The sequence below is a fragment of the Haloarcula sp. JP-L23 genome, assembly GCF_011602445.1.
GTDB classification, from domain to species: Archaea; Halobacteriota; Halobacteria; order Halobacteriales; family Haloarculaceae; genus Haloarcula; species Haloarcula pellucida.
The window spans coordinates 115,344-341,062 of the sequence record NZ_CP050014.1 but is presented as its reverse complement, the minus strand read 5'-3'; the positions used below and the strand labels follow the sequence as shown (position 1 = coordinate 341,062).

At 66.7% G+C, this 225,719-nt stretch carries 218 protein-coding genes, 3 tRNA genes, 3 rRNA genes, 1 other RNA gene and 4 pseudogenes (2 of these 229 cut by a window edge); 145 read left to right on the top strand and 84 right to left on the bottom strand.

Annotated elements, in window-relative coordinates:
• The 7 genes from G9465_RS01645 to G9465_RS01615 all read left to right on the top strand — a co-directional run.
• Positions 1-35 (top strand): 16S ribosomal RNA (locus tag G9465_RS01645) (it extends 1,435 nt beyond the left edge of the window).
• Positions 36-137: 102 nt separating this feature from the next.
• A tRNA-Ala gene (locus G9465_RS01640) sits at positions 138-209 on the top strand.
• 200 nt (positions 210-409) lie between these two features.
• Positions 410-3,333: ribosomal RNA gene (locus G9465_RS01635) — 23S ribosomal RNA — on the top strand.
• 127 nt (positions 3,334-3,460) lie between these two features.
• Positions 3,461-3,583: ribosomal RNA gene (gene rrf, locus G9465_RS01630) — 5S ribosomal RNA — on the top strand.
• Together the 16S, 23S and 5S rRNA genes with 1 tRNA gene alongside form the textbook arrangement of a ribosomal RNA operon.
• A gap of 106 nt (positions 3,584-3,689) precedes the next feature.
• Positions 3,690-3,947 (top strand): hypothetical protein, encoded by a 258-nt coding sequence (locus G9465_RS01625; RefSeq protein WP_166966925.1) that lies wholly within the window; start codon positions 3,690-3,692, stop codon positions 3,945-3,947.
• Between the two features lie 46 nt (positions 3,948-3,993).
• A tRNA-Cys gene (locus G9465_RS01620) sits at positions 3,994-4,069 on the top strand.
• Between the two features lie 552 nt (positions 4,070-4,621).
• Entirely contained in the window at positions 4,622-5,491 is an 870-nt protein-coding gene (locus G9465_RS01615) for a hypothetical protein (protein WP_166966923.1), read from the top strand.
• A gap of 24 nt (positions 5,492-5,515) precedes the next feature.
• On the opposite strand, the gene G9465_RS01610 is transcribed toward G9465_RS01615, so the two are convergent.
• The 4 genes from G9465_RS01610 to G9465_RS01595 all read right to left on the bottom strand — a co-directional run bounded on the left by G9465_RS01610 (position 5,516) and on the right by G9465_RS01595 (position 6,878).
• Positions 5,516-5,731 (bottom strand): hypothetical protein, encoded by a 216-nt coding sequence (locus G9465_RS01610; RefSeq protein WP_166966921.1) that lies wholly within the window; start codon positions 5,729-5,731, stop codon positions 5,516-5,518.
• A gap of 105 nt (positions 5,732-5,836) precedes the next feature.
• Positions 5,837-5,910: transfer RNA gene (locus G9465_RS01605), tRNA-Lys, on the bottom strand.
• Positions 5,911-5,944: 34 nt separating this feature from the next.
• On the bottom strand, positions 5,945-6,610 hold the full coding sequence (locus G9465_RS01600; protein WP_166966919.1) for a hypothetical protein: 666 nt from the start codon (positions 6,608-6,610) through the stop codon (positions 5,945-5,947).
• A gap of 118 nt (positions 6,611-6,728) precedes the next feature.
• Entirely contained in the window at positions 6,729-6,878 is a 150-nt protein-coding gene (locus G9465_RS01595) for a hypothetical protein (RefSeq protein WP_166966917.1), read from the bottom strand.
• 267 nt (positions 6,879-7,145) lie between these two features.
• Here G9465_RS01595 and G9465_RS01590 point away from each other — a divergent pair, with 267 nt between their 5' ends.
• From G9465_RS01590 to G9465_RS01580, 3 genes are all read left to right on the top strand, one after another.
• Positions 7,146-7,487: a hypothetical protein gene (locus G9465_RS01590; protein ID WP_166966915.1), complete on the top strand. Its 342-nt coding sequence runs from the start codon at positions 7,146-7,148 to the stop codon at positions 7,485-7,487.
• Between the two features lie 93 nt (positions 7,488-7,580).
• Positions 7,581-9,344 (top strand): nitrite/sulfite reductase, encoded by a 1,764-nt coding sequence (locus G9465_RS01585; RefSeq protein ID WP_166966913.1) that lies wholly within the window; start codon positions 7,581-7,583, stop codon positions 9,342-9,344.
• A gap of 244 nt (positions 9,345-9,588) precedes the next feature.
• A complete protein-coding gene (locus G9465_RS01580; RefSeq protein WP_166966911.1) occupies positions 9,589-10,548 on the top strand; it encodes a MoxR family ATPase in 960 nt (319 codons plus the stop codon).
• Position 10,549: 1 nt separating this feature from the next.
• On the opposite strand, the gene G9465_RS01575 is transcribed toward G9465_RS01580, so the two are convergent.
• The 5 genes from G9465_RS01575 to G9465_RS01560 all read right to left on the bottom strand — a co-directional run bounded on the left by G9465_RS01575 (position 10,550) and on the right by G9465_RS01560 (position 17,826).
• Positions 10,550-12,043 carry a hypothetical protein gene (locus G9465_RS01575; RefSeq protein ID WP_166966909.1) on the bottom strand — a complete coding sequence of 498 codons (1,494 nt, stop codon included), beginning with the start codon at positions 12,041-12,043 and terminating at the stop codon, positions 10,550-10,552.
• Positions 12,043-13,296, bottom strand: coding sequence for a DUF58 domain-containing protein (locus G9465_RS01570; RefSeq protein WP_166966907.1), 1,254 nt, complete (start codon positions 13,294-13,296; stop codon positions 12,043-12,045). The genes G9465_RS01575 and G9465_RS01570 overlap by 1 nt, the downstream gene beginning before the upstream one ends.
• Positions 13,293-13,919, bottom strand: a complete 627-nt coding sequence (locus G9465_RS01565) for a hypothetical protein (RefSeq protein WP_166966905.1) — start codon at positions 13,917-13,919, stop codon at positions 13,293-13,295. The genes G9465_RS01570 and G9465_RS01565 overlap by 4 nt, the downstream gene beginning before the upstream one ends.
• Positions 13,916-14,170: a DUF4129 domain-containing protein gene (locus G9465_RS25500; protein ID WP_227015766.1), complete on the bottom strand. Its 255-nt coding sequence runs from the start codon at positions 14,168-14,170 to the stop codon at positions 13,916-13,918. Before G9465_RS25500 ends, G9465_RS01565 begins: the two co-directional genes overlap by 4 nt.
• Before the next feature lie 65 nt (positions 14,171-14,235).
• Positions 14,236-17,826, bottom strand: a complete 3,591-nt coding sequence (locus G9465_RS01560; RefSeq protein ID WP_166966903.1) for a transglutaminase family protein — start codon at positions 17,824-17,826, stop codon at positions 14,236-14,238.
• Positions 17,827-17,931: 105 nt separating this feature from the next.
• On the opposite strand from G9465_RS01560, the gene rnpB reads away from it, so the two are divergent.
• The 3 genes from rnpB to G9465_RS01545 all read left to right on the top strand — a co-directional run bounded on the left by rnpB (position 17,932) and on the right by G9465_RS01545 (position 20,041).
• Positions 17,932-18,346, top strand: an RNA gene (gene rnpB / locus G9465_RS01555) — RNase P RNA component.
• 5 nt (positions 18,347-18,351) lie between these two features.
• The gene (locus G9465_RS01550) at positions 18,352-19,386 is read left to right on the top strand and encodes a matrixin (RefSeq protein ID WP_166966900.1); all 1,035 of its coding nucleotides are present in this window, start codon (positions 18,352-18,354) and stop codon (positions 19,384-19,386) included.
• A gap of 40 nt (positions 19,387-19,426) precedes the next feature.
• Entirely contained in the window at positions 19,427-20,041 is a 615-nt protein-coding gene (locus G9465_RS01545; RefSeq protein WP_166966898.1) for a rubrerythrin family protein, read from the top strand.
• A 171-nt stretch (positions 20,042-20,212) separates the two neighbouring features.
• On the opposite strand, the gene G9465_RS01540 is transcribed toward G9465_RS01545, so the two are convergent.
• A complete protein-coding gene (locus G9465_RS01540) occupies positions 20,213-22,006 on the bottom strand; it encodes a HAMP domain-containing protein (RefSeq protein ID WP_166966896.1) in 1,794 nt (597 codons plus the stop codon).
• Positions 22,007-22,288: 282 nt separating this feature from the next.
• Here G9465_RS01540 and uvrB point away from each other — a divergent pair, with 282 nt between their 5' ends.
• The 14 genes from uvrB to G9465_RS01470 all read left to right on the top strand — a co-directional run bounded on the left by uvrB (position 22,289) and on the right by G9465_RS01470 (position 35,493).
• Positions 22,289-24,355 (top strand): excinuclease ABC subunit UvrB, encoded by a 2,067-nt coding sequence (uvrB, locus tag G9465_RS01535; RefSeq protein ID WP_166966894.1) that lies wholly within the window; start codon positions 22,289-22,291, stop codon positions 24,353-24,355.
• Positions 24,356-24,440: 85 nt separating this feature from the next.
• Complete coding sequence (locus G9465_RS01530) at positions 24,441-25,985, top strand: sensor histidine kinase KdpD (RefSeq protein WP_227015672.1); 1,545 nt, start codon at positions 24,441-24,443, stop codon at positions 25,983-25,985.
• Between the two features lie 64 nt (positions 25,986-26,049).
• Positions 26,050-26,634 carry a precorrin-6Y C5,15-methyltransferase (decarboxylating) subunit CbiT gene (gene cbiT, locus G9465_RS01525; protein ID WP_166966891.1) on the top strand — a complete coding sequence of 195 codons (585 nt, stop codon included), beginning with the start codon at positions 26,050-26,052 and terminating at the stop codon, positions 26,632-26,634.
• Entirely contained in the window at positions 26,631-27,425 is a 795-nt protein-coding gene (locus G9465_RS01520; RefSeq protein WP_166966889.1) for a cobalt-factor II C(20)-methyltransferase, read from the top strand. Before cbiT ends, G9465_RS01520 begins: the two co-directional genes overlap by 4 nt.
• On the top strand, positions 27,422-28,285 hold the full coding sequence (locus G9465_RS01515) for a cobalt-precorrin-4/precorrin-4 C(11)-methyltransferase (RefSeq protein WP_166966887.1): 864 nt from the start codon (positions 27,422-27,424) through the stop codon (positions 28,283-28,285). Before G9465_RS01520 ends, G9465_RS01515 begins: the two co-directional genes overlap by 4 nt.
• Positions 28,286-28,534: 249 nt before the next feature.
• The gene (gene cbiG / locus G9465_RS01510; protein WP_166966885.1) at positions 28,535-29,506 is read left to right on the top strand and encodes a cobalt-precorrin 5A hydrolase; all 972 of its coding nucleotides are present in this window, start codon (positions 28,535-28,537) and stop codon (positions 29,504-29,506) included.
• A complete protein-coding gene (locus G9465_RS01505) occupies positions 29,503-30,420 on the top strand; it encodes a precorrin-3B C(17)-methyltransferase (protein ID WP_166966883.1) in 918 nt (305 codons plus the stop codon). The genes cbiG and G9465_RS01505 overlap by 4 nt, the downstream gene beginning before the upstream one ends.
• A gap of 3 nt (positions 30,421-30,423) precedes the next feature.
• Entirely contained in the window at positions 30,424-31,440 is a 1,017-nt protein-coding gene (cobJ, locus tag G9465_RS01500) for a precorrin-3B C(17)-methyltransferase (RefSeq protein ID WP_166966881.1), read from the top strand.
• Between the two features lie 2 nt (positions 31,441-31,442).
• Positions 31,443-31,697, top strand: coding sequence for a ferredoxin (locus G9465_RS01495; protein ID WP_166966879.1), 255 nt, complete (start codon positions 31,443-31,445; stop codon positions 31,695-31,697).
• Positions 31,694-32,353 (top strand): cobalamin biosynthesis protein, encoded by a 660-nt coding sequence (locus tag G9465_RS01490; RefSeq protein ID WP_166966877.1) that lies wholly within the window; start codon positions 31,694-31,696, stop codon positions 32,351-32,353. The genes G9465_RS01495 and G9465_RS01490 overlap by 4 nt, the downstream gene beginning before the upstream one ends.
• Positions 32,350-33,573, top strand: a complete 1,224-nt coding sequence (locus G9465_RS01485; RefSeq protein ID WP_166966875.1) for a CbiX/SirB N-terminal domain-containing protein — start codon at positions 32,350-32,352, stop codon at positions 33,571-33,573. The genes G9465_RS01490 and G9465_RS01485 overlap by 4 nt, the downstream gene beginning before the upstream one ends.
• A gap of 11 nt (positions 33,574-33,584) precedes the next feature.
• Entirely contained in the window at positions 33,585-33,956 is a 372-nt protein-coding gene (locus G9465_RS01480; RefSeq protein ID WP_166966873.1) for a DUF3209 family protein, read from the top strand.
• A complete protein-coding gene (locus tag G9465_RS01475) occupies positions 33,949-35,172 on the top strand; it encodes a PQQ-binding-like beta-propeller repeat protein (RefSeq protein WP_166966871.1) in 1,224 nt (407 codons plus the stop codon). The genes G9465_RS01480 and G9465_RS01475 overlap by 8 nt, the downstream gene beginning before the upstream one ends.
• A gap of 144 nt (positions 35,173-35,316) precedes the next feature.
• Positions 35,317-35,493, top strand: a complete 177-nt coding sequence (locus G9465_RS01470; RefSeq protein ID WP_227015670.1) for a zinc-ribbon domain-containing protein — start codon at positions 35,317-35,319, stop codon at positions 35,491-35,493.
• Between the two features lies 1 nt (position 35,494).
• Here the strand turns inward: G9465_RS01470 and G9465_RS01465 are convergent, their stop codons facing one another.
• The 3 genes from G9465_RS01465 to G9465_RS01455 are packed head-to-tail and all read right to left on the bottom strand — an operon-like array spanning position 35,495 to position 38,540.
• Positions 35,495-36,202 (bottom strand): CbtA family protein, encoded by a 708-nt coding sequence (locus G9465_RS01465; RefSeq protein ID WP_166966869.1) that lies wholly within the window; start codon positions 36,200-36,202, stop codon positions 35,495-35,497.
• Positions 36,202-36,390, bottom strand: coding sequence for a CbtB domain-containing protein (locus tag G9465_RS01460; protein WP_166966867.1), 189 nt, complete (start codon positions 36,388-36,390; stop codon positions 36,202-36,204). Before G9465_RS01460 ends, G9465_RS01465 begins: the two co-directional genes overlap by 1 nt.
• Before the next feature lie 53 nt (positions 36,391-36,443).
• Positions 36,444-38,540, bottom strand: coding sequence for a VWA domain-containing protein (locus tag G9465_RS01455; RefSeq protein WP_166966865.1), 2,097 nt, complete (start codon positions 38,538-38,540; stop codon positions 36,444-36,446).
• 35 nt (positions 38,541-38,575) lie between these two features.
• On the opposite strand from G9465_RS01455, the gene cobN reads away from it, so the two are divergent.
• The 3 genes from cobN (at position 38,576) to G9465_RS01440 (ending at position 44,009) form a co-directional block, all read left to right on the top strand.
• Positions 38,576-42,472: a cobaltochelatase subunit CobN gene (gene cobN / locus G9465_RS01450; protein WP_166966863.1), complete on the top strand. Its 3,897-nt coding sequence runs from the start codon at positions 38,576-38,578 to the stop codon at positions 42,470-42,472.
• Positions 42,462-43,178: a precorrin-8X methylmutase gene (locus G9465_RS01445; RefSeq protein ID WP_166966861.1), complete on the top strand. Its 717-nt coding sequence runs from the start codon at positions 42,462-42,464 to the stop codon at positions 43,176-43,178. The genes cobN and G9465_RS01445 overlap by 11 nt, the downstream gene beginning before the upstream one ends.
• A 66-nt stretch (positions 43,179-43,244) precedes the next feature.
• The gene (locus tag G9465_RS01440) at positions 43,245-44,009 is read left to right on the top strand and encodes a cobalt-precorrin-7 (C(5))-methyltransferase (RefSeq protein WP_166966859.1); all 765 of its coding nucleotides are present in this window, start codon (positions 43,245-43,247) and stop codon (positions 44,007-44,009) included.
• On the opposite strand, the gene G9465_RS01435 is transcribed toward G9465_RS01440, so the two are convergent.
• Entirely contained in the window at positions 44,010-44,786 is a 777-nt protein-coding gene (locus tag G9465_RS01435) for a CbiX/SirB N-terminal domain-containing protein (protein ID WP_166966857.1), read from the bottom strand.
• Positions 44,787-44,925: 139 nt separating this feature from the next.
• Here G9465_RS01435 and G9465_RS01430 point away from each other — a divergent pair, with 139 nt between their 5' ends.
• From G9465_RS01430 to G9465_RS01415, 4 genes are all read left to right on the top strand, one after another.
• Positions 44,926-45,417, top strand: coding sequence for a cation:proton antiporter regulatory subunit (locus tag G9465_RS01430; RefSeq protein ID WP_166966855.1), 492 nt, complete (start codon positions 44,926-44,928; stop codon positions 45,415-45,417).
• Complete coding sequence (locus tag G9465_RS01425; protein WP_166966853.1) at positions 45,410-46,612, top strand: cation:proton antiporter; 1,203 nt, start codon at positions 45,410-45,412, stop codon at positions 46,610-46,612. The genes G9465_RS01430 and G9465_RS01425 overlap by 8 nt, the downstream gene beginning before the upstream one ends.
• Positions 46,613-46,764: 152 nt before the next feature.
• A complete protein-coding gene (locus tag G9465_RS01420; protein WP_166966851.1) occupies positions 46,765-47,661 on the top strand; it encodes an FAD-dependent oxidoreductase in 897 nt (298 codons plus the stop codon).
• A gap of 233 nt (positions 47,662-47,894) precedes the next feature.
• Positions 47,895-48,737, top strand: coding sequence for an alpha/beta fold hydrolase (locus G9465_RS01415; protein ID WP_166966849.1), 843 nt, complete (start codon positions 47,895-47,897; stop codon positions 48,735-48,737).
• Between the two features lie 136 nt (positions 48,738-48,873).
• On the opposite strand, the gene G9465_RS01410 is transcribed toward G9465_RS01415, so the two are convergent.
• The 4 genes from G9465_RS01410 to G9465_RS01395 form a co-directional block, all read right to left on the bottom strand.
• Entirely contained in the window at positions 48,874-49,029 is a 156-nt protein-coding gene (locus G9465_RS01410; protein ID WP_166966847.1) for a hypothetical protein, read from the bottom strand.
• A 40-nt stretch (positions 49,030-49,069) separates the two neighbouring features.
• Entirely contained in the window at positions 49,070-49,381 is a 312-nt protein-coding gene (locus G9465_RS01405; RefSeq protein WP_166966845.1) for a HalOD1 output domain-containing protein, read from the bottom strand.
• A gap of 88 nt (positions 49,382-49,469) precedes the next feature.
• Positions 49,470-53,222: a PAS domain S-box protein gene (locus G9465_RS01400; RefSeq protein WP_166966843.1), complete on the bottom strand. Its 3,753-nt coding sequence runs from the start codon at positions 53,220-53,222 to the stop codon at positions 49,470-49,472.
• Positions 53,223-53,312: 90 nt separating this feature from the next.
• Entirely contained in the window at positions 53,313-56,717 is a 3,405-nt protein-coding gene (locus tag G9465_RS01395) for a PAS domain S-box protein (RefSeq protein WP_227015667.1), read from the bottom strand.
• A 240-nt stretch (positions 56,718-56,957) separates the two neighbouring features.
• On the opposite strand from G9465_RS01395, the gene G9465_RS01390 reads away from it, so the two are divergent.
• Together G9465_RS01390 and G9465_RS01385 are read left to right on the top strand one after the other, a co-directional pair.
• A complete protein-coding gene (locus G9465_RS01390) occupies positions 56,958-57,263 on the top strand; it encodes a hypothetical protein (RefSeq protein WP_166966841.1) in 306 nt (101 codons plus the stop codon).
• Positions 57,264-57,302: 39 nt separating this feature from the next.
• A complete protein-coding gene (locus G9465_RS01385; RefSeq protein ID WP_166966839.1) occupies positions 57,303-58,235 on the top strand; it encodes a hypothetical protein in 933 nt (310 codons plus the stop codon).
• On the opposite strand, the gene G9465_RS01380 is transcribed toward G9465_RS01385, so the two are convergent.
• The 3 genes from G9465_RS01380 to G9465_RS01370 all read right to left on the bottom strand — a co-directional run bounded on the left by G9465_RS01380 (position 58,236) and on the right by G9465_RS01370 (position 62,407).
• A complete protein-coding gene (locus G9465_RS01380; protein ID WP_166966837.1) occupies positions 58,236-59,177 on the bottom strand; it encodes a M48 family metallopeptidase in 942 nt (313 codons plus the stop codon). It abuts the gene before it with no gap.
• Positions 59,178-59,962: 785 nt separating this feature from the next.
• On the bottom strand, positions 59,963-61,753 hold the full coding sequence (locus G9465_RS01375) for an excinuclease ABC subunit C (RefSeq protein ID WP_166966835.1): 1,791 nt from the start codon (positions 61,751-61,753) through the stop codon (positions 59,963-59,965).
• Between the two features lie 33 nt (positions 61,754-61,786).
• Positions 61,787-62,407: a hypothetical protein gene (locus tag G9465_RS01370; RefSeq protein WP_166966833.1), complete on the bottom strand. Its 621-nt coding sequence runs from the start codon at positions 62,405-62,407 to the stop codon at positions 61,787-61,789.
• A gap of 79 nt (positions 62,408-62,486) precedes the next feature.
• Here G9465_RS01370 and G9465_RS01365 point away from each other — a divergent pair, with 79 nt between their 5' ends.
• From G9465_RS01365 to ligA, 3 genes are all read left to right on the top strand, one after another.
• Positions 62,487-63,002, top strand: a complete 516-nt coding sequence (locus G9465_RS01365; protein ID WP_166966831.1) for a hypothetical protein — start codon at positions 62,487-62,489, stop codon at positions 63,000-63,002.
• Positions 63,003-63,073: 71 nt separating this feature from the next.
• Positions 63,074-64,180 (top strand): alanine--glyoxylate aminotransferase family protein, encoded by a 1,107-nt coding sequence (locus G9465_RS01360; protein WP_166966829.1) that lies wholly within the window; start codon positions 63,074-63,076, stop codon positions 64,178-64,180.
• A gap of 147 nt (positions 64,181-64,327) precedes the next feature.
• Positions 64,328-66,430, top strand: coding sequence for an NAD-dependent DNA ligase LigA (ligA, locus tag G9465_RS01355; RefSeq protein ID WP_166966827.1), 2,103 nt, complete (start codon positions 64,328-64,330; stop codon positions 66,428-66,430).
• 107 nt (positions 66,431-66,537) lie between these two features.
• Here ligA and G9465_RS01350 read toward each other — a convergent pair whose 3' ends face one another.
• From G9465_RS01350 to G9465_RS01340, 3 genes are all read right to left on the bottom strand, one after another.
• Positions 66,538-67,566, bottom strand: a complete 1,029-nt coding sequence (locus G9465_RS01350; RefSeq protein ID WP_166966825.1) for an ABC transporter permease — start codon at positions 67,564-67,566, stop codon at positions 66,538-66,540.
• Positions 67,563-68,486, bottom strand: a complete 924-nt coding sequence (locus tag G9465_RS01345) for an ABC transporter ATP-binding protein (RefSeq protein WP_166966823.1) — start codon at positions 68,484-68,486, stop codon at positions 67,563-67,565. Before G9465_RS01345 ends, G9465_RS01350 begins: the two co-directional genes overlap by 4 nt.
• Positions 68,487-68,557: 71 nt before the next feature.
• Positions 68,558-68,833: a hypothetical protein gene (locus G9465_RS01340; RefSeq protein WP_166966821.1), complete on the bottom strand. Its 276-nt coding sequence runs from the start codon at positions 68,831-68,833 to the stop codon at positions 68,558-68,560.
• Between the two features lie 163 nt (positions 68,834-68,996).
• Between G9465_RS01340 and G9465_RS01335 the strand changes: the two genes are divergently transcribed.
• Genes G9465_RS01335 through G9465_RS01325 form a run of 3 tightly spaced genes read left to right on the top strand, consistent with a single transcriptional unit; the run spans position 68,997 to position 71,831 of the window.
• Positions 68,997-70,283, top strand: a complete 1,287-nt coding sequence (locus G9465_RS01335; RefSeq protein ID WP_166966819.1) for an O-acetylhomoserine aminocarboxypropyltransferase/cysteine synthase family protein — start codon at positions 68,997-68,999, stop codon at positions 70,281-70,283.
• A complete protein-coding gene (gene metX, locus G9465_RS01330) occupies positions 70,280-71,494 on the top strand; it encodes a homoserine O-acetyltransferase (protein WP_166966817.1) in 1,215 nt (404 codons plus the stop codon). Before G9465_RS01335 ends, metX begins: the two co-directional genes overlap by 4 nt.
• Positions 71,495-71,528: 34 nt before the next feature.
• Complete coding sequence (locus tag G9465_RS01325; protein WP_166966815.1) at positions 71,529-71,831, top strand: rubredoxin-like domain-containing protein; 303 nt, start codon at positions 71,529-71,531, stop codon at positions 71,829-71,831.
• Between the two features lie 31 nt (positions 71,832-71,862).
• Here the strand turns inward: G9465_RS01325 and G9465_RS01320 are convergent, their stop codons facing one another.
• Positions 71,863-72,426 carry a hypothetical protein gene (locus G9465_RS01320; RefSeq protein ID WP_166966813.1) on the bottom strand — a complete coding sequence of 188 codons (564 nt, stop codon included), beginning with the start codon at positions 72,424-72,426 and terminating at the stop codon, positions 71,863-71,865.
• A gap of 85 nt (positions 72,427-72,511) precedes the next feature.
• On the opposite strand from G9465_RS01320, the gene G9465_RS01315 reads away from it, so the two are divergent.
• Positions 72,512-73,408, top strand: coding sequence for a ketopantoate reductase family protein (locus G9465_RS01315; RefSeq protein ID WP_166966811.1), 897 nt, complete (start codon positions 72,512-72,514; stop codon positions 73,406-73,408).
• Between the two features lie 277 nt (positions 73,409-73,685).
• On the opposite strand, the gene G9465_RS01310 is transcribed toward G9465_RS01315, so the two are convergent.
• On the bottom strand, positions 73,686-74,552 hold the full coding sequence (locus tag G9465_RS01310) for a 3-keto-5-aminohexanoate cleavage protein (RefSeq protein ID WP_166966809.1): 867 nt from the start codon (positions 74,550-74,552) through the stop codon (positions 73,686-73,688).
• A gap of 125 nt (positions 74,553-74,677) precedes the next feature.
• On the opposite strand from G9465_RS01310, the gene G9465_RS01305 reads away from it, so the two are divergent.
• Both G9465_RS01305 and G9465_RS01300 read left to right on the top strand, forming a co-directional pair.
• Entirely contained in the window at positions 74,678-74,902 is a 225-nt protein-coding gene (locus tag G9465_RS01305; protein ID WP_166966807.1) for a hypothetical protein, read from the top strand.
• A complete protein-coding gene (locus tag G9465_RS01300) occupies positions 74,892-76,007 on the top strand; it encodes a GNAT family N-acetyltransferase (protein WP_166966805.1) in 1,116 nt (371 codons plus the stop codon). Before G9465_RS01305 ends, G9465_RS01300 begins: the two co-directional genes overlap by 11 nt.
• A gap of 124 nt (positions 76,008-76,131) precedes the next feature.
• On the opposite strand, the gene G9465_RS01295 is transcribed toward G9465_RS01300, so the two are convergent.
• On the bottom strand, positions 76,132-77,157 hold the full coding sequence (locus tag G9465_RS01295; RefSeq protein ID WP_166966803.1) for a lysylphosphatidylglycerol synthase transmembrane domain-containing protein: 1,026 nt from the start codon (positions 77,155-77,157) through the stop codon (positions 76,132-76,134).
• Between the two features lies 1 nt (position 77,158).
• Positions 77,159-78,661 (bottom strand): sulfatase-like hydrolase/transferase, encoded by a 1,503-nt coding sequence (locus tag G9465_RS01290; protein ID WP_166966801.1) that lies wholly within the window; start codon positions 78,659-78,661, stop codon positions 77,159-77,161.
• 190 nt (positions 78,662-78,851) lie between these two features.
• Here G9465_RS01290 and G9465_RS01285 point away from each other — a divergent pair, with 190 nt between their 5' ends.
• The 4 genes from G9465_RS01285 to G9465_RS01270 all read left to right on the top strand — a co-directional run bounded on the left by G9465_RS01285 (position 78,852) and on the right by G9465_RS01270 (position 85,269).
• Positions 78,852-80,840 (top strand): beta-galactosidase, encoded by a 1,989-nt coding sequence (locus G9465_RS01285; protein ID WP_166966798.1) that lies wholly within the window; start codon positions 78,852-78,854, stop codon positions 80,838-80,840.
• Between the two features lie 816 nt (positions 80,841-81,656).
• Positions 81,657-82,847, top strand: coding sequence for a galactonate dehydratase (dgoD, locus tag G9465_RS01280; protein ID WP_166972835.1), 1,191 nt, complete (start codon positions 81,657-81,659; stop codon positions 82,845-82,847).
• Positions 82,848-82,948: 101 nt separating this feature from the next.
• Positions 82,949-83,764: an SDR family NAD(P)-dependent oxidoreductase gene (locus tag G9465_RS01275; protein WP_166966796.1), complete on the top strand. Its 816-nt coding sequence runs from the start codon at positions 82,949-82,951 to the stop codon at positions 83,762-83,764.
• Between the two features lie 323 nt (positions 83,765-84,087).
• Positions 84,088-85,269 (top strand): ABC transporter ATP-binding protein, encoded by a 1,182-nt coding sequence (locus G9465_RS01270; RefSeq protein ID WP_166966794.1) that lies wholly within the window; start codon positions 84,088-84,090, stop codon positions 85,267-85,269.
• A 110-nt stretch (positions 85,270-85,379) separates the two neighbouring features.
• On the opposite strand, the pseudogene melA reads toward G9465_RS01270, so the two are convergent.
• Positions 85,380-86,686: pseudogene (gene melA, locus G9465_RS26220) on the bottom strand (alpha-galactosidase).
• 130 nt (positions 86,687-86,816) lie between these two features.
• On the opposite strand from melA, the gene G9465_RS01260 reads away from it, so the two are divergent.
• The 3 genes from G9465_RS01260 to G9465_RS01250 are packed head-to-tail and all read left to right on the top strand — an operon-like array spanning position 86,817 to position 90,053.
• Positions 86,817-88,214, top strand: coding sequence for an ABC transporter substrate-binding protein (locus G9465_RS01260; RefSeq protein ID WP_166966792.1), 1,398 nt, complete (start codon positions 86,817-86,819; stop codon positions 88,212-88,214).
• Between the two features lie 7 nt (positions 88,215-88,221).
• Positions 88,222-89,142 (top strand): carbohydrate ABC transporter permease, encoded by a 921-nt coding sequence (locus G9465_RS01255; RefSeq protein ID WP_166966790.1) that lies wholly within the window; start codon positions 88,222-88,224, stop codon positions 89,140-89,142.
• Positions 89,143-89,144: 2 nt separating this feature from the next.
• Complete coding sequence (locus G9465_RS01250; RefSeq protein WP_227015665.1) at positions 89,145-90,053, top strand: carbohydrate ABC transporter permease; 909 nt, start codon at positions 89,145-89,147, stop codon at positions 90,051-90,053.
• A 249-nt stretch (positions 90,054-90,302) separates the two neighbouring features.
• On the opposite strand, the gene G9465_RS01245 is transcribed toward G9465_RS01250, so the two are convergent.
• Positions 90,303-90,665 (bottom strand): NifU family protein, encoded by a 363-nt coding sequence (locus tag G9465_RS01245; protein WP_166966788.1) that lies wholly within the window; start codon positions 90,663-90,665, stop codon positions 90,303-90,305.
• A 113-nt stretch (positions 90,666-90,778) separates the two neighbouring features.
• Between G9465_RS01245 and G9465_RS01240 the strand changes: the two genes are divergently transcribed.
• Positions 90,779-91,360 carry a peroxidase-related enzyme gene (locus G9465_RS01240; protein ID WP_166966786.1) on the top strand — a complete coding sequence of 194 codons (582 nt, stop codon included), beginning with the start codon at positions 90,779-90,781 and terminating at the stop codon, positions 91,358-91,360.
• 6 nt (positions 91,361-91,366) lie between these two features.
• Here G9465_RS01240 and G9465_RS01235 read toward each other — a convergent pair whose 3' ends face one another.
• Entirely contained in the window at positions 91,367-91,900 is a 534-nt protein-coding gene (locus tag G9465_RS01235) for a halocyanin domain-containing protein (RefSeq protein WP_166966784.1), read from the bottom strand.
• 361 nt (positions 91,901-92,261) lie between these two features.
• Here G9465_RS01235 and G9465_RS25485 point away from each other — a divergent pair, with 361 nt between their 5' ends.
• Positions 92,262-94,526 carry a hypothetical protein gene (locus G9465_RS25485; RefSeq protein WP_227015782.1) on the top strand — a complete coding sequence of 755 codons (2,265 nt, stop codon included), beginning with the start codon at positions 92,262-92,264 and terminating at the stop codon, positions 94,524-94,526.
• A 148-nt stretch (positions 94,527-94,674) separates the two neighbouring features.
• Positions 94,675-95,505: a hypothetical protein gene (locus G9465_RS01225; protein ID WP_166966782.1), complete on the top strand. Its 831-nt coding sequence runs from the start codon at positions 94,675-94,677 to the stop codon at positions 95,503-95,505.
• On the opposite strand, the gene G9465_RS01220 is transcribed toward G9465_RS01225, so the two are convergent.
• A complete protein-coding gene (locus tag G9465_RS01220) occupies positions 95,502-96,224 on the bottom strand; it encodes an alanyl-tRNA editing protein (RefSeq protein ID WP_166972831.1) in 723 nt (240 codons plus the stop codon). The genes G9465_RS01225 and G9465_RS01220 overlap by 4 nt on opposite strands.
• A 138-nt stretch (positions 96,225-96,362) precedes the next feature.
• A pseudogene (locus G9465_RS01215) lies at positions 96,363-97,613 on the bottom strand (sodium-dependent transporter); the annotation flags it as partial.
• Positions 97,614-97,789: 176 nt separating this feature from the next.
• Here G9465_RS01215 and G9465_RS01210 point away from each other — a divergent pair.
• From G9465_RS01210 to G9465_RS01165, 10 genes are all read left to right on the top strand, one after another.
• Complete coding sequence (locus G9465_RS01210) at positions 97,790-97,951, top strand: hypothetical protein (protein WP_166966271.1); 162 nt, start codon at positions 97,790-97,792, stop codon at positions 97,949-97,951.
• A 101-nt stretch (positions 97,952-98,052) separates the two neighbouring features.
• A complete protein-coding gene (locus G9465_RS01205) occupies positions 98,053-99,729 on the top strand; it encodes an FAD-dependent oxidoreductase (RefSeq protein ID WP_166966780.1) in 1,677 nt (558 codons plus the stop codon).
• Positions 99,726-100,649, top strand: a complete 924-nt coding sequence (locus tag G9465_RS01200; protein ID WP_227015664.1) for a pyridoxamine 5'-phosphate oxidase family protein — start codon at positions 99,726-99,728, stop codon at positions 100,647-100,649. The genes G9465_RS01205 and G9465_RS01200 overlap by 4 nt, the downstream gene beginning before the upstream one ends.
• Positions 100,650-101,478: 829 nt before the next feature.
• Positions 101,479-102,342: a fumarylacetoacetate hydrolase family protein gene (locus G9465_RS01195; protein ID WP_166966778.1), complete on the top strand. Its 864-nt coding sequence runs from the start codon at positions 101,479-101,481 to the stop codon at positions 102,340-102,342.
• A 207-nt stretch (positions 102,343-102,549) separates the two neighbouring features.
• On the top strand, positions 102,550-103,785 hold the full coding sequence (locus G9465_RS01190) for a mandelate racemase/muconate lactonizing enzyme family protein (protein WP_166966776.1): 1,236 nt from the start codon (positions 102,550-102,552) through the stop codon (positions 103,783-103,785).
• 181 nt (positions 103,786-103,966) lie between these two features.
• Complete coding sequence (locus G9465_RS01185) at positions 103,967-105,316, top strand: ABC transporter substrate-binding protein (RefSeq protein WP_166972827.1); 1,350 nt, start codon at positions 103,967-103,969, stop codon at positions 105,314-105,316.
• A gap of 52 nt (positions 105,317-105,368) precedes the next feature.
• Positions 105,369-106,325 (top strand): carbohydrate ABC transporter permease, encoded by a 957-nt coding sequence (locus G9465_RS01180; protein ID WP_166966774.1) that lies wholly within the window; start codon positions 105,369-105,371, stop codon positions 106,323-106,325.
• A 1-nt stretch (position 106,326) separates the two neighbouring features.
• Positions 106,327-107,259 (top strand): carbohydrate ABC transporter permease, encoded by a 933-nt coding sequence (locus G9465_RS01175; RefSeq protein ID WP_166966772.1) that lies wholly within the window; start codon positions 106,327-106,329, stop codon positions 107,257-107,259.
• A 2-nt stretch (positions 107,260-107,261) separates the two neighbouring features.
• Positions 107,262-108,410 carry an ABC transporter ATP-binding protein gene (locus tag G9465_RS01170; RefSeq protein WP_166966770.1) on the top strand — a complete coding sequence of 383 codons (1,149 nt, stop codon included), beginning with the start codon at positions 107,262-107,264 and terminating at the stop codon, positions 108,408-108,410.
• The gene (locus tag G9465_RS01165) at positions 108,410-109,561 is read left to right on the top strand and encodes an ABC transporter ATP-binding protein (protein ID WP_166966768.1); all 1,152 of its coding nucleotides are present in this window, start codon (positions 108,410-108,412) and stop codon (positions 109,559-109,561) included. The genes G9465_RS01170 and G9465_RS01165 overlap by 1 nt, the downstream gene beginning before the upstream one ends.
• 40 nt (positions 109,562-109,601) lie before the next feature.
• On the opposite strand, the gene G9465_RS01160 is transcribed toward G9465_RS01165, so the two are convergent.
• A complete protein-coding gene (locus tag G9465_RS01160) occupies positions 109,602-110,375 on the bottom strand; it encodes an SDR family NAD(P)-dependent oxidoreductase (RefSeq protein ID WP_166966766.1) in 774 nt (257 codons plus the stop codon).
• Positions 110,376-110,551: 176 nt separating this feature from the next.
• Between G9465_RS01160 and G9465_RS01155 the strand changes: the two genes are divergently transcribed.
• From G9465_RS01155 to G9465_RS01140, 4 genes are all read left to right on the top strand, one after another.
• Positions 110,552-111,595, top strand: coding sequence for a zinc-binding dehydrogenase (locus tag G9465_RS01155; protein ID WP_166966763.1), 1,044 nt, complete (start codon positions 110,552-110,554; stop codon positions 111,593-111,595).
• A gap of 80 nt (positions 111,596-111,675) precedes the next feature.
• Positions 111,676-112,746 (top strand): D-xylose 1-dehydrogenase Gfo6, encoded by a 1,071-nt coding sequence (gene gfo6 / locus G9465_RS01150; protein ID WP_166966761.1) that lies wholly within the window; start codon positions 111,676-111,678, stop codon positions 112,744-112,746.
• A gap of 81 nt (positions 112,747-112,827) precedes the next feature.
• A complete protein-coding gene (locus G9465_RS01145; RefSeq protein ID WP_166966759.1) occupies positions 112,828-113,592 on the top strand; it encodes an IclR family transcriptional regulator in 765 nt (254 codons plus the stop codon).
• 367 nt (positions 113,593-113,959) lie between these two features.
• Positions 113,960-114,937, top strand: coding sequence for a Gfo/Idh/MocA family protein (locus G9465_RS01140; protein ID WP_166966757.1), 978 nt, complete (start codon positions 113,960-113,962; stop codon positions 114,935-114,937).
• A gap of 28 nt (positions 114,938-114,965) precedes the next feature.
• Here the strand turns inward: G9465_RS01140 and G9465_RS01135 are convergent, their stop codons facing one another.
• The gene (locus G9465_RS01135; RefSeq protein ID WP_166972825.1) at positions 114,966-115,706 is read right to left on the bottom strand and encodes an SDR family oxidoreductase; all 741 of its coding nucleotides are present in this window, start codon (positions 115,704-115,706) and stop codon (positions 114,966-114,968) included.
• Positions 115,707-116,070: 364 nt separating this feature from the next.
• Here G9465_RS01135 and G9465_RS01130 point away from each other — a divergent pair, with 364 nt between their 5' ends.
• The 7 genes from G9465_RS01130 (at position 116,071) to G9465_RS01100 (ending at position 123,036) form a co-directional block, all read left to right on the top strand.
• On the top strand, positions 116,071-117,114 hold the full coding sequence (locus G9465_RS01130; protein WP_166966755.1) for a zinc-binding dehydrogenase: 1,044 nt from the start codon (positions 116,071-116,073) through the stop codon (positions 117,112-117,114).
• 78 nt (positions 117,115-117,192) lie between these two features.
• Positions 117,193-118,173: a 4-demethylwyosine synthase TYW1 gene (gene twy1 / locus G9465_RS01125; RefSeq protein ID WP_166966753.1), complete on the top strand. Its 981-nt coding sequence runs from the start codon at positions 117,193-117,195 to the stop codon at positions 118,171-118,173.
• A gap of 247 nt (positions 118,174-118,420) precedes the next feature.
• Positions 118,421-118,735: a hypothetical protein gene (locus G9465_RS01120; protein ID WP_166966751.1), complete on the top strand. Its 315-nt coding sequence runs from the start codon at positions 118,421-118,423 to the stop codon at positions 118,733-118,735.
• A 693-nt stretch (positions 118,736-119,428) separates the two neighbouring features.
• The gene (locus G9465_RS01115; RefSeq protein ID WP_166966749.1) at positions 119,429-120,127 is read left to right on the top strand and encodes a DUF120 domain-containing protein; all 699 of its coding nucleotides are present in this window, start codon (positions 119,429-119,431) and stop codon (positions 120,125-120,127) included.
• Positions 120,114-120,785, top strand: a complete 672-nt coding sequence (gene ribB, locus G9465_RS01110) for a 3,4-dihydroxy-2-butanone-4-phosphate synthase (RefSeq protein WP_166966747.1) — start codon at positions 120,114-120,116, stop codon at positions 120,783-120,785. The genes G9465_RS01115 and ribB overlap by 14 nt, the downstream gene beginning before the upstream one ends.
• A gap of 122 nt (positions 120,786-120,907) precedes the next feature.
• Positions 120,908-121,915, top strand: coding sequence for a hypothetical protein (locus G9465_RS01105; RefSeq protein WP_166966746.1), 1,008 nt, complete (start codon positions 120,908-120,910; stop codon positions 121,913-121,915).
• Between the two features lie 188 nt (positions 121,916-122,103).
• Positions 122,104-123,036, top strand: coding sequence for a branched-chain amino acid transaminase (locus G9465_RS01100; RefSeq protein ID WP_193571723.1), 933 nt, complete (start codon positions 122,104-122,106; stop codon positions 123,034-123,036).
• Here G9465_RS01100 and G9465_RS01095 read toward each other — a convergent pair whose 3' ends face one another.
• Both G9465_RS01095 and G9465_RS01090 read right to left on the bottom strand, forming a co-directional pair.
• Positions 123,037-123,693, bottom strand: a complete 657-nt coding sequence (locus G9465_RS01095) for a DUF502 domain-containing protein (protein ID WP_166966744.1) — start codon at positions 123,691-123,693, stop codon at positions 123,037-123,039.
• Between the two features lie 60 nt (positions 123,694-123,753).
• The gene (locus G9465_RS01090; RefSeq protein ID WP_166966742.1) at positions 123,754-124,590 is read right to left on the bottom strand and encodes a proline dehydrogenase family protein; all 837 of its coding nucleotides are present in this window, start codon (positions 124,588-124,590) and stop codon (positions 123,754-123,756) included.
• Between the two features lie 191 nt (positions 124,591-124,781).
• On the opposite strand from G9465_RS01090, the gene G9465_RS01085 reads away from it, so the two are divergent.
• From G9465_RS01085 to G9465_RS01065, 5 genes are read left to right on the top strand one after another with little or no spacing between them, the layout of a single operon-like run.
• Entirely contained in the window at positions 124,782-125,327 is a 546-nt protein-coding gene (locus tag G9465_RS01085) for a CDP-2,3-bis-(O-geranylgeranyl)-sn-glycerol synthase (RefSeq protein ID WP_166966740.1), read from the top strand.
• A gap of 52 nt (positions 125,328-125,379) precedes the next feature.
• On the top strand, positions 125,380-126,528 hold the full coding sequence (gene hemC, locus G9465_RS01080; RefSeq protein ID WP_166966738.1) for a hydroxymethylbilane synthase: 1,149 nt from the start codon (positions 125,380-125,382) through the stop codon (positions 126,526-126,528).
• Positions 126,525-127,283: a uroporphyrinogen-III C-methyltransferase gene (gene cobA, locus G9465_RS01075; protein ID WP_166966736.1), complete on the top strand. Its 759-nt coding sequence runs from the start codon at positions 126,525-126,527 to the stop codon at positions 127,281-127,283. The genes hemC and cobA overlap by 4 nt, the downstream gene beginning before the upstream one ends.
• Complete coding sequence (locus tag G9465_RS01070) at positions 127,283-128,035, top strand: uroporphyrinogen-III synthase (RefSeq protein WP_166966735.1); 753 nt, start codon at positions 127,283-127,285, stop codon at positions 128,033-128,035. Before cobA ends, G9465_RS01070 begins: the two co-directional genes overlap by 1 nt.
• Positions 128,035-129,228 (top strand): MFS transporter, encoded by a 1,194-nt coding sequence (locus G9465_RS01065; protein WP_166966733.1) that lies wholly within the window; start codon positions 128,035-128,037, stop codon positions 129,226-129,228. Before G9465_RS01070 ends, G9465_RS01065 begins: the two co-directional genes overlap by 1 nt.
• Before the next feature lie 9 nt (positions 129,229-129,237).
• On the opposite strand, the gene G9465_RS01060 is transcribed toward G9465_RS01065, so the two are convergent.
• Positions 129,238-129,963 (bottom strand): PspA/IM30 family protein, encoded by a 726-nt coding sequence (locus G9465_RS01060; RefSeq protein WP_166966732.1) that lies wholly within the window; start codon positions 129,961-129,963, stop codon positions 129,238-129,240.
• A 232-nt stretch (positions 129,964-130,195) separates the two neighbouring features.
• Here G9465_RS01060 and G9465_RS01055 point away from each other — a divergent pair, with 232 nt between their 5' ends.
• The 5 genes from G9465_RS01055 (at position 130,196) to G9465_RS01035 (ending at position 133,186) form a co-directional block, all read left to right on the top strand.
• The gene (locus G9465_RS01055; RefSeq protein ID WP_166966731.1) at positions 130,196-130,456 is read left to right on the top strand and encodes a hypothetical protein; all 261 of its coding nucleotides are present in this window, start codon (positions 130,196-130,198) and stop codon (positions 130,454-130,456) included.
• A gap of 3 nt (positions 130,457-130,459) precedes the next feature.
• Positions 130,460-130,999, top strand: coding sequence for a hypothetical protein (locus tag G9465_RS01050; protein ID WP_166966729.1), 540 nt, complete (start codon positions 130,460-130,462; stop codon positions 130,997-130,999).
• A 45-nt stretch (positions 131,000-131,044) separates the two neighbouring features.
• On the top strand, positions 131,045-132,505 hold the full coding sequence (locus G9465_RS01045) for a DHH family phosphoesterase (protein ID WP_166966728.1): 1,461 nt from the start codon (positions 131,045-131,047) through the stop codon (positions 132,503-132,505).
• Positions 132,506-132,584: 79 nt separating this feature from the next.
• Positions 132,585-132,818, top strand: coding sequence for a hypothetical protein (locus G9465_RS01040; RefSeq protein ID WP_166966726.1), 234 nt, complete (start codon positions 132,585-132,587; stop codon positions 132,816-132,818).
• A gap of 47 nt (positions 132,819-132,865) precedes the next feature.
• Entirely contained in the window at positions 132,866-133,186 is a 321-nt protein-coding gene (locus G9465_RS01035) for a DUF5783 family protein (RefSeq protein WP_166966725.1), read from the top strand.
• 144 nt (positions 133,187-133,330) lie between these two features.
• Here G9465_RS01035 and G9465_RS01030 read toward each other — a convergent pair whose 3' ends face one another.
• Positions 133,331-134,278 carry a hypothetical protein gene (locus tag G9465_RS01030; protein ID WP_166966724.1) on the bottom strand — a complete coding sequence of 316 codons (948 nt, stop codon included), beginning with the start codon at positions 134,276-134,278 and terminating at the stop codon, positions 133,331-133,333.
• Between the two features lie 382 nt (positions 134,279-134,660).
• Here G9465_RS01030 and G9465_RS01025 point away from each other — a divergent pair, with 382 nt between their 5' ends.
• The 4 genes from G9465_RS01025 (at position 134,661) to G9465_RS01010 (ending at position 139,277) form a co-directional block, all read left to right on the top strand.
• Complete coding sequence (locus tag G9465_RS01025; protein WP_166966722.1) at positions 134,661-136,649, top strand: heme-binding protein; 1,989 nt, start codon at positions 134,661-134,663, stop codon at positions 136,647-136,649.
• Between the two features lie 378 nt (positions 136,650-137,027).
• Positions 137,028-137,681 (top strand): helix-turn-helix domain-containing protein, encoded by a 654-nt coding sequence (locus tag G9465_RS01020; RefSeq protein ID WP_166966721.1) that lies wholly within the window; start codon positions 137,028-137,030, stop codon positions 137,679-137,681.
• 87 nt (positions 137,682-137,768) lie between these two features.
• Positions 137,769-138,908, top strand: a complete 1,140-nt coding sequence (locus G9465_RS01015) for an aromatic ring-hydroxylating dioxygenase subunit alpha (RefSeq protein WP_166966719.1) — start codon at positions 137,769-137,771, stop codon at positions 138,906-138,908.
• A gap of 6 nt (positions 138,909-138,914) precedes the next feature.
• The gene (locus G9465_RS01010) at positions 138,915-139,277 is read left to right on the top strand and encodes a hypothetical protein (protein WP_166966718.1); all 363 of its coding nucleotides are present in this window, start codon (positions 138,915-138,917) and stop codon (positions 139,275-139,277) included.
• Between the two features lie 29 nt (positions 139,278-139,306).
• Here the strand turns inward: G9465_RS01010 and G9465_RS01005 are convergent, their stop codons facing one another.
• Positions 139,307-140,074 carry a methyltransferase domain-containing protein gene (locus G9465_RS01005; protein WP_193571722.1) on the bottom strand — a complete coding sequence of 256 codons (768 nt, stop codon included), beginning with the start codon at positions 140,072-140,074 and terminating at the stop codon, positions 139,307-139,309.
• 143 nt (positions 140,075-140,217) lie between these two features.
• On the opposite strand from G9465_RS01005, the gene G9465_RS01000 reads away from it, so the two are divergent.
• Entirely contained in the window at positions 140,218-140,400 is a 183-nt protein-coding gene (locus tag G9465_RS01000) for a hypothetical protein (protein ID WP_166966715.1), read from the top strand.
• On the opposite strand, the gene sufU is transcribed toward G9465_RS01000, so the two are convergent.
• The 3 genes from sufU to G9465_RS00985 form a co-directional block, all read right to left on the bottom strand.
• The gene (gene sufU / locus G9465_RS00995; RefSeq protein WP_166966713.1) at positions 140,401-140,829 is read right to left on the bottom strand and encodes a Fe-S cluster assembly sulfur transfer protein SufU; all 429 of its coding nucleotides are present in this window, start codon (positions 140,827-140,829) and stop codon (positions 140,401-140,403) included. It abuts the gene before it with no gap.
• Positions 140,830-141,128: 299 nt separating this feature from the next.
• On the bottom strand, positions 141,129-142,133 hold the full coding sequence (locus tag G9465_RS00990) for an aldo/keto reductase (protein ID WP_166966712.1): 1,005 nt from the start codon (positions 142,131-142,133) through the stop codon (positions 141,129-141,131).
• Between the two features lie 141 nt (positions 142,134-142,274).
• Positions 142,275-143,522 carry an aminotransferase class V-fold PLP-dependent enzyme gene (locus tag G9465_RS00985; RefSeq protein ID WP_166966711.1) on the bottom strand — a complete coding sequence of 416 codons (1,248 nt, stop codon included), beginning with the start codon at positions 143,520-143,522 and terminating at the stop codon, positions 142,275-142,277.
• A 135-nt stretch (positions 143,523-143,657) separates the two neighbouring features.
• Between G9465_RS00985 and G9465_RS00980 the strand changes: the two genes are divergently transcribed.
• Complete coding sequence (locus G9465_RS00980) at positions 143,658-144,167, top strand: carbohydrate-binding protein (protein WP_166966691.1); 510 nt, start codon at positions 143,658-143,660, stop codon at positions 144,165-144,167.
• A gap of 14 nt (positions 144,168-144,181) precedes the next feature.
• On the opposite strand, the gene G9465_RS00975 is transcribed toward G9465_RS00980, so the two are convergent.
• From G9465_RS00975 to G9465_RS00965, 3 genes are read right to left on the bottom strand one after another with little or no spacing between them, the layout of a single operon-like run.
• Positions 144,182-144,472, bottom strand: coding sequence for a DUF424 domain-containing protein (locus G9465_RS00975; RefSeq protein ID WP_166966689.1), 291 nt, complete (start codon positions 144,470-144,472; stop codon positions 144,182-144,184).
• Positions 144,469-145,200 (bottom strand): tetratricopeptide repeat protein, encoded by a 732-nt coding sequence (locus G9465_RS00970; RefSeq protein WP_166966687.1) that lies wholly within the window; start codon positions 145,198-145,200, stop codon positions 144,469-144,471. The genes G9465_RS00975 and G9465_RS00970 overlap by 4 nt, the downstream gene beginning before the upstream one ends.
• Positions 145,201-145,232: 32 nt before the next feature.
• The gene (locus G9465_RS00965; RefSeq protein WP_166966268.1) at positions 145,233-145,466 is read right to left on the bottom strand and encodes a hypothetical protein; all 234 of its coding nucleotides are present in this window, start codon (positions 145,464-145,466) and stop codon (positions 145,233-145,235) included.
• Positions 145,467-145,547: 81 nt separating this feature from the next.
• Between G9465_RS00965 and thpR the strand changes: the two genes are divergently transcribed.
• On the top strand, positions 145,548-146,111 hold the full coding sequence (gene thpR / locus G9465_RS00960; protein ID WP_166966685.1) for an RNA 2',3'-cyclic phosphodiesterase: 564 nt from the start codon (positions 145,548-145,550) through the stop codon (positions 146,109-146,111).
• 82 nt (positions 146,112-146,193) lie between these two features.
• Entirely contained in the window at positions 146,194-147,006 is an 813-nt protein-coding gene (locus tag G9465_RS00955) for a ZIP family metal transporter (protein WP_166966683.1), read from the top strand.
• Here the strand turns inward: G9465_RS00955 and G9465_RS00950 are convergent.
• Positions 147,003-147,518: a hypothetical protein gene (locus tag G9465_RS00950; protein WP_166966680.1), complete on the bottom strand. Its 516-nt coding sequence runs from the start codon at positions 147,516-147,518 to the stop codon at positions 147,003-147,005. The genes G9465_RS00955 and G9465_RS00950 overlap by 4 nt on opposite strands.
• A 144-nt stretch (positions 147,519-147,662) precedes the next feature.
• Between G9465_RS00950 and G9465_RS00945 the strand changes: the two genes are divergently transcribed.
• From G9465_RS00945 to G9465_RS00935, 3 genes are read left to right on the top strand one after another with little or no spacing between them, the layout of a single operon-like run.
• Entirely contained in the window at positions 147,663-147,815 is a 153-nt protein-coding gene (locus G9465_RS00945) for a 50S ribosomal protein L39e (RefSeq protein ID WP_166966678.1), read from the top strand.
• On the top strand, positions 147,815-148,093 hold the full coding sequence (locus G9465_RS00940; RefSeq protein WP_166966676.1) for a 50S ribosomal protein L31e: 279 nt from the start codon (positions 147,815-147,817) through the stop codon (positions 148,091-148,093). Before G9465_RS00945 ends, G9465_RS00940 begins: the two co-directional genes overlap by 1 nt.
• A 2-nt stretch (positions 148,094-148,095) precedes the next feature.
• Complete coding sequence (locus tag G9465_RS00935; RefSeq protein ID WP_166966674.1) at positions 148,096-148,761, top strand: translation initiation factor IF-6; 666 nt, start codon at positions 148,096-148,098, stop codon at positions 148,759-148,761.
• A gap of 19 nt (positions 148,762-148,780) precedes the next feature.
• Here the strand turns inward: G9465_RS00935 and G9465_RS00930 are convergent, their stop codons facing one another.
• Complete coding sequence (locus G9465_RS00930) at positions 148,781-148,942, bottom strand: hypothetical protein (protein WP_166966672.1); 162 nt, start codon at positions 148,940-148,942, stop codon at positions 148,781-148,783.
• Positions 148,943-149,028: 86 nt separating this feature from the next.
• Between G9465_RS00930 and G9465_RS25480 the strand changes: the two genes are divergently transcribed.
• A complete protein-coding gene (locus G9465_RS25480; RefSeq protein WP_227015661.1) occupies positions 149,029-149,163 on the top strand; it encodes a zinc ribbon-containing protein in 135 nt (44 codons plus the stop codon).
• 9 nt (positions 149,164-149,172) lie between these two features.
• Here the strand turns inward: G9465_RS25480 and G9465_RS00925 are convergent, their stop codons facing one another.
• Entirely contained in the window at positions 149,173-149,532 is a 360-nt protein-coding gene (locus tag G9465_RS00925) for a DUF5658 family protein (RefSeq protein ID WP_166966670.1), read from the bottom strand.
• 139 nt (positions 149,533-149,671) lie between these two features.
• On the opposite strand from G9465_RS00925, the gene rpl18a reads away from it, so the two are divergent.
• The 5 genes and pseudogenes from rpl18a to G9465_RS00900 all read left to right on the top strand — a co-directional run bounded on the left by rpl18a (position 149,672) and on the right by G9465_RS00900 (position 155,037).
• Positions 149,672-149,845: a 50S ribosomal protein L18Ae gene (gene rpl18a / locus G9465_RS00920; protein WP_166966668.1), complete on the top strand. Its 174-nt coding sequence runs from the start codon at positions 149,672-149,674 to the stop codon at positions 149,843-149,845.
• Positions 149,845-150,300, top strand: coding sequence for a prefoldin subunit alpha (gene pfdA, locus G9465_RS00915; protein WP_166972821.1), 456 nt, complete (start codon positions 149,845-149,847; stop codon positions 150,298-150,300). The genes rpl18a and pfdA overlap by 1 nt, the downstream gene beginning before the upstream one ends.
• Before the next feature lie 7 nt (positions 150,301-150,307).
• Entirely contained in the window at positions 150,308-151,519 is a 1,212-nt protein-coding gene (ftsY, locus tag G9465_RS00910) for a signal recognition particle-docking protein FtsY (RefSeq protein ID WP_166966666.1), read from the top strand.
• A gap of 222 nt (positions 151,520-151,741) precedes the next feature.
• Positions 151,742-153,461 (top strand): annotated as a pseudogene (locus G9465_RS00905) (nitrite/sulfite reductase).
• A complete protein-coding gene (locus tag G9465_RS00900; RefSeq protein WP_193571721.1) occupies positions 153,454-155,037 on the top strand; it encodes a Coenzyme F420 hydrogenase/dehydrogenase, beta subunit C-terminal domain in 1,584 nt (527 codons plus the stop codon). Before G9465_RS00905 ends, G9465_RS00900 begins: the two are co-directional and overlap by 8 nt.
• A 22-nt stretch (positions 155,038-155,059) precedes the next feature.
• Here G9465_RS00900 and G9465_RS00895 read toward each other — a convergent pair whose 3' ends face one another.
• The 4 genes from G9465_RS00895 to G9465_RS00880 all read right to left on the bottom strand — a co-directional run bounded on the left by G9465_RS00895 (position 155,060) and on the right by G9465_RS00880 (position 159,311).
• The gene (locus tag G9465_RS00895; protein ID WP_166966664.1) at positions 155,060-156,898 is read right to left on the bottom strand and encodes a methyl-accepting chemotaxis protein; all 1,839 of its coding nucleotides are present in this window, start codon (positions 156,896-156,898) and stop codon (positions 155,060-155,062) included.
• Positions 156,899-157,294: 396 nt separating this feature from the next.
• Complete coding sequence (locus G9465_RS00890; protein ID WP_166966662.1) at positions 157,295-157,945, bottom strand: bifunctional 4-hydroxy-2-oxoglutarate aldolase/2-dehydro-3-deoxy-phosphogluconate aldolase; 651 nt, start codon at positions 157,943-157,945, stop codon at positions 157,295-157,297.
• Between the two features lie 45 nt (positions 157,946-157,990).
• Positions 157,991-158,365, bottom strand: a complete 375-nt coding sequence (locus G9465_RS00885) for a cupin domain-containing protein (protein WP_166966660.1) — start codon at positions 158,363-158,365, stop codon at positions 157,991-157,993.
• 37 nt (positions 158,366-158,402) lie between these two features.
• Positions 158,403-159,311, bottom strand: coding sequence for an AEC family transporter (locus tag G9465_RS00880; RefSeq protein ID WP_166966658.1), 909 nt, complete (start codon positions 159,309-159,311; stop codon positions 158,403-158,405).
• A gap of 106 nt (positions 159,312-159,417) precedes the next feature.
• Between G9465_RS00880 and G9465_RS00875 the strand changes: the two genes are divergently transcribed.
• Positions 159,418-160,815 carry a signal recognition particle protein Srp54 gene (locus tag G9465_RS00875; protein ID WP_166966656.1) on the top strand — a complete coding sequence of 466 codons (1,398 nt, stop codon included), beginning with the start codon at positions 159,418-159,420 and terminating at the stop codon, positions 160,813-160,815.
• 30 nt (positions 160,816-160,845) lie between these two features.
• On the opposite strand, the gene surE is transcribed toward G9465_RS00875, so the two are convergent.
• Entirely contained in the window at positions 160,846-161,721 is an 876-nt protein-coding gene (surE, locus tag G9465_RS00870; protein ID WP_166966654.1) for a 5'/3'-nucleotidase SurE, read from the bottom strand.
• Positions 161,722-161,823: 102 nt separating this feature from the next.
• Here surE and G9465_RS00865 point away from each other — a divergent pair, with 102 nt between their 5' ends.
• From G9465_RS00865 to G9465_RS00855, 3 genes are read left to right on the top strand one after another with little or no spacing between them, the layout of a single operon-like run.
• On the top strand, positions 161,824-162,402 hold the full coding sequence (locus tag G9465_RS00865) for a magnesium transporter (RefSeq protein WP_166966652.1): 579 nt from the start codon (positions 161,824-161,826) through the stop codon (positions 162,400-162,402).
• Positions 162,403-162,445: 43 nt separating this feature from the next.
• On the top strand, positions 162,446-162,967 hold the full coding sequence (locus tag G9465_RS00860) for a magnesium transporter (protein WP_394353973.1): 522 nt from the start codon (positions 162,446-162,448) through the stop codon (positions 162,965-162,967).
• A 60-nt stretch (positions 162,968-163,027) separates the two neighbouring features.
• Entirely contained in the window at positions 163,028-164,074 is a 1,047-nt protein-coding gene (locus tag G9465_RS00855; RefSeq protein ID WP_166966648.1) for a nucleoside recognition protein, read from the top strand.
• Here the strand turns inward: G9465_RS00855 and G9465_RS00850 are convergent.
• A complete protein-coding gene (locus G9465_RS00850; protein WP_166966646.1) occupies positions 164,071-164,805 on the bottom strand; it encodes a GNAT family N-acetyltransferase in 735 nt (244 codons plus the stop codon). The two genes, G9465_RS00855 and G9465_RS00850, sit on opposite strands and share 4 nt — an antisense overlap.
• Before the next feature lie 60 nt (positions 164,806-164,865).
• Positions 164,866-165,759, bottom strand: coding sequence for a CBS domain-containing protein (locus G9465_RS00845; RefSeq protein WP_166966644.1), 894 nt, complete (start codon positions 165,757-165,759; stop codon positions 164,866-164,868).
• Between the two features lie 75 nt (positions 165,760-165,834).
• Here G9465_RS00845 and G9465_RS00840 point away from each other — a divergent pair, with 75 nt between their 5' ends.
• Positions 165,835-166,800, top strand: a complete 966-nt coding sequence (locus G9465_RS00840; RefSeq protein WP_166966642.1) for a lamin tail domain-containing protein — start codon at positions 165,835-165,837, stop codon at positions 166,798-166,800.
• Positions 166,801-166,830: 30 nt separating this feature from the next.
• Here G9465_RS00840 and G9465_RS00835 read toward each other — a convergent pair whose 3' ends face one another.
• Positions 166,831-167,049, bottom strand: coding sequence for a hypothetical protein (locus G9465_RS00835; RefSeq protein ID WP_166966640.1), 219 nt, complete (start codon positions 167,047-167,049; stop codon positions 166,831-166,833).
• A gap of 163 nt (positions 167,050-167,212) precedes the next feature.
• Between G9465_RS00835 and G9465_RS00830 the strand changes: the two genes are divergently transcribed.
• The gene (locus tag G9465_RS00830; protein WP_166966638.1) at positions 167,213-168,268 is read left to right on the top strand and encodes a molybdopterin-dependent oxidoreductase; all 1,056 of its coding nucleotides are present in this window, start codon (positions 167,213-167,215) and stop codon (positions 168,266-168,268) included.
• On the opposite strand, the gene G9465_RS00825 is transcribed toward G9465_RS00830, so the two are convergent.
• The 4 genes from G9465_RS00825 to G9465_RS00810 all read right to left on the bottom strand — a co-directional run bounded on the left by G9465_RS00825 (position 168,265) and on the right by G9465_RS00810 (position 170,990).
• Positions 168,265-168,879, bottom strand: coding sequence for an HAD family hydrolase (locus G9465_RS00825; protein ID WP_166966636.1), 615 nt, complete (start codon positions 168,877-168,879; stop codon positions 168,265-168,267). The genes G9465_RS00830 and G9465_RS00825 overlap by 4 nt on opposite strands.
• Entirely contained in the window at positions 168,876-169,292 is a 417-nt protein-coding gene (locus G9465_RS00820) for an RNA-binding domain-containing protein (RefSeq protein WP_166966634.1), read from the bottom strand. Before G9465_RS00820 ends, G9465_RS00825 begins: the two co-directional genes overlap by 4 nt.
• Positions 169,289-169,852, bottom strand: coding sequence for an AAA family ATPase (locus G9465_RS00815; protein ID WP_166966632.1), 564 nt, complete (start codon positions 169,850-169,852; stop codon positions 169,289-169,291). Before G9465_RS00815 ends, G9465_RS00820 begins: the two co-directional genes overlap by 4 nt.
• A gap of 295 nt (positions 169,853-170,147) precedes the next feature.
• Complete coding sequence (locus G9465_RS00810; protein ID WP_166966630.1) at positions 170,148-170,990, bottom strand: polyprenyl synthetase family protein; 843 nt, start codon at positions 170,988-170,990, stop codon at positions 170,148-170,150.
• 249 nt (positions 170,991-171,239) lie between these two features.
• Here G9465_RS00810 and G9465_RS00805 point away from each other — a divergent pair, with 249 nt between their 5' ends.
• The gene (locus tag G9465_RS00805; RefSeq protein ID WP_166966628.1) at positions 171,240-171,746 is read left to right on the top strand and encodes an OsmC family protein; all 507 of its coding nucleotides are present in this window, start codon (positions 171,240-171,242) and stop codon (positions 171,744-171,746) included.
• Positions 171,747-171,958: 212 nt separating this feature from the next.
• Here the strand turns inward: G9465_RS00805 and G9465_RS00800 are convergent, their stop codons facing one another.
• The 3 genes from G9465_RS00800 to G9465_RS00790 form a co-directional block, all read right to left on the bottom strand.
• Positions 171,959-172,912: an electron transfer flavoprotein subunit alpha/FixB family protein gene (locus G9465_RS00800; RefSeq protein WP_166966626.1), complete on the bottom strand. Its 954-nt coding sequence runs from the start codon at positions 172,910-172,912 to the stop codon at positions 171,959-171,961.
• Positions 172,912-173,703 (bottom strand): electron transfer flavoprotein subunit beta/FixA family protein, encoded by a 792-nt coding sequence (locus tag G9465_RS00795; RefSeq protein WP_166966624.1) that lies wholly within the window; start codon positions 173,701-173,703, stop codon positions 172,912-172,914. The genes G9465_RS00800 and G9465_RS00795 overlap by 1 nt, the downstream gene beginning before the upstream one ends.
• Positions 173,704-173,774: 71 nt before the next feature.
• Positions 173,775-174,923, bottom strand: coding sequence for a hypothetical protein (locus G9465_RS00790; RefSeq protein WP_166966622.1), 1,149 nt, complete (start codon positions 174,921-174,923; stop codon positions 173,775-173,777).
• A gap of 154 nt (positions 174,924-175,077) precedes the next feature.
• Here G9465_RS00790 and G9465_RS00785 point away from each other — a divergent pair, with 154 nt between their 5' ends.
• Positions 175,078-176,322, top strand: coding sequence for a hypothetical protein (locus G9465_RS00785; RefSeq protein ID WP_166966620.1), 1,245 nt, complete (start codon positions 175,078-175,080; stop codon positions 176,320-176,322).
• A gap of 100 nt (positions 176,323-176,422) precedes the next feature.
• On the opposite strand, the gene G9465_RS00780 is transcribed toward G9465_RS00785, so the two are convergent.
• A complete protein-coding gene (locus G9465_RS00780; protein ID WP_166966618.1) occupies positions 176,423-177,043 on the bottom strand; it encodes a methyltransferase domain-containing protein in 621 nt (206 codons plus the stop codon).
• Between the two features lie 155 nt (positions 177,044-177,198).
• Here G9465_RS00780 and ahaH point away from each other — a divergent pair, with 155 nt between their 5' ends.
• From ahaH to G9465_RS00725, 11 genes are all read left to right on the top strand, one after another.
• Positions 177,199-177,531 (top strand): ATP synthase archaeal subunit H, encoded by a 333-nt coding sequence (ahaH, locus tag G9465_RS00775; protein WP_166966615.1) that lies wholly within the window; start codon positions 177,199-177,201, stop codon positions 177,529-177,531.
• Positions 177,518-179,764 carry a V-type ATP synthase subunit I gene (locus tag G9465_RS00770; protein WP_166966613.1) on the top strand — a complete coding sequence of 749 codons (2,247 nt, stop codon included), beginning with the start codon at positions 177,518-177,520 and terminating at the stop codon, positions 179,762-179,764. Before ahaH ends, G9465_RS00770 begins: the two co-directional genes overlap by 14 nt.
• Before the next feature lie 219 nt (positions 179,765-179,983).
• Positions 179,984-180,247, top strand: a complete 264-nt coding sequence (locus G9465_RS00765) for a F0F1 ATP synthase subunit C (RefSeq protein ID WP_166966611.1) — start codon at positions 179,984-179,986, stop codon at positions 180,245-180,247.
• 21 nt (positions 180,248-180,268) lie between these two features.
• Positions 180,269-180,850, top strand: coding sequence for a V-type ATP synthase subunit E (locus tag G9465_RS00760; protein WP_166966609.1), 582 nt, complete (start codon positions 180,269-180,271; stop codon positions 180,848-180,850).
• A complete protein-coding gene (locus G9465_RS00755; protein WP_166966607.1) occupies positions 180,847-181,923 on the top strand; it encodes a V-type ATP synthase subunit C in 1,077 nt (358 codons plus the stop codon). Before G9465_RS00760 ends, G9465_RS00755 begins: the two co-directional genes overlap by 4 nt.
• On the top strand, positions 181,920-182,243 hold the full coding sequence (locus G9465_RS00750) for a V-type ATP synthase subunit F (protein ID WP_166966605.1): 324 nt from the start codon (positions 181,920-181,922) through the stop codon (positions 182,241-182,243). The genes G9465_RS00755 and G9465_RS00750 overlap by 4 nt, the downstream gene beginning before the upstream one ends.
• Positions 182,244-182,245: 2 nt before the next feature.
• Entirely contained in the window at positions 182,246-184,006 is a 1,761-nt protein-coding gene (locus G9465_RS00745) for an ATP synthase subunit A (RefSeq protein WP_166966603.1), read from the top strand.
• Positions 184,007-184,008: 2 nt separating this feature from the next.
• Complete coding sequence (locus G9465_RS00740) at positions 184,009-185,421, top strand: ATP synthase subunit B (protein WP_166966601.1); 1,413 nt, start codon at positions 184,009-184,011, stop codon at positions 185,419-185,421.
• 174 nt (positions 185,422-185,595) lie between these two features.
• Entirely contained in the window at positions 185,596-186,351 is a 756-nt protein-coding gene (locus G9465_RS00735; RefSeq protein ID WP_166966599.1) for a bacteriorhodopsin, read from the top strand.
• Between the two features lie 261 nt (positions 186,352-186,612).
• Complete coding sequence (locus tag G9465_RS00730) at positions 186,613-187,305, top strand: V-type ATP synthase subunit D (protein WP_166966597.1); 693 nt, start codon at positions 186,613-186,615, stop codon at positions 187,303-187,305.
• Positions 187,306-187,360: 55 nt separating this feature from the next.
• Entirely contained in the window at positions 187,361-187,753 is a 393-nt protein-coding gene (locus tag G9465_RS00725; protein WP_166966595.1) for a DUF6276 family protein, read from the top strand.
• 169 nt (positions 187,754-187,922) lie between these two features.
• Here the strand turns inward: G9465_RS00725 and G9465_RS00720 are convergent, their stop codons facing one another.
• Complete coding sequence (locus tag G9465_RS00720; RefSeq protein WP_166966593.1) at positions 187,923-189,176, bottom strand: right-handed parallel beta-helix repeat-containing protein; 1,254 nt, start codon at positions 189,174-189,176, stop codon at positions 187,923-187,925.
• 173 nt (positions 189,177-189,349) lie between these two features.
• A complete protein-coding gene (gene prf1 / locus G9465_RS00715; protein WP_166966591.1) occupies positions 189,350-190,606 on the bottom strand; it encodes a peptide chain release factor aRF-1 in 1,257 nt (418 codons plus the stop codon).
• Positions 190,607-190,759: 153 nt separating this feature from the next.
• On the opposite strand from prf1, the gene G9465_RS00710 reads away from it, so the two are divergent.
• The gene (locus G9465_RS00710; RefSeq protein WP_166966589.1) at positions 190,760-190,924 is read left to right on the top strand and encodes a hypothetical protein; all 165 of its coding nucleotides are present in this window, start codon (positions 190,760-190,762) and stop codon (positions 190,922-190,924) included.
• 93 nt (positions 190,925-191,017) lie between these two features.
• Complete coding sequence (locus tag G9465_RS00705) at positions 191,018-191,446, top strand: ester cyclase (protein ID WP_166966587.1); 429 nt, start codon at positions 191,018-191,020, stop codon at positions 191,444-191,446.
• Between the two features lie 44 nt (positions 191,447-191,490).
• On the opposite strand, the gene G9465_RS00700 is transcribed toward G9465_RS00705, so the two are convergent.
• Positions 191,491-191,646: a hypothetical protein gene (locus G9465_RS00700; protein ID WP_166966585.1), complete on the bottom strand. Its 156-nt coding sequence runs from the start codon at positions 191,644-191,646 to the stop codon at positions 191,491-191,493.
• A 162-nt stretch (positions 191,647-191,808) separates the two neighbouring features.
• Here G9465_RS00700 and G9465_RS00695 point away from each other — a divergent pair, with 162 nt between their 5' ends.
• Positions 191,809-192,627 carry a cell division ATPase MinD gene (locus G9465_RS00695; RefSeq protein WP_166966583.1) on the top strand — a complete coding sequence of 273 codons (819 nt, stop codon included), beginning with the start codon at positions 191,809-191,811 and terminating at the stop codon, positions 192,625-192,627.
• A gap of 25 nt (positions 192,628-192,652) precedes the next feature.
• Here the strand turns inward: G9465_RS00695 and argS are convergent, their stop codons facing one another.
• The 5 genes and pseudogenes from argS to pyrH form a co-directional block, all read right to left on the bottom strand.
• On the bottom strand, positions 192,653-194,389 hold the full coding sequence (gene argS, locus G9465_RS00690; RefSeq protein ID WP_166966580.1) for an arginine--tRNA ligase: 1,737 nt from the start codon (positions 194,387-194,389) through the stop codon (positions 192,653-192,655).
• A 91-nt stretch (positions 194,390-194,480) separates the two neighbouring features.
• Positions 194,481-196,244: a site-2 protease family protein gene (locus G9465_RS00685; protein WP_166966578.1), complete on the bottom strand. Its 1,764-nt coding sequence runs from the start codon at positions 196,242-196,244 to the stop codon at positions 194,481-194,483.
• Positions 196,245-196,427: 183 nt separating this feature from the next.
• Positions 196,428-197,075 carry a methyltransferase domain-containing protein gene (locus G9465_RS00680; protein ID WP_166966576.1) on the bottom strand — a complete coding sequence of 216 codons (648 nt, stop codon included), beginning with the start codon at positions 197,073-197,075 and terminating at the stop codon, positions 196,428-196,430.
• A gap of 335 nt (positions 197,076-197,410) precedes the next feature.
• Positions 197,411-199,059 (bottom strand): annotated as a pseudogene (gene lysS / locus G9465_RS00675) (lysine--tRNA ligase).
• Positions 199,052-199,750, bottom strand: coding sequence for a UMP kinase (pyrH, locus tag G9465_RS00670; protein ID WP_166966574.1), 699 nt, complete (start codon positions 199,748-199,750; stop codon positions 199,052-199,054). The pseudogene lysS and the gene pyrH overlap by 8 nt, the downstream one beginning before the upstream one ends.
• A gap of 338 nt (positions 199,751-200,088) precedes the next feature.
• Between pyrH and G9465_RS00665 the strand changes: the two genes are divergently transcribed.
• The 3 genes from G9465_RS00665 to G9465_RS00655 all read left to right on the top strand — a co-directional run bounded on the left by G9465_RS00665 (position 200,089) and on the right by G9465_RS00655 (position 201,963).
• Positions 200,089-200,337, top strand: coding sequence for a hypothetical protein (locus G9465_RS00665; RefSeq protein ID WP_166966572.1), 249 nt, complete (start codon positions 200,089-200,091; stop codon positions 200,335-200,337).
• Positions 200,338-200,434: 97 nt separating this feature from the next.
• Positions 200,435-201,619: a site-2 protease family protein gene (locus tag G9465_RS00660; protein WP_166966570.1), complete on the top strand. Its 1,185-nt coding sequence runs from the start codon at positions 200,435-200,437 to the stop codon at positions 201,617-201,619.
• A gap of 203 nt (positions 201,620-201,822) precedes the next feature.
• The gene (locus G9465_RS00655) at positions 201,823-201,963 is read left to right on the top strand and encodes a hypothetical protein (protein WP_166966569.1); all 141 of its coding nucleotides are present in this window, start codon (positions 201,823-201,825) and stop codon (positions 201,961-201,963) included.
• On the opposite strand, the gene thiL is transcribed toward G9465_RS00655, so the two are convergent.
• A complete protein-coding gene (thiL, locus tag G9465_RS00650) occupies positions 201,960-202,826 on the bottom strand; it encodes a thiamine-phosphate kinase (protein WP_166966567.1) in 867 nt (288 codons plus the stop codon). The genes G9465_RS00655 and thiL overlap by 4 nt on opposite strands.
• A 97-nt stretch (positions 202,827-202,923) precedes the next feature.
• On the opposite strand from thiL, the gene G9465_RS00645 reads away from it, so the two are divergent.
• From G9465_RS00645 to G9465_RS00620, 6 genes are all read left to right on the top strand, one after another.
• Positions 202,924-203,964: a lysylphosphatidylglycerol synthase transmembrane domain-containing protein gene (locus tag G9465_RS00645; protein ID WP_166966566.1), complete on the top strand. Its 1,041-nt coding sequence runs from the start codon at positions 202,924-202,926 to the stop codon at positions 203,962-203,964.
• A gap of 62 nt (positions 203,965-204,026) precedes the next feature.
• Positions 204,027-204,488 (top strand): 30S ribosomal protein S19e, encoded by a 462-nt coding sequence (locus G9465_RS00640; RefSeq protein WP_166966564.1) that lies wholly within the window; start codon positions 204,027-204,029, stop codon positions 204,486-204,488.
• A gap of 67 nt (positions 204,489-204,555) precedes the next feature.
• On the top strand, positions 204,556-204,906 hold the full coding sequence (locus tag G9465_RS00635; protein WP_166966562.1) for a DNA-binding protein: 351 nt from the start codon (positions 204,556-204,558) through the stop codon (positions 204,904-204,906).
• Positions 204,907-205,506, top strand: coding sequence for an alpha hydrolase (locus tag G9465_RS00630; RefSeq protein WP_166966560.1), 600 nt, complete (start codon positions 204,907-204,909; stop codon positions 205,504-205,506).
• Positions 205,507-205,800: 294 nt separating this feature from the next.
• Complete coding sequence (gene hisS, locus G9465_RS00625) at positions 205,801-207,108, top strand: histidine--tRNA ligase (RefSeq protein ID WP_166966558.1); 1,308 nt, start codon at positions 205,801-205,803, stop codon at positions 207,106-207,108.
• A gap of 39 nt (positions 207,109-207,147) precedes the next feature.
• The gene (locus G9465_RS00620; protein WP_166966556.1) at positions 207,148-207,537 is read left to right on the top strand and encodes an SHOCT domain-containing protein; all 390 of its coding nucleotides are present in this window, start codon (positions 207,148-207,150) and stop codon (positions 207,535-207,537) included.
• Here G9465_RS00620 and G9465_RS00615 read toward each other — a convergent pair.
• Complete coding sequence (locus tag G9465_RS00615) at positions 207,534-208,040, bottom strand: GNAT family N-acetyltransferase (protein WP_166966554.1); 507 nt, start codon at positions 208,038-208,040, stop codon at positions 207,534-207,536. The genes G9465_RS00620 and G9465_RS00615 overlap by 4 nt on opposite strands.
• 97 nt (positions 208,041-208,137) lie before the next feature.
• Here G9465_RS00615 and truA point away from each other — a divergent pair, with 97 nt between their 5' ends.
• The 3 genes from truA to G9465_RS00600 all read left to right on the top strand — a co-directional run bounded on the left by truA (position 208,138) and on the right by G9465_RS00600 (position 212,112).
• The gene (gene truA / locus G9465_RS00610; protein ID WP_166966552.1) at positions 208,138-208,941 is read left to right on the top strand and encodes a tRNA pseudouridine(38-40) synthase TruA; all 804 of its coding nucleotides are present in this window, start codon (positions 208,138-208,140) and stop codon (positions 208,939-208,941) included.
• 40 nt (positions 208,942-208,981) lie between these two features.
• The gene (gene pepF, locus G9465_RS00605) at positions 208,982-210,772 is read left to right on the top strand and encodes an oligoendopeptidase F (protein ID WP_166966550.1); all 1,791 of its coding nucleotides are present in this window, start codon (positions 208,982-208,984) and stop codon (positions 210,770-210,772) included.
• Between the two features lie 119 nt (positions 210,773-210,891).
• Positions 210,892-212,112, top strand: coding sequence for a proteasome-activating nucleotidase (locus tag G9465_RS00600; RefSeq protein ID WP_166966548.1), 1,221 nt, complete (start codon positions 210,892-210,894; stop codon positions 212,110-212,112).
• Positions 212,113-212,181: 69 nt separating this feature from the next.
• Here G9465_RS00600 and G9465_RS00595 read toward each other — a convergent pair whose 3' ends face one another.
• Complete coding sequence (locus G9465_RS00595; RefSeq protein ID WP_166966546.1) at positions 212,182-213,684, bottom strand: hypothetical protein; 1,503 nt, start codon at positions 213,682-213,684, stop codon at positions 212,182-212,184.
• Between the two features lie 106 nt (positions 213,685-213,790).
• On the opposite strand from G9465_RS00595, the gene G9465_RS00590 reads away from it, so the two are divergent.
• Positions 213,791-215,005 (top strand): PQQ-binding-like beta-propeller repeat protein, encoded by a 1,215-nt coding sequence (locus G9465_RS00590; RefSeq protein WP_166966544.1) that lies wholly within the window; start codon positions 213,791-213,793, stop codon positions 215,003-215,005.
• Between the two features lie 127 nt (positions 215,006-215,132).
• Here G9465_RS00590 and G9465_RS00585 read toward each other — a convergent pair whose 3' ends face one another.
• Positions 215,133-216,536, bottom strand: a complete 1,404-nt coding sequence (locus G9465_RS00585; RefSeq protein ID WP_166966542.1) for an MBL fold metallo-hydrolase — start codon at positions 216,534-216,536, stop codon at positions 215,133-215,135.
• Positions 216,537-216,734: 198 nt separating this feature from the next.
• On the opposite strand from G9465_RS00585, the gene G9465_RS00580 reads away from it, so the two are divergent.
• Positions 216,735-217,205, top strand: coding sequence for a pyruvoyl-dependent arginine decarboxylase (locus tag G9465_RS00580; RefSeq protein WP_166966540.1), 471 nt, complete (start codon positions 216,735-216,737; stop codon positions 217,203-217,205).
• A gap of 75 nt (positions 217,206-217,280) precedes the next feature.
• Entirely contained in the window at positions 217,281-217,634 is a 354-nt protein-coding gene (locus tag G9465_RS00575) for a DUF5811 family protein (protein WP_166966538.1), read from the top strand.
• Between the two features lie 4 nt (positions 217,635-217,638).
• On the opposite strand, the gene G9465_RS00570 is transcribed toward G9465_RS00575, so the two are convergent.
• The 3 genes from G9465_RS00570 to G9465_RS00560 all read right to left on the bottom strand — a co-directional run bounded on the left by G9465_RS00570 (position 217,639) and on the right by G9465_RS00560 (position 220,423).
• Positions 217,639-217,839, bottom strand: a complete 201-nt coding sequence (locus G9465_RS00570) for a hypothetical protein (protein ID WP_166966536.1) — start codon at positions 217,837-217,839, stop codon at positions 217,639-217,641.
• Positions 217,840-218,010: 171 nt separating this feature from the next.
• Positions 218,011-219,816 carry a translation initiation factor IF-2 gene (gene infB, locus G9465_RS00565; RefSeq protein ID WP_166966534.1) on the bottom strand — a complete coding sequence of 602 codons (1,806 nt, stop codon included), beginning with the start codon at positions 219,814-219,816 and terminating at the stop codon, positions 218,011-218,013.
• Positions 219,817-219,898: 82 nt separating this feature from the next.
• A complete protein-coding gene (locus G9465_RS00560) occupies positions 219,899-220,423 on the bottom strand; it encodes a plastocyanin/azurin family copper-binding protein (protein ID WP_166966532.1) in 525 nt (174 codons plus the stop codon).
• A gap of 88 nt (positions 220,424-220,511) precedes the next feature.
• Here G9465_RS00560 and G9465_RS00555 point away from each other — a divergent pair, with 88 nt between their 5' ends.
• Positions 220,512-220,751, top strand: coding sequence for a PRC-barrel domain-containing protein (locus tag G9465_RS00555; protein ID WP_166966530.1), 240 nt, complete (start codon positions 220,512-220,514; stop codon positions 220,749-220,751).
• Positions 220,752-221,210: an NOB1 family endonuclease gene (locus G9465_RS00550; protein WP_166966528.1), complete on the top strand. Its 459-nt coding sequence runs from the start codon at positions 220,752-220,754 to the stop codon at positions 221,208-221,210. It begins immediately after the preceding gene.
• An 11-nt stretch (positions 221,211-221,221) separates the two neighbouring features.
• Here G9465_RS00550 and G9465_RS00545 read toward each other — a convergent pair whose 3' ends face one another.
• The 4 genes from G9465_RS00545 to G9465_RS00530 all read right to left on the bottom strand — a co-directional run bounded on the left by G9465_RS00545 (position 221,222) and on the right by G9465_RS00530 (position 223,901).
• A complete protein-coding gene (locus G9465_RS00545; protein WP_166966525.1) occupies positions 221,222-221,368 on the bottom strand; it encodes a CopG family transcriptional regulator in 147 nt (48 codons plus the stop codon).
• 74 nt (positions 221,369-221,442) lie between these two features.
• Positions 221,443-222,237, bottom strand: a complete 795-nt coding sequence (locus G9465_RS00540) for a CPBP family intramembrane glutamic endopeptidase (RefSeq protein ID WP_166966523.1) — start codon at positions 222,235-222,237, stop codon at positions 221,443-221,445.
• 80 nt (positions 222,238-222,317) lie between these two features.
• Positions 222,318-222,527 (bottom strand): hypothetical protein, encoded by a 210-nt coding sequence (locus tag G9465_RS00535; RefSeq protein WP_166966521.1) that lies wholly within the window; start codon positions 222,525-222,527, stop codon positions 222,318-222,320.
• Positions 222,528-222,605: 78 nt separating this feature from the next.
• Positions 222,606-223,901 carry a glucose-6-phosphate isomerase gene (locus G9465_RS00530; protein ID WP_166966519.1) on the bottom strand — a complete coding sequence of 432 codons (1,296 nt, stop codon included), beginning with the start codon at positions 223,899-223,901 and terminating at the stop codon, positions 222,606-222,608.
• 88 nt (positions 223,902-223,989) lie between these two features.
• Between G9465_RS00530 and G9465_RS00525 the strand changes: the two genes are divergently transcribed.
• The 3 genes from G9465_RS00525 to secF all read left to right on the top strand — a co-directional run.
• Positions 223,990-224,523 carry a hypothetical protein gene (locus G9465_RS00525; RefSeq protein ID WP_166966517.1) on the top strand — a complete coding sequence of 178 codons (534 nt, stop codon included), beginning with the start codon at positions 223,990-223,992 and terminating at the stop codon, positions 224,521-224,523.
• A gap of 45 nt (positions 224,524-224,568) precedes the next feature.
• Entirely contained in the window at positions 224,569-225,036 is a 468-nt protein-coding gene (locus G9465_RS00520; protein WP_166966515.1) for a DUF5812 family protein, read from the top strand.
• 163 nt (positions 225,037-225,199) lie between these two features.
• Positions 225,200-225,719, top strand: the 5' portion of a protein-coding gene (secF, locus tag G9465_RS00515) for a protein translocase subunit SecF (protein WP_166966513.1). 344 nt of this gene lie beyond the right edge of the window; the window shows 520 of its 864 coding nt (coding positions 1-520); the start codon lies at positions 225,200-225,202; its stop codon lies off the right edge, out of view.

The window sequence follows — 225,719 nt, the reverse complement described above, 5'->3', positions numbered from 1 at the left end:
TAGCCGTAGAGGAATCTGTGGCTGGATCACCTCCTACTGATCGGGATTGGGGCTCTGCCCAACCCACCTATGGTGTTCGAGAACACTCGCCGACCGGGCACCTATGAACTATCAGGGCTAACACCTGCGGATCTGCCGGGCCCATAGCTCAGCGGCAGAGCGCCGCCTTTGCAAGGCGGAGGCCCTGGGTTCAAATCCCAGTGGGTCCATGTCACGTGCCAGCCCCGAACCGTGCCCTTAAGTGTGGGACGGCGATGGGATATGGTACGAAGACCGGTGCACTATCCCGGGTAAAACCGAGGATAGGAAGGGTCGATTCGCCCACCATCTACCACCTTGGGGCGAGTATGAAACCGTGTGTACGTGCGATCCAGGCGTCCACTGGACTCGTTCAGTTTAGCGAGTCACAACGACGTTGGCTACTATGCCAGCTGGTGGATAGCTCGGCTCGAGAGCTGAAGAAGGACGTGCCAAGCTGCGAAAAGCCTGAGGGAGCCGCACGGAGGCTAAGAACTCAGGATTTCCGAATGAGAATCTCTTCACAATTGCTTCGCGCAATGAGGAACCCCGAGAACTGAAACATCTCAGTATCGGGAGGAAAAGAAAACGCAACGTGATGTCGTCAGTAACCGCGAGTGAACGCGATACAGCCCAAACCGAAGCCCTCACGGGCAATGTGGTGTTTGGACTGACTCTCATCAGCAGACCGTCTTCATGAAGTCCCTTGGAACAGGGCGTGAAACAGGGTGACAACCCCGTAATGAAGACCAGTACGCTGTGCGTCAGTTCCGGAGTAGCGGGGGTTGGATATCCCTCGCGAACAACGCAGGCATCGACTGCGAAGGCTAAACACTCCTCGAGACCGATAGTGCACAAGTAGTGTGAACGAACGCTGCAAAGTACCCTCAGAAGGGAGGCGAAATAGAGCTTGAACTCAGTTGGCGATGGAGCGACGGGGCATACAAGGTCCCGTGACGAATGACCGAGACGCGAGTCTCCAGTAAGACTCACGGGAAGCCGATGTTCCGTCGTACGTTTTGAAAAACGAGCCAGGGAGTGTGTCTGTATGGCAAGTCTAACCCGAGTATCGGGGAGGCACAGGGAAACCGACATGGCCGCAGCGCTTTGCGCGAGGGCCGCCGTCTTCAAGGGCGGGGAGCCACACGGACACGACCCGAATCCGGACGATCTACGCATGGACAAGGTGAAGCGTGCCGAAAGGCACGTGGAAGCCTGTTAGAGTTGGTGTCCTACAATACCCTCTCGTGATCTATGTGTAGGGGTGAAAGGCCCATCGAGTCCGGCAACAGCTGGTTCCAACCGAAACATGTCGAAGCATGACCTCCGCCGAGGTAGTTCGTGGGTAGAGCGACCGATTGGTGTGACCGCCTCCGAGAGGAGTCGGCACACCTGTCAAACTCCAAACCTACGAACGCCGTTTGACGCGGGGATTCCGGTGTGCGGGGTAAGCCTGTGCACCAGGAGGGAACAACCCAGAGATAGGTTAAGGTCCCCAAGTGTGGATTAAGTGTAATCCTCTGAAGGTGGTCTCGAGCCCTAGACAGCCGGGAGGTGAGCTTAGAAGCAGCTACCCTCTAAGAAAAGCGTAACAGCTTACCGGCCGAGGTTTGAGGCGCCCAAAATGATCGGGACTCAAATCCACCACCGAGACCTATCCGTGCCCTTGATCGGGCAATCGAGTAGGTTGGCGCTCTCATTGGGTGGAAGCAGGGGTGAGAACTCCTGTGGACCGATGAGTGACGAAAATCCTGGCCATAGTAGCAGCGATAGTCGGGTGAGAACCCGACGGCCTAATGGATAAGGGTTCCTCAGCACTGCTGATCAGCTGAGGGTTAGCCGGTCCTAAGTCTCACCGCAACTCGACTGAGACAAAATGGGAAACGGGTTAATATTCCCGTGCCACTATGCAGTGAAAGTCGACGCCCTGGGGTCGATCACGCCGGGCTTTCGCCCGGTCGAACCGTCCAACTCCGTGGAAGCCGTAATGGCACGAAGCGGACGAACGGCGGAATAGGGAAACGTGATTCAACCTGGGGCCCGTGAAAAGACGAGCATAGTGTCCGTACCGAGAACCGACACAGGTGTCCATGGCGGCGAAAGCCAAGGCCTGTCGGGAGCAACCGACGTTAGGGAATTCGGCAAGTTAGTCCCGTAAGTTCGCGATAAGGGATGCCTGCTCCGGAACGGAGCAGGTCGCAGTGACTCGGATGCTCGGACTGTCTAGTAACAACATAGGTGACTGCAAATCCGCAAGGACTCGTACAGTCACTGAATCCTGCCCAGTGCAGGTATCTGAACACCTCGTACAAGAGGACGAAGGACCTGTCAACGGCGGGGGTAACTATGACCCTCTTAAGGTAGCGTAGTACCTTGCCGCATCAGTAGCGGCTTGCATGAATGGATTAACCAGAGCATCACTGTCCCAACGTTGGGCCCGGTGAACTGTACATTCCAGTGCGGAGTCTGGAGACACCCAAGGGGAAGCGAAGACCCTATGGAGCTTTACTGCAGGCTGTCGCTGAGACGTGGTCGCCGATGTGCAGCATAGGTAGGAGGCATTACACAGGTACCCGCGCTAGCGGGCCACCGAGCCATCAGTGAAATACTACCCGTCGGTGACTGCGACTCTCACTCCGGGAGGAGGACACCGGTAGCCGGGCAGTTTGACTGGGGCGGTACGCGCTCGAAAAGATATCGAGCGCGCCCTAAGGCTATCTCAGCCGGGACAGAGACCCGGCGAAGAGTGCAAGAGCAAAAGATAGCTTGACAGTGTTCTTCCCAACGAGGAACGCTGACGCGAAAGCGTGGTCTAGCGAACCAATTAGCCTGCTTGATGCGGGCAATTGATGACAGAAAAGCTACCCTAGGGATAACAGAGTCGTCACTCGCAAGAGCACATATCGACCGAGTGGCTTGCTACCTCGATGTCGGTTCCCTCCATCCTGCCCGTGCAGAAGCGGGCAAGGGTGAGGTTGTTCGCCTATTAAAGGAGGTCGTGAGCTGGGTTTAGACCGTCGTGAGACAGGTCGGCTGCTATCTATTGGGTGTGTAATGGTGTCTGACGGGAACGATCGTATAGTACGAGAGGAACTACGATTGGCCGCCACTGGTGTACCGGTCGTTCGAGAGAGCGCTGCCGGGTAGCCACGCGGCACGGGGTAAGAGCTGAACGCATCTAAGCTCGAAACCCACCTGGAAAAGAGACACCGCTGAAGGCCCCTGTAGAAGACAGGGTAGATAGACTCGGGGTGTACGCACTGAGGTAACGAAGTGTTGAGCCCACGAGAACTAACAGCCTGAAGCCATCATTCATACGCACTGTGACTCGCAGTTCAGCCATCGAGCTGACTGAACGAGTCCAGGCGCAAACTGGATCGCACGTACGCAAGGTTATTCGACCGAGACTGGTAGTTTCGCGGTTCGATTCCGCGACTCGGCGTTAGGCGGCCATAGCGGCGGGGTTGCCTCCCGTACCCATCCCGAACACGGAAGATAAGCCCGCCAGCGTTCCAGGGAGTACTGGAGTGCGCGAGCCTCTGGGAAATCTGGTTCGCCGCCACCATTCATATTCATACACATTCAGGCCTCGCGGAGAGTCATCTCTCTGCGGGGCTTTTTGTATATCATAGGCTGCAGGTAACTATGGGACCACGAAGAGAGGCATCTGTATGCCACGCGAAGTCAAACTGAACGAACTGACGGACCTCCTCGGGGAGGCGTCGTATCCGCTCTCGGCCGAGATGGTGCAGTCGAAGTTCGGCGACGTGACGCTCGTCTATGCTGACGGGTCGGAACCGATGTCGGAGGTACTGGACCGTATCGAGAGCGAACAGTTCGATTCTGCAGAGGACGTCCAGACCTCTATTTTCAACGCTGTCCCGGTTGAGGGTGTTGGCGAGCCGGGACAATCCGAGGGAGAGGGCTAGGCGAATTCGCTACCCTTAAGCGACCGACTTCATTATACCTAACTGCGCCAAGGTGGCAGAGTCCGGCCTAACGCAGCGGCCTGCAGAGCCGCCCATCGCCGGTTCAAATCCGGCCCTTGGCTTTCTGATCGAGGCCGTACGCTTTTGGTACTGACGAGAGTCGTGACGGATTCGCTCGGGTAGCCTACCACCAGATCCTCGGTCTTACTACGTCTATATACCATCTGTCTCATGGCAGACGAAGAAGAGTATGGTGTTTCGACGGTCGTTCCGCAAGACGAGCGGGCTCGCGGCTATCGGTACGGCAGTTGGCGAGACGGCCCTTTCGACAACCGATGCGGCCATAGCGAGGGTCACTGTGTGACTACGACGTTCGTGGAACGGGCTACAACGTCGGCGGTGTCATACTCACCGACTGTCCGTTCGCCGACTGTCGTCAGCGGCTTCCGGCGGACGGCGACGGGTCGGCGTCGGTACGCCAGCAGTCGTCGAGGACAGTGTTCACAGTCGGCAGCTACCACTTGAACGCCTTCACAGCGAGCGACGGGTGTATTCTCGGCCGTCAGTCTCGGTTGCCGTGGGTCGCTGTTACTGACTGGCGCGCTACGCGTCCCGCGTCTCGTCGTGGGGTCGAAAAGTAATCATTAAACCGCGCGCCGACTGACCGTCCGGATATGCAACGACGAGCCGCGGCGGCATACTTCGCGTTCTTCCTCGTCGTCAGTGTCGCAGCCTACGCGTACATTGGCGTCGCGGAGAGCCAGCGGCCGGAGGTGTCACTCGAAGCGAACGCTAACTTGACAAACGATACTACGTTCACCGTCGACGGAACGACGTACACTGCCTCGAACATCCACATGTCGAGTGGTGGTGGTGGCGGTCACGGTGGCGGTGGTGGTGGTTCGATGGTCGCTGACCTGTCGTGGACTAACGACTCCTGGCAGTACTCTGGAACCTTAGAGAACGGGTCGACGACGAGCATCGACAACACCACCTATCAGGTCACGACGAGCAACGAGTCCAACACGGTGACGTTCACCGAGCAGCTAAACGCCTCTCAACTCGTGACCGAGGACCCAGCAGTCGAGGACTCGCTGGCGACGCAGAACGGCACGCAGTACGTCGTCTACGAGGAGAACGGAACGCTCCAGCCGGTCAGTGAGTGGCTTCCGGAACCGGAGACCCGGACCTACCAGCAGTCCGAGACAATCCCCTATCAGAGCGACAGTGGCGTCCGGCAGACCACGCTGTCGCAGGTGTCCACAGACAGCGCGACCGTCACGTGGGTCGCACCCCGTAACCGGACTGTCGAACTCACCGAGGGTGGGAACGTCACGCTGCAGGGCCAGCAGTACTTCGCCCACTTCCCGAACCACGACTCGGTGCAACTGGTCAGCGTCGACGAGTACTCGACCTATCAGGAGCAACTCGACAGTCAGGACTACTTCCACGAGCGCAAGAACGGGCTCTGGGGCGTCTCCATCCTCGCCGGCATCGCGGCCGTCCTGATGCTGGGGATGGCGTACCTCCCGACTCGCGGCTGACTGCAGAAGAACGTTTTTCGTGGCTTATTCGCCGTCCGCCAGTCCGAGGTAGGCGAGCCCGGCGCCGACGATGGCCATCAGTACCACGCCGACGACCTGTAGCACTGCGCTCGCCATCGTCGCGTGGGTGGTCCACGGTGCGCCGGCAATCGTCCCCAGTGCCGCGAGGACGAGAAACGTCCCGGCGGCGACGCCAAAGGGTTTGAGTGGGGTCCCGAATCGCTCGGTGAGTGTGCTCATATGCGACCGCTCGGTGGTAAGCGTGGTAAATCAACCGGTCTTCAGAAGCCTACCGCCGCGGCATACGTGGCTCGACACCGCTCGCTGTCGCTCGCGGAGTACGAACGGGCCGGGAGGGAGTTGAACCCCCGACCATCTGGTTAAAAGCCAGACGCTCTGCCTGACTGAGCTACCGGCCCTCGATAGTCGGTGGGGGGAGTGGCGATTAAGGCCTTACGGTCCGTCGTCGAGCGTCGTCTCCAGTGCGTCGGTGACGACGGTGCTCGGGTCGGTGGCGTCGAGGGCCGCACGCCGTCGGAGTTTGCAGTAGGCGTCGACGTCGATGGTGACGGTGAGGCGGCCTAACTGGTAGCCTTCGGAAGCTAACGCGTCCTCGATGCTCGCGCCGTCGTTGACGTTGCTCGCGACCGAGCGGATCTGCCGGACCGTCAGGTCGTGGTCGAGTGCGGCCCACGCAAGCAGTAAGCGGGCCTCGCCGGCGACCCGGGCGATGTGTTTGGCCGCCGTCGGAGCGATTTCGCCCTTGGCGACGTGGATACGGATGGAGCGCGGGAGGTCGTGGACACGCGACCACTTGCGAATGAACGAGACGGTGGCCTCGCCACCGGCCCGTTCGGCGGCGGCCTTGTACGACCCTTCGCCGCGGACGAGCGCTGCACACGCCGCTGCGCCACGGAGCATGTAGACGTTGTCGTCAGCCCCGGCCGTGTTCTCGGAGAAGCGGCGAACGGTCTCTGCGGCGAGTTCGAGGCTCGCCGGGTCGTCGGGGTTGAATTCGACGGCCTCGTCGGCGTGCTGGCCGGTGAAGTTCGGGTCACCACGGATGACCGGCTTCCCGACCGGTGATTTGCGGTCGGTCGACGGCTCGTCCTCTGGCATCGTCTCCTCGTTCGCGGCCAGCGCACAAAAGTATCCCGTCCGGGGCCGTACTGTCGCCTGTACGCCTATCGAGAACGCAGTCGCTTCGGTGGCGAATGTCTCGAAAGAGTTACAGGTGTTAGTCGTCCGAAGCGCTTTCGCGCTCTTCGCTCATGTGTTCCCAGATCTCCGTACAGCCACAGCCGTCCTCGACGTTGTCGAGGTGGTCGGTGGACGGTTCGTCGATTTCGGCGTCGGTTTCGTCGTGCGTCTGTTGTGCGTTCGTCATCGTTTCTGTTGGTACGGCGACCCGAGTCGCCGCGTGTCGGTATCCCTTCGTAATAGACCTACCATCATAAGGGCGCACTCTCCTGTAATTGTGGCCCGCACTGCGGCTTACCGGCAACGCGTGCAGCTACCTTGTACGACACCTGACAGAACGTGACTCGTGATAGCCCGACACAGGGGCCGCCAGACGGGAGTGGGTTCGGTCCGACCCCGGCGAAAATTGCGAGCGCCGACGCCCTCAGGTAGTCGGGGGGCCTAATGAGATGTAATGACTACCGACGTTCATCAGCTCGACGACGGGGCGTGGATATCCGTCAACGACTCCAGAGAGGTGAACGTCTCGGATCTGTGGTTGTTGGCGCGAAGTGACTTCTGTGACTGTGAGACGACCGATTTCCTCGCCGAGGGGTTCGTCAAGGTCGGCGTCGACCACCCGGACATCGAGGCTCGCATCGCGGGGCAGTGTATCGCGTGTGGTGCGAGCGGTATCACAGACTGGCTGACCGTCGGTCGCGTCGTAGACCCGAACTCGGGGGACTTCTACGGTGTCGTCCACGAGAGCGTTCATTTCCCGGAGAAGCGCACCCGTCTGGCCCGCACGGCGGATTAGGCAATATTGTCCTGTTTCGGGGAGTGGGGGAGACGGTTGACGGCAAAGCGTGTCGTATAAGGCTGGGTATCTAGTGATAGTACACAATCAGCCATGCCGAGCAAAGTAGAGAAATGGAAAGACGACGTCTACGGTAACGAGATTCGGGAGCATCTTCTCGAGTTCGCAGAGCAGGGTTGGGAGTCTATCCCCGAGGACGAACACGACGCCTGGTTCGAGCGCTTCAAGTGGTGGGGCCTGTACCACCAGCGCTCCGGGCAGGAGTCGTACTTCATGATGCGTATCGGGACACCGAACGGTGTCATCAAGCCCGGCCAACTCGAGGTCATCGGCGACGTCGCGAAGGAGTACGCCACCGGCCCCGCCGACAACCCCGAGTTCGGCGACGCCTACTGTGACTGGACGACCCGACAGTCCATCCAGCTTCACTGGATCAAGCTAGAGGACATCCCGGAGATCTTCGACAAACTGGAGTCCGTCGGCCTCTCGACCCAGCAGGCCTGCGGTGACTCCTGGCGGAACATCGTCGGCTGTCCGGTCGCCGGCAAGGACAAGCACGAGCACATCGACGCGTGGCCCGTCGCCGAGGAACTCCACGAGATGTTCAAGGGCAACGACGACTACGCCAACCTCCCGCGCAAGTGGAAGGTCAGCGTCACCGGCTGTGACGAGGGCTGTGGGCAGGGCGACATCAACGACCTCGCCTTCGAACCGGCCGAGAAGGACGGCGAACTCGGCTTCAATATCCGCGTCGGCGGTGGGCTCTCCCGGAAGGAGGCCCGCCTCGCCCGCGACATCGACGTCTGGGTGCCCCCGGAGCAGGCGGCCGACGTCGCCGCCGGCATGTCCGGCCTGTTCAACGAGTACGGTGACCGCGAGGACCGCTTCAACGCCCGTATCAAGTTCCTCGTCGACGAGTGGGGTCCCGAGAAGATGCGTCAGGTCCTGCAGGACGAGTTCGTCGACTTCGAACTGGAGACGGCGGGCGAGGACATGCGCGACCAGTACACCTACAACTCCGGCGGCAACGAGGGTCACGACGACCACGTCGGCGTCCACGAACAGGACGACGGCAACTACTACGTCGGCCTGAACGTTCTCGTCGGCCGGATGGGCGCCGACGACACGCTGGAACTCGCAGAACTCGCCGAGGAGTACGGCTCCGGCGAGGTCCGTCTGACCCAGCGCCAGAACGTCATCATCATGGACGTCCCCGAGGAGAACCTCGAGGACCTCAAGAGCGAACCCCTGCTGGAGGACTACTCCCCCGAGCCCTCGCCGTTCATGCGTGGCTCCATCGCCTGTACGGGCACGGAGTTCTGTTCGCTTTCCATCGTCGAGACGAAGAACCGACAGGTCCGCTACGCCCGCTGGCTCAAGGACAACGTCGAACTCCCGGCGGACCACGAGGACTTCCACATCCACCTCTCGGGCTGTACGGCCTCCTGTGCCCAGCCCCAGATCGCCGACGTCTCCCTGCGTGGGATGAAGACCCGCAAGGACGGCGAACCCGTCGAAGCCCTGGACATCGGTCTGGGCGGCGGCCTCGGCGAGGACCCGCGCTTCGCCGACTGGGTGGAGATGCGCGTCCCCGCCGACGAGGTGCCCGGCGCTATCAAGAACCTCGTCGAGAACTTCAAAGACCGCCGCGAGGACGGCGAGACGTTCCGTGACTTCGTCGAGGCCCGCGACGAGGACACCCTCGCCGACCTCGTCGAACCCGAGGAGACGGACTACCACGACCCGTACATGCACAACACGAAGATGACGTGGTACCCCTACGTCGAGGACGACGACATGCAGTCCTCGCCCGCCCCGACGAACGGCGACGGCGAGCCCCTGCCCTCGGACGACTGAGGGACGACTCGCTCGGCATCGCTGTCTTCGTTTTCTCGCTCCCCGCGTATCCACCTGCACGGTGTCCGTCGTCGCTTTCTCGTAGCGCTCGTAGAGACACCGGCGGGACCGGTCCAGCAAAGTGCCAACAGGTCCCCCTCTGAGGCGACCGATTGTGACCCACCGCGGAGATCCGATAGCTGCGTGGCCCCACACTCCTCGAAACCGTCGGTACGTATATCCGGGTCCGTTCGTCCAACAGTGTATGGACGTCGCCGAAGCGGGAACGCACACGCAGTCGATTATCGACGAAGTGGGGGCCGCGGTAATCAGCGACAGGGCGTTTCTGGAGACCATCATGACGAGCGTCGTCGCGGGCGGGCACGTCCTGCTGGAGGACGTGCCGGGGACCGGCAAGACGCTGACGGCGAACAGTTTCGCGAACGCACTGGGACTGGAGTTCTCGCGCATCCAGTTCACGCCGGACCTCCTGCCGGCGGACATCACGGGGTCGAACATCTACAACGACGCCGAGAGCACGTTCGAGTTCGTCCCCGGCCCCATCTTCGCGAACGTGGTGCTGGCCGACGAGATAAACCGTGCGCCGCCGAAGACCCAGTCGGCCCTGCTGGAGGCGATGGAGGAGGGGCAGGTCACCGTCGACGGCGAGGAACACGACCTGCCGGACCCCTTCTTCGTCATCGCCACGCAGAACCCGGTCGAACAGGAGGGGACCTTCCCGCTGCCGGAGGCACAGGTCGACCGCTTCTGGTTCAAAGACTCCATCGGCTATCCGGACCGAAGCGGCGAGAAGGACCTCATCGACCGGCGGGCGGACCGACAGTCGTCGACGCCGACCGTCGATCCGGTGGTAACGACCGAGGAGATCACGCGGATACAGCGCCTACCGGAGTCGGTGACCGTCGACGACGACCTGCGCTGGTTCATCACCGACCTCGCCCGCGAGACCCGATCACATCCGGCGGTCGACACCGGCGTCTCGCCGCGCGGGACACAGCGACTGTTCGAGGTGTCGCGCGCGCGGGCCGTCCTCGATGGCCGGGACTTCGTGACGCCGGCCGACGTGACGACGGTGGCGCCGGCGGCACTGGCTCACCGTCTCGTCCTGACCGCACAGGCCCGGATGGACGACCGGGACAAACGGGCTATCGTCCGGGAACTCGTCGAGCGACTCGACGTGCCCAACGTGGACGGTGCCGAGTAGGTCAGTCGGCCTCGACCCGCGGAAGCCACAGGAGGGCGAGCAGAATCGCCAGCACCAGCACCCCGATGAGGACGACGCTGGGGAACGCCGAGGCGAGCGAGCGGTCGGTGGCCGCGGTGACGCCGTAGCCGACGCCGGCACCGACCCCGCCGACGAGCAGACTGCCGACGAAGTGTGCTCCCTCCGGTCGCGTCACGGTCAGCCGTCGCCCGACCTGTTGCCCGAGGACGATGGCGTGTTCCTGTACGTCCCAGATCAGAATCGCGCCGACGCCACCGCCCAGTGCCAGCAGCGGCCGGCCGTGACGGAGCGCCAACAAGACGACGCCCAGATACAGTAGCGCCGCGGCACCACGGACCCGCGCCGTGTGCCCCTCGCTCCGCGTGAACCCGTCGGCCACGCCGAGGAGCAACCGCAGGGTAAGCGCCAGCGAGAACAGCGCGAGGCCGACGGCTCCGAGCAGCAGCGCCCGGACCGCGAGTTCGTTGGGTAGCTGGTCTACAGTGCGGACCAGATTGCCGACGACGGACGCGGCCCGCGACGGGAACGGGGCGGTGAACGCCGCCACGGCCACGACCGCGGTCCCGCTCTGTTCCGTCGCCAGATTCGCGAGCGTGTCGCTCTGCGTACGGCGTATCAGGCCCAGCACGTACGTGACGACGAGCAGGCCCGCTTCGAGGAGGACGGCGACGGCGAGGCCGTCATAGAGCAATGGCGGGCCGACGAGGAACGGTATTCCGACGTTCGGCGACCCGAGGCGGACGAACATGGCCACGAGTGCGACCAGTGCGCCGAGACCGACCAGACTGCTGCCGAAGCGCCCCCAGTCACGGCCCTCGCGGGCCGACGGCGGCGACCGGAGGTCGAGCGCTTCCACGCGGACGAGCAGCAACCGCCACAGCACCACGACCAGCAGGACCAGTCCCGGCACCAGCGTCGTCGCCAGCACTGGTTCGGCCCGTGCCGCGATCAGTCGCTCCCAGACGGAGAAGACCGCCGTCGGCCGCAGGGTCGGCGGGAGGTACGCCACCCACCCGACCACGGGCACGAGTGCGACGGCGAGGATCGACTGGCTGACCAGCGAACGGTGGGTGCCGGCGAGACCGGTCCCCTCGCTGTCCTCGACGAAGGAGAGCTGGCGGGCCAACGCCACCACGACGAGGAACAGACCGAGGCCGGGGAGGACGAGCAGTTTCACACCCACGAGCGGCTGTGACACCCCGCCGTCGGTGAACCCGAGGTACCACCAGTAACAGACGAGGCCGACGGCGGCGGCGTAGCCGACCGGCGCGGCGACGTTCCCGACGAGTGTCGCCACGCGCGTCTCGCTGTCCGTGAGTCGTGCGGCCACCGCCAGCACCGCCGCCGCGCCGAGGCAGCCGGCGGTCAGCGTGACCGTCGCCACGGAGTCGATACTGACGGCGGCGACGAGCGCGGCGAGGGCCGCGGCGAGCAGGGTCCCGCCGACCCGCGGTCGGGGGTCGTGACCGCCCATCAGAGCCACCTCCTGACGAACGACTCCAGCGTGAGACGGAGCGGTTCGTCGGGGTCCCAGTCGACGACCGGGGCACCGCTCTCCTCTAGCACCCGGATGCGCTGTGCCCGTTCGGCGGTGCTGACCGCCTTCCCGACGGTCGTCGTCGCGGCCAGTCGCGGCGAGACGACGCTGACGTCGTGCCGGTGGGCCGCGAGTCGTTTCGCGAGGGCGACCATCTCGTCGTCGAGCAGCGGCGAGACGAGGACCACCTGTGCCGAGGCCGGTAACCACGCCAGCAGGTCCCGCTCCGGCGACACCGAACTGCGGTCCGCAACCGTCTCGGCGTCGGCAAACAGCTCCCGGCCGGTGGCGGCGTGGTCGGCCCCGACGCCGGGGTCGAGCGTCCGAACTCGGTCGGGATAGAGGCCGACGCCGACGCGGTTGCCGCCGGCCAGCAGTTCGTAGAACGTCCGCTCGGCGGCGTACAGGGACAGTTCCGACCCGGTCGGCCGGTCGGCTTCCGTCCGGGTATCGGCGGCCGCCGACCGGTCCACCAGCAGGACCACCGTCGCGGCGTGTTCCTCCTGATACTCGACCGTCGAGAGTTCGTTCGTGCGGGCGTAGCGCCGCCAGTCGATGCGTCGGGCCGGATCGGAGGTCCGGTACTCGCGGGTGCTGTGGAAACTGATGCCCTCGCCGGCGATGTCCGTCGGTATCTGGCCGGCCCGCCGGGCGGTCTGACTCGTCAGCGGCACGTCCTCGACGGGCACCTCACAGCGGAGCGTCGTCTCGACGGGCACGGTCCCTCTGCTGTCGTACTCGCCGCTCAGGCCCACGGAGGCGACGGTGAGGTCGCCAAAGTCGTGCGTACCGCGCTTGGCGATCACGTCGTAGGCGACCGTCCCCGTCTCCCCGGCGCCGAGCGAGAGCGACTTCCGGGGGCTCCCCTCGGTGACGCCCAGTTCCCCGGGGACGCCGTCGACCACGCGGAGGTCGGTCACGGCGTCGGCACCGGTGTTGGTGACCGAGAGCGTGACCGTGACGGACTCGCCCGGCGCGGGCGTCTCGGGGTCGAGCGTTCGCTCGGCCGACAGGCGGTCGGTCGCCGGGTCGGGCGTGGTCAGTTCGCCGTAGAGCACGTAGACGATGGGGACCGCGCCGGTCGCGTAGACGACGGGCGACTGGAGGGCCACACCGAGGACGACCGGGACCAGTATCGCGCCGACGAGGTGGCGATAGCGGTTGGTCCGCTCTGCCGTCGGGTCGGTCATCCGTCACCCTCCCGCTGCCGGTCTCGCTCCGCGAGCGCCAACAGCGCCCGTTCGACGCGTCCGATTCGACGGGCGGCCGCTCTGTCGCCGAGGAACCACTCCCAGACCCGTGTCAGCAGCGACGGCCGGAACTCGGGGTCGGGACTCAGGACCGCCGCGGCGTAGGCGTCGTCGGTCCACTCCCCGGATTCGATTCGCGCTCGCGCCTGTTCGGGGCGTTCCTGATACGCGTCGGCGACGAGCGGGACCGCCGCCTCGCGGACGTCTTCGAACAGGAGCGCCGGGTCGAGGTCGCCTCTGGTCCCCTCGGTTCGCAGCCGTTCGATGCGCTCGTCGAGGTCCCGCTGCATCACTCCCTCGTCGCTCGCGGCCGCAGTCTCGGGGTCCGAGACGTCGAACGCCGGGCGGCGGGTCGGGGCCTGCAAGACGGCGACGGTCCCGGCGAACAGGCCGGCGACGGTCCCGAGTCCCAGCCAGACGAACGCCGAGTCCGTCGGGACGAGCGCGAGCGCCCGCTGGAACTGCGGGGGATACAGCGCCGGTCGGAGCAGCGCCGTCGACGCGGCGCTGACGAGGCCGACGACGACGGCGAGTTTACACACCCGGAAGACCGTTCCGATCACGCGTCTCCTCCCTCGGTCGCCGCGGCGCCGTCGCTTGCCCCGTCGTCGTCACTTCCGAGGTCGGTCGCGGCCTCGATGACCGCCGCGAGGGTGTCGGTGTCAAGCGGGTAGTGGCCATACCTGACGTGGCGGAAGGCGTCGGTTATCCGCTCGACTCGCTCGGACGGATAGCCGTGGGACTTCGCCGCCGAGGCGACCCGAATCGGCGTCTCCGTCAGCGAGGCCCCGGGCGTCCGCTCGGCCAGTTCCACCCACGCCTCGACGACCGTCTCTATCGTCGTCTCGTCGGGCGCGTCGGGGTCGGCGGCGGCCGCGGCTACGAGTCCGGCCTCCGTCGTCGCCGCGTCGTCCGCGCCCCGGCGGTACGGGACGCCGCGAGCGCGGCCCGGAGGCAGCCCGGCAGCGCACGGAGCGCCGCCGGGAGGCCGCGGAGCCACGCGGCCAGCGCGGTCAGGAGCGTGCCGAGCGCGGCGACCACCGTCGGTGCCTGTCTGATGGCCTCCTCGATTCGCGCGCTCGCTCGGCGGGCGGCGTCGACGAGGGTCCGACCGACGGTTGCGACCATCTCACCGGCTGCGAGGACGGCGTCGACGACCCACCGAACCGTCCGCCGGGTCAGCCCCGCCGTCGCCGCCCCGCCGCGAGCGGCCTGTCCGACCAGTCCGTACCGCCGGGTGAGGCCGACTACGGCACCGACGAGGAGCGCCGCCGCGCCGCCGTAGAAGGGCCACAGCGGCCCAGTGGTGTGTCCGCGTGTGGCCCCCCGCTGGACCGTCCGCTGGAACGACGGCCGCGGCGGCAGTAGCGCAACCGTCGCCACGAAACGCCCGTTCGCGGCGGTTCGCGCGACGGCAGTGTCACCCCGCATGACGGTGGCGTTCGGGACCGGATGGCCGGCGATGGTGGCGTTCCCGGTCACCTGCTGTCCCGGAATCGCTCGCCCCTCCAGCGAGACGTTGATCGCGGTCGGGAGCGGCGCGTCCGCTGCGGCGCTCAGTTCGCCGCGCCTGACGGTCACGTTCAGACGCTCGCGGTAGGGCACCGTCACCGTCGCCGTCCCGTTCTCGTCGGTCCGCCCCCGTCGCTCGCCGTCGACGAGGACCGTCGCGCCGCGGAACGGGTCGCCGGCCAGCGTCGCCGTCACGCGGTGTGGCTGGCCGGGAACCGGGTCCGGTGCCAGCGTCAGCGACGTGTTCGAGCGGACGGCGAACGCCCGTTCGGCCGTCGCTTCGCCCCGCGAGACGGTCAGCGGGCCGTCGCGGACGTACGGTATCGTGACGACGGCGACGCCCTCGTCATCCGTACGCCCCGCCTGCTGTCCGCCGATGGTGACCGTCGCTTGCCGGACCGGCACGCCGTCGACGGCGGCAGCCACCCGAACCGTCTCGCCGGGCCGGCGGGCCTCGCCGACGTCGAGCGAGACGTTCAGGTCGGTGCCGCGAAACGCCGCTGCCCCGTCGGCCCCGCTCCGCCGGACCACGATTCGATACTGCTCGTAGTAGGGCACTCGCACCGTCGACTCGCCGTCGGCGTCCGTCTGGCCGACGATGTCGCCGGCCACTCGCACCGTCGCGTTCGGGACCGGAACGCCGTTGATAGCGGCCCGGACGGTGGCCTCGGTGCCGGGGGTCTGCGTCGTCGCGTTCGAGAGGCCGGACGCGGTCACGTCGACGTCGGTGTCGATGTCGTCGTAGGTCCGGGTCCCCTCCGCGTCGCCGCGCGTGACCGTCACGGTGAACGACTCCTGATACGGGATTCGGACGGAGGCGGTGCCGTCGCTGTCCGTCGTGGTCACCGCCACGCCGCCGACGCGGACCGTCGCGTCGGCGACCGGAACCCCCTCTATTTCGGCTCGAACCGTCGCGTTGGTCCCCGGCGTCCGGCGAGCTATCGAGGAGAGACCGATGGTCGTGTTCAGTTCTCGGCCGCCGCCGTCGCCGGTCTGCTGGGCGAAGTCCGGCGACGGTCGTTCGTCGGGGAACGACCCACGGGAGAGGGCGTTCGTCTCGTCGCCCTCACTGGTGTTCTCGACCGCGACGACGTCGACGTGGTACAGGACCTTCGAGTCGGGAATCGTTATCGAACCGCCGAGGCCGACCGATTCGGGATTGCTCCCGGCGGCCGCCGAGGGCGACTGGCCGGCGCCACTTCCACCGGATTCGCTCTGTGTACCGCTTCCACCGTCGCCTTGCTGGCCGCCGTCACCCGATTGGCTCCCTTCGGACCCGCCCTGTTGGCTCCCGCTGCCGGACCCACTGTCGCCACCCTCGGCCTGCCGTAGCGCCTTGTAGACGCTCACGTTCAACTGGGTGGCGTAAGGGACGACGCCGTCCACACGGCCGAGACCGTCCGTCCGACCGATGGCCTCGCCGTTGAACGTGACGAGCGCGTCGTCGAGTCGCTGGCCGCCGAGCGTGACGACGACCTGTATCTCGTTGCCCGGGACGACCCGGCCGTCGAGTCGCACGTCCGCGTCGACTTCCGGTGGCCGGTCGGTCGCTGTCTGTCGGACCCGGTCGGCGTCGGTCCGTGCGAAGTTCGGGTCCGTCTCCGGGCGGCCGAAACTCGCCTGCGTCGTCCCGGATTCCCGGAGTGCCTCCCGGTCGGCCGGCGTCGGGTCGAAGGTGACCCACCCGGTTTCGGGGACGTACACTTCGACCCACGCGTGGGCCTTCGAGCGGTCTATCCGCAGGCTCCCGTCGTCGGTCCGGCCCGAGGCGGGCGCGTACCCCTGTACGTATCTGGCCGGGACGCCCTGCGTTCGCAGCATCGCCACCATCGTACTCGCGAAGTACATGCAGTACCCCCGCTCCATCTCCGTCGCGAACGTCGTCGCGTAGTGGTCGGGGGGCCGGACTATCTGCGTCGAGTAGGCTTTCTCGGTCTGGAGCCACTGCTCGATCAGTATCGCACGCTCGTACGGCGTCGTCGCGTTCTGCGTGACCTCGTCGGTCAGCGTCCGCAGGCGGTCGGGCGTATCGGCGGGCATCTGTGTGTAGCGCCGCTCTACGTCCGCTGGGTACGCCCGCCCGGCCGTCTGGAGGTCCTCGGTGGACCACCCGGGGAGCGTCGCCGTCGCGGTGTAGGCGGTCCCGTTCGGAAGCGCGGCCGAGGCCGGTTCGACCCCTGCGCCCGTCGTCGCGACGCCGTCGGCGTCGAGGCCGTCGACGCCCTCCGGTCGCCACGGCACGGGGACGGCAGCCGTCTGGTTGACGACCGTATAGCGAAGGCGCACCTGCTGTCCGGCCCGCGGGTAGTCACTCGCCGGCCGGGACCGCTCCGCGTCGCTCGCCTGCCACCCCGACCCGGTGTAGCGCGCGTAGGAGACGGTCCGCCAGTAGGGGTCCTCCTGCGGGCCGATGGCACAGGTCTGGCCGACCACGTCGGCGACGGCGGGGTCGCTGAGGCCCAGTCGAGCGGCGTCGGCCCGCGTGCAGTTGCTGACCGCACCGGCCGCTCCAGCCGACCCGGATCCGCCGGACCCGCCCGCTCCGGACTGTCCGCTCTCACCGCTGGGCGTCCCTGTCTCGGACTGACTTCGGGCACCGAGGCCGCCGTCCGCGGACTGTGACAGCGCTCCTTCGAGGCCCGATTCGTCCCACGTCGTGCTCGTCTCCGCACTGTTCTCGTCGTCCACCCCGTCGGTCCCGCTGGTGTCCTCTCTCTGTCTGTCCCCGGTCGGCTGGCTGTCGGCGTCGCTCGACTGCCCCTCGGACGGTGGCGTCGCCGCGCTGTCCCCGTTGGATGTGCCGACGGCGTCGCCGGACGGTCCCGTTCCGGCGGCCGACGGCGTCGCGACTGGCCCGGAACTCAGCAGGGGTGCCGATAGACCGAAACTCGCGACACAGAGGAGTGCCAGCGTCACCGATAGCACTCGGTTCGCGTCCACAGTTGCTGTCTGACGCATGCGAATACCCCTGACATGAAAAGTATGTGGGACGACTCAACGCACGATATCTCGTCGCGGGACGGGGTGGTAAGCCTTATCGGCGGCAGTCGCCTACGTTCGCCCGGCAGCGGGAGGCCGGCTCCCGTGCCGAGAGGCATGAGGAAAGTCCCCCCACCTGCCGGACAGGTGACCGGGCGCAAGTCCGGGGCGGGAGACCGTCGGCTATGGAACAGCAACGACACGTCGTCACAGGACCGATGAGGTGCGCGAATCCCGAGCGACGGGGCGTGCGCGGCACTCCGTGTCGCGATTCGAGGCGGTGACACCGCCTCGACCCGGAAGCGAGGGAGAGATAACCCACCGAGGGCCACCGTGGGACACCGTCCGGTGTCCGACGCCTGTGACGGACCGATGGAACGGCGAATCCTCACCGGTGCAAGGCCGCGTCGACAGGTAGTCCGGTACCGCGCACGAGCGCTGGACGCGGCCGCTGAGCCGAATGCCGGCCCGAACAGAAGGGGGCTTACTCCCCGCAGCCAATTCGTGGCCACAACTGACTACTGCCGAGAGACCGACCTCCAGACGATGGACCGACGGCTGGCCGCGCTGGTGCTGTGTCTCCTCCTCGGCGGACTCGCGGGATGTAGCGCCGCCTCCGAATCGCTCGACTCGGCGTCTCGACTCGTCGACCAGCGACACCCGTTCGCAAACGAGACGGTGACCGTCGCCGTCGACGGAACCGCCCGCGAGCGAGCGCTCGCCGCGGACGGACTGGCCTACTGGGAGGCGAATGCACCGGAGTACGCCGGCTTCGCCGTCGACTTTCGCGTCCTCGAACCGGGCGAGACACCCACAGCAGGACCACCCGACGTGGCGATAACGTTCGTCGAGACGGTCACCGCTTGCGGCGAGTCCGACTACTCCGCGGGGTGTGCGCCGCGGCTCACCGCCTCCACGCGGGTCGACCGACCGGCCGAGGTGTCGATACGACGTGGCTTCGCCAACGAGTCGACGCGACTGGTCGTCGAACACGAGGTGGGCCACGTGCTGGGTCTGTCACACGACGACCCGCCGAGAGTCGTGATGCGCCACCAGCGCACGCTGGCGACGCTCCCGCGACCGAACGCCAGCGAGCGCCCGGTCCCGTGGAACGACACGACGCTGACGGTCGCGGTTCGAAACGAGAGCCGTTCGGCCGAGGAGCGGGCGGCCTACCGCGAGGAGGTGGCCTACGCGCTTGCGTACGTGAACGAGGGTGCCGACGGCGCCGTCCCGTCGAACGTCTCCGTCGAACTGGTGGCGGACCCCGAGGACGCTGACGTGGTGGTCGGACCTGTCGCGTCGAGCGACTGCCGGAGCGACGCGGGCTCTTGCCTGCTCGTCGAAGGGACCGACCCGGACCGCGACGGCGCTATCGAGACGTACACGCGCACGGAGATTCTGCTCGTCGACCTCGATACGGAGGCGACCAGTTGGCACGTCGCCCGACAACTGCTCGGCGTCCTCGGCGACGACGGTCTGCCCGCCCGTCTCACCGACGCCAGCTACGAGCAGCGCCGGGGCGCGTGGCACGGGTAGGTCCGACGGTTTCAAGCCCGCGCCGGGCGGAGTCGCCCCTATGACCGCCGACGACCTCATCGAATCCGTCCGCGACGACCAGCAGACAGAACTCTCCCGACTCGGCTCCTCGAAGACGCTATACGCCGACACTCGCGGCGAGATGGAACCCGCCGCCGTGCGTGCGGCCGCTGCCGCGCGCGAGCAGGCAGCCCACGACACCTTCTCGGCGTGGGCCGACGACGAGAGCGACACCGCGGCCGCCGGCCTCTTTGCCGATGCGGCCGAGGACGCCGCCGGCCGACTGGACGGGGTGGGCGCCGACCCGGCCGACCGCGACTTCGCGATGCACGACGCGCTCTCCGACCTGACCGACACCGTCGAGCGACTGGGCGGCCTCGTCGGCTGGACGCTCGTCGACGAGAAGACGAAGGGCCAGCTAACCGGGTTCTTCACGGGACAGGCCGACCCCCAGACCGCCAGCACGTTCCGGAGCGCCGGCAACGACGTCGAGGCCCTGCGTGAGGACGCCGCCGAACTGCTGGACGAGACGTGTGCCGACGGAGACGACTGGGACGCCGCCGAAACCGCCGCCGTCGACGTCGTCTCGGCTGCCTACGACGACTACTTCGAGACGCTCGAAGAACTGGGCGTCAACCCAAAGCCGGTCTGTTAAGCCCCGTTTCGCCACCGCTCTCCGGAGACCCTCGGGTCGCCGCGTCACGCCGACGGTCCGCGCTCTCCTCGCGGCGTCGCCGCTGCCCGAGGGTCGCTCACTCCGTCGTCGGGCGACGGTGCCGCCCGACTGCCCGAGGGACCGACGGTCCCTCGCCGTTTGCGCCCCTCGCTACTCCTCCGGTGCCGGCGCGTCCTCGACGTTCCCGGGACCGCTCGGGAAGTAGAACTCCCGTTCCGCGTCGGTCTTGAACCGACCGAGGACGTCGCCGAGCGGTGTCGCGTACCGCCGGAGTTTATCGGCCTGTTGGGTCACCTCGGTCAGTTCGGCGGCCTGCTCCTCGGCGGCCCCCGCCACCGTCTCGGCCTCGGCAGTCGTCTGGCCGGTGCCCTCGGCGACGTCTGACAGCGTCGCCGCCGCGCGCTCGACGTTCGCTATCGGCTCTGCTACGTCGATGTCTCGCTCGTCGGCGTGGCGTTCGAGCGCCGCAGCGGCGGCGTCCATCTCCTCTGTGGCCGCCTGCAGTTTCGCTCGCTGGTCGTCGGTGTCGATGGAGACGGTCTGGATGGACTCGGCTATCTGCTCGGAGGCGTCCTGCAGGCTGTAGGCGCTCGATTCGATGGTCTCACCGGTTTCGGCGACTTCCTCGGCGAACCGCTTGAGTTGACCGGTCGTCTTTTCCAGTTCCGACAGCGTCTCGTTGAAGTCCGCGGCGATTCGGTCCATCGCGTCGTTCTCGCCGTCGGGGTCCATCCGGACCGTCAGGTCACCGGCCGCACACTGCGCCAGTATCTCCGAGTACTCGTCGGCCCGTTCCTGCAGGTAGTCGTTCACCGCGACGGCCTCCGCGCGTGACACCTCCGCTTTCTCGCGTGCCCGCTCGGCCGTCGCTATTTCCTCTTTCAGCGCGGCCTGCATGTTCCCGAACGCGGCGGTGAGTCGACCGATTTCGTCCGCTCGCCGGCGGTCGAACGTCACGTCGAGGTCCCCGTCCTCCATCCGTTCGGCTTTCTTCGTCAGTCGTTCGAGTGCCGACCCGGTCCGCCGACCGAAGACGGCCGTCGCCGCGCCCAGTACCACCAGCGGAACGAGGACGAGGGCGGCGATGGTCGTCAGCAACTGGTCACGGAGCGCGTAGGCCTGTCGGGACGGGACGTGCGTGGCGACGGTCCAGTCCGTCCCCTCGACGGGTGCGTAGCCGACGACGGACCCGGACAGCGCCGCCACTCCGGTCGACTCGCTCCCTATCGCTCCGTCGGGTACCGGTGCGTCTGCGTGGTCCTGCCCGTAGACCAGCGACTCGTCCCCGTTGTGGACGGTAGTGAACGCCCCTTCGGTGGTCTGCTGGAACGCGCCTCCGGCCGACAGCGCCGCCTCCACGACGACGACGTGTTCGGTGTTCTGCGGCGGCGCACTGATGAACGCGACAACGGTCTCGTCGGTGGCCGACTCGTAGGGCGTGTCCGCGACGACGACGTTCGAGACGGTGTCCGTCGTCGCGTCTATCTCTCCGGTCCGCGTCGCCCACGGCACGCCCGCCGCTTGCAGGTCCGTCCCGCTCATCCCCTGTTCGGTGCTCTCGACGACCGTCGCGTCGCTACTCTTCACGTAGTGGATGGCGACGATGTCCGAGCGCGCGTTCTGCAGTCGATTCAGCAGGTACGCCTCCACCCCGTCGGTCCGACCAGTCTGGAACGGCGGGGCCTCCGAGATGGTACGCGTCTGGTGGCGCAACCCGTCGATCCATCCTTCGAGACTGTCAGCCTGTAACCCCGCAGTCGACGCCACCTGCTGTTCGACCTGTCCGTTCAGCGTCGCCGTCGCACTCGCGCCGAGGGCGACGCCGACGACCGCCGTCAACAGCATCGCCACGACGACGATGCCGAAGTACTTGCGGACAAACCGCCGCCGAACCACGTCCGGGACGACTCGGCTTATTCCCCCACCTGTATCGGTGCCTGACATGGTAAATCCGCCGTAATTCGGGGTAATAAAATCCTACTGTAAATATGATTTATAGGGACCGTCTCACGCACGTAGCACTACATACCGGTATGATGTGACTCGTTATCACTCGCAGGTCTCCGGTCACCGCGTCGCTTCGCTCCCCGCTGCGCTTCGTCGAGGTTCTTCGCTTCGCTCAGAACCTCGCTACTGCTCGCGGCTTCGCCGCTCGCTCATCCCGAGGGACCTCGTTTCACTCGGTCCCTCGCTAGCCTCAAGTCCGTCCAGCCCTACCCCCACACAATGAGCGACGCCGGAGGCCCCCTCTCCATCGACCGCCCGGACGCCGACAGCGAGTTCCGCGTCGACGCGCCGTTCGACCCCGCCGGGGACCAACCCGAAGCCATCGAGCAACTGGCCGCGGGGTTCCGGCAGGGGATGGACAGACAGACCCTGCTCGGCGTGACGGGGTCGGGCAAGACCAACACCGTCTCGTGGGTCATAGAGGAGATACAGCAACCGACGCTCGTCATCGCCCACAACAAGACCCTCGCCGCGCAGTTGTACGAGGAGTTCCGGAACCTGTTTCCGGACAACGCCGTCGAGTACTTCGTCAGCTACTACGACTACTACCAACCCGAGGCCTACGTCGAGCAGACGGACACGTTCATCGACAAGGACGCCTCCATCAACGACGAGATAGACCGCCTGCGACACTCCGCGACCCGGTCGCTTCTCACTCGGGACGACGTCATCGTGGTCGCGTCGGTCTCCGCGATATACGGTCTCGGTGACCCGCGCAACTACGTCGACATGTCGCTCTCGCTCGAAGTGGGACAGGAGATAGAGCGCGACGAGTTGCTGGGCCGTCTGGTCGACCTGAACTACGAGCGCAACGACGTCGACTTCACGCAAGGGACCTTCCGCGTGCGCGGTGATACGCTCGAAATCTACCCGATGTACGGCCGCTACGCCCTTCGGGTGGAGTTCTGGGGCGACGAGATAGACCGGATGCTGAAGGTCGACCCGCTACAGGGCGAGGTCGTTCGCGAGGAACCCGCCGCGCTCATCCACCCGGCGGAACACTACTCCATTCCCGAGCAACGACTGGAGCGGGCTATCGAGGAGATAGAGGAACTGCTCGAACAACGCATCCGCTACTTCGAGCGCAAGGGCGACGCCGTCGCCGCCCAGCGCATCGAGGAGCGGACCACCTTCGACCTGGAGATGATGCGGGAGACGGGCTACTGTTCGGGCATCGAGAACTACTCGGTCCACCTCTCGGACCGCGAGAGCGGCGAGGCCCCCTACACCCTGCTTGACTACTTCCCCGATGACTTCCTCACCGTCATCGACGAGTCCCACCAGACGCTCCCGCAGATTCGCGGCCAGTTCGCGGGCGACAAGTCTCGCAAGGAGAGTCTGGTCGAGAACGGCTTCCGCCTCCCCACCGCGTTCGACAACCGTCCGCTCACCTTCGAGGAGTTCGAGGCGAAGACCGACCAGACCCTCTACGTGAGCGCCACGCCGGGCGACTACGAACGCGAGGAGAGTGCGCAGGTCGTCGAACAGATCGTCCGCCCGACGCACCTCGTGGACCCCGCTGTCGAGGTGGCCGAGGCCACGGGACAGGTCGACGACCTGATGGACCGCATCGACGACCGTATCGACCGCGACGAACGCGTCCTCGTCACCACGCTCACCAAGCGGATGGCCGAGGACCTCACGGAGTTCCTCGAAGAGGCCGGCGTCGACGTCGCCTACATGCACGACGAGACGGACACGCTCGAACGCCACGAACTCATCCGCTCGCTCCGGTTGGGCGAGATAGACGTCCTCGTCGGTATCAACCTCCTGCGGGAGGGGCTGGACATCCCCGAAGTCTCGCTGGTGGCGATTCTGGACGCCGACCAAGAGGGGTTCCTCCGCTCGGAGACGACGCTGGTCCAGACGATGGGTCGCGCCGCGCGAAACGTCAACGGCGAAGTCGTCCTCTACGCCGACGACCGGAGCGACGCCATGCAGTCGGCCATCGAGGAGACCCAGCGCCGCCGCCGCATCCAGCAGCAGTACAACGAGGAACACGGCTACGAACCGACGACCATCGAGAAGGAGGTCGGCGAGACGAACCTCCCCGGGAGCAAGACCGACACCGGTGACGTGGCCGGCGACGGGCCGGCCGACGAGGACGAGGCGGCCCGCCGCGTCGACCAACTCGAAGAGCGGATGCAGGAGGCCGCCAACAATCTGGAGTTCGAACTCGCCGCGGACATCCGCGACCGCATCCGCGACCTGCGCGCGGAGTTCGACCTCGACGCGCCCGAGGCCGACGACGGCAGCGTTCCCGCGCCCAGAGCCGACGAGTTCTGACCGCCAGCGCACAGTTTGGGGCAACACTTATCAACAGTCATACATCTAACTACGTGTAACTGAGGCGGTCAGCGACTGGCCGTCGATGCCCACTATGGATGTCTCCTCTCTCTCCCGGCGGTTCTCCCCGAGCGGACTGGTCGTCGCCGCCATCGGCTTCTTCCTGACTCGGTTCACCGTGACGCTCGCGGCGTACGACGACCCGCTCCGGTTCCTCGTCGGCGGTCTCGTGCCCTTAGCGCTGGGGCTCGGACTCTCGGTGTTCGGCGTCTCGCTGGTCGTGGGTGACTTCGAGCGGCCGTTCGTCCGCACGGTAGCCACGTGGTGTGTCGCCGGCACCGGCGCGATGTTCGTCCTCGTGGTGTTGACGCTCGTCGCCAACGACACGAACCTCGCGATGGAACCGGTCCGCTCACAGACGTACCTCGCGAACTTCCTCATCGGCGGGAGCGCTGGCGGCGCGCTCACGGGCGTCTACGCGGCACAGACGGCCCGCCAGCGCCGCCAACTCGAACGCCAGACCGGTCGGCTGGAGATGGTGACGCGCCTCCTTCGCGACGAGGTACTCAACGCCGTCACCGTCATCCGCGGCCGCGCGGAGGTGTTACAGCGGACCCACGACGTCGACTCCGCGGCCGCCATCGAGCGCCGGACCGACGACGTGGCGACCACCGTCGAGAACGTGAAACACATCACCCGCGACGGGGACGCGGTCGGGGCGCTCGACGCGATACCGGTGGCCGACTGTGTGGTGGCGGCCATGGAGACTGTCCGGCAGCGGTACCCCGACGCCCGAATCACCGCCGACGTCTCCACGGCCGAGGACGCCACCGTCTGGGCGAACCCGCTGTTGGAGGACGCGCTGGTCCATCTCGTCGAGAACGCCGTCGTCTACGACGACGCCGAGGTCCCGACCGTCGAGGTGCGCGTGACCATCGACGAGTCGGCCGTCGCCATCGCCGTCGCGGACGAGGGTCCCGGACTCCCCGCCGACCAGCAGGCACTCGTCGACCGGGGCGAAGTCGCGGTGTACGAGGAGCGTTCGACCGGATTCGGACTGAACCTCGTTCGCCTGCTCGCGGGCAGTTACGGTGGGAGCGTCGACGCGGCGGTCGACGAGGCCGGGACGACTGTCACGCTGACCTTACGCCGGGCGGATACGGACGGCGGTGCCGGGGCCGACGGCGGGACTTCCTACGGACTCTCACAGCGGGGTCTCGGACTCGTCACCGGCGCATCGCTACTGGCGGGGGCGGTCATGGGGCTGTTGATGCAGTTCCTCGGCGGTGCCGTCCCCGTCATCGGCGCGCTCTATGGCACGACGGACGCCACGGTCGGCTGGATAACCCACGAGTTCCACAGCGTCGTCTTCGGACTGACGTACGCGGGACTCGTCCAACTCGTCCCGTCGTCGGTCGACGCCCGCGTCCACTACTACGGGACTGCCGTCGGCTGGGCGGTGGCGCTGTGGCTGGTCGCGGCCGGTCTCGTCATGCCGCTGTGGCTCCGACTCGTCGGCATCCCCGTCTCGCTGCCGAACGTTACCGCCGCGACGCTCGCCAGTCACCTGCTGTGGGGCCTGACGCTCGCTGGCCTGTACCGCTACGGTCGACGCTGGCTGGACGAGTAAACAACCCCGACTTGCACTAGTACAACCACAATTGTTTTAGGCGCTACTGCAGTTGTATAGCGTGATGTCCCGCGTCTCGCTTCCCTACGACGCGAAGGCAGGCCCGACCAAATCGGAGGTCCGGGCCGTCCTCGCCAGCAAACTCGCGCTCACAGCGGACGACCACTTCGTCGAAGTCGGGTCCTGTACCGGTGCGGTCACCGTCGAGGCGGCACGTCGCGCCGGTCGGGTCACCGCCCTCGAACGGAAGCCCGACCGCCTCGACGTGACCCGGAAGAACCTCGCAGCTAACGACACCAGCGCCGCCGTCGAGTTGCGCGAGGCAGAGGCCCCCGACGGCCTGCCCGAGGACGCCGACGCGCTCTTTCTGGGCGGGTCGCGCAACTACGAGGCCGTCCTCGACCACGCCGTCGAGACGGGCGTCGACCGCGTCGTGATGAACGTTTCACGGCTGGAGGTCGCCGGCGCGGCGACCGAGGCGTTCCGCGACCGCGACCTGCTGGAGGAGGTCGTCCAGTTTCAGGTGAGCCACGGCTACGAACTCGCCGGTGCGACGAGTTTCGACTCGCAGAACCCGGTGTACATGCTCGTCGGGAGTGCGAGCGAGGCCGTGGCCGCCGACGGCGGCCGCACGGAGGCCGACCGATGACGCTCTACGGCGTCGGCCTCGGCCCCGGACAGGCCGACCTCGTCACCGTCCGCGGGAAGCGCGCCCTCGAAGACGCCGACGTGGTCTACTCGCCCGGCCGGCTCTCCCGGTCGGTGGCGACCGAACACGTCCCCGAGGAGCGCATCGGTGACCTCGACTTCCCGATGACTCGGGACGAGGAGAAACTCCGGGCGGCGTGGAAGGAGGCCGCCGCGGAGATAGCGACGACTGCCCGCGACGGCGACGCGGCGTTCGTCACGCTGGGCGACCCGAACGTCTACTCGACCTTCGGTCACCTCCGCCGGACGCTCGCAGCCTTCCACCCCGAGGTCGACCTCGAAGTCGTGCCGGGTGTCAGCGCCGTCACCGCGTTCGCGACGGCGCTGGGCGTCGAGATAACCGCCGGGTCGAGCCTCGCACTCAGAGAGGCCGACGGCGGTCGGTCGCCGACCGGTCCCGACCGCATGGTGCTGTTCAAGGTGACCGACGCGCCGTCGACCCACGCTGGCCTCGTCGAGGCCGGCTACGACGTGACCTACGGCCGCCGCCTGTTCATGGAACAGGGCGAGACGCTCGTCACCGACGACCCGACCGACATCGACGAACGGGATTACTACACGCTGGCCTACGCCGAGAAACCCGACGCTCGTATCGAACAGGCGACCGACGCGTTCCTCGAAGCGAGCGACGAGAGCGGTCTGGTCTCGGACGGCGGTGCGCAGGACATCGCCCGACAGGAACGTTCCGAGGGCGCCCTGTGTGGCGACGAGCCGGGGGGTGACCGACAGTGAGCGACGAGACGGACCCGCAGGACGCCATCGATTCGGTCGCCGGCAATCGCGACGACCGGGTGTACGACCACAGCGCCGGCGACGAACAGGAGGGGATTCCCTTCGTCGGTGCCGGTCCCGGCGACCCGCGCCTGCTGACCGTCGCCGGGCGCGAACTGCTCGCCGACGCCGACCTCGTGGTCCACGCGGGGTCGCTCGTCAACAGCGAACTGCTGGAGGAGTACTGCGCCGACGCCGAGACGGTGACCTCCATCGGCAAGGACTTAGAGGAGCTGATTCCGCTGATGCGGGACGCCTACGAGGCCGGCGATACGGTCGTCCGCCTCCACAGCGGCGACCCGGCCATCTACGGGGCCGCACTGGAACAGATGGACGCGCTGGAACACGAGGGGGTCCCGACCTACATCGTCCCCGGCGTCACCTCGGCGTTCGCGGCGAGCGCCACCCTCCGGACGCAGTTGACGCTCAACGAGGTGGCCAACCACGTCGCGTTCACCCGCCCACAGGGGAAGACGCTGGACCCCGAGGAGGACCACATCTCGGAGTTCGTCGGCATGGGCGACGTGACGACGTGTATCTACCTCGGGACGCACGCCGTCAGCGAGACGATGGACCGACTGTTAGCGGACGGCCACGACCCCGACACGCCCGTCGCGGCGGTGTACCACGCGTCGTGGCCCGACGAGGACGTCGTGGAGGGCACCATCGCTACCATCGGCGATAAGCTGGAAGACGCGGGGTACCGCGCCTCAGCGATGGTCGTCGTCGGCGACGCCGTCGGCGGCGAGGACTACGAGCGCTCGTTCCTCTACGGCGACTGGGCGAACCGTTCCGATTCGTCGCAGGAGGCCGACGATTAGGATGGTCCACTGCTACCGCGTACAGCCAGAAAGCCCCCGGACGCTGGAGTCGCGCGACTCGCCGCGGTCCTCGGCCGTCGGCCTGCGGTCCTCGCGTCGTCGTGCTTCCTCCAGCGCCCGGCCCCTTTCAGTCCCGAAAGACGCCAGCGGCTTTCGACCCTCGCGAAGCCCTCGGCTTCGCTCAGTCCCACCCGCGTGGCTGACCGGCCGGCAGTCACGTGCGGTTGCGTCACCGGCCGAGAGGTTCTCATGAGTACGGACAACGACACAGACAGCAGTTCGAACAGTTGCAAAGCGCCCGACTCGGACGGCGAGGTGGCCGAGGACATCGCCATCGTCGCCTTCGAGCGGAAGATGGACACCGCCCAGCAAATCGTCGACGGCATCGGCGACCGCTACGACTCCATCGAGATTCTGGCGTACCACGGTGACGTCTTCGAGGAGCACTGGGGCGAGTACGACTGCTTTATCGGCCTGATGGCCAGCGGTATCGCGATGCGCAAGACCGCCCACCTGCTCGACGACAAGTGGGACGACCCCGCCATCTGCGTCGTCGACGAGGAACTGACGTGGGCCATCCCCATCACCGGCGGCCACCACGGCGCGAATCAGGTCGCCGACGACCTCGCCTCCATGGGCGCGGTGCCGGCGATGACCACCGCCAGCGAGGCGGCGGGCAAGCAGGGCGTCGAGAAGCAGGCGAAGGCCCTCGACGCCCACGTCGTCAACGGCGACTCGACGGTGGCGACCAACCTCGCGGTTCTGGACGACGAACTCGGCCCCGTCGAGCGACTCGACGGGCCGAAAGCGGTCCTCGTAGACGACGACGTGACCGTCCTGAAGCGCAACGGCGACGACGGCGTCGTCCTCGGGACCGGGAGCGTCGCCGGGGCCGACGTCGAGCAGTTCCACGCCGCGTGGGACCGCGCCCTCGACGAGGCGGGCCTCGACCGCACCGACGTCGACTTCGTCGCCACCGGCACCCGGAAAGCCGACGAAGAAGGGATGCTCGAAGCCGCCGAGGCGTGGGACCTCGGCGTCGTCGCCTTCGAGAAGGAGACGCTGACCGAGTTCGAGGGGCCATCGCCCTCGCGGTCGAAGGAACTCATCGGGTGGCCGGGCATCGCCGAGGCGTCGGCCATCGCCGGCGGGCGCGACCACGACCTGCTGGCCGAGAAGACGCGCTACGACGAGGCGGTAACGGTGGCGATAGGCGAATGAGCGGCACCGACGAGGCGTCGGCCGCGACTGCCACCGACGCCCGACGGTCGGCGTACGGCACGCTCTCCGTCGTCGGCATCGGCCCCGGCCTGCCCCACGACATGACCCAGCGAGCGAAGCAGGTCGTCCGCACCGCCGACTGCGTCATCGCCTCGAACCTGTATCAGGAGTTCCTCCGGAAGGACAGCACCCTCCCGCCGGAGAGCGCCGAAGTCGAGGCCAGCGCCGATACCGGCGTCGACGAGGAGGGGACCGTCCTCGAACGGCCCGACGGCACCCGACAGACGCTGGTCCGGTCCTCGATGGGGCGGCAGGTCGAACTCGCCCGCGAGGCCTTCGAGCGCGTGCGAGACGGCGAGGACGTGGCCCACGTCTCCGGTGGCGACCCGAACGTCTACGGCAAGTCCGATCTCCTCTTCACGATGGCGGAGGCCGAGGACGCCGGCGACGTGCCTATCGAAATCGTCCCCGGCGTGACGGCGGCGCTGGGCGGGGCGGCCAACCTCGGCGCGCCCCTCTCGAACGACTTCTGCACCGTCTCGCTGTCGGACAAGTGGCGCGGCTGGGACGAAATCGAGGAGAAACTGCGGGCGGCCGCGATTTCGGGGTTCGTCGTCGTCCTGTACAACTGCTGGCGCGACTACGAGCGGGCCGTCTCGGTCCTGCGCGAGGAACGGGCCGACGACGTGCCCGCCGCGATAATCAACGACGCCGGACGCGGCGAGGCCGGCCGCAACGTCGACGGCGAGACACAGACCATCACGACGCTGGGCGAGTTGCCCGACCACGACGAGAAGGTCGGCGGGATGGGGTCGTCCATCCTCGTCGGCACCCACGAGACCGAAGTCTGGGAGAACGACTACCGCGAGTTCCTCGTCACCCCGCGCGGCGGGCGTGACGTGGAGGATTTCTGACCCATGAGTACTGACAACACAGACTCCGACTGTGGCGCATCGACCGCAGAAGCGAGTACCGAAGCCGAGACGAGCACCGACACGTCGTCGAAGTGCGGGGCGAGCAGCAGTACGACCGAGACCACCGAGGAGACGGACTCGAAATGCGGAGCGTCGTCGTCCGCCTCGTCCGGTAGCGGGTGCGGCGCCTCGACCGACGACGCCGACGAGGAGGAAGTCGGCGCGACCGTCGACGACTTCGACGCCGACCCCGGACAACTCGTGGCGGTCGGCCTCGGACCCGGCCAACCGGAGGGGATGACCGCCCGCGCGAAGGCGGCGCTGGCAGACGCCGAGCACATCGTCGGCTACACGACCTACGTCGACCTGCTCCCCGACGACATCACGGAGAGCGCCGACGACATCTACGACACGCCGATGTGCGGCGAAGTCTCCCGAACCGAGGAGGCAATCGACCGGGCGCTCGCTGGCAATGACGTCGCCATCATCGGCAGCGGCGACCCGAACGTCTACGCCCTCGCCGGCCTCGCGCTCGAAATCGTCGAGTCGAAGGGTGCGACGGCGTCGATGCTGGACTTCGACGTCGTGCCGGGCGTCCCGGCGGCCCAGTCGTGTGCCGCCCGCGTGGGCGCGCCGCTGGTCAACGACACCGTTTCCATCTCGCTGTCGGACCACCTCACCGACATGCCGACCATCGAGTCACGCCTCCACGCCGCCGCCAAGGAGGGGTTCACCATCGCCGTCTACAACCCGTGGAGCCGCAAGCGCCGCGAGAACTACGAGAAGTGCTGCGAGATTCTACTGGAACACCGCGACCCCGAGACCCCGGTCGGCGTCGTCCACGCCGCGGGCCGCGAGGACGAACAGGCCGAAATCGTCGAGTTACAGGACCTGCCGGAACTGGGCGAGACTGACCTCGTGGACATGACGACGACCCTGCTGGTCGGCAACGAGGACACCTACGTCTGGGACGACCGGATGGTCACGCCGCGTGGCTACGAGACGAAGTACGACTACTGAGCATGTACCGAATCACCATCGACCGCGGGGCCTGCGACGGCGTCTTCGCCTGTCTCGTGCGCGACGACCGGTTCGTGGAGGATAGCGAGGGTCTCGCCGCGCTGGAGGTCGACGATTCACAGGCCGTCGCCGCCACGTTCGACGACGACCGGCGCGAGTCGGCCGAGCAGGCGGCCGCCGCCTGTCCGCTGGACGCCATCACCGTCGAGTCCGTCGACCGCGAGACGGCCGCCGCGACCGAGGAGGCCGAGCCATGAGCATCGAGACCGGCGCGCCCGGCGACCTGCTTTCGGCCCACCCGGAGACGGCGTACTTCTGGGGCCGGGTCGCCGCAGACGGGGAGTGCGAGGACGGCTGTGTGACCGTCAGGACGAGCGACGAGACGGCGGCCCGACGGCTGGCGTCCATCGCTGGTGCCGAACGGGCCGACCACCGCATCGTCGAGCGAGAGTACGCCCACGACACCTCGGTCACCCGGCGCGAGGACGAGTACACGGTGCAGGTCCTCGGTGGCCTCGCCGACCGCGCCAGCGCCGCGCTCGGCCTCCCCTTCGACGGGCAGGCCGGGGGCTACCGCTTCGATACGCTCGCAGCCCACGACCGGCAACTCCTCCGGGGCCTGTTGGAGGGGTGTGGCACGGTGTGTTTCAAGTCCGACGACGGGGCGGTGGGTATCTCGTTCGTCCACGAAGACGAGCGCCTCCTTCGGACCGTCCAGTCACTGCTCGAGGACTGTCCGGTCGAGGCGCCCTGTGACGACCTCGCCGACGCCTCGTCGGGCTACTGGTTCGGCGTCGCGGACGACGCGGTGCCGGTCCTCGCGGACTGGCTCTACGACGGGAGCGAGAACACGGGGCTGTTCGCGCCGAGCCGACGGCGCAAGCTCCGAAAGAGCGTCGAGCGAGTCCGATGAGCGAAGCGACCGCCGCCCGCGACGGACTCGACGACGAGTCGGTCCTGCTCGTCGGCCACGGCTCCCGTCGCGAGAAGTCCAACGAACAGGTGCGCGAACTCGCGGCCGACCTCGAAGGACGGCTGGGTATCCCTGTCGACGCCGCCTTCCTCGAACTCGCGGAACCGGCCATCGACGAGGCAATCGCGGGGTTGGCTTCGACGGTGTCGCAGGTGACGGTCGTCCACCTCTCCCTGTTCGCCGCCAGTCACGTCAAGAACGACGTGCCGCTGGCGGTCCAACAGGCCCGCGAGGCTCACCCGGGGCTGACTATCAACAACGGCGCGCATCTGGGTGTCCATCCGGCGATTCTGGACTTGCTGGACGACCGCGCGGCCGCCGTCGAAGCCGAGTTGGGCGTCGACCGCGAGGCCGACGACGTGGCCGTGGTGGTGTGTGCCCGCGGGTCCTCTGACCCCGACGCCAACGCCGACGTCCACAAACTCGCCCGCCTGCTGTACGAGGGCCGGGAGTTCTCGCGCGTCGACGCGTCGTTCATCGGCGTCACCGAACCGCTGTTAGACGAGGCGCTCCACGACCTCGCGAAGACCCGGCCCGACGCCGTCGTCGTCCTGCCGTACATGCTCGGCGACGGCGTGCTGACCGGACGTATCAAGGACGGGGCCGAGGAGTTCGACGAGGAGTACCCCTACGTCGACGCCGCCTATGGCGAACCGCTCGGGACCGACCCGCGTCTGCTGGACGTGCTGGGCGACCGTTGGCAGGAGGCGCGAACGGGGAGCGTCGAGATGTCCTGTGACACCTGCAAGTACAAGGTGGAACTCGACGGCTACGAGGCGGACCAGGGCGGCGCCCGCGCGATGCTCCGGGCGCTGACCCATCAGGCCGAACACGCCGACCGCGAGGACGTCGACGACGACCCACACGTCCACGACGCCCCGGAGAAACACGTCGCGGTCTGTACCAACCAGACCTGCGCACAGGACGGTGCGCCCGCCGTCCTCGAACGCCTCCGGCAGGCCGCCCGCGACAGCGACCAGTGTGACGCCCGCATCACGCGCTCGTCCTGTCTCGGGCGCTGTGGCGAGGGACCGATGGTCGCCGTCTACCCCGACGGCGTCTGGTACGGCGGCGTCGAGGAGGGCGACGCCGACAGTATCGTCTCGTCGCATCTGGACCGCGACCGAATCGTGAGCGAGTTAGTCGACCAGACGCTGTAACAGATACACCCATGAGCTGCTACGAAATCGAGGCCCTCCGACTGGGCCTCATGAACGTTCTCGGTACCGAAGACGACCACGCGCGCCAGCACGCGAAACAGGAGCTGGAGGGCCACATGACCGGCCCAATCGAGGCACTCGCGAACGCCGGGACGCTCGCAGATATCGAGCGCCACCTCGACGCGGCGCTCGTCGACTTAGAAGAGGAGATAGCGCGGACCGACAGCGACGACCCCGAGTACGACTACCTGCGGGGCCGACTCGTCGCGGTGCGTGACGCCGAACGGGCGGTACAACGACTGACGACACAGGGCGAGGACGTCCTCGCGGGTCTCGGCGAGGCCCACGACGTCCTCCACGAGGCGTTCCCAGTCGATGAGTGAACACGCGTCGACCGTCACGCTCGGCGACGTGGCGCCGGCCCGCTCACGCCAACAGGGCCGCCGCTCTGCGGTCGCGCTGACCGACGGCGTCGCCGTCGTCGGCACGGCGGACGGCGACCTGCGGGCGGTCGACGTCTCGGGACCTCGGCCGACGGTCCGCTGGCACCACGAGGGCGACGACGGGCAGAGCGTCGTCGCGGTCGAACCGTTCGGCGGTGGATCTGCCGTCGGCGAGCGCAGCGCCCGCGGTGAGATACGCTGTCACGACGTCGACGGGAGCGTGCGGTGGCGCTACGAGACGCGCGAGGACGTCGGGACGCCACAGGACGACACTCGCTTTCTCCTGCCGTTCGTCGCCAGTCTCACGACCGACGGCGACCGACTGTACGCGGCCGCCCGCCGCTACGAACGCGTCGACGGGGACCGAACGTTCCAGAGCGTCGTCTACGCGTTCGCGCCTGACGGCAGCGTCGACTGGACGTATCGGACTGATGCCTCGCCAATCGCTCTCTCGGTCCGCGACGACCGTCTCGCTGTGGCGTACAACCGCTGTCCCGGCGACCACCAGCACGGTCTCGTCGTCCTCGACGCCGGCGACGGCTCTCCCCGATGGATGTGGGACCCCGGCACCGAGGGCCAGCGACGGGTCGGCGACGTGACACTCCTCGATTCGGGTGCCGTCGTCGCCAGCCACGGTGACTACTGCGGTTACCACCTCGATGCGGACGGCGCGGAGCGCTGGCACATCCCGCTGGCACCGTCCCGCGACGTCGACGGCGAGGCAGTGTACGCCTATCCGAACCACGTTCACGCGACCGACGACGGCGCGGTGTTCGTGACCGGCAACACCTACCCCGAGGACGGCCGCCAGACTGACGCCCGTCATCCCCGGGAACACACCGCCGTAGGCGTCTCGTTCGACGGGACCGAACGTTGGACGGGTCCGGTCGGCGGGTTCGCCAGCGGGCTCGGTACCGACGACTCGCTCGTCGCGGTCCCGGGCGCACAGCACTTCCGCGACCGCGACGCCGACGCCCACGCGGTCCGGGTCTACGATACGCTCGGCGGCCGGGTGGCGACCCACGACACGGCGGGCGTCGTCACCGCGGCGGCCGTCGAGGGTGATACGGTCGCCGCCGTCGAGGAACCGGTCGTCTACCACGACGAGGGCCGGGAACGCGGCGCGTACCGCCTCCATCGGTTTTCCGCCGAGTGACGGACCGACCGTCACGACACTGTCGCTCGCCCGGACCAGTCGTCTTCGGTGAGCGCCTGACCGCCGACCGACCCGAATCTTTTGCCGCTACCGCCCGTGGGACAGATATGGACAGTCCGACGGCCGACGGCGACGCGACCGGAGGTGCCTAGCGTGGGCTTCTTCGAGAAAGCGGGTCGGGAGGTCGAGAAGTTCAAACGGACGGTCAGCGAGGCGGCCGAAGAGCACCGGACGGCGGAGTGTCCGGCCTGCGGTGAGTCGGTTCCGGACGACGCCGAGGAGTGTCCCCAGTGTGGGGCCGACGTGACCGACGGGAACTGACTCAGTCGGCCGTCGCCGGGTAGTCGGTGTCGACCTGCGTGGTCGCTGGTTCGCCGAGCCACGCGTGGACCGCCGCGAGGGTCGCCCAGAGCAGGGCCTGCCCGAACACGACAGTCCAGCGGTAGGCCGCGACGAGCGCCGCCGGAACGTCGCCGTGGACCGGGTTCGCCGGTGCGAGGACGACTGGGACGGCCAGCAACGCGAGCGGTGCCAGCGTCGCCGCGGCGGTAACGACACGGGACCGCCCCGCCGTCCGCCGGTACGCCAGCCCGCAAGCTACCGCGACGAGCGCGCCGACGACCATCAGGCCGCCGTACCACGCCAGCCGCGTTTCCGTCGGAAGGGCCTGCTCGACGCCCGGCGGTTGCGGCGGGAGGACGAGCCACGGCGCGCCGGAGACGGTCAGAAAGCCCGCGCCGGCCAGCGCCAGCCGCTTCGTCGCGCCGGTGCCGGGCAGCGCCGGTTCGAGGAGGTAATAACCCACGCCGAAGACGGCGACGCCGAACAGGAGTCCCCAGAGGACGCCGCCGCCGACGCTCGCGAGCGTCGTCGTCAGCCCCGAGACGACCGGGCCACTCCCGCCGTGGCCGTGTTCGAAGGTCTCCAGCCCGGCGGTGAAGCTGTTGCCCACCGTCGCGACGAACAGGCCGTAGGCGAGGCCGCCGCCGACGCCGGCGAGTGCGCCGCGTTCGAGGTGGTCGCTCGTCATCAGTGACAGGTGATACCGGCGCTGTGACGGAAGTTGTGCAGCGAGTCGTGGAGCATCGGCTCCTGCACGAACAGGAGCGCGAACCCGAGCGCGGCCACGAGCGCGATCCCAACGGCGACCTGTGTCCCCGAGAGACTGGCTCTGGCGCGTTCGAAACGGTCGTAGACGCTGTCGTCGGTTGACTGCATTGAAACTCTACTTGCTAAGAGAGCAAGTTAGATTGTAAAACTTCCGGCTGCTCTCACCCGTCGACTGCAGCGTCCACCCGGTCGGCGCTCAGCGCCGAGAGCGGGACGACCGCTGCGTCCGTCTCGTTGGCGACGAGGTCCGTCAGCCCCGCGTGTCCGCCGTCACCGGCGTCGACGACGAGGGTACGGTCGGCGACAGTACCGAGGGTACGCGCCGCCTCGCGGGTCGCGCCGACCGGGCTCCCGTCGGCGGTGTTCGCCCTGCCGTCGGTGACGAGGACGACGACTGCCGCGTCCGGGTCCGCCCGGGCTATCACTTCGCCCGCAGTTCGCAGACCGGCCGGCAGCGGCGTCCGGTCGCCGGTCGGCAGGTCCTTGAGATGGCGGGCCGCCCGAGTGACGCTGTCGGTCGGCGGCAACACCACGTCGGCGTCCTCGCCGGCGAAGGTGACGAACGCCACTTCGTCGCGGGCCTGATACGCGCCTTTCAGCAACTCCAGCACGGTTCCCTTCGCGGCCCGCATCGCCGACCGCATCGACGCGCTCGCGTCGACGGCGAACACGACCAGCGTCTCGGCGTCGCCCGCCCTGACAGACTGCCGTAGGTCACGGGACCCGACGCCGTCGGCGCCGCGTCTGGCGGCCGCCCGAACCGAGGCCGCCGCGTCCACCTCGTCACCGGCACCGGCACGCTCGGTCCGCACCGTCGCCCCGCGGTCAGTCCCGGTCGCACTCGCGCGGCCGCTGGCCGCGCCGCCGTCTGTGTCGACGGACGGGGCTGCTATCGTCGGGGCGTCGCTCTCTCCGATGTCCGCACGGACTGCCCGGGAGCAGCGGCGGGCCGCCTCGTCAGTGCCGTCCCCCTCGCTCTCTGGGCCGTCGTCGCCGCGGTCGCCGTCGCTCTCACCGTCGCCGGCCTCGGCGGGCGCTGGCGACCCGTTCCAGTCGCTCTCGTCCGGGTCGCCGCCGGCGTCGTCCCCGCGACTGTCGTCGTCGGTAGACGAGTCGCCGGTCGACTCGTCCGTCCCGTCGCCCTCGTCGGCCTCGGTGTCGCCGTCCTCGGCCTCGGACTCTCCGTCGTCGCTTGCGTCGTCGCTCCTCCCCTCGTCCGTCTCGCTCTCTCCCTCCTCACCCTCGAAGTGGTCGTCGAGCACGTCGTCGACGTCCGGTGGCTCCTCGAAGGGCCGGGACGTCAGCCGGTGTGGGAGCGCGAACTCGGCCGCCCGCTCTACGTCGGACGCCAGCACGGTCGTCCGACCGTCGAGTGCGGCGAAGGCCCGTGCCGCCCGCGCCGTCGCGATGTCGCCGCGGTGGCCGTCGATTTGGGCGTCCCGGCAGAGTTCGGCTATCTGCTCGCGGAACTCCCGGGCGATGTCGACGTCACCGAGCAACTCGCGGGCCGTCAGCAGGCGTTCCCGAGCGGACTCGTCTTCGTCTGGGTCGTCCGGGTCGACCGTCTCGTCGCCCCCCAGCGCACGGTCGATGATGGCTACCCGGTCGTCGACACCCTCGCAGGCCGTGACCTCGGTCTGGAGGGCGAAGCGGTCCCGGAGTTGGGGCCGCAGCTCGCCCTCCTCGGGGTTCATGGTTCCGACGAGGGTGAACTCGGCGGGGTGGGTCACCGTCACGCCGTCGCGTTCGACGCGGTTGACGCCGCCCGCGGCCGCATCCAGCAGGACGTCCACGAGGTGGTCGTCGAGCAGGTTCACCTCGTCGACGTAGAGGATGCCGCGGTTGGCTCGCGCCAGCAGGCCGGCGTCGAACTCGTACTCGCCGCCCAGCGCGTCGGCCACCGAGAGCGTCCCGACCACGCGGTCCCGCGTCGCACCTAGCGGCAGCGTCACCAGCGGCACCGACCGCTCCGCGACCGGCGGGTCGGCGCGCTCCCGACAGTCCGCACACTGCCGGGCGGCGTCGTCGGGCGGACAGCCGTACGGACAGTCGGCGACGGCGCGCTGGGTCGGCAGGAGGTCTGCCAGCGCCCGCACGGCCGTCGACTTTGCGGTGCCTTTCTCGCCGCGGACCAGCAACCCGTCGAGGCTGTCGTCGGCGGCGACCGCCAGCAGTCCGTCCTTGAGGTCGCGCTGGCCGACCACGCCGGAGAACGACGGCCCCTGCGAAGCTTTTTTGCCCGCACCGAATACAACCATACTTGTATTAGTGCAAACGGGAGTTTAACAACCTTATGCCACACATCGGACTCTACACCGCGACGGAGAACGAACTCGGGGCCGTCCAGCGCGCCGCCTCAGAGGTCGACGCCGACCTCACGGTGCGCTCGGAGAGCGACTTAGACGACGAACCGGCCGTCGAGGCGTTCCTCACAGAACTGGAGACGGCCGACGCCGTCGTCCTCTGGCTTCACGGCGCCGAGGACAGCATGCCCGGGTACGACCGGGCAGTCGAGCGACTTCGGGCGGCGGGCGTCCCATTGGTCGTGAAGGCGACCGGCGACGCCTTCGCGTTCGAGGACACGTCGGTCCCCGACGAACACCGGGCGACCGTCTACGAGTACTTAGAGCGGGGCGGGGCGAGCAACGTCGCCAACTGCGCGCGCTACCTCGTCGCGCAGTACGGCGACGCCGACCCCGCCTACGACGACCCGGTCCACCTCCCGACGGAGGGCGTCTATCACCCGGACCACCCCGCCGCGGGGTTCGAGGACCTGTACGCGACCTTCGACCCCGAGAAACCGACCGTCGCCGTGTGGTTCTACGAATCACACTGGACCCACGAGAACACCCGCTACGTCGACGCGCAGGTGCGGGCCATCGAACGCGAGGGAGCGAACGCGCTCCCCATCTTCTGTGAACCGGCGACCGACGCCGAGGGGCAGTGGAACGCCGAGCAGGTGACCGAGGAGTGGCTGTTGGACGACGACGGGAACTCGCGGGTCGACGCCGTCTGCTCGTCGTTCATGTTCTCGCTGTCGATGGACGAACGCGGGCGGAGCGCCAGTGACGAGGGCGACGGCGCCGAGGACGTGTTCCTCGACAGACTCGGCGTGCCGGTCCTCCAGACGGTGACGACGATGCGCTCGCGCTCCCGGTACGACGCCAGCGACACCGGCGTGATGGGCTTCGAACTCGCGCTCTCGGTGGCACTGCCGGAGTTCGACGGCAACGTGATTACGCATCCCATCTCCGGGAAGGAACGCACCGACGACGACGCCGACATCGGGAGCGCGCCGAAACAGCACTTCCCCATCGACGACCGGGTGGACCACGTCGCCCGCCTCGCGGTCAACTGGGCCGCCCTGCGCCACACGCCAAACGACGAGAAGAACGTGGCCGTCGTCCTCCACAACTACCCGCCCAGCGACGACGGCATCGGGACGGCCTTCGGCCTCGATTCGCCGGAGAGCACGGTGAATCTCCTCGACGAACTCGACGCGAGAGGATGTCATCTGGGCGATGAGATGCCCGACTCCGGCCAGTCGCTCGTCGAGCGTCTGACCGCTCAACTGACGCTGGACGACCGCTGGGTCGCGCCCGAGGACGTCCGCGAGATGAGCGTCGACACCGTCTCGCCCGACCAGTACGCCGACTGGTTCGCCGCCCTCGATTCGGGCTTCCGCGAGAACGTCGTCGAGGAGTGGGGCGACCCGCCCGACCGGCCGTTCGCCATCCCCGGCGTCGAGTTCGGCAACGTCCTCGTCACGGTCCAGCCCCCGCGCGGGTTCGGCATGGACCCCTCGAAGGTATACCACGACTCGGACCTCCAGCCACCCCACGACTACGTCGCGTTCTACCGCTGGCTCCGGAACGCATACGAGGCCGACGCCGTCGTCCATCTGGGCACCCACGGCAGTCTGGAGTGGCTCCCCGGCAAGACGGTGGGGCTGGACGGCGAGAGCGCGCCGGACCAGCTAATCGACGACATCCCGAACGTCTACCCCTACATCGTCAACAACCCCGGCGAGGGGACGCAGGCGAAACGGCGCTCGTACGCCGCCATCGTCGACTACCTCACGCCGGTGATGGCCAACGCCGGCACCTACGACGACCTCGCAGAACTAGAGGAACTGGCCGACCGCTACCGCGAGGCCGGGATGGAGGACGCCCGTACCGACGACGGCGACTATCTCGCGGACCTGATTCGGGAGACGGTCGACGAACTGGACCTCGCCGTCGAACTCGGTATCGAGGGCGAGATAGACGAGCGAGCGGACGTGAGGGGTCCCGACGAAGCGGGCACGACCCTCGCCGAGGGTGCCGTCGAGGGCGACGACCTCTCCATCGACGAACTGGTCGAGCGCGTCCACGAGTACCTCACCGACGTCAAGACGACCCAGATTCGGAAGGGCCTGCACACGATGGGCGAACCGCCCGCCGACGACCGCCTCGTCGACTACCTCGTCGCGCTCACGCGACTGGAGAATCCGGGTGCTCCGTCCCTCCGTGAGAGCGTCGCCGGCGTCCTCGGCGTCGACTACGACAACCTCCGCAACGCCCCCGGCGAGTACGACGAGGCGCTGGGGATGACCTACGCCGAGGCCGCCGACCACGTCCACGAGACGAGCAAGGACCTCGTCCGGACGCTGGCCGACCACGGGTTCGACGTGCCCGAGAGCGAACTTGACGACGGCGACTCGGAGGTGAACATGAACCTCCTCGTCGTCGACGTCGACCCGCTCGGGGACGCCCGCGCCCGCTCGGGCGCTCACGACGACCTGCGCGAGGTGTTGGCCTACGTCTGCGAGGAGGCTGCCCCGCGGGTCGCAGGCGCGGCCGACGAGATACCCCGAACTGCAGATGCCCTCGAAGGCGAGTACGTCCCGCCGGGCGGGTCCGGCGCGCCGACCCGCGGCGGCGTCGACTTGCTCCCGACGGCGCGGAACTTCTACACGCTGGACCCGCGGAAGGTCCCGGCCAAATCCGCGTGGGAGGTCGGCAGCGAGGTGGCCGAGGGCGTCCTCGACAGACATGAGACCGACGAAGGCGACTACCCCGAAGAGATAGGCGTCGTCGTCTGGGGCACCCCGACGGTGCGGACGCGCGGGGAGACCATCGCACAGGTCCTCGCGCTGATGGGCGTCGAACCGGTGTGGTCCGACGCCGGCCGCGTCGAGGACGTCGACCCGATTCCGCTGGCGGAACTCGGCCGGCCGCGAATCGACGTGACGACGCGGGTCTCCGGTCTGTTCCGGGACGCGTTCCCCGCCGCCGCGAGCGTCGTCCACGACGCCGTCGAGGCCGTCGTGGACCTCGACGAACCCCACGAGATGAACTACGTCAAGAAGCACGTCGAGGAAGAGACAGAAGACCTCGTGGCCGACGGGATGGCCGAAGACGACGCCCGCGACGCCGCGACACACCGCGTGTTCACGACCCGACCCGGCGGCTACGGCGCCGGGACGAACAAGGCCGTCGACGAGGGCAACTGGGACGACCGCTCGGACCTCGCCGACGTGTACGTCCAGTGGGGCGGCTACGCGATGGGGTCCCGGGGCCGCGTCAGCGACGCCCACGACGCCTTCGAGCGCCGCCTCTCGTCGGTGGAGGCGACGGTCAAGATAGAGGACACCGCCGAACAGGACGAGTTCGACTCCTCGGACTGGTACGCCTTCCACGGCGGGTTCATCTCCGCCGTCACCGAGATAGCCGGCGAGGAACCGGATTCCTACGTGGGAGATTCGTCGGACCCGGACGACGTCGACGTCTACACGAACGAGGAGAAGGTCCGCAAGGCGATGCGCGCCCGCGTCCTCAACCCGTCGTGGCTCGACTCGATGGAGGAACACGGCTACAAAGGCGCCGGCGACCTCTCGACGACGGTCGACGTGGTCCTTGGCTGGGACGCCACCACCGGTGTCGTCAGCGACACACTCTGGGCGGACGTGGCCGAGCGCTACGCCTTCGACGAGGACCGACAGGACTGGCTCCGCGACGTGAATCCGTGGGCGCTGGACTCGATTACCGATACCCTGCTGGAGGCCATCGACCGCGGCCTCTGGGACGCCGATGCCGAGACCGAGGACCGACTGCGCGACCTGCATCTCGACGTGGATGGTGACCTCGAAGCCCGTGCGAGCAGTGACCCCGCCGGCGACCCCACGGAGGTGACCAGCGATGACGACTAACCCGGACGACGCGACAGCCGAAGACGGGGCGGACTTCGACGAGTACGCCGACCTCGGTGCGACCACGGAGAACGCGATGGACATCGCGGAGACGTCGATGGACCGCGTGCGCGAACTGGTCCCAGACGAGACGCTGGCCGACCGGATTCGCCAGAAGTCCGTCCACGCGACCGGCGACCCCGAGTTCCAGCACCTAGTCCGGTTCACCGGCGTCGACGACGACGAACCGGTCAGGGCGGGCGCGCGTGCGGTCCTCGATACGGCCCCCGTCGTCACCGACATCACGATGGTGAAGGCTGGTATCACGGGCCGGGGCCACGACTGTCCGGTCCGGAAGGCAATCGGTAACGGGGCCGACCTCGCGGCCGAGACGGGGATGACCCGGACCGCCGCCTCGGTCCTCGAACTCGACAGGAAGGGCGTCTACGACGGGTCTATTGCCGTCGTGGGCAACGCGCCGACGGCGGCGCTCGCACTCGCAGACTGCATCGAGGACGGCACCCGTCCCGCCGTCGTCGTCGCCACGCCGGTCGGGTTCGTGAAGGCCGCCGAGAGCAGGACACGCCTCCGTGAGGTCGCCGCCGATCACGGCGTCCCGGCCATCACGAACGTCGGGCGTCGCGGCGGGTCCGGACTCGCGGCGGGACTCACGAACGAGTTGATTCACGTGGCTTCGGACGCTCGCGAGGGGGCGGTCGATCTGTGACCGCCCCCTCGGGAAGAGCGAGCGGGGAGGATGGACCCGCGAGCCGCGAGGGCGAGGTCGCACTCGATGACTGAGAGCGACGACTACGACCTCGACGGCGGCCCGGACCCGGCGAACCTCGCGGCCGCGGTCCCTGAGGACCCCGACGCCGCCCGCCCGGTCTACGCTGTCGGCATCGGCCCGGGGAACCTCGACTACCTCACGCCACGGGGTGAGCGAGCCATCCGCGAGGCCGACGTGGTCGCCGGCTTCGAGACTGTCGTCGAGTTCGTCGCCGACCGGACGGACGCCGACCTGCTGACCTGCGGGTATCGAGACGAGAGCGAGACGCTGGCGACGTTCGCCGAGCGGGTGGCGTCGGGAGAGCGCGGGACGGCGGTCCTGATGGGCGACCCGAACCACTCTGGCTATCAGTTCGTCGGGAAGGTCCAGCGCGCCGTCGACGCGCCGGTCAGGGTCGTCCCCGGCATCTCCTCGCTTCAGATGGCGGCGAGTCGCGCCCGGACGCCGATGGAAGACACGACGTTCGTCACGCTCCACAAGAGCGGCGACCTCTCGGCCGACCGCGAGCGGCTACGCCGTGACGTCGGCGAGCGGCACCTACTGGTGTTGCCCCGACCGTACGACCTGATGCCCGGTGACGTCGCCGCCGACCTCGTCGAGTCCGGAGCGGACCCGGACCTGCCGGCGCTAGTGTACGAGCGACTCACCCACGAGAACGAACAGCGAACCGCGACCACCCTCGGTACCCTCACCGACCACGCCGGCGGTGACGGCGCCGACGGGACGCCGTTTTCCGACCTCTCGGTGCTCGTGGTCCGGCGGGACTGACTACCGGCCCTCGCCGTCGGTCGCCATCGCGCGTGCCGTCGCGGTCAACGTCTCCTCGAAGGTCTGTGGCGTCGGACCCGTATCGAGGGCGCGTTCGGTCTCGACGGTCGAGACGATGGCCTCCGTGACGTGTTCGTGGTCGCCCAGCGGGGCCGCGTACGCCAGCCCACCCCGGTCGAGCTGGAGCTTCTCCGGGATGTAGTCGGCTGTGGCGGGACACTCGCTGAGAAAGAGCGGCACCGCGACGGCGTGGTCGCCGGTGAGGTTGTAGCGGACACACTCTACCGCGGGGTTCTGCCGCAGGTAGCAGGGGACGACTTCGCCGAACGCGGACCGTCGACGGAGTCGCTCGGCGTGGTACTCCGTGACCTGTCGCTGGTAGGGCCGTCTGCTCGACCCCGCCGCGACCAGTGCCACCGACGTCCCGGCGTCGGTCGGGGCGGCCGCGGCCGCCCGAGCCTCGACGGCGGCGGTCACGAGTGCGTTCCGGCCGACCGGTTCGCAGTACCGGACCGTCGCGTCGGCGTCACTCAACAGCGTCGGCACCGTCTGGAGCGTGACGTGGTCGTGTGCGACCGTCAGCGGGACGGCGACGACCCGGTCCGTGTCGAGGTCGGCGACGGCATCGGTCAGCGTCCGACGTGGCTCCTCGCCGTAGGTCAGCAACCGAACGTCGTCCACGAGGTCCCGGTCCCGGAGCCGCCGGGCGTGCGTCTCGAACGCGGTCGTCGCGCGGGCAGTCTCTCGACCGATGAGCAGGAGTGTTTCGTGAGGCATGGGTTCTCTGCCGACTAAATCAAGTCAGGTTGATTTAGCCAAACTATTGTTGCCTTGACGATGGAACGCGGGCACTAATAGCTTGTGGTCACCCACCTCGCGGCCCGACGCTTATTTCCCTCGCGGTGGTTACCCCGGTATGACCGTCTACGAGACAGACGTTCCCGGCGTGGGCAAGAAGTTCGAGGTGGAACTCGACGGGGACGAGCGACTCGTCATCGTCATCCACCACGACGGGAAACGCGAAGTGTTCCACAAGGACGGGCCGGACGTCGACGCCGACCGCCTCTTCACGCTCGGCGGCCGACAGGCCCGCGAGATAGGTTCTATCCTGCAGGGCGCGTATTTTCAGCCGGTCGAGACGGACTCGGTGGACGTCCCGCTGGGCGACGCCATCATCGAGTGGGTCGACGTCGGGGCCGAGTCGCCGCTGGCCGGGCAGACGCTCGCCGACGCGCAGGTCCGCCAGCAGACCGGGGCGTCCATCATCGCTATCCAGCGCGACGAGGAGACGCTCCCGAATCCCGACCCCGAAGACACCATCACCGCTGGCGACATCCTCGTGACGCTGGGGACCCGCGAAGAGCAGTCGGCGCTCGAAGACCTGATCACCCCCGACGACGATGGCTGAACTCCTTCTCGAAGTCGGTATCGCCGTCCTCGGGGTCGCCCTCGCGGGCATGCTGGCGGGGCGTATCGGCCTCTCGGTCATTCCGGCGTACATCCTCGTCGGCGTCCTGCTGGGTCCAAACGAGCCGACGGCGCTGTTGGGCGTCCCCGTCGCTCTCGTGAACGAGGGGGAGGTCATCGACGTACTGGCGGAACTGGGCGTCGTCTTCCTGCTGTTCTTTCTCGGGTTGGAGTTCAGCGTCGACCAGTTGCTCCGGGACCGCCGGAAGATATCCGCCGTCGGCGCGCTGGACTTCGTCGTCAACTTCGGCATCGGCGCGGTCATCGGCCTCGCCTTCGGGTGGACGTTCGTCGAGACGCTGTTTCTGGCGGGTATCGTCTATATCTCTTCCTCGGCCGTCGTCACGAAGTCGCTCATCGAGACGGGGTGGATAGCCAACGCGGAGTCCAGTCCCATCCTCGGAACCCTCGTGTTCGAGGACATCCTCATCGCCGTCTACCTCGCTCTGCTGGCGGCCATCACCGGCGGCGGGGGCTTGCGGTCGGCGGCCACCTCCGTCGGCGTGGCCTTCCTCTTTCTCGGCGGCCTCTCGGTCGCCGCGTGGTACGGTGCCGGGTGGTTCGAGCGCTTCTTTGCGACTGGCTCCGACGAACAGTTCGTTCTCCGGGTCGTCGGGCTGACCACCGTTGTCGCGGGGGCGGCGCTAGCACTGGGTGTCAGCGAGGCCGTCGCCGCCTTCTTCCTCGGCACCGGCCTCAGCCAGACGACCCACGTCGAGCGCATCGAACACATCGTCGCGCCGGCCCGGGACCTCTTTGCCGCCGTCTTCTTTTTCGCCATCGGGCTCTCGACGGACGTGACGCTGCTCGCGGGCGTCGCCGGACTGCTCGCGGTGGCGGTGGTGGCGACGACGGCCGGGAAACTCCTCAGCGGGACGCTCTCGGGCCGGGTGTACGGTCTGGACCAGCGGCGCTCGCTCCGGGTCGGACTGGGACTGGTCCCTCGCGGCGAGTTCTCGCTGGTCCTCGTCGCACTCGCGGCCAGCATCGGTACCGGCCGACTCGGCTCCGTCATCCCCGCGTTCGCCGTCGGCTACGTCCTCGTGATGAGCGTCGTCGGGAGCGTCCTCGTCGACCGGGCCGACGGCATCACCGACGCCGTCCTGTCGGTGATGGGTACCGACTCTCGGAGCTGACCGCCCGCCGTCCCTGTGTCTGTCGTCCGTCGCAGTCCCCGGCGACACATTTTAGGCCGGCCAAAAAATCGCAAACGGTATGTTCGGGTAGCCGGGTGTCCCCGTATGGAACGGCAACTCGGGAACGGTTCGACGGGACAAGGTGACCCAACGTGAACGACGAGGACCGCGATGTCGTCGTGGTCGGCGGTGGACCGGCCGGCTGTTCGGCCGCGGTCTTTCTGGCTCGCGACGGTCTGGATACGGTGGTCTTCGACCGTGGGCGGTCGTCTCTCAAGCAGTGTGCGTATCTGGAGAACTACCTCGGGTTCCCCGCCGGCGTCGACGTCGAGACGCTGTACGCACTGATGCACGACCACGTCGAGGAGGCGGGTGGGACGGTCGTCCCAGACCTCGTCGCCTCGGTCGAGCGCGCCGACGACGGCGACGGGTTCGTCGTCCGGACACAGGACGGCCGCGCGGTCACGACGCGGTACGTCCTCGCCGCGACCCGGTACGACGGTGCGTACCTCCGTCCGCTCGACGACGGCGCGATGTTCGAGCGCCACGAGTACGACGGCGAGGAACGCGAGCGCTTCGACCGTTCGTACGCCGACCCCGACGGGACGACGCCCGTCGAGGGCCTGTACGTCGCCTCACCGTCCCACGATACGGACCGGCAGGCAATCGTCGCCGCCGGGCGCGGGGCCCGCACCGCACTCGAACTCGTCGCGCACGCCCGTCGTGAACGGGGCTATCCGGACGCCGTCGCGGACCACTACGACTGGGTCCGCCCCGAGAACGCGCGTGACGAGGAGTGGGACGACCGGGACCGGTGGCGCGAGTGGTTCGACTGCCGCCTCCCCGAGGACCACGGCCTCGCCGACGAGCGACGCATCGAACTCCGGGAGCAGGCCATCGACCGGCGACTGGCGACGTACGTCTCCGAGGCGGAGATAGCGGCACGGACGGAGCGCGGCCAGCGGCGACTGCTGGACCACGTAGACGACGCCCTCGTCCTCGAACGCGCCCGCGAAATCGAAGAGGCGTCCGGCACGGCAGGCGAGTGACCGCTCGCGGACTCCGCCTTCGACGCCGCTACCGACGGTGCTACCACGACTCGGTCCCGGGCCGATGCCACGGTCGAAGCGTCGAGTAGCACATTTCGTATAGCGAAATACGATTTACCGACCATCTCAACCGGAACACAGAACCGGCGACGAAATCGCCCGAAAAGTCCCGAACGAGTCGAATTCGGTTCAGACGACGAAACGCTTCAGTGGATGGCCGACGAGCGTCCGCCATGGTCGACGAGGGAGCGGTCACGGTCGACGGCGCGCGAATCCACTACAGAGCGGCCGGTGACGGCCACCCTGTCGTCCTCTTACACGGGGGTATCATCGACGCGGCCCACGTCTCGTGGCCGCCGGTGTTCGACCGTCTCGCCCCCGAGTACTACGTCCTCGCGCCGGACTTGCTCGGCTACGGCGAGAGTGACCTGATCGACGACACCTACTCGATTCCGCGACACGCCGAGATAGTCGCGGGCGTCCTCGACGCTCTCGACTGCGGGCCGGTGACGCTGGTGGGCCTCTCGCTTGGGGGCGGTGTCGCCATCCAACTCGCCCTCGACAGACCGGACCTCGTCGAGACGCTGGTACCCATCGATCCGTTCGGTCTCGGACGCGACCTGCCGAACGGCCACCTCTCGCTGTTCCTCGCGCGGGTGCAGGTGTTCAACCGCATCGCCATCGCGGCTTTCCGCCGGAGTCGCCGTCTCACGCGTGCGAGTCTGGGTGGTCTCGTCCACGACCTCGATGCTCTCCCCGCGGCCGCCGTCGACGCCGTCTACGAGGAGGTCAAGCGACCGACCGCCGGTGCGGCGTTCCGGCGGTTCCGCGACGCGGAGGTGACCCGACACGGCTACCGGACGACGTTCACCGACCGCTACGACGACCTCGTGGTTCCGACCCGGTTGCTCCATGGCGCCCACGACGAGTTGTTCCCGGTCGCGTGGGCCGAACGTGCCGCCGAGGGGATTCCCGACGCCGAACTCCACGTCCTCGACGACTGCGCCCACTGGGCGCCCCGGGAGAATCCCGACGCCGTCGCTCGACACGTCGATGCGGCCGTCGCTGGCCGCTGAGAGTGTGCGACCGTCGCTCTCCGCTGGCTACGTCGGCCCTCTGAATAAATCCCATACCGCTATACAAAATCTCGCCACGGCGGTCGTGAGGGCACTCGGCAGCAATCGAGGGCCGGCAGGACTGCAGCGGCGGTCGCTACGGCAGGACGTCCCGTCTGACGTCGGACTGTATCCAGGCTCCCTCGTTCTCGGTGTCCTGGATGATCGTCACGAGGCCGTTCTCGCCGCGGTATTCGATGGCACGGTATCGCTCTAGGGTCGTCTCTTCTTGGTCGTCTTCGTTCGCAATCATGGTCGAATCTCGGTCGTGGTGTTCTCGCATCGGTTGCCGTTCAGTCCTGTACGGTCTCTACGGGCGACGATTCGGCACCGAGCGTCCTGACCGAGACGGTCCCGTCGTGGTCTACCTGTATCTCGTTGTGCTCGACCTGAAAACGGACGCGCCCGGACGTCGTCAGGTGGGCGCTTCCGGGCGAGTTGAACAGGGACGCGAGTGCGTCGACGTTGACGTAGTCGTTCAGCGCCGGCAGTTCCCGGGGTGACACTCCCCGTTCGGCAGCGAGTTTCTCGCTGATGGTGACGACCAGGGAATCCGGGCCGTCGGCGACGACGTTCTCGTTCGGTTCGGGGGTGGTTCCGATCATACTACAGTGTACTGTCCCTACTCACATAGCCGCTCTCGATAAGGATATACCGCCGAGCCGAACCCGGGTGCTAGATATCTAGCCTCGGTTAGTCGTCGCCGTCGAAAACCAACTCGAACAGCTCTCGCTCCCCGGTTCGGATGTGTCGGCTGACAGTCGGTTGCGAGATGTCGAGCATCTCCGCTAACTCCTGTCCGGTCGTCTCCCGCGGCCACTCGAAGAACCCGCTGAAGTACGCCGTCTCCAGCACTTCTCGCTGTCGTTCTGTCAGTCGGTCCCGGTAGTTCGCCTCGAACTCCGCGAGCGTCTGGACGGGGGTGTCTCGTTCGGTTCGCGCGGCCAGTTCACTCCCCTCGTAGCGCTCTAGGAACATCCGGACGAACGACTGCACGTCTCCACTCTGTGGTAGTTCGACACACACCTCTCCGCCGTCGGCGCTGGCGGTCACCGCCGTCGGGTGCGCGCCGTACGCGACGAGTTCCGCGAGGAACCCCGAATCGCCGACCATGGCCTCGTACCGACACGTGTCGTCGTGTTTCGTGAGCAAGTTGACCTCGTGGACCGACGGTATCTCGTCGCTGTACCGGTAGACGGCCTCGGGATCGGACCCGGTGACGGTGAAGAACACCCGAATACTGCCGTCGCTGTGTTGGACCAGTTCGTCGAACTCGAACTCGCTGTCGGTCGCTTTGCAAAGCTGGAGTGGGGGGATCGTCCCGTCGTCGACAGTGAACCTGAGTTCGACGGCGCCGTCGCTGACGAGGGCCTTCTTGCGCTCTATCGCGTTGATGGCGTACCCTATCATCGTGCCCAGTTCGGCGAGTACCGCCGTCTCCATCCCGTCGAAGGTGCCGGTTTCGTCCGCATAGAGGTTCAGGACACCGTAGACCGTATCGCGGAACATCAGCGGCACGGCGATGCTGGCGTGATAGCCGCTCTTGAGCGCCTGTGTCTGCCACGGCTCTAGGGGCGGATCTGCGTGCAGGTTGTTCTCGACGACGGGTTTGTGGGTTCTGATGGCGGTTTCGGTCGGCGTCTCGTCGCTCGCCGGCGCGTCCGCGTCGACGAACCACTCGAGGTACCCCTCGTCGTCGCCCGAACTCGCACGCGGGACCACCTCGTTGCCGCTCGCTCGCTGCTCGGCTATCCACCCGAAGACGTACGGATCGGCGTCGGCGAGGTTCTCACAGACGGCCCGCTCGATGTCGTCGCGCGTCGCGGCCTGTGTGAGTTCCTGGGTCAACCCGCGGATGATGTCGTTGAGTCGGTTGATGCGATGGAGCGACTCGTTGTGTTCCGCCAGTCGGGCGGTCTTCTCCCGCAGTTCCCGGTCGCGGTCGACCCGGTCGAGGGCGGCGACGGCGTTCGCCACGAGGATCTTCGCGACCATCACGTCGGCGTCGGTGAACGCGCCGGTCTCCGTCGCTCCAGCGATGAAGACGCCGTGGGTCCCGACCGGGAAGATGATGGCGCTCTCTAGCGGCGTCTCGTCCTCGTCGAGGCTGTCGTCCTGTTCGAGGTCGGCGACGACTCGCCCCTCACTCTCCGCGTACACCTGCGACGGGGCGCCCCACTCCGAACTGAACACCGGCCCGTTGCCGACGAGCGTTTCGAGTTCCGCCGTCTGGGCGGCCGAACGAAGCCGTCCGGCCGCCTCGTCGTAGTACTGGACGGTCGTCAGCGGGAGGTCGAGTATCTCTCTGGCCCCGCCGACGACGATGTCGGCCACTTCGCCCGCCGTCTCGGCGGCGGTCAGGGCCTGTCCGATCTCGTTGAGGCTGGCGAGTCGCTCCTCGCGGCGCTTTCGGTCCGTGATGTCCCGGACGACGGCGACCCATCCGTAGCCCCCGTCCTCGAACTCGAACGGCGAGATGTGGGTCTCGATAGGGACCTGCCCGCCGTCTGCCGTGGTCAACACCGCTTCGAGCGTGGCGCTCTCGTGTCCGTTGGTATCGGTATCTGCCTGCAGGGAACGCGCCTCGTCGGTGACCCGCGCATCGACGAACTCGCTGGCGTGGCTTCCGACGAGTTCCTCGCGGTCGTACCCGGTGAGTTCGGTGTAGGCGTCGTTGACGGCGACGAACTTCCCCTCGGTGTCGACTGCGTACAGACCGTCACGGACCGTCTGCATCACCGCCTGCTGTCGCTGGAGGCGGCGCTCTCGCTCTTTCCGGTCGGTTACGTCCTGCAGGGAGTACACCGCGGAAGTCACCGCGGCCTCCTCGCCGCGTAACGGCGCCCCGCGGACCGACAGCCACCGCGTCTCGCCGTCGATTCTGAGCAGCGCTTCGCCGCCGATCGTCTCGCCGTCCTGTATGACCCGGTCGTGCGGCCGCCGGTGCTCGTCTACGGGGACGCCCTCGAAGCGCAACAGTTCCGCGTCCAGCGCCGCCTCCGTGACCGGCCCCTCGTAGGCGTCGATGCCCATGATGTCGGCCGCCCGGTCGTTGATGTACCGGAAGGTGTCGTCCTCGTCGACGATGACGATACCGACCGGACTCGTCTCTAGGATGCGGTCTTTCAGCTCTCGCTCCTCCCGAAGGGCCGTCTCCGTCTTGAGACGCCGCAGCAATCGACCGAGGTCCGCGGCGACGGTCGTCGTCGCTTCGATCATCGCCTCGTCGGGTTCCCGAGTCTCGTCCAGGAAGAACGCCATCACCGCGACGACGGTGCGGTCGCTCAGTATCGGGACGCCGAGGGCCGCCCGCAGACCGGCGTCGTCGGCGGCCGACGCCCGTACGAACGGCGCGTCGTCGGTGGTGATGTCGGTCACCCACTCGGGCGACCTGGACTCCCAGACGTGGCCGACGAGACCGGACCCCGGTTCGAAGGAGATGGGTGACGTGGCGTTTGCGAACGCCTCTGCCGACTCGCTCGCGACGTACCATCCGGGAACGCGTTCGAGGTGGTCCTCCGCAGACCGGACCCACGCTTCCCCGTACTGCCAGTCCATCGCCGACCCGACCGCCTCGAGGCCGACGTGCAGGCCGCCCTCGAAGGAGTCGGCCTGAAGGATTCGCTGAGTGGTCTCGTGGTACAGTTCCCGCTCTGCCCGTAGCCGTTTGCGGTCGGTGATGTCGCGCATGACGCCCGTAAAGTACCGGTCGGACCCGACGCGGAACTCCGAAAACGAGATGCTGAGCGGGATACTGTGGCCATCCTTGTGCCGGCCGACCAGTTCGACGTCGTCCCAGTCGATGGTTCGCTCGTCCGTCGCGAGGTAGCGTTGCATCCCCGCGACGTGTCGCGCCGCGAGTTCGTCGGACATCAGCACCGTCAGCGGTTCGCCGAGCAGCGACTCCGGTTCGTAGCCGAACACGTCCTCGACGGCGGGGTTGGCATAGCGGACGACGCTCTCTTCGTCGACGGAGAGTATCGCGTCGGACATCGTCGAGGCGAGCGACGTCATGTGCTCGCTCAACCGCGGTTGCCACGTGGCGGACTCGTCCGTCCCGAGGTAGTTCTGGAGGTGGTGGCTGAGGAGGCGCCGCTTCTCGGGCCCGGTGTAGTGGACGACTTCGTCGATGCCGGTCTCGTAGGCCCTCTCGAACAGCGACCGGGGGCACTCCTCGGCGACCAGTATCGTGAGGACGCCGGAGTGTGCATCGAGACAGCGGGAGAGCATCGAGAGTCCGTCTCCGTCGGGCAGGTCGTACTGTGCGACGACGGCTGCCACCGACTCGCCCTCGACGGCGTCGAGGGCGTCCGCGGCCGTCCTGACGGTACGTTCGGCGCGCGCCTCGCCGGCGTCGCCCACCGCGGACCGCAACCCGTCGGCCCACAGTGACTCGGCGCCGACGTAGAGGACACGGCGCGCAGATTGTCCCTGATTGATACCCATGTATTTCCCATTTGGGTTCACCGTGGAAGTGGAACGCGCCTATTTTGTGAGGGTCGACCACGGACCCGTGACCTGCCCGCCGTCGACGGCCTACGTCGTGGTCGCTATCGCGGTGGTGAGACACCGGTCGAGGACCTTGCGCTCGGCCTTGCGGAGGTGCTGGTGGAACGTCGACGCGGCGATGCCGAGCGAGTCCGCCACGTCCTGTCCGGAGGCGTCCCGCGGCCACTCGAAGAACCCGGCGTGGTAGGCCGCTTCGAGGGCCGTTCGCTGCCTGTCGGTGAGCGCCTCGGTCAGTTCTCGCTGGAGGCGGTCGTCGCTGTCCCGCGTTCGCTGTCGACGCTTGAGGAGTTGCGCCGGGGGATACGCGTCCGTGACGACGTCGATGATCTGGCGTGTGTCGACCGTCGGCGAGACGCGAATCGTCATCCGGTAGTCGCCGTCCTCGATGACCGCCGACTCGACGAACCCGCCGACGGAGGCGACGACCGACAGCACCGGCGGTTCCGAGAGCCGGGCCTCGAAATCGGTCCCGTCGTCCCGGAACGTCACCGACTCCCAGTGTTGGATGGCGTCGGTGATGGCGTGGACGCTCTCGACGGCGTCCGGCGTCGCCGACCCGTAGACGACGTACTCGTCGTCGTCGACGGGAATCGCGTGGTCGAGCGTGACGGTGCCACAGGTCCCGACGTCGATGTCGAGCGTCTCGAAGACGTCGGGGATGTGGAACTGCAGCTCGACGACTTCGTCGCTCATCAGCGCCTGTTTCCGCTGTGTGGCGGCGATAGCGTGGCCGACGACCTCACCGAGCTGCTCGACGACCACGCGCTCCTGTCCCTCGAAGGCGTTCTCTCGGCCGGCATAGACGTTCAACACACCGTACATCGTGTCTTCGTGGACGATTGGGACGGCGGCCGACGCCCGGACGCCGTACGCTTCGGCCTGGTCCCGCCAGCACTCGTAGTGGTCTGCCGTCCTGACGTCGCCGACCGTCTGTATCTCGCCCGTCCGGATAGCTTCGCCAGTCGGCCCTCCGCCCCGTTCGTCGTCCGGGTCGACGGATATCTCGAGCCCGTCGAGGTAGTCCCCGGCACCGGATTCGGCCCGCGGGACGACCCGTTGTGAGCCGCTGTCACCCTCGCCGACCCAGGCGAACTGGTAGGACGCCGAGTTCGCGAGGTGGTGGCACACCGTCTCCTCTATCTCCTGGCGGGTCGACTGGGCGGCGACCGCCTCGGTGATCTCGCGGACGACCTCGTTGAGGTTGTTCAGCGCGTCGAGGCGCTCGCGCTGGCGAACCAGTTCCTGTTCGTCGGCGTGTCTGGCGATTGCCGAGGCGAGGATGGCTGCGACCGACTGGACGAAGTTGACGTCGTGGTCGGTGAACTCCCTGTGGGCGGTGTCGTGGGTCCCGAGAATCCCCCACGGGTCGTCCTGCGGTCCGATGATGACGCTGATACCGCTCCGGACGTCGTGGTCGGTCAGCAGATCGGGGCCGCTGAAGCGACGTTCGACCGCGAGGTCCTCGACGACGACCGGGGCGGACGACGCCAGCGTGTAGGACGCCTGCGAATCGTTGGCGACGGCGGACACCGTCGCCGACCCCACCAGTCCGTCGTCCCAGCCGACGCCCTCCCTGAGCAGCAGTTCGTCGGCCGCCGGGTCGAGGTCCAGTACCTTGCAGTACTCGTTGTCGAGCGTCTCGGCGACGAGTTCGGTTGCTTCCGCCATCAGTGCGTCTACGTCCCGGTCTGCGAGCGCTCGCTGGCCGAGGTCCGTCACGACCTCTTGCTGGTGGACCCGACGCTTGAGTTCGTCTTCCCGGTCGAGACGGTCGGAGATGTCCCGGACGACACCACAGCGACCGAACCCATCGTCGAGCGGGAACGGCGAGAAGCGAGCCTCACAGGGGACGGTGTCCCCGTCACTCGTCTGGATGTCGAGTTCGAGTCCCGCGACGCCCCGGCCGCCCGAGACGACTTCGTCGGCTATCGACTCGGCCGTCGCCGATATCACTTCGTCGTGGACTGTCGTCGCGTCTGCCCCGAGGAGTTCCGCCTCCTCGTAGCCCGTCAGTTCACAGAACTGCTCGTTGACGAGGACGAACTCGCCGTCGGTATCGACCGCGTAGATACCGTCGTCGACGGTCTCGACGATACTCTCGTACAGTTCTAGCTCCCGCTCGCGTTCCGTGCGGTCGGTGACGTCGCGGACGACGCCGACGCGTTCGTACCCGTCCTCCGTCTCGAACAGCGCGAACGTCGCTTCGCCGGCGAATGTCTCGCCGTCCGCTGTCTCCAACTCCGCTTCGAGGACGGCCTGCGTCCGTTCGCCCGCCACAAGTTCCTGTTCGAGGCGCTGGGCCTCCGCGAGGACGTCGTCGTCGACGACCGCCGAGACGTGTTTCCCGACGAGTTCCGACGGGTCGTACCCGACCATCGAGGCGTAGCTCTCGTTGACGTGGGTGAAGTGGCCGTCGTCGTCAGCGACGTAGATGCCGTCCTCGACGGTCTCGACGATGGTCTCGTACCGTTCGAGTTCCCGCTCGCGTTCGACGCGGTCGGTCACGTCCCGGAAGTACACCGAGAGCCCGGTTTCGGAGGGGTAGGCGGTGACCTCGAACCACGTCGCGAGCGGCGGGTAGTACGCCTCGAACGACCGGGACTCCTGGGTCTCGAAGGCCCGTTCGTACTCCGTCTGGAACTGGGAATTGACCGCCTCCGGGAACGCGTCCCAGACGCTCTCGTCGACCAGTTCGTCGGCCGAACGGTCGAGTAGCGTCGCGGCCCGGTCGTTGACGTGGGTGAACCGCCACTCCTCGTCGAGCGCGAAGAAGGCGTCGTCGATTCGCTCGAACACCTCTCGCAGTTCGTCTTCGACCCGTTCGCGTTGGCGTTCGAGTTCGGCCTGGGTCCGCCGCAGCGACGTGACGTCCGTACAGGCGAGGACCGCACCGTCGCTGTCCCCGGCCGCGATCGGCGACGCGGTGAGCCGTACCCACCGACGGTCCCCGTCCGGCGTCTCGTGTCCGAGTAGCCGATCGGTGACGGTCGCGTCGTCTTCGAGGACGGTCCGGATGGGATGACCATCCGGCGGGAGCGAGTCGCCGCCCTCGTCGTAGAACTCCAACGCCGTCGCCGCCGACCCCACCGACCCGTCGAGACCCAGCGCGCGCCTCGCTCGCGCGTTGGCGCGGTCGACGGTCCCGTCGGCGGCGACGGCCACCAGTTCGACGGGGGCCGTCTCGAACACTCTGTCGGCGTCCGCCTCTCCGGCGGGGTCGTCCGACGGCGGTCGCCACCAGACGCGGGCGCTCGCGCCGACTTTCTTCGTATCGAGACGACCGCGGTCGACGAGTCTGTCGAGGCGGTCGTAGGTACTCCGCCGACCGAGGCCGAGTCGCTCGGCGGCCTCCGTGGTCGTCACGGGCGTCCCCGCTCCGTCGAACAGTGCGAGCGTCTCTCGGAGGGCCTCGGTCAACGAGTGTCGAGCCATGCTCTCGGGTAGCAACGCCAGCCCGTTATAGACTCCGCCGACGGAGTCATACCGCGGTGCGTCGGCGGTCGACCGCTTCGTGTCGGCGTGCGTGACAGTCCGTGGGCGGAGCGGTGTGGTCCGCCGCCAAAACCGTGCGGTGTCCACAGTACCGCCCTAAAATCTTCTAGACCATCCTTACCCCCGCGTAGTGCGTTGGACAGCCTACGCCCACAATCCGACTGGATTGGCGATAGACTCATGACTCAGATACACAGCGACACCGACGGTGGACTCGTGGGTGCGGTCGAACTGACCGACAGCGACCGCCATCGACTCCTGACCGACGAGCGTCGCCGCATCGCTCTCGACGTGCTTTCTGACCGGGCCGGCCCGGTCCACCTCGACGAACTAGCGACGGAAGTCGCGACACGGGAATCTGATACGGGGATGGCTGACCCGTCCGCCGTCGAACGCGCGGCTATCGCACTCCACCACAACCATCTTCCTCGATTGGCCGCCTCCGATATCGTCGAGTACGACCCTGAGACGCGGCGAGTTCACTAGAGCCACTGTTTTCCACCCGTCGATCCAACGCGTGGACACATGGCCCCGGTTCCACAGCACTACCGCCTCGATACGACGCTTCCGGCCGCCGTCGCCGACTACTTCGCCCGCGAACGTCGGACGCTCGACGCGTACCTCGATCTGGTCCCCGACCGCTTCGGCCCCGGTGCCGGCGACCCGACCGTCGGCCCCGTTCACGCCGTTCCCTGGTTCTACGTCCCTGACCTCACCGGGTGGCGCGGCATCACGCTCGCCAGACTGCTCGCCGCCGACCGCGACTGTCCGTGTTTCCGACTGTCCGCGCTCGCCCGCGACGGCGTGGCGACGCTGTGGCGCGTCCTCGACGAGAGCGCCGACGGCCCGGTCGTCGTCCACGTCGAACTCCGGGGCGACACCGGCCCGATTCCGGGAACGCTCCGCGAGGCACTCCGGCGGGGGTACGACCAGCCACCCCAGTCGGCGGACGATGCCGACCTGGTGTCGGGCGACCCGGCCAACGCCCTCGTCGTGTTCACGGACACGCGCCCCTCGAAGCGCCTGACGTCGCCGCTTCCCGACGCCACGGAACCGGTCAGCGGCGCCGTCCTCTCGTACGCCCCCCGCGACAGCATGACCCCGGAACAGCCAGACGGGACCACCGTCCTCGACGCGCCGCCCGCACTGCAGGACCGAACCGAGCGCCTCGAACGCCTGCTGGCCGCATCGCTCGACGGCGTCGGAGCGCCCGACGCTCGCGACCGATTCGTCGAGAGCGCCGTCGAGACGCTCGCTATCACGCACTCGACGATCGGGAAGCAGGACCTCCTGTTCGACGTCTCGCCACGGGTCGCGCTGAAACACGGCCATCGGCTGGACCGTCTCGGCGTCGACGAGGCGCTGTCGGGCCTCCGGACAGACATCCTCGCACAGGTCCCCCAGAGTCCGGGGAGCGCGGACCTCCGACAGACGCTGTCGGACCTCCTTTCGGAGTGATCAGGACCGCTGCGGCCCGAGTGGCTGCCGTTGTCGGGCGCGTTCGCGCAGTCGCTTCACCCGGTCGTCCATCGGCGGGTGCGTCGACAGGAGGTGCGACAGCGGGCCGTCGTCGTCGCCGTGGACGTACAGCGGCGTCAGCGGTCCCATATCCGGCGTGGAGACGCGCTCTATCGTCCGGAGCGCCCGCGCAAGCGCCAGTGGCTTCCCGGTCACCTCGACGGCACGGTCGTCGGCCGCCCACTCCCGCCGTCTGGCGTACGCCAGCACGCTCAGCGTCACGGCCAGTCCCAGCAGTGCGACCAGTTGGAAGGCGGTACGCTGGGTGCGAGCGAGCCACGAGCGGGACCAGTCTTCGGGGCGTCCGCGTACCAGCGCCCACGCCCGAGCGATGCCGCCGATCAGGACGACGACGGGGAACAGTATCCCGCTGACGACGCCGACGAGCCCCTGTGTGAGGGTGTAGGCCAGCGTCTGGACCAGCGCGTCCCGCCGCTCCAGGTGGGCGAGTTCGTGGGCCAGCAGCGTCTCCATCTCGTCGGTCGAGAGGTACCCGAACAGCCGCCGGTCGACGACGATGGCCGCCCCGAACCCGCCGACGGCGAAGGCGTTGGGCACCGGCAGCCGAGCGACCAGTAACGTGGGCGTTCCGGCACTCATCCGCGCCGTGAGCGCGTCGAACCGTCGGTACGTCTCGGGGGCGCGCGAACGCGGCAGCACCACCGCGTCCAGCGACCGTTTCAGCCGCGCCGTCCCGGCCCAGTAGCTCACCACCCCGAGGACGAGCATCGTCCCGACGAGCGCCCCTGCCAGTACCACCGGCGACGGCCGGGACGCCCACACGGCTCTGAGAAATCGATAGCCGACCACTGCAGCCGCGACGTACAGGACGAGCGACGCGACGCCGAGTATCGCAAGCACGACTCGCCGACCTGCGTCCATCGACCGGTCGTACGGGCGGGACGCCCAAACGCCTTCTGCTCGCGCCGGTTCGCAGGACGGGGTAGCCGAACGATGACTGATTCTATATCGCGGATAGAAGTTTATGGCTCGGTGATGGTGTGTTCTTCCCGAACCGCTATCGACAGCGCGATGCGGCAACGAGACGCGCTGAGGACTGTTCGACCGGGACTTCGTCCCCTCGGCGACGACGGGGCGGAACGAACCTCGCGCTCTTCGTGCCGGCGACGGAGCGCTACTCGATGGACCGCGAGGGGTGTTGGCCGCCGCATTCCTCGCAGCGGTGCTGTGGGGCGGGGTATACGTCGTGGGGTGGGGGTTCCGGGCGTCCTCTTCGTGGCGTGTGCTCGGTGGACAGTACGACCCGCACACGCTCGCGGGCGGAGCGGTCTCCGTGTCGCGAAACCGCTTTTCGCCGGTACTGTCGGTTCCGCCGTTGGGCGCGTGGTTTCACTGCACTCCCGGTGTGCTCGGTCTCGGTGACGCCGCCCGACGGCGTCCGCTATCTCGGACTCTGCGGACGTGCGAGCGCCGCCGTGTTCGTTTTCGCCCAGTCAGCCTCGGTACGCTGTTGGGTGCCGTCTTCCTCGACGAACGCGTGGGCCTCGGTCGCGTTGATCGACGGCGTGTGCTGGTGACCCGCGAGTCACGTCGCCACCTCGGCGGGAAAACCGCTGAGTCGATAGATTTCGACGAATGACGCGTCTCAGCGCCGACGCACGCAGTCCGCCCGCAGAACGCGATAAATCACTATCTGCGATACAGAATCAGCCCAGCCGACTGCGAATCGTCTCCGCCGTCGCCGCGCCGACGCCGTCGACGCTGGTCAGTTCCTCGGGCGAGGCCTCGCGGACGTTCTCGACGCTGCCAAAGCGACGGAGCAGTCGTTTGCGCGTCTCGGGGCCAACGCCGGGGAGGTCGTCCAGCGCCGTCGACACCTCGTCTCGGAGGGTCTGGTGGTACTGTACGGCAAAGCGGTGGGCCTCGTCGCGGACGCGCTGGAGGAGGTGTAGGTGCGGGGCGTCGTCGGGCCAGTCGTACACACCGTAGCTTCGCTCCGCTTGCGACGAGGTCCCACTCGCTGCGCTCGCGGGACCCCTGTCCGGCGTGATTACGAGTTCCTCGTCTTTCGCCAGCGCGACGGCCGGGACGTCCCACCCCGTCTCGGCGAGGGCGTCGCGGGCCGCGCCCAGTTGTCCGTCGCCGCCGTCGATGAGTAACAGGTCGGGGTCGGGCCGGTCGTCCCGGTCGGAGACGGCGCGCTCGGCCCGCCAGCGGACCAGTTCGCGCATATTGGCGTAGTCGTCGTTACGCTCGGTGAGTTTCTTCCGGCGGTAGTCGGACGTCTCGGCGCTCCCGCCGACGACGGTGACGTTCGACCCGACGACGCTCGTGCCCTGCGCGTGGCTCACGTCGAACCCTTCGATGCGTTCGGGCCGGTCGATACCCAGCGCGTCGGCCAGCGCACCGACTTCGTCGTCGGCCCCGCCGCGCTGTCTGGCGTTCTTCAGCGCGAGGTCGACCAGCGTCGCTTCCCGGCCGGCGCCGGGCACCCGGAGGTCGACGCCCTCGCGTTCGAGCCACCGCTCTATCTCGGCGTCGGCGGGGTCCTCGGCACACAGAATCGTGCCGGGGAACTCTCGTTCGGCGTAGTACTGGGTGATGAAGGCCCGATAGACGCCCTCGGGTCCCTCGCCGTCGGGGGCGTCGAGCGTGTGGCGTTCCCGCTCGACGAGTTTTCCGCCTTCGGCGTGGAGGCGGGCGACGACGGCCCGGTCGCCCTCTACGACGGCGCCGAGGACGTCCGTCGCGGCGGCCCCGCCGACGTCGCTGACCGCCGCGTCGCCCTCGCCGTGGAGCGCTTCGACGGCACCGAGTTTGTCGCGCAGGTTCGCCGCGCGCTCGAACTCCTGCTCCTGCGCGGCGGCCTCCATCTCCTGCCGGAGCGGGTCCGCGAGGACGCCGATTTCGCCCTCGAAGAACCGCTCGACGCTCTCGACGTCGGCGGCGTAGTCGGTCTCGGTGATCTCGCCCGTACAGGGCGCGGTACAGATACCCATCTCGTAGTCCAGACAGGGCCGGTCACGGGTGCTGTACTTGTGATCCGAACACCCGCGCAAGCCGTAGGTCTCCCGCAGGGCCTTCACGACCGTCTCGACACGGCCCTTGTCAGTGAAGGGGCCGTACACCGTCGCACCGTCGTCGGGGTCGCGCGTCACCTCGATGCGGGGAACGGCGTGGTCGGTGAGTTGGACCAGCGGGTAGGACTTGTCGTCTTTCAGGCGGACGTTGTACGGCGGCCGGTGGCGCTTGATGAGGTTGGCCTCCAGCAACAGCGCCTGCGTCTCCGTATCGGTCACTGCGAAGTCGACGACGGCGGCCCGTTCGACCATCTTCGCGATGCGGTTGCTGCGCGGGTCCGCGTACGAGCGCACGCGGTCACGCAAGTCGACGGCCTTCCCGACGTACAGCACCCGGCCCTCCTCGTCTTCGAACTGGTAGACGCCGGGCTCTCGGGGGAGGTCACCTGCTCGCGCGCACACGCCGTCTGGGTCCATCGCCTCCGGGTTAGCGCTCGGCGGAGTTGAACGTCACGCCAGCGGGTCGTCCGGGGCCGAGGGTTGGGCGGTGTCGGACGGCGGCGTATCCGGCTGGATCGCCGCCCGGACTCGCTCCAGTACGGCGTCGTCGTCGGGTGCCGGGAGTTCGACGTCGTCGCCACCGGCTACCGAGACGACGAGCAACCGCTCGCGGCTCCAGAGGTAGACGCCGAGGACGACGGCGGCGACGGCCAGCGCCAGCCCACCGAACAGCGTCATCAGGTCGTCCAGTTGGGCCATCAGCCGGAGCATCCCCTGTAAGAGTCCGAGCATCCCACCGAGGCCCATCGCGCCGGCGCTGCCGACGCCGGAGAGCGAGACGCCCGCCACGAGGCTATCGAGGCTGACCATCTGCCCGGCCGCGACGAGGACGACGCCGGCGACGAGCGCTTTCACGCCCTGTTCGAGGAAGTCGGCGTTTCCGGCGCGTTGCCGGTCGACACCTTCCACGTTCGGCCGGTCGACCTGCCGGAAGTTCGGCCCGTCGCGGTCCGGCGTAAACGCCAGCAGACGGTGGCTCGTCACGACGACGCCGCCGTCGCCCACCCGGACCCGCTCCCGTATCGTCTCGCCGTCGTATAGGAGGTCCCCGGCCCGTTCGACCCAGTCCATACACCGTGTATGCCGACCATCCGATTTCAATGCTCCCCCGTCCCAAACGGCTATCTCGTCAGCGCCCCGACAGACAGGTATGGTGAGTGACCCCCGCTGTCCGTACTGCGACGGCAAGGTCAGTGCGACGGCGACGTGGTGTATGCACTGCGGGCAGGACTTCGAAACGCCGGTCGACGCCGACGGGGGACGCGTCGTCGGATACGAGAGCGACGACGCGGCGGCCTTCGAGGCGGCGCTGGAGGCCGGTGACGTCGACGGAGCGATCCGAGCCCTCCGAATGCGAGAGAACGGCCCGAAAGTGGTCGGCATCGTCCTCGGTTTGGTCGCGCTGGTGACGGTTCCACTCGTCTCCCCGGCCGGCGTGACGCTGCTGTATCTGGCGGCCGCCGTCGGCGTTGGCCTGTACGCGTCCCGTCAGCCCTCCGTCGACGACGCCATCCGGGACGGCGGCACCGTCCTCGCACTCGTCCCGCTCGTGCTGTGGTTGGCCGCAGCCCTGCTGTCGGGGTTCGTCGGGTTCGGTGTCGTCGACCTGCTCGGCCCGGTGCTGTACGCGGGACTGGTGTTGCTCGCCGTCCGGCGGCTCAGCTAACCGGGTCCCTGCACCGGTATCAAAACTACCATGGCCTCCGACGACGAGACTCCACCTATCAGGTGGCTTCCGTGACCAAGAAAAGCGAGTACACAGGCGACTACACCGACAAGACGCTGTATCTCCCCGGCCCGACCGAAGTCCGCGAGGACGTCATCCAGGAGATGGCCCAGCCGATGTTCGGCCATCGGATGGACCGGATGACCGACCTCTACACGACCATCGTCGAGGACACCAAGGAGTTCCTCGGCACTGACAACGATGTCATCGTGTTGACGGCCTCCGGCACCGAGTTCTGGGAGGCGACGACGCTGAACCTCGTCGAGGACTCCATGCTCTGTGCGACGAGCGGCAGTTTCAGCGAGCGACAGGCCAACGTCGCCGAGCGACTCGGCAAGGACGTCGACCGCATCGAGTACGACTGGGGGAAAGCCGTCAAGCCCGAGGACATCCGCGACGCCCTCGAATCCGGCACGGACTACGACGCCGTCGGCGTCGTGATGAACGAGACGTCGACGGGCGTGCGCAACCCCGTCGAGGAGATAGGCGACCTCATGGGCGACTACCCGGACACCTACTTCGTCGTCGACGCCATCTCCTGTCTCGGGGGTGACCAGATAGACGTCGAGGCGCACAACATCGACTGTATCTTCACCTCGACCCAGAAGGCCTTCGCTATGCCACCGGGCCTCGCGGTCTGCACCGTCAGCGACGACGCCTACGAGCGCGAACTGGACAAGGACTCCGCGTCGTGGTACGGTGGCTTCCAGCGCTGTCTGGACTACTACGACCGAAAGGGCCAGACCCACTCCACGCCGGCCATCCCGATCATGCTGGCCTACCGCAAGCAGATGAAACACATGCTGGAGGAGGGCCACGAGGCCCGCGACCGGCGCCACCGCGAGATGGCCGAGTACACTCGCGAGTGGGCCCGCGAGCACTTCGGGCTCTTCCCGGAGGAGGGGTACGAGTCCCAGACCGTGACCTGCGTCGAGAACACGCAGGGCATCGACGTCGCCGCCACCGTCGAACAGGTCAGCGAGGAGTACGACATGGTGTTCTCCAGCGGCTACGGCGACCTGAGCGAGGAGTCGTTCCGCATCGGCCACATGGGCGAACACACCGTCGAGAGCATCCGGGAACTCACGGACGCCATCGAAGACGTCGCCGGACTGTAACCGCCCCCATCTTCGCCGTCGGTGTGACGTAGCGGCTTGTACGGACTGCTGTAGCTGTGTACCGGGACGACTGCGAGCGGTCGTGCGGTCGCTCCGGTAGTGACCGACAGCAGTCCGTATTAGTGCCCGGGCCCCAGAGAACCGACAATGGCAGCCGTCGACGACCCCGAGACAGACAATCCGTACGTCTCCGACCCACCGACGGAGTTCGCTCCCGTCGAGGAACTGAGCGAGGCCGAGGCCAGCGAGCAGGCCGCCCAGTTGCGCGAGGCCGTCCGGTATCACGACCACCGCTACTACGTCGAGAACGACCCGGTCATCGGGGATCGGACCTACGACGCTTTGTTCTCGCGCCTGCAGACACTCGAATCGGTGTTCGACCTCGACACCGAGGGAAGCCCCACGCAACGCGTCGGCGGCGAACCGCTTGACGAACTCGGCGAGGTCGAACACGTCGCGCCCATGCAGTCTATCGACCAAGGCGGCGAGGCCGAGGACGCCCGGGCGTTCGACGAGCGGGTGCGGAGACGGCTGGCCGACGCGGACTACGACGGCGACGTAGAGTACTTCTGTGAGCCGAAGTTCGACGGCCTCTCGATCGAAGTCGTCTACGAGGACGGCGAGTACCAGCGGGCGGCCACCCGCGGCGACGGCGAGGTGGGCGAGGACGTCACCGAGAACGTCCGCACTGTCGCCAGCGTCCCCCAGCGCCTGCGCGGGGACTACCCCGACTTCCTCGCCGTCCGCGGCGAGGTGTACATGCCACGCGAGGCCTTCACGCAGTACAACCGTGAACGCGTCGAGGAGGGACGAGACCCCTTCGCAAATCCCCGGAACGCCGCCGCCGGGACGCTCCGCCAACTGGACCCCAGTGTCACTGCAAAGCGCCCGCTTTCGGTGTTTTTCTTCGGCGTCCTCGATGCCTCGGTCGAGTTCGAGAGCCACAGCGCACTCCACGAGCGGTTCCCAGAGTGGGGCCTGCGGGTCTGTGACCGCACCGCCGTCGTCGACGATATCGAGGCTGCAATCGACTACCGCGACGAGCAACTCGACGCCCGCGACGACCTCGATTACGAGATAGACGGCGTCGTCCTGAAGGTCGACGACATCGAGGCCTGTGACCTGCTGGGGACGACCAGCCGCGCGCCACGCTGGGCGTTCGCCTACAAGTTCCCCGCCCGGAAGGAGGAGACGACGGTACGGGACGTCGTCGTGCAGGTGGGTCGGACGGGACGGTTGACCCCCGTCGCACTGATGGACCCCGTCGAGGTCGGCGGCGTCACCGTCACCCGCGCGTCGCTGCACAACCCGTCGCTCATCGAGGAACTCGGCGTCGACGTCGGTGACCGCGTGCGCATCAAGCGCGCCGGCGACGTGATCCCGGACGTGGTCGAGGTGGTCGAGAAGTCGGGCGAGGGCCACTTCGAGTTCCCGGAGACGTGCCCGGTGTGTGACAGCGCCGTCGAGCGCGACGGGCCGATGGCGTTCTGCACCGGCGGCCTCTCCTGTCCCGCCCAGCGCGAACGCTCCGTCGAGCACTACGCCAGCCGGGACGCCCTCGATATCGAAGGGCTCGGAGAGAAGGCCGTCGAACACCTCCTCGACGCCGGTCTCGTCGACGACGCCGCCGACCTCTATGACCTCTCGGTCGACGAACTGGCCGAACTGGAGGGCTGGGGCGAGACCAGCGCGCAGAACCTCGTCGACGAACTCGACGACGCCCGGAACCCGCCGCTCGCCGACTTCGTCGTCGCGCTCGGCATCCCGCACGTCGGGGACGTGACCGCACGGAACCTCGCACAGGAGTTCGGGACGTTCGAGGCGATTCTCGAAGCGGGTGAGGACGGCGACCGCGAGGCGTTCGAGGCCGTCCCCGACGTCGGCCCGGAAGTCGCCGAGAGCATCGTCGAGTTCTTCGAGAGCGAGGGCAACCGCGACGTGCTGGACAGACTGCTGGACCACGTCGACCCGCAGGCCGCCGAGGCGACCGGCGGCGACGCCCTGGAGGGCCTGACCTTCGTGTTCACGGGGTCGCTTTCCGGCCTCACGCGCGGGGACGCACAGGACGTCGTCGAGCGCAACGGTGGCTCGGCGACCAGCAGCGTCTCGGGCAACACGGACTTCCTCGTCGTCGGCGAGAACGCCGGCCAGCGAAAGCGCGAGGACGCCGAGGCAAACGACGTCGAACTGCTGGACGGCCGCGAGGGGTTCGAGGCGAAACTCGGGGAGTACGGCGTCGACGTGGAGTGAGTGACGAGGAGCGTAACGAGTCGGAACCGCTGAGCGGCCGGGAGCTTTCTGGCGGTCCACCGACCCAGTCGCCATCGCGGCAGTAGAAAACGAACTGGCTGACCGTTCTAGAGGTCCGCGAGGTTGAACGTGTAGTAACTGACGCTCGCGGCGATACCGATCCACGCGAGCATGAACACGACGACGGCGGGGTCGGAGTAGTAGAACGGCAGCGACCCCGACCCGGGCGCGCAGGTGATGATAGTGCCGAAGACGCCTTCTTGGGCCTGCGGGGCGCCGTTGAGGACGTCGGCACAGATGGTCCGACTCGCTTCTTGCCCCTGACTGAACATCCCGTAGCGGGCCGACAGCGCAGGGGCCTCACCCGAGCCGAGGAGCGACCTGACGAGGGTCTTGTAGGCCTGATTCGGGTTGACGAGTTTCAACAGGAGGACGACGTGCCAGCGGATGGCGCCGGTGACGCCCAGTTCGTTCGAGAGGATGTTCCCGACGCCGTTGGCGCCGGCGTTCCAGAGGAACGTGAAGTAGAAGTAGACGATGAAGTTCGCGGCGGCCGACCAGAGGCTCTTCTTGAATGCCCCGGAGATTGAGACGACGATAGCGACGAACACAAGCGCGAACACTACCGTGAACAGAGAGAACAACGCGAACAGTTCGGGTTTGAACGTCAGCTCCGAGGCCGTCAGGAAGACAGCGGTGATGGCTAGCGAGGCGACGAGGGGGACGCCAAGCACCGCACACCGGCCCAGCACCTTCCCGATGATGACGTCTTTCCGGGAGTGTGGCAGGGACAGCAGGAGCTTCAACGACCCCGACGTGCGCTCTTTCGAGATGGCGGCGAAGCCGAGGAAGATGGCGACGATGGGCAACAGGAACGTCACCATGTTGAGATAGATGCTCGAAAGCAGGAACTGCATCCCCTGTTGCTGAATGGCCTGTCCCTGTTGGCCGAACCCGGTGTACAGTGCAATAGCCACCGGCGCGATGAACGCCGTCGTGAAGATGAGTCCCAGCAGCCACAGGCCCTTCGAGCGGATGGCGTCCTTGAACTCCTTTTTCGAGACGGTGTACCACTCGAAGGTGTTCCTGAGCAGACGGTCGAGGCCAGCGAGGCCGCCCTCGTCGGCGGTGCTCATGCCTCTACCTCCTGCCGTTCGGTGTAGGCGGTAAAGAGGTCCTCCAGCGAGGCCTCCTGGGTCTCGAAGTCCTCGACGGCGACGCCGGACTCCTCGAAGGTGTTGAGGACGGTCATCTTCGCGTCGCCGTCGCAGTTGACGGTGATCCGGTCGGTGTCCATCGTCACGCCGGACACCTCGGGGAGGGCACGCACGTCCTCGACGGCGGCGTCTAGGCCGTCCGTGTCGCCGACGGTGACGACGAGTTTCATGTCTCCCTGTGCGGCCGCCCGGAGGCCTTCGACGCTGTCTTTCGCGATGAGTTCGCCGTCCTGGAGGATGCCGACGGTGTCACAGACGGACTCGACCTGTCCGAGGATGTGCGAGGAGAAGAAGACGGTCGCGCCGCGTTCGCTCTCCTCGCGGACCAAGTCCCGCATCTTGCGGGCGCCGTTGGGGTCCAGTCCCGTCGTCGGTTCGTCGAGGATGAGGAGGTCGGGTTCGTCGACGAGTGCCATCGCCAGCACCAGTCGTTGTTTCATCCCCTTCGAGTAGCCGCCGGCCCGGCGGTCGGCGGCGTCGGCGACGCCGACGCGTTCGAGCAGTGCCATCGGGTCGTCGTCGGCGTTTTTCGACTCGATGACGAACTCCACGTGTTCGCGCCCGGTCAGCCGTTCGTAGACGTCGTAGCCTTCGGGGAGGACGCCGATGCGCTCGCGGATGGCTTTCGACTCCTCGTTGACGTCGTGACCGAGGACTGTCGCTGACCCCGCTGTCGGCCGAACGAAGTCGAGCAGGATGTTGATCGTGGTCGATTTCCCGGCCCCGTTGGGTCCGAGAAAGCCGAAGACCTCACCCTCCTCGACCGTGAGGTCCACTCCGTTCAGGGCGACGACGTCCCCGAACTCCTTGCGGACGCCGTCCAGTTCGATAGCGGTCATACGCGCCGGTTGTGCCGCCCTCCGGTATAGTCTTTCGTGTTACAGACCGACAGGTAGCGCAACGAAGTCGTTCAGACCTCCTCATCCGGGTCGCTCGTCGCTGCCATCCGCTCTGCTTCGGTGGCGTACCGTTCGCGCGTGTCCTCGTCACCGACCGGTTCGAGGCGGTCGGGTTCGACGTCGATGGCGGCGGTAACGCGCTTTTTCATCAGGAGGTTCGTCGAGAACTGCTTGGTCACGTGGCGGTCACCCTCCGGTGTGGCGTAGACGAGCGTCACCATGCGCTCGTCGCCGTAACTGGAGCGTTCGACCAGCCAGCAGCGGACTGTCTCGTCGGCGTCGGTCATCGACTCGCCCTTTCGGTGCCAGCGGTTTGTATCCTCCGAGGCCGGCAGCCCTGCCCGGCTGCGTTTCCGACCACCGGCCACCCGGACAAGATATCACACCACACGGGGAGAGTTTTGCCGTAACTCGTGGTTATAGATACGTAGAGATATATGCATACTGCACATGACCGACCGCTACGGATTCGGGACGAGATGCGTCCACGCCGGACAGGAAGAGCCAGACCCGGCGACGGGCGCGCGCGCCCCGCCCATCTATCAGACGTCCTCGTACGTCTTCGAGGACGCGGAGACGGCCGCCGACCGCTACGCCCTCGAGGACGACGGCAACGTCTACTCGCGGTTCGACAATCCGACCGTCCGGATGCTGGAACACCGACTTGCGTCGCTGGAGAACGCCGTCGACGCCGTCGCCACCGGGTCCGGAATGGCGGCGTTAGACGCCGCGACGACGGTGCTGGCGTCGGCCGGCGACAACGTCGTCTCGGCCTCGTCTATCTACGGCGGCACGCACTCTTATCTCGCGAACACCGCCAGCCGACGGGGCGTCGAGACCCGGTTCGTCGACACCTTAGACCCCGACGCGTACGCCGAGGCTATCGACGACGACACCGCCTACGTCCACTGTGAGACCATCGGGAACCCGTCGCTCGTGGTGCCACCGCTGGCGGAAATCGCCGAAGTGGCTCACGACCACGGCACCCCCCTGTTCGTGGACAACACGTTCGGGACACCGGCGCTCTGTCGACCGCTGGACCACGGTGCCGACATCGTCTGGGAGTCGACGACGAAGTGGATTCACGGGTCGGGTACCACCATCGGCGGCGTGCTGGCCGACGGCGGGTCGTTCCCGTGGGGCGAGTACCCCGAGAAATACCCCGAGATGGGCGGTCAGAACCCGGCGTTCGACGCGAACTTCGCCGAGCGGTTCGGCGACCGCGCCTTCGCGATGGCGGCCCGCCAGCGTGGGTTGCGCGCGCTCGGTGACGGACAGAAGCCCTTCGACGCGTGGGCGACCATGCAGGGCAGCGAGACTCTCTCGCTCCGGATGGAGCGACACTGCTCGAACGCGCTCACCGTCGCCGAGCACCTACAGGACCACCCCGAGGTGTCGTGGGTCACCTACCCCGGACTGGCGAGCCACGAAACCCACGACCTCGCCACGACGTATCTGGAGGGCGGGTTCGGCGGCGTCGTCACGTTCGGGCTTTCGGGCGGGTACGCCGCCAGCCGACAGTTCTGCGAGGAGACGGACCTCGCGCAGTTCCTCGCGAACATCGGCGACGCGAAGACGCTGGTCATCCACCCCGCGTCGACCACCCACGCCCAACTCTCCGAGGAAGAACAGCGCGAAAGCGGCGTCAGACCGGATCTCGTCCGGATGAGCGTCGGCATCGAGGACCCCGAAGATATCCTCGCGGACGTCGACGCGGCCATCGAGCAAGCCACATGACTGTCGAGTCACAGACCGTCTCGATCGGCGAGTTCGAGTTCCAGTGTGGCGAGACCATCCCCGACCTCGAACTGGCCTACGAGACCTACGGCGACTTTACGGGCGACAACGCCGTGCTGGTCTGTCACGCCCTGACCGGGAGCGCCCACGTCGCCTCGCGTGGCCGCTTCGAGGAGGGCGATCAGGCGTACGCGTGGTGGGACGACATCGTCGGCCCGGGCAAGGCCATCGACACGACGGAGTACTTCGTCGTCTGTGCGAACGTCCCGGGGTCGTGTTATGGCTCGTCGGGCCCGTCGAGTACGAACCCCGAGACGGGCGAGCCGTGGGGGCCGGCGTTTCCCCCCGTCACGGTCGCCGACTGGACCGACGCCCAGCGCGCACTGCTGGACGAACTGGGCATCCCCGCGCTGTACGCCGTCGTCGGCGGCAGCGTCGGCGGCATGAACGTCCTTGAGTGGGCCAAACGCCACCCGGACCACGTCGAGAAGATAGTGCCCATCGCCGCCGCCGGTCGACTCGACCCGCAGTGTCTCGCGCTGGACGGCATCGCACGCCGGGCCATCACTACCGACCCGAACTGGAACGGCGGGAACTACTACGCCGAGTCCGACGGCGGCGAGCACCCAGACCATGGACTGGCACTGGCCCGCGAAATCGGCCACGTGATGTACTTCTCGAAGTCGAGCATGGAGCGCCGGTTCGGTCGCCGCGCCGCGACGCGGGAGGCCGAACGCGCGTTCCCCACCGACCCTGCCGGGCGCTTTTTCCCGTACCGCGACGTGGAGTCCTATCTCGACTACAACGCCTCGAAGTTCGTCGAGCGCTTCGACGCCAACAGCTATCTCTACCTGACGCGGGCGATGGACAACTACGACCTCTCCTCGGGGTTCGAATCGGACGCCGACGCGCTAGCGGCCTTCGACGGCGAGGCGCTGGTGATGTCCTTTACCGGGGACTGGCACTTCACGACCCAGCAGTCTGAGGCGCTCGCAGACGCCCTGCGGGAGACGGACACCGGCGTCGCCCACCACGTCGTCGATTCGGACTACGGTCACGACGCCTTCCTCGTCGAACCCGACAGCGTCGGCCCGCCGCTCTCGGACTTCTTAGAGGAGGGCCTGCACGGTAGCGCCGTCTCGGACACACAGGAGAGCGAGGACGAACCCTCGGACTTCGCGCCGGTCCACAACAGCCTCTTCTCACGCTAGTCTTTAACACACTTCGGCGTGACTGTCAGTCTGTATGAGCGATATGTCCACACACACGGAGAGTGACGAGGTCTCGTTCGGACAGCCGGTGTACGACGACGAGGGCAACGAACTCGGGACGATACGGGGCTTCGACGAGCACGGCTTCTACGTGACCATCGATGACGGTATCGAGGCGCTCTCCAGCGAACACCTCTCGACGGGCAAGGCCGGCGAGGCCGAACTGATGTGGCGCTGCTGGGAGTGCGGTGAGATGGGCCAGATAGAGCACCTCCCCGAGGAGTGTCCGGCCTGTGGCGCCCCGAAAGAGGATATCTACTACTGGCAGGAAGACTGAGCGTCCGGTCCCGATTCCCGCGTCCGTCGAGTCAGCACCGCTCGACGCGGTCGGCCGTCGCCGCGTCGAGCCCCGTTTTCACCGCCGACAGCGCGTCCTCGGGCACGGCGAACCGAACCGTCTCTTCGCGCCACTCGACCAGCGCGACGCCGTCGGCGTCCCGGACGAGGAGGTAGGTCACCTCGTCTACGAGCGTCGTGACGGCGTCGAACGTCTCGCCGGTGAGCGGCACGGTGCCGGCGGTGTGGTCGCCGTCGACGGTGACGTCGGCGTGGCCCGAGAGCGTCTCTAGTTCGAAGCGTGGGCGCCCGGTGAGGCCCGCCCGCCGACCGACGTCGAGGTACACGAACAGTTCGTCGGGCCGACGCGGCGACGCGTCTAGCACCGCCGCGAGCGCATCGACCCGCGCCTCCGTGTCGCCTGCGGGCGGGCGAACCCGAAACCGTGGCCCGTCGTCGGGCCACGTCGGCGTTCCGGTGTCCAGTCCCGCCTGTTCCCACGCGTCGACGATGGCGTCGGTGAGGCGGTCGACCCCGACGGCGTCGATGGCCTCGGCCATCCGGTCGGCGTCTGACTCGGTGTCCATCTCGTCCATACGCCAGCTTCGTGACCGGTGCTGTTGTGGCTGGTGGTCTGTCCGCGTTGGAACCCTTTTGTACGGCCCCGCCCTCTCGTCGCGCATGCACATCGCCGTCGTCGGTGCGGGGAGTCTCGGGACCCTCCTCGGGGGGTTGCTCGCCCGCGAACACGACGTGACGCTGGTCGGCCGGGAGCCACACGTCGGCACCGTCGAGCGCGAGGGACTGGACGTGGTCGGCGCCGAATCCGTCCACGTCGACCCGGCGGCCGACACCGACCCACCGGACAGCGCCGACCTCGCGCTGGTGGCGGTCAAGAGCTACGACACCGCCGACGCCGCCGCGGCGCTGACCGACTGCTCGCTCGACGCCTGCCTCTCGGTCCAGAACGGGATGGGCAACGAATCGACGCTCGCGGCCGAACTGGACTGTCCGGTGTTGGCGGGTACCTGCACCTATGGCGCCAGACTGGCCGATCCGGGTCGGGTCGAGTTTACCGGTCGCGGCGAGGTGGTGCTGGGTGCCCGCGAGGGCGGCCCTTCGACGCTTGCCGACGACGTGGGTTCGGCGTTCGACGCCGCCGGCGTCGAGACGACGGTGGCGACAGACATGCCGACGCGTCTCTGGGAGAAACTGGCGGTCAACGCGGCCATCAACGCGACGACGGCACTCGCCCGCGTCGAGAACGGCGCGCTCACAGCGGGGCCGGGACGCGAACTCGCCGCCGACGCCGCCCGCGAGACGGCCCGCGTGGCCCGCACGCAGGGTGTCGACCTCTCGGCCGAGCGCGCCGTCTCGCTGGCCCGACGGGTGAGTCGAGACACCGCCGCCAACCGGTCGTCGATGTTGCAGGACGTCGAGGCGGGCCGGCGAACGGAGATAGACGCCATCAACGGCTACGTCGTCGAACACGGCGAGGGGACGGTGCCGGTCAACGAGACGCTGACGCGGTTGCTTCGACTGTGGGAAGCGGGGGACGAAGGCGACGAGCAATCGTAGCGAGCGGTCGAGTGAACCGCCCGCTCGAACGGCGACGCGGTGACCGAAGTGTCCCGCAGAGCAGCGACGCGACCAGCCCAGTGCGGTGACGACCAGTGGTTGGGCCGACGTAGTTTCTCACGCTCTCGAATCGCGTCTTCGGTCGCTCCCCGTCGATATCCCGCTCTGAACTGGCCGTAGGTGCCACCTACCGCCGCGCTGTGTCGTCGCCGGGGCCGAACCAGTAGCTGACTGCTCGACTGTCCACGTCTCGAACGGACGAGCCACCGACGCGTGCTCAGTCCCAGTCGGCGGGCTGTTCGACCTGCTGTCGAGAGATGCCGAGCATCTCGCGGGCCTCGTCTGGCGTCGCCACCTCCCGGTCGAGTCGGTCGATGATCTCGACGGTACGCTCGACGAGTTGCTGGTTACTCTGTGCCTTCTCGCCGCGGCGGTAGTAGAGGTTGTCCTCCATCCCGACGCGGACGTGCCCGCCCAGCAGGACCGCCATCGTCGTCAGCGGCAGTTGGTGTGGGCCGATGGCGAGGACGTTGAACTCCGCGCCGTCTGGGATGTTATCGACCATGGTGAGAAGCGTCTGCGGGTTCGCGGGCGTGAACGACCCGCCGAAGATGAGGTTGACGTACGGCGGTTCCTCGACTATCCCCTCGTCGACGAGCCGTCTGACCTCGGCGAGCTGGCCGGAGTTGAACACCTCCAGTTCCGGCTTGATGCCTTTCGATTGCATCTCGACGGCGAGGCGCTCGATGTTGTTTCGGGTGTGGTTCGTGATGATGTGTTTGTCGCGTTTGAACGGCCCCAGATCGAGGGAGGCCATCTCCGGCGGGGGGTTCGTCCGGATTCCCGCGACGCGACGCTCGTAGGGGCTCTGCCCGCCCGTGGTGTTCTGGACGATGATGTCGTCGCAGTGCTCTCGAACCGCGTCGTTGACCGCCTGAAGCCGCGATGCGTCGTTCTCACCGTGCTCGTTCCGACCGTGGAGGTGGGCGATAGACGCCCCGAGGTCCTCACAGGCTGCTACCTGTCGGGCAATCTCGTCTGGCTGCTCGGGCAGGTTCGGATTGGCGTCCTTGCCGTGGACTGCGCCCGTGGTGGCAACAGTGACGATGACCTTCTTTTGCCGGTGGTAGTCGTCGTATGGCACTGGTATCACTCGCACCGTTCGGCACTTCGTTACAACACGGCTATCGGCCTTAGAAGGCTGGTAACGACCTTATACGTGTAGAATGGCCACCATAACCAAACGCGCCGGGGCTGTCGTTCACGGCGATGGTCTGCCCACATCTCGACTACCGAGACACCGACGGGGAGCACTCGTTCGACCACGAACGGCCCTACTGTGAGATACAGGGGGCGTTCGTGTCGCCGATGGCGGCCGACCTGTGTAACGACCGTGCGCACTTCGACCACGAGACCCACTGCACTGTCTATCAGCGACACCACCTCGGCAGCGACCAGTTAGTCCCCGGTCTGGACCTCACCGATGCCGACTAGGGCGCGGACCGTCGAGCGACGCCAGTCCGACGACGACTACACGATTCGGTGGTACCGGCCCGAGGACCGCGAGGGGTTCATGGCGCTGCACGAGCGCATCTGGCCGGAGTATCCCAGCGGGTGGTTCGACTGGAAGTTCGCCGACAACCCGTATCTCCCGGAGGCACCCATCGTCGTCGCCGAACGCGACGGCCGGATAGTCGGCGCGCGCCCGAACCTCGCCTTCCAGATGCGGGCGGGTGACACCTACCACACAGCCATCCAGTCCTGTGAGACGATGGTCCACGAGGACCACCGCCGACGAGGCCTGTTCAGTCGGATGAGCCAGCGCCTGTTCGAGGACTACGCCGACGGCGGTGCCGACTTTACGTTCAACGTACCCAACCAGATGACGACCGCTGGGCTGGCGAAACTGGGCTGTGAGATAGCCGGCGAACACACCACGTACTACCGCGTGCAGGACCCCGCGGCCTACGCCGGCGTGGACAATCGACTCGCCGCCGTCGCCGGCGACCGGGCCGCGCGGACGTATCTCCGGGCCCGCGGCCGCCGAGTCGACGTACCCGACGAGGTGAGCGTCACCCGCCACACCGAGATACCGGCGTCGACGCTAGCCCGCCTCTACCGACGGCGCCCGCCGACCGAGATTCACGCCTACCGCGACGAGCAGTTCTTCGAGTACCGATTTGGCAACCCGCGGTGGGAGTACACGGTCTACACGGCCCGTCTCGGGGGTCGGCCCGTCGCCGGCGTCGTCACGGGGACACGGGAGACGGAGACGGGACACGTCACCAACGTCGTCGACGTGGTTCCGTTGCTCGGCGACGCCGAACGCGACCGGGCGCTCCCGGCCCTGCTGGACCGGCTGCTCGCCGACCACACCGACTCGACGGTGATCGCGGTTCGCGGCGACGCTATCCCGCCTGCCCTGCTCGCGGCCTTCGGGTTCCACAGCGACCAGCGCCTCCCGCTCCGACCGCTTGCGACCCCGACGACGATGATAGTCTCGCCCATCCCGCCGGACGGCGACTGGCGCGTCGCGGGACGGGACCTGCGTGACATCTCGAACTGGCGGCCGACGTTCGTCGAACACAACACGACCTAGGAACGAACGAGGGCGAATTCACGTCCGACTACCTCGTCACGCACGAACAGCCGGCAAGCCCCACTGACGGGTCGTCACGTCGGCCGTGTCTGCCAGATGCAAGCAGTCTGCCGACACCCTATCGCTAGTTCCGCTTCAGCACGTACAGCGCTGCAGCGCCGCCCAGCAACAGCGCGAACACGTAACTCGCGACCCGATAGAGGATAGCGATGACCGTCGCGTCCGTCTGGCCGATACTCGTCAGCGCCACCACGAGGACGACCAGCGCCGTCTCGACGGCCCCGGACCCGCCGGGCGAGGGGACCAGTCCGGCAAGCGTCGACGCCGGGACGATGAAGAACACGAGCAGGACCGTCAGTTCCGCGCCGATGGCCTCCGCGGCGAAAAAGAGCGGGAGCGCGAAGAACACCCACCCGACGTACGAGAAGAACAGCGCTTCCACGAGGGCGCGGCGGTCGCGGGCGATGCGCTGGAATGCCTGTTCGGTCTCGCGCAGTCGCTCTCGAAGGCCCGCGAGCGTGACGCGCGGCGTCTTTCTGGCCAGCGGCGCGACCACGTCGAGCAGCGTCTGGCCGAGTCGCTTTCGGAACCGCCAGCCGACGGCGGCGACGACGGGGACGCCCACCGAGAGGACGACGAGGCCCCCGGCCAGCGGTTCGATGGCCTCGGGGAGCGAACTCCCGTACAGCAGGGCCGCGAAGCCGACGCCAGCGAACGTGACGAACGGGAACAGGTTCAGCAGGTCCGCCGTGACGACGCTCGCGAGGCTATCCTGATAGCTCGCCTCGGTGTCCCGCGAGAGGACGTAGGCGATGAACGGTTCGCCGCCGGCCTGTCCCAGCGGCGTGACGTAGTTCGCGAAGGTGGCGGCGTAGTAGGTGACGACGAGACGGGAGAACGACTCGTCGATGCCGGCGACACCGAGCACTATCTGCCACGCCTTCCCCCACGCAGTGAGACAGAGCGCCGTCGAGACGCAGGCCAGCGCCAGCCACCCGAGGTCCGCCCGAAGGAGGCCCGCGACGACGTCGGCCGTCCCGACGAAGTCCACGAGGAGGTAGACGACCAGCCCCGCGACGGCGAAACCCAGCAGTATCTGGGCGACGGTGCGTCTGTCGGCAAAGTCGAGGGCGGCGCTGTCCGAACTCACGTCAGTCGATGTAGCCGAGGTCCTGCAGGCGGTCTTTGGTGTCGTCGTCCATCTCGTCTAAGACTTCGCCGTCGGCCCCGTCGGCCTCGTCCGGCCAGTCGGCGTCGACGTCCTCGATGAAGGCCCACAGCGCGTCTTCGAGGTGGGTGGGTTCGGCGTCGGTGCCGACGAGGTTCTCCGTCTCGCCGGGGTCGGCGGCCACGTCGTAGGCCTCGTCGGGGATGCGGGTACAGTGGATGTACTTCTCGTCGGCGGTACGGGCCGCGCCCATCCGGGAGTAAAAGCGGGACTGCTCGTCCAGTTCGATGCCCGCCGACTGGGCTTTCCCCTCTAGCTGGCGCAGTTCGACCACTGGCTGGTGGTACTCGACGAAGCCAACCTCACCGCGGGGCACGCCGCCTACTTCGCCGGCGAACTCGCGGTAGTCCGCCGACAGCAGGGAGCGGGCCGACTGGAGCGACTCGCCGCGGCCCTCCGCGCCCGCCGCGTCCAGAATCGTGTGATAGAGGTCGACCAGTTCGACCACCGTCTCGTCGTCCCGACCCGGTTCGACGTCGGGGTGTTTGACCATCAGCGGGACGTTCACCAGCGGGTCGTAGATGCCGAACTCGTGGCCGTAGAGGCCGTGTTCGCCGAACAGTTCGCCGTGGTCCGCACAGACCACGACCGTCGTCTCGTCCCACTGGCCCGTCTCTTTCAGGTGTGAGAACAGACGGTCTAGCTGGTCGTCGATGTGGGCCAGTTCCGCGTCGTAGAGGCCCTTGATGTCGGCCCACTCCTCGTCGTCGATGTCCCGGGCGCCGCAGTTGTACTCTTTCGAGTTCTGGCACACCTCCGTCGAGTCGACGCCGGGCGCGAACTCCTCGGCGTACTCCTCGGGCGGGTGGTAGGGGAGGTGTGCGTCCATCAGGTTGATGAACGCGAAGAAGTCGTCGCTCTCGTCGACGAAGTCGATGGTCTTGTCGATGACCTGCGGGGTCTTGGTGTCGCCGCCGCCACCCTCGGCGAGGTGTTCGTGAATCTTGTTGCCGACCTGCACGAGTCGGTCGGCCACCCCGCGCAGGGTGTCGTTGTCGTTCATCGTCTTCCAGAGGGTCGCCAGCGGGCCCGAGAGGAGTTCGCTGGGCATTATCTGGAAGAAGTTGTCGTGGTCGTCGAACCCGGCGGTGAGGTTCGTGTAACTGGTAATCCACGCGTTCGAGGAGTAACAGGCGGTGTCGTAGCCCGCCGCCGACAGCGACTCAGCGAGCGTGGTCGACCCCTCGAGGTAGGGGTTCTCCTGCGTGGCCTCGTGTTCGCTGGGGTACTTCCCGGTGAACAGCGAGGCGTGGACGGGGAGCGTCCACGGGGCCGGCGCGACGGCCTGTTCGAAGACGGCGGCCTCCTCCGCGAACTCGGCCAGCCGTGGCGTCGTCTCCATGTCGGGGTCGTAGACGGACAGTCGGTCCTTCCGGACAGTGTCCAGTACGACGAAAAGCACGTTCGACCCGCCCGTGTCGGTCATACTGGGACCATCTCCGCGACGACGTTAAAACGGTGTGATTTCTGCCGACAGTGTGACGACTCGCCGACCAGAACTGCCCTAACAGACACTCTACGTCCGTTTCGGGGCGGATTCCGGTTCGCGCCGACGGCGTCGGGCATCGCCGTCTTCGGGGGCAAGACGTATGCCACACCGCCTCGCCCGAGCGAGTATGACACTCGGAGTCTGCTACTTCCCGGAGCACTGGCCCAGCGAGCGCTGGGCGACCGACGTCGAACAGATGGCCGAGGCGGGCCTCGAATACGTCCGCATGGCCGAGTTCTCGTGGGCGCGCGTCGAACCGGAACGGGGCGAGTTCGACTTCGATTGGCTGGACGAGGCCGTCGAACTCGTCGGCGATTACGGCATGGAGGCAGTGCTGTGTACGCCGACGGCGACGCCGCCGAAGTGGCTGGTCGACGAGCATCCGGATATTCGACAGGCCGACGCCGACGGGACTCCGCGCGAGTGGGGGAGCCGCCGGTTCACCTGCTTCAACTCGCCGACCTACCGCGAGGAGACCGAACGCATCGTTCGGACGATGACCGAACGGTACGCGGACGACCCCCACGTCGCCGGGTGGCAGGCCGACAACGAGTACGGCTGTCACCGGACCGTGCGGTGTTACTGCGAGGACTGCGCGGCGGCGTTCCGGGAGTGGCTCGAATCGACGTACGGCGACGTCGAGACGCTGAACGAGGCGTGGGGCAACACCTTCTGGAGCCAGCAGTACCCGGACTTCGCGGCCGTCGACCCGCCGGGGCCGACGCCGGCCGAACACCACCCCTCGCGCCTGCTGGACTACTACCGATTCGCCAACGACAGCGTCGTGGAGTACAACCGCCTGCACGCGGACCTGATTCGCGAGGCGAACGACGACTGGTTCGTCACGCACAACTTCATGGGCGACTTCCCGACGCTCGACGCCTACTCGCTTTCCGACGACCTCGACTTCCTCGGATGGGACTCCTACCCGACGGGGTTCGTACAGGACCGCCAACCCGGCGAACCCACCACGGACGAACTGCGGGCCGGCGACCCGGACGAAGTGGGGATGAACCACGATATCTACCGCGGTGCCAAACGGGCGCCGTTCTGGGTGCTCGAACAGCAACCCGGCGACGTGAACTGGCCACCCCACGCCCCGCAACCCGGGGCGGGTGCGATGCGTCTGTGGGCCCACCACGCCGTCGCCCACGGCGCGGACGCGGTGCTGTACTTCCGCTGGCGCCGCTGTCGCCAAGGGCAGGAACAGTACCACGCCGGCCTGCGAAAGCAGGACGGCAGTCCAGACCGGGGATACCGCGACGCCGCCGCCACCGCGCCGGAACTGTTCGACCTCGCGCCCGTCGACGCGCCCGTCGCACTGCTCCACGACTACGAGAGCCTCTGGGCCACGGAATCTCAGCCGCACTCGCCCGACTGGCACTACTGGTCGCACCTCCGGGCGTACTACGACGCGCTCCGGGCGCGCGGCGTGCAGGTGGACGTCGTCCCGCCGTCGACCGACCTCGACGGCTACGCGGCCGCCGTCGCGCCGACGCTGTACCTCGCGGGCGAGGACCTCGCCGCCCACCTCACCGCGTTCGTCGAGGCCGGCGGCCATCTCCTGTTGGGCGCGCGAACCGGCGAGAAGGACCCGTACAACCAACTTCACGAGACGCTGGCGCCCGGCCCGCTCGCGGACCTCGCGGGGGCGCGCGTCGCCCGCCACGAGAGTCTCCCCGAGCAGTTCGACACCGCCGTCGAGTACCGCGGTGAGGCCTACGACTTCCGGACGTGGGCCGGGTGGCTCGACCCCGCGGCGGCCGAGACGCGCGGCCAGTACCGGAGCGGCGAAGCGGCCGGCGAACCCGCCGTCGTCCACGACAGCGTCGGCGACGGCACCGTCACGACCGTCGGGTGCTGGCCCAGCGAGGGCCTCGCGGACGCACTTGCCGAGGACCTGCTATCGACCGCGGGCGTCGCCCACACGGCCCCGCTCCCCGACGGGGTGCGCGCCGCAGAGCGCGACGGCTACACGTGGGTCACCAACTTCACGAGTGAGCCACGGTCACTCGCCGTGCCGGCCGACGCCGCGTTCGTCGTCGGCGACGACACCGTCGGCGCGTACGACGTGGCCGTGGTCGAGTCGCCTCTCGGCGTGGTCGGGCTCGAATAATACTAGCGAAAATAGAAGTCTGCATAATATAAAGAAATCTGACTATTCTACCACGTCTCGAATGGTAGTGACAGAAAATACGGTCTAGAAGTATCAAAGGCGTCGAATACGGCGATAGAAGGCTGTCGATTCGAGGACGACACTGGTCTTCCTCAACTCCTGATGTATCGAGAGCAGAATCGGTGCAGTGGGTGGAAAAACGCCGAAAAGCTCGACCAGCCGCGTACGGTATGATGTATCGTTATAAACTATAGGATTGATAGTAAGAAATGAAACTACTTGCGCCACTCGGTCGGTCCCGCCGACTCCCTCGCCCGACCGACGAACTTCGTTTCTCCGGAGCCGTTCATACCTCGTGAACGCGGGCGCTCCCGTACTCCGCGGGAAAGCGATAACACGGGTACTTCTGTTAGCATTCGTGCGGAGGCCCGTTGTCTGTGTCCTCACGGCCGGTGCGGTCGTTTTCTCCCGTGTCCGGCGTCTCGACGAGGTATCGCCAGACGAGTTTGTGTCACGTCCACGTCCGCCATCCGTTTCCACATCGTGAACGGTCGGTTCGAGGTTCGGCCGTCTCGAGGTGACCGACGCCCCGTGGCGCACCGACTTCGTGTGAAATCTCCGCACGTTCGCATACCGTGAACGACACGCCGCACTACGGACGCTCGTGTGGACACAACGGTTAAATACGGCATCCACAAACTCACGGACGATGACACCGACACCGTCACTCGCTTCGTGTGGTTCCGGACAGTCAGTACCCCGGCGACGGCGGGACGACTCGGCGACGACTACCACGACGCTCCAGACCGCCCACCGATGACTGACAGCACCGTACGGACGGACGGCGGCGACGCGAACCGAATCGTCGACTACGAACTGTTCGAGGTCCCGCCCCGGTGGCTCTTCCTCCGTATCGAGACGGCCGACGGCACCGTCGGCTGGGGCGAACCCGTCGTCGAGGGCCGCTCGCACACCGTCGGAGCGGCCGTCGAGGAACTCATGGACACCTACCTGCTCGGGGAGAACCCCGAGAACATCGAGGACCACTGGCAGACGATGTATCGCGGCGGATTCTACCGCGGCGGTCCCGTCCTCATGAGCGCCATCGCGGGCATCGACCAGGCGCTCTGGGACATCAAGGGCAAGCAACTCGGAGCGCCGGTCCACCAGTTGCTCGGCGGTGCCGCCCGCGAGCGCATCCGCGTCTACCAGTGGATCGGCGGCGACCGGCCCTCGGACGTGGCCGAGCAAGCCCGGGAACAGGTCGACGCCGGCTTTACCGCCCTGAAGATGAACGCGACCCCGGAGATAGAGCGCATCGACGACCCCGCGACCGTCGAGGCGGCGGTCACCCGTCTGGCGGAGGTACGCGAGGCCGTCGGCGACGAGGTGGACATCGGCGTCGACTTCCACGGTCGCGTCACGAAGCCGATGGCGAAGCGGTTGGCGAAGGCGCTGGAGCCGCACGAACCGATGTTCATCGAGGAACCGGTCCTGCCCGAACACAACGAGGCCCTGCCGGACATCGCCGCCCACACGACTATCCCCATCGCGACGGGCGAGCGGATGTTCTCCCGGTGGGACTACAAGGAGGTGTTCGAGGACGGCGCCGTCGACCTGATTCAGCCGGACCTCTCGCACGCCGGCGGCATCACCGAGGTCAAGAAGATAGCGTCGATGGCGGAGGCCTACGACGTGGCGATGGCGCCACACTGCCCGCTGGGCCCCCTCGCGCTGGCGTCCTGCGTACAGGTCGACGCCTGCTCGCCGAACGCGCTCATCCAAGAACAGAGCCTGAACATCCACTACAACGAGACGACGGACGTGCTGGACTATCTGGCCGACCCGTCGGTGTTCGAGTACGAGGACGGCTACGTCGCCGTCCCGGACGAACCCGGCCTCGGCGTCGAAATCAACGAGTCGTACGTCCGCGAACAGGCCGAGAAAGAGGTCGACTGGCACAACCCGGTGTGGCGACACGACGACGGCAGCGTCGCCGAGTGGTAACGGCCTGACCGGTCGGGCACCCGTCTCGCGCCGACGGCCGAGCGACGACCTTCGCCCGTCGTCCAGAGGATATTTCTCGGTCGGGCGCGCAGTGGCGATGGATGGTTTCGACAGACCCGACTGCGAACGCCGTACCGAACCGTCACGAACAGCGCGTCGTCGTCGTCACGGGGTCGACACGGGGCATCGGCGAGGGCGTCGCCCGTCGCTTCGCCGCGGAAGGTGCCTCAGTGGTCGTCACCGGCCGCTCCCGCGATCCCGGCGAGGCCGTCGCCGCGTCTATCCGCGAGGACGGCGGCGAGGCGACGTTCGTACAGGCCGACATGCGCGACCCCGACGAGATCGAGGCGCTAATCGACCACACCGTCGCCGAGTACGGCCGCGTCGACGTCCTCGTGAACAACGCGGGCGTCCAGACGGAGACGACGGCGAGCGAGGCCACCCTCTCTGACTGGGCGTTCGTCGTCGAGACGGACTTCCGCTCGTTCTGGCTCTGTACGAAACACGCCGTCGAGGCGATGCCAGAGGGCGGCACCGTCCTCAACATGTCCTCGAATCACGCCTTCCTGACGATGCCCGGACTGTTCCCGTACAACGCCGTCAAATCGGGCATCAACGGACTCACGCGGGCGATGGCGCTGGAACTCGGGCCCCACGGCATCACAGTCAACACCATCAACCCGGGGTGGATAGAGATAGAGCGCACGCGAGACGAACTGGGCGACGACTACGAGTACACGGAGGAGATCCACCCCACTGGGCGCCTCGGCACGCCCGCCGACGTCGCGGGGGTGGCCGCGTTCCTCGCCAGCGACGACGCGACGTTCGTCACGGGTGAGAGCATCCTCGTCGACGGTGGGCGGAGCCAGGTGATGCAGGACGGACTGTACCGCGAGTACCGAACCGGGGTCGAGTGAGTCCCGGACGGGACAGCACGCCACCGCGCTTTCGGATACGCGTACGGGCAGCGAACCAGCAGGGGCCGACGGTACCGACCCGCCGATGCGGAGACGAATATCGGCCGCTCGATGCTGTCGGTCGCACCGTCGGACACCGGTTCGTGTGAGTGGGTCGGTTGCCTGCGCACACAACTACGTGCGAACTGGAGTGTCCGACTCGGTGGCCGCCGTCTGTTCACGTATCGGAAACGGATGCGCCCCGTTCGACCGTTCGGTCCCCGTCGCGAGACGCCGCGTGGAGCGTGGCAAGATTTAACACCTCCTACAATATTGGATGTGGCATGGGCGAATTAGCCATACAGAACCTCACCAAGATATTCCACGACGACGGCGGCGATATCGTCGCCGTCGACTCGTTCGACGCGGAGATAGACGACGGCGAGTTCATTGTACTGGTCGGCCCCTCGGGCTGTGGGAAGTCGACCACGCTGCGGATGATAGCCGGACTGGAGACTCCCACGGAGGGAGACATCGTCCTCGACGGCGAGACGGTCACCGAGAAGAAACCGAAGTCGCGCAACATGGCGATGGTGTTCCAGTCCTACGCGCTGTATCCGCACATGACGGCCCGCGAGAACATGGCGTTCGGGCTGAAGATGACGACGGACCTCTCGGAGGACGAGATAGACGACCGGGTCCAGAACGCGGCCGAGATGATGGGGATCGGGACGCTGCTGAACAAGAAACCGGACGAACTCTCGGGCGGCCAGCAACAGCGCGTGGCGCTGGGACGGGCCATCGTCCGTGAGCCGGAAGTGTTCCTGATGGACGAGCCACTCAGCAATCTGGACGCCAAACTCCGCACGCAGATGCGGACCGAACTGCAGGAACTCCAGCAGGAGTTCGACGTGACGACCATCTACGTCACGCACGACCAGACCGAAGCGATGACGATGTCCGACCGCATCGCCGTCCTCGACGACGGGCAACTCCAGCAACTCGGGACGCCGCTGGAGTGTTACCACGAACCGGCCAACCAGTTCGTCGCCGGGTTCATCGGGTCGCCGTCGATGAACTTCTTCGGCGTCGAACTCGACACGTCGGGGCCGACGCCGACGCTGGTCCACGACGCCTTCGAGTACGAACTCGACGACGACGTCTACGCCGACATCGAGGGACACGGGTCGCGGTTCACGCTGGGTATCCGCCCCGAGGACGTGAAGGCGGTGCCCGAGGGCACCCACAACGCTCTCTCGCCGACGGTGCAGGTCACCGAACCGCTCGGTGACGTGAGCTACGTCTACCTCGACATCGCCGGCGAGCAGTACACGGCGACGCTCGAAGGCGACATCGTCATCGAGTCGGGCCGTACGCTCACCGTGCAGTTCCCGCAGGACCGCATCCACGTCTTCGACGGCAAAACTGGCGAAGCGCTTCGAAACCGCGCCCCGCCGGACAGCGACGACGTCGAGGCGCTAGTCGGTCTGGACGACGTCAGCGGCGTCGAAATCGGCGTCGAGTGAGCCACTCGCCCGGCAGTCTTCTCGTCTGCCCTGTTCGAGGACTCGGGAGCGTCGCCACTCGCTTCGAGTGGCGACTGGAGAAATGATAGCACGCTGTCGGTGACGCGTCGTCAGTGGAGCGCTGGGAGGTACGCTTCGTTGGCGGCGAGCAGTTCTTCGGTCATCTCGTGAATCTCCGGGAGGGTCAACTGGGCCGCCGTGAGCGGGTCCTGTTTGACCGCGCGGTGGATCTTCTCGCGGTCGTTTTCCAGTGCGCCCTCGACGACGAGTTGGTAGACGTTGGTGTGTTGCTGGGGGAAGGTGCGGACGGATGTGGGGAGTTCGCCGACCGAACACGGGTGGAGGCCGGTGCCGTCGACGAGGACGGGGACCTCGACGCAGGCGTCGGTCGGGAGCGACTCGATGGCGTTGGTCTCGTTGCTGACGTTGAGGTTGAACCGGCGGGTCGTATCCGTCTCGATGGAGTGGATGAGCCGAGATGCGTACTCCTCGGAGCGTTCGACGCCCACTTCGTCCAGATCGACGCCCAGTTCGGGGTCGTCGCGTTCCTCAGAGCGTTCCTGCCATCCCTCCAGGTACGTCGCGGTGGGCATCCGCTCGGCGTAGTCCGTGCCGGTCAGTTCCTCGATGGTTTCCTCGTCGGTCCGGAAGTACGGGACGTACTCGGACATGTGGTGGGAGGATTCGGTCGGGAAGTAGCCGAAGTGTTTCATCATCTCGAAGCGCACGGTGTCGCGCTCGTACGTCTCGGGGTCGTCGTAGGCCTCGCGGAGGTCGGGATAGACGCTCTCGCCGTCGTGTGTGGCTTCGAGGAACCACGCGACGTGGTTGACGCCCGCGACCCAGTACTCCAGTTCGTCCTCGGGACGTCGACGTAGTCGGCGATGGCCTCGGCGGTGTGGGGGACGCTGTGACACAGCCCGACGGTCTCGATGTCCGTCGCCTCGAACATCGTCTGGCAGAGGATGGACATGGGGTTCGTGTAGTTCATCAGCAGGGCGTCGGGACACAACTCTTCCATGTCGTTGGCGAGGTCGAGCATGGTCGGGATGGTCCGCAGGCCGCGGAAGATGCCGCCCGGTCCGATGGTGTCGCCGATGGCCTGTTCGACGCCGTACTCCTCGGGAATGCGTATCTCGTTCTCGAAGGGTTCGGTGCCGCCGACGTTGATCATGTTGAGGACGTAGTCGGCGCCGTCGAGCGCTTCGACGCGGTCGGTGGTCGATTCGACCGTCGCGTCGAGGCCTTCGTTCTCGACCATCGCCTCGGCGACGCGGGTCGTCTGGTCGAGTCGATGCTCGTCGATGTCCATCAGCGCGATGGTACTGTCGTTCAGGTCGTCGAACGAGAGGATGTCCCCCACGAGTTTCGTGGCGAACACCATACTACCCGCTCCGACGAAGGCAATCTTCGGCATGCACCATACTTTCCTGCATTCCAAGTAATAAACCTACTGCCGTGTGGGTCGCTGTCGCACCCGTTGTCCACGGTCAATCAGGGGAAACTATAAATAGGGATAGGGCAATGTCCCTGCTAGGGTTTGCACCATGTCAGACAGTAGTTCATCTGGACTCAGCAGGCGGTCACTCGTGAAAGCGCTCGGCGTCGGCGCGGCGGCCGGACTCGCCGGTTGTGGCGGCACCGGCGGCGACGGGGCCGCAGACGAGATGGGCGGCGACACCGGAGACGGCAGTACCACCAGCGGTGACGGTGGCAGCGGTGACAGCGGGAACGCCCCGCTGTTCTGGAACTACGCGTTCCCCAACGACGGCACAGAACCTATCTGGAAGGACACGTTCCTGAAAAACGCCGAGGAGCGTATCGGTCAGGAGCCCAGAATGGGACGCTTCGCCTACGAGGACCTCCGGCAGAAGTTCCTCACCGGTGCCCGCACGGGCGACCCGGACGTCATCGAGGGGGTCCTGAGCCACCTCACGGAGTACGTCAAGGCCGACCACCTCGAACCCATCGGGGGCTTCGCCGAGGGGCTCCCGTGGTACGACGGGTACGTACAGAGCGCTCTCGACGCGCTGACCTACCGAGGGAAACTGTACGGCCTCCCGTACAACGGGAACGCTCGGGCGTTCATCGTCCGACAGGACATCCTCGACGAACTCGGACAGGACGTGCCGCAGTCGGCTTCGGCGTTCCACGAGGTCGGCCGCATGATAAACAGCGAGTACGACGACATCTACGCCTACCACAACTGCACCAAGAAGGGGAGCGTGCGGGCGTTTCAGGAGTGGATGTCCCACGTCTATCAGCACACCGACCAACTGTACGTCCCCGACGGCGACTCCTGGAAGCTCAACATCAAGGCCGACCAGCTCGGCCAGATATTCGACAACTGGTACTACCAAATCTACGCCGCCGACGACCCGGTCGGCGACCCCGACACGCTCGGGACCGGCTGGCAGGTCAACGACCCCGGCTACCTCAACGGCCGCTGGGCGTTCATCGAGTGTGGGACGTGGCTCCGCGGCTGGACCTCCGGGGACAACATCAACAACAGCGAGAAGACCAAGGACATCCTCAACAACAAGACGCTCGTCGGCCACCTCCCGCGTGGCGAGGGCGCATCGAAGGGGACGTTCCTCGAAGTCAAGCCCGTCATGGTCAACACGCACTCCGACCAGAAGGAGGCCGCGAAGGGCATCGCGGCGTCCTTCGCCTCGCCCGATACGCTCACCGCGATGGGCGAGGACGCGAAGGGGAACGGCATGACCCCCGTCCACAAGGACGTGGAGTCGACCATCACCAACGAGAACTGGTCGCCGTTCACCGAGGTCTTCAAGACCGGGCGCGCGCTGGCGAAGATCGGCTGGGGGCAGGTCCGCTCCCCCTTCTACACCTACATGCAGCAGGTCGCCTACGGCAAGACCGACCCGTACAAGGCCGGTGACCAGTTCCACGACGAACTGAAGAGTCTGGCGAGCGAGCTCTGAGACACGCATGGCAACGCGCACCGATACCGAACCGACGGGTGGCGCCTACGTCGACGAGTTCCGGGCGTTCCTCGAGGACACCTGGCTGGGGTACGCGCTGGTACTCCCGTCGGTCGTCCTCATGGGCATCATCATCATCTACCCCACGCTCCGGGGCATCCAACTGGCCTTCTACGAGGCGTCGCTGCTGAACCCACAGCAAAAGACGTTCGTCGGCCTCCAGAACTTCGCCCAGATGGCGGGCGCGCCGGCGTTCCAGACGGCACTGTGGCACACCGTGTTGCTCACCGCGCTCGCGGTGTCTCTCCAGTACGTGCTGGGGCTTGGCCTCGCGCTGGCGCTCAAGGAGAAGGTGCCGGGCGCGGGCCTGTTCCGCAGTCTGTCGATGATTACGTGGGTCCTGCCGATCATCGTGATGGTCATCATCTTCCGGTTCATGACCCAGACCGGGTTCGGCCCGATAAACATCGTCCTCAGCAGCCTCGGGATGGAGACGGCCGCGTGGTTCGGGCAACCGGGCGTGGCGTTCCCGCTGGTCGTGGTGATGCACGTCTGGCGGAACGTCCCGTTCTACGCCATCGCGCTGATGGCGGCGATGAAGTCTATCCCGGAGACGCAGTACGAGGCCGCACGTCTCGACGGCGCCGGCCCGCTCCAGCGGTTCCGCTACATCACGCTCCCGCAGATATCGTACGTGTCGATGATCATGATCGTGCTCCACGTCATCTTCACGTTCAACAACTTCGACATCATCTACCTCTCGACCGGCGGCGGCCCGCTGGGCAACACCGAGGTGCTGGCGACGTACATCTACAAGCAGGCGTTCCAGCAGTACGCGATGGGCTATGCCGCGAGCATCGGCGTCACGATGCTGCTCATCATGATGGTGTTCACCGTCGTGTACGCTCACCTGGAGGCACGTGACTAACCATGGCGACCGAAACCCAATCACAGACGCAAGCGACCGACCGCTCGTTCGCCGACCGAATCGACGCGTGGCTCACAGAGGATATGTCACCACGCCGGGCACTGGCCGTCTACGCCGTCATCGGCGTCTACATGGTGTTCCTGTTGCTCCCGGTGGCGTACATGGTTCTGGTGACGTTCACGTCGACGGAGTTCCTGTACTCGCCACAGCTCATCCCGTCGTTGGGCGACCTCACTCTCCAGAACTACGTTGCCGTCCTCTCGACCGGGCTCTTCCAGCAGTACTTCATCAACTCGACTATCGTCGCGACGGCGACGACGGCCATCACGCTGGTCGTCGGGACGCTGGCGGCGTACTCGCTGTCGCGGTTCGAGTACCCGGGACGGAGCGGGCTACTGTTTACCTTCCTCGGGACGCAGATGCTGCCACGCGTGCTCATCCTGATCCCGTTTTTCCTGATGATGTTCACCATCGGCCTCATCGACTCGCTCGTGGGCATCATCATCGCTCACTCCGTGCTGGGCATCCCGCTGGGGACGTGGCTGCTGAAAGGGTACTTCGACGACATCCCGAAGTCGTTAGACGAGGCGGCGAAGATGGACGGCTGTTCGCATATCGATATCCTCGGACGCATCATCATCCCGATGTCGCTTCCCGGCATCACCGTCGCCGGGTTCTATACGTTCATCCTCTCGTGGAACGACTTCCTGTTCGTCTCTATCCTCTCACAGACGGCGGCGACCCGAACTCTGCCGTTCGGGCTGCAGCTGTTCCAGTCCCAGAACACCGTCGCGTGGGAACTGCTGTTGACCGCCGCGACGGTGACGATGATTCCGGTCGTCGTGCTGTTCGCGTTGGTCCAGCGCTGGGTCGTCGAGGGCCTCGCCAGCGGCGGCATGAAGGGCGCCTGAGGCTATCAAACGAACCTCGACACCTGTTTCCGAAATTATAGAGGCAAATAGCGCCTTATTGGAGATATAATCCATATCTTATCGGAATATATGTAGGGTTTCAGAAACAAGGCCACTATCGAAACAGCAATTTTAGATATATGTCTCCAAACTGGTTACATATGAGTGTGGATGCGCACCCGCCGACCTTGGACACTGACTACGCAGACGCGTGGCTCGTCGGCCGCGAAAAACGGGAGAAGTCTGGCCTCAGAACGGCGCTTCGGGGCCTTCGTCGTCGCCGCCGACGTCGCCACCGCGGGACTCGCCGGGGAAGGAGGGGCTGGCGCCGCCGGCCATGCCCTCTTGCTGGTCCGCCCCGGTGCGCGCGACGACCTCGTTGATCTCCGGGATCTCCTTGGTCATGCGCGTCTTGATCGCCTGGATGGTCATCGGCGAGATGCCACATCCGGAACAGGCACCGCCCAGACGGATCGTGACGCTGCCCTCTTCGCGGTCGATCTCCTCGATGGCCGCGCTGCCGCCGTGCATCTGAATCTGCGGGAAGTTCCGGCGCAGGAAGTTCGTGATGCGCTCGCGCAGGTCGTCCCCGTCCTCTGTTTCCGTGCTCATAGTGACAGTATGTCCGGGCCGGGGAGGCTTAGACCTTTGGACTGATTCGTTCGGCCCCGCGCCGAGTCCCGGTCGGGCCAAGGTTGAAGCGCGCCCGCGACGCCGGTGTGTGTATGGCTGACACGGACGACGCGATGCGGCGCTTCGAGGTACCCGACTACGACGACTTGCCCGAGGACCTGCAAGCACGCATCGACGAGGAGACCGACCGCGCGGGCTTTACGCCGAACGTCTTCTCGGCGATGGCCTACCGCCCCTCACACTTCCGGGCGTTCGTCGCCTACCACGACGCCCTCGTCGAGGAGACGGAACTGGAACGCGAGGAGGTCGAGATGATAGTCGTCGCCGTCAGCGGCGTCAACGACTGTCTGTACTGCATCGTCGCACACGGGGCGCTGTTGCGCATCTACGCCGACGCGCCGAAACTGGCCGAGCAAATCGCCTCGAATCACCGGACGGCGGACGTCAGCGAGGCGCACCGTGCGATGCTCGACTTCGCGGTGAAACTCACCGAGCGACCCGCCGCGGTGACCGAGGCCGACGTAGAGCGACTGGAGGCCCACGGGTTCAGTCGCCGCGCCGTCTGGGACGTCGGCAGCGTCGCGGCCTTCTTCAACCTCTCGAACAGACTGGCCCATCTCGCGGATATGCGACCCAACGACGAGTTCTATGACCTCGGCCGCGGCGACGACTGAGGCCGCTCACTCTACCGCGATGCCGCCCTTCATCCCGAGCGAGAAGTGGGGTTCGCAGTGGTAGAGGAGGATACCCGCCTCGTCTAAGGTACGTGTGTACTTCACGCCGGACCCGCCCTCGGGTTCGCCGGAACTGAACTCGTAGTCGGACTCGCCGAGTTGCTCCTCGGGGAGCGCTTCGACGTTGTGTGGGTTCCCCTCGCCGGTCCAGTTCCACCGTATCTCGGTGCCGGTGGCGACGACAAGCGCCGACGGTGCGTACGCGAACGCCCCGTCGTTCCCCTCGGCGCCGACGTCGACGGTCACGCTGTCGCTGTCTCGCTGGTCGACGAACGACCCGTCGTACGTGTCGTCCGCCCCGCCCAGTTCCGTCTCGGTCAGCCACTCGTCTATCGTCGGGTAATCGTCCCCGGTGACGCCGTCAGCGCCACCGTCACCACCGTCACCGCCGCCGTCGCCACCGCAGCCAGCCAAGCCGACGGCGCCCGCGAGACTCGCTGTTCGGAGGAACTGCCGCCGTGACGCTGCGGGTCGGGTCATGGCTAATCCTCTCCTACGCAGAAGGATAGTTATCCGTACTCTTCTCGACTCGGACGTCCCAGCCGACGCGTCAACTGCCCGCCATCTCACATCTGTCGCATCTCGTCGCACCGGTCACCGGCAGTCCGGACGAGATAGTCACCCACTGCTTTGGCGGGGCGCAACCTCGGCTTTCCGCTCTCCCGTCGACGGTGTCCTCACCGCGCTGGCGGGCGGGAACGTTCGCCGCGGTCGGTCTCTCGGACGCGGGTGGTCCACACACCGTGTCACGACTCCGCCGGCGGTCGAACAGCCCGATAAGTCGGGCTTATCGAATCCTTGCCTGCGGGTAACTATTCCTGCGATAGACGGAGGGGCCGCCATGGGTCGCCGCCCACTCTCGCGTCTCCTGCTGGCCTTCTTCCTGAGCCTCTCAGTTGCCCTCGCTACGGCGCTCGTGGGTGCCGGTGCGCTCGCAGATACGTCTGCGACCGTCTCCGCACCAGACACTACGTTGCAGGTGGCGACAGAGACCGAGACGCCGTCGATTCCGCCGACGGCGACGCCCGAGCCAACCGCGACGGCGACCCCAGAACCGACGGCGACACCGACACCGGAACCGACGGCCACGCCCACGCCGGAACCGACAGCGACGCCGACGCCCGAGCCAACCGCGACGGCGACCCCAGAACCGACGGCGACACCGACACCGGAACCGACGGCCACGCCCACGCCGGAACCGACGGCCACGCCCACGCCGGAGCCAACAGCCACACCGACACCGGAACCGACGGCCACGCCCACGCCGGAGCCAACAGCCACACCGACACCGGAACCGACTGCGACGCCGACACCAGAGCCGACCGCGACGGACACTCCCACGCCGGAGCCAACACCAACGCCGACACCGGAACCGACGGCCACGCCCACGCCGGAGCCAACACCAACGCCGACACCGGAACCGACGGCCACGCCCACGCCGGAGCCAACAGCCACACCGACACCGGAACCGACGGCCACGCCCACGCCGGAGCCAACACCAACGCCCACGCCTGCGCCGACACCAACGCCCACGCCTGAGCCAACACCAACGCCGACAGAGACGTCGACTCCGCCGCCGACGCCCACCCCGACACCGGAACCGACGGCCACGCCCACGCCGGAGCCAACACCAACGCCGACAGAGACGTCGACTCCGCCGCCAACGCCCACCCCGACACCGGAACCGACACCGACGGCCACGCCCACGCCTGAGCCAACACCAACGCCGACAGAGACGTCGACTCCGCCGCCGACGCCCACCCCGACACCGGAACCGACACCGACGCCCACGCCTGCGCCGACACCGACGCCGACAGAGACGTCGACTCCGCCGCCGACGCCAACGGCGACGCCGACGCCCACCCCGACAGACTCGTCAACGCCAACCGCGACACCGACGCCAACTGAGACGCCGACCGACACACCGACGGAGACGCTCACACCGATACCGACCGGGACGCCCGATCCGCTGTTCCCGCCGCTGTTCCCGTCGTCACCGACGCCGACGCCCACACCGACACCCACGGACGCGCCGCCGACTGACGCGCCAACTGCGGCGCCGTCGAACACTGGCGGTGGCGGTGGTGGCGGTGGTGGGCCCTCCGACGGTGACGACTCCAGTTCGAACGACGGCGGTCCATCGGTCGTCTCGGGAGACGACGACGGGAACGACTTCGGGAGCAGTTCGAACGACGCTGGCGATTCGAACGCGCCGGGACGCGAACAGTTACGCATCACGCAGTCCCGGACGGCGGAGGGCGTCACTATCACGATTCGCGGGGCCGCTGCCGGAGAGAGCGCGACGCCGTCGTTCGACCTCACCGATCGGTCCTCGCAGGTACCCGCGGTGACGCTCTCCAGTATGAACGTCACGTTCGCCACCGACCAGTCGACCGTCGAGACGACGGTGTTCGAACCGACGACCGACTCCGGACCGTTGCCGCCGGTCCCGCGCGGCGACGCGCTGGGATACGTGCCCGTCGAGACGGGCATCGACGACGAGGCGGTCAGGAGCGCGGGACTCGCGGTGGACGTTGACGCGCAGGCCGTGCCCGACAACCGCTCGCGCGACAGCGTCGTCGTCTATCGGTACACGAACGGGGGCTGGACGGCGCTACCGACGCGGTACGACAGCAGTGCCGGCCAGTATCTCGCCACCGCGGACGGCCTCTCGTCGCTCGCCGTGGCCTCGCTGGAACCCGGGCAGGTCCGGGTCGTCAACACCACCAACCCGCCGGACTGGGCCAGACAGGGGTACCAAACCAACGTCACCGCGACGGTCGAGAACCCCGGGGACCGGCCGGCCCAGCGTACCCTCACCGTCACCGTCGACGGCCGCCCGGTCGCCAACGAGACCGTTCGACTCGACCCCGGCGAACGCGACGAGGTCACCATCGGGTTCCCGGCCGCCGGCGGCACCGTCGCTGTCGAGGGGACCGAAGCGGGGCAGATGAACGTCAGCGAGGGCAACCAGTGGGACAACGACCCGCCTTCGGGGCTGTCCGCTGGTGACGGTCCCGGGTTCGACCTCGGACTGGTGGCGCTCCTGTTCGTCGCCCTCGTACTCGTCGGTTCGGTCGATCGAGTGCGGCGGCTTCGGCGTTGACGGCCCGGAACACAAACGACTTGTCGCAGTCGGACGACGGTCCGGTGATGCCCTCCAGTCAGCCCCGCCACGGACGTAGCTTCCCGCTCGCCCAGCCACGGAACCGACCCGCCGCAGGCGGCCCGCACCGGCGACTACGGCGGTGACGATGCCGTCGTTCGTCACGCGACTCGGCGACGGGTGGCGGCGGGCGCTCGACGTCCTCCCCCTCGCGCTGGTCCCCGTGCTGACCGCGCTGCTGAACACGGAGAAGCTTTGGTCCGTGCTGACCTTCGACGGGTTCCACCTCAGTCTTCGACTGGCGGCGCCGGTCTCCGTCGTCGACGTCTGGACCTTCGTCAACCCGCCGAGTCAGGGGGTCACGGTCCAGACCGGCGTCCCGATGGTCGGGTTCCCGCTGGTGCTTTTCGTCGTCCCGGCGGCGCTCGCGCTACAGGCGGCGCTGATCGCGGGCTACTTCGGCAGTCTCCAGGAGGCGCTCGTCGCGGGCCGGTACGACTTCGCGGCGAACGTCCGCCGGTTCTTCCTGCCGTTCCTCGTGCTGACCGGCGTTCCGGTGCTCCTCCTCCTGCCGTTCGGGTTCGCCGGCGCCAGCGGTGGACTGGACGCGCTGTTCCCGCTCGTCGTGCTGTCGATTCCGGTGTTCATCGTCCTCGCGTACCTGTTCGCCGCGACGCCCTACCTCCTCGTTCTCCGGGAGACCGACCTCCTCGACGCGCTCCGGGCCTCGTACGGCCTCGCGATAGCCAGCGGTGCGTACCTCCGGTACCTCGTCGGGTTCCTGCTGTTCGTCCTCGTACTCTCGCCGTTCGCGTCGCTGCTCGTCGTCAACGTGCCCGTCGTCGGGCTGGTCGTCGGGGTCGCGGGCGGCGCGGTCCTCGGCCTCGCCACTAACCTCGCGACGATGCGGTTCGTCGCCGATGTCGACCCCGAGTCCCCGCGGGTGGGGACGTGGGCGGACCGGGACGCCGGTGACTAGCCGTCGAGTTCGAACTCGATTCGCTCGATGTCGGCGCCCTTCGACGTGCGGTCCGTGACGCGGATAGCGCCGAGTTCGCCCGTGCGGTCGACGTGAGTGCCGCCACAGGGACAGGTGTCGAACTCGGCTATCTTGACCACGCGCAGGGGGTCGACGTGGTCCGGAATCAGGTCGAGTTGGGTCCGGCCCTCGGGCGTCTCGGCCTCGACGTCGGCGCGCGGTCGCTCGGCCTTCGAGACGGGCAGGTCGGCGTCGACGACGCGGTTGGCCTCACGCTCGATGGTCGCCACGTCCTCGGCGTCGAAGTCGGCGGGTTCGAAGTCGATTCGCGAGCGGTCGACGTGAATCTGGTTGCCGGCCGTCGCGGCGTCGAACTCGTCCAACACCACGCGGGAGACGACGTGCTGGGCGGTGTGCATCCGGCGCAACCGCTCGCGGCGGTCGGCGTCTATCTCGCCGGTGACGGTCGTTCCCGCTGCCGGCACCGTCCCCTCGATAGACTCGACGTAGTGGCGCACGTCGCCGTGGTTCTTGCGTACGTCCCGGACCGTCGCTTCGCCGCCGTCCCACGAGAGGCGGCCGCGGTCAGCCGGTTGGCCGCCCCCCTCGGGGTAGAAGTACGTCCCGTCGAGGACGACGTACTCCTCGGTCGCTTCGGTCACCGTCGCCTCGAATTCGGTGACGCCGTCCGCGTCGGGGAGGTACCGGAGGTCGGTCATAGCTACCGGTTGGCGGGCCGACGGCAAAAGCCGTTGGACGGCGGTGAGTGCGACGGCTGGGACCAGCACGACCGTCGCTAGCGTGCCTATCTCGTCGAGGAGGAGCCGCCACGCCGGTCGGGCGACGCCCACTACTTTCGCGACGACGACGGCGACGAGGACGACGGGGACGACGTACCGGACGAGAGCGACGAACGCGCCGAGTTCCGCGCGGACGGCGTCGAGGTCCGCGACGAAGACGAACACGACCACGATGAGGACCGCCGAGACGGGCAGTGCGAACGTCCCCACGGTGGCGTCGACGATATCGAGGACGGGGACGCCAGCCAGTGCGAGGTTCGCGGGGCTGTAACTCAAGGCGGAGGGCGCGCCCGCAAGGAGCATCACGCCGGTAAGCAGCCACGTCGCGCGCCGCCGCCCGTACCCGGTGGCCGTCAGGGCGGCGACGCCCACCTCCAGCATGGCGACGGCCGAACTGAGCGCCGCCAGCGCCAGCAGGCCGAAGAACGCGACGGCGACGACGCGACCGAACGGCATCGTCGCGAAGGCCGTCGGGAGCGTCGTGAAGGCCAGTTCCGTCCCGAGCGTCGGCCGGAGGCCGAAACTGAACACGACGGGGAAGATGACCAGCCCCGCCGTAATCGCGGCCCCGACGTCGACGACCGTAATCGCAAACGCCGACCGCGTGAGGTCGGTGTCGTCGTCGACGTAGCTCCCGTAGGTCAGCATGATGCCTTGCCCGACGGACAGCGAGAAGAACACCTGCCCGACGGCGGCACTCCAGAGGCCGGGGTCCGACAGCACCGAGAAGTCCGGCGTAAACAGGAACGCGACGGCACGGCCCCATCCGGGGAGCGTCGTCGCGTACGCCGCGAGCGCGGCGAGCAGGACGAACACTGTCGGTAACAGATACGTCGCGAGCCGTTCGATGCCGTCGCGGACGCCCAGCGAGACGACGCCACCGGTCAGCGCCGTCGCGACGACGAAGAACGCAACCGGCCGCCAACCGGCGGTGAAGGCTGCGAACGTCGTCCCCGACCCGACGCTCCACGACACGAGAAAGCCCAGCACCCACCCGGTGAGGACCAGATAGTAGCTCAGGATGAGGAGGACGCCGGTCACGACGGCCCACCCGGCGGCCGCGTACCGGTCGCTGACCGTCCGGAACGCCGAGACCACGTCCGTCCGGAGGGTGCGGCCGACGGCCAGTTCGAGGACGAGCAGCGGCACGGCACAGACGACGGCCGCGACGAGATACGGAAGGAGGTAGGCCCCGCCGCCGTTCTGGCCGACGACGGCGGAGAACCGCCAGATGTTGCCTAGCCCGACGGCGGCCCCGACGGCGGCGAGCAGGAACCCGACTCGTGAGGACCAGCGCTCGGCGGTCATGCCGGCCTCTGCTCCCGGGACCGGGTTAAACGTACGCTCGCACGGCGCCCGTCGAACGGACGTGGGGCGTCTGACGCTGGGCTGACGGCGGCCGCGTCGACTGCCCGCTGTCGGCCGGTTTTCACTTCCGATGCGGTTGGCTGACGTATATGGTCGGGCCGACCGTCCTCCCGGCTATGTTGGAGCAGTTGAAACAGGCCGTCGGTCGGGGGACACCGTCACAGAGAGCGTCGACAGGGGCGTTCCACGAGTGTCGGCAGTGTGGGACGACCGTCGACGACGACGCCGACGGCTGCCCGGCCTGTGGCTCGACCGAGATCGCTCGGTACGACCTCTGAACCGACCGTTCCGTTCGTTCTTGCGGCCGCTTGCTACCGTGCCGGTCGGTAGCATTTCGCGGCGATAGAACGGTTATTACAGTCGGCCCCGTCTCGAAGGCATGCATCCCGGTTCGTCGTCGGTTGCCATCCTCGGGGGCGGGGTCGGCGGCCTGAGTGCGGCACAGGAACTCGCAGAACGCGGCTTCGCGGTGACGGTGTACGAGGCCGACGACGCACTGGGTGGGAAAGCGCGGAGTTTCGAGTACGAGGGTGACGCCGAGGGACCGCCCCTGCCCGGCGAACACGGCTTCCGGTTCTTTCCCGGGTTCTACACCAACCTCCGGGACACGATGGCCCGGATTCCGCTCGCCGAGGGTGGGACCGTCGCAGACAATCTGGTGCCGACCAGCGAGACGCTCGTCGCCTCCGTCGATGGCGGCGAGTCGCTCTCTCGGTCGGCGACGCCGCGGACCGTCTCGGAGTGGGCCGACGCGCTCCGGCCGACCATCGGCAACGGCGAACTCACCGCCCGGGAGACGAACTACTTCCTCCGCCGCCTGCTGGTGTTGCTCACCAGCGGCCGTCGCCGTCGCGAACGGGCGTTCGACACCATCACGTGGTGGGAGTTCGTCGACGCCGAGGAGCGGTCACCGGCCTACCGGAAACACCTCGCCGAGAGCACGCAGGCGCTCGTCGCGATGCGGCCACAGATAGCGAGCGCCCGGACCATCGGACGCATCTACGTCCAGTTGATGCTCGACCAGATAGAGCCCCGCCGACCGACCGAGGCGGTGCTGAACGGTCCGACGAGCGTGGTGTGGATACGGCCGTGGGTCGCGTACCTCCGCTCGCTCGGTGTCGAGTTCCGGACCGGGACGCCCGTGAGGGCCATCGAGTCCGACGGCCACCGCGTCACCGGCGTCGTCGTCGAGGGCGCGGACGGTTCGGAGACGGTGACGGCCGACCACTACGTCGCGGCGGTCCCCGTCGAGGTGATGGCTCGGCTGCTCACGCCCGCACTGACTCGCGCCGCCCCCTCGCTCGCGGGCGTGCGCAAACTCGACACCGCGTGGATGAACGGCCTCCAGTTCTACCTCACCGACGACGCCCCGCTGGCACACGGGCATCAGGCCTACACGGACTCGCCGTGGGCGCTGACCTCGATTTCGCAGCGCCAGTTCTGGGCCGACGGCCCCTTCGACCTGACCGAGTGCGCCGACGGGTCGGTGGAGGGCGTCCTCTCGGTCATCGTCTCCGACTGGGAGACGCCGGGCGTCCTGTTCGACAAACCCGCCAGCGAGTGTACGCGCGAGGAGATCGTCGACGAGGTGTGGGCGCAGTTGACCGCCCACCTCAACCGCGAGGACGAACGGCTCTCGGCGGCGGCGCTGTACGACGTGGTCGTCGATCCCGCCATCGTCGAGGCGGAGCGCGGGGACCGGATGGACAACCGGTCACCGCTGCTCATCAACACCGTCGGGTCACTGCGACACCGACCCGACGCGGTAACCGAGGCGCCGAACCTCGTACTCGCGGCCGACTACGTGCGCACGGAGACGGACCTCGCGACGATGGAGAGCGCGAACGAGGCCGCCAGACGCGCCGTCGCCGGCGTCCTCGACCGTGCGGGCGTCGGGTCGCCGCCGACGGTCTGGGGACTCGACGAACCGGCGGTGTTCGAACCGCTGAAACGGCAGGACGACGTGGCCTGTGCCCTCGGTCTGCCGCACCCCGGCGAGACCGAACGGGGCCTCGGTCGCCTCCTCCGCGGGTTCAGAACCCGGGTCGGCGCGTGACCCCGACGGACGGGGCGGGTGACGACGCACCGACGTCGTCGGTGCGTGCGGCCGTCGCCGCCTCGACGACCGCAGAGTTCACGACGGTCCGCGACGGGCGGCCGGCGACGGTCCCCGTGACGCCGACCTACGACCCGGCGAGCGAGTGCGTCGTGGTGAGTTGCGCGCCGGCCTTCGCCGAGAAGGCCGCACGGGCCGCGGCGACACCCACTGTCGGCCTCCTCCTGCACGGTCCCGACGGCCCCCTCCACGTTACGGGCACAGCGACGGTACGAGACGACGACCTCGAAGCGAACGCGCACCGTCTCCGGCGCCTGTTCGAGGCCGAACCGCCCTCGGAGAAGCGGACCGCGATGCTCGACGCCGCGTCGGTCCTGCAATCCCGACTCGGCCTCTTGTTGCTCGACTGGTACGGGCTTCGCATCCTGATAGAGATAGCGCCCGAGCGAATCGACCGACTCGACGGCACCGGTGCCGCGCGTGTCGAGGCGTGGCCCGCGGCAGACGTAGACGCCGGGGAGGCCGCGCGCTACGACCGACTCGTCGCGACGGCCGTCGACGCCGACGGGAGACCCCGCACGTGGCCGGTCGACGGGTTCGACCTGCACGAGGACGCCCTCGCGCTCTCGCCGCCGCCGGCGGTCTCGCTCGTCGACGGCCAGCCGGTTTGCGTGCTCTGTCACTGGCACAGCGCGGCCCTCGACGACCTCGGGCAACGCGTCGTCCGCGGCCGGGTCCGCACCGTCGACGGCGTCCCGTGCGTCGTCCCGGGTAGCACCGCCCGGTGGCGCAACGTGACGGCGCTCGACGCGCTCCGATTCGTCGTCGACGGCAAGCGGCGGACGCGACGGTACTTCCGCGCCCGTGGCGAGACGTATCGGGTCGTCCCTCGGGCACTCCTCCGCCGCCACCCGTTCTGACCGGGTGCGGCCCACGGTCCCGTTAGCGGCCGACCGCTCGCTGTCCTATCTGTACCCACATCGACCAAATCTGGCGGCAGAAAACGTTGGAGAGATATCTATTCGGGCAAGTAATAGTAATTTGCGTATAAAAATCGAGAATTAGACTAGAGTAGAGGGATTTTACTGACAATATGGCGAATATCTACGTGTACGCCGACAATCAGCGAGTGGATTCGCATATACTGCCGTATATGTGGCCGGTGTCGATGGGGGTATCACGCGTGGCCGACAAAGTGGCGACCACGATCGCGCACCTCACAGTCGATTCCGTGACGGACCACCAACTGGTCCGGCACTCCCGTGCCGGCGTCCCGGTCTTCGATGTAGACGCTTCGAGGCTGTCCAGAACACCGACACTGTGCCACTCTCACGGTCACCCCTCCTCGCTGCTACCCGTCGAGTGTTCACCTGAAGAAGCAGTCGGTGCCCCTTCGAGGAAGAAACGTTCAGAATAGATGAACGAAATTTCACCAGAACGTTCGTTACGCCTATGTGTAGAATAACTGACGACTTCCTCAGACACCCGATATCTAGCTCTAGAAACTGCCACGGGGTGTGTGAACAATCAACGGCGTGGGAATAACGAAAGTACTATTGTTACGAACTGCGTTCAGTATTGTTGAACAATTTTCCAGACTGACGGTATGTTCGTCGCTCTCTCCGAACGGTGGTTTCGGTTCGGTCGGCGCGTCGACCTCCGCGCCCGTCCGCACGTTCGCTCGGATGGCGCACGTGGACCACCCCCATCGACGAAACACTTTTTAACGATTACCAGTTCTTAGACCGTATGCGGTACTATCAGCTCGGTAATGGAGACACCGGTCGGCTCGTCGTCTCGACGGGCGAGAGCCTGTACGACCTCACCGCCGCGAAGCCGCGCCTGCAGTCGTTTCGGGACCTCCTCTCGGCCGCGAGCGTCGCCGAACGGCCCCCCGACGACGTCGCTACGCGGCACGTCGACGCCGAGCACGAACTCGCACCGAACGAGGTTGACGCCGCCCGAACCGTGCCGGTCCACGCCGACGAGGTGTGGGCCGCCGGGGTCACCTACCAGATAAGCGAGGCGGCGCGTCGAGAGGAGAGCGACACGCCGGACATGTATCTGGACGTCTACGACGCGGACCGGCCGGAGATATTCCTCAAGTCGACGCCGAGTCGGACGGTCGGCCCGGGCGAGGAAGTCGGCATTCGCGGCGATTCCGAGTGGGACGTCCCCGAACCGGAACTCGGTATCGTTCTCTACGACGGGCGGACTGTCGGCTACACCATCGGCAACGACATGAGCAGTCGCTCTATCGAAGGGCAGAACCCGCTGTACCTCCCGCAGGCGAAGGTGTACGACCGCTGCTGTGCCATCGGTCCCAGCGTCGTCACAGACATCGCGGACCCGCACTCGCTGGACCTCTCGATGACGATCCATCGCGACGGGGAGTGTGTCTACAGCGGCGAGACGAACACGGGAGAGATGGTCCGCACGTGCGAAGAACTCGTCGACTGTTACACCGCGCACAACGCCGTCCCCGAACTCGCCGTCCTCCTCACCGGGACCTCGCTCGTTCCGGACGACGGGTTCACACTCCGCGAGAACGACGAGGTCGACATCGAGATCGAACGTATCGGGACGTTACACAATACCGTGACGACCGTCTAACCAGTACGTGTAACGGACGAGACGACCGGACACCGTCCCACGTTCCTGACGGCGCTCGCTCGACTGTCGCCGACGCTGTGACGTAACGACGCGGTCGCGACCGCGGCCATCGAGTCGCCGGGTGGCCCGCGAGCGGACGCACCGTCCGCGAGACCGCCGTAACGCCCGGAACTGTTTTCACGGAGGATGCGTATCTCCGGGTGTCGTATGCACTACCGAAACTTGCGAGACCCCAACGCAGAGTACACTATGCGGGACCTCTCGGCCGAGACGATGGGCCTCACGGAGCACCGCGGCGAGCGTCGCGACGTCGAGATTACCGACGTACAGACCGTCGTCGTCGACGGCAACTACCCGTGGACGCTCGTCCGCGTCTACACGGACGCCGGGCCCGTCGGCAACGGCGAAGCCTACTGGGGCGGTGCCCTGCCAGAGATAATCGAGCGGTTGACCCCCTTCGTCGTCGGCGAGAACCCACTGGACATCGACCGCCTGTACGAACACATGGTCCAGAAGATGTCCGGCGAGGGCTCCATCGCCGGGAAGGACATCGCCGCCATCTCCGGCATCGAACTCGCCTTGCACGACGTCGCCGGCAAGATTCTCGACGTCCCCGCCTACCAACTGCTCGGTGGGAAGTACCGGGACTCGGTCCGCACCTACTGTGACTGTCACACCGAGGACGAGGCCGACCCCGAGGCCTGTGCCGACGAGGCCGAACGCGTCGTCGAGGAACTGGGCTACGACGCACTGAAGTTCGACCTCGACGTCCCCTCGGGCCACGAGAAGGACCGCGCGAACCGTCACCTCCGGCAACCCGAAATCGACCACAAAGCCGAAATCGTCCGGCGGGTCACCGAACGCGTCGGCGACCGCGCAGACGTCGCCTTCGACTGTCACTGGGCGTTCGCCAGCGGCAGCGCAAAGCGCCTCGCGCGCGAACTCGAACAGTACGACGTGTGGTGGCTCGAAGACCCGGTACCGCCGGAGAACCACGACGTCCAGCGCGAGGTCACCCAGTCGACGGGCACGCCAATCGCCGCAGGGGAGAACGTCTACCGCACGCACGGCCAGCGCCGCCTCATCACCGAGGAGGGCGTCGACATCGTCGCGCCGGACTGTCCGAAGGTCGGCGGGATGCGAGAGACGGCGAAGATTGCGACGCTGGCGGACATGTTCTACCTCCCGGTGGCGATGCACAACGTCTCCTCGCCCATCGGGACGATGGCGAGCGCTCACGTGGGTGCGGCCATCCCGAATGCACTGGCGGTGGAGTATCACTCCTACGAACTCGGCTGGTGGGCGGACCTCGTCGAGGAGGACGACCTCATCGTCGACGGCTACATGGACATTCCCGAACGCCCCGGTCTGGGCCTCACGCTCGACTTCGACGCCGTCGAAGCGCATCTGGCAGAGGGAGAGGAACTGTTCGACGAGGCGTGAGCGGACGGTCGCGGTCGGCGACGACGGTGGCGGTCCCGAAAGCGTCTGCCGTGGGTGTCCCTCCGACACCGGTCGGAAGTCGGGGATTACCCGTTCTGCGGGCTGAATCGGCGACAGCTTTATATTCTCATAGATAATCGCTCTAAACCGTATGGCTGATAATGACAAACCCGATTCGGCAATGGACAGGCGAAGATACCTCGCTGCACTGAGTACAGGGGCCGCACTCGGTATCGCCGGGTGTTCCGGCGACGGCGGGAGCGACGGTGGAAGCGACGGGAGCGACGGGAGCGACGGAAGCGACGGGAGCGACGGGAGCGACGGAAGCGACGGCTCCGGAGGTGGCGGGCAGTGGGACGAGACGCTCGAAGTCCTCCACGGTTGGGCCGGTGGTGACGGTGAAGCCGCGATTACGGCGCTCATAGAGGAGTTCAAGAGCGAATATCCCGACATGGACACGCAGTTCCAGGCCGTCGGGGCGAGTGCGAACGTCAACCTCAACGCGACGATTCTGCGCCGGATGGTCAACAACAACCCGATGAGTTCCTTCGCGAACTGGCCGGGCAAAAACCTCGAACGCTACCGGGGCCACCTGATGGACCTCGAATCGTCCGTCTGGAACCCGGAAGGGTACAAAGACGTGATGCAGGACCGCGCCGTCGAACTCTGTACGTTCAACGGCAAGATGTCCTCCGTCCCGCTCGGGTCCCACCGGATGAACAACCTGTTCTACAACATCTCGGCCTTCGAGGAGGCGGGGGTAGACGCGTCGAGCCTCGACGACATCGACTCGTTGCTGAGCGCGCTCGACGCCATCAAGACGGAGACGGACATCACGCCGATGGGACAGGCGATGGTCGCGCCCTGGACCGTCCTCCAACTGTGGGCGCAGGTCCTCCAGGGTCAGGCCGGCGTCGACGCCTACATGGACTTCATCGAGGGCAACGGTGACCGGCAGGCCATCGTCGAATCGCTGAAAGTCGTCAAGGAGATTCAGCAAAACTACATCACCGACGACGCCTCGTCGGTGAGTTTCACCGACGTCGGCGGGAAGATGATCAACGGCGAAGTCGCCTGCATGCATCAGGGCAACTGGCTGGCGGGTCAGTTCCGCGTCGACGACTCGTTCAACTACAAGGAGCACTGGGACTGGATCCCGTTCCCCGGCACCGAGGGTACCTACGGCTACCACATCGACGCCATCGTCGCGCCGGCGGACAACCCCAGCAAAGAGGAGACTATCGCGTGGCAGAAGTTCGTCGGCACCAAGAAGGCCCAGATCGCCTTCAACAACCTGAAAGGCTCCGTCCCGCTCCGGACCGACATCGACCCGAGCGAACTCGGCGACTTCATCGGCCTGACCTACGAGGACCTGACAAGTTCCGAGCGGTACCCGCCTACCATCGCGCACGGCCTCGCCGTCCCGCCCGAGCAGATGGGTGCCTGCAAGACGGCGATGAGCGAGAACATGATGGGGCCCTACGACGTTCAGTCGGCGGCCGACGGACTGCTCGACGCCGTGTCCCAGTAACGGGATCGACGAACTACACATTTTATTATACCGGAACGAAATCACACTATCTATGGACACCCACGAAACGGCAGAGGCAACCACAACCCCGACCGAGGAGGTCGACTGGGAGACGAAGTTGCGATACTTCCTCAACAGTGACTTCGTGCGGTCCTCGCCCTTCTGGGGGATTCCGTTCCTCATCATGGGCGTCGCCGTCTACGGCGGGATGGGCTTCAACATCGCGATATCGCTGACGGACGCACGGGGACTGACGCCGCCGGACTACAGTCTGGGCAATCTGGACCTCGAGATGTACACGCAGGTACTCGGGAGCAATGCGTTCCTTCAGGCCACCCAGAACAATCTGGTACTCCTCGTCACGTTCACGACGATTTGCCTCGTTCTCGGCCTGTTCCTCGCGGTACTCATCGACCAGGGGATTCGGTACGACGACAAGGTACAGACCATCTACTTACTGCCGATGAGTCTCTCGTTCGTCGTCACGGCCCAGCTGTGGCTCTGGATGTTCAACAACAACAACGGCCTGCTGAACATCATCGTGACGGGGTTGGGGTTCCAACCCGTCGACTGGATAGGGAACCCGTCGATTGCGCTCGGGTCGATAATCTTCGCGCTCATCTGGCAGTTCAGCGGCTACACGATGGTCGTCTATCTGGCCGGCCTGCGGTCGCTCCCCGACGACCAGTTCGAGGCCGCCCGCGTGGACGGCGCGAGCACGGCAAAGACCTACCTGCGCATCATCATCCCGCAACTGAAGGAGTCGTCGGTCAGCGCGGCCGTCGTCCTGATGGTGTTCGCGCTGAAGGCCTTCACCTTCCTGTATGCACTGACCGGCCGCTACCGACCGCCTAACGGGACGGACATCCTGGCGACGCTGATGGTTCGGCAGGCGTTCAAGTTCGGCAAGTGGGCCTACGCGGCGACCATCGCGACGTACCTGATGGTCCTCGCGCTGGGCGTCATCGCGCCGTACCTCTACTACCAGTACAGACAGGGGAGCCTCTAAGATGTCACAGTCAACGCCCGACACCAACATCGACGTCGCATCGCTCGTCGAGGACGTAAACCTCGCCCGAATCGGACAGTACGTGCTGGTCATCCTCTTCATCGGGTTCTTCCTCGCACCCCTGGAGACCGGCATCATGACCGCGCTGAAGACCAACGAGGCCGTCGCCCGCACGATTCCACTGGCGCCACCGACCGGCGAGGGGTTCACGTGGGGCAACCTCCAGTTCGCGCTCGAACAGCTCTCGGGCGCGTTCTTCAACTCCCTGTTCATGGCGATTCCCGCCACCATCGGGAGCGTCCTGTTCGGGAGCATGGCCGCCTACGGCCTCACGATGGTTCGCTGGCGCGGCCAGATGGCGTTGCTGGTACTGTTCCTCGTCGGCATCTTCCTGCCGTACCAGGCGGTGCTGGTGCCGCTCGCGCGTTTCTGGAACAACATCTTCCCGCTCGCGTCGATGCTGGCGCCGACGTTCTCGGCACTCCCGTACCTCCAGGACTACCACTCGAACCTCGTCCCGCTCATCATCACCCACATCGCGTACGGGATACCCATCTGTACTATCCTGTTTCGCTCGTACTACCAGAGCCTCCCGAGTTCGCTCGTCGAGGCCGCGAAGATAGACGGGGCGTCCGTCTCGAAGATATACCGCCGTATCGTGTTGCCGGTCTCGAAGCCGATGTTCGGCGTCGTGTTCATCTATCAGTTCACCCAGATATACAACGAGTTCCTCTTTGCGTTCACGCTGATCACTGGCTCTGACACGCCGGAGGCCGTGGTGACGCTCATCCTGCCGGCCGTCGGCGCCTCGACGTCCGGTATCGACTTCGGAATCCGCATGTCCGCGGCGTTCCTCGCGGCGATTCCGACCCTCATCATCTACGTCGCCTTCGCGGAGCAATTTGCGAAGGGCCTGCGGACCGGAGGTGGATAACGATGGGCGCAATCAACATCGAGAACCTGACGAAGCGGTTCGGAGAGACGACGGCAGTCGACGACCTCTCGCTCGACATCGCCGACAGCGAGTTCCTCGTGCTGGTCGGCCCCTCGGGGTGCGGGAAGTCGACGACCCTGCGCTGTCTCGCGGGGCTAGAGACGCCCACGTCCGGCGACATCTACATCGCCGGCGACCACATGAACTACCGCGTGCCACAGAACCGGGACATCGCGATGGTGTTTCAGGACTACGCGCTGTACCCCCACATGACCGTCCGGGCGAACATGCGCTTCGGCCTCGAAGAGGAGGAGGGGTACACGAAAGCGGAGCGAGAGGCCCGCGTCGAGGAGATAGCCGAGACGCTCGGCATCAGCGAACTGCTGGACCGCAAGCCCGACGAGCTATCCGGCGGGCAACAACAGCGCGTCGCGCTGGGGCGGGCCATCGTCCGTGACCCGGAAGTGTTCCTGATGGACGAACCGCTGTCGAATCTGGACGCGAAACTGCGGGCGGAGATGCGAACCGAACTCCAGCAACTCCAGCACCGATTCGACGTGACGACGGTGTACGTCACCCACAACCAGACCGAAGCGATGACGATGTCCGACCGCGTCGCCGTCATGAACGACGGCCGCCTCCAGCAGGTCGGCCCGCCGCTGGAACTGTACCACGCGCCCGAGAACCGCTTCGTCGCGGGGTTCATCGGCGAACCGATGATGAACTTCGTCGAGGGGCGAAACGAGGGCGACCGGTTCGTCGGCACGTACGTCGAGTACCCGTTCGACGCCACCATCCGGGACGCGGTCGACGGCGCCGACGACGTCGTCCTCGGGGTTCGGCCCGAAGACGTCGCCGTCGATACGGCCGACGGGGTCGACGAGTCCGACCTCGGCGACCACGAGTTCGTGATGCACGTCTCCGTCATCGAACCACACGGTGACCAGAACGTCGTCCACCTGAATCACCCGGGCGACACCAGCGAATCGGACCTGCTGCACGCGCTGACCGGCGGCACCGACATCTTCGAGCAGGGGTCCGAAGTCGTCGTCACCATCGACCCGAGTCACGTCCACGTCTTCGATGGGGAGAGCGGTGACGCCTTGCACAACCGCCGCATCGGGCCGGAAGCGGAGGTGACGAACGTATAATGGCTCGCTTAGCACTCGAACACGTCACGAAGGTGTTCCAGGACGGCGAGGACGAAGTCGTCGCCGTCGACGACATCTCGGTCGAGATACGAGACGGCGAGTTCCTCGTACTGGTCGGCCCCTCGGGGTGTGGGAAGTCGACCACGCTGCGGATGATAGCCGGACTGGAGACCATCACCGACGGCGAGATCAGACTCGGCGAGACAGTGTTGAACGACGTGCGCACGCAGGACCGGGACATCGCGATGGTGTTTCAGTCCTACGCGCTGTACCCCCACCTCTCCGCCCGGCGGAACATGTCGTTCGGGCTGGAGGAGTCGACCGACCTCACCGACACCGACATCCAAGAGCGCGTCACCGAAGTCGCGTCGATGATGGGCATCTCGGACCTGCTCGACCGCAAGCCCGGTCAGTTATCGGGCGGCCAGCAACAGCGCGTCGCACTCGGCCGTGCTATCGTGCGTGACCCGGAAGTGTTCCTGATGGACGAACCGCTGTCGAATCTGGACGCGAAACTGCGGGCGGAGATGCGAACCGAACTCCAGCAACTACAGGAGCAACTCGGCGTCACGACGGTGTACGTCACGCACGACCAGACCGAAGCGATGACGATGGCGGACCGCATCGCCGTCATGAACGACGGCCGCCTCCAGCAGGTCGGCCCGCCGCTGGAACTGTACCACGCTCCCGAGAACCTCTTTGTCGCCGAGTTCATCGGCGAACCGTCGATGAACTTCCTCTCGGGTCGACGCGAGGGGTCGTCGTTCGTCACCGACCGCATCGAGTACCCCTTCTCCGAGACCATCGCCGACGCCGTCGGGGACGCCGAGGACGTCATCCTCGGGGTGCGGCCGGAGGACGTCGAGATTCTCGCGGAGGACGACGGCAGTGACCCCGCACGCGAGTTCGAGATGACGGCCACCGTCGTCGAACCGATGGGCAACGAGAACGTCGTCCACTTAGAGTTCCCCGGCGAGACGACGGGGACGGAGGACCTCGTCGCCATCACCGAGGGGATGCGAGAGATCGAGGAAAACGAGTCCGTCACCGTCCACCTCCCCGAGGAGACGATACACGTCTTCGATACGGCTACCGGCGAGGCGCTCCACACCCGGCAACTGGAACTCGACGCGCAGGCGCTCCGCCTGTAAGTTCGCGTCGACGCGGTTTTCCTCGTGTGCAGTCGACACCTCAGAGCGCGCTGTCGGCGAATCCGCCGTCGACGGTGAGCACTTCGCCGGTGACGTAGGAGGCGGCGTCGCTCGCCAGATAGACGGCCGCGCCGACCATCTCCTCGCGGTCGGCGACCCGACCGAGCGGCGCTCGCTCGTCGATCTTCGCCCGTTTCTCGGTCCCCTCCGCGTACGTCTCGGCGTTCTGCGGCGTGATGACGAACCCGGGCGCGATGGCGTTGACCCGGACGTCCGGCGCGAGTTCCTTCGCCGACGCGCGGGTGAACGCCTCCACGCCGCCCTTCGCCGCCGCGTAGGCCGGCAGGTCGGCCATGGCGAGGCGGGCGGCCAGCGAGGAGATGTTGACGATGGCGCCGCCGTCGTCCATCGCCGGAACCATCGCCTGTGTCACCCTGCGGACGCCGTCTAGAGCCACGTCAGTCACGAAGTCCCAGTCCTCGTCGCTGATGTCGCGGACCGTCTCGCGGGAGATAGCGCCCTGCGAGGCGACGACGACGTCGACGCCGCCCAGTTCCTCGACGGCCGTCTCTCGGACCGCTTCGAGTGTCTCCATCTCCGTGACGTCACACGTCACCCGAGCGGTGTCGACGCCGTACTCCTCGATGATGTCTGCCGTCCCCTCGACGGCGCTCTCGCGGCGACTGGTGGCGACGACGTCGGCCCCCTCCGCGGCGAACCCCTCGGCGATGGCCTGCCCGATACCGCTCGTGCCGCCGACGACGACGGCTCGCTTGTCCGCGACTGTCACTGGCGTGTGGTCGTACGAACCCATACTCGGTCTGTCTGTGCGTGCGTATTTGACGTTTGTGGAGGCTGGATGGGTACGTGTCTGGGTGCGATAGCGTCGCGGCGAATCCGAGTACGCGGCCGCGGCATCGCATCTGAATCGCCGAACGACGCTCCGCCGACAACCATAGAATTAATACTCTCCGTCGACTGCCGAAACGTATGCGAGGACTCGCGAAAGTCAGCCGTAGTCACGGTGCCATGGAGTTCGTCGACCGAGAGCGGCCCGAACCAGCCCCGGACGAGGCGCTCGTCGAGGTCGATTACGCCGGCCTCTGTGGGAGTGACGCCGGCATCTACGAGTTCGAGTCGGCGTTCGAGCGGATGGACCTCCCGACGGTCATCGGCCACGAGTACTCGGGCCGCGTGGTCGAAGTCGGCGAGAACGTCACGAAGTTCGCGGTCGGCGACCGCGTCGTCGAGCGGCCGATTCGGGGCTGTGGCGACTGCTACCAGTGCGAAATCGGGGAGTCGAACGTCTGCCAGAACGCGGTCATCACGGGCGTCGACCACGACGGGGCCTACGAGCAGTTCGTCGCCGTCCCGGAGGACGCCCTCCACCCGGTGCCCGACGCCGTCGAACAGCAACACGCCGCGATGGTCGAACCGACGAGTATCGCCGCCCGCGCCGTCATCGAGAACTCGCGGGTGACGGCGGGCGACCGCGTACTGGTGGAGGGACCGGGGCCAATCGGCCTCCTAACGGCCCAGATTGCCGACGCACAGGGCGGCGAGGTGCTCGTCTCCGGCGTCGGGCAGGACGCCGCGTACCGCCTCCCGCTGGCCGAGGACCTCGGCTTCGAGACCGTCAACGTCGCCGAGGACGATATGGACGCGTGCCGCGAGGCAGTCACCGACGGCATCGGCTACGACGTGGTGTTCGACACGACCGGCCACCCCTCTGGGCTCCCCTCCGCCGTCGACGAGGTGCGAAAGGGCGGGCAGATAGTTCTCATCGGCCAGACCGGCGAGACGACGATGCCGTACTCCCCGCTGGTGCGGTCGGAGATAGACCTCCAGTGTTCCTACGCGTCGATGTACGACGACTTCGACCGCTCGCTCAGGCTCATCGACAGCGGCGACGTGGACGCCGAGACGTTCATCGACGACCGGTTCTCGCTTCTCGACGCCGACGAGGCCTTCGAGGCGTTCGTCGCGGGCGAGACCTGCAAGCCGGTGTTCGACGTCTCGGAACTGTACGCGTGACGGCGTGGACACGCCGCGACTAGTCTGCTTTCTTACACCTAACCGAAGTTTTTACCCGCAGTCCTCGGTAGCAGCGGGTGATGAAAGATTGGCTCGACGGCTACGACGACCGCGACTGGCAGACGACCACGGAGGGCACCGTCCGATACGCGCTTCTCGGCCTCGGGTGGTGGACCATCGACGTCGCCCTGCCCGCCATCCAGCACTCCGACCTCGGCGAGGTGACGACGTTCGTGAGTAGTTCGACCGAGAAGGCCGAGCGGTTGGCGGCCGAAAACGACGTCGACCACGGCATCAGCTACGAGGAGTTCCACGACGGCGCCGCGACCGACGCCTACGACGCCGTCTACGTCGGGACGCCCAACGCCTACCACCTCGAGTACGTCGAGAGCGCCGCCGAACACGGCAAGGCCGTCCTCTGTGAGAAGCCTATGGAGTCGACGGTCGAACGGGCCGAGCAGATGGTCGAGGCCGCCGAGAGCGCCGACGTGCCGCTGATGATCGCCTACCGGATGCAGACCGACCCCGCCGTCAGACGGGCGAAGGAGTTGATACAGGACGGGTTCGTCGGCGACCCGGTGTCCGTCTACGGCAACAACAGCCAGCCGTTGCTGGAGATGATTCCCGACCACGACCAGTGGCGACTCGACCCGGACCTCTCGGGGTACGGCACGTCGGTGATGGACCTCGGCATCTACTCGCTGAACACGACGCGGTTCATCTTAGACCGGGACCCGGTCGCCGTCCAGTCACAGATGAGTTCCCACCACGAGGCGTTCGACGCCGTCCCCGACGAGCGGTCCGGGGCACTGCTCACGCTGGAGGGCGGCGTGAAGATGGTCACCACCGACAGTCAACGCGCCCACGAAGACACGCAACTGAAGATTACGGGCACCGAGGGCCAGATAGACCTCCGCCCGGCGTTCCACGGCGAGTGTACGATGCATCTGTCCCGCGGCGACATGACGGCCACCGTCTCACACGAAGCGTTCGACTCCCAGCGTGAGATGCGCGAGGAGTTCGACTTCTTTGCGGACCGCGTGCTCACCGGGGAGGCGGTCGTCGCCGACGGCCGGCACGGACTGCAGGATATGCGAATCGTCCGTGCCATCCATCAGGCGGCCGAGAGTGGCGACGTCGTCGAGTTGTAACGACCGCCGGACATTATTTCTGCACCCAGACGACACGATAAAACGAGCAACTGTTTTGTGCGTATAATTCGTGCTACGACTATGGTGAGTACAGCCCAAAACCCGGTCAAATCAGTCGGCACGACGTTCGAAATCCTGAACGGACTGAAAGAGCTCGGGGGTGCCCGCGTGACGGAACTCGCTCGTCACCTGGATCTGCCGAAGAGTACGGTCCACAACTATCTGAGTACGCTCGAACAGGAGGAGTACATCGTCAAGGACGGCAACGAGTACCGGGTCGGACTGCGGTTTCTGGAGCTGGGCGCGTACTCGCGTCACGAGCGGAAACTGTTTCAGATAGCGAAGCCGGAGGTCGACCGCCTCGCCGACGAGACGGGCGAACTCGCGAACGTCCTCGTCGAGGAACACGGCCGTGGCTCGTACCTCTATCGGGCCTACGGCGAACAGGCGGTCCGCGTGAAGGCACACGTCGGCACGCGCGTGCCGCTTCACACCACTGCGCTGGGCAAGGCCATCCTCGCGTATCTCCCCGAGAAGCGCGTCGACGAAATCGTCGACCGGCACGGACTGACGGAGAACACCGCACAGTCCATCAGCACCCGCGAGGAACTGGACGAGACGCTCGAAGCCGTCCGGGAGCGCGGCGTCGCGTTCGACGACGAAGAGCGTCTCAACGGTCTCCGCTGTGTCGCCGCGCCGGTGCTCGACAACAGCGACGACATCATCGGCGCCATCAGCGTCGCCGGCCCGACCAACCGGTTCCGCGGCGAGCGGTTCAGGGAGGAACTCCCACAGCGAGTCCTCGAAGTCGCGAACGTCATCGAACTCAACTTCACGTATTCGTAACCGCGGAGCGTCGGTCCCGTGAGACCGAAGCGAGCGCCGAGATCGCGCCGTGGCTGTTCACTATGGCTGAACGGGTCGCGGTCGGGCGTTCGTGTGTCTCGTGTCGATACGAAACTTCCAATACGGACGGAATAAGTCGTCCCGACGGACAAACGTCCGCCGGAACGCCGAGAACCAGTCACTCGTTCGGGATAACAGACGTACATAGGTTAGGGAATTCGTTCACCATAGCTGAACGCTCGTCCCGGGATGTGCGGCGGTAGACGACGGTCACGGCGACCGCGTCTCGACGGTGGTTTGCAGTTGTCGATGCCGGGTCGGTTCGACAGACCACTAGTTTTATTCTCTCGTCGCTCGCTCTTCGAGTATGCGATTTGGCATCCTCAGCACGGCCGACATCGGGACCGGTTCCGTGATTCCCGGCATCGTCAAGAGCGACCACGAGGTCGGCGCTATCGCCTCGCGGGACGGCGCTCGGGCACAGACGGTCGCAGACCGGTTCGATATCCCGGCGGCCTACGAGGGATACGAGGCGTTGCTCGCCGACGAGGACCTCGACGCGGTGTACGTCCCGCTGCCGAACGGCCTCCACGCCGAGTGGATTCGGCGGGCCGCCGACGCCGGCTTGCACGTCCTCTGTGAGAAACCACTCACCGCGAGCGCCGCGGAGACGGCGGCGGTGTTCGACTACTGCAAAGAGCGTGGCGTCACCCTGATGGAGGGGTTCATGTACCGCTTTCACCCGGTGACGGAGCGAGCGGTCGAGGTCGTCTCCTCGGAACTGGGCGAGGTCCGCAACGTCACGTCGACGTTCACCTTCCGGATGCCCGACGGGGCCGAGGACATCCGACTGGACCCGGCGCTGGACGGCGGGAGCATCATGGACGTCGGCTGCTACGCCGTCAGCGCCGCACGGTTGTTCCTCGGTGACCCCGACCGCGTGTACGGCGTGACCAACGACCGCCGTGACTGCGGTGTCGACACCGAGATGGCGGGCATTCTGGAGTACGCCGACGGTGCGACGGCCCGCGTCCAGTCCGGGTTCGAGACGCCGCTCACGCAGTACTACCGCGTCGAGACCACGGACGGGTGGCTCACGGCCGAACCGACCTTCGACATCAGCCCCGACACCGCCGTCGAACTGACCTACGGCGTCGACGACCGGCAGGTCACCGAACGCTTCGACCCGACGGACCACTACACGCTGGAGGTCGAGCACTTCGCCGACTGCGTCGAACGCGGCGAGACGCCGCGGGTCGACCGCACCGAGAGCGTCGCCATCATGGAAGTCATCGACGCTATCTACGAGAGCGCGAGCGAGGGCGGCCCGGTGGCGCTGGACTGACGCACCCGAGCGCCCGTCGACCACCGATTCAGAAGTGCGAGAGCTTGTCCCGTCGATACAGGTCCAGCGACGTCACAGAGTTCGGTGGCTGTTGGCGGACGGCGTAGGCGATGGCGTCGGCGACTTCGATAGGTTCGGTCACGCTCCCGGGTTCGAACGCCTCCTCGGAGGGGGTACCGCTCTCGGACCCGAACTCCGTGCGTACCTCCGTCGGATTGATACACGAGACGGCGACGCCCTCCTCGCCGATGCTGGCCTGCAGGCTGATAGCGAAGCCCTTCGTCCACCACTTCGTCGCGGCGTACACCGGGTTGGCCGGTCGCGGGTGGTTCCCGGACATGCTCCCGAGGAAGACGAGATGGCCCTCCGAGTCGACGAGATGCGGAATCGACTCGCGGGCGGTGTAGAACATCCCGTCGACGTTGACGCCGGTCATCGTCCGGTACTCCTCGTCGGTGAGTTCGCTGACGGGTTCGTCGATGGCGAGGCCGGCGTTACACACCGCGATGTCGAGACCGCCAAAGCGGTCGACGGTGGCCTCCACGAGCGCTGCGACGGCCTCTGAGTCGGTGACGTCCGTCGGGACGACGGCGACGTCTGCGTCCGTCGCCTCGCGTATCTCCTCGGCCAGCGACGCCAGTCGCTCCTCGCGCCGCGCGGCGATAGTCAGGTCCGCGCCGTCCTCGGCGAGGACGCGCGCCGTCGCGGCCCCGATGCCCGAACTCGCACCGGTGATTACGGCTGTCTGGCCCGCCAGCGGCTCCTCCATACGGGTGGCTCGTTCCGCCATGCTCCCGACGAGGATGCCGTCCGACAAATGTGTTTCCCCGGCCGCGGAACTGCTCGTCGATACCCCGACTCTGTCCAGAGGGGAAGAATATGCGAGATAGCCTGGGCGATATCGGCCTAAAAGCGCCAACACGATGGTAGATATCGAAATACACGTCGATATATCTGCATCTATGCTACCCGGGCCGAAATATGTCGACATATTCGCGGTGGATGGGGCGACACTCCCGAAATAAGGATTCATATATCCATATCTGTAATCGGATTCCCAATCTGTGCCGTGGCTGTGACAGACCGAACTGGAGACGTGTGAATTAAGTAGTGTGGTAGGTATTGACAGACGCATGAACGCCATCTTCTACGAGGAGACCGGTTCGACCGACGTCCTGCAGTACGGCGAACAGCCAGCCCCGGAGATCGGGAGCGACGAGGTGCTCGTCGAGGTGAAGGCCGCCGGCCTGAACCACCTCGACGTCTGGACCCGCCGGGGCCTGCCGACGCCGCCGTCGTTCCCACACATCCCCGGGAGCGACGCCGCGGGTGTCGTGCGCGACGTCGGCGACCGAGTCACGCGATTCGAGGCGGGCGACCGCGTCGCGGTGTACCCCTCGGTGTTTTGCGGCGAGTGCGAGTTCTGCCGACGGGGCGACGAGACCCGCTGTGACGAGTTCAAGATAATCGGCGAGCACACGCGCGGGGTCCACTCCGAACTGACCGCCGTCGCCGAGGCGAACCTCGTGTCCCTCCCGGAGGGCGTCGACTGGGAGACGGCGGCGGCGACACCGCTCGTCTTCCAGACGGCGTGGCGCATGCTCGAAACCCGCGCGGCGGTGTCCCAGAGCGACCACGTCCTCGTGCAGGGGGCCTCCGGCGGCGTCGGCCACGCCGCGGTCCAGATAGCCGCCCACGCTGGTGCGACGGTGTACGCGACGGCCTCCAGCGAGGAGAAACTGGAGTACGCCCGCGACATCGGCGCCGACTACGCCATCAACTACGAGGCGGAGGACTTCGTCGACGCCGTCCACGACCGGACCGACGGCCGGGGCGTGGACGTGATAATCGACCACGTCGGCGGCGACAACTGGACGGACAACATGGACGCGGCGGTCAAAGGCGGGCGCATCGTCACCTGTGGGGCGACCGCCGGCCCGACGCCGGAGACGAACATCTCCCGCATCTTCTGGAAGCAACTGGACGTCATGGGGTCGACGATGGGGAACCCTGGCGAGATAGACCAAGTGCTGCCGCTCGTGTGGGACGGGACCTTCGAACCGCGTATTCGCGCGGTGCTCCCGATGAGCGAGATAGCACGAGGCCACGAGTTACTAGAGGAGCGCGAGGGCTTCGGGAAAGTCGTCGTCGTCCCCGACGCCGAGTACGACGGCTGAGCGACCGCTCGCGTTCGAGGGCCGTCGCGTCCGGAGTGACCACACGGCTTTTGCGTGTCCGCGATAGCCTAGCGGGCAATGAGCGAGTCCGACGACGGGCCGAAACAGGTCTCCGACCCGGCCTACCACAGTCAGAATCACACGGCCGCCCAAACCTGCGGGTGGACGAAGAACGCCATTCAGGGCGACGGGAAGTGCTATAAGTACATTTTCTACGGTATCGAGTCCCACCGCTGTATCCAGATGACGCCCGTGGTCAAGTGCAACGAGCGCTGTGTCTTCTGCTGGCGAGACCACGCCGGCCACGCCTACGAACTGGGCGACGTCGAGTGGGACGACCCGGCGGCCGTCGCCGACGCCTCCGTCGAACTCCAGAAACGGCTCCTCTCCGGCTTCGGCGGCAACGAGAACGTCCCACGAGACGTCTTCGAACAGGCGATGGAACCGCGCCACGTCGCCATCTCGCTCGACGGCGAACCGACGCTGTACCCCTACCTGCCCGAACTCATCGAGGAGTTCCACGACCGCGACATCACGACGTTCCTCGTCTCGAACGGCACCAACCCAGAGATGCTCGCCGAGTGTGACCCGACCCAACTGTACGTCTCCGTCGACGCCGCGGACCGGCAGACGTTCGACGCGACGGTGAAAGCCGTCGAGGACGACGCGTGGGACTCGCTCGTCGACACGCTGGACGTCCTCGCCGGGAAGGACGACACCCGGACGGTCGTCAGGACGACGCTCGTAAAGGGTCACAACATGCACCACCCCGAGTGGTACGCGGCGATGTGCGACCGGGCGGACGTCGACTTCGTGGAGATGAAGGCGTACATGCACGTCGGTCACTCCCGGGGGCGACTCGACCGCGACTCGATGCCCAGCCACGAAGACGTCCGCGCGTTTACCGAGGAGATGCAGGCGTTCCTCCCCGACCACGACGTGCTGAAGGAAGTCGAGGAGTCCCGCGTGGCGATGCTCGCCGAGGACGAACAGACGTGGGTACCGAAACTGGAGAAGTCGAGCGAGTTCTGGGAGCGAGACTCGCACGTCGAGTACTAGATACGAGTGATCGAACCCGGACTGCCTACGTCTACCGACTGATTTCGCAAATATCTGCGTACGTTCTCCATATACTGATTTATACTCAGATATCGAACCGCAATCCCTCTCGAACTGTGGGGAGACACTGGGATTCGGACCGGATACCGCCCCCGGTCTCTGGGCGAACTTTCGGGTGATGCGGCGCGTCGGCCCGTCCACTCTCGCCGCCGAAACAACGATGTGACAGGCCAGCGAACGAACGGGCATGGCCGACGCAGAACTGGCGGAACTCGGCGACAAGCAGGTGCGCTACCTCGATCACACGTGGACGCTCACCGGCGGCGCCGACGTCCGAAACGACGGGGAACTGCTCGCAGTCGAGGCAGAACAGGCCGACGACGTGCGACACCAGCGGGCGACCCTCTTCTTCGGCCTCGAAGGGTCGTCGGCGTCGCTGAACCCGGGGAACCTCGACCACCACTTCGACAGGCTGGAACGAACGGCCGAGGGCTACCGACTCGTCGTCAAGACGGACCGACGGACCTACCGGTACGTCCTCGAACGACTGGAGTACGAGTGAGGCGTCGCCTGCCTCGCCCGTCCGAACGGCCCGAGTAGCGACCGCTTATCCGGTGCTAACGAACGTACGTATGTTACCGTAGGTCGCGCGTATCGGTGCGGTAGCCGGTGCTGTCGCGGTGGCTTCCAGTCGCCGTCCTCTCCCACCCGGTGGCCCGGCGTCCTCGGGACGGCGCCGGTTCCGCTCTACGTCTGGGCGCTGTTTGCAGCCCTCGCGCTCGTGCTGGCGGACGCGATGGTGCAGACACAAAGAAAAGTAGCGATGTTGTCGGCGATAATGCCGAGACTGCTGCCGGATTGGCGGAGGTCAACGAACTGGTGGGGATAATCTCGCCATATACGGCTAGATGACACATAATTGTTGGTAGAAATGGAGATTTAGTAGATATGGGCACGGTATATGGGGGTATAATTCGGAATTGTGGCCATAGAGTCCCGATATTTCGGGACGTGTGGCGCTTACTGTCGCCAATCTCGGACACGGGTGCTACACGGTGGAACTGGGCGCGCCTCGACGGTGCGAGTCGGGCCTGAAAAAGGGGCGAAGATATGCGGCGGAAGGTTGACACCCCCGAACCACGAATCACACGCTGTCGGCCCACGCGACAACCGTTCACTCGTTCCTTTGCGTTCCAATATTGGTATGCATTCCACTTCCGGTATGCTTATCCGGGACGGCTCCGTAATCCGGTGTATGGCTGAATCATCGGGACGGGCCGTCGGGCGGGACGAGCTCGCGACCCTCAAACTGCTCGCGCTCGACGGCGCCCTCGACGAGCGGACGAAAGTCTCCTGTGCGGACCTCGCGGGGCGACTCGACGCGTCCAACCAGACGGCGTCGCGACGCCTCCAACGCCTCGACGACGCCGGCCTGCTCGACCGGGACATCGTCAGCGACGGACAGGAGGTCCAGATTACCGCCGACGGCGAACATCGACTCCAGTCCGAGTACGCCGACTACCGACGCATCTTCGAGGCGGACGCCAGCGTCGACCTGAACGGCATCGTCACCTCGGGGATGGGCGAGGGGCGACACTACATCACCCTGCCGGGGTACATGGAGCAGTTCATCGAGCGACTCGACTACGAACCGTTCGCGGGGACGCTGAACCTCGAACTCACCGAGGAGAGCGTCCGCAAGCGGGCCCGACTCGGCGCGCTCGAACCCGTCACCATCGAGGGCTGGGAGGACGAGGAGCGCACTTACGGTCCGGCGTACTGTTATCCGGCCTCCGTCGTCAGCGGCGACGGCGAGTACGCCCCCGCTCACATCATCGCCCCCGAACGGACCCACCACGGCGAGGAGCAACTGGAGGTAATCGCCCCCGAGAAGCTCCGTGACGTGCTGGAACTGGCCGACGGCGACGAGGTGACTGTCCATGTCACGGAGTGAGAGCGCCGTGGACGCCGACAGCGCCGCCGACGCCGTCGCGGCCTTTGCCCGCGGCGACCCGGTCCTCGTCCACGACGCCGCCGACCGGGAGGGCGAGACCGATATCGTCTACCCAGCCGGCGTTGTCGACCCGGCGGCCGTCGCACGCCTGCGGAACGACGCCGGCGGTCTCGTCTGCGTCGCGCTCTCGGACACCGTGGCCGACGCTCTCGGCCTCCCGTTCATGCAGGATGTGCTCGACCATCCGACCGCCGCCGACCACGAACTCGGCTACGACGAGCGCTCGTCGTTCTCCATCACGGTGAACCACCGCGACACGTTCACCGGCATCACCGACGAGGACCGCTCGCTGACCATCCGCGAACTGGCCGACGCGGCGGCGGCCCCCGACGCCGACGGGTTCGCCGACGAGTTCCGGTCGCCGGGCCACGTTCACCTGCTCCGGGCCGCCCCGAACCTGCTCTCCGACCGCGAGGGACATACGGAACTGGGCATCGCGCTGGCCGACGCCGCCGACCAGCCACCGGCCGTGGTCGTCTGTGAGATGCTCGACGACGAGACGGGGGCGGCGCTCCCGCCGACGGCCGCCCGCACCTACGCCGACCGCGAGGGACTCGTGTACGTCGAGGGCGCGAGCTTACTCGCAGACCTGACCTGAGTACGCCGGATTTTCGCCGGTTCCGATAAGCCCGGCTTTCACCGTGGCCGCGCTCCCTGAGCCGACCTTACGGGTCGCTACGACCGCTATAACAAATGCCGTCTGTCGTGGGGTTGGTCGGTATGACATCGGACTCCACTCCGAGCAGACAGGTCGCCACGCTGGGCGTGGTTCTCGCCGTCGTCCTGGTCCCGATATCGGGCGTCGTGGCCGCACAGACCGCGGTGAATCAGACGGACGATACCCGCAACCAGACCGCGAACGCGGAGTTCGTCGCCGTGCAGGGCGAGCAGTGTACGCCGATGAACGCCTTCGCCGGCAACGAGTCGGCCCGAACGTTCTACGACTACCGCATCCCGTATCCGGCCAACCCCTACATCAACACGACCGGCGACGCGTACGGGTCCGAGGGGATGGAGGCGTTCCAGCAGGCGAACACGAGCGTCGTCTTCCTCTACCGGGACACGAACGACACCGCAAACAGGAGCGACGACACGCTGAGTCTGGTGTTCGTCCACGGCGAGGAGGGCAACGCGAACTCCACCGGCGGGTCGGCCTCGTTCGACATCACCGGCCTCCCGGAGAACGGCTCGTGGACGGTCAGAGACGACGACTACAACGCGTCTGACAACTACGACGTCTGGACTGTCCAACCGGGCGCGACCCGCGTCGACTGGACGTGGGGCGACGCGGCGACGGACGGCGGCGTCTTCAGCGGTCTGAGCGCCACCGAGACGATTACGGTGCGCCCGGCGTTCAACGAGGACGCGGCGCTGTCGGGTCAGTACTACAACGGCACCGTCACGCGCTGGGAAACCGTCTCGAACGAGACGGTCAACGGGACGAGCGTGATGAACCGAACCACGCTGAACCAGACGCAATCGCTGACGATTGCCACCGGGGACTGCGCGTCGGTCGTCGCCGGGACGCCGACGGAGACCGAGACGGAGGACGGGCTGTTCGACACGCCGACGGAGACGCCGACGCCGACGGAGACAGTGACGGTGCCGCCGACAGAGACGCCCGACGGGGAGGGCAAAGCGGAACCGACCGAGACGCCGGTCGGGATATTCGACGACGAGACGGAAACGCCCACGCCGGAGAACGAGTCGACGACGGAGTCCGAGTAAGGCTCCGGCATACCGGTCCCCTGCCCGACCGTCGCGGCCGCTTTCGCGGTCGTTGAGGCCCCGGATGTGAACCGGCGACACAGACCGTCAACACTCTTAACCGAGGACTTCAATGGGGTAGATATGACACACGACGAGGCACCTGCCGGTACAGAGGCGAGTCATCGCGGGACCCGGGGGGCGACCGCATGAGCGACCGTCCCGAGATGTTCGAGGCCGTCGACGAGGTGTGGATGGACGGCGAGTTCGTCGACTTCGAGGACGCGAACGTCCACCTGCTTACCCACGCGCTCCACTACGGGACCGGCGTCTTCGAGGGCGTCCGGTGCTACGAGACAGAGGCGGGTCCGGCCATCTTCCGCTGGGAGGAACACTTAGACCGCTTCTACAACTCTGCGGAGGTCTACGACATCGAGATTCCCTTCGAGAAGCAGGAACTCACCGAGGCGACGGAGGAACTCATCCGACGCGAGGGGTTCGAGTCCTGTTACATCCGCCCCATCGCCTTCTACGGCTACGGTCCGCTCGGCCTGAATCCCGGCAAGTCGCCGGTGCAGGTCGGACTGGCCGTCTGGCCGTGGGGCGCGTATCTGGGCGAGGAAGCGCTGGAAGACGGCGTCGATGTCGCCGTCTCCTCGTGGCGAAAGTACGCGTCCAGCCAGATTCCCACCAACGCGAAGACCACCGGCACCTACGTCAACAGCGTCCTCGCCTCCCTAGAGGCGAAGGAGAACGGCTACACCGAGGCCATCGTCCTCAACAAGGAGGGCAACGTCGCCGAGGGGCCGGGCGAGAACATCTTCCTCGTCCGCGACGGCGAGATATACACGACCGGGCTGGCCGAGTCCATCCTCGACGGCATCACCCGCCGGACTGCCATCGAACTCGCCGAGGAGCGCGGCTACACCGTCCACGACGACGCCACCATCTCGCGGGGCGAACTGTACACCGCCGACGAACTGTTCTTTACTGGCACCGCCGCCGAGGTGACGCCAATCCGGAGCGTCGACGACAACGAAATCGGTGCGGGCACCAAGGGCCCGGTCACCGACGAGCTTCAGACCGCGTTCTTCGACCTCGTCGAGTCGGGCGAGCGAGAGGAGTGGTTCCGCTACGTCTAGTCAGTCGTCTTCGCCGGCCATCGGAATCGGGCTCTCGCCTTCGTGGGTGTCGCCAAACCCCGCACTCAGGATCCGCGTGAGCGCTTCCTCGACGCGTTCGTCGGTCTCCTCGTAGTCCTCGGGGTCGACTTCGACGACGTAGCCGCTGGTGATGTTCGGCGCCGTCGGCAAGAAGAGGACGTCCCGGCCGTCGTCGGTCGTCTGGCCGGTCTTGAACGCCGTCATCCGCATCCCGTCCCAGGCCTCGATTTTCACCGGGGTCTGGAGTTCTTCGGTGCCAGACACCGCCGTCTCGACGGCCATCTTCGAGGCGTTGTACACCACGCGCAGGCCCGGCACCTGATTCATCGCGTCGTCGAGGGCCCCCTCGACGAAGTCGCCGAAGGCCGTCCGCATCAGGTAGCCAACGGAGAAGACGATGAGGACGAACAGCACGAGGGCGACGAACACGCGGGCGAACTCGACGGCCCGAACCGTGGCCATATCCGCCGGGAGGCCGAAATCCTGCAGGAGTTGCGAGTCGATGGCGGGGATGAAGAACGCGGCCGAGGCGAGGATGCCATAGAGGTAGACGATGACGTAGAGTGTGACGATGAACGGCAACAGGATGATGAGGCCACTCGCGAAATCCCGCTTCCACGACGAGGAGGAGGCCATATCTGTTCCAGACGGCGACGGATTATCAGCCCTTCCCTTTCTGGCGCTGCTCCCTCGAAACTATCCGCTCGCGATGGCCCGAAGCGCGAACAGGGCGTTCTCCTTCCGTTCGCGGACGCGGCGCCAGAAGTAGGCGGGCCACTTCTCGCCGTAGGGAGCGTACTGCCAGACGTCGCAGGCGCCGGCCAGTTCCCGCTGGGCGTCCTCGCGGACGCCCATCAGCATCTGCACCTCGTAGGGCGTGCCGTGCTTGCTGTGGAGGTCGGCCGCCAGCGTCAGCATCGCCGGGTCGTGGCTCCCGATGGCGATGCCGCCGTCGAACTCCCGGAACATGAACTCTACGTCGGTCCGGTAGGCCTCGTTCACCCGAGACTTCTCCCTGAACGCGACGTCTTTCGGCGGGTCGTAGGCGCCCTTGACCAACCGCACTTTCCCGGGACAGTCGGCCAATCGTTCGAGGTCGCCGGCCGTCCGGCGGAGGTTCGCCTGCAGACAGACGCCGACGCCGCCGCCCCGCTCTCTGGCGTGGTGTTCGAAGGCGTCCAGCGTGGCGTCCGTCGTCGTGTGGTCCTCCATGTCTATCCAGACGAACACGTCGTGGGCGGCGGCCGCGGCGACGACGCGCGCGAGGTTCTCCCGGAACACGTCTTCGTCGACGAACAGCCCCAGTTGTGAGGGTTTCACCGAGATACACGCTCGGAGGTCCGAGCCACCGATGTCGGCGACGAGTCGCTCGTAGGCCGCGGCGTCGGCGTCGGCGGGCGCTCGCTCGTGGTAGTGTTCGCCCAGTCGGTTGCAGATGACGCCGATGTCGGACTCGTTCATCTTGCGAGCGTGTTCGAGGACCGTGGCGGCCGACTCCCCGGCGACGAATCGACTCGCGACTGGCGGCAACATAGGTAATATTTGCCGCCCCGGTGGCAAGAAGGTTGTCGTCGGTATCTGCGCGGTGTTCAGCAGTCGGCGTTTCTGGCTGTTCGAGAGTTTGTCGACACAAGCACTTCCGGACCAAACACGACTAGTACCCCCTACAGGCCGCGTTCGCGCCGAGCCACACCGATTAAGACACCGGGCCGATAGGCCAGCATATGGACATACTCGGGGTCGTCGCGACGGCGCTGTGGGCGATGTTGCCCGCGTACGTGCCCAACAACGCGGCGGTACTGGCCGGTGGCGGCCGACCGATAGACGGCGGTCGGACGATGGGTGGGCGTCGAGTGCTCGGCGACGGGAAGACGTGGCGCGGGACGCTGGCGGGGACGCTCGCCGGGACGGCGCTGGCACTCGCACTCTCGGCCGTGACGCCGACCGTGAGCGACGTCGTCGGCTACTCGCTCCCGCGATTCCCCCTTCTGGCCGGCCTCGGACTGGCCTTCGGGGCGATGCTCGGCGACATCGGCGCGTCGTTCGTCAAACGGCGGAGCGGTCGCGAGCGCGGGGCAGCGTTCCCCGGCCTCGACCAACTGGACTTCGTCGTCGGAGCCCTCGCCTGCGCGTTCGTCCTCGCGCCGTCGTGGTTCGGACGGACGTTCACGCTCCCGGTGGTCGTGGCGATTCTGGTCGTCACGCCGCTGTTGCACGTCGCGACCAACGCTGTCGCCTACCTGCTCGGCCTGAAGAACGAACCGTGGTAGCGTGCCGGCGGATGTGATGTGCTTTTCACACCGGCCCATCGAAGTGTAGCACATGACTACGCGCGCGGACACACTGCAGCTGGCGACGCGGGGATCGGACCTCGCCCTGCGGCAGGCGGCGACGGTCCGGGACCTGCTCTCGGGACGGCGGCTCTCTGTCGAACTCACCGAGGTCGAGACCACGGGCGACCAGATACGCGACGAACTCATCCATCGACTGGGCAAGACCGGGGCGTTCGTCCGCAGTCTCGACGAGAAGGTCATCGCGGGCGAACTGGACGCGGCGGTCCACTCGATGAAGGACATGCCGACGGAGCGACCCGACAATCTCGTGGTCGCCGCCGTGCCCGAACGGGCCGCACCGGGCGACGTCCTCGTGACGCCCGACGGGAGCGACCTCGCCGACCTGCCCGAGGGCGCGACCGTCGGCACGTCGAGTCTCCGCCGGCGCGCCCAGTTGCTCGCCGAGCGCCCGGACCTCACCGTCGAACCGCTCCGGGGTAACGTCGACACCCGCGTCGAGAAACTGCTGGCGCCGTCGCTTCAGCGCGAACACCAGGAGCGCCACGAGGCCGAACAGGAACGGAAAGAACACGCGGGTGCGGAGGACGACGACTACGAGTTCCCCTACGACGAGGACGTGGAGGCGTGGTTCGACAGTCTCGCCGAACTCGAACGCCGCGCCATGGAGCGGGACCCCGACACCGAGTACGACGCCATCGTCCTCGCGAAGGCCGGCCTCGACCGCGCCGGACTCACGCACCACGTCGGCACCGTCGACCTCCCGCTCGATACGTTCGTTCCGGCGCCCGGACAGGGTGCGCTCGCGGTGACGGCCGTCGACGGCGACCTCGCCGAGGACATCAGCGACCGCATCGACGACCCGCAGACCCGCGTCGAGACGACCGTCGAGCGGACCATCCTCGCGGAACTCGGCGGTGGCTGTGTCGCCCCTATCGGCGTGTACGCGACGCTGGAGGGTGGGGTCGTCCACACGAACGTCCGCGTCCTCTCCCGGGACGGCGACGAGGAAGTCCGGGTCGGCCGTGACCTCCCCGTCGAACGCCATATCGACGCCGCCGTCGACCTCGCCGCGGAACTGGCCGACCGGGGCGCCGCAGACCTCATCGCCGAGGCCAAACGGGACGCCGGCGCGGCCGACGACGACGCCTCAACCGCTCGCGAGGAGGACGAGGCATGAGCGACGACGTGGGGAAAGTCTACCTCGTCGGTTCGGGTCCCGGCGACCCGGACCTCCTGACGGTGAAAGCAAAGCGCCTCCTCGAAACGGCCGACGTCGTCCTCCACGACAAACTCCCCGGCCCCGAGATTCTCGGCCAGATTCCCGAGGAGAAACGAGAGGACGTCGGCAAGCGGGCCGGCGGCGAGTGGACGCCACAGGAGTACACGAACGCCCGGATGGTCGAACTCGCCCGGGAGGGCAAGACTGTCGTCCGCCTGAAGGGCGGCGACCCGACGGTGTTCGGCCGCGGCGGCGAGGAGATGGTCCACCTCGCGCAGAACGAGATTCCGTTCGAAGTCGTCCCGGGCATCACCAGCGCCATCGCCGGGCCGGAGGCGGCCGGTATTCCCGTCACGCACCGCGATTACGTCTCCTCCGTCTCCTTCGTCACGGGCCACGAGGACCCCACGAAGGACGAGTCGGCCGTCGACTGGGCGGCGCTCGCGGACACCGGCGGCACCATCGTCGTCCTGATGGGCGTCGGGAAACTGCCGGGCTACACCGCCGAACTCCGGAAGGCGGGGATGGACCCCGAAACCCCGGTGGCGCTCATCGAGCGAGCGACGTGGCCCGACCAGCGCGTCGCCACGGGGACGCTCGACACCATCGTCGACGTCCGCGACAGCGAGGGCATCGAACCGCCGGCCATCACCATCATCGGCGACGTCGCGGGCGAGCGTGACCGCGTCCTCGAATTCCTGGAGGGGGCCTGATGCGCGAGGAACCGCGCCTCCGGGTCGCGGCGTTCCGACCCGACGACGAGCGACTGGCGGCGGCCGTCGAACTGCTGGAGTCGCTGGGGGCCGACCCCGTCGCCGACCCGATGCTCGCCGTCGAACCCACCGACAGGGCGCCCCGCGGGGACGCCGACTACGTGGTACTGACGAGCAAGACCGGTGTCGAACTCGCCGCGAGCGAGGACTGGGACCCCGGTACTGCGACGGTGTGTGCCATCGGCGAGGCCACCGCAGCGGCGCTCCGCGAGGCCGGCTACACCGTCGACGTGGTCCCCGAGGAGTACTCCTCGACGGGCCTCGTCGCGGCCCTCGAAGACGAGGTGCCCGGCGCCCGCGTCGAGGTGGCCCGCTCGGACCACGGCTCCGCGGTCCTGACCGACGGCCTCGAAGCGGCCGGCGCGTACGTCCACGAGACGGTGCTGTACCGTCTCGTCCGGCCGCCCGAGTCCGGCGAGTCCGCGGAACTCGCCGCCGACGGCGAACTGGACGCCGCGCTCTTTACGTCCTCGCTCACCGTCCGGCACTTCCTCGCGGCGGCCGCCGACCGCGGGGTCCGCGACGAGGCTATCGAGGGCCTACGAGAGGCGACGGTCGGTGCCATCGGGAATCCTACGAAGGAAACGGCGGAGAACGCCGGCATCTCCGTCGACGTCGTGCCCGAACGGGCCGACTTCGAGACGCTGGCGTGTGACGTCGTGGAGACGGCGGCCCCGACCTACCACGACTGATGCGCGGCGAGGAGGGTGGCCTCGGCGAGGTACTCCGACCGCTCGGACTGGTGACGGGGTGGCAAGTCGTCGCTAGCACCTGCTTCTACGCCCTCTTCGCCGGGACGGCACTGCTCCGGACGGAACTGCACCTCTCGCGGTTCCTCGTCGGCGTCGTCGTCACCGCCGGGACGCTCGGCTACACCGTCGCGCTGTTCCCGGTCGGCGCGGCCGTCGACGGCGTCGGCGAGAAGGCGGTGATGATCGGCGGCCTCGTCGCGCTGGCCGTCGGCGTCGCGGGCGTGGGGTTAGCCGTCGGGTTCCCCTCGCTACTGGTCGCCGCCGCCTTCCTCGGCGCGGCCTACGCCACTGCGATGCCGGCGACCAACCGGGCCATCGTGACGAGCATCCCTGGCGCGCTCCGGGGGCGAGCGATGGGCATCAAACAGGTCGGCGTCACCGGCGGGAGCGGCGTCGCCGCCGTCCTCGTCGTCAGCGCCGCGCCGTCGGTCGGCGCGTGGAACCTCGGCTTCCTCGTCGCCGGCGGCGTCGCCATCGCGGTGGCGGCCGCGTTCGCCGTCGGCTACCGGGGGGCGCCCGGCGGCGAGTGGCGTCTGCCGGACCTCGCCGGACTCCGGCAGAACCGGCCCTACGTGGCGCTCGCCGGCGGCGGCTTCTTCCTCGGTGCCGCGCTGTTCACCACCGTCGGCTACGCGACGCTGTACCTGACCGACTCGGTGGGCGTCTCCGTCGCGGTGGCGGGTCTCGGCTTCGCGGCGATGCAGGTGTCGGGGAGTCTGGGCCGGGTCGCCGCCGGATGGCTGGCCGACCGTCGGGCCGCGTCGGAGGCCCGGGCGAACGCGACGGTCCTCCTCGGGCAGGCGGCGCTGGGCGTCCTCCTGTTGGCGGCGCTCGCCCTGCCGGACCTCCCGCGCCCAGTGGCACTGGCGCTCGTCGTCGGCGTCGGCGCGACGATACTGGGCTTCACCGGCCTCTACTACGCCTGTATGACGGCGCTGGTGCCCGCCGACGAGGTGGGGGCGGCCACCGCCGGCGGCCAGACGGCGCTCAACGCGGGCGCACTATTGGCCCCGCCCGCGTTCGGGTGGCTGGCCGACTCGGTGTCGTACCGCGCCGGGTGGCTGTTGCTCGCCGTCGGGGCCGCCGTCGGCGTCGGGTTCGTCGCGCTGGTCGCCCGCCGGACGACGCCGTAGCGGGCCGTCTCAGTCGGCCGTCTCCGCGGCCTGCTCGTCGGCTTCCATCTCCTCGCGGAGCGTCTCCAGTTCGTACTCGACGGCGCGTTCGTTCGAGATGCGGTCCAGTTCCCGGTCGATGTCGTCGCCCTCTTCGAGCGCGGACTCCAGCTGTCCGCTCTCCTCCAGTTCTTCGAGGGCGGCGGCGCGGGCCTCCATGCGTTCGGTGCGCTCGGTCGCGCGCTCGATGGACCGGTTCACGTCCGCCATCGTGTCGCCGACGCCGGTGAAGGCCTCGGAGACGCGGGCCGACGCCTCGGCGGCCTCGTAGCGGGCCTTCATCGTCTCCTTGCGCGTGCGGAACTGCTCTATCTGGCTGGACAGTTCCGCGCGCTTGCCCACGAGGCGGTCCTGAGTCTCCTGCAGGCTGTCTATCTGGTCGGTGAGGTCGGTTATCTGCTCGACGTGGGTCTGTTTCTTCTCCAGCGCACGGCGCGCGAGGTCGTCTCGATCCTGTCGCATCGCCTCGCGGGCCTGTCCGTCGTACTTCTCGACGTTCTCGCGCAGTCGGCGGCGGTGAATCTCCAGTCGCTTCTTCTGGGTGGTCACGTCGGCGATACCGCGGGTCACCCGCTGGAGTTCGTCGCGCAACTCCTCGTAGGAGTAGTCCAGTTCGGCCGAGGGGTCCGAGGTCCGGTTCAGCAGGGCGTTCAGTTTCGCGCGGATGGCGAAGCCGATGCGACCGAGGAGGCTCATCGTGCCACCTCGTCGGTGGTCTCGGTGTGTCGGGCCGCGAGAGCAGGTCCGGTGGAGAACATGCAGGTGCCTACGAGTGACAGCGGAATAACACTACCGGCGACAGCGGCGGGTCTCTCCGTCTTCCGACCGTTAAACCGAATTAAATCGGCGAAAGAGGCGCTAATTCGGGGTAATCTGCGCTCACCGTCGACCTCCTTGATAGTGGCGGCGTCGCAACGACCGGGTACAGATGACGCGACAACTGCTCCGAACGGCCGGCGTGCTCGTGGCGATACTGACGCTGCTGACCGGCGCCGCGGCGGCGGCGCCCGCGACGGACGTGACCGACGACGGCACCGAGGCAATCGGACCGCCCGGCGGCTTGCCCGACTCGGTGCCCGACTTCGTCTCGTCCATTCTCGACAGCATCACGCAGTTCGTCGAGGGTGTACTGGGCGGTAACCCCGGTGACGAGGTCAGCGGGGCCGCGAGCGACGGGGCCGACGGCTAACCGATGCGCACGAAACTGCTCGCAGTCGGTGGCGTGATGCTCCTCCTCGGGGGTGCCGCCGGGGCCGTGCTGACCGGGTTCGGTCCGGCACCCGGCGGCGACAGCGGGTCGGACGTCGAGTCGTTCCCGACCGAGACGCCCGGCGAGCGGACGACCGACAGCGGCGGTGCGGAGAGCGCGGAGACGACGGCGACGGAGACGCCGCCGTTCGGGTTCACCATCGACGACATCGAGAACTGCGGACAGACCTGCCGTGACGTGACCTCGACGCTGACGAACCAGCAGGACACCACGGCGACGGACGTCACCGTCTACACGCGCATCTACGCCGGCAACGGTACCGACGGTGACGTCGTGTGGGAGGGGTCCGAACCGGTCGGCACCCTCGACGCCGGCGAGTCCTACACGGCGACCAAACGCGTCGAACTGTCCTACAGCGAGGCGCTGGCGATAGAGAACGAGGACGGCTGGATAACGGTCCAGACGACGGTCCAGACCGACGACCAGACCGTGACGTTCACCGACCAGCGACAGGTCGCCTGACGACGACTGAAGGTTTTTATCCCGGGGCGCGCCTACCCCGGCACGATGAGTACATCCGGCCCCGTTCCAGCGCTGGCCGACCGCGCGACTGCGTCTGCCGACCGGTTACGGGCGGCCGACCGCGTACTGCTGGCCTCCCACATCGACGCGGACGGCCTGACCAGCGCCGCTATCGCCACGATGGCGCTGTCGCGGGCCGGCATCCCCGTCGAGACGGTGTTCAAGAAGCAACTCGACGCCGACGAGATAGCCAGCATCGCCGCCCGCGAGTACGAGACGGTGCTGTTCACCGACTTCGGCTCCGGCCAACTGGACGTCATCTCCGACCACGTCGCCGCGGGGGACTTCGAGGCCGTCGTCGCCGACCACCACCAGCCCTCGGCCCCCGAGGACTGCAACGCCGACGCCGTGGTCGAGACGGACGGCTACGCCGACTTCGACTATCACTGCAACCCACTCCTCGTCGGCATCGACGGGGCCTCGGAACTGTCCGGCGCGGGCGCGGCGTACGTCCTCGCCCGCGCCCTCGAACCCGACGACGGCGACAACCGTGACCTCGCGGCGCTCGCGGTGGTGGGCGCCGTCGGCGACATGCAGGCCGTCGGCGGCGAACTGGTCGGGGCCAACGAGGGCATCGTCGAGGAGGGTATCGCCGCCGACGTCCTGGAGGAAGGGACCGACCTCTCGCTGTACGGCAAGCAGACTCGACCGCTCCCGAAACTGCTGGAGTACGCCACCGAGGTTCCGATTCCGGGCATCTCGAACGACCAAGCCGGCGCCACGAAGTTCCTCGAAGACCTCGGACTCGACCTGAAACGCCACGGCGAGTGGCGGACGTGGGCCGACCTCTCCGACGACGAGCGGCAGACGGTCGCCAGTGCGCTCGTCCAGCGAGCGGTCACGCGGGGCGTCCCCGCCGACAAGATTCAGTCGCTCGTCGGGACGACGTACACGCTCACGACCGAACCCGCGGGGACGGAGCTCCGGGACGCCAGCGAGTTCTCCACGCTGCTGAACGCCACCGCCCGCTACGAACGGGCCGACGTGGGGCTGGCGGTCTGTCTCGGCGACCGGCAGGCACCGCTCGAACAGGCCCGCACACTGCTTTCGAATCACCGCCGGAACCTCTCGGAGGGCCTCGACTTAGTCAAGGAACGGGGCGTCACCCGCTCGGAGTACGTCCAGTACTTCGAGGCCGGCGACGCCATCCGTGAGACCATCGTCGGCATCGTCGCGGGGATGGCCCTCGGTACGGACGGCGTCGACCCGGACAAACCCATCATCGCCTTCGCCGACGCCGACGGCGAGACGAAGGTGTCCTCGCGGGCGACCGGCCCCCTCGTCGGCCGCGGCGTCGACCTCTCGGTGGTGATGCGGGAGGCCGCACAGTCCGTCGGCGGCGACGGCGGCGGTCACGACATCGCCGCCGGCGCGACCATCCCGGCCGGCGAGGAGGCGGCCTTCATCGAGGCGGCCGACGACGTCGTCGCCGGGCAACTGGACTGAGACGAGAGCTGTGTGGCCCTGTCTCACCGACGCCACGGGCAATAAGAGCTATACGGCCCGCTGCCAGATGAGGAGACGAATGGACTCGCGTGAACTGTTCGATCTCGCGTTGGTCGTCCTCGCCGGCTTGCTGGCCTACACGGAGACGTTCGGCTTCGCGGACCCGCGAGCGACCCTCGAAGAGATTCTCGCCGTCCTCGTGACGCTCGACGTCCGGGTGTATCTCGTCTTGGGCGGTCTGTTCGGCATCGCGTTCGTCGCGTATCTCGTCGTCTATCTGCCAAAGAAAGACGCCCGGTCGATGCGGCCCTGAAAGCGAGTCCGGGCCACCTTTATCCTCGGCCGCCCTCGTCCCCGCCAATGACGGAGTTCGACCCCGAGCAGTTCGAGGACAAGTACGCAAACTACTTCCCGGAACTGCAGAAGGCCTACAAGCAGGCCTTCGAGGTGCTGAACGACCGCTACGACTCGGAACTCGTCCACGCCATCGACCAGCAGATTCTCAACGAGTCCGAACCGTTCTACGACGAGAGCGAGGGGTTCTACGTGGAACTGCCCGAGGACCCGCGGGAGCGTCTCACTGCCATCGTCGTCGACGACGAGAAGTTCGAGGTCGTCTTAGAGGAGTTCGTCGCCGAAATCGAGTCCCAACTGCACCGCATTTTCGGCGTCGAGGAGTAATCGCTATCGGCTGCATCGAACGTCTCAAAACCTGACAGGAACCGCCTGCTGAATAGCGCGATGCAATTCAGCAGGGCGTGATCGAGGGAGCGTGAGATAGCGTCATTGTGGGTTCGGACTCGCCTGTGGGCCTCTCGACGCCAGTCAGGCCCCGAGTACGGCGTCGAAAGCTGCGGCGTAGAGCACGGCGCTCACGACGGCGAAGGTTGCGTAGACGAGCGTCGGGGAGAGCAGCGACGCCGTGCGGTCGTACACGTAGGCCGCGACGCCGACTACAGCCACCCGAGTCATCACCACGAGTGCTCCGCGAGGGGTTTCGGCCGCGAGTGTAAGGACGAGGGCGGCGAGCGCGAGCGTCACCAGCACGGGCAGCAGTGCCAGCGCGCGCACCCGGTCGTCGTCGCTCCGCTCGTCCGCGTAGACGGCGACGGCGAGTGCGAGTACGAACAGTACCGCCACCACGGCGCGGGTCCCCCAGAGGAACAGCCACGGCCCATTCGCGAAGGTGCCATACGTGAGGGTAGTCGGCGTCACCAGATACCCACCCAAGAGCGTCGTCACGACGACCACGAGGTCACGCTCGTCGCTGAGCACACGCTGAAGCCCTCCTTGAACGAGACCGTGATAGAGGATGACCATTCCCGACACGAAGAGCGCGGTCCGTATCAGCGTCCGATTGAGGAAGACTCCGCCCAAGTCAGCGACTGTCGACGTGACGTGACTGACTCCGACGCCCATGCGCAGGGCGAACAGACCGAACGGGAGCACAGCGAGTACTGCCGTGCCGGCCACGGCGGCCCCGATCAGCCATGCGTCCGTCCGATTGGGGATCGACACGGGGAGTGAGTAGCCCCGCCAGGATGCATACGACGTGGCGAGCACGCCCATCCCGACCAAAACGAGCACGCTCCGTACGAGCAACAGGGAGATGTCGCTGTCGAGGAAGTACGGGTCGAGGGCGTTGTCCAGAGCGATAGTGGCGGCATAGACGCCGACGAACAGCGCGACCATGTTACCCAACTCGACGACGAACGCGCGCCGGACGAGGTCGGCGACGGACTCACGTAGTGGCGGTGTTCGATCGAGGACCATGGGCCAATCCATCGTCGGATACAGTGATATATATTGTCATTACTGTGATTAAATCGTGTGCAATCGAACTCGGGGGCCGAGGGCAGCGTGCTGTGGGCGTGTCGCGTCCGAGAGCTTCCACGGATACCGCACGGCAACTCGCCGACCGACACATACTGTTGGGACCGAGAGTCCTGCCCGACCGACCTGCTCGCTCTGTTCAGTACGGTTTCTGAAACCGATCACCGGCTGTGTTTCAACAAGGCGTCGCTATCGACAGTTTTCGGGCGTCTCTCGGGCGGCATACCGTTCACCGTCGCCTGCTCTCCGGCAGTGAGACAGCGCGCTCGATCCGCTAGCCGACATGGGAAGTTTCCTTACTGTCGAACTGTAACCCGCCGATATGGACCAACGGAAGCCCCCGGAGACCGAAGAGGGCTGGTACGTGCTGCACGACTGTCGGCGCATCGACTGGGACGCCTGGCGGGAGGCCCCCCAGCGAGTCCGTGACCGTGCGCTCTCTGAGGGCATCGACTTCCTCGCTGCGTACGAGGCCATCGAAGACGCTGAGGAGGGCCAGACGGCCGTCTACACCGTGTTGGGCCACAAGGCCGACATCATGATTCTACACCTTCGGCCGACGATGGGCGACTTAGACGCCGCCGAGCGACACTTCGAGCAGACGGAGTTCGCACAGTTCACCGAACGCGAGTACTCCTACGTCTCGGTGACCGAGGCCTCGGGGTACACCGAGAAGTCCCGCGAGTACTTCGACGGCGACGTCGACGACGACTCCGGCCTCGCACAGTACATTCAGGCCCGTCTCCACCCCGAGGTACCCGACGAGGAGTTCGTCTGTTTCTACCCGATGAGCAAGCGCCGGGACCCAGAGCAGAACTGGTACGACACGTCCTTCGAGGAGCGTGCCGCCCACATCAAGCGTCACGGCGACATCGGCCGGGGCTACGGCGGCGACGTGAACCAGATGATCTGCGGGTCTATCGGCTTCGACGACTGGGAGTGGGGTATCACCCTCTGGAGTGAGGACATGACCAACATCAAGGAACTGTTGACCGAGATGCGCTTCGACCCCTCCACCTCGAAGTTCGCCGAGTTCGGGCCGTTCTACGTCGGGCGGCGCTTCGACCCGACGGACCTCCCGGCCGTCCTCGCCGGTCAGCGAGTCCCCACGGGTGAGGACCCGGTCACCGCGGAGGCGGTCGCACACGCCGAGGGCGGCGGGCAGGGACGGCCCGACGCGCACGCCGAGGCCGACGCCGGTCACGCTCACGCCGGGGACGCCGAGGACCACGGCGGTGCCCACCCCGGGAGCGCGAGCGAGGGCGACCACCCCCACGGCGGCGAGAGCGCCGACGCCGACCATCCGACGAGCGACGAGGACGACGACTCGGGTCACAGCGGCGGCCGGCCGGACGTCTCGGGCGACTTCGAGGAGATAGACGACGCCGCCCAGCGAGTCGGCCGTCTCGGCCTCCACGAGGGCGAGGCCTACGACGCGGGCGACTTCGCGCTGGTCTTTCACTCCTCGGCGGACGCCGAGGACATCGTCGACGACGTGGAGGACCTCAGCGAGAGCTTCGACCACTACGACCGCCACGTCACGACGACGGTCCGCGCCCAGAGCGGCCAGACCTACGTCGTCAGCATCTGGACGGCGAAGGAAGCCGCCGAGACGGCCGCCGGGTTCCTCGGTGACTTAGCGGGCGTCGAGGAGCGACTCGGCGGCCAGTTGGGTGACGGTGACGCCGCGGACGACGGCGGGGACCACGAACAGGCCGCGGCGTCCTCCCAGTCCATCCGCGAGCAACTCGAAGCCGAGGGCGTCTACGCCGGCCAGCCACACGGCGAGGACGTCTACGCGCTGGTCGTCTACTCCGAGGCCGACCCCGACGAACTGGCCGACGAGGTGGCGGACCTCCGGAGCGCCTTCGACCGCTACGACACCCACGTCCGGACGACAGTCTACACCGACCTCGACTCCGACACCACGGCCGTCGCCTCGCTGTGGGACACCGAAGACGCCGCCGAGACGGCCAGTGAGTACCTCACGGACCTGCCCGACGTCGTCCGCCGACAGGGCGAGAGCGACGGGTTCGGGACGATGGGCATGTTCTACACGGTCAAGCCCGAACACCGCGAGGACTTCGTCGAGAAGTTCGACACCGTCGGCGGCCTGCTGGCGGACATGGACGGCCACCGCGAGACGGCGCTGCTCGCCAACCGCGACGACGCGAACGACATGTTCATCGCCAGTCAGTGGGACAGCAAGGAGGACGCGATGGCGTTCTTCCGCTCGGACGCCTTCTCCGATACCGTAAGTTGGGGACGGGACGTGCTGGCCGACCGGCCGCGACACGTCTTTCTGGCCTGAGCCTCGACGAGTCGCCGTTCGGGCCTCGATATCCGCGCTCCGGCGCGATTTGGGGGTCTCGGCCGCCGAGCGCGACGACGTCTTTCAGTTCGGCGCGGCGACGAGCGACGCCCCGGCCGGGTGTCCGCGCCGACGACTCCGGCGGTCGGTATAAAGGCCTGAAATAATACGTCTGAAGAGTGATTCACGAACCGGTCGTCTCGCTGTCTATGTGAACGCAAGCCACACCTGTCGCGTCGGACCCGGACGTTCGACCGGTCAGAGCGGGTACCGTCTCGGCAGGTGTGGTTCGTTCGACCCGACGAGGCGGCCGCTGTGGCGGGGTGACGGCCGCGCGTCGCCTGTCTCGCTACATCACCCAACCGCGTGGAGTGTCACATGTGCCTGATTGCTGCCATCCGAATCGAACACGAGAGGCTGACGCTGGCGCCCGCCATCGAACGGGTGCCGTCGGTAGACGTACGCGTCGTAACGAACTCGATGACCGACCCCGAGACGTCGATGTTCTTCTTTCTCGTCCGGAGCGAGTCGGGCGAGTTCGACCGCTTCGACGCGGCCGTCGAACGGGACGAGACTGTCGCCGAGGCGATGGTCGTCTCCGAGTCGGATAGCACCCGATTGTATCGGTTCACACACCGCTCGGAGACACAACTCCTCTCGCCGAAGGTCACGGAACTGGGCGGGCTAGTACTGGAGGCGCGGACGGCCGACGCCGGGTGGCGACTCCGGTTGCAACTGCCCGACCGGGAGGCCATCGCCGAACTCTGGGAGTACTGCCGGTCGGAGGGAATCGCCTTCGAACTGATCCGCGTCTACGACCAGCACGGGATGACCGACACCGCTGTGACGGCCGTCAGTGAGGAACAGCGACGCGCGCTGACCGAAGCGTATCGGCGCGGTTACTTCGAGGAGCCACGCGAGACGACACAGGCCGAATTGGCCGACCGTCTCGGCATCTGTCCGACCGCCGTCGGCGGTCGCCTCCGTCGAGGGACGCGACAACTCGTCGAAGACGTCCTCCTCGACGAGTGAGCGCGGCCCGCCGACGCCGTGTGGTACTTAAATGGCGTGTCATCTGTGGTGAAGTCCCATGGGGCTGTTGGGCATATGATTCGACGTATGACGCGGTGGAACACCACGAACGACGAGGTAGAGGCGGTCAGTCCCGACATCACCGACGAGACGAACGCGCTCCCGGCGCGGTACTTCACCGACCCCGCAGTCCACGAAATGGAGAAAGACAAGATATTCGGCGAGTACTGGGTCTACGCCGGCCACGCCAACGCGATACAGGAGCAGGGGGCGTACTTCACCCGGACGGTCGGGGACAGACAGGTCATCGTCGTCCGCGACGCCGAGGGGGAGGTACGTGCGTTCTTCAACGTCTGTGCACATCGCGGCTCGAAGATGGTCGAGGACACGCCGATGACCGACCCCGGGAACATGGGTCGCATCCGGTGTCCGTACCACATGTGGACCTACGACCTCGACGGCGACCTCACGAGCACGCCAAAGAGCTTCGAGGAGGCCGGCCTCAACCCTGACTTAGACGACGCGGATGTGTGTGGACTCGACCCGGAGGCGAACGGCCTCCGAGAGGTCGAGACGGACCGCATCGGCCCGCTGGTCTTCCTCAACTTCGCCGAGGACCCGATGCCGCTGGCCGAACAGGCCGGCACGCTGAAAGACGAACTGGAGACCCTGCCGCTCGGCGAGTACGAACACGCCGCCCGCTACGTCTCCGAAGTCGAGTGCAACTGGAAGACGTTCGCCGGCAACTACTCCGAGTGTGACCACTGCCACGCCAACCACCAGGACTGGATCTCCGGTATCGAACTGAACGACTCCGAACTCGAAGTCAACGACTACTACTGGGTTCTGCACTACACTCACGCCGAGGACGTCGACGACGAGATGCGCATCCACGACGAACACGAGGCGAAGTTCTACTACTTCTGGCCGAACTTCACGGTGAACATGTACGGGACCGCCGACGGCTACGGCACGTACATCATCGACCCCATCGACGAGGGGCGGTTCCAACTCATCGCCGACTACTACTTCGAGTCCGCCGAGATGTCCGAGGACGAACGCGAGTTCGTCCAGACGAGTCGCCAACTGCAAGAGGAGGACTTCGAACTCGTCGAACGCCAGTACGAGGGGCTCGAGTCGGGGGCGCTGGCACAAGCCCAACTCGGGCCGAACGAACACACCGTCCACAAACTCCACCGGCTGGCACAGGAAGCCTACGAGGCCTGAGAAGACATGAGCCAACAGGACTCCGTCCCGTTCATCGCGCGGTGTACGAAGACCGGCGAACGCATCGAGGCGTCGACGGCCAACGACGTCGTCGAGTTCTACCGCCGCCGACGCCGCCTCACCGGGGGCGACGTCGCGTGGGTCTTCGCCGACCACCCCGCCGTGACGCAGGCGCCGGATGACGGTGACCTCAGCCCCGTCCTCGCCGCGCTGGACGAGTACTTCGAACGGGGTATCCCCGTCGGCATCGTCGCCGCGGCGACGAGCAAACAGGGGTGGACCGTCGGCGAGACGCTCGATACGTTGTACGAACTGCGGATGGCCGGGGCGCTCTGGGAACCCCGCGACGACCACCTCCGCCCGGTCTGACCCAGCGGTCGTCGCCTCGCCGTGTGCGGTCACTTCGTGGCGACGAAACGAAGTCGCCGGTAGTCCGCGGTCCACGTCTCGCTGTCGGCCTCGAACAACGCTCCCCGCAACCGGTCTTCGACCGCGTCCAGCACTCGCTCGCGCTCCTCGGCCGCGACGTTCTCGAAGAACTCGTCACCGAACATCCCGACCCACTCACGGAGGCCGGTATCGCCCCCGTCTAGCGTCGTCGGCCGGTCGAACAGCCGCGCGAACCGCACCTCGAACCCGGCGGACTCGAGTCGCGGCGCGTACTCGCCGATGCTCGGGAAGTACCACGGATGGTCCACCTCGTAGCCACGCTCGGCGAGTTCGGCTTCGAGCGCGTCGGTGATGTGCCGGACGTTTCCGCGGCCGCCGAACTCCGCGACGAACCGGCCGTCGGCGGTCAGCGCGTCGGCGACGGTCGACAGCACGGCATCGTGGTCCGCCCCGGGAATCCAATGGAGTGCCGCATTCGAGAAGACGGCGTCGAACGACCCCGCTGACGCGTACGCTCGGGCGTCGGCCTGCTCGAAGTCGAGCGATGGGTAGGCCTCGTGGGCCTGCCGGACCATCTCCGCCGAGGCGTCGATACCGAGCGTCTCGGCGCCGGTGTCGGCGATGTCGGCCGTCAAATGGCCCGTCCCACAGCCGAGGTCGAGGATCCGTTCACCCGGTTTCGGGTCCAGCAGGTCCAACATGTCACTGCCGTACTCGTAGACGAAGCCGTGGCCGTCGTCGTAGTCGTCGGGGTTCCAGTCGTTACCGCCGGTCATACACGGACGCATCGAGTCCGGGTCGATAAACCTTCTCGACCCGTGATACCGCCACTCGTGACGCGACCGATCGGTCAGAAGCTACCCGTACACTGCATAGGGCGGCTACTTATACGCCAGCACGCGCTACGTTCGACCACGGAATGCTCCCCTCAATTCGGCGGAGTAGCGAACGACGGACGACCCCGTTCGGGTCGGACGGACAGCGTGGCGACCGACTCGAATGTGAACTCTGTGGGGAAGAACACCAGTGTCTCGACCACTACGGTATCGTCGCGTGCCGGACCTGTCGGGCGCGGTTCCTGCCGCGGCCGTCGCTGCTGTGATCAGTCGTCGTCTTCGGTCGTCGTCTTGTCGAGGTCCTTCTCGCCGAAGTATATCTCTGCGCCGTCCTGTGCCACCTTCTCGGCCAGCACGGCACACTTGATTCGCATCGGGGAGATGTCGACCCCGAGCATGTCGACGATGTCGTCGCGGTCCAGTTCCTGCAGTTCGTCGACGGACATGCCGTGGAGCTTCTCGGTGAGCATCGACGCCGACGCCTGTGAGATGGCACAGCCATCACCGCGGAAGACGACGCGCTCGATCGTCTCTTCGTCCTCGCTGAGGACGACGTCCATTCGTATCTCGTCGCCGCACATCGGGTTTTCACCCACGTGTGTGAACGTCGGGTCCTCGAGTTCGCCGGTGTTGCGAGGGTTCTTGTAGTGGTCGAGAATCTGCTGCCGGTACATGTCTGAGCCGCCGATACCCATTGTTGGCAACAGGTACGGCATTCCGTCGGAAAAGCGTTCCGAGGCAGGTGTTCGCACAGAGAGCGGGCCTCGACGGACTGTCGTCGGACGGGGACGCCGAGGAGGTGGATGCCTACATAGAGCGAACCGCCGAGAGTTGGCGTGGGATCGAGGCAGCACTGGACAGCGCTCGCGAGAGGCTGATACGCCGTCGAACACACGGACGCCGACACGGAGACGTTCGACGAGTCGGTGGTGCGTTTCGACGAGGCTATCGAGCGAAGCCGGTGGGAGTGGGGCGAGACCTGACGGCAGGCCGTTCAGATGTTCTCGTAGGGGCCGGCCTTCGACTCGGCCAGTCGCTCGAACTGTTCGGCGGAGAGGTCGACGTCGGCCGCACCGAGGTTTTCTTCGAGTTGCTCGACCGTGCGAGCGCCGACGAGCGGCACGGCCACGCTGTCGTGGTGCATGAGCCACGCGAGCGACACCTGTGCCGGGGTGGCGTCCACTTCGGCGGCGACGGCCTGCACCTCGTCGACGACGTGAAAGTTCTCGTCGGTGAGATACGACTCTTTCCAGTCCTCGCTCCGGCCGGCCGAGGCGTCGGTGTCGCGGTCAGAGCGGTCGTACTTCCCGGTCAGGACGCCCTGCCCCAGCGGGCTCCACGGACAGACGCCCAGTCCGTAGTGCGCACACATATCGAGGTAGTCGCCTTCGACCTCCCGGTTGACGAGGTTGTAGCGCGGCTGTGAGACGGTGAACGGTTCCAGCCCCTCGCGCTCGGCGAGTTCGTTGGCCTGCGCGACGCGCCACGCGTTGGGTTCGAACGTCGACGCCCCGAGGTAGTTCACCTTGCCGTCGTCGACGAGGCCGGTGAGCGTCCGCATCAGTTCGTGGGCCGGCGTGTCCTCGTCCCAGCGGTGGATGTACAACACGTCGAGGTAGTCCGTGCCCAGACGGTCGAGCATCAGGTCGATGTTCCGGCGGATGTGCTTGCGCCCGAGGCCGCGGCCGTTCGGGTCGTCCTCGCGGGTCGGCCAGTAGATTTTGGAGGCGAGGACGTACTCCTCGCGGTCACGCTCGGTCAGCCAGTCGCCGATCCAGTCCTCGCTGTCACCGCCGCCGTACACGTCGGCGGTGTCGATGAACCGGCCGCCGGCCGCCTCGTAGGCGTCGAGCAGTTCGTGGGCGCGCTCCTCGCCGATTTCGAGCGTCCCGTCGGCTGTCTCCCGCCCGAACCGCCACGTCCCGAAGGAGAGTTCGCTGACCGAGAGTCCCGTCTCGCCCAGCCGCACGTAGTCGAGGTCGATGTCGTCGAGTGCCATGTGCCGGGGTTCGTGCCTCCGCGGTTTGAATGGTCGGGCGGCGGTGCTGTTGACCGGTGCTACGCTCGCTGTTCGAGGCCACTCGGAACCCCTAGACGAGCGAGTCGTCCGTCTGTCCGCCCACTGCTGTGTGCCGTCGCCTTACGCGAACAGCTGCCGGGCGTCGTCGATGGCGTCGATTAGTTTGTCGACTTCCTCGCGGGTGTTGTAGACGTAGAAGGAGGCCCGCGCGGAGGCCGCGACGCCCAACTTGTCGTGGAGGGGCTGGGTGCAGTGGTCGCCGGCGCGGATGGCGACGGCCGAGTCGTTGAGGATAGAGGAGAGGTCGTGGGCGTGGACGTCCTGGAGGTTAAAGGAGACGAGGCCGCCGCGTTCGACGCCGGCGGGGGGGCCGAGGATGTCGATGTCGCCCTCGCCCTCTAGCTGTTCGATGGCGTACTGGGCGAGTTCGTTCTCGTGGCGGCGAATCGCTTCCATGCCGATGTCGTCCAGATAGTCACAGGCCTCCGCCAGCGCGATGCCCTGACAGATGACGGGCGTGCCGGCCTCGAACTTCCACGGGAGGTCGTTCCACTTCGAGTCCTCGAAGGTGACCTTAGATATCATCATCCCGCCGTAGAGGTACGGCTCCATCTCTTCGAGGATGTGTTTCTTGCCGTAGAGGACGCCGATGCCGGTCGGACCGGCCATCTTGTGGCCGGAGAAGGCGAGGAAGTCGGCGTCGATGGCCTCCACGTCGACAGGGCGGTTGGGGACCGACTGGGCGCCGTCGACGAAGATGTAGGCGTCGTGGTCGTGGGCGATGTCGGCGAGTTCGGAGACGGGGTTGACGGTCCCGAGGGTGTTCGAGACGTGGACGACGCTGACCATGGCCGTGTCGTCGCCGATGAGTTCGCGGGCGTGGTCCATGTCCAGCGTGCCGTCCTCCTGTACGCGGATGTAGCGGCAGGTCGCGCCGGTCTTCTTCGCTATTTGCTGCCACGTCACGAGCGAGGCGTGGTGTTCCATCTCCGTCAGCACCACCTCGTCCTCGGGGCCGAGTTCGTTCATGCCCCACGCGTAGGCGACGAGGTTCTCGCTCTCGGTGGTGTTCTTCGTGAAGATGATCTCCTCGCGCTCCCCGGAGGCGCCGATGAACTCGGCGACGCGGTCGTGGGCGTCCTCGTAGGCGATGGAGGCCTCCTGACTCAACTGGTGGAGGCCCCGGTGGACGTTCGCGTTCGTCGTCCGGTAGTAGTCGGCGATAGTCTCGACGACCGGTTCGGGCGTCTGTGTCGTCGCCGCGTTGTCGAGATAGACGACCTGCTCGCCATCGAACTCCCGCTGGAGGATGGGGTAATCCTCGCGGATGGCCTCGACGTCGAGCGGCTCGATATCGGTCTGTCCCATTAACGGAACACACGGGCTGGACGGGCAACTTTCCTTCGGTTCGCCTAAACCTTCGTCGGCGAGCGCGTAGTCACCGTCTACTGTGTGGTTAGTTGCCACAATACAATGACCGCTGTCGGTGTGGGACAGTGCACTATGGGGGACCCAGAGACGGACGAGCAAGGACCGGTTACCCGCGTGCGTACCGACCGGGCCGAACACGGCCACGAGTGGCACGGCCGGCGCGACGGCGCCCACGAGCAACCGGAGATGCGCCGGCACGAACTCCCGGGGACGATTCCGGTCGGCGCGTACCGCATCTACCACCACGACGGCCGCTGGCGCTACGACGACGCCCCGCTCGCCACGGGAGGTGACACCGACCTCCTGGTCACCGACGAGTGGCTGACCTACGCCGTCGACGCGCGCGAGGCCGGGCCACACGACGTGACGCTACGGGTCGCCGCGGCCGACGGGTTCGGCGGTGGTGGCGTTGGCATCGCCGTCGACGGGAAGCCACGGACGCGGATCCGGTTCGACCCGACCGGTGGGTGGGACCGGTGGGGAGAGGTCACGGCCCGGGTGGATCTCTCGCGAGGCGCACAGACGATTCGGCTGGTCGTGCTGGAAGGCGGGTGGAAACTGGACAGAATCCGGGTGACGTAGGCGTCGGCACCTGCTCAGAGCCAGAGCAACTGCGCGTGGCGGGTGCCGTCGACGTCTAGGACGTTCGTCTCGTCGACGAACCCGTGTTCGACGGCCACGTGGACGCTTTCCTCGCCGACGATGTTGGCGACGCTACACCGGGCGAGACTGTCGATCACTTCCTCCTCCGAGACGCTGTCCCCGCCGTAGAACTCCTCGTCGACGGTCAGGGAGACGGGGCCGTCCTCGAACGTCTCGCCAATGATGTCCGGGTCACAGACCGAGACGAGCAGTCCCTCGTCGGTTTCGCGCTCGTTGAGTATCATTCCAGCAACTGCTCTTCGGCGTTCTCGCGCATCTCCTTGACCTCGTCGGCCAGTTCCTCGGCCTCCTCGTACTCGCCCAGTTCCTCGAGACCGCGCGCCTTCTCTTCCAGTACGTCGGCGTTGCGGAAGCCGAGTCTGATGGCGTTGTCGAAGGCTTCGACGGCGTCTTCGGCGAGGCCGCGTTCAAGCAGGAAGAAGCCGCGGTTGTACCACGCTTCGGCGAAGCGGGGGTCGATTTCGACCGCCCGCTCTGCGTGTTCGAGCGCCTGTTCGGAGCGGCCCGATTCCCAGAGCGCGTACGCGAGGTTCGTCTCGGCGGTGGCGGCGTGTTCAGAGTCCTCCTCGACGTTCAGTGCCTCCTTGTACGCGCCGATGGCGGCGTCCCACTCCTCCAGTTCTGCGTGGGCCGCGCCCTTGTTCGTCCAGGCCTCCTGTTCGAGGCGGTCGTCTTCGGTGTACTGGGCGACCCGCTCGAACGTCTCGGCGGCCTGTTCGTGGCGGTTGATGTGCATGTACTCGAGGCCGACGTCGAGCAGTTGCTCGGGGTCGACGGCGTCGTTCGAGACGTTCCGCCGGTCGAGCAGGTCCGTCACGACGCGGGAGTCGACGGGGTCGACCTTGTCGGGGTCCACCTCGAACTCCGGGGGTTCGAGGTCGAAGCCCTCGTAGGGGTCGTCGAACCCTTGTCCCTCGGAGAACTCGTGGTCCTCGGGCTCTCGGTCTGTCATACGTTCCGATTGACGGTCAGGGCGGTTAAGGGCTACGTCCCGGACTCACTCCGGTTTGCCGGGCCGTTCTCGTCGTCGCTCGCCCGGCCCGACTCGGGGACGAAGACGAGGCTCCCGGCCAGATACAGGAGCGCGCCGAACGAGATGGCGACACCGACCGGCGACGCCGTCGACCCGGCGAGGGCGGCGAGCACCAGTCCGAGCGCCGTCACCACGACGGCGGTACAGCGGCGGACGGTCCGACGGAGGAGGGCGACGTCGTCCATACCGGTCGGTGGGGGCCCAGCGAGTAAACCGTTCGGTCGCGACCACCCACGACGAAGTGGCCGGCCCGCGTACGGCCGAGTATGAGCAAACGGCTGTTCGTCAGCGTCGACCTCGACGGCCTCGAAGACGCCGTGCGCGACGTACAGGGGCGCTTCGAGGGTGCGTCGGGGCTTCGGTTCACCGACCCCGGTCAGGTCCACGTGACGCTGAAGTTCCTCGGCGACACCGACCCCGACCGCGTCGACGACCTCACCGCCGAACTCGAACGGGCGGTCGCGGACAGCGGCGTCGACCCCTTCGAGGCGCACTTTGGCGGCCTCGGCGTGTTCCCGTCGCTGGAGTACATCAGCGTCGTCTGGGTCGGCGTGCGCGCGGGCCACGGCGGCGCCGAACTGACGGCCCTCCACGAGGCCATCGAGGACCGCACCGTCGCCATGGGCTTCGACCCGGAGGACCACGACTTCACGCCGCACGCGACCATCGCCCGGATGGACCACGCCGGCGGGAAAGAGCAGGTCCAGCGCGTCGTCGAGACCGAGGACCCCGACGTGGGCCGGTTACAGGTCGAGGAGGTACGACTCACCGAGAGCGTCCTGCGGTCGGACGGTCCCGAGTACAGTACTGTCTCATCTGTAACACTATGACTGACAGAACCCGGCTCTAGGCCGACCGAAAAACAATCAGGTTCGTGATAATTGTTATGAGGGCGACTCTCGTAGCTCCGGCATGGTCGCCTTCGAGAACGTCGCCTTCGTCTTCGTCGCGGGTCTCCTCACGGCGTTAGCGACGGGGCTGGGCGCGATTCCGTTCTTCCTCGTAGAGGAGTTCTCGGACCGCTGGAACGTGGTGCTGTGGGGACTCGCGTCGGGCATCATGGTCGCCGCGTCGCTGTTTGGCCTCGTCCGGGAGGGGCTTGCCTACGGAGGGGCGCTACTTCTGCTGCCCGGCGTACTCGCTGGCGTCCTTCTCGTAGAAGGGGCGGACCGAGTGCTGGACGACGTCGACCACAACCCGAAGCAGTTCGAGCAGGCCGACTTCAAGAAACTCCTGCTCATCCTCGGCATCCTCACCGTCCACAGTTTTCCGGAGGGCGTCGCCGTCGGCGTCTCCTTCGCGGAACTCGGACTGGAAGGCGTCACTCCGGGCGAGACGTTGCTGGTCGCGGGGACGGCCGTCCCGCTACTGGCCGTGTTCATGACCATCGCTATCTCCATCCACAACATCCCGGAGGGAACCGCCATCGCCATCCCGCTCCGGTCGCTCGGTATCAGCGAGTGGCGGATGGTCTGGTGGGCCGTCTTCTCCTCGCTCCCACAACCGCTGGGTGCAGTCATCGCCTACTATTTCGTCACGCTGGCCAAGCAGTTCCTCCCGTTCGGCTTCGGGTTCGCCGCGGGCGCGATGGTGTACCTCGTCGTCACCGAGTTCGTCCCCGAAGCGTTAGAGTACGGCGAGAGCCTACAGGGTGGCGGCAAACGAGAACTGCTGGCCGGCGTCGTGATGGGTGCGCTCGCGATGATTCCGCTGGCACTCGTCTAGAGCGGCGAGCGCTTCCGGACGACTTTCAGGTCCACGAAGGCCGTCAGCGGGTCGTCGTACTCGCCGACGCGCGTCTCCATCCGGTAGTTCGAGTGGTCGACGGCGAAGTAGTACGGCCCGGCGGTGTCGACGGACTCGCGGTTGCCACCGTCCGTCGTCGACGCCTCGTAGAGGTCCGACTCGTCCTTTGGCAGTGCCGTCTGGCTGAACTTCGGGTGACCGGGCGGCGTGCTGTCCGGTTCCCGGCCCTTGATGTAGGTGTCGTACTCGGTAAACGCCGCCTCGTCGGCGAAGAAGTAGACGTCAAACGGCGTCTTCGACCGAACGATGTACTCGATGGACCCGCCCGAGTCCGAGAGGTCGGGGATGTCCTCTTCGAGCCACGCACTCCCCGGGTCGATGGTGACGTCCTGCTGGATACTCACGATGACCTCGCCACCGCCCCCGAGACAGCCGGCTCCGACGGCGGCTAATCCTGCCCCAAACGCTCGTAGTACCGACCGGCGTTTCATCGACTGAGTGTCACTGATTTCACTACTTAATTCTACGCGCCCGCTTACAAGCCCTGATAACGCCGGGTTGCGTTCGAGTCCCGCCACACGGCGCGGCCGGAAAAGGAAGGAATTTAAGTCGTGGCGCGGAACACTCGGGACACCATGAGTAAGAAGTCGAAGGCCAAAAAGAAGCGTCTGGCCAAACTCGACAACCAGAACAGCCGCGTCCCGGCCTGGGTCATGCTCAAGACCGACCGGGAGGTCCAGCGCAACCACAAGCGTCGCCACTGGCGGCGGAACGACACTGACGAATAATGAGCGCGAGTGATTTCGAGGAGCGCGTCGTCACGATTCCGCTCCGAGACGCCCGAGCCGAACCGAAGCACAAGCGCGCCGACAAGGCGATGGTCCTCGTCCGCGAGCACCTGGCAAAGCACTTCTCCGTCGATGAGGACGCCGTCCGTATCGACCCCTCGATCAACGAGACGACGTGGGCCAAGGGCCGTTCGAATCCGCCGAGCAAGCTTCGCGTGCGCGCCGCCCGATTCGAGGAAGAGGGCGAAGCAGTCGTAGAAGCCGAGACCGCGGAATAACGTTGCTCCGCGCGGCATTCTCCGGATCGTCGTACGTCGGTGTCTTCGCCCGTGCGACCGACGACTGCGTGCTGGTCCGCCCCGACTTAGACGAATCCCTCTGTGCGGACCTCGGCGAGGAACTCGAAGTCCCGGTCGTCCAGACGACGGTCGGCCGCTCGGCCACCGTCGGCGCTCTTGCGACCGGGAACGAGAACGGACTCCTCGTCTCCTCGCGGGTCCGTGAGACCGAAATCGAGCGCATCCAGGACGTCGTCGACGTCCCGGTGACGGAACTGCCGGGCCGCATCAACGCGGCCGGAAACGTCGTCTGCTGTAACGATTCGGGCGCGTACGTCCACCCGGACCTCTCCCGAGAGGCCGTTCAGGCGGTGCGAGACGGTCTCGGCGTCCCGGTCGAACGCGGCGTCATCGCCGGCGTCAACACCGTCGGCACCGCCGCCGTCGCCACCAACAGCGGCGTCCTCTGTCATCCGAAGGCGACCGACGGCGAACTGGACGCTCTCGAAGACCTGCTCGACGTGCCCGCCGACATCGGCACCGTCAACTACGGCGGACCGCTCGTCGGGTCGGGTCTCGTCGCCAACGACTACGGCTACGTCTGCGGGTCGGACACCTCCGGGCCGGAGTTGGGCCGTATCGACGCGGCGCTGGGATACATCGACTGACCGTTCGGCTCGCCGTTTCTCACGACGGGTGCTGGTGACTGAGTCGCTCTGCGACGACGCCCGGCACGGGCATCCCGCAGTCCGAACAGACCCACGTGCGTCCCGTCCCACTCCGCTCCCGAGTCATGTCCTGCCGATAGCGGAGCGTCGCCCCACAGACGCACTCGTACGTCGTGGCCATGTGTGTTGCTTGGGCCGGGACCGGCTAAACTCGCTCGCCCCCACCTCGTGTCAACTGTTAATATCTGTCGGCGTGAACGTTCGTCCATGGTCCAGCGAGAGCCGTCTGCGACAGGCCGGAAAGTGCTCGTCTGCCGGAAATGTGAGTACAGGACGGACGTGCTTCGGCCGTCCTGTCCGGAGTGTGGCGGCGACATGATCGCCGCTGCCCGCGAGGAGTGACCGGTCGACTCACACCGACGCCAGCGTCATCGCGTTCGACGCGACGACGGCAAGCGACACGAGGGCGAACGCCGTGAGGACGGCCGTCGCCCGCCGGTCGTCGAACCACGCCCAGCAGACGACGACCACGACGAGCGCACTGAACTTCAGCAGGCCGACGCCGGGCGTGCCGTACGTCTCGATGAATGCCCGTGCGACGGCGTTGCCCTCGGTCAGACCCCGTTCGAGGCCGACCATCGTCGTCACGATGTCGAACAGCGACGCGAGGATGACGACCGCCCAGAGCACGGCGTGTGATTCCGAGAGCTGTCGATCCAGCGGCAAACGACCCCCCGTGTCGCGCTCGAACGGTGAACGGTCGGGATCCACCTGTCTCGTCCCGTTCGACGCTGCATGCGATAATAAAGGTCGACTGTCTCTGCCGGCGTCGTTCGCGAGGCACACTGAGCGGGAGGGCAAAACGCGAGGAAAGGGAAGATACTTCCCTGTCCTGCCCGCACCGAATGGTATGAGCACGTACACTGTCCGCGGTAGCTTCCCGGCCCGCGACGGGCCCCAGGAGTTCGAGACAGAGGTCGAGGCACCGAACGAGAACGTCGCCGAGGAGCGCATCCTCAGCAACCTCGGTTCCCAGCACAACCTCAAGCGCACCCAGATCACCATCGACGAGGTGGCAGCATGATGGGTGGCGGTGGCGGCGGTCAGATGCAGCAGATCTCCCAGGAAATCGAGCAGATGGACCAGGAGATAGAGGCGATCCAGAACGAAATCGAGAGTCTCCGACAGGAAAAGACCGAGGCCGACGAGGCCATCGAGGCCATCGAGACGCTCGAATCCGGATCGACCGTGCAGGTCCCGGTGGGCGGCGACGCCTACATCCGCGCGACCGTCGACGACATCGACGAGGTCGTCGTCTCGCTGGGTGGCGGCTACGCCGCCGAACGCGACCAGGAGGGCGCCGTTAGCTCCCTCGAAACGAAAAAGGAGACGCTGGACGACCGCATCGAGGACCTCCAGTCCGAAATCGCCGAAGTCGAAACCGAAAAGGAGGAACTCGAACAGCAGGCCCAGCAGATGCAACAACAGCAGATGCAACAGATGATGCAACAGCAGCAAGAAGAGCAGAGCGACGAGTAAGGCCGCCATGTTCGACGGACTGAAGGACAAACTCAGCGGCTTCACCAGCGACGTCGAAGAGGACGTCGACGAGGAGGCCGTCGAGGAGGAACCCGCTGAGGACGACCCCGTGGCGGCGGACGCCGACGAGCACGTTCCCGAGGGCGGACCCGGCGAGGAGACGGTCGAACCGACGGCAGAGGCGGTCGCGTCACCGGAGACGACCGCAGACGTCGACACGGCGGCCGAGGAACCGCCGGGCGGCGTCGAACCCGCCGACTCGTCGCCCGAGAGCGACGCATCTGCCGAGGGCGACGAACCGGACGAGAGCGAGGCGACCGACGACGGCGGTAGCCGCAGTCTGACCGAGAAGGCCAAGATAATGGCCACTGGGAAGACGGTCATCGAGGAGGAGGACCTCCAGAAGCACCTCGACGACCTCGAGCTGGCCCTGCTGTCGAGCGACGTCGAGATGACCGTCGCCAACGAGATTCTGGCCGGCGTCGAGGAGAACCTCACCGGCCAGACCCGCCGCCGCCTGTCGAGTACGGGCAACCTCGTCCGGGACGCGCTTCGCGAGGCGCTGTACGACGTTATCAGCGTCGGCCAGTTCGACTTCGGCGAGCGCGTCCAGCAGGCAGACAGTCCGGTCGTCATCGTCTTCACCGGCGTCAACGGCGTCGGGAAGACGACGACCATCGCCAAGATGTCGAAGTACTTCGAGGACCGCGGCATGTCGACGGTACTCGCAAACGGCGACACGTACCGGGCCGGCGCGAACGAGCAACTCCAGAAACACGCCGAGAACCTCGGGAAAAAGATAATCACTCACGAACAGGGCTCGGACCCGACGGCAGTCGTCTACGACGCCGTCGAGTACGCGAAGGCCAACGACGTGGACGTGGTGCTGGGCGACACCGCCGGCCGTCTCCACACCTCGGACGACCTGATGGCCCAACTGGAGAAGATAGACCGGAACATCGACCCGGACATGACCATCTTCGTCGACGAGGCCGTCGCCGGGCAGGACGCCGTCAACCGCGCCCGCGAGTTCAACGACGCGGCGGAAATCGACGGGGCGGTGCTGACGAAAGCCGACGCCGATCCGCAAGGCGGTGCGGCCATCTCCGTTGCCCACGTCACCGGCAAGCCGATTCTGTTCCTCGGGACGGGGCAGGACTACGACGACCTCGAACCGTTCGACCCCGAGCGAATCGTCGACAGCCTCTTCGACGAGTAGCCGCCGCGACGTATCGGCAATTATTTCCACAACCGACGACGCTGAGCGACAGGTAACAGCCGGCCCTCGCCCCCGATCGGCCGACGGCAGCGATGGCCGCTCTACCGAATACCGGCAACATCATCCTCGTCGAGGGAGGTGGGGCCGTATTCGCCGCCAGGGGCGCGTTGATTGTGCGTGGTGTTGTGTACCATAGTACGACCCCCCAGAGGTGGACTTCCAATGAACACTGTCGAACGATGGAAACAGGAGAAACACCCACTCGACGTCGTCGAGGACGTCAAGCGGTACGCCGACGCGGAGATGACCTTCGAGGAGATAGAGGCCGCGGCCGGCGACGGCGAGTGGGAGCGCCTGAAGTGGGCGGGGCTGTACGCCCACGGCCGGCAGGACGAGTACTTCATGCTACGGACGAAGGTCCCCGGCGGCCGCCTGACGCCCGAACAGGCCCGCGTCGTCGGCGAGGTGGCCGAGGAGTTCGCCACCGCACCCGAGGAACACGGCGGCGCCGACCAGAACGCGGTCTGGGGCGACGCCTTCCTCGACATCACGACCCGGCAGGACGTCCAGATGCACTGGATAGAAGTCGAGGACGTCCCCGAGATATGGGCCCGCTACGACGAGGTCGGACTGACGACGATTCAGGGTTGTGGCGACTCCGCGCGCAACGTCCTCGGGTGTCCCGCCGCCGGCCTGAACGACCACGAATGCTTCGACGCCCAACCCGTCGTCGACGCCGTCTCGGAGTACTTCACGGAGAACCGCGAGTACGCCAATCTCCCGCGGAAGTTCAAGATGACTATCACCGGGTGTCGGGCCGACTGCGCCCAGTCCCAGATAAACGACGTGGGGATGACGCCCGCGAAACGTGAGGTGGACGGCGCGCCACAGTACGGCTTTCACGTTCGTGTCGGCGGCGGCCTCTCGGACGGCCCCCGGATGGCCTCGGACCTCGACGTGTTCGTCCCGCCGGAAGACGCCGTGGAGTTCTGCCGGGCCGTCGCCCAGACGTTCAAGGAACTGGGCGACCGGACCAACCGCGGCGTCTGCCGGATGCGCTACCTCGTCCAGCAGATGGGCGCCGAAAAGTTCGAGGAGGCAGTCAGGGACCGCTGTACCGTCGACTTGCCGACCCGCGGGTCCGACCTCACGGAGGGGTACCGCGGCGACCACGTCGGCGTCCACGACCAGCGCGAAGACGGCCTGAAGTACGTCGGCTTCAACGTCATCGCCGGGCGGATGGGCGGCGACGAGTTCGCTGCGGCGGCCGACGCCGCCGAGACGTACGGTACCGACGAGGCGTCGGTTCGGCTGGCGACCGACCAGAACTTCCTCGTTACCCACGTCCCCGAGACGCACCTCGGCGACCTGCTGAACGAACCGTTCGCCCGGAACTACCGGCCCGACCCCGGCCCGTTCTCCCGCGGCGCCGTGGGCTGTACCGGCTCCGAGTTCTGCAACTACGGCATCATCGAGACGAAACAGCGCGTCCGTCGGTGGGCGAAGGCGCTCGACAAACGAATCGACACGCCCGACGACCTCGACGTGGTCCGGATGCACATGTCCGGGTGTTCGGCCTCCTGCGCCCAGCCACAGATAGCCGACATCGGCTTCCGCGGCGAGACGGTCCAGATAGACGACCCCGAGGGACCACCAACGAGGAAGGGACAACATCGTCGAGGGGATGGATTTCGGCCTCGGCGGGAGTCTGGGGTCGGACAACGAGTTCCTCGACTGGGTCGAACACGCCGTCCCGGCAGACGCCGTCGTCCCGGCGCTGGAAGAACTGTTCGAACGCTACGCTGCCGAGCGCGAGGACGACGACCGCTTCTATCAGTGGTGCCGCCGGGTCGGGAACGACCGGCTACGGCGGATTATGCAGCGAGCGGACGCCAACGTCGCCGGCGGCGTGGCCCGCGAGGAGGTGGCCGACGATGACTGAGCGCGAGCGAGACGAGCCACAGGTCGCGCCGGCCGACGCCGCTCCGGAACTCGTCGAACAGTCCCGACCCGTCGAGGGACCCGACGACGAGCGCCGCCTCGTCACCGACGGCGGTCGGGACACCGGACCGTTGCCGGGCGTTCCGGCGACAGACTCGGCCGACGACGGCTGTGGGTGCGGCGACTCGTGTGGCTGTGGCGGTCACGACGAGGCCGTCCGGTCCGACGGCGGCGCCACAGCGAGCAACGTCGACGAGCACGGCAAACTCAAGCCCGTGGAGTTCACCGAACCTGCCGCGGGCGTCAGTCAGGACGTCGAGGGCGGCCGACCGGACGAGCGCGTGAACGTCCCCGAGGGCGTCGAGTTGGACACGCCGGGATACGGCATCCGCGCCGAGATGAGCGACATCGAGGAACCCGACGGGAAGACGTGGTTCATGGAACTCGACGAGGCGGTCATTCAGGACGACCGCTGTATCCAGTGTGGTACCTGCGTCGCCGCCTGCCCCAGCGACTCCATCGGCATCGGCGACGACGACCTGCCGAAACTGGTCAAGATGTGCACGGGGTGCTCGCTGTGCTGGGACATGTGCCCGCGCGGCGGCCTGCGCTACGAGCGCCAGTGGAAGATTACTGGCGGCGAGGACAACGTGAAGGGCGCCGGCGACCCCATCACGGAGTTCTCCGCGAAGGTCGAAGACGACTGGCGCGAGAACGCCCAAGACGGCGGTCTGGTCACGTCCGTACTCTGTCACCTGCTTGAGGCCGGCGAGATAGACGGCGCGCTCATCGCCACCGAGAGCGACGAGGAGACGTGGAAAGCCGAGTCGTTCCTCGCGACGACGCCCGAAGAGTGCATCGAGAACGCCGGGAGCTTCTACAACCAGACGTTGGCGCTGGGCAATCTGGACCTCTCACAGTGGGCGCACAAACTCGACGTGCCGCTCTCGGAGGCGTCGCTCGCGCTCGTCGGCACGCCGTGTGAAATCGAGGGTATCCGCGCCTTACAGGACTTCGAGTGGGACTACGCGGCCCAAGAGGACGGCGTCCGGGCGATCGACTACACTATCGCCCTGATGTGTACGAAGAACTTCAACTACTACTCGCTCATCGGCGAGCAACTCGCGGAGAAACGGGACATCCAGCCGGAGGACATCGGCAAACTGGACGTCCTCGACGGCGAGATGCGGGTGTACGACCACGACGGGGACCCCATCCTCGTCGAAGACGTCGAAGCGTTCCACGACGCCGCTCTCAAGGGGTGTGACGAGTGCGCCGACTTCACGGGCTACTGTGCGGACCTCACCGTCGGCTCCGTCGGGTCGAGCGACGAGTACTCCTCGGTCATCGTCCGGACCGAGCAGGGCCTCCGGGCCTGGGAGTTGACCGAACCGGACCTCGACTACCACGACTTAGAGGACCGCAGTGCCATCGGCGGCCTCCAGAGCTGGGACAAGAAGAAGGCCTTCGAGTCGCTGCAACGGCCGTTCGACCCCGACGCACCGCGGTTCATCGACTACGAGGACCACGCCGAGCAGTACGGCACGGAACTGCACCCCCACGAGGCCGACCACTGATGGCGGCGTCTGCTCGGCGGCGTCAGTCGTCCGTCTCGCCCAGCGAGGGGCCGCCGGTGAAGACGAACTGGTGTTCGGCTTCCGTCTCGAAGCGGTCGAGCACGTCGTACAGCGGTTTGACGTAGCGGACGAGTTCGTCGGCCCGCTGGCTGACTTCGTTGAGTTCGGCGGCCTGTTCCTCGGCGGCCCCGGCGACGTTCTCGGTTTCGGACATCGTGTGGTCGGTCGCGGTGGCGACGTCGTTGAGCGTCCCGGCGACCTCGACGAGGCTGTCGCGAGCGCGCTGTACGTCGCCCTCGTCGAGTGCGGTGACCGCCGCGTCCACCGTCTCGGTGGCCTCCTGCAGGCGCTCGCGCTGGACGGTAGCGTCCTCGGAGATCTTCTGGATAGACTCGGCCACCTGCTCGGCGGCGTCCGTGACGCTGGCGGCGCTGGCTCCGACCACCTCCCCGGACTCTTCGACCTGTCCGGCGAAGCTCTTGAGTTGACCGGTCGTCTTCTCAAGTTCCGCAATCATCTCGTTGAAGTCAGTCGCGATGGCGTCCATCGCGTCGTGTTGGCCGTCGGTCTCCATGCGCTGGGTCAGGTCGCCGGCGGCGGCCTGTGCCATCACTTCGGAGTACGTGGCGGCCTTCTCCTGCAGATAGGCGTTCGTCTCGACGACCTCTTCGTGGGCGACTTCCGCGCGCTTGCGCTCGCGTTCGGCTTCGTCGATACTGTCCTGTAAGGCGTCTCGCATCGCCCCGAACCCGTCGTAGAGGCGCCCGACAGTGTCGATGCGGTCGGACTCGATTTCGACGTCGAGTTCGCCCGCCTGCATCCGTTCGGTCTTGCGAGTCAGGCGGTTGAGCGCGCTGGCAGTGTTGCGACCGAGGACGGCGCCGATGGCCCCGACTGCGGCGATGCCCAGCACCGTCGCCAGCAGGCCACGGTCGGCGACGCTCCGGACGGTGCCGTAGGCCGTCTGGACGTCGGTGTGGACGAGCACGACCCAGTCCGTGTCCAGCACTTGCGCGTAGCCGACGACGTACTCCTTGCCGGCCATGCTCGCGGAGCCATCGAGCGCCGCGTTCGCGGGCCCGGCCCGGAGCGCACCGGGATCGGCGGGGCCGCTCTCACGGGCCGCGGCCGGCGCGCCGTTGTCCTCGCCGTAGGGCTGGAGGAACAGGTCGGTGTTCAACTGGTGGAACAGGACGTCGTTCGAACCGTCGACCACGAGCGAGGTGCTACTGCCGGTGCCCGAGAGCGTCCCGGTGCGCTGTTGCAGCGGGACGGTGTATATCACCACGTCGCCGGCCCCGTTGTCTGCGGGCGTGACGTAGGCGATGCGTGGCTGTGGCGATTCGAGCGTCGGCGTGTCGGTGTAGGCCTCGGTGACGACCGTCCCGGACCCGCCGTCGAGGGCGGCCCTGACCGTTGCGTTCAGGATGTCGACGGACTCGCCACGGTAGTTCGACTTCGTCGAGGCGGCGACGACGCCCTCGTCGGTGTCGACGTAGTGGAGGTTCGGCTGGTCGTCCCCGTCGAACTCGCGTTCGCGTAGCTCTCGATCGAACTGCGATTGAATCGCCGAGACGTTTCCGGCCCGGACTGGCCGTGAGCGGGCCATCGTCTCGACGAACAACGAGTTCTGCGTGTTCCAGTTCGAGAGGCTATCGGCCTCCTGCTTGGCCGTCGTCGCGTGTTCGTCGAGCACCTGCTGTTCGAACTCGGCGGTCATCTGCTGGGTACCGACGGCCCCGACGCTCCCCACGAGAACGCCGATACACAGCAGCGCGATGAAGAACTTGAGCGCGAAACTCCGGCGGACGAACGCCGGCGTCACCGACCGAACGACGCTCAGGATGTCGTCGTCGCTCATCCGTTCACCCGCCGAACTGTGTCTCTTCGCTCGGCTGAACGCCCCGATATGGTTCCGACGCGACCCCACCGCGCCGACGCTGTTCCCCTGACCGCATCGCCATCCGTCACCATGGGGAGAATTTGTGAAATACTATTTCATAATTGTTTCTATACGTTCGGACAGTGAGCGCGAGTGCTGTCCGCTGTCGACGTCGCGACGAAAAAACAACACCTGCGCGGCCGTCTCCGATCGTCCCGCGCTCCCCGACGTGCAGGTTCTCGTTCTCGCTCTGCGGTTCCTGTCGTCACCGCGTCGCTTTCGAGGGCCGCTCACTCCGTTCGCGCCCCTCGCTACCGCTTACGTGTCGTTCCTCCCCGTTCGCGTTCGAGACCCCTCCCTACGGTCGGGCTCTCGCTACTCTCTGGCGGCCTCGACGGCTTCGACGAACTCGGCGGCGCTCTCCCGGACCTGCTCCATGTCGTCGTTCTCGATGGCCTCGTAGTCGACGAGCGCAGAGCCAGCGCCGACGGCGACGGCACCCGCATCGAAGTACTCCGCGACGTTGTCCGTGGAGACGCCGCCGGTCGGCATTATCGGGACGTCGCCGAGCGGTCCCTGGAGCGCGCCGATGTGGCCCGGGCCGACGGTCGAGGCGGGGAACATCTTCAGGATGTCAGCGCCGGCTTCCATCGCGTCGGCGGCCTCTGTGGGCGTCATCACGCCGGGGACGCAGACGACGCCCTCGCGGTTGCAGACGTCGACGACGTCCTCGTTTAGGTTCGGGGCGAGGACGAACTCCGCGCCGGCCTCGATGACGTTGCGCGCGGCGGCGGCGTCCATGACGGTGCCGGCGCCGATGACGGCGTCGGTGCCTTCGAGTTCCTTGTCGACGGCCGCGATCATGTCCGAACAGCGCTTGGCGTCGGCGGTGAGTTCGAGCGCTGTGACACCGCCCTCGTGGACGGCTTTCGCCACGTCGACCATCTTCTCCTCGGGAATACCACGGAGGACGGCCGTGACGCCGCTGTCTACGAGTTTCTGCTGGACTGCCTGTTTGTTCGTCATGAGAGGGTCTGGGCGGGGAGGGGGCAAAAGCGTAGGTGAAAGCCGTCAGCCGTCGGCGTCGTAGGGGAGCGCGATGTCCGTCTTCGGCGCGCCGGCGCCGAACACCGTCACTGGCCCATCGGCGTCCTCGGGATTGAACGCCCGGTGTGGACTCTCTGGCTCGGCGACGAACACGTCGCCCGCCGGTACGACGAACTCCTCGTCTGGCGTCTCGACGCGGAGCGTCCCCGAAACGACGTAGAACAGCTCCTCGCGCTGTCGGTGGTAGTGGTAGGTTCGGGGCAACTGCTCGCCGGGTGCGATCTCGTAGGTGGCGGCGTGGAGCGTGTGGAGTTCGGCGGCGTCGGAGATGCCTCGGCGGTCGCAGGGGTAGTCCTCGGTCTCCGGGAGGTCGTCGGGGTCGAGGTGGTGATAGCCCATAGCGGTGGTGGGGACGCCGGCGGGCAAAAGGATGTGGTCACCCGAACAGCCAGACCAGCACCGACAGCGTGCCAAGCGAGGCGAGCGTCGTCGTGAAGACGTTCAGCGACGCGAACGCCTCGTCGCCGCCGAGTTCGCTGGTGTAGACGTACGTCGAGACGGCCGTCGGGACGCCGAGCATCACGACGGCCGCGGCCAGCGCCGTCGGGCCGAGACCGAGCGCGGAGAACACCAGCCACGCCAGGACGGGCATCCAGACGACTTTCATCGCGACGACGCCGACGCTCTCGTCCAGCGAGGACGGCGAGAGGTCCGTGTCGAGGGTACCGCCGACACAGACGAGCGCCAGCGGGAGTGCGAGCGTCGAGACGGCTCCCAGTCCCGTGAGGACCGTGGCCGGAACGCCGACGCCGGCCAGCGAGGCGAGGATGCCGGCGGCGAGGGCGACCAGCACGGGGTTGGTCAGCAGTTCCCGGAGCTCTCCCGCGAGCGACGCCTCGCTGTCGTTGAATCGCACGAGCAGGAAGACGGTGATGGGGACGTGGGTCAGCGCGCCGACGCCGAGGACGACGCTGGCGACGGCGGCGGCCTCGCCTCCGAGCGTCGCGGCCACCAGCGGGAGGCCGAGAAAGCCCATGTTCCCGTGGTAGGACTGCACCATCGCGACGCTCCGGCGGGCGTCGCTGTCGTAGTCGCGGTGGACGACCCACCCGACGGCCACCGTCAGCGCGAGCACCAGCCAGAACCCGCCGAGCAGGGCCGGCGAGACGAGTTCGGCCAGCGGCCGGTCGTACGTCGAGGCGAACACGAGCGCCGGGAGGGCGACGTAGAAGGCGACCCCGGTCAGCAGGCTCGTCCGCTCCTCGTTCAGGACGCCGACGCGACGCAGTCCGACGCCGGCGGCGAGGAAGGCGAGCATGTACGTTAGCTGTCCGAGAACGGGCATACCGGTTCCAGCCGGTTCGACCTCTTGTCCCTTTCGTCCTTGCCGTGGCGCCGACTCTCGGTGACAACAAGCCTTTACCCGTGCGGTCGCGTACCTCGGCACAACAATGGTACTCGACGATCTTGGGAGTTCACTCCGCGGAACTCTCGACGACCTCCGGGGGAAGTCCCGAATCTCCGAGGAGGATATCGAGGACGTCGTCAAAGAGATACAGCGGTCGCTGTTGCAGGCCGACGTCGACGTCTCGCTGGTGCAGGAGCTCTCACAGAACATCAAGACGCGCGCGCTCGAAGAGGAGCCACCGGCCGGCACCACCCCTCGCGACTGGGTGCTCCGAATCGTCTACGAGGAACTGGTCGACCTCGTCGGCGAGTCGACGGACCTCCCGCTGGAAGAACAGACGATCATGCTCGCCGGCCTCTACGGGTCGGGGAAGACGACTACCGCCGCGAAGATGGCGTGGTGGTTCTCGACGAAGGGGCTTCGACCGGCTATCATCCAGACGGACACCGACCGCCCCGGCGCGTACGACCAGGCCAAGGAGATGGCCGACCGCGCCGAGGTGGAGTTCTACGGCGACCCCGACGAGAACGACCCCGTGAAGATCGCCCGCGAGGGCCTCGACGCGACGCAGGACGCCGACGTGCGCATCGTCGACACGGCGGGTCGTGACGGGCTGAACGCGGAACTCATCGAGCAGATAGAGCGCATCGAACAGGAGGTCGATCCGGACCGGAACCTCCTCGTGCTGGACGCGGCGATGGGCCAGAGCGCGAAGAGTCAGGCCGCGGACTTCCAGGAGGCCATCGGCATCGACGGCGTCATCATCACGAAACTCGACGGGACGGCGAAAGGTGGCGGGGCGCTCGCCGCCGTCGACGAGACGGACTCGACCATCGCCTTCCTCGGGTCCGGTGAGACGGTCAAGGACATCGAGCGCTTCGAGCCCTCGGGGTTCATCTCCCGACTGCTCGGGATGGGCGACCTGAAGCAACTGACCGAGCGCGTCGAGCGGGCGATGGAGGAGACGGGCGAGGACGAGGAAGACTGGGACCCCGAGGACATGCTGGAGGGCCAGTTCACCCTCAAGGACATGCGCAAGCAGATGGAGACGATGAACAACATGGGGCCGCTCGATCAGGTGATGGACATGATTCCGGGGCTGGGCGGCGGCCTGATGGATCAGTTGCCGGACAACGCCATGGACGTCACCCAAGAGCGGATGCGTGACTTCGAGGTCATCATGGACTCGATGACGGAGGAGGAACTGGTGAACCCCCGCGTCGTCGGCCAGTCCCGCACCGAACGCATCGCTCGCGGGTCCGGCAAGCCTGAAGAGCGCATCCGGGAACTGCTCCAGCAGCACAAGCAGATGGAGCAGATGCTAAAGCAGTTCCAGGGCATGGGCGACGGCGACATGGAGCGCATGATGAAACAGATGCAACAGGGCGGTGGTGGCGGCGGTATGGGCGGCATGGGCGGCGGCGGTCCGGGTCCGTTCTGAGAGCGGACTCGACCGGCGACCCGACGACGGTTACTCCTCGTTGCTCGCCCGTTTTCGAGCGGCTTCGCTTTCGTTGAACCCCGCTACCAGCGTCTCGAGCGCGGTCGACTGAACGCCGACGGCGGGGGCCGTCAGCGGCGAGACGCTGACCTCCCCGTCGACGAGTGCGCGACGGTCGGTGCCGACCGGGTAGCGCTCGCCGAGGTCGGTGTCGTTCGCGAAGGGATTCTCCCAGCCGACGGTGTCGGGCCAGACCACGTCACGGAGGGCGATGTCGCCCTCGGTGCCGGTGTTGGCCTGTTCGTCGACGGGCGAGTCGGTGTCGTGTTCGACCTGCAGGTCGTAGTCGTGGTAGGGTTCGGTCAGTCGAATCGCCGGGTCGGACACGTCGACGGGGACGTTGACGTTGAGGAAGTCCGCCGTCTCGAAGACCCCGCCCGAGAGCGCCCGGACGACGACTTCCGTGGCGATGCGGGCCGGGCGGTCGAAGTCGTAGGCCTCGGGTGGCGAGACGAAGAAGTCCTTGCAGTGGTACGCGGAGACGGCGACGCCGGGGACACCCAGAAAGCCCGCTTCGACGCAGGCCCCGACGGTCCCCGACCGGCCGACGACGTAGTTACCGGCGTTGGGGCCGTGGTTGCACCCCGACACCACGAGGTCGAACGACGCGTCGAGGCCGCGCAGGCCGTAAGCGACGCAGTCGGCGGGCGTGCCGTCGAGCGCGTAGCCCCACGGGTGGGACTCGCGAGCGGTCCGATGGCTTCGGGTCCGACCGACGCCGCTCTGGTTCTCGGCGGGCGCGACGACCGTCACGTCCGCGACGGCAGTGAGTTCCTCGTAGAGGCTCGCAAGCCCCGGCGCGTCGATGCCATCGTCGTTGGTCAGGAGGACCCGTGGCTCGTCCATCGAATGTCCGTTGGTCCCCCTACGAGCGTGAACGTGTCGGTCCGTGGACCGCTCGGCCGCGAACACCGTTCTTTTTGCGAGTGGGGCCGGTTGAATCCGACAATGACCGTCCGCGAGGTCGCTATCGAAGCCTATCGGGAGTCGATCCCGGTGTTGCTGCTCAGCGCGGCGGGGGGGCTGTTCGCGGGCGTCGTCCTCGGGGGGATGGACGCGGAACTGGAACGGGTCGCGGGGTTGCTCGTCCTCGTGCCGGCGCTGCTGGCGACACGGGGGAACGTCTACGGATCGCTCGGTGCACGACTCGGCTCTGCGCTGCATCAGGGGTTAGTCGAGCCCCGCTTCTCGCTGGCCGACGAGCGCGTGAACGCGGCGGTTGCGGCGGCACTGGCGAACGGCGTCCTCGTCAGCGGCGTGGCGGCGGTGCTGGCCGTCGCCTTGCTGGTGGCGCTCGGCCGCCCGTCGGCCCCGCTGATGACCCTCGTGGGCATCGCGCTGGTGGCCGGTTTCGTCTCTGGCGTTCTCCTCACTATCGCCGTCGTCTCCGTCGTCTTCGTCGGCTATCGGCGGGGCCTGAACCCGGACACGCTGGCCGGGCCGGTCGTGACGACGACCGGCGACGTCGTCGGTATCGCGACGCTGCTGGCGGCGACTCGATTCGTCCTCGCGCTGGGGGGTGCCTGACGTGGCGGGGTCGGAGTGGCGAGTCAGGGGCATCGTCCGCCGTATGTTCCCAGTGCTGGTCGTCCTGACCGCCATCGAACTCGGGAGCGGCCTCGTCCTCGACACCTTCGAGTCGGTGCTGTTGCGATACCCGTCGTTGCTCGTCCTCGTCCCCGTCACGATAGGGATGGCCGGGAACCTCGGGAGTATCCTCGCGGCCCGACTGTCGACGGCCTTTCACCTCGGCCTCCTGTCGTTCGACCCGACGGACGACCGACTGGCGGGCAACGCCGTCGCCACCGTGGCACTGGCAACTACCGTCTTCCCGCTGGTCGGCGCTGGCGCGTGGGGCTTACAGAGCGCGCTCGGCGGGACTCGTCTCTCGTTGGTGTCGGTTGTGACCATCGCACTCGCAAGCGGCGTCACGCTGGCGGTGCTGGCGATCGCCGTCACGACGCTGACGACCTACGCGGCCTACCGGTTCGAACTGGACCCGGACGACGTGGTCATCCCCGTCGTGACGAACGTCTGTGACGTACTCGGCGTGCTGGTGCTGTTCGGCGTCGTGCGACTGTTAGTGACCTGAGCGCCCTCGTTCTCTGCCCCGACCGACGGACCTTTGCCACCTTCGACCCGATTTCGACACGTGCTGTCGCTCGTCGCCGACCTGCTGACACACCCGGTCGCGGGCCTGCTGGCCGACGTCGCAGAGCGAGTGGTGCGCATCACCGTCTTCCTCTCGCTGGGCGTGTTCCTCGCGAATCTCGCGGTGGCGTTCGGCCTCGTCGACAAGATAGCGACCGTCTCCCGGTACCTGACCGGGCCGGCGAACCTCCCGGACGAGGTGGGGACGGCCATCCTGACGACGACGGCCTCGCCCACCGCCGGGTACGGCATGCTCGCGGACTTCCGGGAGTCGGGCGTGCTGGACGACCGGGCGACGCTCGTCGCCGTCACCATCAACACGTTCTTCGGATTCGCCCAGCACATCGTCACCTTCTATGCGCCTATTCTGATTCCGATTCTCGGCGCGCGTGTCGGCGTCCTCTACGTTACCACGCGAGGGCTGGTGGCGCTGGCCATAACGCTGACCGGCATCGCCGCCGGGGCGCTCCTGCTGGACGAGTCGAACGTCGACGCGGCCGGGGTCCCTGCCGACCACGAGGCGAGTCCGGACGGCGGGCGGGACGTCGACGACGCGGCGGACGGCCCGAAGACTCGCGAGGCGAGGGTCCGTGAGGCGTACGGCGAGACGGTCGCGAAGGTCAGGGACATCCTGCCGCGACTGGCCGCCATCTACGTCGTCGTCTCCCTGCTCGTGGCCTACTCCGAGGAACTGCTCGCGCTGTTCGGTGCGGGCGGGGCGAGCGTCGTCGGTGTCGCCAGCGACCTGACCGGACTGCTCGGCCTGCCCGGTGCGGCGGTGCCCGTCGTCGCGGCTTTCGCCCTCGATACGACGTCGGGGGCCGTCGTCATCGCACCGCTGATCGAAAACGGGACCTTCACGGCTCGAACGGCCGTGGCGACGATGCTCGTCGGCGGCATCGTCTCCTTTGCCGTCTCGACGTTCAAGCGCTCTATCCCGTTCCAGTACGGCATCTGGGGCCGGGAGTTCGGCTCGAAGGTCATCGCCGTCAACACGGGGCTGAAAATCGTCTGGATAGCGCTCGCGCTGGTCGTCCTGCTGGCCTAATCGAACGTGTAGGCCATCATCACTTCGTCCACTTCCTCGTCGCCGACGGTGTAGTGGTTCCGGCGGATGCCCTCGGTGTGCCAGCCGTGGGCTTCGAGGAACGAGAGCGCGTTCTCGGAGACGGCCGGGACGCTGTTGTACAGTTTCCGGTAGCCGTTGGCCCGCGCCCACTCCATTCCACGCTTCATGAGTTGGCTGCCGATGCCGTGGTCGCGGTGGTCCTCGACCACGCCGACGGTCAACTGGGCCGTCTCCCGGAGTTTGTCGAGTTGCGGCAGGTCGAGGTGACACCAGCCGACCACCTCGTCGTCGACGGTGGCGACGAAGAACACGCGGGACTGGACGGTGTTGTGCCGGGTGACGGCGTCTTCGTACAGCAACTGCTCGGCGACGCTCTCGGCGACGACGTAGGTGCTCTCGGCGGAGACGTCGCGGATGGCCTCGACCAGTCCCTCGAAGTCGTCCGGTTGGGCGGGCCGGATCACGTAGCTGACACCGTCGTTCTGGTGTGTTTCGACGGAGCCGACGTCCAGCGCCAGCGCCAGCGTTCCGCCGTCGTCTTTCAGGTACCCCTTCGAGAGCAGGTGTTCTAGCGCCTCGTCGAACGTCTCGCTGTCCAACTCGGTCGCCGTCCGCGCCCGGTGTCGGGCCGCCGTCCCGTGTCGTTCGACGTACTGATACACCGTTCTGGCCGCACTGGTCTCGAACGTCGGCCGTTCGAATGCCTCCATACGTATGACACGTACCGGCGCGTGCTTAACGATTGCTACCAGTTAACACGACACGTACGCTCACCCAGTCTCGGGGATGGGGTCCGAGATGACGACGGCGTCGCCTTCCACGACGCAGTCGCCGTCGGCGTCGTCGACGGCCGTCGCGAGACGGAACCGGTTCGCCTGCAACTGCTCTACCACCTCGCAGTGGGCCGTGACCCGCTCGCCGATGTCGACGGGGCCGCGGTAGCTGAGTTCCTGCGAGAGATAGATGGTCATGCCCGGGAGCCGGGCGAGCGCGGCGCTGATGATGCCGGAGACGAGCGTTCCGTGGACGATGCGGCGGCCGAACCGACTCGCTTCGGCGAACGCGTCGTCGAGGTGGAGACGGTTGGTGTCGCCGCTGACCTCCGCGAACCGCTCGACGTCTGCCTCCGAGAGCGTCTTCGAGAAGCGGACGTGGTCGCCGACGTCGATGCCGTCGGCGGTGCCGTAGCTCTCGAACTCCCAGTCGTCGTTCTCGTACAGCGTATCCGGCCGGGTGAACCGTCTGCGCTCCGGCTTCACCTCTCGCGACGGTTTCGGGTGTGCGAGGTGTGGGACGTACCGGGAGATGTCCGTCGTCGTGACGATGCCGACGAGTTCGCCGTCCTCGACGACGGGGAGTTTCTTGACACCGTGTGTGCGGAGGCGTTCGACCGCCACCTCGATGTCGGCGTCGGGGCCGATAGTGACCAGCGCGGTTGCCATCACGTCGCCGACGGTCAGCGCGCGGGTGTCACCCTCCTCGGCGGTGACGGCGACGACGTCGCTCTCGGTGATGATGCCGACGCAGTCGCCGTCTCGCTCGACGACGAGCGAGCCGATACCTTCGTCACGCAGGCGTCGCGCGGCTTCCACGACGGACTTGTCCGGGTCGATAGTCCGTGCCGGTGACTGCATGACCTCCCTGACGGGCAGTGGGACGAGCATCGTTCGAGACCTCTCAGTGCAGGACCATAAACTCCGCCCGGCAGACTTGTGGTCGTGGCACGCGTCGCTCCGACGATGCGACGAGTCCCGTCCGGTGTCGTGGCCGCGTTGCTGGTCGTCCTCGCCGGGTGTACCGGGTTCGGCGTGCCTGCGGACTCCGCGAGGACTCCCGATTCGACCGCCGTGGGCGTCCCGGACGCCGGGTCACTCCCCGAGACGACGACCGAAGTGTCGGTCACCGCCGTCGTCGACGGCGACACCATCCGCATCGAGTACGCCAACGGAACCAGAGACACCGTGCGGTTGGTCGGCGTCGACACGCCAGAGGTCACCGCCGAGAACGACCCCCCGGAGTTCGAGGGCGTGCCCGACACCGAGGCCGGGGCCAGTTGCCTCCGCGATGCGGGCGTCGCCGCCTCGAACTTCGCGAAAGAGCGCCTGCTGGGAGAGACGGTCGGTCTCGCGTTCGACCCCGACACCGACAGGCGGGGGTACTACGACCGACTGCTAGCGTACGTCGTCGTCGACGACCGACTGTTCAACTACCGTCTCGTCGCGACCGGTCGCGCCCGCGTCTACGACGAGAGTCCCTTCTCCCGGAAAGACCGCTTCCTCGCGGCCGAATCAGCCGCCCGCGAGGCCCGCCGCGGCCTCTGGGACTGTGTCGACCCCTCCGCCGTCGACCGGACGACGCCGACGGTCACCGCGAGTGAGTCGGGACTGGCCGTCACCGATATCCACGCCGACGCCGACGGCAACGACAACGAGAACCTGAACGACGAGTACGTCGTCCTCGCGAACCGCGGCGACGCCCCGCTGCCCCTCACGGGGTGGACCGTCGCGGACGAGGCCGGCCACGTCTACACCTTCCGGAACTACACGCTCGGGGCCGGGGAGAACGTCACCATCCACACGGGGAGCGGCACCGACACCCGGCGCGACCGCTACTGGGACCGGACGGGTGCGGTCTGGAACAACGGCGGCGACACCGTCGTCGTCCGTGACGCCGACGGCCGCGTCGTCCTCGAACGGTCGTACTGAAAGCGGTCGGTCTCGTGGCTGTGCGTCTCGCTACTGCCCGGGGCGTCTCGCCGCGAGCGGCGACGTCGGTCGGTTCGCGACGCCACCGACTACTGCCCCGGCCATCACGGCGAACACTGCCGCGAGTGTGAGAAACGCCGCGGCGAACGCGGCGGTCGCGAGCAGGGTCGACCCCGCGATATCGGCCGCCAGCAGCGTCGTCAGGGCGAGCGCGTGTCCCCCGAGCAGTCGTGTCTGCAGTGTCGTCATCTGTGCCCGTGACTTGGGTCTGACGGCGGTTAAGCCGCGCGAGACGCCTGTCTACGGGGCACACAGTCACACAGTCGCAGTAAGAGGACCATTCCTGACGTCCCCACTCGCCGACGGCGGTACCGACCGGCAGTATAAGCGCGTCGAGTCCTAACACCGCCGTATGGACGTCCGCCGGTACGCCCCGTCGTCGCGAGCGGTCGACTGGGGGCTGTTCGCCGCCGTCGCGACGCTGCTGGCGACCGGGGTGGCGACGATGGTCACCGGCATCCCAAGCACGGCGTGGGTCGTCGACCTCCACGCCATCGCGGGCGTCGTCCTCGTCTGCTTGCTCCCGGTGAAACTGTGGCGGGTCCGACGGCGAGTCGCGCCCGACCGCTTGACGGGCCGCCGCGTCTTCTCGCTCCTCCTCGCCGCCGACGCCGCCGGTGCGCTCGCCACCGGTGTCTGGTGGATATTCGGCGGGTCGCTCGATCTGGGACCGTGGGGTCTGTTTCACCTCCACGTCGGTCTCGGTCTCCTCGTCCCGCCTCTGCTCTTGGTCCACCTCCGCTACCGGTTCCACTCGCCGGCGAGCGTGACCCGCCACGGGCGGCGCGACGCCATCCGCTACGCCGGCCTCCTGACGGCCGGGGCGCTGGTCTGGCGACTGCAGGGTCCCGTCAACGACGCGCTCGATACGGCGGGTGCCGACCGACGCTATACGGGGTCTCGCGAGGAGGGGTCCGACGCGGGTAACCGGTTCCCGGTGACCAGTTGGGTCGCCGACGACCCGGACCCCGTCGACGCCGCTACGTGGCGGTTGACGGTCACGGGTCGTGTCGAGAACGAGCGGACGTACACGCTCGACGACGTTCCGACCGACGCGAGCGAGGACGCGGTTCTCGACTGTACGAGCGGGTGGTACTCCGGCCACGAGTGGCAGGGCGTCGGCGTCGGTGCCCTGCTGGACGCGGCCGAGGTCGACGACGCCGCGAGGTGGGTGCAGTTCCGCTCGGTGACTGGCTACCGCTGGAGCCTCCCACTCGAAGCGGCCCGCGGCGCCCTGCTTGCGACTCACGTGGACGGCGAGCGCCTCTCGCACGGTCACGGCTTCCCGCTCAGACTCGTCGCGCCGGGGCGGCGGGGCTTCCAGTGGGTGAAGTGGGTCGAAGAGGTCAGCGTCACCGAGCGACGCGAACTCGGCGAGTGGCTGGCGATATTCGTCAGCGGACTCTAGAGCAGCGCTCCGATGGTCGCCCAGAGGTCAGGCCCCTCCTCCTCGTAGTGGATGGGGACGAACCCGGCGGCCCGCCCGCCCTCTATGTCGGCCTCGTACTCGTCGCCGACCATGACGTACTCGTCGGCAGGCAGGCGCTCACGCAGGAGGTCGAACGGGGCCGAATCGGGCTTGTGCGCGCCGGCCTCGTAGGAGGCGACGACGACGTCGAACAGGTCGGTCAGGTCGTGGTGGTCGAGTTTCCCGACCTGCCACTCGCGGACGCCGTTCGTGATGACGGCGAGTTCGTTGTCCTCGGCGAGCGTGGTCAGACTCTCACGGGCGGCGTCGGGGACCTCGGTCGCCGCGTAGTCGTTCCGGCGCAACGTCTCGACCATCGCGTCGGGGTCGGCGTCGACGCCCGCCTCCGCGACGACGGCCGCCATCGCCGTCCGGTGGGGGTCCGGTTCGAGTCTGTCGAAGGCGCGCTGGTAGGCCGACCGGCCGACGGCTTCGAGGTCGCTGTCGGCGGTGATGCCGTGGGTGGCGAGGGTGGCTTCGACCACCTCGCCGTACGGTCGCGTGTAGTGGACCAGCGTCCCGTCGAGGTCGAAACAGAGGGCCGTCGTCATCCCTGATCGACGGGCCGACCGTCCTCCGTCGGCGGCGCGACGTAGTCGATGTAGCTCTCGGCGTCCGGTTCACGGACGGTCACCTCGACGTGGATGTCGCCCAGTTCCGAGGGGTCGCCGACGGCGAAGTTGACCCGGCCCTCGAAGGCCGCCTGTTTCTTCAGGTCGAACGCGAAGGTCTCCCCCGAGAGCGAGTCGAAAAAGACCGAGCGCGCTGTGTCGAGGATCTCCGCGCGATGGAGTTCCTCGGAGAACCCCTCCATCGTGTGTACCTCCGCGACGAGTTCCCCCTCGCGGTGGTCGGGGTCGGCCTCGGGGAACAGATTCCGAATCGCGTCGGCCACGCGGTCGGTCACCTCGGTGTCGTTGACCGGTGCGCTGATTCGGACGTCGACGCTGTACACTGCGCTCACGACTGGACCGCCTCCGGACCCTCCCGCAGCAGTGTGCGTACTTTCCGCTGGAAGGCCGCCAGCGACTCCGTGTTGTCGAGTTCGAGGTCGGCCATCTCCATGGCCTCGCCCATGCCAAAGCCCAGTTCGCGTTCGTCCCGGTCTTCGAGGGACTCGCCGCCGTCCTCGCGGCCGGCGTCACGGCCGCGCAGGTCCAGTCGCTCCGCGCGCAGTTCGAAGGGAGCGTCCACTTTCACGAGCAAGAAGTCCCCGCCGAAGGCGTCGCGGAACGCCTCGACTTCGACGTCCGAGCGGATGCCGTCGACGAGAACGGTGTCGCCGTCGGTGCGCTCGCGTTCGATGACCGGCAGCGACCGCTCGGCGATGGCGCCCGGCCCGTTCTCCTCGCGCAGGGCCGTCGCGACGTCGCCGTGGTGGGTCGCGGGGTCTAGCCCTCGGTCGCGGCACTCCTCGCGGATGACGTCGCCCATCGTCACGACCGGCACCCCCATGTCGGCGGCGACGTTGGCCGCCTCGCTCTTCCCACTGCCGGGTAGTCCGACGATACCGATGACTGTCATTGCCCTCGGTTTGTCGACAGCGGGCTAAAGACCTGCTGTTCTCGGTGTCGTCGCTGTGCTGGTTCCGTGGGACCGCTGCGACCAGCACTGCCAGCGATGCCCCGAGCGCGCCGTGCGCTCGCGTGCGTCGTCGTGGTCCGGGAGCGCGACGCGCTCTCCTCAGCACGACGATCGCCGATTTTCGGCGACGACGAGACGTGGGAGTGCAGGCTCCCGGGGCTTTCTGGCTATCGGGAGTATCCAGCGACGCGATGCCAGCCGCTGTCTCGAAGCGGTAGTCGTCGGGTACTGCTCCTCACCGCTCGCGGACGACGACGAACTCCGCTAGGTCGCGCAGATATTCCATCGACTGGGAATCCGGGGCGTTCACTGTCGAGAGGGCGTCAAGCGCCGCGTCGGACTCCGCGCGGGCACGGTCGTTTGCCTCCTCGGTGGTCAGTTCGGTCACCTCGACCAGCGACGGGCGCTCCATCTCGGCGTCGTGACCCGTTGGTTTGCCCAGCGTCTCGGCGTCGGCGGTGGCGTCTAAGACGTCGTCACGCATCTGGAAGGCCACGCCGACTCGTTCGGCGTACTCGCCCACCGCCTCGACGGTGTAGCCGTCGGCGTCGGCGGCGATAGCGCCCAGTTCCGCAGCGGCCCGAAACAGCGCGCCCGTCTTACGGCGGGCCAGTTGCATGTACTCCTCCTCGTTCGTGGGCTGGGCGACCAGTTCCGTCGCCTCGCCCTCGCCGAGTTCGACCATCGCCTCTGAGACGGTCTGCATCGCCCGTCCGTCGGCCGAAAAGAGGGCGAACGCTTCCCCCAGCAGGCCGTCTGAGGCGATGATGGCCGGGCCGTGGCCGAACTCCGCCCACGCCGCCGGGGTCCCGCGGCGCAACTCGGACTCGTCGATGATGTCGTCGATGACCAGCGAGGCGTTGTGGACGAGTTCGATGCCGACGGCGAAGTCGACGGCGTCGGCCGGTTCCCCACCCAGTGCCTCGCAGACGAGCACCGTCACTGTCGGTCGAACGCGTTTCCCACCCGAGAGCGCGACGTGACGGACCTCGTCGGCGAGTTCTTCTGGCTCGATGCCGTCTAGGACCGCCTCCAGTCGCTCCTCGACGCGGTCACGACGCCGCTCGAGATACTCCATTATGTACCAGTTAGAACCACCCGGAAAAGTACCTGACGACCCGCTTCTAGTGTCGTGTTCGCAGTACCCGCCCAGCGTCGACTTTGGACGGCCGCCTGCGGTCGATATCGTCCGGGCGGCCCTCAAACGCCGGGGCCGTCGAGAGCGACCGACTATCTATCCATCTGCCACTTGCCGATCCCCTGCTGACTACAACAGAGGGCGTCGGCGGAAGGATATTGTTCGTGTATCAACAATAGTCGGGTAGGTATGGCAGACATTGACTTACAAGAAGAGCAGGAACCGCTGAAAAGCGAGTACACGGAGGACCCGGATGCGGCCCGGATAACGTTGACCGCGACCGGCGAGGAGCAGGACGATGTCCGGGCCTGCAGTGTGGATATTGGCCGGGCGATATATGAAGCCGAACTACACGAGGGCGCGGGTGGTCCCGGTGGGGCAGCCTGCTCAGGGGACCTCCTGTTGGGTGCACTGGCGGCCTGTTCGCAACTGACCGCACAGGCCGTAGCGGAGAACTTCGGGGTCGACGTCGACATTACTGTGGAGGCCAGTGGTGACCTCGACCTCCGAGGGACGCTGGGCATCGAGGACGACGTCCCGGTCGGGTTCGAAGACATCCGACTCGACGTTTCCGTAGACGGCGACCTCGACGAGGAGACCGAAGCCGCGCTTCAGAAGTACACCGAACGATACTGCGTTGTGTACCAGACACTGGAGAACCCACCAGTAATCGAAACGGAATGGGCGTTCGAGTAGGCGAACTATCTGACAGGACCGCGCTCTCTCCAGTATGTCCCTACGCGTCATCGGTCACGGCAGACCGTTCTGGCGTTCCACACTCGACTGCGCAGTTGTCTCGCTATCTCGATTGACGTGACTGGTGTGTGCTGGGTTCGATGACGCCCTCGGCGATAGGCTGCTAGCAGCAAGAAGCTCACCGACGAGACTCTGTCGAGACGTCCGAATCGCTACCCACTGAACTCTTCGATGAGTGCGGGCACGACGTCGAACAGGTCGTCCTGGATGCCGTAGTCGGCGATGTCGAAGATGGGCGCGTTGGGGTCGGTGTTGATGGCGACGATGGTATCGCTGCCTTTCATGCCGGCGACGTGCTGGACCGCTCCGGAGATGCCGATGGCGATGTACACGTCGGGCGTGACGACTGACCCTGACTGACCGACCTGCCGGTCTTTTTCCAGCCAGCCGTTGTCGATGAGCGGTCGGGAGGCAGACACCGTCGCATCAAGCGTCTCTGCGAGGTCGAATATCATGTCGAGGTTCTCCTCCTCTTCGATACCGCGGCCCACCGAGACGAGGACGTCGGCGTCCGTGATGTCCACGTCGCCGCCGCCGACCTCTTCGAATCCGGTGACCGTCGACCTGACCGCCGACTCGTCGATGTCGGCGTCGAACGATTCGACGGTGGCGTCGCCGGTCCCCTCGGCGGCCGGCCACTCGGCGGGCCGGACCGTCACCGCCGCGCGGTCGGCGTGGACGTCGATGGTCGTCTCGACTTTCGACCCGTACAGCTCACGGGTCGCGGTGAGTTCGTCGTCGTAGCCGAGGTTGACCACGTCCGTCACCAGCGGCCAGTCCAGTCTGCTCGCGACCGCGGGCGCGTAGTCGAGGCCGTTGACGCTGTTCGGCATGACGAGTACGTCGGGGTCGACGGCCTCGACCAGTTGGGTCACGACCTGTGTGTACACGTCGTGGTTGAACTCCTCGCCCTCGTCGACGGTGTGTATCGCGTCGACGCCCACGCGGTTCAGTCGCTCGGCGAACGCCTCGACGTCGCCGCCGACGACGGCCGTGTGCAGGTCGCCGCCGGTCGCGTCGGCCAGTTCCCGACCCGCGGTCAGTAGTTCGAGGCTCACGTCGCGCAGTTCGCCCCGGCGGTGTTCCGCGACGGTGAGGACCGTCATCAGCTACCCACCCCCTTCTCACGAAGTAGCCCGGCCAACTCGGCGGCCGTCTCCTCGGCACTGCCCTCGAACACCGTCGCCTCACTCTCGCTTTCGGGTTCGTAGAGGTCCGTCTGCTCCAGCGGGCTCTCGACGTCCGCCGGCGTCAGGTCGAGATCCGAGAGCGCGTACTCGGCCAGTTCCTTGCTCTGGGCCTGTCGGATGCCCCGAAGGCTGGCGTACCGTGGCTCGTTGATGCCGGTCTGTATCGTCAACACCGCGGGCAGTTCCACGTCGGTCAGTTCCTCGACGCTGCCCTCCAGTTCGCGGTGGACGTGTGCGACCCCCGCCTCCCGGTCGAGGTCGAGAGCGTTGACGACGGCCCCCCACTCGAAGCCGAGGTGTTCGGCGAGCGTGACGCCGGTCGCACCGAACCCGTCGTCGGCCGACTGTACGCCGGTGAGCACGAGGTCGGGGTCCTCCTCGGCGGCGACGGCGGCGATAAGCCGCGCCTTCGTCTCGGGGTCTAGCAGTCCCGCGTCGGCGAGTGCGTCGTCCCAGACCCGAATCGCGCGGTCCGCACCCTTCGCCAGCGCCTGCCGAATCGTGTCTTCGGTGTCTGCACCACCGATAGTCACGGCCACGACTTCGACGTCGTCGCCGGCCTCCTGTATCTGGACGGCCGCCTCGACGGCGTAGTCGTCCCACTCGTTGAGGTCGTACGTGACGTACCGGTCGTCGATACCGAGTCCGTCTATCTCGAACTCGTCGTCGACGTGGGCCACCTCCTTCACCGTGACAAGTATTTTCATACCACGCAGTGGGGTCGGACAGCGAATAAACGTTTCCGAACCAGAAACCACTACGGTGGGGTTTACGACGACTACTCGTCTATCTCGGTGACGTCCTCGTCGGGGAAGGAGATGAGGTTCTCCCGGCCGATGCGGAGTTTGTCGATGCGGTCGTCCTCGTCCATCGCCGAGAGCAACTGCGACACCTTCGCGTTCGACCATCCCGTCTCCTTGACGATGCGGGCCTGCTTCATCCGGCCCCCGTTCTGTTCGAGGAGGCGTTCGACGCGCTCCTCGTCGCTCAACAGGGTGACGTCGACCTCCGCCTCATCAGCCTCGTCAACCGCCGCCTCGTCGACCGACCCGTTCGCGGACGCCCCGGTAGCGACCTCGGCGTCGGGCCCCCCGTTACCGCCGCCTGTCGTGCTCGTCGCTCCGGCCGCCGGCACGTCGTCGTCGCGGTTCATGTACCCGACGGCCACCACGAGTCCGATGACCAGCATGAGGACGGCCCCTATCCACAGCGGCGGGTCGCCGAGTAACTCACCGTTCGGCGTCTCCTCGGTTCCCGGAGCCGACGTCTCCTGGTCGCCCGTGTAGACGATTTCGAGGTAGTCCGGTTCGAACGCTCGGGGGCCGACGAACCGGAGTTCGCCGTTCTGGACGCCCATCGTCGGGGGTGAACTCTGGACGCCGTAGCCCGTCGGCGCCGAGATGACGAGCGTCTGGTTCGCGGTGAGGCTGTCGAACCACGTTCCACTGGGCGTGTCGAACGCGTCGTCGATGATAAGGCGGCCGTCTTCGACCGTCGCGAAGTTGCGCCAGGTGAACTCGAGTACGAGCGTCCCGCTGTCCTCGTTGACGACGTAGTCCCGGCTCATCCCGGTGATGTTCATCTCGCGGCCCGTCGCCGCCGTCGCGGCCTCGTTGGCCTCTCGGAACGCCGTTTCCCACCCCGTTTCGGCCTCACCGTCGACGTATCGGTTGGCGAGTTCCTCGAATGCCTCCGTCTCGTTCCGGTCTTCGAGCGCGTACGTGTCGGTGATCGTCCAGCGCGCGTCACCGTTCGGCTGTAACTGGAGGTAGAAAGTCGTGTTCTCGGTGACCGGCGTCGGCGTCTCGGTCGGCGACGTCTGGGCGACAGCGACGCCGTCCGACAGGGTCGGTGTCGCTACGGCCGACGCCGTCGCCAGCACCGCGACGAGGACGATGAGGAGGGCGGCAGATATCCGCGAGGACATTTCCACTCGTGGATGCTCAGTCCGTCGGCAAAACCCTTTCCATCCGCGAATAAAACGTCAGCTCCCTTTTTGAAAGGTTTCGAGCCTTCTCTGCCGTCTATCCTCGCTATGGTAATAGGGGGATTTTTGTACTCTCCGCATTAACCCGGTGGTGATGCGACTCCTCCCTGCCCTCCTCGTCGCACTGCTGCTTGCGAGTGCGACGGCAGCCCCCGCTGCTGGCTGGAATACGGCACCGGCGCAGTCGGTCTCGGACGCGTCCGTGTCTCCCCGCATAACGCCTATCGCCAACACGACGAACCATCTCACGATTCCACCCGACGAGATTCAGGCGACCGGGTTCAACGAGACGGGTATCGACGTCGGGACGGCGGTCGCCTCCGGGTCCCGACAGCTACACCAACAACACGGAGCGTCGACGTTCGAAAAGCGGTTCCGCCGTGCCGACTCGGAGGCCGCGCGACGGCAACTCGTCCGCGAGACGCTGGCGGCCGCCGAACGCAGAACAGCGCAACTGCGACAGCGCCAGCAGACGGCTATCAGCCGCTACGCGGCGGGCGAGATCTCTGAGCGTGAACTCCTCCGAGTTCGCGTACTCGTCGACGCCGAATCACGCGCACTGCTCGACACGCTCGACCGTCTCTCGGCGGCCCAGCAGCTCGAACCCGACTACTCGATGACCAGCGGCATGGAGACCCGTCTGCGAAACATCGAGGGGGCGTTACAGCTACTGCACGGACCGGTCAGCAAGCGGGTGCGAGCGACCGTCACGGGCACCAGCGACGCGAGCATCGTGTACGTCGAGGGCTCCTCGGAAGGCTACATGTTCGCGACCGTCGACGGCAGCGAGTACGTCCGTGAAACGTCCCTCGGCAGCGAGCGAAAACCCACGCAACCGGACCAGTTCGCCGAGGGCACCTCCGGGGACACGAACCGCCTCGACGTGGCCGACAACCGCGCCTCGGAACTGTACACCTGGCTCTACGAGCGACAGCGACCGAGTTTCACCTACTACGGGACCTCCGGCATCTACGAACTGACCGCGAACCACCCCAACGGTCGACTCACCGCGTACCTCGACGGCGGGACGACGAACGTCTTCTACGAACTCCAGCACCGACGGTTGGCGACCGTACAGACCACGGAAACCCGGCAGTCGGTCAACGAGTCGCTCCGTCTGGAGGTCCAACGAGCGTACTCGACCGGCCCCCTGTTCGTCGAGGTCACGAACAACGAGACCGGCGCTCCGGTAGATGCGACCGTACACATCGACGGCCGCCGCGTCGGCACCGGTGGGGCCGACGGCGTTCTCTGGACCGTCGAACCGCGCGGGGAGTACACGGTGACGGTGACGACGGCCAACGGCGCCCGGACGTCGGTCACCGTACCCGAACGCTAACCGCCGGCGCGCGTAGTCGAACCGACGCCGACTCGGTACACGGCGTGGTACCGAGGGTCGTGTCTCGCCTCGCCCGCTACGGGACCGCCGTTGCTACGGCTTACTCCGGTACGTCGGCGATTGTGGTAATCGCACGCGGGCTGCCCGGTCGGGACTGCTGGATGTGGTGCTCGAACCGCTCGAACCCGGCGGCCTCGAACATCCGGTCGGCTTCCGCCTCGTCGTAGAACAGCATGATGGCGTCGGCCACCTTCTGGAAGAGCGAGGAGTTGGGGTAGTCCGGCCCGACGATGAGAACCTTGCCACCGGGTTTCGTGATGCGGCGACACTCCTCTAGCGCGTCGACGGGATTCGGCCAGTACTCGATAGAGCCCGACGACCAGACGACGTCGAAGGTATCGTCTTTGAACGGGAGCCGTTCGGCATCGCCCATGTGAAAGCGCACGTTCCCGCGTTTGCCGAACTTCTGGTAGGCTTTCGAGAGCTGATGGGGGCTCTGGTCGAGACCGTACACGGTGTCGACGTGTTGGAGTAGCCCTTCGGTGGCGAAACCGGTGCCACAGCCGATGTCCAGGACGCGGTCCTCGGGGGCCAAGTCCAGCATCTCGATGGCCTCGTCACGCATCCGCTCGTCCCAGATGAATGGGTTGATGGTGTCGTAGACCTTCGAGAGGTACTTATAGAACGTCCGCGCACGGGCTTTGTTCTCGAGGACTCCCATTACCCACTCGTTAGGGGTTCGCGGTCATAATTCCCCGGATTTCGGTCTGGGGCCACACGCCGCCCCGATTCGCCGGTTGCGAGAAACTCTCATGCAAGCGCGGAAACTTCGCAACTACCAAATAGCCGCTCTAGCAACGGGCACACGATTAGAGAATGCCACGGCCAGAAGTTCTAGACCGGATAAAGGAGGCCGAGCAGGAGGCCGACGACATCGTCGCTGAGGCCGAAGAGTACCGCGAAGAGCGGATCGCAGAGGCCCGAGAACGGGCCGACGAAATTCGCGAAGAGGTCGAGCAGGAGGCCGAGGCGACGGCCGAGGAACGCCTCGAAGACGCTCGCGAGGACATCGAGTCCGAACGCGAGGAACTCATCGCCGAGGGTGAGGAGGCTCGCGCCGAACTCGAGGAACAGGCCGCCGGTCGCGAAGACGAGGTGGTCGACTACGTCATAGACCTCTTCGAGGAGGCGGTACATGCTCAGACCTGAGAAGATGTGCCGCGTCTCGGTGACGGGGTCGAAGCGTGTCATGGGGCAGGCCATCGAGGCGGTCCACGACCTCGATATGCTTCACGTCACCGAGTACGACGGGTCCTGGGACGGGTTCGAGCCCGGTGATCCCGTCGACGGGGCCGACTCGGCCTCCGACCAGCTCGTCACCGTCCGGTCGCTGCAGTCCATCCTCGACGTCGACGAGGAGGACGCCGGACCGACGCGTCTCGTCACCGACGACGCGCTCGAAGAGGACCTAGAAGAGATCCGGACGCAGGTCAACGAACTCGACGACCGCCGTGACGACATCCGCGACGACCTCCGGGACGTCGAGGAACGCATCAGTACGATGGAGCCGTTCGTCACGCTCGGCATCGACCTCGACTTGCTTCGGGACTACGAGTCGCTTGCCGTCGCCGTCGGCGAAGGCGACGCAGAGGAGGTGAAGATCGCGCTCGCGGACAGCGACGTCGACACGTTCGAGGTCCGGTCCGAGGACGACGTCGTCGCCGTCTTCGCTCAGACCGACGAGAGTACGCTTCAGGACGCCCTCGTCGGCGCGACCTTCTCGGGACTCGAGATACCCGACGGCGACGGTGACCCGACGGAGTACTTAGAAGAACTTCGACACCAGAAACAGAAGCTCGAGTCCAAGCTCGGAACCGTCGAGGACGAACTCGACGACCTTCGACTCGACTACGCGGGCTTCCTGCTGGCCGCAGAAGAGAAACTCTCCATCGAGGTCCAGAAGGCCGAGGCGCCGCTGACCTTCGCGACGACGGAGAACGCCTTCATCGCCGAGGGCTGGATTCCCAACGAGCGCTACAGCGAGTTCGAGAGCGCAGTCGAGGCCGACGTTTCGGAAGCGGTCGACATCGAGAAGCTCGAAATCGCCGAGTACGACGAGGGCCACGTCCACTCCCGTGAGGAGGTCGAACACGAGGGTGGCAACGGCGGGGCCGAAGAAGACGAGGGAGCGACCATCACAGAGGCCGGCGACACCTCCCAGGAGGCCGTCGCCGACGGCGGACTGGTCACGATGGACAACGACCAGCCGCCCGTCATCCAGGACAACCCCGGCGTCGTCCGACCGTTCGAGGACCTCGTCGAGGTCGTCAACCGGCCGAAGTACAGCGAGTTCGACCCGACGGTCGTCTTCTTCCTGACGTTCCCGGCGTTCTACGGGTTCATGATCGGCGACCTCGGGTACGGTCTGCTGTACTTCCTCGCGGGGTACTTCCTGTACTCGAACGTCGAGAGCGACGTCTTGAAGAGTCTCGGCGGCGTCGCGATGTGGGCCGGTGGATTCACCGCACTGTTCGGCGTCCTCTACGGCGAGTTCTTCGGTCTGCACCAGTTAGGTGAGATAGTCTGGGGCGGCAACCCGCCGATGCACAAGGGGCTCCAGCCGGTCTACGGTGACTACGCCATCGCGTGGCTGACCATCAGCCTGCTTGCTGGCATGCTCCATCTCGCTATCGGCTGGACGTTCGACTTCGTGAAGAACCTCAGCCACGGGCTCTGGGACGCCGTCACCGAGAGCGGGTCGTGGCTCCTGATGCTGTTCGGCCTGTGGGCGTGGGTGTTCTCCGGCGCCAACGGCGCCGCACCGAACTTCCTCTACACCGCCGAGGAAGGCATCTTCGCCGGGCACCCCTTCGCGTTCGGCTTCGCGGGCCTGCCCGCGCTGAACCTCTTCACGATTCCCGGCCTCGGCGCGCCGTTCTCGGCGTGGCTGCTGCCGTTCATCGCGGGACTCGTCCTGCTCGGACTCGCCGACCCCATCGAAGTCGTCGAGTTCCTGAACGTACTGGTGAACGTCCTGTCGTACACCCGACTGGCCGCAGTGCTGCTCGCGAAGGCCGGGATGGCCTTCGTGGTCAACCTGCTGTTCTTCGGCGTGTACGTCGTCGAGACCGGACACGGCGCGGAGTGGCACTTCGGTATCGGCCACTCCCCGGCCCACATGCTCGAACAGGGGACCTATCACGGCCACGAGGTCACCAGCGTGATGTTCCCCGGTCTGATGCACTCGGGCATCGCCGGCGTCGTCGGTGGCCTCCTCGTCCTCGTGCTGGGCCACGTCCTCGTCCTCGTGCTGGGTGTCACCAGCGCAGGACTGCAGGGTGTGCGTCTCGAGTACGTCGAGTTCTTCGGCAAGTTCTTCGAGGGCGGCGGCAAGGCCTACAACCCGTTCGGCTACGAGCGGAACTACACGACCGACGACTGAGCGGCCGACGCCTTTCTTTATCGCTGCTGTTCCCACGAGGGTAGCGTCAGCGCCGATTCCGCCTGACAGTCGGCTGGTACCAGCTCACAACCCCACCCGCGAGAGCGGTTAAACCGGGCGAACAGCGTCTCGGCGAACCGTTTTGGGAACCTTTATGAACTCCGTGGCGTCACATACGCCTGTTCGGACACGAGCAACCTCAGAGAGGACTTCAACAACATGATTGAAACTATCGCACTCGTTGTCAACGCTGTACTGCAGGAAGGTACCACCGGCGCCGCGCCGGCAATCCCGGCTTCCGCCGCTGCCGCCCTCGCCGTCGGGCTGGCCGCGCTCGGTTCGGGGTACGCAGAGCGCGGTATCGGTGCCGCCGCAGTCGGCGCCATCGCCGAGGACGACAGCATGTTCGGTCGTGGCCTCATCCTGACGGTCCTGCCGGAGACACTCGTCATCCTCGCGCTGGTCGTCGTCTTCGTCGTCTAAACTACACCCCCTTTTCCAACAATGAGCCTTGATACAGTCGTAGAGGACATCCGAGACGAGGCCCGCGCGCGTGCAGACGAGATACGCGAAGAGGCCGACGAGCGTGCCGAGGAGATCATCTCCGAGGCCGAGGCCGATGCCGACCAGATCCGAGAGGAGCGCGAGGCAGAAGTCGACCGCGAGATCGAGCAGGAACGCGAGCAGCGTCTCTCCTCGGCGAAGCTCGAGGCCAAGCAGGCCCGACTCGGCGCCCGTCGCGACGTCCTTCAGGACGTCCACGAGGACGTCGAACAGGCCATCGCCGACCTCGAAGGCGACCGCCGCGAAGAGCTGACGCGGTCGCTCATCTCGGCGGCAGTCGAGGAGTTCGACGGCGATAGCCTCCAGGTCTACGGCCGCGCAGACGACCAGGACCTCATCGAGGATATCCTCACCGACTACGACGACGCAGAGTTCGCCGGGGAATACGATTGTCTCGGCGGTGTGGTTGTCGAGAGCGAGGCCTCCCGCGTCCGTGTGAACAACACGTTCGACTCCGTGCTGGAGAGCGTCTGGGAGGACAACCTGAAAGCAATCAGCGACCGCCTCTTCGAAGCACAATGAGCAGCCAAGGGACGGCAAAACGCGGCCGGAGCTCGAATTACGAGTACGTCATCGCTCGGGTTCGCTCCCGTCGTGCCTCGCTGTTCGACGACGACGACTACCGCAAACTGGTCCGCATGGGGACGGGCGAGATCGCCCGATTCATGGAGGAGACCGAGTACGAGTCCGAGATGAACGCGCTCGGGTCGCGGTACTCCGGCGTCGACCTCGTCGAGTACGCGCTCAACCGCAACCTCGCGAAGCACTTCGACGACCTGCTCCGCTGGTCGGAAGGCGCGCTGTACGACTACATCGCCCGATACCTGCGGAAGTTCGACGTCTGGAACGTCAAGACGGTCATCCGTGGCCTCTACGCCGACTCGGACGCGACCGAGGTCGAAGACGACCTCATCCGTGCCGGCGAGTTCAGCGAGCGCCGAATCGACCAGTTGCTGAACGCCGGCTCCATCGAGGAAGTCGTCGAGCAACTCGACGACACCGTCTTCGGCGACTCGCTGGCCGAGGCCTACGAGGTGTACGAGGAGAGCAACGTCCTCGTGCCGCTGGAAAACGCCGTCGACCGCGCTTTCTACGAGATGATGCTGGACGGGCTTCCGGACAACCCGGAGATAGACAGCCCGACCGGTCTCTACGTCGGGTTCCTCGAAGCCGAAGTCGACTTCCGAAACCTCCGGAACGCGCTGCGACTGGCGCGAAGCGGTGCCGACGTCGACCCCTCGGAGTACTACATCAAAGGGGGCAAGCTGTTCGACGCACAGTCGCTCGCACAGCTCGCGTCGAACTTCGACGGACTCGTCGCCGCCGTCCGTGAGAGCACGTACGGTGACGACCTCGATCAGGCGCTTAGCGCGCTCGAAGACGCCGAGAACCTCGTCGAGTTCGAGCGGGCGCTGGACGCGGCACTGTTAGAGTACGCCGACAAGCTCTCGAGCCGCTATCCGCTGTCGGTCTGCCCGGTGCTGTCGTACATCCTTGCGAAGGAGCGCGAGGTCGACAACATCCGCGCCATCGCACGCGGTCGGGAGGCCGGCCTCGGACCCGACGAGATCGAACAGGAACTGGTGATACTATGAGCCAGGAGATAGCAGTCATCGGGAGCCCGGAGTTCACGACGGGGTTCCGACTGGCAGGCGTCCGCAAGTTCGCGGACGTGCCCGCAGACGAGAAGGACGAGCAGCTGGACGGCGCTGTCGAGGAGATGCTCACGGACGACGACGTCGGCATCGTCGTGATGCACGACAACGACCTGGAGCACCTCTCCCGCGGCGTCCGAAAGAACGCCGAGACGAGTGTCGAGCCCGTGCTGGTGACACTCGGCGGTGGCACCGGCAGCGGCGGACTGCGTGAACAGATCAAACGAGCCATCGGTATCGACCTGATGGACGAAGACTAACTATGAGTCAAGCAACAGAATCCGACGTCCGCGAGGACGGTATCATCGAAAGTGTCTCGGGACCGGTCGTAACGGCTCGAGACCTCGACGCCCGGATGAACGACGTCGTTTACGTCGGTTCGGAAGGGTTGATGGGCGAGGTCATCGAGATCGAAGGCAACATCACCACCATCCAGGTGTACGAGGAGACCTCCGGCGTCTCCCCGGGTGAACCGGTCGAAGGGACCGGTGCACCCCTCTCCGTGGACCTCGGGCCGGGTATGCTCGACGCCATCTACGACGGCGTCCAGCGCCCGCTCGACGTCCTCGAAGAGAAGATGGGGTCGCCGTACCTCGACCGCGGCGTCGACGCTCCCGGTATCGACTTAGAGAAGACCTGGGAGTTCGAGCCGACCGTCGAGTCCGGCGACACGGTCGAGTCCGGCGACATCGTCGGGACCGTCCCCGAGACGCCCAGCATCGACCACAAAGTGATGGTCCCGCCCGACTACGAGGGCGGCGAAGTCACCTCGACCGAGTCCGGCAACTTCACCGTCGAAGAGACGGTCGTCGAACTGGACAACGGCGAGGAGATCCAGATGCGCCAGGAGTGGCCGGTCCGCAGTCAGCGCCCGGCCAAGAATAAGGAGACGCCGACCGAACCCCTCATCTCCGGGCAGCGCGTACTGGACGGCCTGTTCCCCATCGCGAAGGGTGGGACGGCCGCCATCCCCGGTCCGTTCGGTTCGGGGAAGACGGTCACCCAGCACCAGCTCGCCAAATGGGCCGACGCGGACATCGTCGTCTACGTCGGCTGTGGCGAGCGTGGCAACGAGATGACGGAGGTCATCGAGGACTTCCCGGAACTGGAAGACCCCATCACGGGCAACGCCCTGATGGACCGAACCTGCCTCATCGCGAACACGTCGAACATGCCCGTCGCGGCACGTGAATCCTGCGTGTACACGGGGATCACCATCGCGGAGTACTTCCGCGACATGGGGTACGACGTGGCGCTGATGGCCGACTCCACCTCCCGGTGGGCCGAGGCCATGCGCGAGATCTCCTCACGACTGGAGGAGATGCCCGGTGAGGAGGGGTACCCCGCGTACCTCTCCGCTCGTCTGAGCGAGTTCTACGAGCGTGCCGGCTACTTCCAGAACATCAACGACACCGAGGGCTCGGTCTCGGTCATCGGGGCCGTCTCCCCGCCGGGCGGGGACTTCTCGGAACCAGTCACCCAGAACACGCTACGTATCGTCAAGACGTTCTGGGCGCTGGACGCCGACCTGGCCGAACGCCGGCACTTCCCCTCTATCAACTGGAACGAGTCGTACTCCCTCTATCGGGACCAGCTCGACCCGTGGTTCGTCGAGAACGTCCGCGACGACTGGCCCGAGACGCGCCAGTGGGCCATCGACACCCTCGACGAGGAAGCCGAACTGCAGGAAATCGTTCAGCTCGTCGGGAAGGACGCGCTGCCCGAGGACCAGCAGCTCACGCTGGAAATCGCCCGCTACCTGCGCGAGGCGTGGCTCCAGCAGAACGCGTTCCATCCGACGGACACCTACTGTGAGCCCGAGAAGACGTACCGCATCATGAACGCTATCAAGACGTACAACGACGCGGCCTTCGACGCGCTCGAAGCCGGCGTCCCCGTCGAGGAGATTACCGATATCGACGCCGCACCGCGGCTCAACCGTATCGGCGTCCAGGAAGACTACAACGAGTATATCGACGACCTAGAGGACGACATCACCTCCGAGATCCGGGAGATGTACTAACAATGAAAGAGTATCAGACAATCACAGAGATCAGCGGACCGCTGGTCTTCGTCGAGACCGACGAACCGGTCGGCTACGACGAGATCGTGGAGATCGAGACCGGCGACGGCCAGACCCGCCGTGGCCAGGTGCTCGAATCCGCGAGCGACTACGTCGCCATCCAGGTGTTCGAGGGCACGGAAGGTATCGACCGCAACGCCTCCGTTCGCTTCCTCGGCGAGACGATGAAGATGCCCGTCACCGAGGACCTCCTCGGGCGGGTCATGGACGGGACCGGCCAGCCTATCGACGGCGGCCCCGAGATCGTCCCCGACCAGCGCCAAGACATCGTCGGCGCAGCCATCAACCCCTATTCGCGCGAGTACCCTGAGGAGTTCATCCAGACGGGTGTGTCGGCCATCGACGGCATGAACACGCTCGTCCGTGGGCAGAAACTGCCCATCTTCTCGGCGTCGGGGCTGCCCCACAACGACCTCGCACTCCAGATCGCCCGTCAGGCGAGCGTGCCTGAAGAGGAAGAGGGCGACGACGAGGACGGCTCCGAGTTCGCCGTCATCTTCGGCGCGATGGGTATCACGGCCGAGGAGGCCAACGAGTTCATGGACGACTTCGAGCGCACCGGTGCGCTGGAACGCTCTGTCGTCTTCATGAACCTCGCAGACGACCCGGCCGTCGAGCGGACGATTACGCCGCGACTGGCACTCACGACTGCGGAGTACCTCGCCTTCGAGAAGGACTATCACGTGCTGGTTATCCTGACGGACATGACCAACTACTGCGAGGCGCTGCGCGAAATCGGTGCCGCGCGTGAGGAGGTCCCCGGCCGACGTGGCTACCCCGGGTACATGTACACGGACCTCGCCCAACTGTACGAGCGGGCCGGCCGCATAGAGGGTCGGGAGGGCTCTGTCACCCAGATTCCCATCCTGACGATGCCGGGCGACGACGACACCCACCCGATTCCGGACCTGACCGGGTACATCACCGAGGGTCAGATCTACATCGACCGCGACCTCAACAGCCAGGGCGTCCAGCCGCCGATCAACGTCCTGCCCAGCCTGTCGCGGCTGATGGACGACGGCATCGGCGAGGGCCTGACCCGCGCCGACCACGCCGACGTCAAAGACCAGATCTTCGCCGCGTACGCGGAGGGTGAGGACCTGCGCGACCTCGTGAACATCGTCGGTCGCGAGGCGCTGTCGGACCTCGACAACAAGTACCTCGACTTCGCAGACCGCTTCGAGGACGAGTTCGTCGACCAGGGCTTCGACGAGAACCGCGACATCGACGAGACGCTCGAACTCGGCTGGGATCTGCTCTCGATGCTCCCGAAGGATGCGCTTAACCGCATCGACGAGGAGCTAATCGAAGAGCACTACCGCGAGGAAGAAACAGCGGAAGTCGCCGCGGACTGAGTCGGTCACCGCTCGGCACGGTCGCAGGTATCCGTGCCCAGACCGACACAGCTTTTTCGGCCATATCGACAGGCTGCCGAGGGTGACTGCTGGTCGACGTAATATCTGCCGAATTCTGCCTAACTGTTTGGGTACGCTAAACTTCACTTGTGCAGCCTAAACTACAACTGCATTATGCCACAACCAGGAGGCGAATCGGTATGGCTCTGGCTCGGTACTGCAGGTATGTTCCTCGGCATGCTGTACTTCATCGGTCGAGGGTGGGGTGAGACCGACGACCGACGACAGAAGTTCTACATCGCGACGATACTGATAACGGCGATAGCGTTCGTCAACTATCTCGCGATGGCACTCGGGTTCGGACTGACGATAATCGAGTTGCCAAACGACCCCGAAGCGCCCATCTACTGGGCACGGTACACGGACTGGTTGTTCACGACACCGCTGTTGCTGTACGACCTCGGACTGCTCGCCGGGGCCGACCGCAACACCATCGCGACGCTGGTCAGCCTCGACGTGCTGATGATCGGGACCGGCGTCGTCGCGACGCTGTCGGCCGGGAGCGGCGTGCTCTCGCCCGGCGCCGAACGGCTGGTCTGGTGGGGTATCAGCACGGCGTTCCTGCTCGTGTTGCTGTATTTCCTGTTCAGTTCGCTGTCCGGTCGGGTCGGCGACTTACCAAGCGACACACAGAGTACGTTCCGGACGTTGCGGAACCTCGTGACCGTGGTCTGGCTGATATACCCCGTGTGGTGGCTGATCGGCACCGAGGGCCTCGGCCTCGTCGGCATCGGAATCGAGACGGCCGGGTTCATGGTCATCGACCTCGTCGCGAAGGTCGGTTTCGGGTTCATCCTGTTGCGGAGCCACAGCGTGCTAGACGGCGCCGCCGAGCGCGCACCGACCGGTGCGACGCCCGCCGACGACTAGGGAGGCCGAGCGTAACGAGGACGCTCCGCTGTGAGCGGAGTGACACTCCGCATCGCAGGTAGCGGGGGTGGCGATACGCGTCGACCGATCGCCTCCGTACGACGAATCGCGCCGTCGTTCGGGGGTGGATTGACCACAGTGGTTGTGCAGTGTCCGTCGAAAGCTCACACCCCCGTTTTCACAGCTATCGCCGGGGAGCCACTGCTGTCGGCCCGGGACGACTGAAAACGGTTAACTGGCTCGGCCCGAAACGGCCCGGTAATGGCGAAGGACGTCAAACCCACCCGGAAGAACTTGATGCAGATAGAGGACCGCATCGAGCTCTCCGAGCGTGGGCACGACACGCTGGAGAAGAAGCGTGACGGCCTCATCATGGAGTTCATGGACATCCTCGACCAGGCACAGGACGTCCGTGACGACCTCGACGACTCGTACGACCGCGCACAGCGTGCCATCAACATGGCCCGTGCGATGGAGGGTGACGTCGCCGTCCGGGGCGCGGCGGCCGCGCTGAAAGAGCACCCCGAACTGACCACCCAGTCGAAGAACATCATGGGCGTCGTCGTGCCACAGATCGACTCGAAGGGCGTCCGTAAGTCCCTCGACGAACGTGGGTACGGCGTGATGGGGACCTCCGCCCGCATCGACGAGGCCGCCGAGGCCTACGAGGAACTGCTGGAGAACATCATCCTCGCGGCCGAGGTCGAGACGGCGATGAAGAAGATGCTCGAAGAGATCGAGACCACCAAGCGCCGTGTCAACGCGCTGGAGTTCAAACTCCTCCCGGACCTTCACGACAACAAGGAGTACATCGAGCAGAAACTCGAAGAGCAAGAGCGCGAGGAGATCTTCCGGATGAAGAAGATCAAGGCAAAGAAAGAGGAAGAGGAAGACGCACTCGCCGCCGAGGAAGCCGAAGACGAGGAAGTCGAGCCGCTGGCGGCAGACGACTGACTCGCCGCTCTCTCCCGGCCGATACGACTATCCGCTCGCTATCCGTCTGTTCTCTATGTCCTGTGCCGAGTGTGGCGGCGAGACGCTCGCCGTTCCGGTCCCCGACGAACTCCGCGAGTACCTCCCCGGTGGCGCTGCGGGTGCGACCATCTGTCGGACCTGTTTAGCGATGGGGCCGACCGAATCCCCGCCCGAGTCGACCCCCGATCTGACGATCCTCGACGACGCGATGCCCAGCGACGCCGCGGCCGCCGTGCCGATGGTGCTGTTGCTCGGTCTGCTGGACTCGCTGGCGTTGCATCGACAGGAGATAACGGCGTTGCTCGAACGCGTCGAACGGGCCGGGACGGACCCGCTGCTGGTCGTCGACCGACTGGCCGAGAGCTACGGCGACGACGCGCATGTCGACCTCGCTCGCCGCCGCCACCAACTCGAACAGCTCCTCTGACAGTCTCCTCACTAGTAAGGGACAACGAGTTAGTAGCGACCGCGACTGGTTTCGAACGCAGTATCCGAGCGTGTGTATCCGTTTCCGGACGGACGGCCCCCCACTACGCCGTCCCGTCCACCCCCGTTCCTCACTCTGGCCCACCGACCAGCGTCGTGACCGTCGCGTCTCAGTTCGTGTCGGCACCACTGGACAGGACGGCGACGATGCCGTCGCCACTGACCGACCCCGAGACGGTACCGGTACGCTCGTCGACGGTCACGTTCGATAGCCGGGTCCAGTTTCCACCCGTCCACTGCCAGAGTGCGACGCGCCCGTCCGTCTCGCTCACTGCCTGTCGGTCGTAGCCGAGACGGACGTCGGCCGTGGCGTTGCGCCCCTCGTACGTCTCGATACGGACGCTGTCGCTGACTACCGTCGCATTCACGGGCGGGGCGGGTGGCGACGACGACACGGCTATCCGTTCGACGCCGCTCGTCCAGTCCACCGTCGTTCGGGCGCTGAGACGGGCGTTCTCGGCGGCGACACCGCCGAACGAACTCTCGCTCAGGTAGGCGCTGCCGGCGTTGTCCTGAATCGTCACGTTCCGGAGCGTGTCCTCGCTCGCGGGGTTGCTCAGTACGCCGGGGCCGCCGTTACCGACCACTGTCGTGTTCTCGACGACGTTCCGGTAACTGTCGGCGAACTCGATTCCGGGGCCGCCGTTGGCGGTCACACGCGCGTCGGCCAGTCGGTTCCGGGCGACGGACGTCGAGAAGGAGACGCCCTCGTCGTCGTTGTCGACCGCGGTGACGCGGCGGAACGTGCCGTTCGTCACCTCCTGTGCGAGATACAGGCCGGTGTCGTCGTTCCCGGCGACGACGAGGTCCGTGGCGCGGACGTCGGCCGTCTCCCAGAGCAGGACGCCGTCGGACCCACCGCTTGCAGTAACGTTACGGAGCGTCGACCGGTCGGCGTCCAGCAGACGCACTCCAACGTGGTTGTCGGCCGCGGTGACGTTCTCCAGCGTCGCCCGGGGACCGTCGTGGGCGAAGACGCCGAGGCCGACGCCGGTCTGCCAGCCACGGACGCGCAGGTCTCTGACGGTGACGTTGGACAGTTCGGGACCCCGGCGTCGCTGATCGACCGTCCCGTTGAACACGAGGACGCCGGTGCTGTCGGGCGCTCCACTTCCCGTGACGGTGTGGCCGTTCCCGTCGATAGTCACGTCGCCCGACCGGACGTACAGGCACACGCCCGTTTCGGCTGCGAGGTCTCTCGTGAGTTCGTACCGACCGGAGTCGTCGAGGACTGTACACGACGAAATCGGCGTGCCACCGCCGGGCGACGACTGGGCGAGCGTCGTGCCAGCCAGCGCGAGGCCGACGCACAGTCCCAGTCCGACCAGTACGGCGGTGTGTGACCCTGCGGCTGTCTTTGACATACCGCCCGGTTAGCCAGCGACCGTATTGTTATCGAGACTCCACTCCGAATAGGCCGGTCTTGGGACCGAGCGGTGGTCGCTACTCGTGATAGCCCGGCCGGTAATCGGTGCTTAGTCGGCCAGAACACAGGTCGACGACGGCAAGAGCAGGCAGGACTGGCGGCTATCGGAGCTTACACGCCCGTCGAGTATCGCAAGAGGCCCGCGACGCCGCCGAAGGCGGTCAGGAGCTGTTCGCCCTTCTCGAAGTCAGTCGAGATGAACATCGTCTCGGTCCCGCGCTGTTCGGCCAGTTCCATCAGGTGGTCGATGGCGTCTTCGCGCTCGCCCGCTTCGGCGTCGACAGTGGCCGAACATCGCGTACACTCGTGGTCGGACGTGGCCTTGCTGCTGTCTATGAGGTCGTACTCGTCGTGGCCGTTCTCGCAGGTGTAGGCGACGACGTCCTTCCGGAGGTCCTCGGAGATGAGGAGCGTCTCGACGGCGCCCATGTTGAGGTTCTGTCGGGTCTGGTCGAACCCGTAGGTGGCCTTATCGCCGTCGTGGAGTTGCTTGAAGAACTCCTCCATGACCTGCTTGTCCTCCAGCATCTCGTGTTGGGCCAGCACCTCGTCGGCGGCGTCGACGAGGTCGTAGAGGCCGGACTCGTCGGTGTAGGCCACGTCGAACTTCCCCAGCACCATGTCCTGGAGTTCGTGGTGGAGGTAGTCGCCGTCGAGGAACTCGTCTTTCGTCGGCGAGGGGCCGCCCACGAGGACGCCGTCCATCTCGTGGCGGTCGGGGACGAACAGTTCGTTCGCCATCCCCGCGACCTCCTGATAGAAGTTGTCGATGGCTTCGAGGCGGAGGCGGGCGAATCGCTGGGCCGACTGTCCACCTTTTCGCTGCTTGCCGGGCACCAGCGAGGAGGCGGACTTGACGGGTTCGACGCGCTTGCCCTTCAGCCAGCCGACGTTGGCCTCGCGCCGGTCCAACACGATGAGGCCGAACAGGCCCTTGTCGGCCAGCATCTCCTCTAGCGGCCCGGTGAGGAAGTTCGAGTCACAGTGATACCGGAACGACTGGATTGGGTCCGGCGGACTCTCTAGCACCTTCGTCACCATGTCGGTGCGGCCGCCCCCGGTATCGATGGCACCGGAGAACAGCACCATCCCGTTCTCCGGCGCAGTGTCGTAGTAGCGCAGGCGGTCCTTGATAGAGGTCAAGGCGTCCTGCACCGCGGTGCGGGTGTCCTTCGACTTGATGTTCGAGGCCTCGGAGTGCTCCTGGGTGACGTGGGCGACGACGTCGCTCAGCTGTTTGTCCTCGGGGACGTAGATAGAGACGAGCTGTGTTCCTGACCCCTGATACCCCTTGAGCTCCTCGATTACCTTCCGGAACTCGTACTTCTGTTTGTCCGACTGCTCCTGTCCTTCCTGCTGCTCGCTCATTACACTGTTTTCGCCGACGTTGCGTAAGAACCTGTTGACAGCGAGGGGCGCGACCCTCGGAAAGTGAGCGGGGAGGAACGTGCCGCGAGCAGTCGGGCGGCGCCGAGCGTAGCGAGGGGCCGCCAATGGGACGAACGGCGACCGACGGGAGCCGTGAGTAGCGAGGTTCTCGTGACACTCGAACCTCGAAAACCGAGCGGGGAGGAACGTGCCGCGAGCCAGGCCTGCGTACCGGTCAGCAAGCAGTGCCGCGAGACGTCGGGCGTCGGGACGGCGTCAGTCGACGGACTCGGAGCCGACGACGTTGCGTCGAGCTAACAGTTAACGGCGTGGCGTTCGATATCCGAGGTGCGTACCGACGACGCTCGCCGTACAGCGACGTCCTCGGCAGGGCGCTCACGAGGTACGACAATGTCAACAGAAGCTAACACGGAACTGATTCGACGGTATCTAGACGCGTTCAACCGGCGTGACCGAGAGGCGATGACCGACATCCTCGCCGACGACGTGGTCGAACACGGCCCCCACGAGACCCTGCATGGCGTCGACGAGATACTGGAGTTCCTCGACGTCCACTTCGAGGCGTTCCCGGACTACTCGGGGCAGACGGACCACGTCGTCGCCCAAGACGACAAGGTGGTCGTCAGATACACCATCAGCGGAACCCACTCGGGGACCTATCAGGGTATCGAACCGACCGGTCACGCCGTCGAGTGGACGGGACTCGTCATGTATCGCATCGACGACGACGAAATCGCGGAGATCTGGCTCGAAGCCGACCGACTGGGGCTACTGGAACAACTCGAAGCCTTCGACCCACCGGCACACCTGCGGGTGTGAGCGGGGCCGGTGCCACCGGACAGTGCGGGAGTCTCACCCCGTCGTCACTCCTGCCAACCCGGTTCCGGCGGCCCGCCACAGTCGGGGCACTCGGTGCTGTATCGCAACTCCGCGGACTCGAACTCCCGACCGCAGTCGTAACAGCGGTACGTGTGGGTCGCTTCCGGCCTGAGGAGGCCTTTGAGCGTTTTTAGTACCATACAGATAGACGGTCCAACTAGCCGGGGTTAAATCGTGGTACTAGTTGCCGAAACACGCGTACGAGTTCGGTTCGACTCCGACCGTCCGGCACGGTGTGGTACTCCAGTACAGGGACAGCCGGGTTTATATAACTCCCCGTACAGAGGACACACAACCAGATTATGGCGGGGTACGTGTGTACGATTGCGGGCGGGAAAGGCGGGGTCGGGAAGACGACGACCGCGGTCAACGTCGGCGCTGGCTTACAGGAACTCGGGTACGACGTGGCCGTCGTCGACGCGGACCTCGGGATGGCTAACCTCGGTGCGATGCTGTCGGTCGAACCCGAAAAGAGCCTCCACGAGATTCTGGCGGGCAACGCCGCGGTCAGCGAGGCGCTCACCGACGCCGCGGGCGGCCTGACGGTCATTCCCGGCGAGCAGTCCTTAGAGGCCTTCGCCGACGCCGACCCGGCGAAACTCCGGAAGGTCATCAAGACGTTGCGCAACGCCTACGACGTGGTCCTCATCGACACCGGTGCGGGCCTGAGCCACGAGGTGGCGGTCCCGCTGGGACTGGCCGACGGCATCGTCCTCGTGACCACGCCGGACGACGTCGCCGTCGGTGATACGGTCAAGACTGCGGAACTGGCCGAGCGCATCGACGGCGAAGTCATCGGCGCCATCATCAACCGCGTCACCCGCCACACCGACGTCGCCGATATCGCCGACCTGTTGGCGTTCCCGCTGCTCGCCGTCGTCCCCGACGACCCGCAGGCGACGACGGACGAACCGCTGGTGCTCAACCGGCCAGAGAGCCCCGCCGCCGACGCCTACCTCCGCCTGACCGACGCGCTCAACGGCCTCTTTTTCGAGGGTGCGAGTGCCGAGGAGGACATCGAAACCGTCGTCGACGACAGTTGGTTCGTCGACGAGGAGGAGGTCACAGATGCGGACGCGGACGAAGAGGAGTCCGGCGGCGTCTTCGGCCTGTTCAACTAAGGTTTCTGATCGGTTTCGACCCCGCTCACATCGAGGTCGGTGCCGCGACACCGACGGCATCGAGGGCGTTCGCGACCGTGTGGCGCGTGCTGGCGACGAGTGCAAGCCGTGCGGCCCGGGTCTCCTCGTCGGCGTCGAGCACCGGACACTCCCGGTAGAACGCGTTGAACGTCTCGGCGAGGTCACGGGTGTACGTGGCGACGGTGTGGGGCTGGAGGTCCTCGGCGGCTTCGTCGATGACTGCCGGGAACCGAGCGATGACCCGCAGGAGGGCTCGTTCTTCGGGTTCGTCGAGGTGGTCGAACGAGGCCGTCCGTTCGTCGGCGCCGGTCTCGTCTAGAATCCCACAGCAGCGGGCGTGGATGTACTGGACGTACGGCGCCGACTGGGCCTCGAAGTCCAGCGCGCGGTCCCACTCGAAGGTGATGCCCTTCGTCGGCTGTTTCGAGACGATGTCATAGCGGACCGCGCCGATGCCGACCTGATGGGCGATGCGTTCGATGTCGTCCTCGTCCAGTTCGCCACGACTCCGGTCGTCAAGCCGCGATTCGACTTCTTCGCGGGCCCGGGCGATGGCCTCGTCAAGCAGGTCGTCTAAATCGATGCCGGTTCCCTCCCGGGTGCTCATCCCGCCTTCGGGGAGGTTGACCCACGAGTAGAACACCTGCCGGAGCTGGTCGGTGTCGTTGCCAAGCAGTTCGAGGGCGGCCGAAAGCTGGTCGGCCTGCAGTTTGTGGTCCTCGCCCAGCACCGTGACGGCGCGGTCGTAGTTGTCGAACTTCCACTCGTGGTGGGCGAGGTCACGCGTGGTGTACAGCGAGGTCCCGTCCGAGCGGAGGAAGACGAGGTTCTTCTCGAAGTCGGGCAGGTCGAGTTGCCACGCGTCCTCCTCGTAGACGGCGCAGTCGAGTTCTTTCAGGCGGTCGACCAACTCGTCGGTGCTGCCGTCCCGCATGAACCGCGTCTCCTTGACGAACTCGTCGAACTCGGCGGGGAGGCGGCCGAGCGTCGTCTGCATCCCGCCCAGCACGGTGTCGACGACTTCGGCGACGCGCTCGTACGTCTCCTCCTCGCCCTCCTCTAAACCCTGCAGGATGGCCTGTATCTCGGCCTCGGCCGTCTCCACCTCGTCGGCGTCGCCGTCTTCGAGGAAGGAGTTGCCCTTCCGGTAGTAGCGGACCATCTCGTACTCGGGGGAGTCACGCTCGGGTTCGGGGAGATCGGACTCCTCGAACGTCTCGTAGGCCCACGTGAACACCGCTATCTGTCGGCCGGCGTCGTTGACGTAGTAGTGCCGATCCACGTCGTAGCCGGCGTAATCCAGCACACGGGCGACGGCGTCGCCGATGATGGGGTTGCGCGCTCGGCCGACGTGGACGGGGCCGGTCGGGTTCGCGGAGGTGTGTTCGACGACGACGCTCGTCTCGCGGTCCGGGAGGCGACCGAAGTCGTCGTCCGTCGCCGCATCGAGCGTCTCCGCGAAGTAGGCGTCGCTCGGGAGGAAGTTAACGTACGGCCCCTGTGTCGTGACCGCGCTGACGTACGTCAGCGAGCCGACGTCGATGGCGTCGGCGACGTCGGCCGCGACTTTCGGCGGCGGCGCACCGATCTCACCGGCGAGGCGGAACGCCGCGCTCGAAGCGAGGACGGCGTCGACGTCTTCCGGGGGCTCCTCGACACCGAGGTCCGCCGTCGGGAGGTCGAGCGTCTCCAGTGCGGTTTCGAGGGCGTCCTCGACCTCCGCACGCATCTGTAGAAACATATCGGGTGTATCGGAGGGGCCGATTTAGCCTTAACGAAGCGGAGTAGCGGTGCGGTTTAGCGGCCGACAGCGGACGCCGTGGGCGTCCGCGTCAGCCCAGTAACTGCGGTGCGGCGATGATGAACACGAGGCTGCCGATCATCGCGAGCGAGATGCCCAGCGTGGTCGTCGTCACGATCCGCCGCCGGTTCGAAATCGGAAGGCGGGAGACGACCGACTCCGAGCAGACGCGCAGGATGTGCCCGCCGTCGAGCGGATACGTGGGGACGAGGTTGAACTGGCCGGCGACGAGGTTTATCCACCCTGTCCAGAACAGGAGGTTCGCAAGCAGGAACACGCCCTCGGTACCCAGAACGCTCAGCGGGCCGGAGACGGTAAAGAAGTTCGTCGCGATACCGGTAAAGCCCGCGAAGTTGTACTGAAAGCCCAGTGCGGCGGTCGCAAACGGCAGGGCGATAGACGCTCCGACGAGTTGGGGGAACGAGAGCGAGTCGAACCGGGTCTCTTCGGCCGGGTCCCCGCCGATGAGTGCGAGGAAGGTGTTCGCGGGGTAGGCCTGAATTCCGAAGTCGTTGATGGTAAAGCCGCTCGTCCCCCGGGCGACGTACTGGACGCCGATGCCGGGGTCTAAGTCGCTGCGCTCCGTCAGCGTGATCTCGTAGACCTGCCGTTCGCCGTCTGCGTAGCCGGTGATGCGCACCTGCTCGCCGGGTTCGGACCCCGAGAGCGAGCGGAAGACGGCGCTGGCGTTGGGCGTCCGTTGGCCGTCGACGCTGGTGATGTAGAGCGGCTGGTCGGTCGGTGCGCCTTCGGCGGCGAGCGGCCCGTCGTCGGAGACGACCGCGTACCCGCCGACCGGCGTCGTGACCGTCTCGCCGTCATCGAGCGTGAACGTCGCGACGCTCCGGTTCTCGGTCGCCGCCCGGAACTGCGTCGTCGTCCTGACTTCCGTGCCGTTGACCGCGACTATCGTCTGGTTGATGCCGAGGGGGCTCCCTTCGACGGCGCTGTTTACCACGACCGACCGGGTGACTGTTCTGGTCTCGCCGTTCCGCAACCCGACGTCGACCGTTCCGCCGGCGTCTTCGAGCCGGCGGTCTAGGTCGCTGCTGTTCCCGACCGGTTGGCCGTCGACGGTCGTGATGACGGCACCGCTGTCGATGCCGGCCTCGTCGGCCGGCGACTGGGGGAGCGTCCCGCCGATGGGGACGCCACCGACGACGGAGATAGCGCCGACGACGGGACCGAACAACAGCGCCAGACAGAGGAGGGCCACGGCGAAGTTGTTCGTCACGCCGGCGACGTACATCCGCGCCTGCGCCCCGCGGTCAGCCGTCTGGACGTCCTCTTCGTCAGGTTCGACGAACGCACCTAGCGGGACGAGCGCGATCGTCGCGATGCCCATCGACTCGATGTCGATGTCGCCGACCCGACACAGCAGGCCGTGGCCGCCCTCGTGGACGACCAGCGTGATGACGAAGCCAGCGAGTATCTCCGGGGCGACCGACAGGGGGAGAAAGTCGTTGACGCCCGGGATGACGAGGACGTTTCGGGGTTCGGTGAGTTGTGAGGGCTGCGGGTTGACCACGGCTTGATACGCACCGAGGACGACCAGCAGGAACGACCCGACCATCACGACCAGCGCGACGCCGAACCCGAGGTTGGTCCAGGCCCGCCAGAACCGTTTGGGTCTGGCCAGTCGCTCTAAGAGGATCTTCCCACTCTGTGTGTGAATCGTCGTTATCGGACCGCTAAAGCGGATGAAATCGGGAACCACACCGCGGGCCTTCAGTGCCATCGCAACCAGCGTGTAGGCGACGACGCCGACGAGGACCCACGTGAGCGTACTCACCATGTACCGGAACGTGGGGCCAGCAAAGCAAGAGGGTTCGGGTTCGACCGCTTTCACTCGGGGCACCGCGCTCGCCTGCGGCGACCGCCTGACCCCGAAAACGGCTCTGAAAAAAGAGCTCACTCGCTTCGCTCGCGCCGGATGCTCGGGACAGAGAACGTACACAACACGACTGTGAGCGTCGTACTATCGCTGAACGAAAATAAAGGGTCGGTCGGCGACCCACTCTGCGGCGTCTATTTCGGAGCGAATCGATTCCTGGAGTCGGTCCGTCTCCGCAGCGGCATACGAGAACCCGTTCGACTGGAACTTCTCGATCCAGTACTCTCGTGGCGCTTCGTTTACGTGATGGGTCCCGCGGTGCCCGGGTGGGGCGGCAGTGAAGACCACGCGCGGCGCCGCTGCCGTGACGGTCTCGACGAGGGTGTCGGCGAAGCGCGACGGGATGTGTTCGGCGGTCTCGATACACAGCGCCAGATCGTACCGGTCCTCGAGCTCCAGCGGCTCGCGGAGGTCGTGGATGGTGAGCGCGTCGGCCGGTATCTCGGCGTGGTCTCGGGCTTGTGAACAGCCTTCGACGCCGTGGACTGTGGCGCCATGGGCCTGAAACCCAGTCAGGTACCGGCCGAGTCCACATCCGAAGTCTATCACGGAGTCTGGCTCGTATTCCTCGTACAGGACGTCGGCGACAGCGTGGGCTTCCTCGGTCGGTGTGTTGGAGACCAAGCGAAGCCAGCGGTCGCCAAAGCCGTAGATAACGTCGGGCGTGGCAATGCCGAGTTTGTCAGCTTTGGCAAGTGTCCATTTGCCGAGTGTGGTGATGAACGAGCGCACGCTATGACGTTCGAATCGACGTATATCACTATACGTCGCTTACCCGATGTCGTCCGCTCGATTCAACAGACGGCGGTGGGGAAAGGTCGTCACTCGGCGGTCGCCCGTAACCGTAAGCGTCTCTTTATCAGTTGTCGAGTTTTTTAACAGCGGGTTTTGACGACCCTGCCTGCTTGTAGCGTTCATCGTCCTCGGGAAACTGTCCCTCTCGATCTATCGATGGTCTCTCCATGCAGCAAGCCGTCGAGAATATCACCGCAACTGGTCGCCTTTCAGTTGTCAATACCTCGGGGAGCGAACCGAGCAGGCGGTGAGCGAGGTGGCTGGGGAGGAAGTCACGCCTCGCGTCGCAACCGCTTTACGACGAAGTCCCGGTCGAGTTTCGCGATGAACGGTCCGAGCTGCGGGCCTTCGGTGTCGTCGAACAGCAGGCGGTAGCCAGCCGCGAAGAACTCGCCGATGTCGACGTCGTGGCGCTTGGCCGTCTCGTATATTTCGCCCTGAATCGCCTCGCCGTCGTGGCCTTCCGCGACGAAGTCCGCGAGGTCGTCGAGCGCGGCCGCGGTGGCGTCGTCGAACTCGGCGTCGGGCAGCTCGGCCCGCTTGAGTTCGTAGTCGAACTCGTTGCTCGTCCGCCGGGCCCAGTTGCGGGCGCGTTCGACGCGGGCCAGCGCGCCGTCGACGGCCCACTCGGGGGCGTCGTCGGGGATGTGCCCCTCCTTCCGGGCGATGTCCTCGCGGAGTCCGGGGTCGTCGGTCATCCCCAGTACCGCGGCGAAGGTGTAGGGGATGCGGACCCGGTCCTCGCGGGGCTCGTCGACGACCATCGGGTAGGCACGCTCGGCGAGCGCTTTCTCCGTCTCGTCACGCGGATCGACTTCGCCGAAGTAGACGGCCTCGAAGCGGTCGAAGTCGTCGACCAGCCGATCCGCGTTCGCGACCGAGAAGTCCCGCTGTTTCCGTGGGTTCTTCGTGAAGAAGTACTTGAACACCTCCGGCTCCAGAATCTCCAGCACCTCGTCGACGGTGACGACGTTCCCCGAGGAGGAAGAGAGCGGTTCGCCCTCCAACGTAAACCACTCGTACACCATCGGTACGGGGGGGTCGACGTCCAGCACGTTCCGGGCGATGTCCTCGCCGGAGGGCCACGACCCCTCGGCGTGGTCCTTTCCGAACGGTTCGAAGTCGACGCCCAGAATCTCCCACTGGGCGGGCCACTCGAAGCGCCACGGGAGTTTGCCGTCACGCAGGCCGGCGACGCCCTCGTGACCACAGCCCTCGATAGTCTGGTCGCCGGCCTCGACGTCCGCACAGACGTAGTGGACCTTGCCGGCATCGAGGTCGACCTCGGTGACGCCCTCGGTGAGTTTCCCGCACGCTTCACACTGCGGGACGAACGGAACGTAGTCCTCGTCGACCTTGTTCTGGTACTCGGCCAGCACCTCGCGGGCGCGGTCCGCGCGTTCGAGGACGCGTCGGGTGACGGCCTCGAACTCGCCGTCTGCATACAGTTCGGTGTTCGAGACGAACTCGACGTCGACGCCGACCAGTTCGGCGCTCTTTTTCAGCAGGTTCGTAAAGTGCGCGCCGTAGGACTCACAACAGCCGAACGGGTCCGGGATGTCCGTGTACGGTTTCCCGAGGTTGCGGCCGAGCGCACCCGCGTCGACCTCGCCGAGACCGACGACGTTCCAGTCTAAGTCCGCGAGTTTCCGGGGGATTTTCCGGAGTCGGTCCTTGTCGTCGGCGGTGAACACCTGACGGACCTCGTGACCCCGGTCACGTAGGGCCTCTGCGACGAAGTAACCCCGCATTATCTCGTTGAAGTGCCCGATGTGTGGCACGCCCGAGGGCGAGACGCCCCCTTGATGACGATTGGGTCCTCCGGGTCGCGGGCCTCGACGGCGTCGGCGACCGAGTCGGCCCAGAAGGCCTGTTCGGAACTCCGTCCGACCTCGTAGGGGTCGAGTGCCGTCTCAGTCATCGTCGGGGAGGATAGTGGTGCCGTCGTAGTCGTCGTCCAGTACGGCCCGTTCGACTGCGGTGGGGTCGCTGCCGTCGACCACCGCGGCGGTGATAGACGAGCGTTTGAGCACTTTCGTCGCCAGCAGGTCGATTGGGGCGTTCGACCCGGCAGCCCCGAGCGACTCCCCGCGGGCGACCAGTTCGACGAGGTCGGAGGCCCGAATCTCGTCGTAGCGCTCGGCGTCGGGGTCCTCGTTGGGGTCGGCGTCGAACACGCCGGGGACCGACGTGGCGAAGACGAGGCGGTCGGCGTCGACGTACTCAGCAAGCGCCGCGGCCACGGCGTCGGTGGTCTGGCCGGGGACGACGCCGCCCATGACGGCGACGGCGTCGCGGTGGAGCGTCGTCGCTGCTTCCTCGTAGTCGGTCGGAATCGTCGGCGCGGCGATGTCGCCGTCGAGCGCCGACAGGAGGAGTCGAGCGTTCAACCGCGTCGTGTCGATACCGAGTTGGTCCAGTTCGCCCTCGTTCGCGCCCAGCGAGCGGGCGGCCCCGATGTATTGGCGAGCGACGGGGCCGCCGCCGACGACGACGCCGAGCGTCTGGTCCGCGGCGACCAGCGACTCGACGACGTCGGCGTACGCGGCGACCCGGTCTGCATCAAGGTCCGGGACGAGGACGCTTCCACCGATAGAGACGACTGTCTTCATTGCCTCGCCGTAGCCGCGATGCGTTCTTAAGGGTTATCAAGCCCGCTCATCCGATGTACACCGCCGGATGGCAGACGCCTGTCAGACATAATACGAGCAAAATATGCCGCTAGATGGCCGGAAATCCGCTGATAACGGGGGGGTTCGAACCGCTCGCGGTGCCCGTCTACACTGTCGAGTTTACGGACTGAGAGGTGATTATAAAACGTCTAAGAGTTTTTGAAATCGTCGTAAAATGTGTGTTTCACACCGATTTGAGCTGAAAGGCCCCGAAGCGACGCGAAGCTTCCTTTCTTTATATACTCCCTCCGATACAAGGCGTAGTCGAGGTGACACAGATGAGCGCTACTGCAACGCCCTCCGGTGAGGAAGAGCCCTCCAAAGAACAGCGTCTCAAGTCCTTCCTCGCAGAGAAGGCCGCCGACGGCGAGATGTACTTCAAGAGCAAGTTCATCGCGGACGAAGTCGATCTCTCCCCGAAAGAGATCGGTGCGCTGATGGTGAAACTCAAGGACAGCGCCACGGAGATCGAGGTCGAGAAGTGGTCGTACACGAGCGCGACCACCTGGCGCGTCGAACCCGCGTAACGCCGCTGTCTGGTGTCTGCCCGACCCCAGCTACGGTCCCCCTGTTCTCCATCCGCGGGCACGGCATATTTGTGCCCGCACGCTGTATTGCGATGTGATGAGTCGCCCTGCCGACGAACCCCCGTCGCCCGCCGACTTGTCGGGTGCGTTCCACGTCGCTGCCGTCCGTCAGGACGGTGAGGCGGTCCGATACTTCGGTGACCCACTGGTCCCGCCCGACGCCGTCGTCGACGAACTCGGGCCACTCTTCTCCCGACGGGGGTTCGACCTCCGACTCGAACGACAGTCCGCGACGGGCACGACCGACGGCGGGCACGACCTCGTCTCCGCACCGCCACAGCCCTACGCGCTGGTCGCGGAACCGACCACCACGGGCCCCGACGGCGTCCCGTGGCTCAACGTCGGGTTATTGCTCGCGACTATCGCCTCGTCGCTGTACGTCGGCGCGAGCAGTTGGTACTACATCCCCGTCACGGAGCAGCCGCTCCGCATCTTCGAGGCGTGGCCGTTCGTCGCCGCGATGCTCGGTGTGCTGGGTATCCACGAACTCGGCCACTACGCCGCCGCCCGCTACTACGGTGTGGACGTGACGCTCCCGTACTTCATCCCGTTCCCGTCCTTGCTCGGGACGCTGGGCGCGGTCATCAACATCCGGGGGCAGATTCCCGACCGGCGGGCGCTGTTCGACATCGGCGTCGCCGGGCCGCTGGCGGGGTTGGTCGCGACGGTGGTCGTCACCGTCGTCGGTCTCACGTTAGAGCCTATCACCGTTCCACAGAGCGTCTTAGACGGCGGCGCGCAGTACGCGTTCCGCTTTCACGACCCCCTGCTCATGCAAGGCTTACAGGGGTTCGTCGATGTCATGGGCTGGGGCGTCGAGTACGGTCCCAACGAGTCGGTTCACCCGGTCGTCTTCGCCGGGTGGGCCGGGATGTTCTTCACCTTCCTGAACCTCCTGCCCGTGGGCCAACTCGATGGGGGACACATCGTCCGCGCCATCGTCGGGCAGCGACAGGAGACCATCGCCGCGGCGGTGCCGGGCGCCCTGTTCGCGCTGGCTGGCTTCCTCTATCTCACGCGAGACGCCCCGCCAATCGGGTTCGGAGTCTGGTCGCTGTGGGCGTTCTGGGGACTGTTCGCCACCGGACTGGCGTACGCCGGCCCGGCGCGGCCGACGGTCGACGAACCGCTCGACCGTCGGCGCATCCTCCTCGGTATCGCGACGTTCGCACTCGGCGTGGCCTGTTTCACGCCCGTCCCGTTCGAAATCGTGGCCGCGTGAGCCGTCGGGAATGCTCTCCTTTTCTATCGCCTAAACTCTTTCAGCGCTCGATTTAAACAATCTGGAGGTCTACGATGCTGTCTCGACGTCGAGCGATGACGTCGTGGGCCGGAGACAGCGACGTGAAGGACATAACGGTATGCTAAGCGGACACAACGGTCGGCGGTTTATACGGAGCCCCAGCCCGTAGCCGGGACTGGCGTATGAGCTCTCACCGCTGTGGCACCCCCGCTGACGATCCGAGTACCGACAGCGAGGCGGCCGAACTAACCCACGAAGAGCGTGCGACCGCCGCCGCCAGAGCCGTCGAACAGGTCGCGACGGCGCTGGCTGCCGACCGCTAGTGCGAGTAGCCCCGGTCCGGTAGCGAGGTGCCGTCAAGCGTCACGGCCCCGTCGGTGACGGTGCCGATACGGTGTAGCGGACAGGGCACGGCCTCGCGCGCGACCGCGAGGTCGGCCTCTGGCACCGTACACACCAGTTCGAAGTCCTCGCCGAAGAACACGCCCAGTTCGCGGCGTTCTTCGGCGTCGTCGGCCACCGCGTCGACCGCGTCGTCTATCGGGAGCGGCCCCGAGAGGTCCGCCCCGCAGTCGCTCGCCGCACAGAGCTGGTGGACCGACCGTGCGAGACCGTCGCTCGAATCCATCATCGCCGTCGCATACTTCCGGAGCGCGACGCCCGCACGCACGCGGGGTTCGAACCGAAACAGGTCGTTGGCCCGTTCGACCTCGCCACGTTCGAACAGCCACACGGCGGCGCCCGACCGACCCAGCGTCCCGGTGACACACAGGGCGTCGCCCGGGGACGCGCCCGACCGGAAGACCGGGTCGTCGGTGTCGCCGAGCGCCGTCGTCGCCACGGTGAACTCGTCGTGGCCGTCCAGGTCGCCGCCGACGTACTCGGCACCGACCGCCTCGCAGACGTCCGCGGCCCCGTCGACGAACGCCGTCAGTTCGTCAGCGTCGAACTCGGGTGACGCGTAGACGGCCACCGCCGCCGTCGCCTCGGCACCCATCGATGCGACGTCCGACAGCGACGCGCCGACGGCCCGCCACCCGGCGGTGTAGCGGGTCGTCCCCCCGGGGAAGTCCGTCCGTTCGTGGAGCATATCGGTGGTGACGACCTGTCCGTCGACGACGGCACAGTCGTCGCCCGCGGCCGGAAGCCGGTCGCCGATGAGCGCGAGAGCGGCCTGCTCGTCCATACGTGGGGTGTCGTGGTCGGGGGGCAAAACGCACGGGGATGTCGGACCGTCGCTACCGGTCGGTACGTTGAAAGCCGAGACGTGCGACGAACCCCCTATGGACGGCAACCGGTGGGCGACGATTGCTGGGTTTGCGGGGGCGCTGCTCGTCCTCAGCGTCCTCGTCTGGGTCGTCGGCGTCGACCGGACGCTGGCCGCGCTCCTCATGGCCGACCCCGGGGCGCTGGCCGTCGTCGTCGGTATCGCCGCCGTCTGGCTGACGTCCTGGGGACTGGCGCTCTGGGCAGTCCTCCGGGCGCTCGGGTCCGAGGTACCCGCCCACACTGCCATACTCGTCTACGCGGCGGCCGTCTTCTCGAACAACGTCACGCCGTTCGGACAGGCCGGCGGCGAACCGCTCTCGGCGCTGCTCATCGCCTCGGCGGCCGACAGCGAGTACGAGACGGGGTTGGCCGCCATCGCCAGCGTCGACACCGTCCACTTCGTCCCCTCCGTCGGTTACGCCATCGTCGGGTTCACCTTCGTCGCTGCCGGCGCCGTGCGACTCGGTCGGAATCTCGTGTTCGCCGCCGTCGCCGTCGCCGTCCTCGCCGTCGGATTGCCCGTCGCGGCCTACATGGGGTGGCGCTACCGCTACGAACTCGAAGCCGCCGTCGTCAACCTGTTCACGCCGCTGGTCAAACTGTTCGGCCGGATGGTGCCCCGTCGCTCGCCGCCGACGGCGGCGGTCATCGAGACGCGCATCGAGAGCTTCTTCGCGGCCATCGACCGCATCGCCACCGACCGGGAGACGCTGCTCCAGACGCTCGGTTTCTCCGCGCTCGGGTGGGCGTGTCTGGCCGCGTCGCTGTGGACGTCGCTGTACGCCGTCGGCCACACCGTCCCGGTGGCGACGGTGTTGCTCGTCGTGCCCGTCGGGAGCATCGCGAGCATGGTCCCGCTCCCCGGCGGGTCCGGAGCCATCGAGACGGTACTGGTGACGCTGTTGGTCTCGACGGTGCCGCCGCTCTCCGGTCCGGCGGCGGCGTCGGCAGTCCTCATCCACCGCGGTGCGACGTATCTCCTCCCGACGCTCGTCGGTGCTGGCGTCGCGAGCGCCCTCGGTGCGGACCGCGTGGCGGCCAGCGCGGGGGAGTGAACCGTTCACGCCCGGAGGCGCGAACGATGCGCTTAAATGACGCCGACGGAAAGCAAGTGCCAATGACGACACTCTACGACGCGCCCGCCGAGGACCTCATCGAGGCCCTCACCGAGAAGCTCGAAGACGAGGACGACATCGAGGCCCCCGAGTGGGTGGCCGTCGCCAAGACCGGCGTCGACCGCGAACTGCCGCCCGAACAGGAGGACTTCTGGGCACGCCGCGCCGCCAGCCTCCTCCGGAAGGTCGCCGTCGACGGCCCCGTCGGCGTCAACAGCCTCCGCTCTGAGTACGGCACCTCGAAGCAGGGCACCACGCGCTACCGCGTCCGACCCCACCAGAAGTCGAAGGGCTCGGGCAACATCATCCGCACCGCGCTCCAGCAACTCGAAGACGCTGGCTACGTCGAGACCAGCGAGAACGACGGCCGCCGCGTCACCGGTGACGGGCAGGCGCTGCTGGACGACACGGCCGGCGAGGTCATCCAGGACCTCGACCGTCCGGAACTCGAACGCTACGCGTAGACGCCGCTCTCTCCTGTTTGGCGGTCCGAAATCGTTTTCCGGCAGTCGCCGGTAGTTTCTGGTACTCATGAGTGGTGACCCCAGCGAGGAAGAGCTAGAGGAACTCCGCAAGAAGAAGATGGAACAGCTCAAAGAACAACAGCAGGGCGAGGGCGACGCCGAGGCCCAGCAGGCCGCCCAAGAGCAGGCCGAAGCCCAGAAGAAGGCGCTGTTGCGCCAGCACCTCACCGACGGCGCGCGAAAACGGCTCAACACCGTCAAGATGTCGAAGCCACAGGTCGGCGAACAGGTCGAACAGCAGGTGGTCGCGCTCGCCCGGAGCGGTCGCATTCAGGACCAGATTGACGAAGAGCAGATGAAGGAACTCCTCTCGGAACTCACGCCCGACTCGAAGAGCTTCGACATCAAGCGCCGGTAGATGCACTGTGGACTGCTGTACAGCGCCGGCAAGGACTCGACGCTGGCGGCGTTGCTTCTCGACCCGTTTTACGACGTGACGCTGGTCAGCGGTACGTTCGGCGTCGTCGACCCGGACCCGGCCCGTGAGTCGGCCGCGGCGGTCGGGTTCGCCCACGAGACGGTCGAACTGGACCCCGACGTGGCCCACGCCGCCGTCGACCGGATGTACGAGGACGGCTACCCGCGCAACGGCATCCAGCAGGTCCACGAACACGCCGTCGAACGGGTGGCCGACGGGGCGTGGACCGACTCGCTCGACGCCGTCGCAGACGGCACGCGCCGGGACGACCGGGTGCCGACCGTCGACCGACCGCTGGCCCAGAGCGTCGAGGACCGGTTCGACGTGGACTACCTCGCACCGCTCGCCGGCGTCGGCCGCGGCGCCATCGACGCGATGGCCGCCCAGTCGCTCGACGTGGAGTCCGGACCGAGCGCACAGATACCGAAAGCCGACTACGAGGTGGAGTTGCGGGCGCTGTTGGCCGAGGCGTACGGCGACTCCGCCGTCGACGACGTGTTTCCCGACCACACGCAGTCGCGGGTCGTCGGGTTGCGGTGAGTGTGTGTCGATTTGTGAACGACGCACGCTGAGTGCCGGACAGCCCCCGCTCGTTCGGTCCCACCCGGTTGCACAACCGGCAGGGCGGGACTGTAAGGGGCGACCGGTTACGCGAACCCCGACGACGCACGGACCACAGGAAGCATCGCGACCGAGGACCGCAGCGAGGCGCGGGCGTGTAACCGGCCGGGGCTTTCTGGCTGTTCTGTCCGGTCTTGGCACCGTTCTCTTTCACGGTCCTCTTCCTAGCCCAGAACGGACAGGTTCAAACGCGTCCTGCCTGTACGCGGGTGTATGTATGACCGCGTCAAGGGTTTTCGCGACTTCTATCCCGAGGAGATGGCGGCGCGCCGGTGGGCCATGGACACCATCGAGGACGTGGCAACGCGCTACGGCTTCCGGGAAATCGGGACGCCCGCGCTCGAACCCACCCAGATGTACACGGACAAGAGCGGCGAGGAGATCGTCGAGGAACTGTACAGCTTCGAGGACAAGGGCGGCCGTAGCGTCGCGCTGACCCCGGAGCTGACCCCGACCGTCGCCCGGATGTTCGTCGAGAAACAACAGGCTCTCTCGAAGCCGGTCAAGTGGGTCTCGACACGCCCGTTCTGGCGCTACGAACAGGTCCAGCAGGGCCGCTTCCGCGAGTTCTACCAGACCAACGTCGACATCTTCGGCTCCTCGGACCCCGCCGCCGACGCCGAAGTGCTGGCCGTCGCCGTCGACATGCTCACCGACCTCGGCCTGACCAGCGAGGACTTCGAGATTCGCGTCTCCCACCGCGACATCCTCGCCGGCCTACTCGACGCCTTCGACGCCGAAGTGGACACCCGCGAGGCCATCCGCGCCGTCGACAAGCGGTCGAAAGTCGACCGCGAGGCGTACCTCGATGCGCTCGTCGAGGCCGGCCTGAGCTACGGGCAGGCCGACTCCTTCGACGAGATGCTCCAGAGCGGCGAGGACGAACTGGACTCGCTGGCCGACATCACCGGCTCCGAAGCCGTCGCCGAGGCCACCCAGAACCTGCGGGCCGTCCTCGACGCCGCGGCGGACTTCGGAGTGCGAGACCACCTCACGCTGTCGCTGACGACCGCCCGCGGACTGGACTACTACACGGGCGTCGTCTTCGAGTGTTTCGACTCGACCGGCGAAGTCTCCCGGTCGGTGTTCGGCGGCGGCCGCTACGACGACCTCATCGAGGGGTTCGGCGGCCAACCGACGCCCGCCGTCGGGTTCGCGCCTGGTCACGCGACGCTGCAACTCCTCTGTCAGCGGGCCGGCGTCTGGCCCGAGGAAGGGCTGTCGACGGACTACTACGTCCTGCAGGTGGGCGAGACGCGGGCGACGGCCGCCCGCATCGCCCGTGACCTGCGCGAGAAGGGTCACGTCGTCGAGACGGACGTCGCTGACCGCTCGTTCGGCGCACAGATGGGGTACGCCGACGGCATCAACGCCGAGACGGTGGTCATCGTCGGCGAGCAGGACCTCGAAAACGACGAGGTGACGCTCAAAGAGATGGACGAAGGCGAGCAGATTTCGGTCCCCGTCGACGACTTCCCCGGCAACCACGACCGGCCCACCTTCCAGGACTTCGCGGAGTGACGGCCTAGTTTTTAGTCGGTTCGGGCGCGGTATTCCCGTATGCCGCCGACCCTCCCACAGAAGAAGTTCGCTGGCGTCGTCGCCGTCCTGACGTTCGGGCTGACGGCGCTGTTCCCGATTGCCGGGTTCCCGAAGTTGGCCGCAGCGACGGCCATCCTCGGATTTCTCGTCGTGTTGCCGCTCGTCGGTATCCTCGGCGCCGACTTCCCGCTCGTCGAGGAACCGGTCGACGAGAGCGACGCGACCAGTCAGGCCCGTTCGTCCGAACCCGAGCCAACCGAATCGCCGATAGAACGGCTCCGCGACCGCTACGCTCGCGGGGAGGTTTCTGACGAGGAGTTCGAGCGACGGCTCGAACGCCTGCTGGAGACGGAAGACCTCGCGGCGACAGTGGTCGACGACCGGGCGGAGGAACCCGAACTGACCTAGAGCGGGCGTTCCATCTCGTGTTCGGCCCGGTCGCGCAGGCGGGTCTCGAACCCGACCTTGTCGTACAGTTTCATCGCGACGTGGTTGGTCCGTGAGACGGCCAGCCAGACGTGGTCTAGGCCGTTCTCCTGTCCGTAGCCGAGCAGTACCTCGATGAGTCGGGTGCCGATGCCCGCCGACTGGTACTCCGGATGGACGAAGATGGCCAGTTCCGAGGAGTCCCGTGACGGGACGAGGACGGCGTGGCCGACGGCGTCCCCGCCGTGCCAGACGACGACGTTCAGCCCTTCGTCGAGCAGCGTCTCGACCCATTCGCGTATCTGTGTCTCCCCTCGCGGCGGGACCCCCTGTGCGCGGGAATCTGCGTCGAACTGTGTGTACATCGCCACCAGCGGGTCCGGCCCGTCAGCGTACGCCTCTATGTCCACCGTCCGACCGTTCTGGTCGGTGAACGTGACCGGCGGACGCGGGAACTGACGGATCTCTTCGGCGGACGGAGCCATTATGCTCGGCCTATGGCGTGGACGGTCCTAAACCCGTCTATCGTTCCCAGCGACCGGGAGTCGGGCCGCACAAGTGCTTGCTCGACGAAACCCACCCATGCGCGCGTATCGGGTCGCCTACGACGGCCGGCCGTACAACGGGTTCCAGCGCCAACCCGACGTGCCCACCGTCGAGGACGAACTGCTGGACGCGCTGGACCGACTCGGCGTCCGCGAACGAAGCGCAGGGCCACCCGTGGGGTACGCGGCAGCGGGTCGGACCGATGCCGGCGTCTCCGCCGTCGCACAGACCGTCGCCTTCGAGGCCCCCGGCTGGCTCTCCCCGGCGGCGTTCAACAGCGAACTGCCGGCGAGCGTCCGCGCGTGGGCCAGCGCCGACGTGCCCGAGGGCTTCCACGCGACCCACGACGCAAGCGAACGGTCCTACACCTATCACCTCTACGCGCCCGGGGCCGACGACGGGCGGGCACGGGACGCGCTCGACGCGCTCTGTGGCGCTCACGATTTCCACAACCTCACGCCGGACGACGAGGGGACCGTCAGGACCCTCGACGGCGACCTCGCCCGCGACGGCGACTACCTCGTCTTCGAACTCCGAGCGGGTGGCTTCTGCCGGCAGTTGGTCCGGCGGGTCGTCGGCCTCGTCGCGGCCGTCGCTCGTGGCGACGCACCGTCGTCGAAGGTCGACCGCGTCCTGAGCGACGATCCGCTATCGGGGCCAGAGGGCGTCGCCCCGGCACCGGCGTATCCGCTCGTCCTGACCGACGTGACGTATCCGGCCGTCTCGTTCGCGCCCGACCCCGACGCGCGGTCCAGCGCCCGCGAGGTGTTCGCCGACCTGCGGGCCGAGCGCCAGACCGCGGCGAGAATCGCCGGAACCGTCCTCGACGGCCTGCCGTAGCCCGGAAAGGCTTACTTCGGCGCCTCGCTTAGGCCGGGTCATGAGTTCGGTACCCGCACGCAGCGACATCGACGAGAGCTACAAGTGGGACCTCGAATCCCTCTTTGCGACCGACGAGGACTGGGAGGCCGCCTACGAGGAGGCCGAGGCCCTCATCGAGGACCTCGACGCCTACGAGGGGCGGGCGACCGAGGACGCCGCGACCCTGCTGGCGACCTTGGAGACCTACGAAGACCTGATGCGAACCGTCTCGAACGTCGCCTCCTACGCCCGGATGCGCAAGGACGAGGACACGACCGACGACACGTATCAGGCGCTGACCGCACGCTCGCAGTCGCTCTCCTCGGACGCCAGCAGCGCCGCCTCGTTCCTCGAACCGGAACTGCAGGCGTTAGAGTGGGAGGACATCGAGGCGATGATGGCCGACGAACCCGAACTCGACGCCTACGAGCACTACTTCGACGACGTCCTTCGGATGAAAGCGCACACCCGCTCGGCCGAAGTCGAGAACCTGCTGGCCGAACTGGGCGAGGTCACGGGCGCGCCGGGCGAGGTGTACAACATGCTGGCCAACGCCGACATGGAGTTCCCGACCGTCGAGGACCCCGACGGCGACGACCAACCGATCACGCTCAACAACTTCACGACCCTCCAGAAGCACCCCGACCGCGACTTCCGACAGCGGGTGTACGAGGCCTTCTACGACGAGTGGGAAACGGTCCGCAACGCCGTCGGCACCGCCTACAAGAACGCCGTCAAGACCGACGTGAAGATGGCCCGAGCCCGCAACTACGACACCGCCCGCGAGGCCGCGCTGAACGGGCCGAACGTCCCCGTCGAGGTGTACGACACGCTGGTCGACGCCGTCAACGATAACCTCGACACGCTCCACCACCACGCCGAACTGAAACGGGAGGCCATCGGCGCCGACGAGTTGCGGATGTGGGACCTCTACACCCCGCTCGTACAGGAGGAGTCTCCCGAAATCGGGTACGAACAGGCCTGTGAGTACGTCACCGAGGCCGTCGCACCGCTGGGCGAGGACTACCAGTCCCGACTCGCGGAGGGCTTAGAGTCACGGTGGGTCGACGTCTACGAGACGAAACATAAGCAGTCGGGCGCGTACTCCGGCGGCACCTACGACTCCCAGCCGTTCATCCTGATGAACTATCAGGACGACGTGGAGTCGATGTACACGCTGGCCCACGAACTCGGCCACTCGATGCACTCTGAGTACACCAGCGAGGAGCAGCCGTTCGTGTATTCGGGCTACGAGATTTTCGTCGCCGAAGTCGCCTCGACGGTCAACGAGACGCTCCTGACCCACCACCTGCTGGAGACCGTCGAGGACGAACGGCTGCGCCGGCACGTCCTCAACGAGTACCTCGAACGGTTCCGGTCGACGCTGTACCGTCAGACCATGTTCGCGGAGTTCGAGTACCGGACCCACGAGATGGCCGAAGAGGGCGAGCCCCTGACGCCGGACCGGCTCGACGACCTCTACGCCGAGCTGAAGGGCCAGTACTACGAGCCCGCCGAACTGGACGACCGCATCGCCCGCGAGTGGATGCGCATCCCGCACTTCTACCGGGCGTTCTACGTCTACCAGTACGCGACCGGGATTTCGGCCGCGGTCGCGCTGGTCGACGGGATTCTGGAGGAGGGCGAACCGGCCGCCGAGCGCTACGTCGACTTCCTCCGCAGTGGCTCCCGGGAGTACCCGCTTGACCTTCTGCGGGGCGCGGGCGTCGACATGGCCAGCCCCGACCCGGTGAACGCGGCGCTCTCGACGTACGGCGACTACTTAGACGAGTTCGAACGCCTGCTCTAGGGTCGGTCGTCGCCGAACGCGGCGGCGGGTCGGCGACCGCTGGAGCGTATATATACGTTTCACTCAGTATACCACCCAAAGGCACTTTGTGTCTCAACCGTGTAGTACCGGCCAGCCAAATGTCGCGTAGTCCCTCGCTTCCGGAGCGGCCACGGTTGGACCTCGACCCCGACATGACGCCCGAAGAGCGTCTGGAGGCACTCCGGGACCACTTCGAAGACATCGTCCGCGTCAACGAACAACTCACCGACCAACTGAACAGCGCCCGCGACCGTCGGGAGGACCTCACCGACGAGGTCGACCAGCTAGAGCGGGAAAACGAGACGCTGAAGACCTCTTCGCTGTACATCGCTACCGCAGAGGAACTCACCGACGACGGCGTCGTCGTCAAACAGCACGGCAACAACCAAGAGGTTCTGACCGAAGTCTCTCCCTCTATCCGCGACTCGCTCGAGGCCGGCGACCGCGTCGCCATCAACGACTCCTTCTCGGTCAAGGAGATTCTCGACCCCGAGACCGACGCTCGGGCGCAGGCCATGCAGGTCGATGGGTCGCCGGACGTGTCCTACGACGACATCGGCGGCCTCGAAGAGCAGATTCGGGAGGTCCGCGAGGCCGTCGAGGAACCGCTCGTCAACGCCCAGCAGTTCCGGGACGTAGGCATCGAACCGCCCAGCGGCGTCTTGCTCCACGGCCCGCCCGGGACGGGCAAGACGATGCTGGCCAAAGCCGTCGCCAACGAGACCGACGCCACCTTCATCAAGATGGCCGGGTCCGAACTCGTCCGGAAGTTCATCGGCGAGGGCGCGCGACTCGTCCGTGACCTGTTCGAACTGGCCAGCGAGCGCCAGCCGGCCATCATCTTCATCGACGAGATAGACGCCATCGCCGCCAAGCGGACCGAATCGAAGACGAGCGGCGACGCCGAGGTCCAGCGGACGATGATGCAACTGCTCTCGGAGATGGACGGCTTCGACGACCGGGGTGAAATCCGCATCATCGCCGCCACCAACCGCTTCGACATGCTCGACCGCGCCATCCTCCGCCCCGGCCGGTTCGACCGCCTCATCGAGGTGCCCAACCCCGACGTCGCGGGCCGCGAACGCATCCTGGATATTCACACGGAGGACATGAACCTCTCCGAGGACGTCGACCTGCGGGCGATGGCCCGCCAGACGGACGGCCTCTCCGGCGCGGAGCTGGCTTCGATGGCGACCGAAGCCGGGATGTTCGCCATCCGCGACGAACGGACCACGGTCGAACAGCGGGACTTCCGCGACGCACTCGAAAAGATCGATCAGGACGGGGAGACGGGCAGCCAGCCGGTCGCCTTCGCCTGAGCCACTTCGTACTGCGTCGGGTGGCCCGCGGCCACCGGGACGCGAGGCGACTACCACACGTCCGCTTCGTCACTCGTCGCTAGCGCCACGCGAGGCGACGTAGCCCCGTCCGCGGAAGGTGAACCGTCTCGTTTGCTCGTCGTGACCGAGCACGCTGTCGACGACGTGGTCGTCGGTGCGGACGATCACTCGGCTGACGTCGGCCGAGAGGAACGGCAAGGCGTTCCGGAGACCGCGCCCGTCGCCGCCGAACTGGCTGGGTCGCATCACCTGTTCGGCGACGACGCGCTCGCCGCCGGTCTCGGCGTACTGGAGCGTGAACGTCGCGTCGGGCGGGTGCTCGTCGTCGCCGTACCGCTCGCTCGTGACCGTGACCGTCGACCCGTCGCGCTCGGTGGTCACGTCCGCCGTGGGCACCACCGTCGCTGGCTCGCCGACGAGTTCGACCAGCGCGCCGCTCTCCGGTTCGGGGTGGCCGTAGCCGGCGACGACGGCGTACTCGCCGCCGCCGAGATACCCGCGCGTGAGGCCGCCGTGACAGTCCTGTCCAGTGGGGACTGCCTCGCCGTTGAACGCCCGGAGTAGCCACTGTTTCCGACCGCCCGGGGGAAGGTGTCGGCAGTCGGAAGTGTGTAGCCACGGCCCGACGTGGAACCACTCGCCGTCGACGAGTTTGTACAGGTTCCAGTGACCACATTTGAGTCGCTCGTGGCTGTGGTTGACCACCTCGAACTCGACGAGGCCGTCGAGTTCGACGCGCTCGGTCGAGGGTCGGACGAACGCGACGGTGTCGGCGTCGGCCTCGTGGTACCACTGCACGCCGCCGTCGCCGGAGAAATCGGGGAGCGACCGTCCGGCAAAGCGCGACTCGGCCGCCGGACCGGGACTGGCCGTGTCCCAGACGGTCAGCGTCGCCTCGTCGTCGAACTCGTAGGTGCCGGTCGGTCGACCGGACATCTCCGGTGACCCGACCACCTCGTACTCCAGTCGGACCCACTCACCGGGGGCCATCCGGTAGGTCTCGGTCATCCACGGGCCGACGTCCTCGACGCGCCAGTACCCCGTCTCGTCGCGGACGACCTGCGGCACGGTCGCCGCCAGTTCGTTGTTCTCGGTCGGCGCGAGGTGGAGGCTGGCCTCGTGGTCGTAGCCACGCGGTTGTCGGGCGTGGACCCGGCCGACGACGGGCAGCCACTGAATCCGGAAGGTGTTCTCGAAGTCGTTGCCGTTCCTGAGCCACCCCCGGAGCCGGGCCGGATGCTCGGCCGTCGCGGTACGGTCGAACCACAGCGCCACCCGGGCGCGGTCCTCGGTTTCGATGTACGGCGAGAGCGCGTACGTCCGGGGACCGGTCTCCAAATCGACCACGTGTGGTGGTTCCTCGGGGCGGGGTGGCTCGCCGGTCCGCCGGTCCGCTTCGGTGTCCGTCTGTGGCTGTGAGTGAACGGGCGTGTCGGTCGCCGACGGGTCGACCGGGGTGTGTGTCGCATCGCTGCCGCCGTCACCGAACGAACACCCGGCCAGTCCGGTCACGCCGGCCGCGAGCGAGGCGAGGAGGGCGCGTCGTCGCATAGTCTCGGGGTCGTCCCCTCGTAGTAAACGCTTTCTGGAGGGTCAGCCGCGGTTTGAGCGACGGGTCGCCGCGCGATTTAAGCCGCCCCGACCGGTAGCGGGTCGCGTGCACGAGCGCGGCCACACACGACGGGCGTTCCTCGCAGGCGTCGGCACCGCCGTCGCCGGGTCGCTGGCTGGCTGTCAGTCCGGGTTCGACCCGCTCGCCTCCACGTCGCTGGACGAGTTCGCGGCGACGCAGTTCCGAGGGGGGCTCCTGAATCAGGGCTACACCGACCGACCGATTCCGGCGAGCGTCGAGAAAGCGTGGGAACTCCCTACCAACCACGGCGACCACACTGCAGCGAAGGGGAGTCCGGTGCTGGCGCCGACCGGCGACCTCGTCGTCGCCGACGACACCGGCCGGGTGCGGGCCGTCTCGACCGACGGTGAGGTTCGGTGGGCGACGACCATCACGCAGGCCGGCCGCGGGAGCCACGGCACGGCCGCAATCGCCAACGAGACCGCCTACGTCGGAGCGTACGACGGCGCGCTGTCGGCGCTCGATTTGGCGACCGGAAAGCGGCGCTGGCGGACCGACCTCGGCGACGCCATCGGCGCGAGTCCGACCTACTACAACGGCGTGCTGTACGTCGCCGTCGAACACGCTGCCCCCAGCGGCAGCGTCGCGGCCGTCGACGCCGCCACCGGGAGCGTGCAGTGGCGCGACTCCCGGCCAACGAACCACCCCCACTCGACGGTGGCGCTGGACCGCGAGGGCGGCCGCCTGCTGTTCGGGTCGAACGACGGCCACGTCTACGCGTGGTCGTTCCCCGACCTCGAACGCGCGTGGACTCACGACACCGGCGGCGACGTGAAAGCGCCCATCGCCGTCGCCGACGGTCTGGCGATCGTCCCCTCGTGGGCCGGCACCGTCACCGCGCTGGACGTGGAAGACGGCGCCGTCGAGTGGGAGTTCGAGGCCGACGCCGACCTGATGTGTGCGCCGGCCGTCGACAGTGGTACCGTCTACGTCGGCAGTCACGACGACAACCTCTACGCCATCGCGCTGGACAGCGGCGAGGAGCGGTGGCGCTTCGACACCGGCGGGTGGGTCATCGGGAGCGCAGTCGCCACCCCCGACCACGTCCTCGTCGGGTCCTACACCGGTACGCTGTACGCGCTAGAACGGGAGAGCGGTGACGTGGCGTGGGCCGTCGACAACCGCGGCCACGTCACGAGCGCGCCGTTGGTAACCGACGACGCGATATACTACACGGAACGGGCGGTCGACGGCGAGGCCGACCGACCGGGCTATCTGTACAAACTCGTCGCCACCTGAGAAACCGCTGTACGTCCGCCATCTCAGCCTTCGACAACAACCGCAACCATCGCTCAACCGACGTGGACGGGTGCGTTCTGGTGGTCGACAGTGGTCGTGTCCCGAGGAATTGTGGGTTCGAGGATAGCTAATCTGACTCGGCGGTGGCGTCGTGACTCGCCGTCGCCTGTACGTCGGCACCGTCGGCGTGGAACTCGCCGAGCGTGTTGTAGAGGCCGCGTTCGTAGATGTCCGGGTCCTTGCTGATGCCGATGTGTGACCCGATTTTCGCGTCGGCCCAGTACGCGCTGTGGGGGCCCTCGAACAGGCGCATGAGCAGTCGCGGGTCGACGTCCATCTTGACCCACCCGTCGTCGTAGTCGTCGGTGTCGAGGTCCCGCGTGTAGTCGAATCCGCTGCCGTCCATCGACAGTTCCAGACAGACGCCGTCGACCAGCGGAATCAGGACGGTGGTGTCGGTCTCGTAGCCGATGCGGGCGCGTTTCCCTTCCATGTTCTCGTAGGCCAGCGGAACGTACGCCCGAAACTCGTCGACAGTGGGCATCGGGTCTGCCTCGTAGTCGAATTCGCGGGGGGCCAGTTCCTCTTCGATGTACCGCTGTTTCTCCTCGGGGTCCACCGGTTCGAACGGGGCCGACCGTTCGCCCGTCGTCACGTCGATGTACTCTCCGGAGTTGAGGAAGACGCACTCGTGGTCGTCGGCGGTGTTGACCTCGAAGAAGGCCTTCGCGTCCTTCCGTGGCGGGTTGGCGGTGTACTCGTTCAGGTGTGTGAGGTCGCCCGCGAGGACGTACTCGCCCGCGAAGGGCATGTAGTAGGTCGGTTCGAACAGGTCGATGAAGTTCAGTGCGAGTTCGTGTTTCTCCTGGATGACCCGGTCACGCTCGGCTATCTTCTCCTCGTGGTCGTAGTTCGTCACCGCCTGCGGGTAGAACTGCGCGGCGCTGTACTGGTGACACAGCATGTCGACGTCGCCGTAGTCGGCCTTGATCTTCTCGCAACTGGGTTCGGCGATGGGGTAGGGGCAGTCGTTCGTGTTGACGAGCGTCTCCTCGCCGTCGTCGATGACCGCCATCGAGTCCACCTGCGTCGACCCGGTCTGGTCGGCCTCGGTGTCGTACCACGTGCATCCGAAGAAGTTCCCACAGCGCTCGGGGTCACAGCCGTCGGCCGCGAGGACGTTGATGTGGGTGTCCCCGCCGAGGTGGGTCCGCTCGTCGTGCGGGAGTTCCACCGCCTCGAACCCGAGGTCCTCGACGGCCTCCTTGAGGTAGTCCCACCGGTAGTCGTGGATGAGGACCGGAATGTCCGTGTCCATCCGTTCGAGGCTCTCCGGGTGGAAGTGGTCCGGGTGGACGTGGGAGACGTAGATGTAGTCGACGTGGTCGAAGTCTTCCGGTTCGAAATCTGGCTCCGGGTAATGGGCCCACGACCCGTAGTACGCGCCGTCGACGAGCCACGGATCACAGAGCACGTCCACGTCGCCGGTCTCGACCAACACCGCCGCCGATTCCAGATAGGTCACTCGCATGGCGGAGAGGCACGACTGGACCGGTCATTGTTATCACTGTATTGTCCGGAATAACCTCGGGCTATCGCTGTGGAACACCGAATCAACCGGGAGTAAGGTGCGTACAAGACGAGGCTGTCGACGCTCTGTTCGACCAATCCTGTGGTATCGGTGGCTGGAAACGAAACGCCTTACCCGGCGCGTCGTCGATGCAGAGTCATGAGCACGATTCGGGTGGTGTGGGGGACCGCCACCGGGCCGACCGCGCTGTCGTCGTACGACGCGGCGCTGGCCGAGGCGGGCGTCCACAATTACAACCTCGTGACGCTCTCGTCGGTCATCCCCGAGGGACCGGCCATCGAGGTGGTCGAGACCGCACCGGACCTCGGGCCGCCGGGCGAGGCGCTGGAAGTCGTCCAGTCGGCCGCGACGGCGGCCCCGGGCGAACGGGCCGCCGCCGGCGTCGGGTGGGCCCGCAGCGAGGGCGGCCCGGGAATCTTCTACGAGGTGGACGGCACTGACCCCGACGCCGTCCGGACCGAGATTCGAGAGGGCCTCGCCGCCGGGCGTGACCTCCGCGACTGGGACTTCGTCGAGGAGTCGGTCCACGTCGAATCGGTCGCCCCCGAGGAGACGTACGCAAGCGCCGTGGTGCTGGCGACCTACGGCGAGAGTCACCCCGTCGTCTGAACGCCGCGGTATCGGCCGTATCTGACTAGTCACGGGGTTTTTAGTACCCTACCGCCTAAGTGGAGCAGAACGTCCATGTATGGGAATTCGCCGCTCGGTGGCGACACGGAGAAAGTGACGCTCACGCCGGAGCAACGCCAGACGCTTCGCGAGGACCTCGCGGGCGTCGCCGCCCGGACGCGGGAACTACTGCCGGGCGAGTACGTCGTCGGGTCCGAGATAAGCGACGGCCAGACGGGACCACGAGCGACCATCGCCGTCCAGCCACCGGTGGGGTCGGTCGTCAGCGCCGACTACGCACCAGAAGACCCGGAGAGCGCGACTATCACCGACGCAGAACGCGACGACCTCGCACAGGGTATCGCCGCCTCCGCCGCCCTGCAGGTCAAGCAAGTGATGGGCGAGGAGACGACGCCGACGGCGCAGTGACCTTCTAGGCCTCTTTCGTCGAACCGGGCGGGTTGTAAAACAGCGCGTAGCCGATGGACCCGCTGGCCGGCAGCGACCCGGCCGCGAGCGCGGCGACGACGCTGAGGGACGTGAGGACGGCACCGACGGCTGCTAGAAGCATCGAGAGTGCGATACTCGCGAGGACGAGGTCGGCCGTGGACAGCGTGGGGGCGGCACCGAGCATCGTGTCTGTCCGGACACACGCAGGGTAATTAAATATTATTACTAGCGTCGTCGCTGCGGCGGCGCCGCATCGCTCGGAGGCACTTCCCGCAGGTCAGCGTCTCGCTATCGCTCGCGGGTCACTGCGTTCCCCGCTGTGCCTTTTCGAGGAATCTCTGCGCTCGGTTCCGCGCTACTTCCCCCAGAAGGGGTCCCGATTGCGGTGTTTTTCGAGGTACATCGAGAGCGCTTCGCGTTCGTCGACGGAGATGTCTTCGGCGAGTTCCTGTTCGAGAATCTTCGCGTGTTTCTCGGGAATCTCGACCCAGAGGTCGTCGCCTTCCTCGATTTGCCGGCCGACTGTCGGGCCGTCGATGGAGACGGCCATGCGCTCGCCGGTGCGGGCCGAATCGACGTCCTCGCCCTCGTCCTGTATGGTCTTGAGGTGGCCGACCCGTTTGGCCTCGCCGCCGTCCCACTTGACGACGTTGACGTTCCGGCGGAGTTCGCCGGACAGTATCTCGACGCCGACGACGGCCGGGTCGGACTGCCGGAAGGTGTGGTCCTGCAGGATGCGGAACTTCGCAGGGCGCGTGATGTTCTCCAGAATCTGTTCCTGCTGGGCTTCCTCGATGGCGGTGACGTGGTCGTCGTAGCGCTCGACGAGTTGGTAGATGACGTCGTCCTCGAACAGTTCGACGTCCTCCTGTTCGGCGAGGTCACGGGCGTCGTCCAGTACGTCGACGGAGAACGCGAGGATGGCCCGGTGGGTCGGTTCGTTGGCCGTCTCGGCGACCCGGATGTCCCGCGGCGCGACGGCGCCGACTTCCGCGCGCATGATGGGTATCTCCTCCTCGGCGAGCGTACTCGAAATCGCCTCCAGCGACCCGAGCGTGTCGGCCTTGACGACGACGCCTTCCTCCTGTGTCGTTACCTCTATCTCGGCGAGTTCCTCCTCGACTTCGGCGATGACCTCGCTCCGCTCGCGGTTCCGGACGACGCGAATCGGCGCGCCGGCCATGGCGTCGTCTAACTCCGGGGCGGCTATCTTCACGCCGTCGGCGGCCGTGACTTCGTCGACCTGTTCGAACTGCGCCTCCGTCCGAATCTCTTCGAGGGGGCGGGGTCGCAAGAGCGCGCGAACGTCGGTGACGATGGGGCCTTGCAGGCCGCCGACGACGATGGTGTCGTCTGCCCGGATGGTGCCGTCGTAGATGATGGCGTCCAGCGTCGTCCCGAAGCCCTGCGTATCTTTGACTTCGAGGACGGTGCCGACGCCGGGGCCGGAGGTGTCTATCTCCATCTCCTCTTTCATGTAGCGCTGGGAGAGGCCCATCATCACCGTCAGGAGGTCCGGGACGCCCTCGCCCGTCTCCGCGGAGACGGGGACGACGCCGATGTTGGCCTGGAAGTCCTGCACGCGCCAGTACATGTCGGCGGAGAACCCGTTGTCCGAGAGTTCGCCGATGATCTCGTACAGTTTCTGGTTCAGATCGGAGGTCACTCGCTCGGACTGGGCGTCCATCGTCGCCTGCACGGGCATGTTCTCGTTAGGGTTCCAGCCCGGGACGGTGTCTATCTTGTTCGCGGCGACGATGAACGGGGTTTGGGTGCGCTTGAGGATGTCGATGGCCTCCAGCGTCTGCGGCTGGAAGCCGTCGTTGACGTCGACGACGAGGATGGCGATGTCTGCGAGCGCCCCGCCGCGCGAGCGGAGCGTCGAGAAGGAGTGGTGTCCGGGTGTGTCGATGAACAGCAGGCCCGGCAGGTCGAAGTCCGTCGGGTCGACGAGTTCCCCGGCTATCTCCGAGATGACGTCGAGTGGCACCGCAGTGGCACCGATGTGCTGTGTGATTGCGCCCGATTCCCCGGCGGTCACGGCGGACCCGCGGATGCGGTCCAGCAGGCTGGTCTTCCCGTGGTCGACGTGGCCCAGTACTGCGACGATGGGTGTCCGGAGGGTGTGGTCCGTCTCTGTTGTGGCGTCCTGATCAGACATAGATGGCCCCAGAAGTTATCGGAACGAGTCGGTGACAGTAGTTAAGTTCGTCGTCATCGGGCGCACGGGCCGTGAGACGCGCTCACTCGGTGACGGTAAAGGATCCGGTCATGCCGACGCTGCGGTGGGGCGCACAGTAGTATTCGTACTCCCCCGCCGTCTCGAACGTGTACGTGTAGGTGTGACCTTTCTCGAAGGTCTGGCCGGCGTCTCCCGGCGTCCCGGTCCAGTCGCTGCCGTCCGGCGTCGTCGCCGGCTTGACGTTGTGGTTGCTACTGCGCCACTCCCAGAGGACGGTGCTCCCGACCGGGACGGCGAACGTCTCCGGGTCGAAGACGAAGTCTCCGGGACCGACGAGGACTCGCTGGGCCGCATCGACCGGCGTCTCGGTTGCCGTCGGTGTGTCGGTGGGCGTCGCCGTCTGGGTCGGTGTGGGCGTGGCCGTCTCGGTTGCCGTCGGCGACGCCGTCGGTGTGTCGGTCGCCGTCGTCGTGTCCGTCGCGGTCGACTGCGGTGTCTCGCCGCCGCCGTCGCCACCGCACCCGGCGAGCGACCCGGTGACGCCCGCGGCGAGCGCCGCGAGAAACCGCCGTCTACTCTCGGTCATGTCCCCCACTGCGGCCGCCGCCGATAAAACGCTATCCCGCGTCAGACGCCCCCGTGGCGTTTATATCATTTCGCTCAGAAGGAGACGTATGGCCGAGATACTCGCCGAGAACCTCTCGGGGAAAGACGTCATGGGTAGTGACGGGGCGGAACTGGGAAGCCTCTACAACATCACGATGGACCTCTCCTCGGGGTCGCTGAAACACCTCGTCATCGACCCCGCGGAGTCGGTCCGGAACACCGACTTCGAGTACAGCGATCAGGGCCGCCTGCTGGTCCCGGTCGACCGCGTGAAGGCAGTCAAAGACCACATGATCGTCAAACGGTAGATGTACGTTCTCGATTCGTCGGCGTTTATCAACGAGTACCACACAGACGAGCAGATAGCGACGATTCCGCTCGTCAAAGAGGAGCTAGAGGGGGAGGCGGCCTTTCGCTTCGACGCGCTGGAAGGGTCGGGCATGCACCTCCACATCCCCGAACAGGACACCGTAGAGCGCATCGAACGCGCGGCCCGTGAGACGGGCGACCTCGCGGAACTCTCGGAGACAGACGTCCGCCTCGTCGCCGCCGCCTTCGAACTCGACGCCAGACTGGTAACCGACGACTACGCGATGCAGAACGTCGCCGAGAAACTGGACGTCGCCGTCGACGTCATCGCTCGCGACGGCATCTCCGAACAGCGGGACTGGCTGTTCCAGTGTGCTGGCTGTGGGAGAGAGTTCGACGAGAACCACGACCGCTGTCCCATCTGCGGGAGTTCGCTCTCCCGGAAGAACCCCGCTTGAGTCGTCGTCGCTCAGACCGTCGACTCTTCGACGTCTTCCAGTCCGAGGTCGATGAGTTGCTTGAGGACTTCCTCCTCGGTGATGCCGTAGCGGCGGGCCAGCACCTGAATCGCCCGGGCTTGGCCGTCGTCGCACACGACCGTGAACCGGGATGACATGCCACTACCTCTACGGGCTGAGCGCATAAATACCCGTCAGACACCCGTCACACGGCCGGTAGGAAGGTCCTACCCTACACCGGCAGCGACGTCCCGGTCGTCGCGAGATAGTAGTTCAGGACGAACAGCCCCGCGTTCCAGAGACCGTGGGCCAGCGCCGGGACGACGATGGACTCCGTGTACTCGTAGACCGTGCCGAGGACTACTCCCAGCGCACCCGCGGTGAGGACGTACGTCCACGCGCTTCCGGAACTGATGGCGAAGGCGTGGCCGAGGCCAAACAGCAGACTGGCGAGGACGATACCCGGAACGACCCCGAACGACCGGCGAAAGAGGCCCTGCACGACGCCGCGGAAGACGAGTTCCTCGCCCGGCCCGACCAGCAAGAGCGCGACCGGGACCATGTAGAGGAACAGCGGCGGGTTCTCCCGGCCCGCTTCGATGACGCTGTTCTGGCCGGACTCGACGCTGGTTCCGAACACCGTCTCGACGACGGTACTGAGCACGTCCACGACGACGCCCATCACTATCGCGCCGAGGAAGATGCCGGCGACGCCGACGAGGACCCACCCGGCGTCGCTGAGCGTCGGCGACCGGACGTGCAGGAGCGACTGTTCGTTCCGCAGGCCGACGAAGCCCAGCGCCGCCACGACGAACCCGACGAACGACACGGCGTTGACCGCCGCGTACAGGGACGCGGGCGTCCCAGCGGCGTCTAACGGGAGCGAGACGCCGAACAGCGCCGCTCCGACCTGTCCCAGAAGCCCCGCGAGGAGGAACGCCGCCGCGACGACGGCCAGCGCTCGGACGCCGTTCAGGACGACTGTGCGGCCGTCGGCCACGGAGACGTACGGGGGAGTGAGTGCCATAGCGAGCGTTGCCGTGGGGTAGTCGTCGGGTCCACAAGACCCCACCGATTGGGTGCGTGACGCGGAGCCAACCGACCCCGCTAGCCCGTCCGGTCGTCGATGTGGTGGACGGCGCTCGGCGAGAGTAAGCGGCCGGTCGGGAGCTTTACCCAACCGTTGGCGAGCACTCGCACCGCCCCCTCGTGGAGGACCGTCTCCTGTGCCATGTCCGCGTACACGACGGCGTCTTCGCACTCCTGTACGACGTCGTCGAGGGCGTCGCCCCAGACGGGTTCGTCCGAAATGACCATACTGTGTTGTCTCCCCGACGAGACAAAATAGTGGTGAGGGCTTCGTTCTTCGAAACTACACACCGACTGCGCGTCTCGCTACTCGATGACGTAGCTCGGCCGGTCGGCCACCGTCCGCGTCTCCTCGGTGTCCTCGCCGGCCAGCAGACCGCGAGCGGCCCGCTTACCCCACTCGACGGCCGGCTGGGTGAACGTCTCCACGTCGGCAAGTTCGCCCACGAGAACGCAGGCGGCCTCCATGGCATAGAGCAGTTCGCCCAGACTGGCGGCGTCGAGTCGGTCGAGTTCGAGTTCGACGGCCGGCCGTCCCGCCGCCGAGAGGCTGGCGACCGTGGCGTCGTACTCGGCGTCGAGCAGTTCGCCGAGGTCAGCGCCGGCCAGATACTCCAGTGACTCGTGGCCCGGGTCCGGGACGGGAACGTCGGCCCGTTCGCGCGGGCGGACGACGGTGACCATCTTGTCGCGCGGGCCGGCCCGATACAGTTGGAGTTGGGAGTGCTGGTCGGTCGCGCCCAGCGCTCGTGCCGGCGTCTGGCCGCGGCCGTCCTTCCCGAGGCTCTCGGCCCACAGTTGGGCGAACCACTCGGCGAAGTACTCCAGCCGTTCGGCGTAGGGCATGACGGCGTTGACGCTCGCGCCCCGCTCTTCGAGCGCGTAGGCGACGGCGCCGTAGGCGTACGCCGGGGTGTCGTACAGCGACGGCCCGAGGTCGTCGGCCACGTCACCGGCCCCCGACAGCAGGCTCTCGATGTCGAGGTCCATGATGGCGGCCGGCACCAGTCCGACCGTCGACAGCGCGGCGAAGCGACCGGGCACGCCGTCGGGCAGGGGGAGCGTCGGTAAGTCCTCCTCGTCGGCGAGTTCCCGGAGCGGTCCGGACTCGCCCGTCGTGGCGACGGTCCGCTCGGTCCAGTCGACACCGCGGTCCTCGTAGGCCTCGCGGACGACGAGGAAGTTCGCCAGCGTCTCCGCGGTGGTACCGGACTTCGAGACGACGCTGACGGCCGTGTCGTCGAGCGGCAGGTCCGCGAGCGTTCGCTCGACGTGTTCGGGGTCGACGTTGTCGAGGACGACGTGGCGGTCGGGGTCCGCTGCCAGCGCCGCGGTGATCGTCTTTGCGCCCAGCGCCGAGCCACCGATGCCGACGGTGACGACGTACTCGGCGTCGGCGACGGGTTCGACGGCGTCCCGAATCTGCTGTGGGTCGGTGCGGTCGGGGAGGTTCAGCGCGGCGTAGCCGAACTCGTCGGCCGCGCGGCCGTCGGCGATGGTCTCGTGGGCCGCGGCGACCCGCTCGTCGAGCGCGTCCAGCGCGTCCTCGTCCACGCCGGGGTCGGCGACGGACCCGAGCGCAGCGCCGATGTCTACGTGCATACGCGACCGGTCGCCGGCCTCGTACATATGTCCCGGGGAGTCGCCGTCGAGCGGGGCGTTTAACCCCTCGGTCCCCCAAGGACAGCCGATGACAGACGCGACGCCCGCCGACCACGTCGAGGGGACTCAGGGGTCGTACGACGGGCTTCCCGGCGCGTTCGTCTACGCCGTCCGCACGAGCGAGTCGTGGCTGTTCAAGGGCTACGTCCTGCTGGCGCTCCTCCTGACGGTGGCCATCGCCCTCGTGTTCGTCTTCGGCCTCATCTCGATACTGGCCCAGACCAGCACCGTCCGCGGCGGGACGTTCACCTTCTCCCGGTCGTTCTTCCTGTTCGTCGGCTTGCTCGTCGTCGCGCCCTTGCTGGCACCGGTGTTGCTCGTCGCCCGCCGGCACCGGCGCTCGGCGTCGTCGGTGACCTACGACCGGGGGCTGGCGCTGTCGGCGCTGCTGTTCGTCGCGTCGCTGTACGTCGGTCTGGTGATTTCGGTTCCACCCCAGTTACAGGAACCGACCGGGAGCGCCCTCGTCGCGGCGCTGTATGGCCTCCCGCAGATAGCGGGGCTGGCGCCGCCGCTTGTCGCGGTCGGCGTGATGTACGTCGTCCACAGACTACTGCGGTGAGCCCGGGTCGAAACCCGGAAGAACGCCGATAGCCTATCCTCGCCCATGAGTACGAAAGAGGGCACCTTCCTCGTCACACACGCCGACGGCGAGTCGGCGACGCTGCGCGACGTCGCGGACTCGCAGGTACTGACGCTGTCGGAGAACCCGGGACTGGACGCCGGCAGCGTCGTCGACGCCACCGTCGAACCGGAACCGCCCATGGAGGTGACCTACACCGTCGTCGAACTCCACGCCGAGCGCACCATCCCCGTCGAACACGTCGACTTCGAACCGACGGCACAGGCCACAGACATCGCCGCCGACCAGCCGGTCGGCGACCTGACGACCCGCGAGCGGGCCGGCGAGGGCGAGATTCACGTCCTGACCGTGCCCGAGGAGGACACCGAGGACGCGGCCACGGAGGTCGTCGAGGACGAGGCGACCGTCTCTCGGGCCGCCCGCCTCGGCGTCGACCGGGTCGAGGTCAGGACCGCCGCGGGCGTCGTCAGCGTCCGCTATCTGCCCGACTGAGGCCTGAATCGGCCGTCGCGGCTTCGCCGGGACCCGACTCCGGACTCGGCTCGTTACCCCTCGTGGCTCCCGGTCCGGGTGCGCGCCCCGGCGGGCCGCGAACGGCGCTCCGCCGGCTCTTAGATTGGGAAGGCTTATTCGGAGTCGTGCCACACCCACGGCCATGGTCGAGTTCGAGGTCCCGGAAGTCGATTACACCCAGTACTCCAACCGCCAACTGGTGGCGGTTCCACTGGCTGTACTGTTGGTGGCGCTCATCGTCCTCACGGGCTGGTGGGCTATGACCGGGTCGCCGGTCACGCTCGGCGTCGACTTCAAGGGCGGGTCGGAGGTCACGGTCGAGACGACGCTCTCACAGCAGGAGATACGCGAGTCGTTCGACGAGCCGGTCGTCTCGGTGCAGGGCGTTCAGGGACAGAACAACCAGTACATCGTCACGTTCGACTCATCGAACATCAACGCTATCCGCCAGACGGTCGACAACACCGAGGAGATGGAGCGGCTCCGGAGCGGCACCACCTCGCCGCTGTTTGGCGCCGAGAACCAGCGGCTTGCCGTCGTCGGCGTCGGCGTCGCCTTCCTCGGGATGAGTCTGCTCGCCTTTGCCCTCTTCCGGACTTTCGTGCCGAGCATCGCCATCGTCGTCTCGGCGTTCTCGGACATCGTCATCCCCGTCGCCATCA

Bases quoted from the DNA above. Each gene is read 5' to 3' on its own strand.
- G9465_RS00875 (WP_166966656.1), top strand. From the start codon at position 159,418: ATGGTACTCGACGATCTTGGGAGTTCACTCCGCGGAACTCTCGACGAC.
- ahaH (WP_166966615.1), top strand. From the start codon at position 177,199: ATGCCACGGCCAGAAGTTCTAGACCGGATAAAGGAGGCCGAGCAGGAG.
- G9465_RS01315 (WP_166966811.1), top strand. From the start codon at position 72,512: ATGCACATCGCCGTCGTCGGTGCGGGGAGTCTCGGGACCCTCCTCGGG.
- G9465_RS00685 (WP_166966578.1), bottom strand. From the start codon at position 196,244: ATGGTGAGTACGCTCACGTGGGTCCTCGTCGGCGTCGTCGCCTACACG.
- G9465_RS00730 (WP_166966597.1), top strand. From the start codon at position 186,613: ATGGCGAAGGACGTCAAACCCACCCGGAAGAACTTGATGCAGATAGAG.
- G9465_RS01105 (WP_166966746.1), top strand. From the start codon at position 120,908: ATGACATCGGACTCCACTCCGAGCAGACAGGTCGCCACGCTGGGCGTG.
- surE (WP_166966654.1), bottom strand. From the start codon at position 161,721: ATGGACGAGCCACGGGTCCTCCTGACCAACGACGATGGCATCGACGCG.
- G9465_RS00535 (WP_166966521.1), bottom strand. From the start codon at position 222,527: ATGGTCATTTCGGACGAACCCGTCTGGGGCGACGCCCTCGACGACGTC.
- G9465_RS00540 (WP_166966523.1), bottom strand. From the start codon at position 222,237: ATGGCACTCACTCCCCCGTACGTCTCCGTGGCCGACGGCCGCACAGTC.
- pfdA (WP_166972821.1), top strand. From the start codon at position 149,845: ATGGGTGGCGGTGGCGGCGGTCAGATGCAGCAGATCTCCCAGGAAATC.
- G9465_RS01245 (WP_166966788.1), bottom strand. From the start codon at position 90,665: ATGAGCACGGAAACAGAGGACGGGGACGACCTGCGCGAGCGCATCACG.
- G9465_RS00840 (WP_166966642.1), top strand. From the start codon at position 165,835: ATGCGACGAGTCCCGTCCGGTGTCGTGGCCGCGTTGCTGGTCGTCCTC.
- G9465_RS01425 (WP_166966853.1), top strand. From the start codon at position 45,410: ATGGCTGAACTCCTTCTCGAAGTCGGTATCGCCGTCCTCGGGGTCGCC.
- G9465_RS01385 (WP_166966839.1), top strand. From the start codon at position 57,303: ATGGCCCCGGTTCCACAGCACTACCGCCTCGATACGACGCTTCCGGCC.
- G9465_RS01205 (WP_166966780.1), top strand. From the start codon at position 98,053: ATGCATCCCGGTTCGTCGTCGGTTGCCATCCTCGGGGGCGGGGTCGGC.
- uvrB (WP_166966894.1), top strand. From the start codon at position 22,289: ATGAGCGACGCCGGAGGCCCCCTCTCCATCGACCGCCCGGACGCCGAC.
- G9465_RS01380 (WP_166966837.1), bottom strand. From the start codon at position 59,177: ATGGACGCAGGTCGGCGAGTCGTGCTTGCGATACTCGGCGTCGCGTCG.
- G9465_RS01300 (WP_166966805.1), top strand. From the start codon at position 74,892: ATGCCGACTAGGGCGCGGACCGTCGAGCGACGCCAGTCCGACGACGAC.
- G9465_RS00945 (WP_166966678.1), top strand. From the start codon at position 147,663: ATGAGTAAGAAGTCGAAGGCCAAAAAGAAGCGTCTGGCCAAACTCGAC.
- G9465_RS00600 (WP_166966548.1), top strand. From the start codon at position 210,892: ATGTCGCGTAGTCCCTCGCTTCCGGAGCGGCCACGGTTGGACCTCGAC.
- G9465_RS01350 (WP_166966825.1), bottom strand. From the start codon at position 67,566: ATGAGCACCGCCGACGAGGGCGGCCTCGCTGGCCTCGACCGTCTGCTC.
- gfo6 (WP_166966761.1), top strand. From the start codon at position 111,676: ATGAAAGATTGGCTCGACGGCTACGACGACCGCGACTGGCAGACGACC.
- G9465_RS01115 (WP_166966749.1), top strand. From the start codon at position 119,429: ATGGCTGAATCATCGGGACGGGCCGTCGGGCGGGACGAGCTCGCGACC.
- G9465_RS01045 (WP_166966728.1), top strand. From the start codon at position 131,045: ATGAGTACATCCGGCCCCGTTCCAGCGCTGGCCGACCGCGCGACTGCG.
- G9465_RS00795 (WP_166966624.1), bottom strand. From the start codon at position 173,703: ATGAAAATACTTGTCACGGTGAAGGAGGTGGCCCACGTCGACGACGAG.
- G9465_RS01610 (WP_166966921.1), bottom strand. From the start codon at position 5,731: ATGAGCACACTCACCGAGCGATTCGGGACCCCACTCAAACCCTTTGGC.
- G9465_RS01145 (WP_166966759.1), top strand. From the start codon at position 112,828: ATGGTGAGTACAGCCCAAAACCCGGTCAAATCAGTCGGCACGACGTTC.
- G9465_RS01210 (WP_166966271.1), top strand. From the start codon at position 97,790: ATGTTGGAGCAGTTGAAACAGGCCGTCGGTCGGGGGACACCGTCACAG.
- G9465_RS01260 (WP_166966792.1), top strand. From the start codon at position 86,817: ATGTCAGACAGTAGTTCATCTGGACTCAGCAGGCGGTCACTCGTGAAA.
- pepF (WP_166966550.1), top strand. From the start codon at position 208,982: ATGAGTTCGGTACCCGCACGCAGCGACATCGACGAGAGCTACAAGTGG.
- G9465_RS01030 (WP_166966724.1), bottom strand. From the start codon at position 134,278: ATGGTCCTCGATCGAACACCGCCACTACGTGAGTCCGTCGCCGACCTC.
- G9465_RS00635 (WP_166966562.1), top strand. From the start codon at position 204,556: ATGAGTGGTGACCCCAGCGAGGAAGAGCTAGAGGAACTCCGCAAGAAG.
- G9465_RS01130 (WP_166966755.1), top strand. From the start codon at position 116,071: ATGAACGCCATCTTCTACGAGGAGACCGGTTCGACCGACGTCCTGCAG.
- G9465_RS01370 (WP_166966833.1), bottom strand. From the start codon at position 62,407: ATGGACTGGGTCGAACGGGCCGGGGACCTCCTATACGACGGCGAGACG.
- G9465_RS00990 (WP_166966712.1), bottom strand. From the start codon at position 142,133: ATGGCACTCGACGACATCGACCTCGACTACGTGCGGCTGGGCGAGACG.
- G9465_RS01465 (WP_166966869.1), bottom strand. From the start codon at position 36,202: ATGACGAGCGACCACCTCGAACGCGGCGCACTCGCCGGCGTCGGCGGC.
- twy1 (WP_166966753.1), top strand. From the start codon at position 117,193: ATGAGCGAGTCCGACGACGGGCCGAAACAGGTCTCCGACCCGGCCTAC.
- G9465_RS00555 (WP_166966530.1), top strand. From the start codon at position 220,512: ATGGCCGAGATACTCGCCGAGAACCTCTCGGGGAAAGACGTCATGGGT.
- G9465_RS01305 (WP_166966807.1), top strand. From the start codon at position 74,678: ATGGTCTGCCCACATCTCGACTACCGAGACACCGACGGGGAGCACTCG.
- G9465_RS01440 (WP_166966859.1), top strand. From the start codon at position 43,245: ATGACTGAGAGCGACGACTACGACCTCGACGGCGGCCCGGACCCGGCG.
- G9465_RS00655 (WP_166966569.1), top strand. From the start codon at position 201,823: ATGAGCTCTCACCGCTGTGGCACCCCCGCTGACGATCCGAGTACCGAC.
- G9465_RS01625 (WP_166966925.1), top strand. From the start codon at position 3,690: ATGCCACGCGAAGTCAAACTGAACGAACTGACGGACCTCCTCGGGGAG.
- G9465_RS00865 (WP_166966652.1), top strand. From the start codon at position 161,824: ATGACCGTCCGCGAGGTCGCTATCGAAGCCTATCGGGAGTCGATCCCG.
- G9465_RS01345 (WP_166966823.1), bottom strand. From the start codon at position 68,486: ATGACCGCTATCGAACTGGACGGCGTCCGCAAGGAGTTCGGGGACGTC.
- G9465_RS01460 (WP_166966867.1), bottom strand. From the start codon at position 36,390: ATGCAGTCAACCGACGACAGCGTCTACGACCGTTTCGAACGCGCCAGA.
- G9465_RS01255 (WP_166966790.1), top strand. From the start codon at position 88,222: ATGGCAACGCGCACCGATACCGAACCGACGGGTGGCGCCTACGTCGAC.
- cbiG (WP_166966885.1), top strand. From the start codon at position 28,535: ATGAGTACGGACAACGACACAGACAGCAGTTCGAACAGTTGCAAAGCG.
- G9465_RS00890 (WP_166966662.1), bottom strand. From the start codon at position 157,945: ATGACGAACAAACAGGCAGTCCAGCAGAAACTCGTAGACAGCGGCGTC.
- G9465_RS00595 (WP_166966546.1), bottom strand. From the start codon at position 213,684: ATGCGACGACGCGCCCTCCTCGCCTCGCTCGCGGCCGGCGTGACCGGA.
- G9465_RS01170 (WP_166966770.1), top strand. From the start codon at position 107,262: ATGGGCGCAATCAACATCGAGAACCTGACGAAGCGGTTCGGAGAGACG.
- G9465_RS00560 (WP_166966532.1), bottom strand. From the start codon at position 220,423: ATGACCGAGAGTAGACGGCGGTTTCTCGCGGCGCTCGCCGCGGGCGTC.
- G9465_RS00750 (WP_166966605.1), top strand. From the start codon at position 181,920: ATGAGCCAGGAGATAGCAGTCATCGGGAGCCCGGAGTTCACGACGGGG.
- G9465_RS01570 (WP_166966907.1), bottom strand. From the start codon at position 13,296: ATGACCGACCCGACGGCAGAGCGGACCAACCGCTATCGCCACCTCGTC.
- G9465_RS01010 (WP_166966718.1), top strand. From the start codon at position 138,915: ATGAGCCAACAGGACTCCGTCCCGTTCATCGCGCGGTGTACGAAGACC.
- G9465_RS01490 (WP_166966877.1), top strand. From the start codon at position 31,694: ATGAGCATCGAGACCGGCGCGCCCGGCGACCTGCTTTCGGCCCACCCG.
- G9465_RS01340 (WP_166966821.1), bottom strand. From the start codon at position 68,833: ATGACCGACGCCGACGAGACAGTCCGCTGCTGGCTGGTCGAACGCTCC.
- G9465_RS00725 (WP_166966595.1), top strand. From the start codon at position 187,361: ATGTCCTGTGCCGAGTGTGGCGGCGAGACGCTCGCCGTTCCGGTCCCC.
- G9465_RS01520 (WP_166966889.1), top strand. From the start codon at position 26,631: ATGACGCTCTACGGCGTCGGCCTCGGCCCCGGACAGGCCGACCTCGTC.
- G9465_RS00955 (WP_166966683.1), top strand. From the start codon at position 146,194: ATGGTCGCCTTCGAGAACGTCGCCTTCGTCTTCGTCGCGGGTCTCCTC.
- G9465_RS01100 (WP_193571723.1), top strand. From the start codon at position 122,104: ATGAGCGACCGTCCCGAGATGTTCGAGGCCGTCGACGAGGTGTGGATG.
- G9465_RS01175 (WP_166966772.1), top strand. From the start codon at position 106,327: ATGTCACAGTCAACGCCCGACACCAACATCGACGTCGCATCGCTCGTC.
- hemC (WP_166966738.1), top strand. From the start codon at position 125,380: ATGACTACGCGCGCGGACACACTGCAGCTGGCGACGCGGGGATCGGAC.
- metX (WP_166966817.1), top strand. From the start codon at position 70,280: ATGACTGTCGAGTCACAGACCGTCTCGATCGGCGAGTTCGAGTTCCAG.
- G9465_RS01325 (WP_166966815.1), top strand. From the start codon at position 71,529: ATGAGCGATATGTCCACACACACGGAGAGTGACGAGGTCTCGTTCGGA.
- G9465_RS01185 (WP_166972827.1), top strand. From the start codon at position 103,967: ATGGACAGGCGAAGATACCTCGCTGCACTGAGTACAGGGGCCGCACTC.
- G9465_RS01560 (WP_166966903.1), bottom strand. From the start codon at position 17,826: ATGCGTCAGACAGCAACTGTGGACGCGAACCGAGTGCTATCGGTGACG.
- G9465_RS01290 (WP_166966801.1), bottom strand. From the start codon at position 78,661: ATGACCGACACGGGCGGGTCGAACGTGCTTTTCGTCGTACTGGACACT.
- G9465_RS00645 (WP_166966566.1), top strand. From the start codon at position 202,924: ATGGACGGCAACCGGTGGGCGACGATTGCTGGGTTTGCGGGGGCGCTG.
- G9465_RS01400 (WP_166966843.1), bottom strand. From the start codon at position 53,222: ATGGGTATCAATCAGGGACAATCTGCGCGCCGTGTCCTCTACGTCGGC.
- G9465_RS01195 (WP_166966778.1), top strand. From the start codon at position 101,479: ATGCGGTACTATCAGCTCGGTAATGGAGACACCGGTCGGCTCGTCGTC.
- G9465_RS00550 (WP_166966528.1), top strand. From the start codon at position 220,752: ATGTACGTTCTCGATTCGTCGGCGTTTATCAACGAGTACCACACAGAC.
- G9465_RS01190 (WP_166966776.1), top strand. From the start codon at position 102,550: ATGCACTACCGAAACTTGCGAGACCCCAACGCAGAGTACACTATGCGG.
- G9465_RS00765 (WP_166966611.1), top strand. From the start codon at position 179,984: ATGATTGAAACTATCGCACTCGTTGTCAACGCTGTACTGCAGGAAGGT.
- G9465_RS00940 (WP_166966676.1), top strand. From the start codon at position 147,815: ATGAGCGCGAGTGATTTCGAGGAGCGCGTCGTCACGATTCCGCTCCGA.
- G9465_RS01485 (WP_166966875.1), top strand. From the start codon at position 32,350: ATGAGCGAAGCGACCGCCGCCCGCGACGGACTCGACGACGAGTCGGTC.
- G9465_RS00810 (WP_166966630.1), bottom strand. From the start codon at position 170,990: ATGGAGTATCTCGAGCGGCGTCGTGACCGCGTCGAGGAGCGACTGGAG.
- G9465_RS01480 (WP_166966873.1), top strand. From the start codon at position 33,585: ATGAGCTGCTACGAAATCGAGGCCCTCCGACTGGGCCTCATGAACGTT.
- G9465_RS00660 (WP_166966570.1), top strand. From the start codon at position 200,435: ATGAGTCGCCCTGCCGACGAACCCCCGTCGCCCGCCGACTTGTCGGGT.
- G9465_RS00705 (WP_166966587.1), top strand. From the start codon at position 191,018: ATGTCAACAGAAGCTAACACGGAACTGATTCGACGGTATCTAGACGCG.
- G9465_RS00630 (WP_166966560.1), top strand. From the start codon at position 204,907: ATGCACTGTGGACTGCTGTACAGCGCCGGCAAGGACTCGACGCTGGCG.
- G9465_RS01165 (WP_166966768.1), top strand. From the start codon at position 108,410: ATGGCTCGCTTAGCACTCGAACACGTCACGAAGGTGTTCCAGGACGGC.
- G9465_RS01140 (WP_166966757.1), top strand. From the start codon at position 113,960: ATGCGATTTGGCATCCTCAGCACGGCCGACATCGGGACCGGTTCCGTG.
- G9465_RS00665 (WP_166966572.1), top strand. From the start codon at position 200,089: ATGAGCGCTACTGCAACGCCCTCCGGTGAGGAAGAGCCCTCCAAAGAA.
- G9465_RS00970 (WP_166966687.1), bottom strand. From the start codon at position 145,200: ATGACAGACCGAGAGCCCGAGGACCACGAGTTCTCCGAGGGACAAGGG.
- G9465_RS01410 (WP_166966847.1), bottom strand. From the start codon at position 49,029: ATGATTGCGAACGAAGACGACCAAGAAGAGACGACCCTAGAGCGATAC.
- rpl18a (WP_166966668.1), top strand. From the start codon at position 149,672: ATGAGCACGTACACTGTCCGCGGTAGCTTCCCGGCCCGCGACGGGCCC.
- G9465_RS00965 (WP_166966268.1), bottom strand. From the start codon at position 145,466: ATGGACGACGTCGCCCTCCTCCGTCGGACCGTCCGCCGCTGTACCGCC.
- G9465_RS00700 (WP_166966585.1), bottom strand. From the start codon at position 191,646: ATGGTACTAAAAACGCTCAAAGGCCTCCTCAGGCCGGAAGCGACCCAC.
- G9465_RS01090 (WP_166966742.1), bottom strand. From the start codon at position 124,590: ATGTTGCCGCCAGTCGCGAGTCGATTCGTCGCCGGGGAGTCGGCCGCC.
- G9465_RS00895 (WP_166966664.1), bottom strand. From the start codon at position 156,898: ATGAGCGACGACGACATCCTGAGCGTCGTTCGGTCGGTGACGCCGGCG.
- ftsY (WP_166966666.1), top strand. From the start codon at position 150,308: ATGTTCGACGGACTGAAGGACAAACTCAGCGGCTTCACCAGCGACGTC.
- G9465_RS00740 (WP_166966601.1), top strand. From the start codon at position 184,009: ATGAAAGAGTATCAGACAATCACAGAGATCAGCGGACCGCTGGTCTTC.
- G9465_RS01160 (WP_166966766.1), bottom strand. From the start codon at position 110,375: ATGGGTTCGTACGACCACACGCCAGTGACAGTCGCGGACAAGCGAGCC.
- G9465_RS00880 (WP_166966658.1), bottom strand. From the start codon at position 159,311: ATGCCCGTTCTCGGACAGCTAACGTACATGCTCGCCTTCCTCGCCGCC.
- G9465_RS01445 (WP_166966861.1), top strand. From the start codon at position 42,462: ATGACGACTAACCCGGACGACGCGACAGCCGAAGACGGGGCGGACTTC.
- G9465_RS00815 (WP_166966632.1), bottom strand. From the start codon at position 169,852: ATGACAGTCATCGGTATCGTCGGACTACCCGGCAGTGGGAAGAGCGAG.
- pyrH (WP_166966574.1), bottom strand. From the start codon at position 199,750: ATGAAGACAGTCGTCTCTATCGGTGGAAGCGTCCTCGTCCCGGACCTT.
- G9465_RS00570 (WP_166966536.1), bottom strand. From the start codon at position 217,839: ATGCTCGGTGCCGCCCCCACGCTGTCCACGGCCGACCTCGTCCTCGCG.
- G9465_RS01335 (WP_166966819.1), top strand. From the start codon at position 68,997: ATGACCGACCGCTACGGATTCGGGACGAGATGCGTCCACGCCGGACAG.
- G9465_RS00760 (WP_166966609.1), top strand. From the start codon at position 180,269: ATGAGCCTTGATACAGTCGTAGAGGACATCCGAGACGAGGCCCGCGCG.
- G9465_RS00575 (WP_166966538.1), top strand. From the start codon at position 217,281: ATGTATGGGAATTCGCCGCTCGGTGGCGACACGGAGAAAGTGACGCTC.
- G9465_RS01135 (WP_166972825.1), bottom strand. From the start codon at position 115,706: ATGGAGGAGCCGCTGGCGGGCCAGACAGCCGTAATCACCGGTGCGAGT.
- G9465_RS00530 (WP_166966519.1), bottom strand. From the start codon at position 223,901: ATGCACGTAGACATCGGCGCTGCGCTCGGGTCCGTCGCCGACCCCGGC.
- G9465_RS01580 (WP_166966911.1), top strand. From the start codon at position 9,589: ATGGACGTCGCCGAAGCGGGAACGCACACGCAGTCGATTATCGACGAA.
- thpR (WP_166966685.1), top strand. From the start codon at position 145,548: ATGAGCAAACGGCTGTTCGTCAGCGTCGACCTCGACGGCCTCGAAGAC.
- G9465_RS01220 (WP_166972831.1), bottom strand. From the start codon at position 96,224: ATGACCGACCTCCGGTACCTCCCCGACGCGGACGGCGTCACCGAATTC.
- G9465_RS00780 (WP_166966618.1), bottom strand. From the start codon at position 177,043: ATGGGAGTCCTCGAGAACAAAGCCCGTGCGCGGACGTTCTATAAGTAC.
- G9465_RS00695 (WP_166966583.1), top strand. From the start codon at position 191,809: ATGGCGGGGTACGTGTGTACGATTGCGGGCGGGAAAGGCGGGGTCGGG.
- G9465_RS25480 (WP_227015661.1), top strand. From the start codon at position 149,029: ATGGTCCAGCGAGAGCCGTCTGCGACAGGCCGGAAAGTGCTCGTCTGC.
- prf1 (WP_166966591.1), bottom strand. From the start codon at position 190,606: ATGAGCGAGCAGCAGGAAGGACAGGAGCAGTCGGACAAACAGAAGTAC.
- G9465_RS00745 (WP_166966603.1), top strand. From the start codon at position 182,246: ATGAGTCAAGCAACAGAATCCGACGTCCGCGAGGACGGTATCATCGAA.
- G9465_RS01435 (WP_166966857.1), bottom strand. From the start codon at position 44,786: ATGCCTCACGAAACACTCCTGCTCATCGGTCGAGAGACTGCCCGCGCG.
- G9465_RS00850 (WP_166966646.1), bottom strand. From the start codon at position 164,805: ATGGAGGCATTCGAACGGCCGACGTTCGAGACCAGTGCGGCCAGAACG.
- G9465_RS00580 (WP_166966540.1), top strand. From the start codon at position 216,735: ATGAGCACGATTCGGGTGGTGTGGGGGACCGCCACCGGGCCGACCGCG.
- G9465_RS01595 (WP_166966917.1), bottom strand. From the start codon at position 6,878: ATGACGAACGCACAACAGACGCACGACGAAACCGACGCCGAAATCGAC.
- G9465_RS01585 (WP_166966913.1), top strand. From the start codon at position 7,581: ATGCCGAGCAAAGTAGAGAAATGGAAAGACGACGTCTACGGTAACGAG.
- G9465_RS00640 (WP_166966564.1), top strand. From the start codon at position 204,027: ATGACGACACTCTACGACGCGCCCGCCGAGGACCTCATCGAGGCCCTC.
- G9465_RS01405 (WP_166966845.1), bottom strand. From the start codon at position 49,381: ATGATCGGAACCACCCCCGAACCGAACGAGAACGTCGTCGCCGACGGC.
- G9465_RS00800 (WP_166966626.1), bottom strand. From the start codon at position 172,912: ATGACGGTCCTCACCGTCGCGGAACACCGCCGGGGCGAACTGCGCGAC.
- G9465_RS01240 (WP_166966786.1), top strand. From the start codon at position 90,779: ATGGCTGACACGGACGACGCGATGCGGCGCTTCGAGGTACCCGACTAC.
- G9465_RS01020 (WP_166966721.1), top strand. From the start codon at position 137,028: ATGTGCCTGATTGCTGCCATCCGAATCGAACACGAGAGGCTGACGCTG.
- cobJ (WP_166966881.1), top strand. From the start codon at position 30,424: ATGAGTACTGACAACACAGACTCCGACTGTGGCGCATCGACCGCAGAA.
- G9465_RS00585 (WP_166966542.1), bottom strand. From the start codon at position 216,536: ATGCGAGTGACCTATCTGGAATCGGCGGCGGTGTTGGTCGAGACCGGC.
- hisS (WP_166966558.1), top strand. From the start codon at position 205,801: ATGTATGACCGCGTCAAGGGTTTTCGCGACTTCTATCCCGAGGAGATG.
- G9465_RS01180 (WP_166966774.1), top strand. From the start codon at position 105,369: ATGGACACCCACGAAACGGCAGAGGCAACCACAACCCCGACCGAGGAG.
- G9465_RS00520 (WP_166966515.1), top strand. From the start codon at position 224,569: ATGAGTACGAAAGAGGGCACCTTCCTCGTCACACACGCCGACGGCGAG.
- G9465_RS01365 (WP_166966831.1), top strand. From the start codon at position 62,487: ATGGTGAGTGACCCCCGCTGTCCGTACTGCGACGGCAAGGTCAGTGCG.
- G9465_RS01375 (WP_166966835.1), bottom strand. From the start codon at position 61,753: ATGGACCCAGACGGCGTGTGCGCGCGAGCAGGTGACCTCCCCCGAGAG.
- G9465_RS01590 (WP_166966915.1), top strand. From the start codon at position 7,146: ATGACTACCGACGTTCATCAGCTCGACGACGGGGCGTGGATATCCGTC.
- G9465_RS01270 (WP_166966794.1), top strand. From the start codon at position 84,088: ATGGGCGAATTAGCCATACAGAACCTCACCAAGATATTCCACGACGAC.
- cobA (WP_166966736.1), top strand. From the start codon at position 126,525: ATGAGCGACGACGTGGGGAAAGTCTACCTCGTCGGTTCGGGTCCCGGC.
- G9465_RS01065 (WP_166966733.1), top strand. From the start codon at position 128,035: ATGCGCGGCGAGGAGGGTGGCCTCGGCGAGGTACTCCGACCGCTCGGA.
- G9465_RS00620 (WP_166966556.1), top strand. From the start codon at position 207,148: ATGCCGCCGACCCTCCCACAGAAGAAGTTCGCTGGCGTCGTCGCCGTC.
- G9465_RS01320 (WP_166966813.1), bottom strand. From the start codon at position 72,426: ATGGACGAGATGGACACCGAGTCAGACGCCGACCGGATGGCCGAGGCC.
- G9465_RS01055 (WP_166966731.1), top strand. From the start codon at position 130,196: ATGACGCGACAACTGCTCCGAACGGCCGGCGTGCTCGTGGCGATACTG.
- dgoD (WP_166972835.1), top strand. From the start codon at position 81,657: ATGACTGACAGCACCGTACGGACGGACGGCGGCGACGCGAACCGAATC.
- G9465_RS00950 (WP_166966680.1), bottom strand. From the start codon at position 147,518: ATGAAACGCCGGTCGGTACTACGAGCGTTTGGGGCAGGATTAGCCGCC.
- argS (WP_166966580.1), bottom strand. From the start codon at position 194,389: ATGTTTCTACAGATGCGTGCGGAGGTCGAGGACGCCCTCGAAACCGCA.
- G9465_RS01070 (WP_166966735.1), top strand. From the start codon at position 127,283: ATGCGCGAGGAACCGCGCCTCCGGGTCGCGGCGTTCCGACCCGACGAC.
- G9465_RS01250 (WP_227015665.1), top strand. From the start codon at position 89,145: ATGGCGACCGAAACCCAATCACAGACGCAAGCGACCGACCGCTCGTTC.
- G9465_RS00825 (WP_166966636.1), bottom strand. From the start codon at position 168,879: ATGACGACGGCCCTCTGTTTCGACCTCGACGGGACGCTGGTCCACTAC.
- G9465_RS00545 (WP_166966525.1), bottom strand. From the start codon at position 221,368: ATGTCATCCCGGTTCACGGTCGTGTGCGACGACGGCCAAGCCCGGGCG.
- G9465_RS00860 (WP_394353973.1), top strand. From the start codon at position 162,446: ATGTTCCCAGTGCTGGTCGTCCTGACCGCCATCGAACTCGGGAGCGGC.
- G9465_RS01015 (WP_166966719.1), top strand. From the start codon at position 137,769: ATGACGCGGTGGAACACCACGAACGACGAGGTAGAGGCGGTCAGTCCC.
- G9465_RS01495 (WP_166966879.1), top strand. From the start codon at position 31,443: ATGTACCGAATCACCATCGACCGCGGGGCCTGCGACGGCGTCTTCGCC.
- thiL (WP_166966567.1), bottom strand. From the start codon at position 202,826: ATGGACGAGCAGGCCGCTCTCGCGCTCATCGGCGACCGGCTTCCGGCC.
- G9465_RS00615 (WP_166966554.1), bottom strand. From the start codon at position 208,040: ATGGCTCCGTCCGCCGAAGAGATCCGTCAGTTCCCGCGTCCGCCGGTC.
- G9465_RS01615 (WP_166966923.1), top strand. From the start codon at position 4,622: ATGCAACGACGAGCCGCGGCGGCATACTTCGCGTTCTTCCTCGTCGTC.
- G9465_RS00770 (WP_166966613.1), top strand. From the start codon at position 177,518: ATGCTCAGACCTGAGAAGATGTGCCGCGTCTCGGTGACGGGGTCGAAG.
- G9465_RS01415 (WP_166966849.1), top strand. From the start codon at position 47,895: ATGGTCGACGAGGGAGCGGTCACGGTCGACGGCGCGCGAATCCACTAC.
- G9465_RS01025 (WP_166966722.1), top strand. From the start codon at position 134,661: ATGGACCAACGGAAGCCCCCGGAGACCGAAGAGGGCTGGTACGTGCTG.
- truA (WP_166966552.1), top strand. From the start codon at position 208,138: ATGCGCGCGTATCGGGTCGCCTACGACGGCCGGCCGTACAACGGGTTC.
- G9465_RS01225 (WP_166966782.1), top strand. From the start codon at position 94,675: ATGCCGTCGTTCGTCACGCGACTCGGCGACGGGTGGCGGCGGGCGCTC.
- G9465_RS25485 (WP_227015782.1), top strand. From the start codon at position 92,262: ATGGGTCGCCGCCCACTCTCGCGTCTCCTGCTGGCCTTCTTCCTGAGC.
- G9465_RS01155 (WP_166966763.1), top strand. From the start codon at position 110,552: ATGCGAGGACTCGCGAAAGTCAGCCGTAGTCACGGTGCCATGGAGTTC.
- G9465_RS01530 (WP_227015672.1), top strand. From the start codon at position 24,441: ATGCCCACTATGGATGTCTCCTCTCTCTCCCGGCGGTTCTCCCCGAGC.
- ribB (WP_166966747.1), top strand. From the start codon at position 120,114: ATGTCACGGAGTGAGAGCGCCGTGGACGCCGACAGCGCCGCCGACGCC.
- G9465_RS01050 (WP_166966729.1), top strand. From the start codon at position 130,460: ATGCGCACGAAACTGCTCGCAGTCGGTGGCGTGATGCTCCTCCTCGGG.
- G9465_RS01095 (WP_166966744.1), bottom strand. From the start codon at position 123,693: ATGGCCTCCTCCTCGTCGTGGAAGCGGGATTTCGCGAGTGGCCTCATC.
- G9465_RS00805 (WP_166966628.1), top strand. From the start codon at position 171,240: ATGGCAGACATTGACTTACAAGAAGAGCAGGAACCGCTGAAAAGCGAG.
- G9465_RS00790 (WP_166966622.1), bottom strand. From the start codon at position 174,923: ATGTCCTCGCGGATATCTGCCGCCCTCCTCATCGTCCTCGTCGCGGTG.
- G9465_RS00720 (WP_166966593.1), bottom strand. From the start codon at position 189,176: ATGTCAAAGACAGCCGCAGGGTCACACACCGCCGTACTGGTCGGACTG.
- G9465_RS00845 (WP_166966644.1), bottom strand. From the start codon at position 165,759: ATGCTCGTCCCACTGCCCGTCAGGGAGGTCATGCAGTCACCGGCACGG.
- G9465_RS01035 (WP_166966725.1), top strand. From the start codon at position 132,866: ATGACGGAGTTCGACCCCGAGCAGTTCGAGGACAAGTACGCAAACTAC.
- G9465_RS00930 (WP_166966672.1), bottom strand. From the start codon at position 148,942: ATGGCCACGACGTACGAGTGCGTCTGTGGGGCGACGCTCCGCTATCGG.
- G9465_RS01475 (WP_166966871.1), top strand. From the start codon at position 33,949: ATGAGTGAACACGCGTCGACCGTCACGCTCGGCGACGTGGCGCCGGCC.
- G9465_RS01390 (WP_166966841.1), top strand. From the start codon at position 56,958: ATGACTCAGATACACAGCGACACCGACGGTGGACTCGTGGGTGCGGTC.
- G9465_RS01005 (WP_193571722.1), bottom strand. From the start codon at position 140,074: ATGACCGGCGGTAACGACTGGAACCCCGACGACTACGACGACGGCCAC.
- ligA (WP_166966827.1), top strand. From the start codon at position 64,328: ATGGCAGCCGTCGACGACCCCGAGACAGACAATCCGTACGTCTCCGAC.
- G9465_RS00830 (WP_166966638.1), top strand. From the start codon at position 167,213: ATGGACGTCCGCCGGTACGCCCCGTCGTCGCGAGCGGTCGACTGGGGG.
- G9465_RS01285 (WP_166966798.1), top strand. From the start codon at position 78,852: ATGACACTCGGAGTCTGCTACTTCCCGGAGCACTGGCCCAGCGAGCGC.
- G9465_RS00885 (WP_166966660.1), bottom strand. From the start codon at position 158,365: ATGGGCTATCACCACCTCGACCCCGACGACCTCCCGGAGACCGAGGAC.
- G9465_RS01120 (WP_166966751.1), top strand. From the start codon at position 118,421: ATGGCCGACGCAGAACTGGCGGAACTCGGCGACAAGCAGGTGCGCTAC.
- G9465_RS01545 (WP_166966898.1), top strand. From the start codon at position 19,427: ATGACCGCCGACGACCTCATCGAATCCGTCCGCGACGACCAGCAGACA.
- G9465_RS01000 (WP_166966715.1), top strand. From the start codon at position 140,218: ATGCTCCCCTCAATTCGGCGGAGTAGCGAACGACGGACGACCCCGTTC.
- G9465_RS00975 (WP_166966689.1), bottom strand. From the start codon at position 144,472: ATGATACTCAACGAGCGCGAAACCGACGAGGGACTGCTCGTCTCGGTC.
- G9465_RS01235 (WP_166966784.1), bottom strand. From the start codon at position 91,900: ATGACCCGACCCGCAGCGTCACGGCGGCAGTTCCTCCGAACAGCGAGT.
- G9465_RS01505 (WP_166966883.1), top strand. From the start codon at position 29,503: ATGAGCGGCACCGACGAGGCGTCGGCCGCGACTGCCACCGACGCCCGA.
- infB (WP_166966534.1), bottom strand. From the start codon at position 219,816: ATGTCTGATCAGGACGCCACAACAGAGACGGACCACACCCTCCGGACA.
- sufU (WP_166966713.1), bottom strand. From the start codon at position 140,829: ATGGGTATCGGCGGCTCAGACATGTACCGGCAGCAGATTCTCGACCAC.
- G9465_RS00525 (WP_166966517.1), top strand. From the start codon at position 223,990: ATGACAGACGCGACGCCCGCCGACCACGTCGAGGGGACTCAGGGGTCG.
- G9465_RS01040 (WP_166966726.1), top strand. From the start codon at position 132,585: ATGGACTCGCGTGAACTGTTCGATCTCGCGTTGGTCGTCCTCGCCGGC.
- cobN (WP_166966863.1), top strand. From the start codon at position 38,576: ATGCCACACATCGGACTCTACACCGCGACGGAGAACGAACTCGGGGCC.
- G9465_RS00755 (WP_166966607.1), top strand. From the start codon at position 180,847: ATGAGCAGCCAAGGGACGGCAAAACGCGGCCGGAGCTCGAATTACGAG.
- G9465_RS01455 (WP_166966865.1), bottom strand. From the start codon at position 38,540: ATGGTTGTATTCGGTGCGGGCAAAAAAGCTTCGCAGGGGCCGTCGTTC.
- G9465_RS00835 (WP_166966640.1), bottom strand. From the start codon at position 167,049: ATGACGACACTGCAGACACGACTGCTCGGGGGACACGCGCTCGCCCTG.
- G9465_RS00735 (WP_166966599.1), top strand. From the start codon at position 185,596: ATGCCACAACCAGGAGGCGAATCGGTATGGCTCTGGCTCGGTACTGCA.
- G9465_RS01575 (WP_166966909.1), bottom strand. From the start codon at position 12,043: ATGGGCGGTCACGACCCCCGACCGCGGGTCGGCGGGACCCTGCTCGCC.
- G9465_RS01085 (WP_166966740.1), top strand. From the start codon at position 124,782: ATGGACATACTCGGGGTCGTCGCGACGGCGCTGTGGGCGATGTTGCCC.
- cbiT (WP_166966891.1), top strand. From the start codon at position 26,050: ATGTCCCGCGTCTCGCTTCCCTACGACGCGAAGGCAGGCCCGACCAAA.
- G9465_RS00985 (WP_166966711.1), bottom strand. From the start codon at position 143,522: ATGGGACAGACCGATATCGAGCCGCTCGACGTCGAGGCCATCCGCGAG.
- G9465_RS00785 (WP_166966620.1), top strand. From the start codon at position 175,078: ATGCGACTCCTCCCTGCCCTCCTCGTCGCACTGCTGCTTGCGAGTGCG.
- G9465_RS01600 (WP_166966919.1), bottom strand. From the start codon at position 6,610: ATGCCAGAGGACGAGCCGTCGACCGACCGCAAATCACCGGTCGGGAAG.
- G9465_RS01060 (WP_166966732.1), bottom strand. From the start codon at position 129,963: ATGAGCCTCCTCGGTCGCATCGGCTTCGCCATCCGCGCGAAACTGAAC.
- G9465_RS01275 (WP_166966796.1), top strand. From the start codon at position 82,949: ATGGTTTCGACAGACCCGACTGCGAACGCCGTACCGAACCGTCACGAA.
- G9465_RS01395 (WP_227015667.1), bottom strand. From the start codon at position 56,717: ATGGCTCGACACTCGTTGACCGAGGCCCTCCGAGAGACGCTCGCACTG.
- G9465_RS01540 (WP_166966896.1), bottom strand. From the start codon at position 22,006: ATGTCAGGCACCGATACAGGTGGGGGAATAAGCCGAGTCGTCCCGGAC.
- G9465_RS00900 (WP_193571721.1), top strand. From the start codon at position 153,454: ATGACTGAGCGCGAGCGAGACGAGCCACAGGTCGCGCCGGCCGACGCC.
- G9465_RS01430 (WP_166966855.1), top strand. From the start codon at position 44,926: ATGACCGTCTACGAGACAGACGTTCCCGGCGTGGGCAAGAAGTTCGAG.
- G9465_RS00980 (WP_166966691.1), top strand. From the start codon at position 143,658: ATGGGGGACCCAGAGACGGACGAGCAAGGACCGGTTACCCGCGTGCGT.